Source organism: Alcaligenes parafaecalis, assembly GCF_026344135.1.
In the GTDB taxonomy this organism is placed as follows: domain Bacteria; phylum Pseudomonadota; class Gammaproteobacteria; order Burkholderiales; family Burkholderiaceae_B; genus Alcaligenes; species Alcaligenes parafaecalis.
In genome coordinates, this window is sequence record NZ_JAPKNA010000004.1 from 1 (window position 1) to 230,686 (window position 230,686).

Genomic DNA, 230,686 nt, shown 5'->3' on the forward strand with positions numbered 1-230,686 from the left:
CCCGGATTCTTTTGAATCCGGGGCCGTTTGTTTACGGTCTGACGCTGGCCTTAAGCCGGGAAGATCAGATCACTACGGACTGTACCAGGATGGGCACGCACCGCATCCAGCAAGTCCTGGGCCGGAACACGATCCAAATCCGTCATGGCATAGCCCAGCTCGCCCTGCGTCTGCAATTGCTGACGGGTGATATTGATGCCGTGCTGCGCCAGGATATTGTTCAGCCCACCCATCGCACCGGGTACGTTGCGATGTACATGCAGCAGACGAACCGCACCCTGAATATCGTAATACGACACTTCAGGGAAATTCACCGCGCCTTTAGTCGCGCCGCTACGCAAGTAGCTGACCATCTTCTCGGCCACTTCACGGCCAATATTCTCTTGCGACTCCTGAGTGCTACCGCCAATGTGCGGCGTCAGGATCACATTAGGCATGCCGATCAGCGGGCTCTTCAATGGCTCATCCACGCTCTTCGGTTCGGTCGGGAACACGTCCAAAGCAGCACCGGCTAAATGACCGCTAACCAGAGCTTGGTGCAAGGCCTCAATATCTACCACTGTGCCGCGCGAAGCGTTGATCAGGATGGAACCTGGCTTCATGGCCGCAATCGTCTCGGCATTCATGATGTTCTGTGTGCCCTGCCCGCCTGGTACGTGCAAGGTGACCACATCGGACTCGGCGAGCATCTGCTTCAGGCTGCCGTAAACACGGGCATTACTCAGTGGCAGTTTGGATTCCACATCGTGGTAGAGCACACGCATACCCAACGCTTCGGCCAGAGTACCGACCTGAGAACCAATATTGCCGTAACCAATCACACCCAAAGTCTTGCCACGGATCTCGAAAGCGCCATCGGCACTTTTGTCCCAGAAGCCCTGGTGTACACGCAGGTTCTTCTCGGGGATACGACGCAGCAACAAGATGGCTTCGCCCAACACCAGTTCGGCAACGGAGCGGGTATTGGAGAACGGCGCATTAAAGACTGGCACACCGTGGTTTTGGGCCTGATCCAGATCCACCTGGTTGGTACCGATACAAAAACATCCCAGCACTTTGAGCTGGTCTGCGTGCTCCAGCACCCGGCTGTCAAACTGGGTACGGGAACGAATTCCGACAACTTCGGCGCCTTTGACAGCGTCCAGCAGCTCCTGACCCGACAAGGCTCCCTTGTAGGTCTGAATATCGGTCAAACCAGCAGCCTCAAAAACTTCACGGGCGCTAGGATGAATGTTCTCAAACAGGACAATGCGACTCATGATGGTTCCAGTCATTGAAATAGTATCTAAATGGTACTATTTTTTTAGCTCGCCTGATCGAGCATCAACAATAGCAGCAGGGGATTCGTGTCCTGAAAACAAAGCAAGGCCATGAATCCAAAGCCAAATACAAAAACCCAGGCCTGGAAAATAAAATCCAGGACCTGGGTCACTTCAAGGCGGCCTAGCTCATGACAAGCCGCCTGAACAGTCTGCTATCAAGAACCAAATGGCACCGGACGTGGTGTGTTGTCACGCGAAGGTGGCAGGATTGGCAGCATGATTTCAGGCTGTTTGCCCGTCAGCGTTTTCAGGAACGCGACGATCTGGGCATTTTCCTCTGCAGAGAAACTGCGACCCAACTGCAGACGACCCATTGTATCCACGGCTTCGGTCAAGGTATTGACCGCGCCATCGTGGAAGTAGGGGTAGGTCAGCTCGACGTTACGCAAGGTAGGAACCTTGAAGTTGAAACGGTCAGCGTCCTTGCCTGTGACAGCGACACGGCCTTCGGCTGGGTTGCTGGTTTGGTAGGGCTCGATCAGACCCATTTTCTGGAAGGACGTACCGCCCAGGTTGGGGCCGTTGTGGCACGCCACACAACCACTACCCTTGAACAATTGGTAGCCCGCCAATTCCTGATCGGTAATGGCTTTTTTATCACCCTTCAACCAAAGGTCAAAGCGCGAATCCGGCGTCACCAGAGTTTCTTCAAAGGCGGCAATAGCGGTGGTGACTTCATCAATACCAAAGTCGGCCTTGCCAAAGACTTGCTTGAACTCGGCCTTGTACTCGGGAATGGAGCTCAGGAACTCCATGGCCAGTTCGTGCGTGAACGCCATTTCCTTGGGGTTGGCAATCGGGCCACCGGCCTGCTCTTTCAGGTCGCTGGCACGGCCGTCCCAGAACTGGGCCACGTTCAGGCTGGAGTTCAAGACGGTAGGCGAGTTGATGGGACCTTCCTGCCAACGGTCACCAATGGAGGTACGGATATTGTCCGTGCCACCCATGCTCAGGTTGTGACAGGAATTACAGGAGATAAAGCCCGAACGGGACAAGCGGGGTTCAAACCACAGCTTTTTACCCAGTTCAACGCGTGCCGGGTCGGTGACAACCGCAGCGGGGATCGGCTGTACAGGCTCATTTTCCTGGGCTTGCGCGGCGGTGCCGAGCAATAAACCGGCGGCCAGAGCAGAGAGAGTGAACAGGCGTAATTTCATAACAACTTCCTTATGGGATGACAGAGCTTCCTGCCAGTAAGAGGTCCGGGTAGGACCCATAACCCTGCTGGCCTTATGGACATCGTAAGGAATGCCATTTCATTACACATTGATACATCGCAAGGAAAGAATCTTTCCTGAGATCCTTAGGGAACTTTCGGGTGAAAGTGCAACTACCCCGCAACAATCGCCTATAGCGCCTTGACGAAAGGCATAAAAAATGCCGCCTGTTTCCAAACAGGCGGCATGTCAGATTTGTTGCAAATTGTGTTTTTTAGACGCCTAAATAGCGTGTCCACAAGGTGCGGTCTGCCCCTAAAGCTTCAGAATTCCCCTGCCAGACCAATTTGCCACGTTCCAGAATAATGTGGTGATCCGACAAGGCCATCAAACGCTCGACGTATTTGTCGATCAGCAAGATGGTCTGTCCTTCTTCGCGCAGTACAGCCAGACAGTTCCAGATCTCTTCACGAACCTTGGGTGCCAAACCCTCGGAAGCTTCGTCCAGAATCAGCAGCTTGGGATTGGTGACCAAAGCACGGCCAATGGCCAGCATTTGCTGTTCACCGCCCGAGAGCTGGTTGCCCATATTGGACGCACGCTCGCGCAAGCGCGGAAAAAAGTCATAGACACGCTCGGGCGTCCAGGTCTTGTTGGCTTTGGGATTGCGATTGCAGGCAAAGGCCGTCAAGTGCTCGGCCACCGTCAGGTTAGGAAAGCACTGACGCCCTTCGGGCACAATGGCAATCCCGGCTCGGGCGATACGGTCCGGGTTCCAGCCCGCAATGGACTGGCCGTCGAACTTCACATCGCCACCGCGCACCGGCAACTGGCCCAGAATGGTTTTCAGCAAGGTGGTCTTGCCCATGCCATTACGGCCCAGCACCGTCACTACCTGCCCACTACGAATGGACAGATCTACCCCAAACAGCACCTGGCTGGCACCATAGCCACTTTGTAATTGCGTCGTTTCAAGCATGGCTTTCCACCTTGGTTGGAACTGGCGTGTCGTCATCACCCAGATAGGCTTGACGCACGGCCTCGTTATCGCGGATTTCGGCAGCCGTACCGGTCGCAATAATATGACCTGCCACCAATACAGAAATCCGGTCAGCCAGACGGAAAACGGCTTCCATATCGTGCTCGACCAGCAACATGGTGGCTTTGCCACGCATGGTTTCAATCAATTCGGTCAGGCGCAGAGTTTCATCCGGCCCCATCCCTGCCATAGGCTCATCCAGCAACAGGACTTGCGGACGGCTGGCCAAGGCTAATGCAAACTCCACTTTGCGCTGCTCGCCATGAGGCAAGACACCGGCCTGAGTATGCAAAAGCGTGGGATCAATGGCGCATTCAGCGGCCAAGGCACGGGCCTGCTCGTACAGCTCGGTTTCAGTCTGACGAGCACGCCAGAAGCGGAAACTGCTACCACTACATGCCTGCAAGGCCAGCACCAGGTTATCCAGCACCGTGTAGTTCTTGAAGATATTGGTGATCTGGAACGAACGTGCCAGACCGGCGGCAACGCGCTGGTGACCCGACAAGGCCGTTACATCACGGCCAGCCAGCAAGAGCTGGCCCGAATCCGGGGTCAAGGTGCCCGACAACAAGTGAATCAGCGTGGATTTACCTGCCCCGTTAGGGCCGATCAAACCATGAATTTCACCCGGCACCAGATCCAGGGACACATCGTTGGTGGCCTGCAAAGCACCAAAGCGCTTCATCAGACCACGGGCCTGCAACGCGGCCGTGCCGCTGCTCGCCGTAGAGGCGGCTGCTATCGTGTTCGTCATGCTTGCTCCTTGGCGGCAGTAGCGGGATCGGCAGCCGAACGGATACGCACCAGTCCAGCCAGCCCCTTGGGTGCAAAGAACACCACCAGCAGCAACAAAATACCCAAAGGCATGTGCCAGTACTCGGTCCAGTTACGCAGCATCTCTTCCAGCACCAGCATGACAAACGCGCCCAGGGCACCGCCATACAGCAAGCCAATACCACCCACCAGAACCATAATGATCAGGTCAGCCGACTGGGTCCAGTTCATCAGGCTAGGCGAGACAAACAGGTTGTGATTGGCCAGCAAAGCACCGGCCAGACCCATGATGGCACCGCTCAAGGTGTAAGCTGTCAAACGAATGCGGTAGACGGGGTAACCCAAAGTCGTCATGCGGCTTTCGTTTTCACGGGTCCCCATCAAGGCCTGCCCGAAACGAGCATTAACCAGGCGATTGAACAGGAACAGAACCGCAATCAGAATGGCCAGAACCAGGTAGTAAAAGCTCAGGTCATTGCCCAGATCAATCCCGGGCAAGGTAGATGGGCTGTACATGTTCAGGCCATCCTCGCCACCGTATTGGCGCAAGGAGATGAACAGGTAGAAGATCATCTGTGCGAAGGCCAGGGTAATCATGATGAAGTACACGCCACGAGTACGCAGCGATACCGCACCGGTCAAGAAGGCCAGCAAGCCGGAAATCAGCATGGCAGCAGGCCAGGCGATCAGGCCGCTTTGCACGCCTTCAGTAGCCAGAATACCGACGGTATAGGCCCCTGCCCCGAAAAACGCAGCATGGCCCAAGGCCACCATCCCGCCATAACCCAGAACCAGGTTCAAGGCGCTGGCAGCCAGGGCATAGATGAAGATACGGCGTACAAACGAAATGTAGAACTCAAGCCCGTACATCGGTGCGATCAATGGGAAAGCCAATAAGGCCACCAGCACCAGGGCCGACAAAATACGCGAAGCAGACATACATTAACCTCGCGCCGGGAACAGGCCCGAAGGACGGAAAACAAGAACAACAGCCATCAGGACATAGATCGAAATGGCAGCAATCGTAGGACCGACGCTGGAAGCCACATCTGCCGGGAAGACGTTACGCAGCAACATGGGCAGGAACGCACGGCCAGCGGTGTCGACCATACCCACCAGCAAGGCACCTACAAACGCACCACGAATCGAGCCAATCCCACCGATCACGATACAGACCAGAACCAGAATCAGAATGTCCTCGCCCATACCAATCTGAACGGCGGTAATCGGGCCCAGCAAGGCACCGGCCAGCGCAGCCAGAGCAGCACCCAAGGTGAACACACCCAGGAACAGAATAGGCACACGCACCCCCATCAGGGTCGCCATTTGTCGGTTGGAGGCACCTGCTCGCACCAGCACCCCAGCCCGTGTTTTAGTCACGAAGGCATACAGGGCCAGCGCCATCACCAGACCGACCGCGATAATCATCAGGCGGAAAGCGGGATAGAGGAAATCAGGCAAAATTTCTACCGGCCCGGACAACAAGGCAGGCATATTCAACATTACGGGAGTTGGGCCCCAGATCATTTTGACCAGATCATTGGCGATCAAAATAACGGCATAGGTTCCCAGTACCTGAGCCAGGTGATCACGAGTGACCAGCTTGCGCAGAATGAGAATTTCCAGGGCAATACCGACCAGGGCTGTCACTGCCACCGCCACCACAATGGCGGCGGTAAAAGACCCTGTACGCTGCATGGTTTCCGCGGCCACATAGGCTCCCGCCATATAGAGGGAGCCGTGGGCCAGGTTCATGATATCCATAATGCCGAAGACCAGAGTCAGGCCCGCGGCAATCAGAAACAACATCAAACCAAACTGCAAACCATTCAGCAATTGCTCGCTAATCAGAATGAGCGACATGCTTTTACCACCTGTGAATCTTAATTAAGTTTGCATTCTTTGGCGTAGACGTCCTGGTAGGAGTCGAACACCTTGCTGACCATGCGGTTCACAAGACGTCCGTCCTGATCCTTGACCACTTCACGCAGGTAGTAAGCCTGAATGGGGAAGTTGTTGTTGCCGTAGGTAAATGGGCCACGAACCGAGTTGTAGTCGGCGGCCTTCAATGCCTTGAGCACAGCTTCGCGGTCGGACACTTTGCCATCCACTTGTTTGACGGCGGCGTCGATAGCCAGAATCACGTCATAAGCCTGGGCGGCGTACACCGAAGGGTAGCGGCCGTCGTAGGCTTTGCGGAACTCTTCCACAAAGGTCTTGTTGGCAGGAATATCCAGGTCAGGCGACCACTGGGCGGTGTTCAACATGCCCAGGATAGGCTCGCCCACGGCGGGGATAATGTCCTCGTCACCCGAGAAAGCTGGGCCCAGCAGAACCACATCCTTGTTCAGGCCAGCGGCCACAAACTGTTTGATGAAGTTGATGCCCATGGCACCGGGCAGGAAGAAGAACACGGCCTGAGGCTTGGCAGCGCGAATCTGTGCCAATTCCGCCGAGTAGTCGATCTGGCCCAGCTTGGTGTAGAGCTCTTCGCTAACAGGTTTGCCGTAGCCACGTTTGAAGCCGTTCAGGTGATCTTTACCGGCCGGGTAGTCCGGGGCCAGGATGAACATTTTTTCGTAGTTGCGATCCGCAGCCACTTTACCGGCAGCTTCGTCAAAGGCGTCGTTCTGGTAGGACACGCCAAAGAAGTACGGATTACAACCGGCACCGGCCAACTGGCTGGGACCTGGGTTGCTGGTCAGGTAAGGCACTTTGGCCGAGAACAGGGCGGGCGCCACTGCCAGGGCTACGTTGGAGCCCACTGGACCCGTAAAGAAGTCGATCTTGTCACGCTGCACGAAGCGATTGACCAATTGGCGGGCCTGGTCGGGGTTACCGGCCATATCCTGCGCGATGAACTCGGCCGGGAAACCACCCAGCTTGCCGTCCAGTTGTTTGATGGCCAGATTAAAGCCATCACGAACCTCACCACCAACGGCAGCAAACGGACCGGATGTGTCCATTGCCATCCCCACCTTGATGGTATCGGCGTGAGCCAGAGAACCGCCAAAAGCCGCAGCCAAAGCTACAGTCAATGCAATACGTTTCATGTTATCTCCTTGCGCCACCGCGCTTATAGGCTGTCTTTAAATAAGATGCACAGCAGATCGAACTACAAATTCAACTATGCCAACCATTCATTTATAAATAGTTTAGTTATGAAACAATTTTGCTGGCAAGCTGTGGTTTTTACCTACACCCCTTAAATGCCTTGGTAATTCGACAGGAAACACACCCCTGTGCCAATCCCATAGACGGATAAGCACTATAACGACTGTAGAGATAGCCGTTTATGCACGTTTTCCTTGATTTTGTTAACAATGCCGCGCCAGACGCGCTGCTAAACTGGGGGCTCGCCTCAATCTTGGAGATCCCATGCGTATTTCCCACTCTCTGTGCCGCCTTGTCCTTGGCAGCGCCCTGCTCGTTCCTTTCCTGAGCAATGCACAGTCCTCGGAATCCGTTTATCTGGCCGATCTGGCCAAGTCCAACAAGCAAGTGGCCCAGCAATATCAAAGCCTGATGCAGGACGTCGCCAAAAACGCGAGTTGGGTCAAGGACTTCGGTACGGCTTCGCCGGGCGAGACCGTTTCTCTGGATGGTCGCAACTATCAAGTGTTCCAGGGCTGCAAGCCCCATGACTGCACCAGCTCCAGCTATGTAGTACTGCTGGATACCCAAAAGCAGACCATTACCTATGGCGCTTTTGTAGAAAACAAGGAATCAGGCCCAGGTTTGGCCAGCAGCCAGATTCAATGGCTGGGGAATCCCGAGTTCGACCAGATCCGCCTGATGTCACCTGCCCTGTTTTAAAAAAACAGCGCTTGACCTTGCCCCCGTGGCAAGCCTTAAGCTGACTCCATTGTTTCTATCAAAGGAGTCAGCTATGTCCACCTTCTCCGTACCCGACATGACCTGCGGCCATTGCGTGCGCAGCATCACCGAAGCCATTCAGGCTGTCGCCCCTAAAGCTACCGTCAGCACGGATCTGGAAAAACACCAGGTTACCGTTCAAGGTCTGGATGGCGCGCAAGCCCTGAAAGTGATTGAAGAAGCGGGTTACACCCCCAGCGCCCTGTAAGGACAACGCGCCTGCCAAGGCGTCAGTCAGACAGAGCAAATAAAAAGGCCGGTATTAACTGGCCTTTTTTTATCGAAACCTTGATGCCCTTGCCTGAAGCGGTCGTCCGGTCTCGATACCGTCCCAGCCCAGCCTGTCGATATTGACCGCAAGAATCGGAGTGCTTGCGATGAAAGACCAGCGTATTCTGGCTTCGTACTTAATGTTGTCAGGACTTTTGCCTCATGACTGCGAACCGTGCTTACGAAACTGACGATCAACGCTGGGCAGCCGTGCAAGCGCGAGATCCCGCTGCCGACGGCCTGTTCGTCTATGCGGTACGTACCACCGGCGTGTACTGCCAGCCCAGTTCGACAACCCGGCTTCCCAAGCGCGAGAACGTCGAGTTTTTCAATTCGCCCCAGGACGCTGAAGCAGCGGGCTACCGTTACAGCCGTCGCGCCCATGGCGATCAGACCAGTGCCGCAGCCGAACGGGCCGCAATCGTAGCGCGCGCCTGCCGCCTGATCGAGACCTCGGAGACGCAACCATCGCTGGACAAGCTGGCCGCCGAGGTGGGCAAGAGCCCCTTTCATTTTCATCGACTGTTCAAGGCTGAAACCGGCCTGACGCCCAAGGCATACAGCTCGGCCTACCGGGCTCGCAGACTGCGCGAGGAACTGAGCAGCAGGCCGGATACCTCCATCACGAATGCGATTTACGACAGTGGATTCAACTCCAACAGCCGGTTTTACGAAGCCTCTGAACAGTTGTTGGGCATGCGTGCACGCGACTACCGGGCCGGTGGTGCCGGTGCGATTATCCGTTTCGCGGTGGGCCAGTGTTCGCTGGGAGCAATTCTGGTCGCCCAGAGCCAACGCGGCATCTGCGCCATTTTGCTGGGCGAGGATCCCGATCAACTGGTTCGCGACCTGCAGGATCAGTTTCCCAAAGCCGAAATCATCGGCTGCGACGGTGATTTCGAGCAATTGATCGCCCGAGTCGTAGGCTTTATCGAAAGCCCCTCAATTGGCTTGCACCTGCCGCTGGATGTGCAAGGCACAGCTTTCCAGGAACGTGTCTGGCGTGCGCTGTGCGAGATCCCGCCAGGGACCACCGTCAGCTACACCGAGATAGCTGAGCGCATAGGTTCACCCAAAGCGGTGCGCGCCGTGGCCCAGGCCTGCGCCAACAACCACATTGCCGTGGCCATCCCATGCCACCGCGTCGTGCGGCGTGATGGCGATCTGGCCGGCTACCGCTGGGGTATAGACCGCAAACGTGAACTGCTACGCCGTGAAGTGCAAGACTGATGATCGGCGGGCTGCACAATCGTCAAGACTGGGTTTGAGGGCAAGAAACGGAGTTCGCCATCAAGCCAGGACAAATACGATGTGAGTTCTCAAAGAAACCGCAGGAGATTTCACTCATGGCTTTGCTTGATGGAAAGGTTGCCCTAATTACCGGCGCATCCTCCGGTATTGGACGCGCCATGGCCTTGATGTTTGCCGAGCACGGGGCAGCCATTGTCCTGACGGCAAGGCGCAGTGCCCTGCTTGACGAGGTCGCCAAGGAGATCCGGCAGCTTGGTGGCCGTGCTGAGTGTGTGGCAGGGGACATTACACGAGATCAAACCCATGCGCAGGTGATAGAGCTCGCGACGGAAAGATTCGGAGGGCTGGATATTGCGATCAATAACGCCGGTATTGTCGGGGCCCTCAAGCCACTGGCCGAGCTGAGGCCAGAAGAATGGCAAACAACACTGGATACCAATCTTGGGGCGGCCTTTCTGGGTGCCCGCAGCCAGATTCCGGCCATGCTCAAACGCGGTGGCGGTTCGATTGTTTTCACGTCTAGCTTTGTGGGCACCAGTGTTGGCCTGCCCGGCATGAGTGCTTATGGCGCTTCCAAAGCGGCACTCATGGGATTGGTCAAAGGCATCACGGCGGACTACGCAGCTAAAGGCATACGGGCCAACGCCCTCTTACCTGGCGGAACCGATACAGACATCGCAGGGGATCAGAGCATCAAGGACTGGGCGGCGGGGCTGCACGCCATGAAGCGAATCGCCAAACCTGAAGAAATTGCGTCCGCTGCACTTTTTCTTGCCAGCCCCATGTCCAGTTTTGTGACCGGCTCCGCCCTGTTCGCGGATGGAGGCAATGCGGCCGTGAAATAAGCATGCGGTGTTTCCTGGCATCCAATGAAGCACCGCACTAATGGCAGGCGAAGACTGAAGCGTATTAGCCCAGTTGCCCTAACACCGGGAAGGTCTTGAGTACCCAAATAGCCAAACGCGCCAGCTCACCGGTTGCCATGGCCCAGCCCATCACAATCAATACCAGACCCGCGCCCCAGCGCATATAACGCCCGACCTTCCTGATCTGTGTCATGCGCTGCAAAAACGGCGTCACAAAGCAGGCAGCCAGAATAAAAGGGACACCCAGGCCCAAGGCATAGACGGACAACAAAATACTGGCTTTGCCTGCACTGGCGGTACTGGCCCCCATCATCAGGATGCCAGCCAGAATCGGGCCAATGCAGGGTGTCCAGCCAAAACCAAAGGCCAACCCCATCACTGTTGCTCCGCCAGGGCCCGCCGCCTTGCCGGACTCAAAGCGGTAATAGCGTTGCAGGCTCATGGGCATGCGCAGCACCCCCATCACGCTCAGGCCTGCCAAGGCCACCATAATCCCGGCGGCAATATTGAGCTGATAGCGATAAGACAGCAGCATTTGCCCCAGATAGGACAAGCTGGCTCCCAGAGCAATGAAAACCAGCGAAAAGCCCGCTACAAAGCAAACACTACGCCCCAACAAATGGCTGCGTTTGACTTCCGTATACGCCTGCCCATCCCCCGCCAGATAAGACAAATAGCCGGGGACCAGTGGCAAGACACACGGAGACAGAAACGACGCCATCCCCGCCAGAAATGCGGTTATCAGGGCAATCATGCCCAAATCCAAAGACACAATTTCCATATCAGGGGGCCGTGGCAGGTTCCGGTGCGGCGTTGGCGGGCAGACGCATACGCTCACGCGCCAATTGCAAACCCTGGTTGACGACCTTGGCTGTTTCGGAATCCGGCGGGAACTGTGCCAGCAAACGCTGCCAGTAGTCGATAGCAGCGGGGTACTGCTCTTTATGCAAGGCAGCCGCTCCTGCCAACATCAGACCCAAAGGTTCTTCGGGATACAGCTCCAGCGAACGCTTGACCAGACGTCCAGGCAAACCATCCAGAGTGTCGACCCCGGCCAGGAGCATGGACTCCGCATATTCCGCCAAGGCGGTCGGGTCTCCGTCCACTACCGGCATGGCTTTGGCATAGGCTTCGGCCGCTTCCTGATGACGACCATAGTAACGATGGGAGCGGGCCATCATCAGCCAAGCTCCAGGATCATCCGGGTTTTCTTTAAGGCGCTGCTCCAGGCGGGCCACCATGGCCTCAATATCTACGGGCTGTGCGTTAGCCTGTTGTTGCACGGCGGCTGGGTCCAGCATTACCGGGTTACCCAGATAAAAGTACAAGGCGATGGCAGCAACCGGAATACTGATCATCAAGGTCCAGGCCAACTTGGGCGCGCCTGCTTGTTGCACCGATTCCGTTTTCAGCCCCTCGTTCTCTTCCAGCACACGCTGGCGTAAATCCATCTGCGCTTGCTCGAAGTCCTGTTCAGAGAGCACACCCGCCTGTTTGTCACGCTCAATTTCCTTAAGCTGCTCACGCAAAATCGCCAGATTGGCCTGCTTGTGTTCCACCACCCGCTGCAAAGCGGGTTTGCGCTTGACGCTCAACATCAAGTACGCCGCACACACCAGCACCAGCAGTCCAGCCACAATATAAAAAGCAATAGTCACGATTGTTCATCCCGAGAAGAGCCCTGTAACAGAGCATCCGCTTGACGGCGCTGCTCATCAGTAAGAGCCGTTTCATTACCCGCACGGCGTCTACGGCGCAGGGTAAAGGCATAGACCAGAAAACCCGTCAGCAACAAGAGAGCTGGCCCGAACCAGAGCAACAAGGTGGTGGATTTGAAGGGTGGGCGATACAAGATGAAGTCGCCATAGCGATCCACCATATACGTCCGAATCTGGTCCGGGCTACGCCCCTGCCCCAGTTGCTCCATGATTTGATGGCGCAAATCCACGGCCAGCTCGGCACGCGAGGCCGCGATTGATTCGTTCTGGCACACCAGACAGCGCAGCTCGGCCGCTATTTCCAACATCACCGACTCCTGGGCACCCTGTGCTCCCGACTGGGCTTGAGCGGACGGGACGAGGAACCAGAAGCTGGCCGCCAAGGCGACCATCCATTGACGCATCATCATGGCTGCTGCTCCAAACGACGAATTAAGGGCAACAAGGTTTCCTCCATAGATTCGCGCGACACAGGACCTATGTGCTTGAAACGCACAATGCCCTGCTTGTCGATCACAAAGGTTTCCGGCACGCCGTACACACCAAAATCGATGCCCACGCGGCCATCCCTGTCCATAACAGAAACCTCGTAAGAGTTGCCATTGCGCAGCAACCACTCACGGCTTTCCTCGGGCACGTCCTTATAGTTCAAGCCCACCACCGGCACCTTGTGCTTGGTGGACAATTCCTTGATAAAAGGATGCTCAGTCAAACATGGGTAGCACCAGGAAGCCCAGACGTTCAGCAACCAGACACGGCCCTTCATTTGCTCGCCCGAAAAACTGGCTTCGGGATTGTGCAATTGAGGCAGGCTGAAAGCCGGAGCAGGCTTGTCAAGCAAAGGCGACGGTACTTCGCTGGGCTTCAGGGTCAAACCAATACCCAGAAAAACCAGCAGCAGTACAAAGCCGATCAAGGGAACGGTAAAGCGGTTCATGCCTGCACCTGCGTATCCAAAGTTTTGTTTTGTGCCGCAGTGCGAGTTTGTTTGGCACGGTAGCGTCGGTCACTAATAGCCAATCCGCCCCCGAAAGCCATCAACAAACAACCCAGCCAGATAAAGTCCACCAGAGGCTTGTAGTACAAACGCACGCTCCAGCCGCCCTGATCGAAGTTGTCCCCCAAAGCCACATAGATATGACGCAAGCCATTGGCATTGATGGCCGACTCTGTCATCGGCAAGGCCGAGGACAGATAGGTACGTTTTTCCGGGTACAAGGTGGAGACGACTTTGCCATCCTGCAGCAGTTCTACCGTGCCACGTTCAGCAGAGTAGTTCGGGCCGGGCACAATGCGTACACCCTGGAAGCGAGCGTCATAAGCACCCACTTGCGCGGTTTGGCCTGGCTTTAACAAGACATCGGTTTCCGTCTCGTAATGGCTGACCATGGTCACCCCCAACACAAAGACGGCCACCCCGATATGCGCCAGGTGCTGTCCCAGCCAGCTACGCGGCTGCGCAAACACACCCATACGGGTAGCGCGCACACGCTTGACCACATCAAACAGGCTACCCAGCACAATCCAGATCGCCAGGCCCGCCCCCAAGGCTGCCGTCCCCTGCCATTGACCATAAAGCAGAGGGACAGCCGCACCCAGCACCACGCTGAACACAATGACCAGCGCCAGTTGCCGCACCATATCCATCAAGCTGGCCCGCTTCCAGTTGGCCATGACACCAAAGACAATCAAGACCAGGGCCGGGATCATCAGGGGGACAAAAACCTTATTGAAATAAGGCGGGCCTACCGAAATCTTGCCCAGCCCTAGGGAGTCCATAATCAAGGGATACAAGGTGCCCAACAAAACCGTACCGGTAACCACTACCAACAGGACGTTGTTCACCAGTAGCAAGGACTCGCGCGACACCACGGCAAATTGCCCACCTGCACCGACACGTGGAGCACGCCAGGCAAACAGGATCAGAGAGCTGCCGACGATGACTGCAAACAAGGCCAGAATAAAGACGCCACGGGCAGGATCAGTTGCGAAAGCGTGGACGGAAGTCAGAACCCCCGAACGCACCAGGAAGGCACCCAGAATAGACAGGGAGAAGGTGCTGATCGCCAGCAGAACCGTCCAGTTCTTGAAGCTGCCGCGTTTTTCAGTAACCGCCAAAGAGTGAATCAAGGCCGTACCCGCCAGCCAAGGCACAAAAGACGAGTTCTCTACCGGGTCCCAGAACCACCAGCCCCCCCAACCCAGCTCGTAATAAGCCCACCAGCTACCGACAGCGATACCCAAGGTCAGGAATAGCCAGGCAGAGGTTGTCCAAGGGCGGGACCAGCGCGCCCAACTGGCATCCAGACGACCGGCCAGCAAGGCGGCAATCGCAAAAGCAAAAGCGACCGAGAAACCCACATACCCCATATACAGCAAGGGCGGGTGAACAATCAGACCAATGTCCTGCAAGAGCGTGTTCAGATCCAGACCTTCTGCTGGCACCGGGAACATGCGTTCAAAGGGGTTGGAGCTGATCAGCACAAACAGCAGGAAACCGGCGGTGATCAGGCCCAACACGCCCAGCACGCGAGCCAGCATGGCTTCAGGCAAGGAACGCGAATAGATACTGACGGCAAAGGCCCAGCCCGTTTGCATGAACATCCACAGCAACAGCGAACCTTCATGCCCGCCCCACACCGCGGCGATGCGGTAGAACAAAGGCAGCTTGGTACTGGAGTTCTGCGCCACATAAGCCACAGAGAAATCAAAGCTGACAAAAGACCAGGCCAGACACAACAAGCTAAAGGCCACCAGGCCGAACTGCCAGCGTGCGGCCGGACGGGCAAACGCCATCCAGGCCAGATTGCCGCGCCAGGCACCGTATAAAGCCACCACACCTTGCGCCAGCGCCAGCACAAAAGTCAGGATCAGGGCAAAGTGCCCAAGTTCCGGGATCATGGCTGGGCTCCTTGTTTCGCGCGCTCGGCCTGCTCCATAGCGTGCATGGCTTCGGGCGGCATGTAATTTTCATCGTGCTTGGCCAGTACTTCTTCAGCCACAAAATGGCCCTTTTCATTCAAACGGCCTTGGGCGACCACGCCTTTCCCCTCTTGGAACAGGTCCGGCAAAATACCGGTGTAGCTAACGGGCACTTGCGCCGCACCGTCCGTCACCACAAAGTTCACGGCCATACCTTGATCACCGCCACGGCGGATACTGTCCATCTGCACAATGCCGCCAACTCGGAAGGTTCGGTTCTCCGGGCTTTGTCCCTGGCTGACTTCGGTAGGGGTGAAAAAGAACACCAGGCTGCTTTGAAAAGCATTCAGGATCAGGGCGGTCGCTGCACCCAGCACCACTAAAGCCCCCAGAATCAGGGCCAGACGATTCTGTCGCTTAGTCATGACGGCTTTCTCCCAGAGCACGCTCATCACGCACCCGCTGCCAGGCCCTTGCCCGCCCTGCCCGGACGCTGAGCACTTCGCCCAGCATCAACACGGTACAGGCCAGCACCGAGCCCCACACATACACGGCATAGCCGCCCATAGCGAAAAAATCGCCCACACTCGACCAATGCATCATCAGCCCTCCGTCAAGTTGCGAACCCAGGCGGTATGCGCCTCACGTTCAAGAATCAAATTGCGCACCCGATACAGTGCGATGGCAATGCTGTAGCACCACATGGCCAAACTCATCAGCAACATGCCCGTCAACATGACGGTGGCCATGGACGGCGAGCTGGTCAGCGATACCGAAGCCCCCTGGTGCAAGGTGTTCCACCACTGCACCGAGAAATAGATAACAGGTACATTCACCACCCCGACCAGGGCCAGGATGGATGCGGCTTTATCCGCACGGCGCGGGTCATCAATCGCGCCCCGCAAGCCCATGAAACCCATGTACAAAAACAGCAGCAACAATTCGGAAGTCAGTCGGGCATCCCAGACCCACCAGGCCCCCCACATAGGCTTGCCCCACAGGGCTCCGGTGACCAGCGAGAGCACCGTACAGATCGCGCCAGTAGGAGCCAGCGCAGCGGCCATCATGGCAGCGGTACGACTGTTAAATACCAGGCAGAGCAAGGACCAGAAGCCCATCGCCAAATAGATCAACATGGACATCCAGGACACGGGAACGTGCAGGAAAATGATGCGGTAGCCCTCGCCTTGCTGGGCATCAGTGGGGGCCAGAAAAAAACCCACATAAGCCCCCACAAGAAACAGCAGAAATGCCAGGATGGCAGCCCAAGGCACGATGCGTCCGGCCAGGACATAGAAGTTTTGAGGAGCGGCGTAGCGATACAAAAAGTTCATGGAATTTACTCAAGAGCAAGGCGCAACGCCGCTGCCGTAGCAGGTGGCGCAAAGAACAAAGCCAACAGTAAAAAAGCGGCCAGAACGGACAGATGCGCTTGCGCACCCAATCCGGCCTGAACCGCTTGCACCGCCCCCGCCCCGAAAACCAGCACGGGCACGTAAAAGGGCAAAATCAATAAAGCCAATAACACACCTGCCGAGCGTAGGCCCAGCACCAACGCTGCACCAATCGCGCCCAGCAAGGTCAGAACGGGCAGCCCCAGCGCTAAAGACAGCATCAGCACGCCCAGGCTGGACATGGGCAGACTGAATTGCAGCCCCAGAATCGGAGCCAGCAAAAGCAAAGGCACGCCGGTTAAAAAAGTATGCGCCAGCACTTTGCCCAAGACCCAAAGGCTAAGTGGCAGATGTGAAAACAGAACCTGTTCCAGCGCGCCGTCCTGTTCGTCCTGTTCAAACAAACGGCTTAGCGACAGCATGGTGGCCAGCAAGGCCGACACCCACAGCACGCCAGGAGCCATCTTGGACAAGAGGGCCGCATCGGCTCCGACGCCCAAAGGGAACAGGCTGCACACCACCAGAAAGAAAACCAGAGGAATCAGAACATCACCGGGGCGACGCATCGCCAAGCGCCACTCGCGTTTCATCAAGGCGGCAAAGAGACTCAACATGCTTGCCCCAGATCCAGGTGCTGCACATCCAGATCCCACGGCAAAGTCTGGTGACTGGTCAAAATAACGGCGCCCTGCTTTTGCAAATGCTGTGCGATCAGCTCGCCTAGAAACTTCTGACCGGCACTATCGAGCGCGGTTAACTGTTCATCCAGAATCCACAAAGGGCGATTGCTTAGAGACAAGCGCACCAGAAACACGCGACGGCGCTGTCCAGCGGACAACTGCCGCACAGGGACACGACGGTATGCCAGCAAACCGCCTGCCCGTAACGCCTGATCACAGGCGTCCTGTTCCAGCGGGACACGATCCTGCAAGAGCAAGCTGTCCAGGTTTTCTTGTAGTGACAAGCTGCCATTCAGCCCAGCCGCATGACCGCCATACACAAGCTGTCGTCGGTAGTCGCTATCGTTACGTTGCACGGGCTGGTCACGCCAGATAAGCTGGCCTTCATCCGCCTGGGCGATATTGGCCAGGATACGCAGCAAGCTGGTTTTGCCGCTGCCATTGGGCCCACTGACCAAACAACATTGGCCAGCATCAAGCCGTAGGCTCAGCTCGGAGAACACACGACGCTGGCCCCGTCTACAGGTCAGCGAAACAGCTTGAAGCACAGAACCCCCTTATCAAGAAAGCAAACAGAGCGAAGCCGCCCATGAAAAAAGGCGGCTTGCTTAGCTCGCTAAGTAATGACGAGCCTCTTTCAAGACAGGGGATGCCTGACTTAGTTCCGCAAAGCCCTCGAGAAACTCCAGCTTATTGATCTAGGCCAATCCGAGTTCGGGGCTGCATTCTTGATAAGATGCTGCCTTAGTACTTTCTTTGAGCAATAGACCATGAACACCCCAATCACCCTGACTCCCCAGCCCCTTAGCCCCGAGGCTTTTGCCCCTTATGGCTGGATGTTGGGTAAAGGTTTGGCCACTGCGCCTGCGACGGCAGCCTTCAGCAATGCCGCCACTGACTTCTGGCACGAACATGCGTTTGACACAGGCCCAAGCGGTCAGACCGAAGTGTTGTGGGTGAATTACCGGATTCAGGACCCGAACATCACCGCTCTGGAAAACCATCTGCTGACGCAACAGGCCCTGATCCCGCTGACAGGTGAAGTGATCCATATCGTGGCCGAGAGCAAAGCCGAAGGCGGCCCGGACCTGTCCACACTGAAAGCTTTCCGCCTCCCTCAAGGGCAAGGCGTGTGCATGCGTCCCGGTTGCTGGCACAGCAGCCGTGTTGCCGGGGGTGAAGTAGCCTGTTTGATGTTGACGCGCATCTCTACCACGGTAGATCTGGTCGCCCATTTGAACGAGGGCAAACCCGCTGTGGAAAGCGAGCTGCGTCCTCTGGAACAGAGTGTAGTGGTGACTCTATAAAGTAGCGGGTGCAGAGCGTAAAAATCGCTCTGCAGGACCCAAAAATCAAAACGTCGATGCCGCGCCGTATTTCAGCGCCAGCTCAATAAAAGCGCGCATCGCTGCAGATTGATAGGCGCCCTTGCGCTGCATCAGAATGGCCCGCCGTTGCGGCGGTGCCGGGTCCAGACTAACCGCCACCAGATACTCACTATTACTGGCAATCGCGGCAGGCAACAAGGTCGCCAAACCCGTGCGCCGCACCACCTCAATCACGGCATTGAGTGAGTTCGATTCCATCGATACTTTCAAGTCCAGATCATGCTGGCGGCAATGACGTTCAATCTGCCCACGCGTGGCAAATTCCGGTGTCAGCAACACCAGGGACTCACGCATCAAGGTGTCTCTATCAATGCTGCGCCGCTCTGCCAAAGGGTGTGTTCGGCTCATCACCAAAGCCAGCGTCTCTACCAATAAAGGCTGAAATTCCACCGCGGCCGACGTCGGCTTCTCAAAGGCGATACCGATATCCAGTTCGTCTTCAACCAGTTGCGTTTCCACGCGCTCCTGCAGCATTTCCTGCACCACCAGCCGCACATTGGGATAACGCCGGTAGAAGGCCTCCACCAAAGGGCCGATCAGGTAAGACGTAAAGGTAGGCGCCACCGCCACCCGCAAAGAGCCTCGGCTCAGATCGCTGACATCGTGCAGCGCCCGCCGCCCTTCCTCCAGGTCCTGCAAGGCCTGCCGGGCGTAACGCAGATACACTTCGCCCGCATCCGTCAGACGCACCAGTCGCCCCGTGCGGTCAAACAGTTGCGCACCCAAATGTTCTTCCAACTGCCGCACCTGTTGCGACAGGGCAGGCTGGGACACATGCAAAGCACGTGCTGCACGGGTAAAACTTTGATACTGGGCAACCGCCAGGAAGTAATTAAGATGGCGCAAAAGCATGAGGGGCCTTTGTATAAGCAAACCCAATGGAAAGCATCAGAAATCGGTATTTTACCTTATGACCTTGAAAGGGTAATCTTCTGTTTAAGCCGAATAACAAGGACAAGGATGAAAGACATTATCGACGGTTTCCTGAAATTCCAACGGGAAGCCTATCCCAAGCGCGCCAAGCTCTTCAAAAATCTGGCCACACAACAAAACCCCCGCGCTTTGTTTATCTCTTGCTCCGATAGCCGTCTGGTTCCCGAGCTGGTGACACAACGTGAACCCGGCGACCTGTTCGTGATTCGAAACGCTGGCAATATCGTGCCTTCTTATGGCCCGGAACCGGGTGGTGTGACAGCCTCAGTCGAGTACGCCGTCTCCGCCCTGCGTGTGTCTGACATCGTGATCTGTGGTCACTCCGATTGCGGTGCCATGACCGCCATCGCCACCTGTCAGTGCCTGGATCACATGCCTGCCGTGGATCACTGGCTGCGCTACGCCGACTCGGCCCGCTTGGTCAATGAAGCCCGTACCCACGCCAGCGAGCAAGATCGCATTTCCTCCATGGTGCGCGAAAATGTGGTGGCCCAATTGGCCAATATCCAGACACACCCCTCGGTGCGTCTGGCCATGTCCGAAGGCCGCCTGACCTTGCACGGCTGGGTCTACGACATTGAGTCGGGCACCATCGACGCCTATGACGGTGGCAGCATGAAATTTGTGCCCCTGGCAGATAACCCGAATGTGTGTGTAGCGCCCTTGGTTCGCGGCTAAACCCACCCGGAACCAAACAAGAAACGCCATGCTTTAGCATGGCGTTTTTTTATTGCTCTCCGTCAGCGTTTATCTTGCCAATGAAACAGTGTGCCCGGCTGTGTCAGGAATAAACGCCTCCTCACTATGATGGCCAGTGATCCGATGATCTTTTCATCCACCAGTTTCATCCGAGTCGCTATTCAGGACTGAAGGCCACGACACAAAGAGCAAAGGACTGTTCAGGACTTGCTACTCGGGAACTCTTTTTAATGGCTGATCCATGAAAAAAACTTGCCTTGCCTTGGCCTTGATGGCCTTGCATGCTGGGACACAGGCCCAAGCCTTTTCCAATATCTACTTCATCGGCGACAGCCTGACTGACAGTGGTCAATTTGGCTCGCGCTTTACCACCAACCCTGGTCAGGTCTGGTCCCAGGTACTGGCCCAGAAATTGGGAACCGATGCGACCCCAAGCAGCCAGGGCGGCAGCAACTACGCCGTCGGTGGAGCACGCGTAGCCGTAGACGAACGTCTGGACCCTAGCAGCCCTCTCGGCCCCACCAACCCGCCCCTGCCCGCCATGACTACGCAGACAGCTCAGTTACTGGCCATGCACAACGGACGCCTGGACGGACGGGCTCTGTACACCGTGTGGGGTGGCGCAAATGACTTGTTTGCCGCAGTCAAGGATCCGTTCAATATGTCCCAGATCGTGGCGGACTCCGTTGGCAATCAAGCTGCATTGATCAATACGCTGTCGCAAGCGGGCGCACGCTACATTCTGGTTCCCAATATCCCCGACCTCGGTATGACCCCGGAATTCTCCGGCTCGCCGATCAGCGCGGGTATCGCCACCTTGCTCAGTGACAGCTATAACCAGGCGTTCAACCAGCAGCTAAGTTCCAGCTCCGCCAATATCATTCCCTTGAATGTCTCGGCGCTTTTGCACGAAGTGGCTGCTGACCCGCAAGCCTACGGTTTCACCAACGTCAATACAGCCGCTTGCGGCAGTGTGTCTTCCCGCCTGTGTACGCCCGCCGATCTGGTGGCTCCCGGCGCAGACGAAAGCTATATGTTTGCTGATGGCGTGCATCCTACTTCAGGTGGTCATGCCGTCATTGCCGACTATGCCCACGCCGTCGTCAGCGCCCCCAGTCAGGTAGCCATGCTGGCCTCTGCAGCGAATACCGCCGGGCAGATGCAGATGCAGCATATTGATCGTCGACTGCAGACCATCAGCTCGTCGCAGGATAGGGATTTGGCCGTCTGGTTCCAGGGAGAGGCGATCACGCGCAACAGCAGCAGCGCGAACTCGCGTCTGGATGGCACGCAAGCCGCCTGGAAGCTGGGTTTGGACAAGCGTCTGGATGACTGGTCGGTCGGTGCCTACTTGTCTTATGAAAATCTGGATGGTGATACAGACGAAGAAGGCACCTACAGCCAGAAGCGTCAGTCGGCAGGTCTGTACGGTCGCTGGCAAGCCGAAAATCTGTGGGTCAACGCCCAGATTTTCTACAGCGATCTGGATAACAAAACCCGCCGTCATCTACGTCTGGGCGCCGCCACGCGTGAACACCAGGCCAAAGCAGGTGGTAGCCAGTACGGCGGCAAACTCAGCACTGGTTACGACTGGCAGGCCGGGGCGGTAACCCACGGTCCACTGTTGAGCTTGAGCATGCAGAAATCCAAGATCAAGGCCTTGTCAGAAGATGGTCAAGGGCTATCGACCTCCATGGGTTTTGATGCCCAGGACCAGACCTCCGTACAAAGCAGCCTGGGCTACCAGATCAATGTTGCTGTCAGCAATAAGTGGTCCGTGTTCGCCTCCGCAGAGTGGCTGCACGAGTTCAAGAAACCGGCAGCACTGCTGGGTGCGCGCTTGCAGGACGGCGTCTACAACAACCGCCACTTCTACCTGTCTACAGACCAGGAGCGCGTGCGCGATACTGGCCTGCTGGAACTGGGCACAGTAGGTCAGCTCAGCAATAACTGGACGCTGGGAGCGGGCGTCAGCACTCAAGTGGGTAAAGGCACCAGCGCACAAACGGCCTTGTACCTGAATACGGCTTACCGCTTCTAAGCCTGCTTGTATTCAAAACTATTGCGGCATCCGGGCCAGGCCCGGATGCCGCAATTTCAATCTGCCTTGTGTACCTGAGTTCTGATCAAGCCAGTAATGAATCCAAGGTCTGATTCAGCGTTTCCAGAGGGGTGCCGACAGCCGGTAATTGCGTCACTTTTCGGCCATCAACAAATAGCAAGGTCGGGTAGGATTGCACGCCCAAAGCCCGCGCCAAAGTAAAGTCCGCCAAGGCTTGCTCCCTGCCAGAGCCGTCGGTCAAATGACGCCGTACGGCCTCCACATCCAAACCATTAGCAGCCGCAATCTCCAGGCAGACCTCCTGATCAGAAAGACTGCGCCCATTCAGGTAAAAGGCCTGCTGCAATTCGTGTATCCAATGAATAGCCCGTTGGGGATCCTGATCACGTAGCACCGCCACCGCCGTCGCCGCATCCAGTGAATCCATGACCGTCGAGCCCTCTTCGGCCAAGGCTTTGTAAGCTGCCCCAAATGTCGCCCCTGTCATCTGAGCGATACGCTCGTTGGACTCGGAAGTGTAGGGGTAACGGGACATGGGAGCAGCCCGGTCGCGCACGAACAGGCCACCCGAAACGGCTGTAAAGGGAATACGGTGCTTGTTGGCCGCCTCGAACTCGACCATGCGTTCAGCAAAACCCCAGCACCAACCGCAATACACATCCTGCACATACACAATCGAACGGGCGGGTAAATTGAATGTGTTCATGACTATCCTTCAAGGTGGTCCGGTCTTCCGGAAACTGAGCCTTATTTTAGTCGGCATCGATCTACTTGGTAGCAACACTTATGCAGGGTCAGCCACCTCAACGACTCTATCAAAGTCCGCGCCGCCCAGTCCGTGATACCAAACTCCCCAAGAGCAGGAATGATCCAGACCCCACACCCTGCCCCCACCAGCGGGCCAAGCCCTTTGCCCCGAAAGCCAAATGCTTTTATAGTGTGGCTTCGATTCATTTCCCGTGAGGTATTCGTCCAATGCGCCACTAATGCCGCCGTCCCTTCGACGGCCAGTCTCCACCAGCCCCCATCACGCAGGGGGAGTTCTTGGCATTAATGGAAGCATCACGTATGACGAATCCTTATCTGACGCTAGAAGGCGTCTCCTATACCTTGCCACAAGGCAAGACTCTGTTTACCCAACTGAACGAAACCTTCGACTCGCGGCGTACAGGCCTGGTCGGACGCAATGGCGTGGGCAAAACCATTCTGGCTCAAATCCTGGCCGGGCAGATTCAGCCCAGCAGCGGGCGGTGCCTACGCTCGGGCAAAGTGCACTATCTGGCGCAGCAAGTTAGCTCTGTCAGTGGTTTGCGCGTAGCTGATCTGGCGGGCACAGGTCCCACCCTGGATGCCCTTGCCCGGATTGAAGCAGGCAGTAGCGCAGTCGAAGATTTCAATCTGGTCGAAGACCGTTGGGATATTCGGCAGCAACTGCAAGAGGCGCTGGAACGCAATGGACTGGGACATCTGAATGCAGAGACGCCTGCCGATACCCTAAGTGGCGGTCAGGCCATGCGGGTCTCGCTCATCAATGCCTTGCTGTCTCAGGCAGATTTCCTGATCCTGGATGAGCCTAGTAACCACCTGGATCGCGACAACCGACTTGCCCTGATCGAGCAATTACGACACTGGCCCCACGGCTTGCTGGTTATCAGCCATGACCGTCAACTGTTGGACACAATGGAACGGATTGTGGAACTGTCCTCCCTGGGACTGCGCAGCTATGGCGGCAACTACAGCCACTACGCCGAACAGAAAGCACTGGAACAGCAAAGCGCCATGGACCAGTTGGAGCACCGCAAACTGGAGCGCCAACGAGCCGAGCACACCATGCAAGAGCAGCGCCAGCGGCAGGAACGTAGACAGGCACGCGGCAATCAACAAGGCAAACAAGCTAATCAGGCCAAAATCTTGCTGGACAGGCAAAAAGGCCGCAGTGAAACCACCACCGGAAAACTGCGTCAGCAACATGTTACGGCTCAAAAGCAACTGGCGCAGCGCGTACATGAGGCGGCTGAGCTGATTGATAAAGACACGGCCATTAATCTGCATGCCCTGCCTGTGATGCCACAGACACGCCAACGAATCGTCGAGCTGGATGAGGTGAGCTTGCCGTTTGTCCCGACGCAGCAGCCCCCCCTCAATCTGCTCTTGAGTGCTCAGCAACGCGTAGGCGTAATCGGCCCAAACGGCTGCGGGAAGTCCACCTTGCTCAAGCTCATCGCAGGCCAATTAAAACCCGTGGCAGGTATCTGCAAAGTAGTGCCACAGCATGTCTATCTGGACCAAGGTCTGGCTGATCTGAATCCTCAACAAACCGTGCTGGAGCAGCTCCAAGCCGTCAACCGCAAAAGTAGTGAAGGGGACCTGCGCATGCGTCTGGCGCAACTGGGCCTGGATGCCCAAAAAGTCACCGGCCCCAGCGGGGCCTTAAGTGGTGGCGAGCGTCTGAAAGCCGCCCTGGCCTGCGTCCTGTACGCTGAACCCCCGCCAAAATTACTGCTTCTGGATGAACCGAGCAACCACCTGGATCTGCCTTCCACCTTGGCCCTGGAAACCATGTTGAGCAGCTACCAGGGCACGCTGATGGTGGTGTCGCATGACGATGCCTTCATGAACAATCTTGGGCTAACGGAACGGCTGGAATTTAATGAAGAAGGCTGGAGATTGCTACCTTGGTAGCGGCGCAAAACATAAGTGGCACTCCCACCGCTATCTGGACGGCAACCACTGATAGCGGTGGGTCCGAGGGCCAAATTCAGGGCGAACTCTTACAAAGACTGCTTAAGGTTCCCAAGTAACTCCTGTGCCAAGCGCTCTACGTCCTCGCCCCTTGTATCCCAGCGGTCAACCACCTCACCGATATAAGCCAAACGCGCATATTCCAACGTCCTGGCCAGGTCCAAAGGCAGCTCGGGAATAGCCCACGCTGCCGCCTGCTCTTTAGTCACAAAGTCCCCGTGCACGCCTGTGCGCCACATCCGTGCCAGGGTCAGCAGAACATTACGCTCGTCTCCCCGCAGCCCTTCGTACAAAGGCTCTGCGCCATCCCGCATTGCCTGGCGTATATGCTCAATCGGCGTGGCGGGAACCTCAGCCAGCACATCCCTCCCCCACAACAACTTCGCCTGCTGGCAAGCCTGAGCCAGAAGCAATGTGTATTCCGGATCAGCGGCGGCTTCAGACAAGTAGCCTTCGTTGAAAGCATCCCGCAACCATTCGCCGTAGATAAACTCCACCTTGGCCGGATGCATATTGCGTTGAAGATCAGCCAGACGACACACCACCAGCTCGATACAACGCGGACCACCCGGCGTAGCGGGATGAGGTGCAGAGACAGGCAATAAAGCCGCAATCAACTCCTGACGCTGTGTGTCTGACAAAGGAGCATCGACCACCGCCAATATATCCAGATCGCTTTGTGGCTTGAGCCCGCCAACCACAGCCGAACCGTGCAGATAGAGAGCTTGCAAATCAAGGTTCAGGATTTTTTGCACAAGCGCCAAGACAGCCTGCAACTGGCTGTTCGAGTTTTCTAAATCCAGCATTCAACAAGATCTCTTCAAAAACAGTATTAGCGACACAATCGGGGCGAGCAGGGAAACACCGGTTTATTGAACTAATATGTTGCTTGAACAAGCAGCGGGGGGATGATCAGGCGATTGCTTGAATGGGCTTCTGACAAGCCAAACACATACGTGACTACCTTCTTGAACGTCACTTTTTCACCCACACTGACAAGTCCACGCTCGGCTCGCGCTACTGCATCCAGAAGTGCCAGATCTGCAATGCCCTGCTTACGGGCAAACCGCTCGAACCATGCGCTTTTTGAAAATTCTCACCACAGTCTCAAGCAGAATCTATAACACCAAGTATTATAGATAATGGCAGAAAAATGGCAGGCGCCTGATAGCAGGGGCCTGCCACATCTACACCACTTGCAAGAAGCTTAGACGTTAAACAGGAAGTTCAGCACGTCGCCATCTTTGACGATGTATTCCTTACCTTCAGCGCGCATCTTGCCCGCTTCCTTGGCACCTTGCTCACCCTTGCAGGCTACAAAGTCGTCAAAAGCGATGGTCTGTGCACGAATGAAGCCGCGCTCGAAGTCGGTGTGGATCACGCCAGCGGCTTGAGGGGCGGTGTCACCCACGCGGATGGTCCAGGCGCGAACTTCTTTGACGCCTGCGGTGAAGTAGGTTTGCAGGCCCAGCAAGCTGTAGGCAGCGCGAATTACACGGTTCAAGCCGGGTTCTTCCATACCCAGATCGGACAGGAATTCGATCTTGTCGGCGTCGTCCAGTTCGGCGATTTCGGCTTCGACGGCAGCACATACGGCCACAACAGGAGCGCCATCAGCAGCAGCGTAACTCTGCACGGCTTCCAGGTGGGGGTTGTTGGTGAAGCCGTCTTCTTTCACGTTGGCCACGTACATGGTGGGCTTGGCGGTGATGAAGCCGTAGGATTTGATCTGCAACAGTTCGTCTTCGTCCAGCTTCAGCGAACGTACGGACTTGCCTTGACCCAAGGCTGTCTCAATACGCTCCAGCAAGGCTACCAGTTTGGTCGCGTCTTTGTCGCCAGAGCGGGCCAGCTTCTGGTTGCGGTGTACCGCTTTTTCCACGATACCCAAGTCAGCCAATGCCAATTCGGTGTTGATGATTTCGATGTCAGCCAGGGGGTCCACTTTACCGGCAACGTGAATCACGTTGTCATCGGCAAAACAGCGCACCACGTGCACGGTGGCATCGGTTTCGCGGATGTTGGCCAGGAATTGGTTACCCAGGCCTTCGCCCTTGGATGCACCGGCGACCAGACCAGCAATGTCTACAAATTCCACCACGGCAGGCAGAATGCGCTCGGGGTTCACGATCTTGGCCAGATCTTGCAAACGCTGATCAGGAACTTCGACCACACCGACGTTCGGTTCGATGGTGCAGAAAGGGTAGTTTTCAGCCGCAATGCCGGCTTTGGTCAGAGCGTTGAACAGAGTGGATTTACCAACGTTGGGCAAGCCAACGATGCCGCATTGCAGTGCCATGAGTATCCTGAAAATCAAAGAGTTATAAAACGATGCGCTATTGTAGCGCCCTTGGGCGCTGCAGGGCCTGCAGACGGCTCAGAACAGTCGTGCCGGGGACACAGGATAGCGCGTGGAGATGCCGATTTGCTTAGACGGGGATGCCGTCAAAGAGCTTGAGCAAGCCAATAATCAGCAAGACCGGACCGCCGTTAAAGATGGCGTGCAACACAATCGACGCGCCAATGCCGCGACGCACGCGCAGCCAGGCCAGTACCAGACCCGTCATACATTGAGGCAGTACCAGCATGGGCAACAAGAACCAGCTCGTGCTGTTGAGCTGAAAGTTATACAAATGCAGCGCCCCAAAGGCCAGGGTCATGCCGTAGAACACCCAGGGGAACCAGCGCCAATAACGCCGCATGGAGGAAAATCGCCAGGCTCGCCCTTGCAAGGCCGCCAGGAGCTTGCGCCACCAAGGACTTCCTGCGGGTAAGGCGGTACGAGACAGGCCGGTGTAACGGCTAATCCATAGCGCCAGCCCCAATGCCAGCAAGGCCTGCATGAACCAGCTTGGCCCCTGGAACATCAAGAGCACCGCCAGCGGGACTACCGTCAGCCATTGTGATGGCCGTCGGAGTACAAAGCGGAAAACCAGCTCTTCCACGATGGGTGCCCAGATGATGGCTTGTACCCAAGGAATATTAGTAGGGTCCAGCCGGTGTTGAGCACCGCCTACTCCGGCTACGGAGACCGCAATCGGCCCCAGCACCAGAGCGTTAATCAGCCACAGCATGCCCGCCCATTGCAGCATGCGCTTCCAGGGCAAGGGAGCAAACCAATCCAGATACCAGCCATCTCCTTGCACTCTGCCGGGCAAGCGCCGGGCGCTACGGGGATGACGCAGAAAATGGAAAAAATCTTTGAGTTCGTCCCGGAAACGCATCTGGCTGCTTGGCGCTGGCGTCATGCTTCAGGCCTTCTGCGGCGCGTGAAGCTGGCGGGTCGCCTGTTCAAAGTCGCCACGCAGCAAAGCAGGCATCATGATGCGGCAACGGTTCATACCGTCTTCAATCTCGCGCAATTCTTCATTGCGGGGGGTATGCAGCACGAAGTTCACCACTTGCTGGGCCAGCCCCAAGGTACGGGGATGACCGATACCCAGGCGTAAACGCCAGAAATCCGGTGTACCAAAAGCAGATTGGATGTCACGCAGGCCGTTATGCCCGGCGTGCCCACCGCCTTTTTTCATCTTGACCTGACCTGGCAGCAAATCCAGCTCATCGTGCAAGACCAGCACTTGCTCGGGTTTGAGCTTGTAGAAACGCATCAAGGCTCCGGCTGCCTGCCCGGATTTATTCATGAAGGTTATGGGTTTGGCGATGATGACGTTCTCACCTTCAAAGCGCGCTTTGGCGACCCAGGAAAAAAAGGATTTTTCCAGGTTGAAGGAGGCATGCAAATCATCGGCCAACTGGTCTGCCAGCCAAAAACCCGCATTATGACGGGTGGTTTCGTACTCGGGGCCAGGATTACCCAGGCCGACAATCAAACGGATAGGCTCAGACATGAATGTTTTCGCAGGAAGCAGCTACATCGGCAAGGATGCAGGCACAAATAACAAACCCCCGCCAGCATACGCTGACAGGGGTTGATTCGCCAAGCTGTCTGCCGACCGAAGCCAGCAGGCAATCTTGATTACTCGGCGCTTTCTTCTGTTTCTTCCGAAGCAGCAGCACCACCACCAACTGGCAGAGCAGCAGCCAGCAGAGGGTTGGCGTCGTTGCCAGCGTAAGTCACACCACGTGGCAGCTTGATGCTGTCCAGGTGCAAGTTGGCGTTGGCAGTCATGCCGCTCAGGTCCACAGTGATGGACGCAGGCAGGTTACCTGGCAAGCAGGTGATTTCCAGGTCGGTCAGGATGTGGCTGATAACTTGGCTGCTCAGCTTGACGGCTGGGGACACATCGCCACCTTCAAAGTTCAAAGGAACTTTGGTGGTGATGGCTTGCGAAGCCAGAACGCGTTGGAAATCAACGTGCAGAACTTGCTGCTTGTATGGGTGCCACTGAACCGAGCGCAACAGCACTTTTTCAGCTTTACCGTCCAGTTCCATCGTCAGGATGGAAGCGTGGAAGGCTTCTTTGCGCAGGTTGTGGTAAGTCTCGTTATGATCCAGAGAGATCACGACGGGCTGTTCTTCGCCACCGTAAACAATAGCAGGAACTCGGCCAGCGTGACGCAGGCGGCGGCTCGCACTCGTACCTTGTACATCACGCGACGTAGCGGTGAATTTCATGGAAAACTCCAATTTGCAGGATCATCAGATCACTGCGAAAAAACGGTAGTTGCCTACCTAGTTGACGTGTGCCGCGACCAGCACACGCTAAAAAAACTTAGTCAGTGAACAAGGAGCTGACGGATTCGGCGTTCGAGATACGCAAGATGGTCTCGCCCAACAATGCTGCACAGGACAGTTGGCGGATCTTGCTGCACTCGCGGGCCTTGGCGGACAAAGGAATCGTGTCCGTCACAACCAACTCGTTCAATTGAGAATGCGTAATACGTTCGATGGCTTCGCCCGAGAGCACAGGGTGCGTACAGTAGGCGTAAACCGCCTTGGCACCACGCTCTTTCAGCGCTTCAGCCGCCTTGCACAGCGTACCGGCCGTATCCACCATGTCATCCATCAGGATGCAGGTGCGTCCGTTGACGTCACCAATGATGTTCATGACTTCGGAGACGTTGGCGCGTGGGCGGCGCTTGTCGATAATAGCCAGATCCACTTCCAGTTGCTTGGCCAGTGCACGTGCGCGCACCACACCGCCGATGTCAGGCGAAACAACCACCATGTCCTGGTAGTTACAGCGCCAGATATCGCCCAGCAAAATGGGGGAAGCGTAGATATTGTCGACAGGGATATCGAAGAAACCCTGGATTTGGTCAGCGTGCAGATCCATCATCATGACGCGATCAACACCAACCACTTGCAACATATTGGCTACGACCTTGGCAGAGATCGACACACGCGCCGAACGGGGGCGTCGATCCTGGCGGGCGTAACCAAAGTAAGGGATGGCAGCAGTGATGCGACCGGCCGAAGCACGGCGCAAGGCATCGACCATCACCATGATTTCCATCAGATTGTCGTTGGTGGGAGCGCAGGTGGGTTGCAGAACAAAAACATCGCGACCGCGCACGTTCTCGTTAATTTCAACCATGGCTTCCCCGTCAGAGAAGCGACCCACCGTCATTTTCCCCAGCGACATATCAAGGTGGTTGACGACATCGACAGCAAGGCGAGGATTAGCCGTGCCGGTGAAGATCATGAATCGGTCTTGTGCCATGATGGGAGATAGATTTTTGATGCAGGAAAAGCAAAGCTGTTGATCGGGACCTCGTTAAGGCAACGACTCAACAGCTTTACATTATCGCAGGCTAGGCCTGAAAGGTGGCTGGGGAAGAAGGATTCGAACCTTCGCATGCTGGAATCAAAATCCAGTGCCTTAACCAGCTTGGCGATTCCCCAAATACTTACTTAATCCAGTAGCGTAGTGGATGATCTTGCAATCCAGAACAAACCCAAGTTTGTTCGACCAGCAACTTATCACCACTTGTTTCTGTGCTACCAGAAAAATCTATTTTACTGCTATTTCGGTCAATTTCAACTTGACCGTTCATGGCACTTTGCTTGTCTCTGCACTCAACAAACAAACAAGAACCTGAGCCCGTCATTCTAGCATTCAATTTTAAACTTTGCAAACCCTGTTTTAAATTTTCTAAATCAGGATAAAGACTGAATGCGACTGACTCCAGATTGTTTCTGCCAAAATAAGGATTGTTGTCCTTGAATTGCCAGAATTTTTCTTGCCAATCAGTAAAGAACGTCATTGTGATAGGTTTCTCATCACGTGTCAAGCATTCGGAGCTAAATATTTTTCCGGTGGATATAAATTGCGGCGGCCGGATGATCAGGTAGTCCCGGGGAGGCATCTGAATAGCTTGCAACTGCTCGCCTACCCCTTCGGCAAAAGCGGCCTGCCCAAATACGAATACGGGAACATCGGCGCCCAAGGGCAAGGCAATATCCATCAGGGCCTGACGGCTCAGACCCAAACCCCATAAGCGGTTCAACGCGATCAAGGTGGTGGCCGCATCGCTGGAGCCTCCTCCCATGCCGGCACCGGAAGGAATGTTCTTGATGCAAGAGATGTCCACGCCCTGATGGGTCCCGGTCGCTCGCTGCAAGGCACGGGCGGCTTTGATGACCAGATCTTGTTCGGGCTCTACATCGCTTAAGGTGCTGTGTGCCCGATGGATCTGAGCATCGCTACGCGGTACAAAGCTCAGGTAGTCATTCAGATCAACAAAACGAAAGGCCGTTTGCAGGAAATGGTAGCCGTCATCTCGACGGCCCGTGACATGCAAAAACAGATTGATCTTGGCCGGAGCCGGGACATGATAGAGCGCCATTACACAAACCTGCTCGGGCTTTACTGATCCACAACCAGACGCACACTGATAGAGCGGCTGGATTCATGACGATTCAGTTGCAGCAAGCGCGGCCCCTGCTCGTCGTAACGCGATAGCGTCACGCGCCAGCCAGACTGCTCGAAACTGCTCAGCTTTTGCTGATCATCCCGGCGTTCGCTCTGAACCGGGGCGCTACCCGTGCGGCCATGCAGCCAGTCACGCAAACCGGCGACGGGCACGGGACTGCCCAGAACCTGTTCAACCAGAGCATCGGGATGGGAAGCCACTTCCTGGCTGCCGTCCGTACGCTCCAGCATGGCCTGGCCGGGCAAGACCCAGACACGCGCCAAGGTGTTACCCAGAGGATTGCTCAAGTCCAGCATGAGCTTGTGACCATCATCGCGCCAGGAAAATCCACCCTGCACGGCTTCCACCTGAGAGCTGGAATGAGTCACGCTCAGTGCAAAACGGCCGGAGCGCGACAAGGTCGATGCCGCAGACGCTGCATCGGTAGCGCCGCCAATTTCAGGTTTGGGAGGAGTCGCACAAGCACTGAGCAAAGCCACCAAGGCCAGGGCCCCTGCTCGGGACCAAACTCGCTGTTTCAAGATACTCACGGCAGCGGCACTCCCAGGCGCTTAATGGTTTCCATCAATGTGCGGTTCTCCGCATCTTTGCTCAAGCCTGCCCGGAATACCAAGAGGGCATCATCACGGCGGCCTTTCACCCACAAGACTTCACCCAGGTGAGCCGCCACATCGGCTTCAGGCAGACGTTCGTAAGAGCGCTGCAAATATTCCAGTGCCGCTTGCAAGTCACCAATACGGAACAGATACCAGCCTACGCTATCCAGAATATAGGGATTGTCCGGCTCCAGCTCCATGGCGCGTTCCAGCAAGTCCTGCGCCTCATCCATGCGACGGTTCTGATCTGCGTAGGTATAGCCCAAGGCGTTATACGCGTTGGCATGATCCGGGCGCAACTCAATGACGCGACGCATCAAGGTTTCAAACTGATCGTGCTTGGCGCGCTGCTCGTACAGCATGGCCAGGTTGTATTTGATCTCGGCGCTATCAGGCAACTCACGGTCGGCACGCTCCAGCACTTCCAACGCCTGATCCGTACGGCCGCTATCTTGATAGATAGAGGAATAGGTCAAGGCCACCACGACCTGCTCACTCATGTCGCGCGGGCGGGAGTTTTCCAGGGTACGACGCGCCTGGGGCAAGTTGCCCTGGCGGGCTTGCAAGACAGCTTTATGAATCTGAGCCTGAAAGCGCAAGGCTGGCTCTTCAATCAGATCCAACTGACGAATGGCCTCATTCATGTCACCTTGGGCTTCAGCAATCTGCACCAGGGACAAGCGGGCTTCAGAAATACTGGCCAAGGCCGTGCTGACGGCATCATTCAAAGACTGGCGGCGCTGCTGCTGAACGGCAATATATTGCTCCAGCAGTTGGCGGGCCTGATCAAACTCCTGGGCGCGAATATGAATTTCGGCCTGGGTATAGAGCAAATCAAAATCTTCAGGATTGGCTCGCTGCAAAGCGGTGACAATGGCCTGGGCCTCGTCAAACTGCTGACGCTCCACCAAGCGATTGGCAAGCAGCAGTTGCAGTTTCCGGCTGTCCGGATTGGCTCGCACAAACGTACGCGCACTTTGCAAGGCAGCCGAAGGATCAATCTTGATTCCGTATTCCAGCACACGTTGCGCTGCGGCTTCGGAATGCGGGTCCAGTTTCAGGGCTTCGCGCGCCTCACGGTCCGCCCGCGCCATGTCGCCAGCACTCCAGGCTGTATCGGCCAAGGCTAAACGGGCAATAGGCAATGAGCGCACCGGTTGCTGCAAAGCCTTGTCCAGCACTTCCAGCGCCAGACGGCGATCCACCATTTTGCTGACCATGCTCATGGCTTGCACTACGGCCTGCTCTTTATCCTGGGCGCGAGAGATACGCAGCCACAAGGCATCGGCCAAGCCTTCGGTCTGACCGCTGGAAGCTTCCAGGGCCAGAGCTGTCGCTTTAGCTTCGGGGTCATTGGGAGCGAGCAAAGCCCACTCTTTGGCAGCTCGCAAGGCACGACCCAAGTCACGGTCGGCCATGGCGTATTGAAAGGCATTTTGAGCCAGACGAGGATCGCTGGTGTCACGCGCCAAGGACAGGAAGGTCTGGCTGGCAACGTCGTATTCACCACGCGAAGCAGCCACTTCGGCAACCAGAATGCGATACAGAATGTCCGGGGTCAGGCCGACCAAAGGCAATTGCCCGCTGCGCAAACGGATCTTGTCAGCAGGCGGCTCCGCCTTGAGTATGGGAAGTGATGGTTGTGCTTGCACCGAAACCGCTGCAAGCAACGACATCAGGCCCAGCTTTAGTGCTAAGGTCAGAGCATTCATCCAGAAAAACCCGTGCCGTGATACGCGCGACAAAACGCCCGATGGCACAATAAAGGAATCAGATTTGTTGATGGTATCACCCCCCCATGCCTGAACTGCCAGAAGTTGAAACAACTCGTCGCGGAATTGCGACGCTTATCCAGGGAAAAATTGTCCGGCAATTCCTGGTTCACGAGCCTCGTCTGCGCTGGCCCGTGCCTGCCTCTTTGCCGCAATGGATTGAAGGCCAGGCTGTCCAGAACTGCGCGCGTCGCGGCAAATACTTGTTGTTGCATTTTGAACAAGGCGTCCAGATCATCCATTTGGGCATGTCCGGTTCCTTGCGTCGTGTGGCCCTGGATGAAGAGCGCCGCAAACATGATCATGCGGAATGGATCTTTGATGAGGCCCGCTTCCTGCTGCACGACCCACGACGATTTGGTGCGATATTATGGCACGCCCATAGGGACGGCCCTCTGGAAAACCACCCGTTGCTACGTACTTTAGGTGTCGAACCTTTTGACCCTTTGTTTACGCCTGAACATCTGCACCGGCATTTGCAAGGACGACGTGTGGCCATCAAACAAGCTCTGCTGGGCGGCAAGATTGTGGTGGGCGTGGGCAATATCTACGCCTCTGAATCCCTGTTTCTGGCCGGTATCCACCCGGAACTGCCTGCTGGCGAAGTCTCTTTGCACCGTTGCGAGAAGCTGCATGCGGCTGTCTTGAGCACCTTGCAATCCGCTTTGGACTCCGGCGGCAGCACCTTGCGCGACTACGTCAACGCCAGCGGCGAACCGGGCGCCTACTTCGATATTTATGCCAATGTCTATGAGCGTGTCGGCAAACCCTGCCCACGCTGCCAGCAGCCTATCAAACGGATAGTCCAAGGCCAACGCGCGACCTATTACTGCTCGCGCTGCCAGCGCCGCTAAGTCCCCCTTCTCTCTCTATATAGCGCCTGATGCCAAATACGGCAGGCAGGCGCTCGTCTGCATTTTTCAATTGTCCCTACCCTATTCAGGTATTCACCTATATCTAACTGATTCGCCATAAACTAATCTGACACCATCCCTATCGACTGTGGAGTCATTTTCATGAGCAAGTCCTTCGCCTCGCATAACGACCTGGAAGACAAAGTCGTTGCCTTTGAAAAACTGTCCGACAACGCCTACGCCTATACGGCTGAAGGTGATCCGAATACGGGCATCATCATCGGTGACGAGGCCATTATGGTGATCGACACCCAGGCCACGCCTGTCATGGCCGAAGACGTGATTCGCCGCATCCGCGAAGTCAGCGACAAACCCATCAAATATGTCTTGCTGTCGCACTACCACGCCGTACGTGTGCTGGGTGCCTCGGCCTACGATGCCCAGGAAATCCTGGCCAGCCGAGATACCTACGACCTGATCGTGGAACGTGGCGAGCAAGACAAGGCCAGCGAAATTGGCCGCTTCCCCCGCCTGTTCCGCAACGCCGAATCCATTCCTCCCGGCCTGACCTGGCCCACCATGACCTTTGAAGGTCACATGACGGTAGACCTGGGCAATCTGGAAGTGCACCTGATGCAAGTGGGCCGTGGCCACACCAAGGGCGACACCATTGCCTGGTTGCCCAAACAAAAAATTCTGTTTGCCGGTGACCTGGTTGAATACCAATCCACCCCATACGCAGGCGACTGCTACTTCCGCGAATGGCCCCGCACACTGGACCGCCTGGGCGACTTCAAAGCCGAACAAATGGTGCCTGGCCGTGGCCCTGCCCTGAAGAACGCCACCGAAGTGCGCCAAGCCCTGGCTGGCACACGCGCGTTTTTGACAGACCTGTACTCCAGCGTGCAGCAAGGCGCAGCCGCCGGTAACGATCTGAAGACCATTTACCGCGAAACCTACGATTTCATGAAGCCTCGCTACGCAGACTGGGTCATTTTTGATCACTGCATGCCCTTTGACGTGTCCCGTGCCTACGACGAAGTGAACGGCCACGAAGACCCACGCATCTGGACCGCCGAGCGCGATCTGGAAATGTGGAAACAGCTCGAAGGCCAGTAAGACGCAAGACCAGGGAGAAAGAAAATGGGAGACATTAATTACCAGACCCTGGAGCTGACGCAAGCGCCTCCACCGGCCAGCCATACCCGCCACCCTGTTGTGGTAGTGGGTGCGGGCCCGGTGGGGCTGACCATGGCCCTGGACCTGGCGGCCAAAGGCCACCGGGTCGTAGTCCTGGACGATGACACCAGTCTGTCCAAAGGATCGCGGGCCATTTGCTTTGCCAAACGCACTCTGGATATCTGGGACCGATTAGGCGTGGGCTCACGCATGATGGACAAAGGAGTGTCCTGGAATGTGGGCAAGGTTTTTTTCCGCAACCAGGAAGTCTGGAGCTTTAATCTGCGGCCCGAAGAAGGCCACCAGCGCCCCGCCTTTATCAATTTGCAGCAGTACTACTGCGAAGGCTATCTGTACGAAGCCGTCTGCGCCCAGCCCCTGATCGAGCTGCGTTCCGGCCATAAAGTGCTGAACGTGGTGAATCAGAAAGAAGGCGTGCATCTGGATGTAGAAACCCAGCAAGGCAATTACACACTGGAAGCCGAATGGCTGCTGGCCTGCGACGGCTCGCGCTCGGCCATTCGCCGTGCTTTGGGCGAGAGCAGCAGCGGACGCGTGTTCAAAGACCGTTTTCTGATTGCAGACGTACGCATGCAGGCCGACTTCCCCGCCGAGCGCTGGTTCTGGTTTGACCCGCCTTTCCATCCCAATCAATCTGTTCTGCTGCACAGCCAGCCGGACAATGTCTGGCGTATCGACTTCCAATTGGGCTGGGATGCCGACCCGGTTGACGCCGTCAAACCAGAAAACGTGCTGCCCCGCATTCGCGCCCTTCTGGGTGCCGACGCCCCCTTTGAGCTGGAATGGGTCAGCATTTACACCTTTGCCTGCGAGCGCATGGAGCGCTTCCGCCATGGCCGTATTCTATTCGCCGGTGATTCGGCCCACCGTGTATCGCCTTTTGGCGCACGCGGTGCCAACAGCGGCATCCAGGACGCCGACAATCTGGCCTGGAAGCTGAATCTGGTTCTGAATGCCCAGGCTCCCGACAGCCTGCTGGACAGCTACAGCCATGAACGTGAATTGGCCGCGGACGAGAATATTCGCCACTCCAGCCGTTCGACCGACTTCATCACCCCCAAAAGCGAAATTAGCCGCCTGTTCCGTGATGCCGCCCTGATTCTGGCTCGCCGCCACGCCTTTGCCCGTGTGCTGGTCAATAGCGGTCGCCTGTCTTTGCCTAGCGCCTACCCGGACAGCCCCTTGAATACGGCTGACGAACACAAATTTGCTCCTAATTCCACGCCACTGGGTGCGTGCGTGCCCGACGCGCCTATCGAACAAAACGGTCAGGACGGCTGGTGGCTGGGTCAACTAGGCACCGGTTTTACGCTGCTGGAATTTGGTGAAAGCCAAGTCAGCCATCCCGAAGCCGTGGATGAGCTGGTCGCCCAGGGCTTGTTAAGCCGCGTGCGCGTCTGGCCTATTGGCACTAGTCCCGAACAAGCCCAAGGTGGCCTGATCGACAGCCAGGATATGCTGCGCCAGCGTTACGACGCCCAGCCCGGCACCTGCTATCTGATTCGCCCCGACCAACATCTGTGCGCCCGTTGGCGTCATCTGGATGGTCATGCTGTCCAGGCTGCCGTACACAAAGCCTGTGGCCATTTCCTGGAGAGTGCTTCATGCCTACACTGAATACCGATACCCCCCTGGAACGGGCTGATGATTTCTACCAAATGTTGATTGACGCCCACCAAGGCCTGAGCACAGCACAAAGCCATGCCATGAATGCTGCTTTGGTGCTCTTGCTGTGCAATCATGTCGGCTCGCTGGATGTGATCAAGCAAGCCTTGGACGCCGCCCGCCAGACCTGCCTGGAGCAGGCTGCCTGAATCTGGAGACCCACGATGAGCTCTTTGAATTATCAGATTGGTTTTGGTAACGCCTTTGCCACCGAGGCCCTGCCCGGTGCACTGCCGATTGGACGCAATTCGCCGCAACGCTGCCCCTACGGCCTGTATGCAGAGCAGTTGTCCGGCACGGCCTTTACCGCGCCACGCGCCGAGAATCGCCGCTCCTGGCTGTACCGCATTCGTCCCAGCGCCAAACAAGGTGCGTTTACGGCTTTTGAAGGTGCTCCTCACTGGAATGAAGATTTCGGCCAGGGCCCAGCCAATCCCAATCGTTTGCGCTGGAGCCCCTTGAACCACCCCAGCACCCCCACAGATTTTCTGGCTGGGGTGCACACCTGGGCAGGCAATGGCAGCAGTGATTCGCAAAGCGGTATTGCCATCCATCTGTACGCCATCAACCAGTCCATGGGACGGCGCGTGTTCTACAACGCCGATGCCGAAATGCTGTTCGTTCCCGACCACGGCCGCCTGCGTCTGGTCAGTGAACTGGGCATCATGGAGATCGAGCCTTGCGAGATTGCTGTCATGCCGCGCGGTGTGCGCTTCAAGGTCGAGTTGCTGGACGATACCGCTCGTGGCTATCTGCTGGAAAACTTCGGTGCTCCCCTGCGTTTGCCTGAACTGGGTCCCATCGGCTCCAACGGTCTGGCCAATGCTCGCGACTTTAAAACCCCGGTTGCCTGGTACGAAGATGTCAGCGAACCTCACGAGCTGATCACCAAATTCACGGGTGGCTTCTGGGTCGCCCAACTGACGCACTCGCCACTGGACGTTGTGGCCTGGCACGGCACGCACGCACCGTACAAATATGATTTGCGCGACTTCAATGTGATTGGCTCGATCAGCTACGATCACCCCGATCCATGCATTTTCAGCGTGCTGACTTCGCCATCCGACACCCCCGGCACCGCCAATCTGGACTTTGCGATTTTCCCGCCTCGCATTCTGGCTATGGAAAACACCTTCCGTCCACCGTGGTTCCACCGTAACTACGCCAGCGAGTTCATGGGCCTGATCCAGGGCGTGTACGATGCCAAGGCCGACGGTTTTGCTCCTGGCGGCTCCAGCCTGCACAATTGCATGAGCCCGCACGGCCCCGATGCCAGCACCTTTGACAAGGCCAGCAGTGCGGATCTGAGCAAGGCAGACTATCTGCGCGGTACGATGGCCTTTATGTTCGAGACCCGCAAAGTCATCCGCCCCTCGCCACAAGCCTTGCAAAGCAGCAGCCTGCAGGCCAATTACGATGCCGTCTGGGACGGATTGGAAAAACACTTCTCTACGGAACAAAAGGCATGACCCGTATTTATCTGAATGACACACACGACCCCAAGCTGCAAAGCTGGGTGCCCGGCGCGAACGAAACCGATAACGGTTTCCCCATCCAGAATCTGCCCTTTGCCGTGGCCCGTCGCCGTGACAATCAGGAGGACTTCCGCGTCATGGTGGCCATTGGCCCTTACGCGCTGGACCTGGGCCTGCTGGCCTGCGATACCCCCTGGAAAGGCAAGGCGGCTGAAGCCTTGGCCGCTTGCGTCAAACCGGCTTTGAATCCCTTGATGGCATTGGGGCAGGAACACTGGAGCGCCTTGCGTGCAGCGCTGTCTCACGATCTGCGCGAAGGCTCGTCCGCCGAATCGCGCCTGCGTCCCATGCTGATCGACCGCAGCAAGCTGGAGTACGCCCTGCCCGCGCAGATTGGCGACTACACCGACTTCTACATTTCCGTGCACCACGCCACGGCCATCGGCAAGCAATTCCGCCCGGATGCCCCGCTGCTGCCCAATTACAAATGGGTGCCCATCGGCTACCACGGCCGTGCGTCCAGCATTGGAGTCTCTGGTCAGCAATTCCCGCGTCCAATTGGGCAAACTCGTCCACCTGAAGGTCAGGAAACGCCGAATTTCGGCCCTTGCCAGCGCCTGGACTTCGAGCTGGAAATGGGCATTCTGATCGGCAAGGGAAACGAGGCGGGTCGCCGTATCCCTATCGGTGAAGCCAACGAGCACGTTTTCGGTCTGTGCCTGTTCAACGATTGGTCGGCGCGCGATCTGCAAGCTTGGGAATACCAGCCTCTGGGTCCATTCCTGGCCAAGAACTTTGCATCTACCATCTCTCCCTGGGTAGTCACGCTGGAAGCTCTGGCCCCCTTCCGTCGCCCCTTCAGCCGCCCCGAGTCTGACCCACAGCCTTTGCCCTATCTGCAAGATCAGGCGAATCAGGACGGCGGTGTTCTGGACGTGGAGCTGGAGGTGTATCTGAGCACCGAGCAGTCCCGTCAGCAAAAGAAAGACCCCGCTCTGCTGTCGCGCAGCAACTTCAAGGAAGCCTACTGGACTGTGGCCCAACTGGTGGCGCACCACAGCGTCAACGGCTGCAATCTGCAAACCGGCGACCTGCTGGGTACCGGCACCTTGTCCGGCCCGGCCAAGGGGCAGGAAGGCTCTTTGCTGGAGATGAACCAGGGCGGCAAGAACCCCATTGATCTGCCTTGGGGTGAACAGCGCAAATTCCTGGAAGATCAGGACGAGATCATTTTGAAGGGCCAGTGCCGTCAAGATGGCTATCCCACGCTGTCTTTTGGCGAATGTGCCGGTCGTGTGTTGCCTGCCGTTCTTTAAGCTCAGGCCCGCGAGGGTCTGATTGGCAAGATACGCTTGCTTGTAAACGACACCCCGAAACCGCTCTCTGGCTTCGGGGTGTTTTTACATAAAACCTATCGCAGTGGGGCTCGTAAAAACAGAAAAGGGGACTTGAAGTCCCCTTTTCCAGATTCAGAGAGCCGCTAGGCGGGCAATTGCTTGTGTCTGGCCCAAGACCACAAGATATAAAACAGTACGCAGCCATACAGCCCCAGGACAGCGCCAGACGCCAGGACTTGGCTAAGAAAATGGTAGCCCTGCATGATGCGCAAAAAGCCGAATAGCAAGCCTGCGCTGATACCCAGCACAAAGCCCCAGGCCGCCAATTTGCGGCAGCCGATCAGGACACCCACAAAAAACAGTGACAAGAGCACAAAGCCGGATGCGGCATGGGCACTGGGCAAAGCATTGCCCGCTTCAGCCCAGGAGTGCGCCCAAAAGTAGGTGGGCATGGACTCTGTGCCACCGAACATGGCCAGATTAAAAGGTCGTGGCATGGCAGTGAGATGTTTCAACACGCCAATCAACAAAGGGCCGCTGCCCATGAAGAAGGCCGCCCCCGCCCAGGCCAGTTGGCGGCGAGAGCCCCTGGTTTGCCGCCAGGCCACTATCGTCCAGATAACAGCGCCGCCAAAAGGAACGAACCAGACCAGCTTGCGTCCGAACAAATCGACAAAAGGCTGCAAACGCCAGGGGAAGTCCTGAGCCTGAGGGTCGTAGAAATAAGCGCTGAGTGACAGGTCCGTTGCCGAACCCAGCGTCACCGACGCGACTATTCCCAAAACAATAAACAAGACGGCACTACCAAGGATATAAGGGCGAAAAAACATCTAAATACCAGATAACTTCAATCAATCAGGCAAAACTTTACCGGGGTTCATGATCCCCAAAGGATCCAGCGCCACCTTGATTTGCTTCATCAAGGCCAGGGAGACAGGGTCTTTATAACGTGGCAACAACTGACGCTTGAGCTGGCCCACGCCATGCTCGGCACTGATGGAACCATTGAAGCGGTGCACGCTGTCATGCACCAGGGCATAGACTTCATCCTGACGTTTCAACAGTTCTTCTTCCGTAAAGGCCGTGCCGCGTGCCACGTTGTAGTGCAAGTTGCCGTCGCCCAAATGCCCGAAGGTCACGTTTTCCAGACCGGGGAAGGCTTCTTGCAAGGCCTTGTCAGTCTCGTGCACGAACTGGGACATCACCGACACGGGGATGGACACATCATGCTTGATGCTTTTGCCGTAGGCCTTTTCAGCCAGCGGGATGCTTTCGCGCAAATGCCAGAGCGCTTTGCTTTGTGCGATGGTCTCGGCAATAACCGCGTCTTGCACCAGCTCCTGCTCCAGCGCCTGCCCAATCACCGTTTCAAAACGCTCGCGAGCATGTTCCAGGCTTTCGCTATCCGACAACTCCAGCAAGGCGTACCAAGCAGCCTTTTCTGCCGGCCCCTGGAAAGGCATGCGTTGATCGGGGTAGCAATGCAGCACGGCTTGCAGGCAATTGCCTGCAATCAGCTCAAAGCCGGTCAAGGAAGCGGCCAGACCCTGACGTGCCAGGGCCAGCACCTGTACGGCATCTTCAATCGTGTTCAAGGCCAGCAAAGCCGTGCACGCTGCCACAGGCTGGGGATACAACTTGATGGTGGCTGCCGTGATAATGCCCAGCGTGCCTTCGCTACCAATAAACAGATTGCGCAGATCGTAACCGGTATTGTCTTTACGCAGACCCAGCAAACCATGCAGGATTTCACCTTGCGCAGTCACCACCTCCAGACCCAGAGTCAGGTCACGGGCATTACCGTAACGCAGTACCTGTGTGCCGCCCGCATTGGTGGCCAGATTGCCGCCAATGGTGCAGCTACCTTCTGCGGCCAGGCTCAAGGGGAACAAACGCTGATGATCGCGGGCGGCCTGCTGCACGTTTTGCAAAATGCAGCCTGCTTCCACCACCATGGTGTCGTTATCGGTGTCCACACTACGAATCTTGTTCAGGCGCTCCAGAGACAGGACCAGTGCAGTCGCGCTGTTATCCGGGGTCGCGCCCCCGCACAGCCCGGTATTGCCGCCTTGGGGGACGATAGGCACCCGGTGCTCGGCACATAAGCGCACGACCTGGGCGACTTCTTCTGTGGTCGCAGGCCGGGCCACCGCCAGGGCAGTACCGGTATAGCGTCCGCGCCAATCCTCCAGATACTGCTGCATGGATTGCCCGGTCAACACATGTTGCTGACCAATACGCTGTTCAAGTTCGTTTAGAAAAGTCATGACCCAAGCCACTCAAGAAAAACAATCAGGCGCTCTTGCTGTCGCGCTACAGCTCTTAATGGTAACTCACGAAAGCCAATGGCATTCGCGCTAAACTGCTTCTTTGTTTATCTACCCAGGACGCGACAGTGACCCAAACCCCTGCCCTACCGACCGCTGTATTCAAGGCCTACGATATTCGAGGCACGGTTCCCGAACAATTGAACCCGGCCTTCGCCTATCAATTGGGTTTAGCCTTGGCAGCCTCGGCCCGTGAACAGGGTGTACAGACTTTGGTGGTGGGCTATGACGGCCGCCACAGCAGCCCCGCCTTGTCACGCGAGCTGCAAAAAGGGATTCAGGCCGGTGGGGTCAACACGGTAGATCTGGGCATGGTGCCCACTCCTGTCGTCTATTTTGCGGCCAATGTGCTGGAAACCGGTTCAGGCGTCGCCATTACAGGCAGCCACAACCCCTCCAATTACAACGGCTTCAAGATGATGATGGCCGGTAAAACGCTGCACGGCAGCGACATTCAAGCCTTGAAGCAGCGTATGCAGGCGGGTGTTGAACCTGCTGCCCAAGCGGGCACAGGCCACAAGAAAGACTTGCTGGACCAGTACGTCAGCACAATTGCCGAGCGCGTGAAGCTGGCCCGCCCCATGAAGATTGCCCTGGACTGTGGCAATGGCGTGGGTGGTGTGGTCGCGGCCCGTCTGTTCAAGGCCCTGGGCTGCGACGTGGATATGCTGTTTGAAGATGTCGATGGCAGCTTCCCCAACCATCACCCCGACCCCGCCGAGCCACACAATCTGCAAGACCTGATCGCCCATGTTCAAAACACGAACTGCGAAGTAGGCCTGGCCTTTGATGGCGATGCCGACCGTCTGGGTGTGGTGACGCGCTCCGGTCAGATCATCTGGCCAGACCGCCAGTTGATTCTGTACGCACGCGATATTTTGCAGCGCGAGCCCGATTCCACCATTATTTTTGACGTGAAATGCAGTCGCCACGTTGCCCTGGAAGTGGCCAAGGCCGGGGGTGAGCCGTTGATGTGGCAAACCGGCCATTCGCTGATCAAGGCCAAGCTGGCCGAAACGGGCGCCCCTCTGGCTGGTGAAATGAGCGGCCACGTGTTCTTCAAGGAAGGCTGGTACGGTTTTGATGACGGCCTGTACACCGGGGCACGTTTGCTGGCGATTCTCTCGCGCGGTGACAACCCCAGCGCCGTGCTGGAAGCCTTGCCACAAGACTTGTCCACGCCAGAGCTGAAACTGCCTTTGGCCGAAGGCGAGCCACATGCCTTGATTGCCCGCCTGCAAAAAGAGGGCCGCTTTCCCAGCGCCAATCAGCTCAACACCATTGATGGCGTACGTGCCGAATACCCGGATGGTTTCGGTCTGGCCCGTGCTTCTAACACCACACCAGTCATTGTGCTGCGCTTTGAGGCGCAGTCCCAAGAGGCGCTGGATCGGATTCAGGGTGAATTCCGGGCGGCACTGTTGGCTTTGAAGCCTGATGCTGCTTTGCCTTTCTAAGACGACGGAAATTCGCTAATACCCAGCCCCCTGCTCGCTGTTCTCTAGTTTCTAGTCTCTAGCGCAGTATAAAAAACGGGCTGAACTGTCACTGAAATCCTGGATTCAACTCCAAGTCACAGCAGGCAGTTCAGCCCGTTTTTTGCCTTGATGTCTGAGATCAAGGCAGCTAAAACCTTAACGGCTCAAGTACTGATACAGATCCAGATGGGCTTCGCTAATGCGGCCAATATCAAAAGCCTCTTCCGCCAATCGTCGGCTTTCAGCCCCCATCGTCTGACGACGAGCCCTGTCCTCGCCCAACTCCATCACGGCAGTCGCTAAAGCCTGCGCATTACGCACCGGCACCAGTACACCACTGACACCAGGATCAATTGCATCCCGGCAGCCAGGCACATCCGTCGTCACCACTGCGCGCCCGCAAGCGGCCGCCTCAACCAGCGATTTGGGCAAACCTTCACGGTAGGAAGGCAGTACGGCAATATGCGATTGAGCATAAAGCTGAGCAATATCGCTACGCTCGCCCAGGCACTCCACCACACCCTGTTTTTTCCAGCTCTGCCATTCCTGCTCGCTGATACTGGCTGGGTTGCCAGGGTCCGGGCTACCTGCCAATACCCATTTGACCGGGCTGCCTGCAGCGGCACTGATGCGTGCTGCTTCGACAAACTCTCGTACGCCCTTGTCCACCAGCAGACGCGACACCATCAAGGCAACGGGTGGGCCTTCAGGCTCTGGAAGGGCCTGAAACTCGTTCAGATCTACGCCTGAACCGCGAATCAGGATGCACTGATCGCGTTTGACGACTCGATCTTCCAGCAAGACATCACGGTCATTGCTGTTCTGGAAAATCACACGGCTATTAGGGTGCCCCAGGGCCATGCGGTATAGCTGCAAAGCAATCCAACGTACCGGATCAAATGACTTGTCGCGCTTGGTAAACACATAGCCCAGACCCGAAACCGCCGCCAGGAAACCCGGCACACCGGCCAAGCGAGCCGCAATTCCACCATATAAAACAGGCTTGATGGTTACCGCATGCACCAGCTCAGGCCGCTCCCGGCGAAACAAGCGCCACAAGGCCCAGATGGTTTGCAACTCTTGCAAAGGATTGGTCCCACTGCGTGTCATGGGCAAAGCATGGTGTTGCAGGCCGTGACGCTCAATCTCGGCAACCGCCGGACCGTCCATGGTGGCGACGTGTACGTCATAGCCCTCACGCTGTGCAGCCAGAGCCAAAGGCAAACGGTGCGACAGGAAAAACACCGGGTTGTTGACCACAAACATCAACATGCGCGTCTTGTTGCCGGATTCATCCGTCAACACATTCAAGGCCTGACGACTACGCTTGCGCTTGGGCGGGTACTGCGCTGTCAGTGTCTTCCAGGCCTGCGTGTAATTCTTGACCATGCCCTCCAATGAGAACAGGCGGGCAACACGCTCACGCGCATGCTCATGACGAGCTTGCCAGGAAGGTGCGCCCAGCTCATCTACCGCACTGTTAATAGCACCAGCCAGAGCTTCCGCATTGCTGGGAGGCACAATCCAGCCCTCATTACCCACAATCAGGGCTGCATCCCCTACGTCGGTGACCACATTCGACACCCCGGCAGCCATGGCTTCACACACCACGTTCGGAAAGCCTTCTGCGGAACTGGACAACACGTGTACGTCCAAGGCATTCATCAGGCGCGGTACATCGCTGCGTCGGCCCATCAAGATGACGCTTTCGCGCAGTTGGTGCTGATCCAGCAAACGCATCAGAGTTTCGTTATTGCTGTCCATGCCATCGCCAATCAAGAGGCAACGCAGGCCAGGATGACGATGCAGGCTACGGGCTAAAGCAGCCAACAAATTGGGATGATCTTTCAGCGGGTTCCAGCGGGCCACGCTACCTATAACGGGTGTATCCAGCGACAAACCCAATTCTTCTCGCACTTCTTCGCGGGCCTGCGGGTCAGGATGCCAACGGCTCAGGTCATAGCCATTGGGAATCACTTTCATGATGTCGGCGCGATAGCCCCACTGCTTATGGCGTCGGGCCGCGTTTTCGGCGCAAGACACGATCAGTTTGGGAATAAAACGCGACAAGCGAGCACATAACCAGGCCACCATTCGCGCCTTGGGGCTGCCTTGATACAGATTGGCTCCCGAGTTACGGATGCCCCAGGAAACAGCAGGGATGCCGACCAGCCGCGCAGCGGCGCCACCGATCAGATCCGAGTGGTACATCCAGGTCTGCACCACATCCGGCTGCACGTCGCGCAGCACTCGGGTCAGGCCACGCAGGCCTTTCAAAAAGCCCAGCGGCGAATGCATGTTCAAGCAATACAAGGGAATGCCTGCAGCACGCAATTGCGGCCCAAAGACGTCTTCCCCACCTAGCGAAATCACAATATGTTCAGTCTCTTGCCCGGGCGCTGTCGCCAAGCGGAACAAGACCGTTTCTGCACCCCCCTGCCCCAGGCCCGCAATAATATGCACGACCCGCAAGGCTGGGCTTGTTTTCTCCGGCTTGCCGTCCACGGCGTCCGTGTCCTGATTTAACGACGCTGGCTGCAATGCACTCATGCTTTGGCTCCCTCTTCGATACCGCCACGGGCGGCCTGAAAGACCTGGTCCCAGTTAAGCAAAACCTGTTCTAGTTCATAACGCTGACGCACCGCAGCAGCGGCACGGCGACCCAAGACACCCCGGAAAACACCATCACCCATCAATTCGGCCAGGGCGGCGGTCAAGGCACCCTCGTCCCCTACCGGCACCAGCAAGGCATCTTTGCCATCGGAGCTGATCTCACGCGGACCGCTGGGGCAATCGACGGTCACGGCAGGCAGGCCCATCGCCATGGCTTCCAGCAGAACATTAGGAAAACCTTCTACTTCCGAGGTCATGACAAAGGCGTGAGAACGCGCCATTTCCTGCCAGGGCTGGGCGGTTTTACCAGCCAGTTCGATACGGTCGCCCGCACCGGACATGGCAATCTGCTGCACCAATTGAGCACGTTGCGGGCCATCGCCCCAAATCTTCAGTTTCCACTCGGGATGCTCGGCAGCCAGGCTGGCAAATACGCGAATCAAGACATCAAAGCGTTTGGACGGCACCAGACGGCCCATCGCCATCAAAGTGCAATGGCGGTTTTCTTCCACCCGCACTTCGCGCTGCACATTATCCAGCGCCTGCGGCAAGGGGTTGGGCACCACCATGACCTGTTTCATGCCCGGCACCATGGCCTGAAACGCCGCCACACTAGCTCGGGTCTGCACAGTGACCACCTGTGCCTTGGGGTACAAGCGACGACGCAGGTTTTGCAATACCTTACCCGCGCTGCTGCTGAAGGCCGGATTGGTGCGCTCGCCCACCACAATGGGAACACCCATGCCGCCCAATCCCAGCAAGACATTGATATTCACATTGGTCAGAAAAGAAACAATGACATCAGGCTGTTTTTCACGGACCAGCTTGCGCATGGCGCGCAACTTGGCAAAAGGTTTAGGCAGCCAGCTACCGCGCATGCGATGAGCCAGCCACACCAGCTCTACCTTGGAGTCGATAGGGTAAAAAGCGCTGCCGCCCCCGCTATAGGTAGGCACCAGGGTGACCTGGTCGCCCCGCAAACCCCAGGCATTAGCCAGGGTAGAAGCGACGCGCTCGGCACCGCCTGCATTCAGGGAGCTGACGAAAAACAGAATATTCACTGGGCCTCCGTGGGCTCATCGACCGGGTAGCTTGGGCCTGCTGGCACTAAGCAAAGCGCCATTTTAAGGCCGACGCAAGCACTGTTCCAACACTTGCTGCCATAGCGCCAGAACTCGGGCCGAGGAGAAGCGGTCACGCACATCCGTAGCACGGCGCGCCAATCGCTGGCGCTTGTCGTCGTTGGACATCAGGTCGGATAAATGGGCGGCCAAGGCTTCTACGTCTTCGATGGGGCGTACCAGAACGCCATCGATATTGGCGCGGATGATCTCGCGTGGGCCGGTATCGCAATCAAAGGCAACAGCGGTCAGACCGCTAGCCATCGCTTCCAGCAAGCTGTTGGACAGCCCTTCCATACGGGAACTGAGCACATACAGATCAGACTGCTCGTACCAGTCCGCCATATTGCCAACGCGGCCGGGAAGCTGAATCCGCTCTTGCAGTTCCAACTCTTCAATCCGGGCTTCCAAAAGAGCACGTTGCTCTCCCTCGCCCAGAATCACCAGATCCCAATCGGGAAAGTAATTGGATAGCATGGCAAACGATTCGATCAGGGTGTCAAAACCCTTGACCGGGTGCAGCCGCCCCACCGCCAGCAAGCGTTTACGTCCTTCTGGCAACTCCGGCACCGGGACAACAGGCTCGGCACTGTCCATAGGCCAGCGCACGGCATTGGGAATCACCTGTACCTGGCTGCCCGGCACATGCTCACGCAGCCAGTCTGCCGTACCGGCTGTAAGAGCGATCACAGCATGCGCTTGAGGATACGTGCGCAGACGGGCTTTTTGCCAGAAAGAAGACAAGGACTGAGAGGGAGGATGCGTATGCTCGGTTGCAATCACCTTGCACGGCAAGCCTTTGGCAGCGGAGATCGCCAACACCGATGAGGTGGTCATCATGCCCAGCACCACATCCGGTTTGGTCTTGCGCATCAAGGAGCGCAATCGGCTGACCCGACGCCAGTTTTTCCACAAGGCATCCAGACGGCCACGGCTGCTGCCCGCTGTATTCAAAACATGACGCTCTACCCCTTCAGCCACGGTATACGCATCTTTTTCACGACCCGCCTGAGTCACCAGGGACACTCGATAGCCGCGCGCCACCCAGGCGGCACTGAGATCGACTGCGACACGTTCGGCCCCGCCCCCACCCAGAGAGTGGATGAGCAACATGATATGAGGGCGAACGGTGGAATGACTGTGCACGTTTTCCTATTCCTGCGAACCAGGCGCGACCGCACTGGCTGGCTTCAAGGCCAAGATGAAATAACAAGTGAAAGACGCCGCATACATCAGGCTGGTAGCCAGCATGATGCCCGACGGCCCCATGCGTGCGGCCAACACTGGATTCAAAGCGGCTTTCACCAAAAAATTGATCACGGCAATAATCGCCATGGACTTGTAGCGATTCTGACTGGCCAGCAACTGCACCAGAATCAGCACCCCAAAATAAAACGGCAACTGCACCAGGCCCCAGCTAAAAACCTGGGCGACGGTAGCGGTATCCTGCGCCGTGAAGGCTCCCCGCTCAAACAACAGGGCAACCCCCCAAGGAGCCAGCAAAACTCCCACGGCTGCGGCGACTCCCCCAGCCAGCACCATCATGACCGACCATTTCAAGGCCATGGAGCGAGCACGGGCATTGTCACCACGGCTTTGAATATCGGCCAGCACTGGCAAAGCGGCACGGCCTACCGAGGCAGCACCTACCCCCAGAACCAGAGCCAGCAAGCGAGTGGCATAGCCCAGCGTCGCATTGGCATTGGCGCCCAGATTGGCAGCCGTATATTGGTCAATGGGCCCCACGAAACTCATGGCTACCTGCCCCACCAGCATGATGGTGGCCGCCTTGAGCAAATCCGGCCACTGCTCGGCACGCAAGCTGACCGTTGGACGAGCCCAGATCTGATCAGCACGCGAGGCCAGAATCATCAGCCAGACAGCTTGAATCGTCATGCCCAGCAAAGTGCCCCATAACAAGGGGCCAATACCGGCATTTCCGCCCGCCGCCAGCACCCAGATCAGGATGACAAAGGCAGGGACACTTTCCAGCAAGGTATTGATATGCCGTTCATGTGCTCGCAAACGGGCCGCACTCAGGCCGATCATCAAGGTCAGAACCGCAGCAGGCGCAAAAGCAAACAGCAGCTCCCGACTCATTTCATGAACAGCAGGGCTTAAACCTTGCCCGGTCCACTCCAGAACCCAGGGCCAGCTAATCCAGATCAATGCACCCAGCACGCAACCGAGCACAATGCACCAGGCTTTCAGCTCACCCAGAAAACGGCTGCGCGCCGCCGGTTCCAGCCTATGCAGGCGTACCAGAACGGGGATCAGCACAACGGACATGGAGCCCACGATCGTCACCGGTAGCCAGTTGGCCATGACCATCGTGAACTGATAGGCATCGACTACATCACTGACGCCGTAGCGATACGCCACGGCCATTTCTTTGAAAGCGCCCGCTGCCTTGCCCAGCAATAGAAAAAACGCCACCCGCATCGCTCCCAGAGCGATGCGACGGTGGTCGTCGTGCAGACTAGACAGACGTGCTTTCAGGCCAGCCCAAATCAACTCAGGAACGCCACGTACCAGGGCATGGCAGTGTTCAAGCCCTGCAAAATCGTGTGAGTCGGCTCGTAACCCAGTTGTGTGCGGGCTTTGGAGATATCCGCCTGCGAGTGCATCACATCACCGGCACGGAAGTCCGCATAAATGGGCTGTTTGGTATAGCTCACCCCGTTAGCATTCAAGGTTTGCTTCAAATGCTCGAACAGCTCGTTCAGGCTGGTACGGGCATTCACGGCCACGTTATAGACCTCGGCCACAGCAGGTTTTTGCTGCACAGCGGCCAGGATATTCATTTGAACAACGTTGTCGATAAAGCAGAAGTCGCGGCTGGTCTGCCCATCCCCATTGATTTGCACATCCTGGTTCTGGATCATGGCCGATACCCATTTGGGAATCACCGCGGCGTAAGCACCATTGGGGTCCTGACGTTTGCCAAATACGTTGAAGTAACGCAGGCCTACGCTGGAGAAGCTGTAGGCGCGGGCGAATACGTCCGCATACAGCTCGTTCACGAACTTGGTCACCGCATATGGGGACAGCGGGCGGCCAATCGTGTCTTCAACTTTGGGCAAGCCAGGGTGGTCTCCATAAGTGGAGCTGGAAGCTGCGTAAACAAAGGCCTTCACTTGCTCGTCACGCGCGGCCACCATCATGTTCAAAGCGCCGTTCACGTTGACTTCGTTGGAAGTCAGCGGATCGTTCAGAGAACGGGGAACCGAACCCAGAGCCGCCTGATGCAGAACATAATCCGCGCCTTTAACGGCCTCGCGACAGGTTTCCAGATTGCGGATATCCCCTTCAATGAAGCGGAAACGCGCCCAACGCTCGGCACCCACCTGGTCACGGACTTCGTCCAGATTGTATTGATGGCCGGTTGCAAAGTTATCCAGACCCACCACCTGCTGATCCAGCTTCAGCAGGGCTTCCAGAAGGTTGGAACCAATAAAGCCAGCGCAACCCGTAACCAGCCAGGTTTTAGGCTGGTTACGCAGTTGCTGGCTCGCCTGTTCAAATGCAGAGCTCATGATGCTTTCCAAAATTAAAGACGCAGATCGGACTGTTCGCGATCAAACACATACTTCAAGTCGTAGAGCACATGCTCGGGCTTGCCCCATTGACGTACGCCTTCCACGCCCAGTTCCTTGAACTGCTTGTGGGCCACGGCCACGATCACACCGTCGTACTCGCCCGCTTTAGGGGTTTCGACAGGGGTAATACCGTATTCGTGCTCGGCTTCTTTAGGATCAACCCAAGGGTCATACACATCCACATGCACGTCGTACTGCTTCAGTTCGTGCACGATATCGACAATGCGGGTGTTACGCAGATCCGGGCAGTTTTCTTTAAAGGCCAGACCCAGCAACAGCACACGGGCGCCTTGCACCTGGATACGACGTTTGGTCATGGCCTTGACCAACTGGGAAGCCACATAGCCACCCATGGAGTCGTTCAGACGACGGCCAGCCAGAATGATTTCGGGGTGGTAGCCAATAGCCTGTGCCTTGTGCGTCAGGTAGTAGGGGTCCACGCCAATGCAGTGACCACCAACCAGACCGGGACGGAAAGGCAGGAAGTTCCACTTGGTGCCCGCAGCTTCCAGCACGTCCAGGGTATCAATACCAAGGCGGTTGAAAATCAGCGCCAGTTCGTTGATCAGGGCGATATTCACATCGCGCTGCGTGTTTTCAATCACCTTCGCCGCTTCAGCCACACGAATGGAACTGGCCTTGAAAGTACCTACCACGATGATTTCGCGGTACAGGGAGTCCACCAATTCAGCAACTTCTGGCGTAGAGCCCGATGTCACCTTCTTGATAGTGGAGACACGGTGTTCTTTATCACCTGGATTGATACGCTCCGGGCTGTAGCCCGCGTAAAAATCTTCGTTAAAGCGCAGACCCGATACTTGCTCCAGCACGGGCACACACACTTCTTCGGTGGCACCTGGGTAAACCGTGGATTCGTAAATCACGATGTCGCCGCGCTTGAGCACCTTACCGATAGTTTCAGAGGCACGTACCAGGGGGGTCAGATCGGGTTGTTTGAATTCATCAATCGGCGTAGGCACAGTCACGATGAACACATTGGCCTGGGCCAGTTCATCGGCTTCGCAGGAGTAGCTCAAGCCACTGGCTTGGGCCAGTTCCGCGCTGTCGACCTCCAAGGTACGATCCACCCCTTCCTTGAGTTCGGCGACACGACGCGCGTTAATGTCAAAACCAATAACGGAACGCTTTTTGCCAAACTCCACTGCCAAAGGCAAACCGACATATCCCAAGCCGATGACGGCCAGTTTCACATTCTCAAGTTGCAACTTCATTCTCCAGTTAGCGCTATGCGCAAGGAATAATCTTGAACGCCGAACAGTATCAATCCCGGTCTACTCGCCGCCGTACCGAGGGTAGCAGCAGCCAGGACGGGCGACGCCACGACACCAGGCGGGAATAGAGCCAGATATACACCAGTGAGAAAACCAGCATGCTGGCGCACAGGGCCCAGGTATTGTCCCACCAGATCGTGGCCGGAACCAAACCGATCAAAGCCAGAACCCACAGGTAAGGCGAGGTCATGGCATTACAAAACGCGGGCAAGGCCCCACTACTGTCACGACTGAACGTGGAACGCACCAGACGGCGAAACACCAGTTGGTGCAAATGCAGCGCGTCAGGCTGGTCCACGGGCACACCCCGTTTGAAACGACGGCGCCAGATCGAAAACAGGGTTTCAAAAACAGGGTAAAACAGCACGGCCAAGGCGTAAAAGGGCGAGACGCTAGGGTTACGCACCACCAACTGCACGGCCAGCTCAGCCAGCATGAAGCCCAGGAAATACGCGCCGCCATCCCCTAGAAAAACTCGTCCAAAGGGGAAGTTCCACACCAGAAAACCCAGGGTGGCCGAGGCCAGCGAGGCGGCAATCAGGAAAATCGGGATGTCCTGCACCTGCAAGGCGACCAGCGCCAGCGACAGAGCCATCAAGGTGGCGATCATGCCTGCCAGGCCATTCATGCCATCAATAATATTAAGAGCATGGGTACAGCCGCCCACGGCAATCATGGTAAAGAGCAGCGAAATGGGCCAGAAACCCAGAATCCAGTCGGCCCAGCTTACGCCAACGCGAGACACGCCACCCAGCAACCACCAAGCGATAGCAGCCGACAAGAAAGCGGCCAGCAAGCGTTTCAAGGAACCCACATCCTTGGTGATGTCCTCGACCAGACCCGCGACAAACACGGGCATCGCCGCCAGAAACAAGACCGGCCACAGCCAGGTCAGCGTCATATTGCTGGGGCCCAACACCAGCAAACCAGCCAAACTGCCTGCCACCACCGCCAGGCCACCCACACGAGGGGTAGGCCGGGAATGGGACGCTTGAGGTTTACTGAGATCACTGTCCCCGGTTAAGCGGCCGTGCCAACGTTCGGAAGCCACAATAAGCCCGCCGACCATAAAAGCCACGACACAGATATACAACCAGGTAAAGGACTCCCCCATCTGAGGTAAAGACACCGCGAAACACCCTGCAAGGTTAGGAACTACTTATTATCAACCTGCCTTCCGGCTTGTGTCCGTGACTAGTCGCTTTAAATGCAACAATTTTCGTCAAGTTCCGTATCACTTTCGTGTAGACAGGAGTAGCTCGCTAATTTGCCCGAGCGCGAGCCCGAAAGCAAGTATTTTGCGGGATTGGGACTCAAGCGTCGGGTTGAGGCAGGGGTTCGGTCGAGGCTAACTGGTTACCGCATTCGGTCAGGAGACGCCGTAACCAGCGATGGCTGGGCGAATGCCGGTTACGTTCATGCCAGAGCTGATAAAAGCGCATGGGCGGAAACTCCAGCGGCGCTTCCAAAATCGCCAGAGGCAATAAACGGCAATAAAACTCGGCAAAGTGACGCGAAGTCGTAAAAATGAGGTCTGTATTCTGTAGCAAATAAGGAGCAGCAGAAAAAGACTGCACGGCCACGCTCTCATCACGCTGAATACGCAAGGTTGCCAACGTAGTATCAATAACACCGCGCTGATTGATGGAATACGGCATGGGCACCACGTGGCGCGCACGTACATAGTCATCCATCGTCAGCCCTTTACGGGCCAGCGGATGCGTGGCCGCCACCAGGCAGACAATCTGATCTTCCAGCAATACCGACAAGTGCATGCGATCCGGCGGTTCGGGCCAGTTGCCGATCACCATATCCAGATCACCTTCGGCCAAAGAACGCTCGAAATCAAAGCTGGCGTCCAGCGAATGCAAGTTCAAACGGGCACCGGGCGCCTCGCGGCGCATGCGCTCGACCACTCCACCAATAAACACAGGCGCCAGATAGTCCGGCGCACCAATATGGAATTCACTACGGCTGACCTGGGGGTCGAAACTGTCGGGGGCATTAACCATACAGTCGATCTCGGCCAGGGCTCCTTTGGCGTGAGCCAGCAGGCCAATGGCGCGCTCGGTCGGCACCATGCCGCCTTTTTCCCGAACCAGCAAAGGATCGCCAATAATGTCACGCAAGCGTCGTAAGGCCGCACTGATAGCAGGCTGCGACTGGTTCATTTTGAACGCGGTACGCGAGACGCTGCGCTCGGTAACGAGTAAGCAAAATACCCTCAGAAGATAGGTATCAAGCGGGTTATCCCCACGTCGGGCGGCCATCTTATTCTCTCCTTCTTACGCTTTTTTCCAGCATGATAATGACACACATGCACAATACGAGATGGCATATATCATTTATACGCCTAATTCTATTTTATTTATAAACAGAAAACTTAAACTGGTCCCATATAAGAAAATCATAGCCCACAGGCGGTGGTTTATAAGGGTTTGAATAAATCAAACAGACCGTGTAAACGCCCACCCACTACCCTTGATAAAACGGCCTCCAGGCTTGCTCCTGGAGCCGCCTCGGCTCGCACTATTTACGCTTAGATAATCGGACTGACACATGACTACTCAAACCCTTACCACCACACAGGCTCTAACCGAACTCTCCAGCCTGGACCAGAGCCAATTCGTGGACAAGCTCGAAGGTATTTTTGAACATTCCCCCTGGGTCCCTGAGCGTAGCTGGCAGCAGCGTCCGTTTGAAAGCGTGGATCAACTGCACGCCTGCATGGTGCAAGTAGTCCAGGAAGCATCGTACGAAGAACAAAAGAACCTGATCTGTGCTCACCCCGAATTGGCGGGGAAAGAAGCCGAGCAAGGAACGCTAACCACCGCATCGACGGGCGAACAACGTGGCGCTGGCCTGGACCAGTGCTCGGCCGAAGAGCTGGCTCGTCTGCGTGGCTTGAACGCCCAATACCGTGAACGCTTCGGTTTTCCCTTCGTGATTGCCGTCAAGGGTTTGAGCCGTTATCAAATCATGGATACAGTAGAAGCCCGTCTGAACAATAGCGCTGAAACCGAATTTCAGGCCTGCCTGACCCAAATCGGCAAAATTGCCCGTTTCCGTCTGGACGCCCTGCTGGGTTGATTTTTGCTGCATGCCGGATCAAATCCTTGATCCCTGCGGTTCACGGGGTAGCGCCAGTCCACGGGCACGCTGCCCCTTGTTTCCTCTGACTGTACGTGGTGCGGCTGCCTCCAGCCCCACGCCGTTCTGCCTAATAAAGGATCTGTCATGACAATCACATTGAAACTGGAAACCCTGAGCGCTGAAGCCTTCACCCCCTATGGTGACGTTATTGAAGCTTCCGACACGGTTCAACACTTCACGATTAACGAAGGCAATACCGAGCGCTTCCACGACCTGGCCAAGATCGAGCCCGGCGCAGATGGTCACGCGATCGTGTCCATTTTCCGTGGCCAGCCTCGCACCCTGCCCTTCACCGTGGAAATGATGGAACGCCATCCAAAAGGTAGCCAGGCCTTCATTCCCCAGTCCGGTCAGCCTTACCTGGTGATCGTGGCTCCCGCAGGCCCCACTCCCAAAGCGGCGGATCTGCGCCTGTTCCTGGCCCGTGGCGACCAAGGAGTGAACTACGCAACCGGCGTTTGGCATCACCCCCTTATGGCCTTGAATCAAGTGGCTGACTTCATCGTGATCGACCGTAAAGGCCCCGGTGACAACTGCGACGTGATTCAACTGGAAGAAAAAGCCATCATCGCTGAACTGGAAACCACCCCAGCGTGAGCCAGTCCTGTCCCATCACGCCGGACATCGAGGCCATTTACGCCCACCGTCCGGCCGATATAGACCCCGAACACTGGCGCGCCCGCGTCAATCTGGCTGCCGCCTATCGTTTGGCGGCCCGCCAGGGCTGGGACGATATTATCTACACGCATATCTCCCTGCGCCTGCCCGGCCACGACGACATTTTCCTGATAAATCCCTTTGGCCTGCGCTTTGATGAAATCTGCGCCTCCAATCTGCTCTTGATTGATACCCAGGGTCAGGTCGTGGACGACACAGGACGCCGCGCCAATCCTAGCGGTTTTGCCATTCACGGTGCCGTACACCGCGCCCGTGACGATGCCCACTGTGTCATTCACCTGCATACCGACGCCTCGATTGCGGTCTCGGCTCTATGCTGTGGACTGCTGCCCCTGTCTCAACATGCCATGCGCTTCTGGCGGGACATTGGCTACCACGACTATGCCGGTCTGGCCTTCCCGCCCCAGGAACAAGAAGCCCTGCTGCAGCAATTAGGCTCCTATCCCGCCCTGCTCTTGCGTAATCACGGCGCTCTGACCTGTGGACGCACGGTCGCGGAAGCGTATGTATTGATGGATGCCCTGGAACGCGCCTGCCGCATTCAGCTCTCGGCCATGGCGGCCAGCCCACAACTGCATCTGCCCCCTGAGGACGTGCTGGATTTGACACATCGCCAGCTTTTGCCTGGGGACGAGCCAGAGGGCTTGTTAGAATGGCCAGCCTTGCTACGCAAGCTCTATCAGAGCGAGCCGGATTTTTGCCGCTAACACCCTTTCCCCCTACGGAGCTTTTATGCCTTCTATTAACGTACAACTATTCGACGGCCGTCCCGTGGAGATCAAGCGCGAACTTGCCCAGGCCCTGACTAAAGAAGCCTGTCGCGTCCTGGGCTGTACCCCGGATGCCGTCGATGTGATCTTTACCGACGTCAAACGCGAGGACTGGGCGACAGCCGGTGTCCTGTGGTCGGACAAATAAACAGGACCCTCAAAAAAAGCGGCTTGAATGCCGCTTTTTTTATATCTTTCAATACCTTAAGCCACCTCAATCCCTGCAATAAAACAGTAGTTTGGAAGCTAGTAACATAGTTTTTTATGCTGGACTAGGTGGGCAATACCCCTAGCGCTGCAAAACGCATGAAAAAAGCAGGAATCTGCTAGCGCTCTGCCTGAACACAGCCCCTATCTACCGGGCTTATATCCTTCCCTCCTGTGGAGAGCGGCCTGCCATACGCTTTTCCGTATTCTACTTATCAAGTCGTACTGCCTTCCAGTGATACTGCCCATCCGATAACTTTATGCTTACGCGGCCCAGGCATCGGCTGCGCATAACGTATTAATAAGGAGACCCTGATGTCCGCCAACCCAGAAGTGTCCACACCGGCTGATTGTGACGGTGTAGACGAACGCCTACCAACGGGACGCCTGGCAACCCTTGGTTTGCAGCACGTCATGGTGATGTACGCGGGCGCAGTCGCTGTCCCCCTGATCATTGGCGAGGCCCTGGGCCTGACCAAAGAGCAGATTGCATTCCTGATTAACGCCGACCTGTTGTGCTGTGGCCTGATCACGATTATTCAAGCTCGCGGCGCCGGTATCTTCGGCATCAAACTGCCTGTCATGATGGGCGTATCCTTTGCAGCCGTCAGCCCGATGGTTGCCATCGGCCTGGACCCGCAACTGGGTCTACCCGGCATTTTCGGTGCCACCATCCTGGCCGGTATCTTCAGTATTCTGATTGCGCCGGTATTCAGTCGCCTGATGGGCCTGTTTCCCCCGGTTGTGACCGGCATCATCATCACCGTGATTGGCGTGACCTTGATGCGCGTGGGTCTGAACTGGATTGGCGGTGGAGCCCCCACGATCACCGATCCTGCGACCGGCCTGTCCATGCCCAACCCGGATTACGGTTCGCTGGAAAACCTGGCTATTGCCTTGATGGTGCTGACCGTTATCCTGCTGATCACCAAATTTGCTCGCGGCTTTCTGGCTAACGTAGCCGTCCTGATTGGCTTGCTGGTTGGCTTTTTCGTCTCCCTGGCCATGGGCCGCATCAGCTTTGAAGGTCTGGACCAGACCAGTTGGTTCGCCATCGTGACTCCGTTTCACTTTGGTGTACCTACCTTTAGCTGGGCCTTGCTGGGTGCGGCTGCCGTACTGTCCCTGATCATGGTTGTGATCATGGTTGAATCTCTGGGCATGTTCCTGGCACTGGGTTCCATCTGTGGACGCCCTACTGACCGCGAAGCACTGGTCCGTGGTCTGCGCACCGACGGCCTGGGCACCCTGGTGGGCGGCATCATGAATACCTTCCCGCACAGTTCTTTCTCGCAAAACGTAGGCCTGGTCAGCGTGACTGGCGTACGTAGCCGCTGGGTATGTGTGATGGGCGGTGCTTTCCTGATCATGCTGGGCCTGTTCCCCAAGATGGCTTTCGTCGTCGCCTCCATCCCCAACTATGTATTGGGTGGTGCTGGCATTGTGATGTTTGGCATGGTGGGCGCCACCGGCATCAAGATCCTGATGTCTGCCAATCTGAACCGCAACCCCTACAACCCCTACATCGTGGCGATCAGCCTGGGCTTTGGCATGATTCCCCTGGTTGCCGAGCACCTGCTGGACAAGATGCCCGCTGCCCTGGCTCCCTTGCTGCATAGCGGAATCTTGTTGGCTGCCGTATCTGCCATCGTGCTGAACCTGTTTTTCAACGGCATTGAAAAATATGCCGACCAAGGCCACACCGTCGAATCGTCTGCAGCCACCCAGGCTCGCAAACAGGCCAACGCTCAAAAAGCGGCTGAAGAAAACAGCAATCAACTAGCCTCACAAAACGGCTAAGTCCCCCTTTTGAATAGCCGCCCAAGCGTGAAACCGGGCGGCTATTCAAATTTCTGCAGTACCCATAAAAAAGTATCGACTGTCCATAATTAATCTAAGTAAGGCCAGTAACACCCACTCAAAGAAAACCAAAGCCGCAGGCCGTAAGGGACATCAGATCCCAAGGACCTGTTTGCGCTCAAACAAAGAGGAGACACCATGAAACACCTACACCCTGCACGCTGGGCATGTGCCCTGCTGGCTGCCCCTATCCTGTCCACCCCGGCTCTGGCCGCTGACTGGAGCGACACCTTCCTGGGTTACCGCTTCAGCACGCAATACACCGAGCCCATGAATGACCGGACAATCCAGAAGCACATCCTGAGCCTGACACACGTCAACGGCTACAGCCTGGGTCAGAACTTCTTTAACCTGGATATTCTGCAGTCGGACCGCTACGATCCTTCCAGCGGCAACGGCAGCAATGGCGCCACCGAGTTCTACGCGACCTACCGCCACCAGCTCTCCATGGGCAAGGTGTTCGACAAGGACATCAGCTTTGGTCCCGTGAAAGATGTAGCGATTACGGCGGGCTTTGATCTGAACACCAAAAACACCGCCTTTGCACCGCGCAAACGCCTGCTGGTGCTGGGCCCAACCTTCAAGTTTGATGTGCCCCGAGGCTTTGTGGACCTGAGCCTGATGGTAGGTAAAGAGTGGAACCACTGCGGTCTGGGTGCCCCTGCTTGCCCCGATAGCCGCAGCTCTTTTCATACCCAGTTTCTGGCTAGCCTGAACTGGAATCTACCCTTCGATGTGGGTTCGGTCCCGCTGAAGTTCCAGGGCTTTGCCAACTACGCAGGCCCCAAGGGTGACGACTACGCCGGTATCAGCACCAAGTCTGAAGTGCTGGTCCGTACCTCCCTGATGGCTGACGTGGGTAAAGTCGCTTTCGACAAGAAAAACACGCTGTGGGTCGGGATTGGCTACGAGTACTGGTACAACAAGTTCGGCAACCGTTACATGGCGAACGGCGACCTGAAACCGGGCATTAAAACCAGCGCCCCCACCGTCCAGGTGGAATGGCACTTTTAAGCCCTGCACAGCATAAAAAAAACCGCTTCTCGAAGCGGTTTTTTTTGTTTTGGAAGCCTAGAACTGCACCTCGCCATCCCAATAACCGGGCGTGTTGTAGATGGCTCGCAGATAGTCGATAAAGCGTCGCACTTTCGCAGGCAAATAGCGCTGCTGCTGATACACCGCCTGAATATCGTAGCTGGGAATCTCGAACTCGTTCAGCACCGTCACTAGCTCGCCCCGCTTGAGCTCTGGCTGAATTTCCCAGGTGGAGCGCCAGCCTATACCCCAACCTTGCTTGACCCAATTGAAGAGCAGTTCACCGTCATTGCAATCCAGATCGCCATCAACCCGCACCGCCAAAGGTCGACCATCCCGCAAGAAGGTCCAGCCGCGTTGCTGCCCGCCTTGCAGGTTAAAGGCCAGGCAGTTATGACGAGCCAGATCTTCCGGTACACGCGGCACACCGTGACGCTCAAAATACTCGGGTGTGCCACACACCACGCGCCGGTTCGGATACAGACGCACCGCCACATAGTTGGGGTCAGTGACCTCACCAATCCGCAAGGCCATGTCGTAGCCTTCACGCACCAAATCCACCACGCTGTCCGTAAAGTTAAAAGACAGCTTCAGCTCGGGATAACGCTTTTTGAAGGACAAGGCATGGGGCGCCACATGGCGACGCCCAAAAGCCGCTGGGGCCGATACCACCAAGTGCCCACGCACTACTTTGCGCTGGGCGCTGATACTGGCTTCGGCCTCTTCAAAGTCCTTCAGAATTTGTTTGCACTGCTCCAGAAACTGCTCGCCCAGATCCGTCAGCGTCAGCCCACGGGTAGATCGGTGCATCAGGCGCACACCCAGGCGTTGCTCCAGCGCATCAAGGCGGCGACCCATGACCACGGGAGTGACGCCTTCGATCACGGAAGCGGCTGCAAAACTGCCTTTTTCAGCGACCAGTGCAAAACTTCGAATTTCGGTATAACGGCTCATTCAATACTCCAAGTATCGATAGAAACAATCGTACCACCATTTCTAGGCAGGTCCATCACTCCTTATTATCGAGTTGTGAATTTCGTCAAACGATGATCTAGGAGATATCAATGGCTCGAATGAGAGCAGTGGACGCCGCCGCCGCAATTTTACGTAAAGAAGGCGTGAGCACCGTATTTGGCGTGCCCGGCGCCGCCATCAACCCCTTCTACTCCGCACTGCGCAAAGAAGGTGGCTTTGATCACATTCTCGCCCGCCACGTGGAAGGCGCTTCCCACATGGCCGAAGGTTTTACCCGTGCCAATCCCGGCAATATCGGCGTATGTATCGGTACTTCCGGCCCCGCTGGCACAGACATGATCACTGGCCTGTACTCCGCATCGGCTGACTCGATCCCAATCCTGTGCATTACCGGCCAGGCTCCCCGTTCGCGCCTGTACAAAGAAGACTTCCAGGCCGTGGATATCGAATCCATTGCCAAGCCTGTGACCAAGTGGGCCGTGACCGTACGCGAGCCAGACCTGATCCCACGCGTGTTCCAGCAAGCCTTCCACATCATGCGCTCCGGCCGTCCTGGCCCTGTGCTGATCGATATGCCTATCGACGTGCAGATGGCCGAGATCGAATTCGATCTGGACACCTACTCGCCACTGGAAGCGTACAAGCCGACCGCCACCCGCGCCCAAGCTGAAAAAGCCATCGAACTGCTGAACGCTTCCGAGCGTCCACTGATCGTCTCCGGTGGTGGCGTGATCAACGCTGACGCCGCTGCCCTGCTGCAAGAGTTTGCTGAACTGGTCAACGTGCCTGTGATCCCAACCCTGATGGGCTGGGGCACCGTACCCGACGATCACCCGCTGATGGCGGGTATGGTCGGCCTGCAGACCTCGCACCGCTACGGCAACCAGACCTTGCTGGCATCGGACTTTGTATTCGGTATCGGTAACCGCTGGGCCAACCGCCACACCGGTTCCGTGGACGTTTACACCGAAGGTCGCAAGTTCGTGCACGTAGACATCGAGCCCACACAGATTGGTCGCGTTTTCGGCCCTGATCTGGGTATCGCTTCGGACGCAGGCGCTGCACTGAAATTGTTCATTGAAGTCGCCAAAGAATACAAAGCCGCTGGCAAACTGAGCGATCGCGCCGCCTGGGTAGCCGACTGCCAGAAACGCAAAGCTACTTTGCAGCGCAAGACCAACTTCGACAACGTGCCTTTGAAGCCTCAGCGCGTATACGAAGAAATGAACCGCGCCTTTGGTCCTTCGACCACCTACGTCAGCACGATTGGTCTGTCGCAGATTGCGGCCGCTCAGTTCCTGCATGTGTACAAGCCACGTCACTGGATCAACTGCGGTCAGGCAGGCCCATTGGGCTGGACCATTCCCGCTGCTCTGGGTGTGGTTGCGGCTGATCCAGGCCGTGAAGTGGTGGCCATTTCCGGCGACTACGACTTCCAGTTCATGATTGAAGAGCTGGCTGTAGGCGCCCAGTTCAAGCTGCCTTACATCCATATTCTGGTCAACAACGCCTACCTGGGTCTGATCCGTCAGGCGCAGCGCGGCTTCGAGATGGACTATTGTGTCCAACTGGCCTTTGACAACATCAATGCCCCTGAAACCGAAGGCTATGGCGTGGATCACGTCACCGTGGTTGAGGGCCTGGGTTGCAAAGCGATCCGCGTACACAAACCTGAAGACATCCAGGCCGCCATTGAACAGGCTCGTGCATGGATGAAAGAGTTCAGCGTGCCGGTTGTGATCGAACTGATCCTGGAGCGCGTCACCAACATTGCCATGGGCACCGAACTGCACAATGTGACGGAATTCGAGTCCCTGGCCGAAGCGGGTATTGACGCCCCCACCGCCATCTCGCTGATGGACTGATTGCTGATTTAAAAAACGGAGTAGCACTATGCCAAAATTTGCCGCCAACCTGACCATGCTGTTTAACGAGCACGACTTCCTGGATCGTTTCCAGGCAGCGGCCGACGCCGGTTTCAAGGGAGTGGAATACCTGTTCCCCTACGCCTACGACAAACTGCAACTGGCTGACAAACTGCAACAACACGGTTTGACCCAGGTGTTGCATAACCTGCCTGCGGGCGACTGGGACGGCGGCGAGCGCGGCATTGCAATCCTGCCCGAGCGCGTGGGTGAATTCCAGGACGGCGTAGGCCGTGCTATCGAATACGCCACCGCGCTGGGCTGCAAGCAAGTCAATTGCCTGGCTGGCAAGCTGGCCCAAGGCGCAGACCGCGAACTGGCTCACAAGACCTTGGTCAGCAATCTGCAGTTTGCTGCCGCCAAGCTGAAAGACGCTGGCCTGCGCCTGCTGGTTGAACCCATCAACACCTTCGACATTCCAGGTTTCTACCTGAACCGCACAGAACAGGCCGCGGCTCTGTTGCAGGACGTCGGTTCGGACAATCTGTTCATCCAGTACGACGTCTACCACGCTCAGCGCATGGAAGGCGAGCTGGCTGCCACCATGAAAAAGCACCTGGACAAGATTGCACACATCCAGATCGCGGATAACCCAGGTCGCAACGAACCGGGCACAGGCGAGATCAACTACGCCTGGCTGTTCAAGTACATCGACAGCCTAGGTTACCAGGGCTGGATCGGCGGCGAGTACAAACCCGCTGGCGTGACCAAAGACGGTCTGGGCTGGATGACTGAGCTGACAGAAGTCACGGCCTGATCGGCCGGGCATCTGCACATAATTATTAGGAGATTACACAATGGCTAAAATCGGTTTTATTGGTTTGGGCATCATGGGCGCACCCATGGCCGTCAACCTGATCAAGGGTGGTCATGAGCTGTTTGCCTACACCCGTGGCGATTTCCCCAAAAGCGTGAAAGAAGCCGGCGCAACCGTTTGCGCCAACGGCACCGAAGTGACCCGTCAGGCCGACATCATCATCACGATGGTGCCTGATACCCCTCACGTGGAAGACGCCCTGTTTGGCGAAGACGGCGTTGCCGCCGGTCTTACCGCTGGCAAGATCGTGGTGGACATGAGCTCCATCTCGCCCGTCGCTACCAAAGGCTTTGCCGAGCGCATCGTCAAACTGGGTTGCGAATACCTGGACGCTCCTGTGTCCGGTGGCGAAGTCGGTGCCAAGGCCGGTTCGCTGACCATCATGGTCGGTGGCAAGCAAGAAGCCTTCGACAAGGTCAAGCCCCTGTTTGAACTGATGGGCAAGAACATCACCCTGGTCGGTGGATACGGTGACGGTCAAATCACCAAAGTAGCCAACCAGATCATCGTGGCTTTGACCATTGAAGCGGTGGGCGAAGCCCTGTTGCTGGCCTCCAAGGCTGGTGCCGATGCAGGCAAGGTTCGTGAAGCACTGATGGGCGGTTTTGCCAACTCGCGCATTCTGGAAGTACACGGCGAGCGCATGGTCAAGCGCACTTTCGATCCTGGCTTCCGCATTGAACTGCACCAGAAAGACTTGAACCTGGCTCTGACCACCGCGCGTCAACTGGGCGTGGCTCTGCCCAACACCGCAACAGCACAGGAGTTGTTCAATACCTGCGCTGCTCACGGTGGCGCAGCACAAGACCACTCCGCCATGGTCCGCGCTCTGGAGATCATGGCCAACTACGAGATTGGTCAATAAGATCAGTTCAAGGATGCTCCCGTCCGGGCTGGTTTTTTCCAGGCACCACGCCAGCACGGCCAGGACATCCAGCAAGCGGGCTGCGGCCCGCTTTTTTTTCCAGTTAGTAGCAAAGATGTCCTGCTCTCACGCAGTCACATCCCTGTCGCGCAGTAAGATGGTCTGCTGCCATCGCCCTGCATTAGGATTGACCCATGAAGATCGAGCCACAAGACTTACTCAGCAAAATGTTTCAGGCTGCCGTCAATGCGGCTCAGCCCGAACATTGCATTCCGCCTTATCTGCCCGAGGCCCCAAAAGGACGCACGATTGTGATCGGTGCGGGCAAGGCATCCGCCGCCATGGCCCAGGCGCTGGAGCGCCACTGGGACAAGAGCCCTATCAGCGGCGTCGTGGTAACCCGTTATGGCTACGGCGTGCCGTGCGACCATATCAAAATCCTGGAAGCCTCTCACCCCGTACCCGATCAGGCCGGTGAGGATGCTGCCCGCGAGATTTTGCGCACGGTCAGCAATCTGAATGAAGACGATCTGGTGATCTGCCTGATCTCCGGCGGCGGCTCGTCTCTGCTGCCCCTGGCTGGAGAAGGCGTCACCCTGGCTGACAAACAAGCCATCAATAAAGCACTCCTCAAGTCCGGTGCTTCGATTGGTGAGATGAATACCGTACGCCGTCACCTGTCCGCCATCAAAGGCGGCCGACTGGCAGCGGCGTGCGCCCCTGCACGAGTCCTGAACCTGCTTATTTCCGATGTCCCCGGCGACAAGCCCATGGACATCGCTTCCGGCCCCACGGTGGCAGATCCCACCACGTGCGAGCAGGCGCTGGAAATCATTGCCCGTTATGGCATCGAGATTCCGGCCGCTGCCCGTGCCCTGCTGGAAAGCGGCGATGGCGAAACCATCAAACCCGATGATCCACGCCTGGCCCATGTCACCACCCATCTGGTGGCCACACCTCAACTGGCTTTGCTCGCGGCTGCCCGCGTAGCCGAATCCCGTGGTGTGCGTCCGGTCTTGCTGGGTGACAGCATTGAAGGCGAAGCCCGCGATGTGGGCAAAGTCATGGCGGGTATTGCTCTGAGCGTGTCTCAGCACGAGCAACCCGCACAGGCCCCTTGCGTGCTGCTGTCAGGCGGGGAAACCACCGTGACCTTGCGCGGCCAGGGCCGTGGCGGTCGCAATGTGGAGTTCCTGCTATCCACCGCCATTGCCTTGAATGGCGCGCCCGGTATCTACGGTTTGGCAGGCGATACCGACGGTGTGGATGGCCAGGAAGAAATTGCCGGAGCCTTCTGCGGTCCCGACACTTTGGAGCGTGCCTGGCAACAAGGTATACGCCCAAGGGACAGTCTGGACAATAATGATGGTCATGGCTTCTTTGAAGCCTTGGACGACTCCTTGGTTACGGGCCCTACCCTGACCAACGTCAACGATTTCCGTGCAATTCTGGTTTTACCCCCTAGCGATTAACGCTTTTTCATAAAGGACTGGACATGAGAGACACGAAAGTACTGACCCTGACTGATGTCAAAAAGATCGCCGCTGCTGCCGAGCAGGAAGCGCTGAAAAACAACTGGGCTGTCTGCATCGCCATTTGCGACGCAGGCGGTTATCCGCTCTGGCTGCAACGTCTGGATGGCGCCCCCATGATGAGCGCCCTGGTTGCCCCTGAGAAAGCACGTACTTGCGTGCTCAGCGGCGGCAAGTCCAGCAAGGTGTTTGAAGACATGGTCAATAACGGTCGCTTTGCTGCTCTGTCCATGCCCATCACGCCACTGGAAGGCGGCGAACCGATTGTGGTGGACGGTCAAGTTATTGGTGCTGTCGGCGTGTCCGGCGTGAAAGCACCGGAAGACGCTCAGATCGCCCGCGCCGGTATCGCTGCTCTTTGAGCTATCGATCCCCCTAAGGACAACAACCCATGAAACGTCAACGTCATTCCCGCATTCTGGCTACCCTGGGTCCTGCCAGTTCTACGCCAGAACGCATTCGTGAACTGTTCGAGGCCGGAGCTGATGTATTCCGCCTGAACTTCAGCCACGGCACACATGAAGACCATGCCGCGCGCTATCACACCATTCGTCAGATTGAAAAGGAAACCGGTCGCAGTATCGGTATTCTGATGGACCTGCAAGGGCCCAAGCTGCGCGTGGGCAAAATGAAAGATGGCCGTGTGACACTGGAAACCGGCCGGAAATTCCGCCTGGATCTGGACCCCGCCGAGGGGACCAGCCAGCGTGCCTACCTGCCCCACCCCGAAATCTTCGCAGCGCTGGAAGATGGAACAGACCTGCTGCTGGATGACGGCAAGCTGCGTCTGCGTGTGGACAGCTTTGGTCCAGATTTTGCAGAAACCACGGTCATGGTCGGCGGCCCGCTGTCCGACCGCAAGGGCGTGAATGTACCCGGCGTGGTACTACCTATCTCGCCCTTGACCGAGAAAGACCTGATCGATCTGAAGTTTGGACTGGAATTGGGCGTGGATTGGGTTGCCCTGTCCTTTGTGCAACGTCCTGGCGACATCCGTGAAGCCCGCGAGCTGATCGGTGACAAGGCCTGGATCATGGCCAAGCTGGAAAAACCGCAGGCCCTGGAGCATCTGGAAGAAATCGTCCAGTTGTGTGATGGCGTCATGGTGGCTCGTGGCGACCTGGGCGTGGAAGTCCCACCCCAGCGCGTGCCTGTGTTGCAGCGTCAGATCGTGCGTACGGCCCGTGCGGCAGGTCGCCCGGTCGTCGTGGCGACACAGATGCTGGAATCCATGATTACCTCACCTGTGCCAACCCGTGCCGAAGCATCGGACGTGGCTACTGCCATCTATTCGGGTGCAGATGCCGTCATGTTGTCCGCCGAATCGGCCTCGGGCGAATTTCCCTTGGAAGCCGTGTCCATCATGGACAGCATCATCAAGGAAATTGAGAACGATCCTAGCTGGCGCACCATTCTGGAAGCGAACCACAGCACCGCCGAGGCCAGCACCGCAGATGCGATCTGCTGCGCTCTGCGTCGCGTGGCCAGCATTCTGGAGCCAGCAACGAACGTGGCCTACACCACCACCGGCTTTAGCGCCTTGCGCGCCAGTCGTGAACGGCCTATCGCCCCTATCTTGGCCCTGACACCCCGTGTGGAAACCGCACGCCGTCTGACCTTGGCCTGGGGTGTGCATGCCGTGCCTTGCGAGGACGTCAGTGATCTGGGCGAGATGATCGACCACGCTACGGATATGGCGGCGCAGCATGAGTTTGCTCAGGCTGGCGACACCATCGTGATGATTGCCGGTGTTCCCTTTGGCACCAGCGGTCGCACCAACTTGCTGCATGTGGCTACCGTTCCACAGAAGTAAGTTCGTTCGACCCTGACAGTAAAAAAGCCTTGTCCATCAGCAATGATGGGCAAGGCTTTTTCTATTCGGACTGTGAAGCATTTTTTCGTCATGCGAAACCAAAGCCGCTCCGGCCAACAGCAGGGGGCATCAACAGGCCCACAAGCCGCGTAAACCCTGGCTTTTCTGTCCTGCAGGTTCACAAACAATAGGGGACGCACAAAAAAAAACCCGAGATCTAAAGATCTCGGGCAAATCCACCAAAGGAGGAGGGTGGAGGAGACAATCGTGGCAAGTTGGGCTACCAGATAAAGTATCGAGCCAGAAAGCTAAGGGTTATTACGCTTGTGTTTTTGCTTGTTTCCCGCTTTCTTTTCAACATCCAATAACTAAAGTCTACCCACAAAAATGGTGCAATGCAAGATAAATGCTATGGAAAACCCTTAGACGCGCATTTTGTGGCATTAACACCTCATTTCTCTATGACCCAAGTCCCGAGCAACTAAGTTCATCACAATTAACTGCATACCATTCTCGTCACACAAAAAGCAAAAACAATACTAAAAGTAATAAAAAAACATAAAAAAACCCCATAATTTGATAAAAACACAAAACTTACTAACATTTTAAGCATGCACAAGCTTGACTTGAAGCACTGATCTGAGAGTTAGAGGCAAAAGATTGATCGCCCTTATCTCCCTATAACCATAGACATCAGGAATGCAAAGTATGCTTAAACTCAACCCAATTATGCTCAGTTTGCTCGGTGGGGTGATGTTAACCGCCACCTCCTTGGCCACGTACGCTGCCACTTACGAAAAAATAGACTTAACACAAGGCCCAACAGGGGGCCCGGCTACGATAGGGGCAAATGACCAGGTAAACTTTACCGGCACCAATCAAGGTGGTGCGGTGACTTTAGGAAGCAACCAAGCCTTCACATCAAATGGTGGTCGAATCACCGCTGAAGGTGAGACCGTCTACGCAATCAATACAATTGGAAACAATGCTGCGGTCACACTCAACGATACCAATATCAGTGTGACTCAAAGCAATGGAGCCACTTGGCAAGCAGCTATACAACTGGCAGGTTCTGGCAATAGCTTGATATTGAACAACAGCAATGTTTTTAACGATGGCCACCCCGCCGCACTGATCCATTTAGGAGAAAGCAGCACCATCAATATCACTGGCGGCTCTCTTTCCGGCCCCGGGCGTCATTTACTTACACAGGGAGCAAACTCCCAGCTTCACCTACAAGGTACAGAGCTAACTCATAAAGATGGCTTCTTCTCCCTATTAGAGCTAGGTGAAAACAATTCTTCGTCATGGAAGGATGTTCAGATCAATGCTTCGGGCGCGATCGGCAATATTTCAAAAAACAGCACGCTAAGTATCGAAAACTCAAACCTACGCTCTTACTCACAGGCATTCTGGGGTAGCGAGGGATCGGCACTAACGATCACCAACAGCCAGATTCATATAGGCCTGGATGAACTTGCTGTCAGCACCAGCGAGGTTGCCGAAACCGGCATTAGCAACGGCGGCGGTCGCGTCAGCATCACAGACTCGGACGTATTTTTTAAGGGTAGATACGAGAGCAATATTTTTGCTATAGATGAGGCCGGTTCGCACTTGGAACTCAATCAAGTTTCGGTCAAAGATTTGGGAGTCTCCCAAGGCAGCCCCGCAAATGGCTTTTGGATGGTTGATGATGCCACCGCCAAACTCACTGATGTCAATATAGATGTAGGCAGCACCGGCTTTGATATACGGCAGGGGCACGCGATACTCGAGCGCGTACACATCACGACATCAAAAAATGGTAACGAAGCACATGGCGTGTATGTTGATGGGCACCCAGGTTGGGCCGGAAGCCCTGGAGTCGGTAGCGCAAAATTCCAGGGGACTGACCTGACCATTCATACTAAGGCTAATGGCGCGACGGGCATGTTTGTGGCTGCACGACACGAATCAGGACTGGACGCATCGGCTAGCACAAAGAATGTCAACATTCTGACAGAGGGCACCCGCTCACACGGTATCTATGCTCTCAAAAGCTCAACAACTAACACTGCAGCTCTGGAGCTCAACGGAGACACAACTATCACCACACTAGGTGATGAGGCTGTCGGAATATATCTGATTAACAACCCAGCGTTCAAGGCTGAACAACTCACAATCAGCACATCCGGAAAAAATGCAGACGGCTTGAGGTTTAGCAACACTAAAAATGATGGCTTGCAGGTCAATCATGCGCTGCGAAACGTCTCTGTTTACTCAGCCCAAGCCAGTGCGTTGCACGCTAATAATCTTGGCGTCACTCTGGACATCAACGACAGCACTCTTCAAGGTCAACAACTTCTTACTATCGATGGTCCACAAACCGGCTTGAGTAGCTCCAGCGTAAACAGTACACGCTCACAGCTAAAAGGAGACCTCAAACTGCGCGACGGAGCTCGGCTTGATCATTTAACACTAAATCAAGGGAGCCTCTGGACAGGCGGAATAGACAATGACCAAGACAGCTCTGTACACACAGTTGCCCTACATGAAGATAGTACTTGGCGAATGACCCGGTCCTCTGAGCTGAACACGGTAATAAACAAAGACGGGCACCTGCAATTTGAAGCAGATCAAAAAGATCGCTTTAAGACTCTGAGCGTAAGCGAATATATTGGTGGCGGACACATGACCATGAACGTCAGCTTAGGCGACGACACCTCTGGCTCGGACAAATTACTCATAGCCGATAATGGCCAGGTAACAGGTACCACCTCTCTACAAATCCAAAACCAACAAGGCCTGGGCGCTCAGACAGTTAAAGGAATTCCCGTTGTTCTAAGCGGCGCAGGTGCCCTGGTAAAGGACGACGCCTTTATTTTAAGCCCTCAGTCCAGTGGCTATCGCTCTGGCAACCATACAATCTCTGTAAACGGCTATGAGTACAGCTTGATCAGCCGTTACAAAGAAGATGGGAAAAACCACGACTGGTTCCTCACTTCCTCCGTCCGTGCTCCTGACCCTGTAGAACCAACTGACCCTGTAGAACCAACGGAACCTACACCTGTCAACCCGCAGCCAGATGAGCATATCAACGTCTCCCCGGAAGCTCCGGCCTACCTGGCCGCACACCGTGTTTCGCAAAACCTGTTTGCCCATACCTTCCACGAGCGCGAACTGAACCAGCAAGGTCTGACCGCTGGTCAACGCAAAGTGTGGGCGCGCGCGCAAGTTCGTACCGACAAGAAAATGGGCTTTGAGGACTACGATTCCGTCGATGCCAAGGTCAACAGCAGCATGTTCCAGATTGGCGGTGACGTCTGGGGCAAGAACTTGGAAAAAGGCGATTTCCGTACCGGCCTGATGGCGGGTGTGGGCGAAATCTCGGCCAAATCCCGTAACCAGTTCATTGACCCGGCTGATCCAAGCAATCGCAGCACCCTGCGCGCCAAGGACAAACGTACTGGCTACAACGTAGGTGCCTACGCAACCTATCTGGAAAATGCCCAGACACGTCAAGGCTGGTTTGTGGACGGCTCCCTGCAATTTACGCACTACCGTGGCAAGCTCACCAGTGACCTGGGGGAACTGAAACACAATAACAATCTGTGGCAAGTGGCGGCTGAAACCGGCTATGGCTGGAAGTATGCACCGGACAGCGCCGTACTGATCACACCTAAAGCCCAGTTGCTATACAGCCACTTGTCGGGTGATGAAGGAGAAGTGCAAGGCACCAGCTACGCCGTTCAACGCAAGAGCACAACCCAATCCCGCATTGGCGTACGAGTAGAAGCTGCCCCGGACACCACCACCCTGCCCTTGCGTCCTTTCGTGGAACTGGCCTGGGTACACCGCTTCAATGACACGGGCATCTACGTGGGCGACAGCCGCTTCAAAGCCAGCAACGCGCGCAATGCGGGCCAGATCCAACTGGGTGTAGATGGCGAAATCAGCAAGAGCACCCTGGTCTCGGCCCGCTTTATTCGTGAGCAAGGCTCGGGCTCGTCCTACGGCATGAGCGGTATGGTGAATCTGAACTACCGCTGGTAAAGCGATAGACTCAGGCTGCTGCATTTTTTTCCACAAACCCGGCGGCTTGAACAAAAAAAAGAGGGGCAGTTCCAGGAACTGCCCCTCTTTTCTTATCCCCACCCGGCAAGCTGAACACAGCCGCCAATTGAGAAAATGAATTACAAGCGATAAGCCGTCGTCGTCATGACTTTGGACATCATGCGCATCAAGGTTTTGACGGGTGGAGGCAAACCTACAGCCCCATGATTCTCGGCAGTACGACGATGCTCAATTTCGTCATCGCGCATTTTTTCCACAATGCGACGCGAACGATTGTCGCTGGCAGGCAAAGACTCCAGATGGCTTTCCAGGTGCTCTTCAACCTGACGCTCGGTCTCGGCCATAAAACCCAGGTTATACGGCACCCCTGCCCGGCTGGCGAGCAAGCCCAAGGCGAAGGAACCGGCATACCACAAAGGATTGAAGACGCTAGGGCGGCTGTCCAGCTCGCGCAGACGATCGTCGCACCAGGACAGGTGATCGACCTCTTCCTGAGCGGCTAGCAACAGCACTTCAGTTGCTAGCGGATCTTTGCACAGCATGGCCTGACTACGATACAAGGCCTGGGCGCAGATCTCGCCCACATGATTCACACGCATCAAGCCTGCGGCATGGCGGGCTTCGTCGGTGCTGATCTCGGACACTTCCTTGCCTGCGGGATTCGGACGCGAAGCGCGTGCCGAACGCCCCAGGACTTCCAGGGCCCGATTCGTCTCGCTCAGAATCTGGTCAAAAAAGCTGTTACGTCGGTACAGACGGGTATCGCTGTTGGAAACGGTATGGCTCATGAGGACACCTGCAAAACAAAATGGATGGGTATTATTGCCGCAAAAAGCCGATCACTGCCTTGCTCTCGGACAAGAGCCAAAGCAATGGCAGCACACAAGCCATAATGACCAGACCTATGCCGGCAATCTCTTGGTCGGACTGTAGATAGAAATTACAGAGCCGAACCGGATTGTCGTAATACAGCAGGCCAACAATCGCCATCATCCAACTGAAGTTACCGAAGAAGAACAGGCGAAACACCAGGTGGGCGCGTCGCCAGGACTCCATGAACAACATCCCCATCAGCACCAGACCAATGTACTTGGCGGTGGCCATGGGAGGCGACACCAGCACATCATCCAGTGCCTTGGGCACCATCCAGTAAGCCGCGGCAAAGCTGACCAGAATCAGGCCGGGCAAACCATATTCATTCAGGGCGTAATAAGGGCGCAGCAAGGCCTGCATGGCGGGAGAGCGCCCCACACCCTGATAGCGCATGGAAAGCTGCAAGGCAACGCCAGAGAGCACCAATAGCGGAATATGCACCAGCATGTGCAGACTCATGGATGCCGTCAGGGGACGGTCCCAAAAAGCCGCTGCCGCAAACAACAAGGCGGCCAGCAAGGCCAGGGCACTACCCAGATAAGGCCGGACTTTGGTGGCTTCGACGACACGCTTCAAAGACATTACATCGCCCCCTTCTGATCCAGTTCCTCGACAGCACGTTTGGCATAAGCCAAGGCCAGCATAGGTTCGCCATAATCCACAATGCGGCCCAAACGCGGCTCGGAGCTGACGACGTGATACGCCGCATTATGCTCGTACTCGTCAAAGGGAGCGGGAATGACCACAATGCCAAAATCGTCCAGCACGCGCTGACGCTGCTCGCCGGGCATCATGGTGACAAACTGCCAGACGTCCGGATTGGCCTTCATGGTTTTGCTGTAACGGCGCAAGTGATCGGGCGAATCGGTGGGATCAAAACTGATGCTTAGCAGGCGGATACGGTCCTGCAAGCCTTCGTCCACAATCGCTTTTTGCAGTTGCTGATACTCCGAGCCCATCGCCAGACATAGCGTGACGCAGCGGGTATAGATGAAATTGACGATGGTGATGCGACCATCATTTTGCAGCAGGGAACTGAGCTGCGCACTGCCCCCGGCCGGGAGCAGTACTTCGACATCGGAGATAAGACGCGGTGAGGCAGCCACATCATTGCGACGGGCTGTCTCGGCTGTCAGGGCGTTAAACCCTTGCGTCAAATGGGCCAGAGCCCCAATACCCAGGGCAAAAACCAGGAGAATACTGATAAATAGTCTCATCGCTGGCCCATCATTTCAGTCTTACTCTTCCATGGGAGCCAGGTCGGCGTCCCCATTCCAATGATCGGTTTTATCGGCTGTTTTTTCACGTTCGGCTTTGACAAAGGCCATATCCACCGGATCGGCGCTGTTGCCACCTAATTCAGTACGCAGGTAGTTAACAACTGCCGTCATTTCCTCGTCGTTGAACTTCTCGCGGAATTCCGGCATCGCACCATTGTACTTATTACCCTTGACCGTGATCTCGCCAGTAATACCGTGCAGCATGATCTGGACCAAAACTTCAGGTTTGCGCAGTACCCACTCGGAACCCACCAGTGGAGGGAACACGCCTGGGACACCGGCACCCGTTGCCTGGTGACAGGCAGCACATTGGGCTACGAACAGTTGTTGACCGTCTACGGCGCCTTCAGGCAATTCGAAGTCGGCAACGATACGGTTGTCGCCCACGGTTGCGTCATGGCTCAGGTCGCTGCTGAAAATATAGTAGATGCCCCACAGGAACAGACCTGCAATGATCAGCAGAACTACCCAGGGGATCGGTGCTGCGTTTTCTTCCGGATCGGAATACTCACGCTGCTGTGCTTCATATTTATGATTGTCGCTCATTCTAATTCTCCGAGGCGCCCCGCCGTGCGGGGCGCGCTAGCTCAGCAATGCCTGTTTATTTGATAACGCTGGCTGGCGATACGGGATACGTACGATCCAGCGCCAACAGGTATTGAACCAGGTCCAGGGCCTCTTGCTTGGCCACAACCACCTTGCCTTCGGGAGCAAAGGCGCCCGGCAAGTTGACAACCTTATCGCCTTCCTCTGCCTTGTCCTTGAGCTCGAACATGAAGGGGTACGAAGGCATATTGCTGCCAGGGGTGTAAGCACGAGGCTGATACAAGTGACCCAGATGCCAGTCCACACTAGGCTGACGAGCACCAATATTGAGCAAGTCAGGACCAGTACGCATGGTGCCGAGCAAGTGTGGTGTGTCGTAGAAGTAATCGCCTGCTACCGACGCACGACCCCAGCCACGCTGGAAGTCAGGAGCCTGATTCTGGCTACGTGGCTGCTGCGAGTGACAGTAGACACAGCCCATATCAATGTATTGCTGACGGCCGCGCAGCTCCACCTCGGTGTAAGGCTTGAGCCCTGGAGAGGGCTCCACCTTTTTAACTTGCAGGTAAGGGACAACGACCAGAGCCGATGTGGCCAGGGCCAGCGTCACCATGGCGCCGCCCAATAGTTTGTATTCGCTTTCCATGACTAAATCATGCCTCCACTACATTGCGAGTTGCCGAGCGCTGGTGAAACAGGGCTGGACCAATACGACGGCTGCCATAGCGCAAAGCCATTGCCACAAAGTGGAAGGCAAACACAAGGTGACCCAGAGTCATCAAACCACCACCGACAGAGCGCGACTTCAGGTACGGCATCGTGACAAACACCGATTCCATGAAGGTTTTAGCGGGATCCAGCATGGCCAGACCTTGCAGCCAGCCGCCAATGCTCAGACCAATGGCGTAAATGGAGAAACCAACCACAACCAGCCAGAAGTGCAGGGAGATCAGTTTGGGGTAAGGCCATTCCCAGGACATGACGCGAGGCATCACGTAGTAGATGGCACCGAACATCACGATGGTAAAGAAGCCGTACAAGCCGATGTGGGCGTGGGCAACCGTGAAGTGCGTGAAGTGGGTAATCGTGTTGATGCTGCGCAGCGCTTCAAAAGAACCTTGAATGGAGCTGACGGTGTACATCATGCCGCCCAGCACGATAAAGCGCAGGGTGGGCGAGTGAATCAGGGTACGGAAGTGACCCTTCATGGTGTAGTGCTGGTTAATCGAGAAAGCCAGCACAGGGATGATCATCATCATGCTTTGCACGATGGACAGAGTAACCATCCACTGCGGCACCGGACCGCCAACCAGGTGGTGACCACCGACCTGACCGTAGAAAAATGCCAGACCCCAGAAACCCACCAGAGACAGGTTGTAGGAGCTGATAGGCTGACCAATGATCTTGGGCAGGAAGTAGTACACCGAGGCCAGAGCCATAGGGGTGTAGAACAGACCCAGCACGTTGTGGCCAAACCACCAGTTCATGGTTGCTTGTTCAACACCCACGTGTACGGCAGGCAGGTTACCGACCAGGAACAGGATGGGGAACCAGAACAACGCAGCGCCCATGTACCACACCGACACATACAGGTGGTGAGCACGACGGTTCTGCAAGGTGAAGACCAATGGCAAGGCAGCCAAAGCACCACCAATAACCATCAGGATATCAACCTGCCAAGGCATTTCCAACCATTCCATCCCGTCGGTGATACCCATCGCGATACATGTCAGACCGATAGCCAGACCGATGTTCCACAGGATCCCACCAGCGATGGCATAACGCGCACCGATCAGGGGAGTCTTGAGCAGACGAGGCAACATCCACATGGCAACGCCGAAAGCGGCCATTGGCGCCCAGCCATAAGCCACACCGTTCAGGTGCAGCGTACGCATGCGACCAAACGTCATCCAGGCGTGTTGCGTCAAGAATTCGGGATCGTGCAGCTTGATCGAGCTGATCAGACCTGCTGTCGAGGCGAAAATCAGCCACAAGACCGAACAGGCCAGCAAAATGAACGTGACCTTGGCGGAGGAGCGGTCGGCTTCCACGCGTTCTGCCAATTCAAGGCTCAGCGCCTGACGATCTTCAGCAGAAATTGTCTTGCGACCCATTTCTTCTTGAAGTGCCTGACGTTGTTCAGGGGTGGCGGAGGGGTCATCTACCTGCCCGATTTCGCCTTTGGAGAAGATTTCTCGCGAAGCGGCGGGGCTGTGGTCAAAGAAGTTACGGCGTAACGACCAGATGAAAACAAAGAGTCCTGTAACGGACAATATGAAAGCTAGTAGCAGTATTGAAACGGTATTCACAATGATCCAGGCCTGGTTAATGTGAAGCTGCCAAGCAGCTCGGCGGCACCTTGACGCGTCGCAGATCGAAAGAGCATGGACGCAAAAAATCTGCGACTGCCTAGGTCGCGAGAGCCGTCATGTTAAAACACCCGCTTGTTACGTCTGAATAAAGCCCCCATGGAAAGCAGGGTTTATTGAGAAAGAACAAATACGGGTACGACATTTTTTGGTATAGGGGCGACAGACATTATAGGCGCGGGTAAACCCGTGTGACATATCTGTTTCAAAATGCCGTGTACCGTTCCGAAGTTTATCCTAGGACAATCAACAAAACCAGTCTAAATCTTACAAAGAGCAGGGTTCTACTCCGATTTGTCTATATGGAATTTCTTATACGGTACGCGGGCGCGACACAGCCCCCATCAAAAAGTACAATCACGACTATCAATCTACTGACGAGTCTTGGCTCGCACTGCAAACAAAGGAATTCATATGGAATGCACAATCGACTGGGGCGGCAAAGACGGAATGTTGTTCGTTGCCCGTACAGGCAGTGGCCATGTGACGGCCATGGACGGTGCACCCGAAGGCGGCGGCAATAATCTGGCCCCACGCCCCATGGAAATGCTGCTGACCGGCGCGGGTGGCTGCGCAGCTTATGACGTGGTGCTGATCCTGAAACGCGGCCGTCACGATATTACGGGCTGCCAGGTCAAACTGACGGCCGAACGCGCCGACACCGACCCCAAAGTCTTCACCAAGATTCACTTCACTTTTGTGGTGACCGGCAAAGATCTGCCCCAGGCAGCCGTTGAGCGCGCCGTACAACTGTCGCACGACAAGTACTGCTCCGCGTCGGCCATGCTGGGCAAAACTGCCGAGATCACCTATTCCGTCGACATTCAGCAAGCCTGAGGCCCCCATGTCCCTCTATCCCTACGAAGACCTGCTGCGCCTGGTCTACACCCAAGGCACTCCCAAAGGGGATCGCACCGGTACCGGCACGAACTCGGTATTTGGTCATCAAATGCGCTTCGATCTGTCGCAGGGTTTTCCGCTGATCACAACCAAGAAGCTGCACACCCGCAGTATCTTTATTGAGCTGCTGTGGTTCTTGCGTGGCGAGTCCAATGTGCGTTGGCTGCAAGAGCGCGGCGTCTCCATCTGGGACGAATGGGCCGACGAGAACGGCAATCTGGGCCCGGTCTACGGCGTGCAATGGCGCTCCTGGCCCACGCCCGATGGCCGTCACATCGACCAGATCAGCCAGTTGGTAGAGCAGATTCGCAAGAACCCCGATTCGCGCCGCCTTATCGTGTCGGCCTGGAACGTGGCGGATGTCGGCCAGATGGCCCTGCCCCCTTGCCACGCCCTGTTCCAGTTCTATGTGGCCGATGGCAAGCTGTCCTGCCAGCTTTACCAGCGCAGTGCGGATATATTCCTGGGTGTGCCCTTCAATATCGCCAGCTACGCTCTGCTGACGCACATGATGGCCCAGCAATGCGATCTGGAAGTGGGCGACTTCATCTGGACAGGCGGCGACTGCCACCTGTATTCCAACCACTTCGAGCAAGCCGAATTGCAGTTGTCGCGTGAACCACGCCCCTACCCCAAGCTGACGATCAAGCGCAAACCCGCCAGTCTGTTTGATTACGAGTACGAAGACTTCGAAATCACCGACTACGATCCTCATCCCCACATCAAGGCGCCTGTTGCCGTATGAGTTCTACCCCATTCATCCGTCTGGTCGTTGCCTATGCGGCCAATCGCTGCATAGGCAAGGATAACGACCTGCCCTGGCGTCTGCCGTCCGACTTGCAGCACTTCAAACGTGTGACCATGGGTTTGCCCATCATCATGGGTCGCAAGACCTGGGAGTCCCTGGGTCGCCCTTTGCCCGGTCGCCCGAATCTGGTGATCAGCCGCAATACGGACTACCAGGCTGAAGGTGCGCAGGTTTTCAGTAATCTGGACGATGCCCTGGCAGCCTGCCCAGGCTTTGAGACCGCTTGCGTGATTGGTGGGGAACAACTGTTCCGGCTGGCTTTGCCTGTGGCTCAGGAACTGATTGCGACCGAGATCAAGGCTGAAGTGGACGGTGATACTTTCTTTCCAGAACTGCCTGCTGGCGAATGGGAAGAAGTTGAGCGCCTGCACCAGCCCGAAGAAAACGGCTTCACTTACGATTACGTGACGTATCTTCGCCGCACTTGATTCAGGTTTTCTGACGAGGAACCAGGCGCTTGTTTCAAGCAACCGCCTGCCCCTGCTCCAAGCTCAAAAGCGTGCGCTCGAAACCAAATAAAAGGCCTGAATCCGTGAAATCGGATTCAGGCCTTTTTAACGATCAACCCGCCTGGATCAGGCAGAGCCAAGGTCTATTCTTGCTAACTCAGTAACTGAACTTACTCAGCCACCGCAGCATACGCCGGGCCATCCAGCAAACCTTGCAGGTCAGCCGGATTGTCCGCCTTGAGCTTGAAAATCCAGGTATCAAACGGCGCGTCATTCAATAGATGTGGCGCATCAGACAAAGCCTGATTGAACTCCACCACCTCGCCAGAGACAGGTGCGTAAATATCGGAAGCGGCCTTGACCGACTCCACAACACCCGCCGTCTCACCCGCGGCCAGACGCGTGCCCGGCTTGAAGTCACCCACAAACACCAAATCACCCAACTGGTCCTGAGCAAAGTCGGTAATGCCAACCAGCACTACACCGCCTTCGTCCTTGGCCCACTCGTGGCTTACTACGTACTTTCTATCCTCTGGTAGCTGCATATCGCCTCCCTGACTGACCAGCTCACAATCCTGTTGAATTCAGAAACGATAGCCGAAACCGGCACAGGCCGTTTCTGCCCGTCTACTTAAGTTTTTTCCGCCTGCGTCTTCAGTGCACGAGCACATGCGGCTGCCGATGCCCAGGCCCACTGGAAGTTATACCCGCCCAACCAGCCGGTGACATCCACCGCTTCGCCGATAAAGAACAGACCAGGTACTTTACGTGCTTCCATGCTTTTTTGATTCAGCTCGCGTGTATCCACGCCGCCGCTCATCACTTCCGCCTTTTTATAGCCTGCCGTGCCGCTAGGTTTCAACTCCCAGGAGTTAATCACCTGCCCTACCGCACGCAATACGCGGTCCGGCAAGTCGGCCAGACGTTGCTGCCCCACACCTTTAGGCAACAAGTCCGAGGTATCCAGCCATTGCTCGACCAGACGGCGCGGCCACAAGGTCGACAAGACGGTGAGCAACTGCTGGCGGCTACCCGCCTTCAAATCCAGTAACTGCTGGGCGATGTCCTGACCGGGAGCCAGGTCCACACTAATGGTCTCGCCCGACTGCCAGTAGCTGGAAATCTGCAAGATGCCTGGCCCGGACAAGCCGCGGTGTGTGAACAGCAGATCTTCCAGAAAAGCCTGGCGTTGCTTGCCCTGCCCCGTGCTGACCTCTACTTCCAAAGCCATGCCGCTCAAGGCAGAGAATGGTTTCCAGTCCCGACCGTCAAAGGTCAAAGGCACCAGAGCCGGATGCGGTTCGATCACTTTCAAACCGAAGTGACGCGCCACGCGCAAGGCATAGTCCGTGGAACCCAGTTGCGGAATCGCCATGCCGCCAGTCGCAACAACCACCTGCAAGGCATTCAGATCGCCCTGACTGGTGCGCAGCACAAAGCCCTCTTCGCTACGGCCTATGGACTGCACCGAACAGGGCATGCGCCAGGACACCTGCCCTTTCAAACACTCCTGACGCAGCATCTGGATGATGGACTCGCTGGAGTCATCACAGAACAACTGGCCTTTGTGTTTTTCATGAAAACCGATGCGATAGTCACGCACCAATTGCAAAAAATCCTGCGGCGTATAAGCGGCCAGAGCCGAACGGCAGAAATGCGGATTCTTGGACAGAAAATTCTCGGGCGAAGTCCCCGTATTGGTGAAGTTGCAGCGCCCTCCCCCGGAAATACGAATTTTCTCGCCCAGCTTTTCAGCATGGTCAATCAATACCACTCGCAGGCCGCGCTGGCCTGCGATACTGGCGGCCATCATGCCGGCCGCACCTGCGCCGATGACGGCAACATCAAAAATAGGGGTCACGCGGGTTTACTCGTTTGTCTCGGACTCAAGCACACAATCTACGTAGTAGCGCGGCAGTCCATCGGGGCCAATATCCTGAGCCAGTCCATGCACATAGGTTTCAAAGCCAGGGAAGCGGGCATTGAACTCACGCGCAAATTGCAGGTACTCCACAATGCGCGAGTTAAAGCGTTCGCCAGGAATCAGCAAAGGAATGCCGGGAGGGTAAGGGGTCAGCAACACGCCGGTTACGCGGCCTTCCAGCTCGTCAATACCAACACGCTCGATATCGCCGTGCGCCATCTTGGCATAGGCGTCCGAAGGCTTCAGAGCGGGAATCATGTCGCTCAGGTAAACCTCGGTAGTCAGGCGGGCCAGATCGTACTTGCGGTAAGCCTGGTGAATTTGCTGACACAGATCACGCAAGCCCATACGTTCATACGTAGGCTGGGTCTTGCAGAAGTCCGGCAAGATGCGCCACATAGGCTGGTTACGGTCGTAATCGTCCTTGAACTGCTGCAAGGCGGTCAGCAAGGTGTTCCAGCGCCCCTTGGTGATGCCAATGGTGAACAGAATAAAGAAGGAATACAGACCGGTTTTCTCGACCACCACGCCGTGCTCGGCCAGATACTTGGAGACCAGAGCGGCGGGAATGCCCTGCTCGGCAAAGGTGCCGGAAATATCCAGGCCGGGAGTCACTACCGTGGCTTTGACCGGGTCCAGCATGTTGAAGTTGGTCGACAGCTTGCCAAAGCCGTGCCATTCCGCATCGGAGCGCAGAATCCAGTCGTCGCGCTCGCCTATGCCTTCGTCAGGCAGATTGTCCGGGCCCCAGACCTTGAACCACCAATCGCTTTCGCCGTACTCCTTGGACACCTTGCGCATGGCGCGACGGAAGTCCATGGCCTCGCAAATGCTTTCCTCGACCAGGGCGGTGCCACCAGGCGGCTCCATCATGGCCGCTGCCACATCACAGGACGCAATAATCGCGTACTGCGGGCTGGTGCTGGTGTGCATCAGATAGGCTTCGTTGAATACGTTACGGTCCAGCGGACGGTTTTCCGCATCCTGCACCGTAATCTGAGACGCCTGCGACAAGCCAGCCAGCATTTTGTGCGTGGAGTGTGTGGCGTAAATCATGGTGTCTTTGGTGCGCGGACGATCCGCACCAATGGCGTGCATGTCGTGATAGAAGTCGTGGAAGGCCGCATGCGGCAACCAGGCTTCGTCAAAGTGCAGCGTGGGGATTTTGGAATCCAAGGTTTCCTTGATCATTTCCACGTTGTAGATGACGCCGTCGTACGTGCTTTGCGTCAGCGTCAAAATACGGGGTTTCTTGTTCTTGGCCTTGCTGGCAAAGGGATTGGCCTCGATCTTGCGCGCAATGTTTTCCGGCAAGAACTCGTCTTGTGGAATGGGACCAATAATGCCCAGGTGGTTACGCGTGGGGCGCAGAAACACAGGGATAGCACCCGTCATGGTGATGGCGTGCAGAATCGATTTATGACAGTTACGGTCCACCACCACTACGTCGTTATTGGCCACGTTGGCATGCCAGACGATCTTGTTGGAGGTGGACGTGCCGTTAGTCACAAAAAAGCAGTGGTCGGCATGGAAGATGCGGGCAGCGTTACGCTCGGCCTCGGCCACCGGGCCGGTATGGTCCAGCAACTGGCCCAGTTCATCGACCGCATTACAAACGTCAGCGCGCAGCATGTTTTCACCAAAAAACTGGTGAAACATCTGCCCTACCGGGCTTTTCAGGAAGGCAACGCCACCCGAGTGTCCTGGGCAGTGCCAGGAGTAGGAACCATCAGACGCGTATTTGACCAACTCGCGGAAAAACGGTGGCGACAAGCTTTCCAGATAGGAGCGCGCTTCACGGATGATGTGACGCGCCACGAACTCCGGCGTGTCCTCGAACATGTGAATGAAGCCGTGCAGCTCGCGCAGAATATCGTTGGGGATATGCTGCGAGGTGCGCGTCTCGCCGTACAGGTAGATGGGGATGTCCTCGTTGCGGAACCGCAGCTCGCCAATAAAGGAGCGCAGGTTCTTGATCGCATTGGCGACATCCTCCGGGGAATCCACATCGAATTCCTCATCATCAATCGACAAAATGAAGGCGCTCGCGCGGCTTTGCTGTTGCGCAAAAGAACTAAGGTCACCATAGCTGGTGACCCCGAGAACCTCTACGCCTTCGGCCTCTATCGCCGAGGCCAGGGCTCGAATGCCCAGGCCTGACGTATTTTCGGAACGGTAGTCTTCGTCGATGATGACGATAGGAAAACGAAACTTCATCCAGAACTCCTAGGTACGAGGCAGGGTAACGCCTAGCTGACCTTGATATTTGCCGCCGCGGTCGCGGTACGACACTTCGCACACTTCATCGCTTTCAAAGAACAACATCTGTGCACACCCTTCACCAGCGTAAATCTTGGCTGGCAGCGGGGTGGTATTGGAAAATTCCAGAGTGACGTGGCCTTCCCATTCAGGTTCCAGCGGGGTCACGTTCACGATGATGCCGCAACGGGCATAGGTGCTTTTACCCAGACACATGGTCAGCACACTGCGGGGAATACGGAAGTACTCAACCGTGCGAGCCAGCGCAAAGGAATTGGGCGGAATAATGCACACATCACCGACAAAATCCACAAAGGATTTTTCATCGAAGGCCTTGGGGTCCACGATGGTCGAATTGATGTTGGTGAAAATCTTGAATTCGTTGGCACAACGCACATCGTAGCCATAGCTGCTGGTGCCGTAGCTGACGATACGTTGTCCGTCTACATTACGCACTTGGCCTGGCTCGAAAGGCTCGATCATGCCTTGGGCAGCAGCCCGCCGAATCCAACGGTCGCTTTTGATACTCATAAGAAATTAGCCGCCTTAAATCAGTAACCGGTTATTTTATCGTTTAGATACACGCACAAGCTAATTGCGGCGCAAATATGTCATTTGCACCACAATTTTCTGCCCGCTTTGCGCCGGGCAAGCCCGTATCAATCCTTTGAGAACCAGCGGTAAATCAGGGCCAGACCGTTGACAGTACCAGCGCTGACCTCTGCGGTCAGACCCCGCGCCAGGCGGTAGCTGGCTCGTCCCACTGTGCCGGTATCGGCCATGGCCTGCTCCAGGCTAACGGAAATGTCCGCCGTCAGTGCCTTGCTGATCGCAATAAACTTGCGCTCTTCGTTGCTGGTGCCGCTGTTCAGGGATTTGACCACACTTTCCACCGGCAAAATGCTACCGGCACTGCCCAGGTCGCCCGAACGCATGGCCACTTCATCAATCCCGAACTTGCGGTAGAAGGGTTCACCATCACCCAGGAAAGAGGTACCCACGCTAAGCAGCAAAGCCATATCGCCACCGGAATCATCCGGGCCGTGGCCCAGCAGGAGCCAGGACAGTTTTTCAACTTCACTGACTTCCGGGTAAGACACCAAATCAATTCTGGGCTTGCGTGCCGTACCGGCTACCTTAACACCTGCTTCTACCGCCTGACCGGTACGCAGGGCTTCGATGTCCAGGATGGGCGAGGTAATGTCGCCCTGGAAGGTCACGGTTCCGCGCTTGAGCATCAGCTTTTGACCGTACAACTCGATGCGGCCACCACGAGTACGCAAGGCACCCATACCAGTGAGCTTGCCACCAATCATAGTGACCCTAAGGCTGCCGACCAGACCGGAGTTCACGCCGTAACCTGTCAGGTAAAAGCGCGGCCCCAGGTCCACATCGATTTCCATGCTCATGTCAGTAGCGGCCTGGGAAGGCTCGGAGGCAGGCTCGTCACCTGCCCGCACAATCACCACATCGCTATCGACGGTAGGAATGCCACCCAGCATGTCCAGGTTGAACCAACCGGCATCGGCCTCGACCTTGCCAGTAATCGCAATGCGCGGCAACTCCATGTTCAGGGCAATATTGCCAGACATCATGGCGTAACGATCGGCGCGTTGCAGGATTGGGAAGCGGAAGATATCCACCCCGAAGGCCCCTTGCTGAGTGCTCAAGTTCCACTGCCCCGAAACGGTCAGCTTGCCATCTTTGGCATCCGGGCTTTCTTTCAGCCAGGTGGCCGTACGCCACTCTTGCGGCTCTACCCGTGGGCGAGCCGGGAAGCTCAAGGACTCCAGCCTGAAGATATCACCATCAAAACGGGCATCCAACTGACCATCAATCAGGCGGATACCGTCGTCCAGACGCGTAAAGCGCAGCTCGCGGCCCGTCACGGTTCCGCGGCTGGTCCAGGCCCATTTTGCGCCCACATCAATATTCACGTCCGCGTTCAGACGACCGCCCAACTCCATGGCATCACCCAGGAACAGACGCGTCCAGCTCAAGTCATCAATATTGGCTTGAATACTGACAGTTTTGCGGTCGTTTTCGTTCAGGGCCAGCCCATGAATAGGGGTCTGGGCCTTGGCCGTCACGTAGCCCATTTCCTTGGTACGCAGGTCTAACTGAGCATCCACGCGGCTGGTAGTGGCCGATGTGGGTTTCGCATTAATGACTATGCTCAGATCTTCCAGGCCCAAGGACATGGGTGGTTCAGCAAAGACCTGCACATCCCCGGCGACGCGATCAACGCGCACCTGCCCGGACAAGGCACCGTTAAATTTCAGATCCCAACGGGCTTTGATATCAATTTCGGGAGGCTGAGTTTTCTTGTGCTTAACAATCTTGACGCCCCCCTTGTCCTTCTCCGCACTCGCTTCTACGCCAACTTTGCGCAGCAGGCGTGCGATACGGGGCTCGGACAAGACCAGATCCAGCAACTCACCACGGCTGGCCCATTGGCCAGGCTGGTAGCTGGATTCCTGGTGACGCAGATTGATCCAGGGTTCGCCATCGACTGTCGTACTCAAAGTACCCGCACCAACACGTACCGACCAGGGAGCCAAGGGCTCGGGAGTCTTGGGAGCTGTTGCTGTTTTGTCGGCTGCGTTTTCAGGAGCGCCTGCTTGTGCCTTCGCTTGCTCTGCTTCCGCTGGAGCAGCCGCAGCAGCTGTCTGTGCGGTCGCTGGCATTGGGGCTTCTGCCGAAGGCGATTGAGTCGCTGCAGAACCGGAGGTTTGCGCTGCCACCTCTTTCTCAGGTGCAGCAGTAGCAGCGTCAGCAGGTTTAGCTTGATCCTTGGCATCTGCTTTGGCAGCTTGAGCCGGAGGCTCCGGTGCCCGCAAAGCATCGGTGAAACGTACCGGCAGTGCCGACTGCAAACGCACAATCAATCCGGCATGGTCAGCCACCAAACGGTTTACCTTGCCATCCCAATAAGCAGCCTTGCCCTGATCGGCAAAGTGCCAGCCACCTTCCAGTGCCAGATCGGCTTCAGCCAGTCCCTGCCCCAATTGCCCCTTGGCATTACCACCCAAGTCGTATTGGCCTTTCAACTGCAATGTGTGACGAGCGATCTCCCCGCGCAACTGACCTTGTGCCGAGGCCTTGCCTAACTCCAGACCTGGCCATAGCTGTTCGGCACGGGGAATCTTCGCCAACAAATCCAGTTCGGCTTTACCGGACATGCCGAAGCCACCCTTCAACTGGACTTGGTTCTCACCGATCTTCATATCGGTAAGCACATCCGAAACCGTCAGCAGACGCCACCAGTCCGGCTGGCCGGGCTGAGCCGGTGCAGAAGCCTTGGCCTTGATCTGCCCAATAGCCGTCTGCTTGTTCCAGCGACTGCCTTGCAAAAGCTGTATATCGACATCCGCCGAGAGCAACTGCTCTTTATCCGCCAGGACCACATCGAACTGGCCTTGGGTATTGATCAAGGCATCTGGCAACACATCGCCCAGCAAGGCATGCAGATCCAGCTTGTCGCTGCGGAACTGGCCTTTGAAATGATCCTGAACGTGCACCCCTTCCTGTGTGGCATCCCAGGCGAAGTCCGCATCCAGCGAGGACTCGTCCGGCAGTTTCACGGCCAGCTTGGCCTGACGCACTGGCACGGAATCCAGCGGGCTCAACTCTGCGCTGGCGTCCAGGCTATAGCCCTGGCCATGACCGTTGAGCAACAAAGTGGCTTGTTCCAGAGAGCCATTCAAGGTGATTTGAGCGTTGACCACGCAATCGGGCAAAGGCTCGGGTTCAGGGACTACGACCGGCTCTTGAATACGCCCTTCATCGACCACACCGGTACTGCTCTCAGGCTCGGAGCTGATGACTCCGGCGACGCCATGGGGATCAATGGGCTGCTCCAGGGAGTTGACCGCCTGGCTCTGTGCCTTGAGGCCAGACTGGCCTTGCAGCGTAGCCCCGGCTTCCGCTGGTTCAGCACTTTGCTCTGCTGATTTTCCTGGTGTTTTTCCAGAGTTTTTTTCCGATGCTTTGTCTGCTGTTTGATTTGAAGTGGCTGCAGCCGCGGACGTCCCACCAGAAGCGTCCGCCTTGGCACTCGTTTTCACCGTCTCTGCGACCGTTTTGGGCTGGCCTGCGACGGCCTTCGTTGCAGATTTCCCGGATGTCGATTGCTCCGCGTAAGCAGGCAGATACTGCTTGGCGCAAATGGGTGAGTCCGCCGTCAAGCCACGAGCAATAATCTGGATATCGGCGCGTGCCGGGTAAGGCGCTTCCAAACCACCCAGCTCCACTTCGCCCTGAAAACCGGCACGGATGGATTCATTCGCTACGATCAAATCGTACAGGCGCAGTTGGGCACTATCAGAGTCCAAGGCCAGAGCCGAAGACAGATCCGCAATCGCCACGGGCAGGGGCGTGCCATCCTGAGTCAGCAAAAACTGGCCCAGCGCCAGCTTGTCCACGGCAATACTGACTGGGAGCTCCGGCATCTTGAAGGGCTCGTCAGACTTGGGCTCATCCGAGGAGGTCAAGGCTACATCCACTTTATGGGCGCTCAGCTCGATCACATGCAAGCGGCGTTCCCACAATTCTTTCCAATTGGCCTGCAGACGCAAGCGCTCGATGTCCACGTGTGTACCAGGCAAACCCAGCACCAGGTGATCAACACTTAATCCATCCCAAATGGTTCCGCGCACCCCTTGGGCGCTCCCCTGCGCATAGGGCAAAGCCGTGCGCAAGGCCCAGCTTGTACCGGCCTGACTCGCCAACACCCAATACACAAAGCCGCAAACAAGCAGCAGGGCAACCACCACAAAGGGGATGCCCCACAAGGCAAAATATCGGAACCAGCGCCGAACCCAAGCCATTAAAATGCGATTCCCAAAGAGAAGCTTAAACGTACACGTTTGTCTCGCTGACCATAGGCCAGATCAAGATTGAAGGGGCCCGCCGGTGTACGAACGACCGCACCCAAACCGTAGCCCCAGGCTAAATCCATATCACCAAAGCTGGGCGCGGCATCGCCCACATCCACAAACGCGCGCATCCCGTACATGCTGGTGAAAAAGTGCGTGTACTCCACACTGGCTACTACCATGGCCGGTGCACCCACTACGGCATCGCCTTGTTGCAGGCCAATGCTTTGATATTTGTAGCCACGGACACTGCGAGCGCCCCCGGTCCGATAACCGAAGTCAGGCGGTGTGCGGTCCGTCATGCGCCAAACCTTACCGATTTCACCGCGCAGGGACAAAATATCCCGCTCCCCAACTGGCCACCACTGTTGCAGTCGCAAATTGCTGCGGTAAAAGGTCTCGCCCTTGTCCAGAGTGACACCGGCACCCACGCCGAAATCAATCAGATTGCCTTCACGCGGATCATATTTCTTGTCCACGTCCCGGCGCAGCCATTGCCAGGTTGCAATGGCTGAAGGGGTTTCACGGGTGGGGAGACCGGAAATCTTGGTCTTGTCCCAGGCACCCAGCAAACCCCATTCGGTTTCATATTCCACGCGGCTATTGCCTGCCGCCTTCCGCTCCTGGCGCAGCTTCCAGCCCAAAGCCGCACGTTCCGTGTCCAGCCCTTCAATATCAGAGCGGTCGTACAAAACCCCAAAGCTGTTCTTGTAGCCGCTAATCGTGGGCGGCAAGTGGATGTCATAAAAGGCCCGTTGGCGCTTTTTATCCACGCCAATACCGGCCTCGGACCAGATTGGCAGGCCAAACACAATATTCTTTCGATACAAGGCTTCAACACGCGCACCGTGGTCGCTGTCAAAACCCAAAGAGCCGGTGAACTGCTTGGATGGCGCTTCGGTGACCCGTATACGAACAGGCAGCTCTACATCACCATCAGGAAGCTCTTTCTTTTTGCCAGCTTCCTCGTCCAGAGTGACAAAGGCACCCCGAAAAAAAGTGGTGGCAGCCAAGGATTGCTGCCACTCGTCCAGCTTGTCCTGATCGTAGGGATCGCCGGGCGTATAGCGCACGTAGCGATCAACCAGGGATTGGGGCACACGTTTCAGGCCCGTGGTTTCCAGCGGCCCCATGCGAACGCGCGGCCCACTGTCTACTTTCAGGGAGAGGTCGGCCACGCCTTCATCGGCCAAGACCGTCGCCCGCGTGTCTACGTAACGAGCGTAGTAAAAATCCTGGCGCTGTACGCTTTCCAGCAAATCCGATTTGGCCGAAGACCAGACTGAATTCAAAAAGGGATCGTCCACTTTCAAGGGAAAGCTGGCTTTGATCCCTTCCAGCCTCACCTGGTATTCCGGTTCCTGAATCTTGCCTTTGAAGTCCAGGGCAATGTCACGCACACGGGTGATTTCACCCGGCTGAATAATGATGTCCCAATATTCACCGCTGGAATCTTCGCCCACCTCCAGCGTGACCACCGAGTCAAAATAACCCTGGGTCTGCAAAGCGGAGACGGTCGCATCGTGAGCCCGGCGTCGCAGACGCGAGACCTCTCCCAAGTCCTGGTCTTCCGCCAAACGCGTAATCGCACTGACCGCGCGCTGAATTTCTTTCAGCGCCTGAGGGGGCACGCCCCCTGGATCAATAATGACATCGGGCACGGAAGACTGAGCCCAAACTGCAGGGCTCAGGACTATCGAGAACAACAGGCAAAAGCCGGATTTGCGCATACGTACTCAAAGAGGACGAGGAACAACCTTGGGGCGCTGCCCCGACGTGTCTGGGGGAAGTTGCGACAAGTTAGCCGAAACGCGATTGGCAATCTCGTGATACAGGCGGGCCTCGGGACTGTCTGCGCTGGCAATCACCGTCGGCGTACCGGAGTCGGTCTGAGCCCGAATGCTCATGGCCAAAGGCAAAGCACCCAGCCAAGGCACGTTGAACTGGCTGGCCATATCGCGACCACCATGCTGACCGAAGACCGGGTCAGCGTGACCACAGTTCGAGCAGATATGGACCGACATGTTTTCCACAATACCCAGAACAGGCACATTGACCTTCTGGAACATGTTCAGGCCACGCTTGGCATCGATCAGTGCCAGATCCTGAGGGGTAGTCACAATCACCGCACCCGTCAAAGGCACTTTTTGCGACAAGGTCAAGGCGATATCGCCGGTGCCGGGAGGCATGTCGATGATCAGGTAATCCAGATCATCCCAACGCGTTTGTGTAAGCAATTGCGTCAGGGCTTGGGTCGCCATGGGACCGCGCCAGATAGCAGGAGCGTCTTCATCCAACAGGAAACCGATAGAGTTGGCTTGCAGACCATGACCAATCAGCGGCTCCATCATCTTGCCGTCTGCACTGCGTGGACGCTCGTGCAGGCCCAGCATGGTAGGCACGCTGGGGCCGTAGATATCCGCATCCAGCAAACCAACGCGGGCACCTTGCATGTGCAAGGCCAAAGCCAGGTTCACTGAGGTCGTGCTTTTACCGACACCGCCTTTGCCTGAGGACACCGCAATAATGTTGCGGATATTGGGCATGGGGCGCAAACCTTCTTGCACCGCATGAACACCAATGCGAGGACTCAAATGCAGCTTGGACAGGGTGGCACCCACGCCCGCCAAGGCCTGCTCGATACGCTCGCGCAGTTGTCCCTGAATGTCATAAGCCGTGTAGGGCAGATGCAAAGTCAGCTCAACCTGGTTCTGGTCAATGCTCAGTTCGCATCGACCCGCATCGACCGATAACTTCTTTAACGTGTTGGGATCGGTCACACTCGCCAGGGCTTGCAACACGCGCTCGGAACTCACTGTCATTTATCCAAAACCTTGATATAAAGAAACATCACCATACCTTTAAACCAGAAAATTAGCGGTTCAACAGGAATTTTTTTACACTTATGATGTCATACTAACCCTATGAACACATTTAACCAGATTATCCGCACAGCCCTCTTTGTCTTGCTGACAATATTTGGTGCGATCATGGCGTTTATCTTCATGGTTTCCACCGCTATTGCGATTGGCATTTTATACATTGTGGCGCGTATTAGTGGCCGTCCTTTTGGTGTCAAAGCCTATTGGGACCAGCGCCGCCGCCCAGATGCTGCCAGCAAACAGTCGACAACACCCCGTTCGCGTGATGTTACCGACATCGAGATGCGCGAGATTCCTTAACAGTATTTGACTGTTCGCCAAGCCTTTGGCGAGCAGCAAAGCTGATTTGGTCATGCCCCCGAACACCCTGAGTCGTCCAAGGCTCAGGGTGTGTGCATTTGTAGTATTTGCAAAGACCAATCAGCAACCTGCCCGTGGACATTCATCGGCCTTGCGCGGCACAAGTCTGCAATAGACCGTAGAATCCTTGTTCCCTTTCTCTTTTATTTTGTTAAGTCATGTCACGAACGATATTTGTTACGACCGCCCTGCCGTACGCCAACGGCTCGTTTCACATCGGCCACATCATGGAATATATCCAGGCCGACATCTGGGTCCGGTCCATGCGAATGTCGGGACATACTGTACATTTTGTGTGCGCGGATGACGCCCATGGCGCCCCCATCATGCTCAAGGCTGAAAGCGCTGGCATTACGCCCGCTCAGCTGGTGGACAAGATTGCGGCGGAGCGCCCGACCTACCTGAACGGCTTTAACGTCAAGTTCGACCACTGGCACCGCACGGATTCGCCTGACAACGTCGAACTGGCCCAGGACATCTACCGCACGCTGAAAACCGCCGGGTTCATTGATACCCGCACCATCGAACAGTTTTACGATCCGGTCAAAGGCATGTTCCTGCCCGATCGCTACATCAAGGGCGAGTGCCCCAAGTGCCACGCCAAAGACCAGTACGGCGATAGCTGTGAAGTCTGTAGCGCTGTCTACGCCCCCACAGAGCTGATCGAGCCCTACTCCACCCTGACCAATGCGCGTCCGGTGCTGAAGACCTCGGAACACTTCTTCTTCCGTCTGTCCGACCCGCGCTGCGTCGCCTTCCTGCAAGAGTGGACCACGGGCAAGAACGCCCAGGGCAAACCACGTCTGCAATCCGAAGTGCTGGGCAAGACCCGCGAATGGCTGGGTACAGGTGAAGGCGCTGAAGCCTCCCTGAACGACTGGGACATTTCGCGCGACGAGCCTTACTACGGCATCCCGATTCCAGACGCTCCCGGCAAATACTTCTACGTCTGGCTGGACGCTCCTGTTGGCTACCTGGCTTCCTTGAAAGCCTACTGCGCCAAGGCCGGTCTGGACTTTGACGCCTTGCTGGACCCTGAAGGCAATACTGAACAGGTGCACTTCATCGGCAAGGACATCGTGTACTTCCACGCTCTGTTCTGGCCTGCCATGCTGAAGTTCTCCGGCCGTAAAGTGCCAGACGCCCTGAACGTGCACGGTTTCATTACCGTTAGTGGCGAAAAAATGTCCAAGAGCCGTGGCACAGGCATTTCGCCCCTGCGCTACCTGGAACTGGGCATGGATGCCGAGTGGATGCGCTATTACATGGCCGCCAAGCTGAACTCGCACGTTGAAGACATGGACTTCAACCCTGACGACTTCATCGCCCGCGTCAACAGCGACCTGATCGGCAAGTACGTCAACATCGCCAGCCGTGCCGCCAACTTCATCAGCAAACATTTTGATGGCAAGCTGGCTTACCAGGGCGACACCTCCGAGCTGCAAAACCAGCTCAAGGACGTTGCCGAGAAAGTCCGCGCCGATCTGGAAAGCCGCGAATACGGCCGTGCCGTACGCCAGATCATGGCTCAGGCCGACATCATCAACCAGGCTTTCGACACGGCCCAGCCTTGGGTCATGGCCAAAGGCATTGCGACTGCCGAGCAGGCCCAGAAAGATGCACTGCAAGACATTTGCTCGCGCACCCTGGCTGGCTTCAAGGGTTTGTCCGTCATGCTGACCGCGATTCTGCCTACCCTGACTGATCGCGTGGCCCGCGAACTGTTCGGTCTGGACCGCGACTTTGTCTGGGACGACGTGGCTGCCTTGCCTGATCACATCGCCCCCTTCAAGCACCTGATGCAGCGTGTAGACAGCGCCCTGGTGGACGAGCTGCTGGCTCCCCCACCAGCTCCCGTCGTGCTGCCCGGTGGCGAAGCCATTGCCGACACCATCGACATCAAGGACTTCATCAAGGTTGACCTGCGCATTGCCAAGATCGTGAGCTGCGAAGCCGTGGAAGGTTCAGACAAGCTGCTGCGTCTGAGCCTGGACGCTGGCGAAGGCCGTTTGCGCCAGGTGTTCTCCGGCATCAAGTCGGCGTACCAACCCGACGACCTGATCGGCAAGCTGACGGTTCTGGTGGCTAACCTGGCTCCTCGCAAGATGCGTTTTGGCGTGTCCGAGGGTATGGTTCTGGCTGCCAGCCATGCCGATGATGCAGTGGATCAAGGCATCTATATTCTGGAACCCTTCCCCGGTGCCCAGCCCGGTATGCGCATCAATTAAGACGCATTCCTGATACGCAAAAAAGCCTCGCCTAAAAAGCGAGGCTTTTTTGTCTACATATACCAAAGAATAGGCTCAAAACAGCCTGCCACGCCCCTTTAGCACCCCGCCACCCAGGAAAGCAGATACACTCTTTAGCTTGAAACCGCTGTACTGATGCACAGTCTGCTGCTTTGAGCGCAAGGACCTTTTGGCATGGAAAATATCACCCCTCCAGACCTGGATCGGCACCGCGGTGCCCAACGCTCTACGTGGGTCAGTGTCATCGTCAATATCAGCTTGAGCCTGCTGCAAATTGTAGTGGGGCTATTTGCACATTCGCAGGCTCTGATTGCGGATGCCATCCACTCGCTCTCCGACCTGCTGTCAGACTTTGTGGTGCTGATTGCCAACCGCCACAGCCGCCAGGGCCCGGACGCTGATCACCCCTATGGTCACTTGCGCTATGAAACCGCTGCCACCCTAGCCATTGGCGGTATTTTGCTGGCCGTAGGCCTGGGCATGCTTTGGAATGCCGTGTCCTCTTTGCGAGACCCCAGCAGCATCGAGGCCGTACACCCTATCGCCTTGGCTATTGCCTTCATTGCCCTCTGTAGTAAAGAGTTCCTGTTTCGCTACATGCTGCGTGTAGCGAAGCGGCTACGCTCAACCATGCTGGTTGCCAATGCCTGGCATGCTCGCTCGGATGCGGCCTCCTCTCTGGTGGTTAGCGTCGGGGTGATGGCCAACCTGGCAGGCCTGCCGCTAGGCGACCCCTTGGCCGCCAGTGTGGTGGGCTTGATGATTCTGCGCATGGGCTGGAAGTTTTCCATCGGCGCTTTTCACGATCTGACGGATAAGGCCGTCGATCAGGAAACGGAAGAGCGCATTGCCAAACTCTTGCGCGAGACGCCCGGCGTGGAAGGAATACACCAACTGCGCACCCGCAAACTGGGCGACATGATCTGGGTGGAAGTGGATCTGGAAATGGATGGCTCTCTGACTATTAATCAAGGCCATGCCATTGCCGTGGCTGCGCGGGACCGTGTAATGGCCGAAGAGCCCGTGCTGGATGTCATGACGCACTTTGATCCGGTCACACCCAACACAAAAGCCTGACGCCCTTTTATCGCTCTTGCAGGTTAAATACCACCCTACCCAGCGCGGCGTTCACTCTCGGGAGCCAGCATCTCGACCAGCACACGGGACAAGGCCGTCACCATTTCATTGGCATGAGGCCGATGCAAAATCGCCAGTTCAAAAGCATCAATACGGGGCAGGCCTTGCGCTTGCCCCAATTCAATATGGTCATCCCGCACTGCACGCCGTGGCAGCAAGCTTATCCCCATCCCATCTGCTACCGCCCCCTGAATCCCGCTCAAGCTGGAACTGGTAAAGCTGATACGCCAGCGACGCCCCAAGGATTCGACGGCGCTGATGATTTCCTCTCGGTACACGCCACGGCGCGGAAAGGTCACCAAAGGGATTGGGTCCAGATGAAAGACCGGATCAGTCGCGCTATCTACCCACGCGGTCTGCTCGGGCAAGCAGGCCACCGCTTCACGCGCGTTATGACGTTGCTTAACCAGAACCAGGTCTAGCTCACCCTGGTCGTACGCCGCGAGCAGATCGCTGCTCAGGCCACTGCTGACCTCCAGCCGCACCTGCGGAAAGCGACGATTGAAGCCTGCCAGAGCCCGCATGGTCTGGCCGTTGGTAAAGTCCTCCGGCACACCCAGACGCACGGAAATAGTCACCAAAGAACCGGATAAGGCTTCAGACAGTTGATGATTCAGGGCCAGCATCTGGCGGGCGTAGCCCAACAAGGTCTGCCCGGCTTCAGTTGTGCTGACTCCCCGACTGGCCCGATCCAGCAGACGCAGCCCGGCCAGTTCTTCCAGGCGCCGTACTTTCTGGCTGATCGTGGACTGCGTGGAATGCAAACGCGTTGCCGCCGCCGTGAAGCTGCCGCAATCGACCACCGTCAACAAGGCCAGCAGCAGGTCCAGGTCGTACAAAGGCCGGTTCAGGCTAGGACTGGTCGATAGTTGATGATCCATATGTTCAAAATCCTTCTGAAATCCGCCTGGGCAATACGCCTCATCGCCCGTTCATTCAAAAATCAAATACTAGAGATTTATACATTTAATTTGTAAATATCACCAGCAATCGTTAAGGTGTATTGGTCCCGCGCATTACAACGACATCCCGCCTGAGCCCTTGGCCAGCCGCCGGGATTGCGCCGTGCCGTTCGACAGATTTTTCCTTACTGAATTTCAATGGGAATCAACATGTCCAAAGTCAATTACTACGCTCCTCCTGGTGGCCATCCTCCTCAGACTCAACTGCTGACGGACCGTGCCATGTTCACCGAGGCCTATGCCGTGCTGCCCAAAGGCGTGCTGCAAGACATCGTGACCAGCTTCCTGCCCGGTTGGGAAAAGACCCGTCTGTGGGTATTGGCACGTCCTCTGTCCGGCTTTGCCGAGACTTTCTCTCAATACATCATGGAAGTGAGTCCTCAGGGTGGCAGCAACAATCCTGAGTCCGATCCCGAAGCCGAAGGCGTGATTTTTGTCGTCAAGGGCCAACTGGAACTGGTTCTGGAAGGCACCAAGCACATCATGGAAGAAGGCGGCTATGCCTTTATTCCTCCTTCCACCAACTGGACCTTGCACAACCGCACGGGCGAGCTGGCCAACTTCCACTGGATCCGCAAGCGCTACCAGCGCGTAGAAGGCCTGGATGCACCCGAAGCCTTTGTGACCAACGAAAAAGACGTGAAACCTGGCGTCATGCCCGACACCGAAGGCCGTTGGAGCACCACCCGCTTCACCGACATGTCCGACCTGCGTCACGACATGCACGTGAACATCGTGAACTTTGAACCCGGTGGCGTGATCCCCTTCGCTGAAACACACGTGATGGAACACGGTCTGTACGTTCTGGAAGGTAAGGCCGTTTACCGCCTGAACCAGGACTGGGTTGAAGTGGAAGCCGGTGACTTCATGTGGCTGCGCGCTTTCTGCCCACAGGCTTGTTACGCTGGCGGCCCTAGCCGTTTCCGCTACCTGCTGTACAAAGACGTGAACCGTCATGCCAACCTGACCATTGGCGGCAATCGCTAATAGAGCATAAAACAGAACAGCCGCTGCCCGTCAGCGGCTGTTTTGCATTACAAACACACCAAACCAGAACTCGTCCCCCTGATGCCGCCTGCTCCCGCATGCGTCCCACAAGGCACAAACAAAGATTCTGGTTTCAAGGCTCATTCCAACCTTGCTTCTCTACAGGAGAAAAACATGAACGATAAACACTATCTGCTGCGCTCTATTCAGATTGCAGAAGAGAATGTCGCCCGCGGCGGCCAGCCCTTTGGCGCGGTGCTGGTGCGTGATGGTCAAGTTCTGGCTGAAGGGGTGAATGAAACCTACATCGCCCACGACCCCACCGCGCACGCCGAAATCCAGGCCCTGCGTACCGCCAGCCAGAACGTGAAAAGCAGCAGCCATGCAGGCAGCACCATGTACGCCAGCGGTATCCCCTGCCCCATGTGCATGGCCGCCATGATTGCCTCCGGTGTGGAGCGCGTGGTGTATTGCGCCGACGATGCAGAAGGCGAGCCCTTTGGCTGGTCTACTGAGTCCTTCTACAAAAAAATGCAGCAGGACTTTGGGAAACAAGGAGTGAAAATGGAACACCTGCCTTTGTCTGAAAAACGCAAAGTCTATGAAGCCTGGCAAGCCCGATTTGGAAACAACTCCAAGCAGGACTAAAAAAGCCATTCAAAACCCTGCCATCGAGCAGGGTTTTGCGTATTTACATAGACAGACAAGTCAGAAAAGTTTATAAAACAGAGCAGTTATAGTAACGATTCTCATTTATTGAATCCCAAAGGAAATACATGATTGCGTCCCGCCCTGCCTCTTTAAAAATGATTGTTGCCTCCGTAATGGGCGCTTTGCTGCTCAGCGCATGCCAGACTGCGCCTCAATCGCAACAAGCGGGCCAAACATCGTCTTTCAACGCGACTGCCCCTCAGGCACAGGTCACCTTCCGTCAGGACACCATTGATGGTGCCTACGAAATTCTGGCCGCCAAAGACAGCAAGCAGTTGTTTGTTGCCGCTACTCCTCTGTTTGAAGACCGTGCTGCTGGCTTCCTGCACGTTCTGGACCAGGACACGCTGCGTGAATCGCAACTGATCCAATTGCCACGCCGTGCGTTCGCACTGGGCCTGAACCAGAAGACCCACACCCTGTACGTAGGTAACACCCTGGACGGCTCGTTGCTGGCCATCAACAGCCTGAACGGCACCGTCAAGCAACTGATTCAGTTGGGCGTAAAAGAAGGCAAGGACGGCTGGGAACATACCCGCAAAGTCGTCATTGACGAACAGGACAACCGCATCTTCGTGACCAACCCTTCTGAAGGTGGTCGCGTATGGATTGTGGACGGCGCCGAAGGCCGTATTCTGCACAACATCGACAATGTAGGCCTGTGGCCTGCTGGTGCCGCGTACGACGCCAACACCAAGCGTCTGTTCGTGGGTAATGGCGGCAAGGATGAAATTGCTGTCATCAACCCAGCCACTGGCGCTATCGAACAGCGCTTTAGCACCGGCGACGCAAAGAGCGACAAGCGTGAAGATTCGCGTCACTTCTTTGTGAACATCGCCCTGAGCGCGGATGGCAAGAAACTGTTTGGTGCTGACGCCAACACCGGCAAGATCTACCAATTCGACACCACCTCCGGCAAAGTGGAAAACACCGCTGAAGTCGGTCTGGGTCTGCTGGATATCGTGTACAACGAGGCTCGTAAAGAGCTGATCGCCACCAACCGTGGCGTGGATCGTGAAACACCAGCCGGTACGGGTTCGGTCACCATTCTGGATGCCAACACCCTGGCTGTGAAACACCGCATCAGCGCCCCTGTGCACCCCAACAGCGTGACTCTGAGCGCCGACGGCCAGACCGCTTTTGTCACCATCAAGATTCCTCATGGCGACAAGAGCCCGCACTACCTGAAAGGTGCCAAGGACAGCGTTCTGCGTCTGAACCTGAATCAGCTCTAAGCCACTGGCTCAAGGCCCGATCCCAAGCCGAGACTACCGCAAGGTAGCTCGGCTTTTTTAATGCCTGCCACTTTGGTCTGCCAGGCCGCCTGCAGCCCATCTGTGCCCTAGCCGCAGGATAGTTTTGTCTGCTGTTCAAGCCTCAAGCCAAGGCCCGTCAAGGCTGGCTCTTGGGCGTTTCAAAGCCACTTTAGCAATGCGGTCTGGAAACATGTAGAAAAGCGGATTGCTGCAACCAGCCACTTGCTCAATAGAATCAATTAGTGGCCTACAGCGACTCCTGCCTGCTCCCTGACCCACCTTTCCCAATCCTCGCCTCCAGATGCGCTCCAAACAAGCATTTCTGGAGCATTTTCTTTTGCAGATCTCTCATGGTTCAGTTGAACGACTATCACCAGCCCATTGGCCCCGCGCTCCCTCACTGGCAAGCTCGCCCCCAGCCTGCTCGCTGCGTTCTGCATGGCAAGTACTGCCGCCTGGAAGCGGTGGACCCGGAGCAGCATGGCGACAGTCTGTTCGAGGCTTACAGCAGCGCCAGCGATGGTCGCGACTGGACTTACTTGTCTGTGGAGCCCTTTAGCAACCGCGCGCAGTTCGATCAGCACCTGCGGAACATCAGCCAGGCCAGCAATGCTGTGCACTACGCCGTCGTGGAGCAGGCCACGGGGCGCGCACTGGGAACCTTGTCCCTGATGCGGATTGACCCGCAAAACGGCTGTATTGAAGTGGGCTTTGTGGCCTGGTCACCTGCCCTGAAACAGACCCGCATGGCAACTGAAGCCCATTATCTGCTGATGGCCTACGCCATTGATGGACTGGGCTACCGCCGCTATGAATGGAAATGCGATACCCACAATGCCCCTTCGCAAGCCGCAGCACGACGCCTGGGTTTCCGCTATGAAGGTATTTTTCGTCAGGCCATCGTCTACAAAGGACGCTCTCGTGATACGGCCTGGTTCGCCATTACCGACCAGGAGTGGCCTGCCCTGAAGGCCGATTTCCAGGCCTGGTTGGCACCGGACAATTTTGATGAGCAAGGCCGTCAAAAACAGCGTTTGGGACAGCAGGCCAGAGCCACATCGACCGGACCAGGGGCCCAGCGTCTACAACAAATGCTGGCTTTGCAAGCCGAACTGAACATCCTGATTGACCCGAACTGGCGACATGCCAAACAAGACTACTACCGGGCCATCTGGGTGGAGTGTGCGGAGCTGGCTGATTATCTGGACTGGAAATGGTGGCAGCACCGCGAACGCAATCTGCCGCAACTCCAGTTGGAGCTAATCGATATCCTGCATTTTGGATTGTGCGATCTGCTGCGTTCCAGCGACCTCCTGCGGGAGCGGGAAGCAGCCGCGGCACTGGATCAGCTCCTGCATGCACCAGCAACGGCCAGCGACTCCACAGCCATCATGGAAGCCCTGGAACACTTCACCTTGCGCGTTCTGCAGACCCGTCAGTTCGACTTTAGCGGCTTTACCCAACTAGCCAGCCTGTGCGGTCTGAGCCTGGACACGCTCTATCACTCCTATGCGGGCAAGAACGCCCTGAACCGATTGCGTCAATTACGTGGCTATCAACATGGTCGCTATCACAAGCAATGGGGTGGACAGCAGGACAACGAGCACCTGGCACAACTGCAATCCCGCCTGCCCACCCATGAACAAGACAACTACGCCGAAATGATCCTGCACGCTTTGCAAGACAGCTACGACACATTTTTTGCGGGGGGCACACAGGCCCAAAACGGTGTCTCACTACCGCCTCCCCTTTCTTCACGCTGACAAAGGACTGTCCATGTACCTCGATTGCGATTGTTCCATTAGAGTCTTTCTGGAATCGCCCAAACCGGACTCCGATCCCGTGGAAAATAATGACACGCGCATTCCACCCGATCCCCGGCCACAGCCGCATAAGGTGCAACATCCCTGGTCCCGTTCGCGCCGCCGAGAGCGATCTCGCTGGCGCCAGGCCTGAAGTCTGCCCCCGCTTGTCTCTTTTGTTTGTCTCCCTCCCCGACCCGGCCACCGAGCTATTGGATCGCCAGATCGCCGGTTCGCCGGTTCGCCGGGCCGCCGGACCGCCGGGCTTGCACGCCTGCCAGGGCTGCTTTCAAGCCAAATGGAATAAGAGCTATGAGCCAGCGAGCATAGCTCCTCTTGATCCAAATCAAGACAATAGATTCCATCGTCGGCATACGGATCGGCGAAGCATACCAAAGGAGACAAACCCCATGGATACCCCACTCAGAGACAAATCGTATTTTGATGAACGCGCCACCCAAGAGATGGCCACTCATCTGCATCAGGTCCAACGCGACACCCGCGAAACCATGGCTTTTGCCTGTCGCATCTTGGCCATGACCGAGCAGGAGGCCGGTCTGGCCGGACAAATCAGCGTACGTTCCGAGCGCCCCGGCGCCTATTGGACCTTGCGCTTTGGTCTGGGCTTTGACGAAGCCACCCCCGAGGACTTCATCGAAGTTGACCGCGATCTGAACACCTTAAGCGGCGAAGGCATGGCCAACCCCGCCACCCGCTTTCACCTGTGGGTCTACGAAGCACGCCCGGACGTCAACTCCATCATCCACACACACTCACCCTGGGCCACGGTACTGGCAACCGCTCGCCAGCCTCTGGTGATCGCGCAAATGGACATGACGCCCCTGCACAATGACTGCGCCTTTCTGGGTGAATGGCCCGGCGTGCCGATTGCCGATCAGGAAGGCGTCATCATTTCCAAAGCGCTGGGCGACAAACGCGCCATCATCCTGGCGCACCACGGCTATCTGACCGCAGGAAAAAGCTGCCAGGAGGCCACCTATCTGTCGGTCTACCTGGAACGTGCCGCACGCTTGCAAGTACGCGCCCAGTCAGCCTTTGGCCCGCTGACACCTGTCGATGACGCCCTGGCCGCAGAAGCCCACGACTACCTGCTCAAGCCCTCCATTGTTAACGCTACCTTTGACTACTGGTCCCGTCAGACCCAGGGCGTCGCCCCTTTAAGCAAGACCCGCTGACGCCCGTACCCAAAAAACACAGCAAGACCTGGAGGTCGCTATGACGATGCCTAACACTGGACAGGCGCGTTCGTCGCGCCAGTACGTTACGGCTGGCTTGGCCAGCATGATGGGAACCACCATCGAGTGGTATGACTTTTTCCTGTACGGCACCGCTGCCGCACTCATTTTCAACAAGATCTTCTTTCCCGCTTTCGACCCGATTACGGGCACGCTGGCGGCCTTTGCCACTTACTCCGTGGGCTTCTTTGCCCGCCCCTTGGGAGGGTTTATTTTCGGCCATTTCGGCGACAAGCTGGGCCGCAAATCCATGCTGCTGATCACGCTATTCCTGATGGGTATCCCCACCATCCTGATCGGCCTGATTCCGTCCTACGACAGCATTGGCTATTGGGCCGCCGTACTACTGGTCCTGATGCGTTTTCTGCAAGGTATCGCCGTTGGAGGAGAATGGGGAGGGGCCGTCCTGATGGCGGTAGAACATGCTCCAGAAGGCAAAAAAGGCTTCTTTGGCAGCCTGCCACAGACCGGCGTCGCGCCGGGGTTGATCTTGTCCTCTCTGGCAATGGGAGCTGTTGCCAGCCTGCCCGAAGAGGACATGCTGTCCTGGGGTTGGCGCCTGCCTTTTCTGGCCAGTGTCGCCTTGCTCCTGGTGGGTTGGTGGATACGCGCCAAAGTGGCCGAATCACCCGACTTCGAGCAAATGAGCAAAAAGGGCAAACAAGTGGCCGTGCCTGCTCTGGAAGTGTTGCGGCACTACCCCCGCGAAGTGCTCCTGGTGGTGGGTGGCCGTCTGGCCGAAGTGACCTGGTTCTACACCGTGGTCACGTTTGCGCTGGCCTACGCCACCACCACCCTGGGCGTGGAACGCAGTGTGATGCTGGATGCCACTGTTTGGGGTGCCTTCGCGGCTTTGTTCACCATGCCTTTGTTCGGTGTACTAGGTGACAAAATCGGCTTCAAGTGGGTGTTCATGGCAGGCACACTCTGCATGCTGGCCTTCTCCTCCACCTTTTTCTCCATGTTGGGCAGTCTGGACTCCAAGACCATCACGCTGGCACTGGTGATTGCCATTGGCCTGGTTTATGCCGCCCTCTATGGCCCTCAAGGTGGCTTGTTCTCGACGCAATTCCCTCCTGAAGTACGCTACAGCGGGATTTCCATTGCGGTACAAGTATCCGGTGCCATCGGCGGCGGTCTGGCTCCTTTGGTCGCCACGTCCTTGCTGGCCTATGGCGATGGGCAACCTGACTACATCGTCTGGTATCTCAGCGTGCTGGGCTTGATTGCCTTTGCCAGTACCTGGTTCATGCATGGGCCCACGCACTTCTCCTTGCCCTCCTTGTCCAGCCGAAAGGTACGCACATGAACACGCCCGGTATCTACTACTACTTCTGGATGAATTCGGACTGGGCCTATCTGGGAGCCGACCGCCTGGAAGCTATCGCCCATAAACATGGGGTGCCTATTCACTACAAGCCTGTGGACTTGCCACAGGTGTATGCCCGCACAGGCGGTGTCTTGCTGGGACAGCGCTCACCCGAACGGCAGGCTTATCGCATTACGGAGCTACAACGCTGGTGCAGGAAGCTGGGCTTGCACGTCAATCCCACGCCCCGCTTCATGTGTCCCGACGCCACCCTGGCCTCAACACTCATCATCGCGCTGAATCAGGCCGGCTTACCCGTGCTGGACCTCTATAAAGCCATCCTGCGGGCGCAGTGGTGTGAAGATCGGGATATCAGCGACCCCGCTCAGCTTGCCCAGATCCTGCAAGCGCACAAGCTGGATGCTGACTATTGGTTCCAGCAGGCCCCCAAGGCCCAACAGCAGTATCAAGAGCACACTGACGAAGCCGTTGCCGCCGGTGTCTTTGGCTCGCCATCTTATGTGTATCAAGGCGAGTTGTTTTGGGGGCAGGATCGTCTGGACATGCTCGATGAGGCTATCGCCTTAGCATCTGCTCCTGCCGAAACCCGGTAGCTCAGGCTGCATCTGCGGCATTTCAAACAAGGGCGGGACAAGGTTTTTAGCCTTGTCCCGCCCTTCTTGCTTAGCCTTCACTCTGCAGTCCAAAGCCGTTCCGCTCCCGCCCAAAACGATTCAAACGACCTATACCAAAAACGATCTAATAACCATAACAATAGTCAAAAATTCTGGCTTGGCCTTGGTCAAAATCCAACAAAACGAGCGCAAAAAAAAACCGGCCACTCTATGCCCACCTTGCTGCGATGAATCATCACAAAAAGAGCAGCAGAATCTCTACCGGACAAGCCCATCCAGAGGCACACTAATGCGGGCAAAACCACTGCTGGCCTACCTGAGTTAGCCCTTTTTTCAGGGGTAAACACCGTAGAATCACGCCTTTTCCTGCAAGGAAAATTCACTAATACGCCAGCGTAGCATTCCTAAAAATGGACTTTTAGGTCCGGCTTACCCCCTGGGTTTCAGGCTTTCAGCATGCCGCCTGCCAAAAATGAAATGCAATGAGCAATTTTGAAAATTTACCTTTTCCATTGATACAGAATGTTATGTCTGCCGTACGAATCATATCGATAGATTTTATCTATTCATTGAGTCTGTATTCTGAAGAAATTGGCTACTTGAGCAATGCCAGTAAAGGTAGCCGTCTTCATCAGAAGAAGGGCGCGGGGCTTTATATTGAACAAATACGCCACTATAAAGTATCAGCCAGATCAAAAAATCAGGATTCTGCTGATCTCCAATAACACTCGACAGCACGAACAACTTCTTCAAGCCCTGCTAGCTGGTGCATTTCGGGTTTCTGTTGCCGCTGACGGAGTGCAAGGATATACCAAGGCCCAGTTAACGCTACCGGAACTTATCCTGATGGATAAGCAATTGACGGGGATTGATGCTTTGTCCTTGACCCATATGCTGCAAGGATTAGAAGCCACGGCTCATATCCCCATCATCATTCTGGATTCACGCATGGACGGCAGCAGTGATGAATGCGTCTCTTTTTTAAAGGCGGGAGCCGTTGATTACATTGGCAATCCGTATGCGGTAGATGAAGTCAAAGAACGTATCAACGTTCCTTTGCGCTGTCCCAAGCTGACCACCCCTACCGTGGTGACCGGCAAGACTCCCAGTCAGCGGCCCAGCACCACCGCTGAAACCAGCATGCTGATTCATGCCATTCAAAAAACAATTGATGCCAATCTGGGGGCACCACCCAGCCAAAAAGAACTGTGCGATATGTTCAAGATCTCGCGTCGAAAAATCATGAATATATTTCAGCGAAACTTTGGTTTAAGTGTCAGCAGTTATATCCGGCTGCAACGTATGTATCGCGCCGAGCACCTGCTGAAAACCACGGCATTGAAAATTGATGTCATCGCTACCGACCTGGGATTTTCAAGCCCGGCCAATTTCTCCACCGCATTTAAAACTTATGCGGGCGTCGCGCCTGGAAAATTCCGGCAGGCTATCGAGAAAAATAAACCTTATACGGAAAGCACTCCATGTATTCGGTCCCTGGGCCCTCCTGTTTTTGCTCCGGGCTGGTTTCCGCCCTAAATAAGCATAAAAAAAACAAGGCCTGAACCCGATTCTTCGGTAGACCATTTATAAAATAAAAACCCGTTAAAACCATGCCTGGGATGTGATAGCAAAGCCCCCCGTCACACTCCCGCCCTGGCCTTGCCCCGCAAAAAGGGGCTGTACGACACAAGAAATCAATTTTCAGCGAGCTGCACTTGCCGCCCCGGGGCAAGGTGATAAAATCGTGCATGCTTGAATGATTCAATTCAAAACAGATCCGGGACGACCTGGGTCTGTCTTTTCAATACAGGGACGGCCCTACCCTTTAGGCGGAGCATCCTCGATGGCCCACCCTGCATCACCTTCATCTCAACTCATCCCTCCGGTCACCTGGCTGCGTCTGCTCGGTTCCTGGTCCATTGTTGTGCTCTTCATGATTTTTGGTGGGCAATGGTTGGGGGATTCCTTGAGTGGCACCACGGCGGCCATCGTCTTTCTGGTTTTGTTCGTGACCATTCTGGCCGCCTCGTTCGGTGTCGTCCGGGAGGCCGATCACCTGGCCCATCAATTGGGCGAGCCCTACGGCACCCTGATTCTGACGCTGTCTATTGTGCTGATCGAAGTCATCCTGATTGCCTCGGTACTGCTGGGGCCGGGCGACTTTCCCACCATTGGGCGGGACTCGATCTACGCCGTGATGATGATCATCCTGAACCTGATCACCGGCCTGTGTCTGATTGCCGGAGCAGCGCGCAATGGCGATCAGGAGTTCAACCGCCAAGGCACCAACACCTATCTGTCCATGATTGTGCTGCTGACCAGCATAGGCTTGATTCTGCCTAACTACACCAGCAGCGCAGGCGAGTTTTCCGCGACGCAAGCCATTGGCATTTCTGTTCTGACGGGCCTGGTCTATGGCGTCTTCCTGTACCTGCAGATGGGCAGTCATCGTCATGACTATGTGCAGCCGAATCAGGCGGTGGAACTTGCTGAAGCCGCTACACCCAGCGTGCGCGATCCCCAGGCGACTCGGGCCATGTTGATCCGCAGTATCGTGCTGATCGCCCTGATTCTGCCCATTGTCTTGCTGGCTCACGACCTGGCTATTGTGACCGACTACGGCATCGCGGCTTCGGGCGCCCCCGTGGCTGTTGGCGGTGTATTGATCGCCATTATCGTGTTCACGCCCGAGTCCATTACCGCCATCAAAGCAGCCATGAATAATGAAATGCAGCGGGCCATCAACCTGTGTCTGGGGGCTTTTGTCTCCACTGTGGGCCTGACTGTGCCGGTGGTTCTGATCATTGGATTGATCACTGGCAAGCAAGTCATCATGGGGATCAGCAATACCGAAATCGTGCTGTTCGTAATCACTGCGCTATTAAGCATTCTGAGCTTCAGCGGTAAACGTACGTCGCCCATTCAAGGTTATATGCACCTGATGGTTTTCGTGGTGTTTGGACTTTTGCTCTTCTACCCCTGATCAGGGCGAAGCAGACAAGCCCGAAACATGCAGCAGATTTTCCAGCCAATCTGCAAACACCTGAAAGCGCCGCGACAAATGTTGTCGATGCAGATACAGCAAGGACATGGGTAAAGGCGCGGCGCAGTGATCGGGTAAAACCTCTAGCAACTCACCTGCCTGCAAGTGCTCCTGCACATCGTAGGCAGGGATCTGAATAAGCCCTAATCCCGCCAGGCAGCAGGCGATGTAGGCTTCGGCATTATTCACCGTGACGCGTCCAGGCAGGTCCAGAAACTGGGGCTGGTCACCCTCCATCCACTCCCAGGGAGCCACACGCTCGCTGGTGGGCGAGGCATAACGCACCACTTGATGCTGAGCCAAGTCTTCGGGAGTCTGGGGCATGCCATAACGGGCCAGATACGCAGGGCTGGCCACATTAATCAGCGCTAGACTGCCCATTTTTCGGGCGATCAAACCGGAGTCGCTCAGTGGGCCTACGCGCAAGACGCAGTCCACCTGCTCTTCAATCAAATTGACGGCACGGTCCGTCACCCCCAGATGTACATGAATGTGCGGATACTGCTCCAGAAACTCCGGCAAAGCAGGCGCGACAATCAAACGACCAACTCGCCCCGGCACATCCACTTTGATACTGCCGGATGGACCAACACTGGCCTGACGAAACAGATTCTCGATTTCCTGCACATCAGCAATCACACGCAGGCAGCGCTCATAGAAGGCAGCACCATCCTGGGTGACCGTCACTTTGCGTGTGGTGCGATTCAAAAGACGCGCGCCCACTCGGCCTTCCAGCTCCTGGATAGCCGCCGACACGGATGAACGAGGCATACCCAAGGTATCCGCCGCACGGGTGAAATTGGCGCACTCGACTACCCGCGTAAAGATGCGAAACAGGTCAATGCGGTCTATCACGTTCTCCTTCAAGACACAGGGGCAAAACGCAAGCAGAGCAGGCTTGATTTTCTTAGCCAGCGCGCTATCCCAGCGCACTCCATTGTTCGTTTTTTCCGACAAATGATGTCAGAAATAAAAGATTTAAACAATTTTAACGACTTATATCATGGACAAACGATACGGCTTGCAGCCCGCAGCCAACACGAGCAAGGAGTCATCATGGCAAAGCACAGCATCAAAGGTAAAACCGTTCTGATCGCAGGCGGGGCAAAGAATCTGGGTGGTCTGATCGCCCGCGACCTGGCGGAACAAGGAGCGCGCGCCATTGCCATTCATTACAACAGCGACAGCTCCAAAGCGGACGCTGAAGCCACCGTCAAGGCTATCCAGGCAGCAGGCGCCCAAGCCATCGCTTTTCAGGCAGATTTGCGTTCGGCCGGTGCCATGGAAAAATTGTTTAGCGATACGGTCGCCGCCATTGGTCGCCCTGATATCGCCATCAATACGGTAGGCAAGGTACTGAAAAAATCACTGACCGACGTCAGCGAAGCCGAGTACGAGGAGATGAGCGACATCAACTCCAAAACCGCTTTCTTCTTCCTGAAAGAAGCAGGCAAGTATGTGCAGGACAATGGCAAAGTCTGCACCTTGGTCACTTCCCTGCTGGGTGCCTTCACTCCGTTTTATGCGGCCTATGCCGGTACAAAAGCGCCAGTGGAACACTACACTCGCGCGGCCGCCAAAGAATTCGGTGCCCGCGGGATTTCTGTGACGGCAGTAGGCCCCGGCCCAATGGATACACCCTTCTTTTATCCTGCTGAAGGTGCAGATGCCGTGGCGTATCACAAGACCGCTGCGGCTCTGTCCCCCTTCTCCAAAACCGGGCTGACCGATATTGAAGATGTCGTGCCTTTCATTCGTCATCTGGTCAGCGATGGCTGGTGGGTGACCGGTCAAACCATTTTGATCAATGGCGGCTACACCACGAAGTAAGCAGAAAGCCGTGGCCCCGCAAGAGAGCTTGCAGCGGCCCCGGCTCAAACCTTGCCTGCGCTTGACTCTTTCCAAGGCGAATCAAGGAGCCAGGCAGCCGATGCCAAGGCGCTATCCTCCCTCAGCTCTGAGCTTCCCGATACGGGTTCTCGAAAATCTCTTCTACAGTCTGCTCAAATACAGCACTAATCTTGAAGGCCAGGTCCAGAGACGGCGCATGTTTGCCCGTTTCCAGCGCATTCACCGCCTGCCGGGACACACCCAAGCGCTCTGCCAAATCTGCCTGCGTCCAGCTCGCCTCGGCCCGTAATACCCGCAATCGATTTTTCATTTAATCGCTAGTCCGCACGAAAGGTGAAACCAGGGCGAACACAGCCCAAAAGAAGGGGTAAATCAGCCAGGCAGGAATATGGGGCGCAGCCGCGTAGGTTTCCCCGAAGCCCCAGGCCGTCCACAAGGTCAAGGTCGCACCTGCGGCCAGCACAAAGCACTTGGCCACAATCACCCGCACGAACTCATCACTTTCCGCCATCAAGCGCAGCGTGGCCCAGACTTGTCCGGCAACGGGCAGAGCGACAGCAATAGCAATCAGCCAACCAATAGGTAGCCCCAGCAAGCTGTCGAACACCCCCAGAATGGTCAGGGCGTTGACCAGGATATACACGCCCATAAAGAGCAAAGTACGAATCAGATAGCTGCGACCTGCTGATGGCGCAGGCTTGGACTTGCTGTTAGTAAACATGCTTGAGCACCTCTGTATGTAAAGTAAACCTTACTTTATAGAAGTCAAAAACACCCGTCAATAAGTAAAGTTAACCTTACATAAACAGATGAAGATTAAATAAGGAGCATGTTGCAAGCAAGCACCAGGGAGCATTCAACAACAAGGCTCCCCAAGCCCCAACAGATGACAGGTCCTGCACGCTACGACGCCCCCTTCCTGCCTGACTCCCCTGACCTACTTACCCACAAACCCTTTAAAGTCAAAAGGCTGGGCCTCCACGGGTACACGCTCATCCAGCGTTGCCCCTACAACAGCAGATACGGCTGATCAGACAGGAAAGCATGGACAAAGCCCACAAAATGCCCTATAAAATCGGACGATCATAATAACGATTCTCATTTACCACTCTTCCATGTCTGATCGGCCCTCTCTGCGAAGCAGTTGGCTCGCACACTATGCCGAGCTGATCTCGACCTGGACGCGACGTTATGGCAATCGACATGACGCCGAAGACGCCACCCACGATGCCATCGCCAATATGCTGGAACAGCGCTCAGGTGTGATTGCCAATCCCCGCGCTTTTTTGCATCGCAGTGTTCACAATGGCCTGGTCAGTTTGAACCGCCGGTCACATCGTCAGGCCCATACTGCCTGGCAAGACTTAAGCGACGAAGAGCACCCGCTTGATCACTCTCACGAACAGGAAATGCGCAGCACGCATTTGCGTCTGGCCCTGCAAAAAGCGCTGAATGAGCTGCCCCTGAAAAGCCAGCAGATCTTTGCCTGGCACAGGCTGGAGGGCTACACTTTGCCCGAGATCGCGCACAAGATGAATCTGTCTCAAAGCATGGTAGAAAAACACATGGCCCGCGCTCTGGATCACCTGCACAAACGCTTGAGCGACTTCCAACTGCCCGAGTGAAACCGCATGCCTCCTTTCCTATGACACGCAGCACCCCGACGCCGCTTTCGATTCCCTTGAATCCTGATCAGCTCAGCCTTTGGCTGGTACGCGAACAGGCGGCAAGCCTTGGCGAGGCGGAACAGCAGGAGTTGATGCGCTGGCGACAAGCCAATGAGGCCAACGAGACGCACTACCAGCAACTATTGCTGACTTGGCAGGCCACGCAACTGCTACCCGATCAGCACTGGCGCAGTGTGCTGGCACAAGCACCCCAACAAGCCTCACGCCGACGCTGGTTGCGCAATACCTTGTTTGTCGGTGCTCCGGCGCTGGCTGCAGGAACGGCAGTCATTGCCCTGCCCGGCTTGCGTGGACTCTGGCAGCCCACCCCCGAATTCACCCAAAGCTATCAAAGCGCGCGGGGTGAGCAGCAACGCATCGTACTGCCCGATCAATCCATTCTTCATCTGAACACAGACACACTGGTGGACGTGGCCTTTTATGCCGATCATCGAGAGGTCACTTTGCATCAAGGCGAAGCCCTGTTTGATGTTCATAAACAGCATGACCGCCCTTTTCAGGTTCTGAGCGGACTAGCGACGATTCTGGTGACCGGCACCGTTTTTAACGTACGGCGCGATCCTCAGGCTCTGAGTGTCATCGTGCAAGAGGGCCAAGTGCAAGTCAGCAGCGGGCGCTGGTGGTCGCCCAGCCATGTGTCTCTTGGTCCTGATCAACGCTTGAGTCTGGAAACGGGAACCAGCCGCCCCCGTCTGGACTCCACACCTGCCCGGGCCGCCACAGCCTGGCATACCGGCCAACTGGTTTTCAGTAATACCCCCTTGAGCGACGTGGTGCGCGAGCTGAACCGCTATCGCGCCCCTCAGCAAGCTATTCAGATCATGGATGCCAGCCTGGCATCACGCCGCATTGCGGCTGTTTTTGAACTGCGCGACAGTGCAGATTTACTGGAAACGCTGCCAGAGCTACTACCGCTGCAAGTAAACACGCTACCCTCCGGCGAAGTGCAATTACGGGCACGGTAAAGACGGCGGTTGAAGCGCCCAAGCAGTCCGGGATCACTACCTGAACTGCCTTCAACGCCTGTGTCACCAAAGCAAAAGTGTCCGGCGATACGGACTTTTTTACCGGCCATTACGGGTTTTGGCAGGCTGATGCGTCTCATCTACAGACCCGCCTGGCCAGGCATTGATCCATGACCCCTATCGCTTGCTTTTCAACATGACCTCTTTGCATTCCTCCTCGTCACCCGCAAGGCGTGCCCGTCTAGGCCGCCCCCTTCTGCGAGCAACGGCTCTGACCCTGGCATTGGGCTCTCTCCCCTTCTATGCCGCCGCACAAGCTTCGGCTACCAGCACCATCAGCCTGCCCGCCCAAAGCCTGTCCCAGGCCTTGCTGTCCTTAGGCCAGCAGGCACGCGTCCAACTGTACTTTGATCCCAATATTGTCCAGGGTTTGCAGGCTCCCGCCGTTCGCCAGGCCTCTTCCGTCGAGGCCGCTTTAGCGCAACTTTTGGCAGGCACAGGGATTGAGTACAAGCGTAAGGACAATCGCTACACCCTGAGCAAACCCCTGTCCGGCGACAGTACACAATTGGCGCCCATTACCGTTCATGCAGCCAGAGACTCACTAAGCACTGAGCAAACCGGGTCGTACACCGCCACCCACAGCAATAGCGCCACGCGTCTGAACCTGAGCCTGCGTGAAACGCCGCAATCAGTCAGTGTCATCACCCGTCAGCAGATGGATGACCAGGGCATTCAGACCATTTCCGATGCCTTGCAGCAAACTCCGGGTATCACGGTCAACCGCGACAACTCCGAGTCCTACAGCTTTTACTCGCGCGGTTTCAGCCTGGAGAACTTCCAGTTTGACGGCCTGCCCAGCCTGTCTTCGGACGGCGGCGCGGTGCGTGATAACTACAGCATTACCAACTCCGCTATCTATGACCGCATCGAAATTCTGAAAGGCGCGACGGGCCTGGTCAATGGCGCAGGTTACCCTTCTGGCGTGATCAATATGGTCCGCAAGCGCCCCACCAGCCAGTTCCAGGGACACGCACAAGTATCTGCAGGTAGCTGGGACACCTACGGCACCGAACTGGACTTATCCGCCCCCTTGGCTGCTGAAGGCGCGCTGCGTGGGCGCGTAGTTGGTGCCACCCAGGACAACCGCAGCTTCATGGACTACGCCAAGGGCAAGCAACAGATCTTTTACGGGATTCTGGAAGCCGACCTGGGCGAGCGTACGACGGTTGCTGTGGGTCTGGACTATCAGCGCAACCGTAATAACGCGACCACCAACGAACACTTGCCCGCCTTCTACAGCAATGGCGAACAGTTCTCCATAGGCCGCCACGTCAACCCGGCTGACCGCTGGGCCTGGCGCAATCAGGATACGCAACGCGTTTTCGCCGACCTGAACCATCGCTTTGACTCCGGCTGGACCGTCAAGCTGGCAGCAGGTCAGCGCGACTACCGGACTCGTCAGGTAATGTCAGGCTTGTCGTCCGACGTCGTCAATATCCAGACCCATGCAATCAACCACGGTTTTTACCCGGGCGGTGCCGCACGATTCGACAGCGACTCCAAAGAAAAAACCCTGGATTTCCATGCCACTGGCCCGTTCAACTTGTTGGGCCGCGAACATGAGCTGGTGCTGGGCGCCAACTACTCTAAAACCCATGCCTTGTCGCGCCGCTGGGACGGCGACACCGACATGACGGTACCCGACATTTTTGAGTGGAACAACAACGCCACCGAACCCACCAAGTACGAATGGTGGCTGCAACACGACGTGAACGTGAAGCAGCATATGGTCTACGGAGCAGCCGTCCTGAAACCCCACGATCGCGTCAACGTGATTCTGGGTGCCCGCCAGGTGCGCTACGACTGGTCCCTGGAGAGCCTGAATGCGCTGAACAATTTCCAGCGCCACGAAACTCAGGTCAGCGGCAAGATCATTCCTTATCTGGGCCTGAGCGTGGATCTGGACGAATGGCATACGGCCTATGCCAGCTATACCGATGTGTTCAAGCCACAAGCCTATAACTTCAAGGCCAACGGCGAGCAACTGGAACCGCTGACCGGCAAAAGCATGGAAGTGGGCATGAAGGGGGAATACCTGGACGGCAAACTCAATGCCAGCATGGCCCTGTTTCAGATCAAACAGGACAACGTGGCAGAGCCTGATCCCATCAACCCTCAAACCCCGATGGGTGGAGTGGCCTACATCGCGGTGCCGGGCGTGACAACGCGCGGTCTGGAGCTGGAATTGTCCGGTGAAGTCATGCCGAACTGGCAAGTTCACGCAGGCTACACCTACGCGCGCTCCCGCGATGGCGAAGGCGTACGAGCCAGCCCTCGACAACCAGAACATTTATTCAAGCTGGCCACCTACTACCGTCTGCCCTGGGCCGGTCAACGCCTGACATTAGGCGGTAATGTGCAATGGCAAAGCGGCAGCTACTTCACGCAGCAAGTGGATGGGCAGCTACGCCGCTTCGAGCGCAAACCGTATGCGCTGGTGGGCTTGAGTGGCTCCTATGACGTCAACAAGGCGACCAAGCTGTCCGTCAATATCAATAACCTGTTCGACAAGCACTACTACGCGGGTATCGGTAATTACAACACCGTCTTCTGGGGTGCGCCTCGCAACGTAACGGCGACCTTGCGGTATCAGTTCTAAACCTGTCGTGCTCGAGCATGGGTCAAACAATGGCTTGATCCAGGCAAGCTACTAAAACAAAACCCGCAGGGCTTAAGCTCTGCGGGTTTGCATGGCAAGCACCTTGCCTGCACGTATTTAGCTCGTTTTCTGCACAGCAGGGATCATCCAGCTACCATCCAGAATCGATGGACTTGTCTGTCTAGGCCAGTACGTTCTGAACATCAGAATAAAGTTTCCATCCGGCGCGGGAAGCCAATTGGATTCTTTGTCCTGACCGGGCGAGTCCTTTTGAATATAGAGGTCTGTCGAGCCATCCGCGTTGACCTTCAAGTTCTGGCGTGGACTGATCGAATAGCGACTCAGGGGATTGTCGACAAAGAAGTAATCCTTGTCGTACATCGTCAGCGACCAGAAGCCATCCACGGGCGGTAGCTGGCCTTCAGGAAAGCGCATGACATACTTGTTTGCACCCGAATAAGGCTGTCCACCCGCATCCGCCTGAGAAATAGGATAGATGGCATCCTGTGGCCGATTGGCCCCCAGCCCAATTGCCGTGATGAAAGCACGCATCAAGTAATCCGTACCGTAAACGCCAGTATCAGTCGTGAACGACCAACCGTTCTTCAGCGTCAGCGCCGCATAGTGCTGCATGATTTTTCCGACCGCAGCCTTGGGCACCTGACTGGCAATATCGGCCTTGAACTTGCCAGCATCAAAATCCTGACCAGGAACAATGCCAATACGCTCAAATCTGGCCACATGCGCAGCATCTGCGCTGGATGGCGGATTGCGCTTCATCAACTCGCAAAACAGGGTGAAATAGGCCGCTGAATCCATCTTGTTGACTTGATCACGCACGGCGGTTTTCATATCCAGCGAGGGGTCCACCACACCCGCTGGCAAAGTGCCTTTCCAGCCAGGACCGGTAATGGCATAGGTTTGAGGACCTGTTCCCGTCGTACGTTTGCCCGGCACCTGCTGTGCAAGAGCGGAGCGCGCCAGCGCCACACAGGCAAGCAGACTGGACGCACTTCCAGTTCAGAACTTACGACCTGTTCATAGGCCGGAGCGTCGACGGGGATTGCGCAAATCGTGCCTGAAACAGGCGGCTGAAATGGGAAAGATCTTTAAAACCGCAGGCCATTGCCACCTCCGTCACCCGCCGCTGTTTGCCCTCGGCAAGCAGGCGATAGCTCTGGAGCAAACGCTGCTCCCACAGCCATTGCATAGGCGTTGTCGCTTCGTGTGCAAAGAGTCGATACAGCGTGCGAGTCGCCATGGATGAAGCCCGAGCCATTTGCTCCACATCCAGATCCTCCTCATGCAGGTGCGCACGTATATACGCCTGAACCTGCTCCAAACGCCGCTCCCGACGGCTGGCCTGAGAAGAAACCATAGTTTCTGACTCGAATACAGCCGAGAAAATATCCAGCGCCGAAGCACTCAAACGCTGATCTATCCCGTCCGCTGCCGCCCCTTGCATGCTGAGTAATTGCCTGAGCAAGGCCCCGGCCATCGGCCCCTGACGAGAGTTGGCGGGAACACGGCGCGCAGCCAGGCTCCCCAAGGTAGGTAAACGTGTCGCCAGAAGAGGACGGGGAATCATGAGCATCGCCGCATGGGTCAAGGACCCCAGCTCCAGCTCAAAAGGACGCGACTGGTCCTGCAACACCAGGTCCCCCGTCACCAGGCTGACATAACGCCCATCCTGACTAAGCTGAATATTGCCATCGAGCATTAACCACAGCATGAAGCCGTCGCGTTGATCTTTACGAATATCCGCCAGGCTCCGGCTGACTCGAATCACCTCCCCCGCAGGCGTAGCCGACCAGATACGGCTAAGTCCCAAACCGCCAAACGTAGTCAGCGTGACTCGCGCCTGAAAATGCTGTCTGGGAATGGGGTTGCACTCGGTATGAGAAAACTGCCTGCAAGTGACCTCGTGCCAGTGCTCAAAGCTGTCTCCAGGCTTGACCGCCATGATCGCTGTCATCGGTTCAGTCTCCATAGTCGGCGCTATCTGCACCGAAGAATTAATCATTTTTCAGCAAGATTACGTCTATTTCCCAAACCCGGACAAGCCCTGAGAACACCACGGGCTGGCGTCTTGCCTGCCAGCTCGCCCATGTGGCGCTCACAGTCAAAAAAAGAAGAAAAAATGGCATGGGCACACAAGCCAGATTAGCGCCGTCTCCCTACTCTACAAAGGTCGATGACACCGGGTACGGCAATACCAAATACACAGCCCCCCGTCCCTGAGCAAACCAAAGGAGAATGAAATGGCTATTCAGATTGATCACATCAACCCCAAGAGCACAGTGGTCATTGTGATCGACATGCAAAACGACTTCATCGCGCCCGGCGCCCCATTGGAAACCCCTATGGGTATGGAGCTGATGCCCCGTCTGCAAAAACTGCTGGGCCATGCACGCAAAACCGGCATGGAAGTAATCTTCACCACCCACGCCCACCGCCGCAATGGCTGCGATATGGGCTTGTTCGGGGAGATTTACCCGCCCATTCAGAATCGGGAGGGGCTGGTGGATGACACCGCTGGCATCGATATCTACCCGGACGTCGCACCACAAGGCGAAGAGGTCGTGATTAAAAAGCATCGCTACAGCGCCTTCTTTGGCACTGATCTGGACATCATTCTGCGTACCCGCAAGATCGACACTGTCGTCGTCACGGGTGTCACTACCGAGAACTGCTGCCACGCCACGGCGCGCGACGCCATGTTCAATGGCTATAAAGTCGCCTTCATCTCTGATGCCACCGGCACATACAACTACCCGGATATGGGCTTTGGGGCGATTCCAGCGGAAGAAGTACACCGAGTCACCCTGGGCGTGCTGGCTGTGTCCACCGCGCATGTCATGACGACGGATCAGCTGATTCAGAAGACCCGGTAAGGGTCATGAGCACAGTCAAAGCCGCTCTGCGTTAGGGCTCCAGACCCTGAAGCACTCAAACAGGCCTTGTGATCTGTCCAATTTCTGGAGATCAGCTCACAAGGCCTGTGTTTAATTTTCTTGTGCCGCAATCAGTTGCGCCAAACGCTGTATGGAGAGCGGCGCACAACCTTCCGCATCATTGCTGATCGTCACATAAGCCGCCTGCCCTGCTCCAGTGATCCCGCGAATCGTACGGGCCAGCACAGTGCGGGTATGCACGTCTTCGCTGACAATGGCATCGAACGGGGTATGCTTTTTCTGGGCATCGGCATAGCCATAGGCACCAAACTCCCGGTTCAAGTTCCAGCGACACACCAAAGGCCCGGGCCACAAGGCTCGCAACAAGGGCAACTGCTCCTCGATCGGTGGCATTTTGCCGTGCAAACCCAGGCAAAAAGTGGCGCCATTCGCCTTTAAGGTATCGACCAAGCCTTGGGTCAGGAGCTCTGGATCTCGCACTTCTACAGCAAGAATGACCGGAGAGTCTTGCGGCAAGGCCTCTCGCGCCGCAGCCAGCATCTGCCCCAGCTTGTCGAATAACTCCGCCGGGCGATTCAACCAGCCCCAGGACAAAGGGCTTAACTGAAATACCAATACACCCAGCTTGGCACGCAAGCCGTCTACCGCAGGCTGCACAAACTGCTCTACAGCCAGACGAATATCCAGGAAGTCCGGGTTTGACTTGCGCACCTTGCCTTGCTCGTCACGGACTTGAGCGTCGGTGATCATGGAAGGGCATTTCACGACAAAGCGAAAATCCTCATCAACCTGGGCCGCGTAGACGGAATACTGCGTAACGGTCAAAGGGCGCCAGAAAGTGCGATCAACACAGACGGTACGCATCAAGGGATGCTGGTGATAAGCCTCCAGCCCGTGCTTGGACAAGATGTTCGACTCGTACTCGCCATCCCAGATCAAGCCTTCCCAACCGGGGTAAGACCAGGTGGAGACACCGAAGCGCAAGGTTTCAGGAAGCTGTGCCGCCAGATCACTCAGCTCCAGCGCGGAGGCGGCAAGGCTGACTTTGGTGATTTTGCGACGGGAGGCAGCGGCGGGCTTTGCAGCGGGAGGCTGAGGAATGGCATCGCCGAAAAGATCTTCTTGCATGCTGGGTATAGTGCCATGGGAATGGCGTTAAGCAAATGCCGGTTCAAAATCTACCAGATCCGTACTTTGCATGCCTAGCCTCTTGGCGACGCTGCGCCACCGACTGACAGCCTGAACAAGCTCCGCCCAGATTGCTTCTGCATCCCTCACCGTTAACCGGAAATACGGCGCTCCATGCATCAAGTTTCGCTTGAAGGATCAGCAGCTACCAGCGACTAAGAAATAGCAATACGGTGCTGTTGCAGACCAGCACATCCGAATCACAGGGGCTACAAAGCCTAGTTTGAGAAATCGTTGCAGAAAAATGGGGAGCTGGAAGCAAAGCAGAACTGGAGCGGGTGATGGGAATCGAACCCACGACGGATGCTTGGGAAGCATCAGTTTTACCATTAAACTACACCCGCCCTGATGGAGAGGTCTGCGTCAAAAGCAGACAATCCCGCGAATGGGGAAGCGAAAATTATAGCGCGATCTCTGGCGCATGCGTGGCCCCTGCCCTATCTTTTTCGCACGCCATCCCATGAATTCGGCGGCAAGACTCACTACAATAGAGTTTTCCCGCTTTTAGCTGATACGCGAGCCATTCTTGATGCCCGCGCCCCAACCATGACCTCCAGCAACGAAAAACCATCCCTGCTGTCGCCCAATGTCGCGAACAGCAACTCCGGCGAGACCCATATCCGTAGCTTTGTTCATCGGCGCGCGCACATTACGCCCAGCCAGGAACAAGCCTTGGCGCGCCTGCTGCCTCAGTGGTCGATTACGTATCGCGACAGCATTCTGAAGCCCGAAACGCTGTACGGCAATGACAACCCCCTGATTCTGGAAATCGGTTTTGGCATGGGTGAAACCACCCAGAAGATTGCCCAGGCCCGTCCCGACGACAACTTTTTGGGCGTGGAAGTCTTTAATGCGGGTGTGGGCGCCTTGCTCAAACGCATTGACGACAACCAGATCAGCAATATCCGCATCATTCAACACGATGCCGTTGAAGTCGTGCGTGACATGATCGCCCCTGCCTCCCTGGCTGGCATTCATATTTACTTCCCGGACCCTTGGCCCAAGAAGCGCCATCACAAGCGTCGTCTGGTGCAATCGCCCTTTATCCAGTTGCTGACCAGCCGTCTGAAACCCGGCGGCTACATTCATTGCGCAACGGACTGGGAAAATTACGCCGAACAAATGCTGGAAGTGCTGTCGGCCGAGCCTATGCTTAGCAACACGAACGAAGGCTATGCACCCCGCCCTGACTTCCGCCCACTGACCAAGTTTGAAAACCGTGGGCTGCGTCTGGGTCATGGCGTGTGGGATCTGATCTTCACCCGCAATGACACCCCTACTCCTGAACTGACCTGGCCCAAGAAAGAACAATGAGCGCTACCCTGTTCCCGCCTATAGAGCCTTACGCCCAAGGCACCTTGCACACCGATGATGGGCACCATATCTACTGGGAATGCTGCGGCAACCCGGAAGGTAAACCAGCCATCTTTCTGCACGGTGGGCCGGGATCAGGATGTTCTACCGATCACCGCCGCTTGTTCGACCCGCAAAAATACAATGTGCTGCTGTTCGATCAGCGCGGTTGCGGGCGCTCCTACCCCCATGCCAGCCTGGAGAACAACACCACCTGGCATTTGGTTGAGGACATGGAGCGGCTGCGCAAGGAAAAGCTCAAGGCCGACAAAATGCTGGTTTTTGGCGGTTCCTGGGGCTCGACACTGGCGCTGGCTTATGCCCAGACTCATCCTGAACACGTCAGCGAATTGATTGTGCGCGGCATTTTTATGGCCCGCCCCGAAGAGCTGCACTGGTTCTATCAGGAAGGTGCCTCTCGCCTGTTCCCGGATATCTGGGAGCAGTATCTTGCCCCTATCCCCGAGGACGAGCGTGACGACCTGATCACCGCTTATCACAAGCGTTTGACCGGCGATGATCCGGCGGTGCAGCTACGCGCTGCGCATAGTTGGTCACAATGGGAAAGCAATACGATCACGCTTTTGCCTAGCAAAAACCATCTGGATGCCAAGTCCAGCGACAAGGCCGCTTTGGCCTTTGCGCGTATTGAAAACCACTACTTCATGAATCAGGGCTTTTTGGAGCCAGACCAGCTCCTTGAAAACGCCCACCGCTTGCATGGCATTCCGGGAGTCATCGTACAGGGACGCTATGATGTGTGCACTCCGGCGCATACAGCCTGGCAACTGCATCGCGCCTGGCCACAAGCCGAATTTCACATGGTTGCAGACGCGGGGCACGCCTACAACGAACCGGGCATTTTGGCCAAGCTACTAAGCGCCACCCAAAAATTTGCCATCTGAATCACTCGTCCGGCTTGGCCCGGACCACATCCAGAGACAATGATGAACATTACCCTGAACGGTCAGAGCAAGGCTCTGACAAATACCGATACCGTTGGCACGCTGATTATTGAGCTGGGCTACGAAAACAAGCGCATCGCCGTAGAGCTGAATGGTGATATCGTGCCTAAAAGCCAGCACGCCACTACCCCTATCAACGAGGGCGACACGCTGGAAATCGTGGTGGCTGTCGGGGGCGGCTGAGACTGCCCCTTTAAAATGCACAATTGCTGACATTCCGCTACGGCTTCACGGTGAAAAATAAGGTCATAATGGGCCGACTCGCCTGCCATCAGGCAGCCGTGACAGACCCCTAACTTCAGGAGCAAAGCAATGGGCGTATTCAGTTTTCTTAAAGATGTCGGCGAAAAACTCTTTGGAGCCAACGAGGCCAAAGCAGCGACAGCAGACGAACTCCAGAAAGAACTGGCCAAACACCAACTGTCTGCCGACGGCCTGCACCTGACGGTGGATGGCGATAAGGTGACGGTCAGCGGTCAAGCTGCTTCTACCGAACAAGCCGAAAAAATTGTGCTGGCCTTGGGCAACACGCTGGGGGTCTCTCAAGTGGACAACCAACTGAATGTTGCACAACCCGCCCCCGAAGCCACCATGTATACCGTCCAAAAGGGCGATACCTTGTGGAAAATTGCCGAAACCAACTACGGCAAGGCCAACGGTGCGAAGTACACGGTTATTTTTGAAGCCAACAAACCGATGCTTAGCCATCCTGACAAGATTTACCCCGGTCAGGTACTGCGTATTCCTGCGCTGTAATGTCAGCCATTCAGGATGAAAAAAGCCCGCATCAGCGGGCTTTTTCTTTGGCGAAACAGTCAAAACAGATCAGACTGCTTGGGCAAACGCCAAGGGCTGCTTAGCGAAAGCCTTTGAAACCTTTACCAGCCAACCCTTTCAAGGCACCCATACCGCCCAGGCCGCGCATCATTTTGGCCATGCCGCCTTTTTTCATCTGCTTCATCATGCCTTGCATTTGCTCGAACTGATTCAGCATACGGTTGACCTCTTGCACTGGGACGCCAGAACCCGCTGCAATACGACGTTTGCGCGAGGCTTTGAGCAATTCAGGCTTGGCGCGCTCGGCCGGGGTCATGGAGTTCAAGATACCTTCGGTGCGACGCAGTTGCTGCTCTGCCTGGCCACCTTGCAACTGGGACGCCGCCTGGGAGAACTGCGCGGGCAGTTTTTCCAGCAAGGAGCCCATATCGCCCAGCTTTTTAACTTGCTGTAGCTGGTCGCGGAAGTCGTTCAAGTCGAACTTGTCGCCCGCCTTGATCTTGTCGGTAATCTTTTGAGCGTCAGCAATATCAATATTGCGCTGGGCCTGTTCCACCAGGGAGATGATGTCGCCCATACCCAGCACGCGCTGAGCCATACGCTCGGGGTGGAATGGCTCCAGGCCATCCAGCTTCTCCGACATACCGACAAATTTCAGCGGCTTGCCGGTGACATGGCGCACGGACAAGGCAGCACCACCACGAGCATCACCGTCCAGCTTGGTCAGCACCACACCGGTCAGCGGCAAGGCATCGGCAAAGGCTTTGGCCACGTTGACCGCGTCCTGACCCTGCATGGCATCCACCACGAACAGGGTTTCGATGGGGTTCAGCAAGTCGTACAGAGCGCGGATTTCGCGCATCATTTCTTCGTCAATACCCAGGCGACCGGCCGTATCGACAATCAGCACTTCAAAGTGATGACGCTTGGCGTGGTCCAGGGCATTGCGAGCAATGTCGGCAGGCTTCTGGCTGGGATCGGAAGGCAGGAACTCGACGCCCACTTGCGCGGCAACGGTTTTCAACTGCTCGATAGCGGCAGGACGGTAGACGTCAGCACTGACCACCAGCACTTTTTTCTTGCCTGTCTTGCGGCCGTGCTGAACGTGGCCGCCTTCGCTCAGCCACTTGGCCAGCTTACCGGTGGTGGTGGTTTTACCCGCCCCTTGCAGACCTGCCATCAGGATCACGGCAGGAGGTTGAGCCGCCAAGGACAGTTCGCTGGCGTTGTCGCCCAGGTCCGCACCCATCAGGTTAGTCAGCTCCTGGTGGACAACCCCCACCAGCGCCTGACCCGGATTGAGGCTGTCAGCAACTTCAACACCAAGCGCTTTCTCTTTGACCCGTGCCACAAAATCGCGCACGACTGGCAAAGCCACGTCGGCCTCCAGCAGAGCCAGGCGCACTTCCCTCAACATATCCTGAGTATTGGATTCGGTCAGACGAGCCTGCCCGCGCATGGTTTTCACCACACGCGACATACGCTGGGTCAGATTTTCAAACATAGGACTGGGTTCGCTTAAACTAGGTTATCGTGTGGTCTACGAATAAGAATAAAATGGCCACTTGAGGTACGCCCCGTACCGTTTTTCAGGAAATCCGGGACTTATGTCTGCAAGTATTGTATTTCACTTGCTCGCCGCACTGGCGTACATCGTGCTGTCGATCTCGCTCTGGCGTCCGTTGACTCGCGGCAGCACCCGAACCGTACTGAACGCCCCCAGCCGGGTGGCCTTGCTCTGCGCCATTATTGTGCACGGAGCGGGCCTGCTGCTGACGATTGTGCTGCCCCAAGGGCTGCATCTAAGCTGGGCCTTAGCCCTGTCGGCGGCAATCTGGTTGGGTATGGTGGTGTTCTGGTTCCAAAGCCTGTATCTGCGTCTGGACAGCCTGCTGCTCATTCTACTGCCTGCAGCCACAATCGTCAGCCTGCTGGCCATGGCCTTTCCCGTAGGCCATATCGTCAACCATGCAGGTAACGAATGGCTGCGCATCCACTTGATGATTGCGCTGGTCGCTTACGGACTCAGCACCGTGGCCGCCCTGCACGCTATCTTGATGACAGCGCTGGACCGTCAATTGCACCGCCCTATTGTTCATCAGGAACAACGTGGCCTGCTAAGCCGCGTGCTGGACACCATGCCGCCCCTGCTGGTGCAGGAAGAGCTGCTGTTCCGCCTGATCCGCGTCTCCTTCGTCATCCTGACCCTTACGATTTTGAGCGGGGCCGCTGTCTCGATGGCAATAGACGGAAAATTGCTGCCTGCTGACCACAAAACTGTCTTTACCTTGCTATCCTGGGTTACATTTGGTGGCTTATTATGGGGACGAAAACAGTACGGATGGCGTGGCCGTGTGGCCTTGCGCTGGACCCTGGCTGGCTTTGCCTTCCTGCTGCTCGCCTATACAGGCAGCCACTTTGTACTGGACGTCATCTTGCAACGAGGGAAAATTGGGTAAAGTCTTATTTTGGGTGGTCGTCATACTGGCGGGCATGATCATTGCCCGCATCGTGTCGCAAAACAAAGCCCGCAAACGTAACCCACCGAACCCGACCATGCGTCCCCCACGCAAGCAAGGCGGCTCCGAAGAAATGGTACGTTGCGCCCACTGCGGTATTTTCCTGCCGCGCTCGGAAGCCTTGATGAGCAATCATCACACCTGGTGCAGCCTAGAACACGCCAAGCGCGGCCCGCGCAGTTAAGCTCATGGCCCGCATGCACCACGCCTATGACCTGGACCGCCAGGGCTGGCTTAAACCCCATGCCAATGTCCTGCGCGCCCTGTCCCCCAATCAGGATGACCGCCCCGAGGGCGATAGTCCCACCCTGTTGGTGCTGCACAATATCAGCCTGCCACCGCAGGAATTTGGCGGGCCTTATATCCGTGATTTTTTCCAGAACAAGCTGGATATCAGCGCCCATCCCTGGTTCGAGAATATCCGGGACCTGAAGGTTTCAGCCCACTTTCTGATCCAGCGCACGGGTCACATCATTCAATTTGTTCCGACCACGCGGCGCGCCTGGCATGCTGGGGTGTCTCAATTTGAAGGTCGCGAACGCTGCAATGACTTCTCTATTGGTATTGAGCTGGAAGGCAGCGACTTCGAGCCTTTTACAGAAGCGCAGTACCGAGAACTATCCCGCCTGAGCCGCGCCCTGCGTATGCGCCATAATTTGCGCGCCGTGCGTGGTCACGAGCATATCGCCCCTGGACGCAAGACCGATCCAGGCCCGTTCTTTGATTGGAAACGGGTAAAGCGGGAACATGGCTGGCCCAAAGAAACCTTGCCGGAACAAGAGCTGGAATCCAAGCCACCACAAACGCCAGATCAGGATCGATAAAGTAGCTCTGGGCCAATATCGGCCAAGTTATTGCAACCCGTCAGTGCCATCGCCACTTCCAGTTCAGCCCGCAAAATATGCAGGACATGCGCAACGCCTGCCGCTCCTGCGGCGGCCAGCCCATAAATATAGGGACGGCCAATCATCACGGCTGTCGCACCCAGTGCCAATGCCTTGAGCACATCTGTGCCGCGTCGAATACCGCCATCCATCAAGACCGGCACCCTGCCCTGCACGACCTGACAAACCTGCGCCAACACGTCTACTGAAGCGGGCACACCGTCCAAGGTTCGCCCACCATGATTGGAGACAACAATCCCGGCAACCCCCATATCCAGGGCTCGCTGGGCGTCACGGGGCCGCATGATTCCCTTCACCCACACGGGTAGAGGGCTGTTCTGCACCAACCAAGCCAGGTCATCCCAGGTGGGAGCACTATTTAACAGGCCACTGCCAAATAAAGGGCTGGTGCCTGCTGCACCTAAAACCGCCTGCTGCCTGGGAGCACTCCGAAGATTCACCGCGTCCACGCCTTCAGGCAAGGCAAAGCCCACACGCTGCTCCTGATTCCGTACTCCATTGACGGCAGCATCCACCGTCAACATCAAAGCGGCATAACCCGCTGCTTTCAAGCGCCCCAACAAATCCAGGCTAAACGCCCTATCTGTTTGCCAATACCACTGCGCCCACAAAGGGGCATGGGCTTGTGCGGCAATCTCTTCAAAGGAATAGCTGGCCTGCATGCTAATCACACTGGTCGCCCCCATCGCACCCGCGCCCAACACACTGGCCAACTCACCCTCAGGGTGAGCCAAGCGCTGATAAGCCACGGGAGCCAGAAGAATCGGGTAGTCGATAGACTGCCCTTGCAGCGTCAAGCGGGTGGAAGGCTGATCAAACTTGCTTAAAGCAGCAGGCCATAAACCCAAGCGCCCGAAGCTGGCCAGGTTGTCTTGCAAGGTAAGCTCATCCGCCGCCCCTGCACTGAAGTACGCCCAGTCCTGCGTACGCATACGCTGACGAGCATAGGGTTCGTAATCCGTCAGACAGGCAATCTGAGCGGGGATATTACTGAGTGGGGGCAGTCGTTCTTGGGACATGGTCAATCAAGCTCCAGGCGATCAGACATCGCTCCATTCACGCAGCAAATTATGATAAATCCCCGTCAGGCGAGACAGCTCCTGGGCATCCGCATTCTGCTTGGCCAGTTGCTGAATGCTCTGATCCAGTTCCCACAGCAATTTGCGTTGATGCGCATGGCGCACCATGCTTTGTGTCCAGAAGAAGGAGGCATAACGCGTCCCTTTAGTGACTGGCTGGACTCGATGCAAGCTGGTGCCGGGATAGACCACCATATGCCCCGCAGGCAGCTTGATGGACTGCGTACCGTACACATCCTCGATGATCAGCTCACCACCTTCGTATTCGTCGGGGTCACTGAAAAACAAGGTCGTAGAGACATCCGTCCGTAAGCGCTGAGCCGTGCCCGGAACGGTAAAAATAGCATTGTCGATATGGTTGCCATACTCCCCACCGCCCTCGTAGCGGTTGAAACGCGGAGGCAACATACGCAAGGGCAAGGCAGCCGCAATAAAACCGCTATGCTGGCCGAGCACATGCATCAAGAACTCTCCCATCTGACGGGACACAGCGGTATCCAGCGGCAATTGCAAATTACGTTTGCTGTGCTGAGCCAGATAACCCGCCGTCGTGCGTCCATCTTCCCACTGCGCCTGCTCCAGGGCCTGGCGACAGTCGCGCAACTGTTCAGCGTTCAGAACATCAGGGATCGTAATCAGCATGGCATACCTGCGAGAGCAAAAAGGAAGACAAGTCCAAGCAAGAAACAGACAGGCCGCCCCAAAAGGCGGCCCATCTGACTTTACACTACAAGTCGCAACTTACTCGAAGCGGTAAGAAGCATTGAACATGTAAGAGCGGCCTGGGCCTACGTTGGCAAACACGCCAACGTGGGAAGCATCATACATGCGCACATTGCTGATGTTGTTGACGTTGAACTGGAAGGACACGTTCTTGTTCAGGTCGTAACGTGCCATCGCATCGTAACGCCAGTAAGACGGCAATTTCAGCTCGTTGGCGTCATCCACAAAGCGCTTGCCGACAAAGGTAGCACCTGCACCCAAGGTCAGCTCAGGCATGACTTTGTAGGTTGTCCAGACGTTGAAGCTCTGTTTGGAGATGAACTTCATCTGGTTGCCGTCAAAGACGTTAGCACCACTGCGGTACTTCTTGATCTTGGGGTCCAGATAGGTATAACCGGCCCACAGATTCCAGTTCGGAGTAATGGCACCAGCCGCACCCAACTCCAGACCACGAACACGGTTGCTGCCGCTCAAGGAAACATCGCCCGTCAAAGGATCGGTAGAGCGGGCATCTTTCTTGTCGGTCTGGAAGATAGCCGCTGTCAGAGACAGCTTCTCGTCGGCCACATCCCACTTGGTGCCCAGTTCCCAGCTATAGCTGCGCTCTGGCTTCAAGTCACGGATAGCGGCACCGCCCGCTGGGCCGTCAGCACCACCGGCCTGACCCAGGTTTTCACCCGTTGGGTTGGACGAGGTGCCGTAGCTCAAGTAGATAGAACCATTGCGCGCAGGCTTGTACACCACGCCCAACTGGTAGTTCCACATATCGTCTTTGCGGGACTCTTTGGTGTTGTCTGCTTCAAAGCGATCAAAGCGCAAACCACCATTCACCGACCACTGATCATTAAATGCAATCGTGTCAAAGATATAAGCCGAGCGAGTCTTGATATCGCCGGTCTTGGTCTTGGGACCGTATTGCAAGGAGTAGTTGTATTGGCGGTTAGGATCAGGATTGTAGAAGGAATCCGTCTCGCGGCCTGGACCACCCGTCATCGTCTTGTTGTGGATTTCCTCTTTGCTGATCTCCACCCCTGCAACGATATCGTGCTTGAGCGAACCAGTATTGAAGCTGCCATAGACATCGGTCTGGTTCAACAAGGACTCGGAGACCCGGTAGTTCGTCCGATCATCACGACGGAACTGCAGGCCTGGGCCCTCTGTCGCGCAAGCCCCGCCCGAGCTCGCTGTGCAATTGTCAAAAGACGGACGTGTCATCAAGTAATGATTCAGCGTCTTGCTGTAGCGCGTCACGTTGCGAACCGTGAAGCGATCGTTCAGATCGTGCTCGACGCTGGCGGTTGCGGTATCTGCCGTGTACTTACGGAAGTCCACATTGCGACGACCATAAAAGGTGTCGCGGTCCGCTTCCAAAGGAGTGACTCGATCCGGGTTGGCCGCATTCTTGAAGGGGAAGCCCAGATCCGGCATGTCCTTGTTTTCAAGACGGGAGTAGGACAAGGTCACACGGGTAGGAGTACCCAAGCCAAAGGCGATGGAAGGCGCGATGCCCCAGCGATCAATCTTCACGCCGTCGCGGCCTGCTACTTCACCGCCCATACGCATCAAGTTCAGACGAATGGCACCGGTATCGGAGAACGCGTAGTTACCGTCTGCCGTCAGGCGGTATTGATCCGACGTACCGTAACCTGCTTCCACTTGGAAGAAGTCTTTCAGTTTGGGGGACTTGGTCACCAGGTTCAAGCTACCGCCGGTACCGCCACGGCCTGTGTAGGCCGAGCTGGGGCCTTTCAAGACTTCAACCGATTCCAGGTTGAAGGTCTCGTGCGAGCCACGGGAGTAATCACGTACGCCATCAATAAAAATATCGGTACTGGCTTCGTAACCGCGAATAAAGGGGCGATCGCCCATAGGCGTGCCACCTTCGCCCGAGCCCAGCGTAATACCTGGGGTGGTACGCAACACATCTTGCAAGGAGGTCGCGCCACGGTCCTTGATCACCTCTTCGGGGATCACAGTAATGGAGCGTGGTGTGTTCAGCAAAGACTCGGAAAACTTCACCGACTGTGCTTTATGGGCTTGAAAGCCATCAATGCCATTGCTATCTGTTGCGCCCTGGACTTTGATCGACTGCAGCTCGGTCACGCCTGGATCGGCGGCTTGAGCAAAAACAGGGGTAGTCAGGGCCGCAAACAGTGCGGCAGATAAAACCGTCTCGGCAAAACGACGAGGCGGCAAGGAGGAAACGAACGACATCACCAGCTCCAAATGGTAGGTATCACTTTTCAAGGCAGGGCGATTGAAAGGGGCACGATCGCTCGCGTTAGCGGTGTTTCGCTGCCGAATAAGTGCTTTTAATGGGAGCCCGTAATATCAATCATTCTTATTATGAAGTCTATCCAAATCTTACGATTTCCTTAAATTCAGCTAAAAATCAGCTTGTTTTCGTCCACAGTGTGGTGTCCATGCATCGTATTACGATCAATTCTCATTAAGATGGAGAAAAAATAAAAAATCGCTTAGTGATTGAATTTTCACCCTCCACTCATCTTCCCCCTTCTCCCCTTAATAACCTTTCAAGAGGCGCAAAAAAGCCTCTATCTTACAAAACAAGAAAGAGGCTTATAAGCTGACAATTTGCTGAATCCGCTCTTTACGAGCGGATTCAGCAAGCTTCAGATTTACAGGTTCAGCAGCAAACGGTTCACGCGTTTCACAAAGCTGGCGGGATCTTGCAATGCGGCGCCTTCGGCCAGCATGGCTTGTTCCAGCAGCAATTGCGCCCATTCACCAAAGGCTTCATCATCAGCGGCCTGGACCTTGGCGATCAAAGCGTGTTCCGGATTGATTTCCAGAATTGGCTTCACTTCAGGGGCTTCCTGGCCAGCGGCTTGCAGCATACGCAGCAGGTGCGGGCTCAGTTCGTTGGCATCGACCACCACGCAAGCGGGGGAATCGACCAGACGTGCGGTAATGCGCACTTCTTTGACCTTCTCGCCCAATGTGGTTTGCAGGCGATCAACCAGAGGCTTAAAGGTTTCAGCCACTTCGGCCTGATGCTTCTTTTCTTCCTCGTCCGCCAGCGCATCCAGATCCAGGCCACCCTTAGCCACAGACACCAGTTGCTTGCCTTCAAATTCACGCAGGTAGGACAGCATCCATTCGTCCACGCGATCGGACATCAGCAGCACTTCGATGCCTTTCTTGCGGAATACTTCCAGATGCGGGCTGTTCGATGCAGCAGCAAAGGTGTCAGCCGTGACGTAGTAAATCTTGTCCTGGCCTTCCTTCATGCGAGCGATGTAATCATTCAGGGACACGGTCTGAGCCGAGCCTTCCTGATTCGTGGAAGCAAAGCGCAGCAAGGCAGCGATACGCGCCTGGTTGCTCATGTCTTCGCCTGTGCCTTCTTTCAGGACTTGGCCAAACTGGTTCCAGAACTCGGCGTATTGCTCGGGCTGGTTCTCGGCCAGATCTTCCAGCAAGGACAGGATACGTTTGGCACTACCTTCACGGATAGCACGCACATCACGGCTTTCTTGCAGAATTTCACGCGAGACATTCAACGGCAGGTCGGCCGAATCGATTACGCCACGCACAAAGCGCAGGTAAGCAGGCAACAGTTGCTCGGCGTCGTCCATGATGAACACGCGCTTCACGTACAGCTTCACGCCACGGCGAGCGTCGCGGTCCCACAGGTCAAACGGAGCCTGCTTGGGTACGAACAACAGTTGGGTGTATTCGCTACGGCCTTCTACCCGGTTGTGTGTCCAGGCCAGAGGGTTCTCGTAATCGTGGGCGATGTGCTTGTAGAACTCCTGGTACTGCTCGTCAGTAATTTCCGACTTGGAGCGTGTCCACAAGGCGCTGGCCTGGTTAATGCTTTCCCATTCGTCCTGAATGACTTGCTGCTGCTTTTCCTCGTCCCACTCTTCTTTGCGCATTTGCACAGGCAAAGAGATGTGATCGGAGTAGCGACGCAGCACGTTGCGCAAGCGCCAGCCGTCCAGGAAATCGTCCTCGCCTTCACGCAGATGCAGGGTAATCGTCGTACCGCGCTCGGCTTTCTCGGCGGCGGCGATGGTGAATTCACCTTCACCAGCGGATTCCCACAGCACGGCTTCCTGATCCTGACCTGCACGGCGCGTCAACACGGACACTTTGTCGGCCACGATAAAGGAGGAGTAAAAGCCCACGCCAAACTGACCAATCAGTTGTGTGTCTTTCTGCTTGTCGCCCGTCAGTTGGGAGAAGAATTCTTTGGTGCCCGAGCGCGCAATGGTGCCCAGGTTGGCAATGGCTTCATCACGCGACATGCCAATGCCGTTGTCAGACAGGGTGATCGTGCGCTGTTCTTTATCGAACTCCACACGGATACGCATTTCTGGATCGCCTTCCAGCAAGACTGGATTGTCGATGGCCTCAAAGCGCAGTTTGTCACAGGCATCCGACGCATTGGATACCAGCTCACGCAGGAAAATCTCCTTGTTGCTGTACAAGGAGTGAATCATCAAATGCAGTAATTGTTTGACTTCAGCCTGAAAACCCAAGGTTTCGGACGTATTCGCAGTGTCAGTCTGGCTCATGGTGAAAAAGCAAAAAAATGGGTTGATTGCCGCACGCCAAAGCGCGCCCTATTGCAGACAGATAGGGACGTCCTGCGATATTTCAAGAGAGCAATCAGGCAGTGGGGCCGGAAGTCAAAGCAATCACGCCGCTGATCATGACAGCACAGCCCAGCAGACTCCAGGCATTGGCTTTCTCGCGCAGCACCACCATGCCCAGCAGCGTGCCAGCCATCATGGACATTTCACGGGCCGGTGCCACCATGGACAAGGGGGCGCCCAGGCTCAATGCCTGCAGGACCAGAATGTAAGACATGGGGGACAAGAACCCCACCGCCGCCGCCAATTTCCAATAGGGTTTGAGCTTGACGAAGCCCGCCCGGCCACGGCGGGCAATAAAGGGGGCCAACATTCCCAAACGCAGCACATTGCTGAACCAGTCCAGCAAAAAAGGCGAGATCAGCAGGACTTTGACGCCATAGGCGTCGACCACGGTATACGCCGCAATCAAGATCCCTGTCTGCATCCCCCAACGCACGCCCGTCAGCGCAGCAGGACTGAAGAAACGACGCAGATGCCCTTGGGTAGCAATCAGCAAAATACCCATCACCACCAGCAAGATCCCCAACACACCCAATGGCCGTACCGGTTCGCCCAGCAGGATAAAGGCACCAATCGAGGACAACATGGGACCTGTGCCACGGGCAATCGGGTACACCACCGAGAGGTCTGCCACCTGATAGCCTTTTTGCAGGCTTAGGCTATAGCCCATGTGCAGCAAGGCACTGAGCATCACACAGGTAATGGTCTCGCTGGTCCAGGGCATATTGCCCTGGGTAAAGACCACCCACAGCATGATGGGGAAATAAAACAGGATGGCGAAAAAGGAGTACGCAAATACAAAATGCGCCCCTGCCATGGCGGCCCGTTTAGAGAGCAGATTCCAACCCGCATGAATGAACGCAGCACACACCACCAACAACAACGCGGTCCAGGACATGAGGGCTTCCACCAGCAAATAGCAAAAGAAAAACTATACGCCCCCTTCATAGGCGAGGCCAGCCAATCACGGCGCTTTCAACGTCCCATGACAAATAAGAGACAGTACTGGACAATTCAAACATCAAGGTATGATGTTCGGCACGTATTTTGATATGGAGCTGACCATGAGCACCCTGCTGTATGTTGATTTTCCCTACCCCGGCCCTTGGGGCGCAGACATGGGTGAAGCCATGCAAGAACTGGCGCAATCCATCTGTCTGGAACCCGGCCTGATCTGGAAAATCTGGACTGAAAATAAAGAGCAGTCCAAAGCAGGTGGCGTGTATCTGTTCAGCGACAAGCCCAGCGCACAAGCCTATCTGGACATGCACAGCAAGCGGCTTAACAGCTTTGGGATCACAGGCATTGATGCCCGTTTTTTTGATGTGAACCAGCCACTGACAGAAATCAATGCCGGCCCCCTGTCGGCAGCCAAATAAAACCCCGTCTGCAGACACAAAAAAGCCCGCCTGCTGCTGTGCAAGCGGGCTTTTACGACCATCTTCAGGCAGTCAGCTCAACGGCCTTGAAATCCACCGGAACTTCCAGCGCGTTGTTGATGTAGTTGGTGAACAGGTTCAAGGCGGTGACACCGACCAGTTCCACCACTTCACCCTCGGAAAAACCGGCATCGCGCACGGCTTGTACATCGGCTGCCGACACTTGCCCACGCTGATCCACCAGCTTGAGCACAAATTTCAATGCGGCTGCGGTACGGGGATCATCGGACTGACCACGCTGGGCTTGCGCCAGAACTTCCGGGCTCAAACCGGCATTGGCACCCAGCACGTTATGCGCGGCCAGGCAGTATTCGCAACGGTTACGGTCAGCAATGGCAATAGCTAATTGCTCACCCAGCTTGGCGCCTAACTGGCCACCAGCAAAAGCGCCGAAGGAACCCCACATGCTGCGCAAGGCTGCTGGCGAATTGGACACCATACGGAACATGGCAGGCACGCTACCACCAAAGGCTTTTTGAATTTCCTGCAAAGCAGGCTGGCTGGCGGCGGGAGCTTGGGCAACTTCAGGCAATGTAAGACGGGACATGGTGATCTCCTGGTGAAGTGGGCCGTTGTGGCCGAAATGAAGCTAGCAGAGATAGTGTCTCGCCAAGCGCAAGATCATTGGATAAGATTAGTCCCGACAACTTACCTTTTCATCCAGACGAGGATGTTTTCATGAACCTGGATCGTCTCTCCCTTCTGCTGGAACAATTCCGTGTTCGGGCACATTTGTTCTACAACGGCTCTTTGTGTGGTGTAACGCGATTCGCGGCCCAGCCCGGCCGTGCCTTCCTGCACATCCTGCGACGTGGGCAGCTCAGCGTGCGTCATGACCCGCGTGATCCGGTGCCCACAGTCATGACGATTGACCGCCCCAGCCTGCTGTTTTATCCCCGACCGCTGGAACATGCTTTTTACGATCTGCCCAATGAAGGCTCGGACTTCACCTGCGCGACGCTGGATTTTGATGGGGGTGAACACCATCCCCTGGCCCGCTCCCTGCCTGATCTGATTATTGTTCCCTTGGACGAGGCGGCAGGTCTGGAACAAGCTCTGGGCCTGCTATTTGCGGAAACCGAGTCGGTGCGCTGCGGCCATCGCTTGCTGGCAGATCGCCTGTTCGAGATCGTGCTGTTGCAGTTGCTGCGCTGGCTGTTTGATAACCCGGATCGTTGTGACATTCCGGTTGGCCTCTTTCGGGGCTTGTCGCACCCTCCTGTTGCGCGGGCCTTGCTGGCGATTCAGGCCGATCCGGGCAGAGACTGGACGGTACAGTCGCTGGCCCAGGAAGCCAAGTTGTCACGCAGCGCGTTTGCTGTGCAGTTCAAGCATTGGGTGGGCGACACTCCGGCGGACTACCTGGCCCAATGGCGCTTGTCCCTGGCGTGTCAAAGACTGGTTCAAGGCCAATCGGCCAAACGGATTGCCCTGGATCTGGGTTATGCAAACCCCTCGGCGCTATCCCGTCTGTTTCGCCAGCGCACAGGCCAATCCATGCGGGAGTGGTTGGCCGCGCGTCAGTCAAACTGAGCGGTCCTGATCCAGCACCGCCAAAAAGTTCGTCAAGGCCGGGTTAGGGTTGTCGGAGACATAGGCACTCATCAGCTCGGCAGCAATATCATCGGCATCCAGCAAAGGCAGATACACCAGCGTATCCGTGCGCAAACGAGCTAAAGAAGCGGGCACGATAGCCGGGGCAATACCGGCTTCAACCATCACCAACACCGTTGGCACCATGCTCTCCTGCACAAAGCGTGGCAAGCAGCCTGAACGCTGCAACATGCGTTGCTGAAGTAAATGAAAGTAGCGCGACTGCTGGCGCGAATAAGCCACCATTTCATAGGAAAAAGCCTGGAATAGCGTCAGCCCCTGACGATGCTCTTCGGCACGCGGATCATCGCGCCTGAGGACAAACATCATGGGTTCGGACTCCACTAGCTGCGGATTCAGATCGGGTACGGCAAAGGATGGCCGGATCAAAGCCACATCAACCCGACGTTCGTACAAGGCCGCAGGCATATCGCTGGAATTCATCTCGTGAATCTGCAGATCCACTTGCGGGAAATCCTGGCGAAAGCGATACAAATGCTTGGATACGTCGGCATAGGCACTGCTGGGCGTCAGGGCAATGCGCAGCATGCCGGTTTCCCCCCGATGCACTTGCTGTACCGCTTGTACCGTCTGCTCCAGCTCCGTGCCAATCAGACGCAAGCGTCGTTGCAACTCCGCTCCCGCCGCCGTCAATTGCACGGTACGCGTGGTGCGGATAAACAGAGTGGCACCGACCTGCTCTTCCAGCCTGCGTATGGCTTGGCTCAAAGGCGGCTGGGTCATGAACAAACGCTGGGCGGCCCGACCAAAGTGCAGCTCTTCAGCCAGAACCAGGAACATCTCGCTTAATTTGGAGTCCAGCATAGGAATGTCAATTAGGTCTTAAAATGAATTAATAAAGGTTATTTTTAATATTAGACAACATAATATCCCCTATCTACTATCCGTCCTGACACTTATCAAAAAACAAGGCCAAGCTGCACGTCACTGCAAAATTGGCCTACCGCAGGAGATAAACATGACGGTATTCAAGCATCGCGCCCCTTTACTGAGCGGCCTGCTGGCACTGACCTTACTGGGCTCGAACTCGGCTTTGGCTGATGCAGCCTACCCTTCGCAAGCCATTACCTTTGTTGTGCCTTACGCGGCCGGTGGCAGTTCTGACACCCGCTCTCGCATGCTGGCTCAAAAGATGAGCGATAGCCTGGGCGTGACTATTGTGGTGGAAAACAAGCCCGGTGCCAGCGGCAATATCGGCACCAGCATGATTGCTCGCGCCAAGCCTAACGGCTACACCATTGGTCTGGGCAACTTTGGCCCCATGTCGGTGAACAAGGCCCTGTACGGCAGCAACCTGCCCTTTGACCCTGAGCAGGACTTGCAACCCATCGCACTGATCGAACGGGGTGCCATGGCGCTGGGCGTGAACAGCAATTCCCCCTACCAATCCCTGGCTGATCTGGTTAACGACGGCAAGAAGAACCCCGAAAAACTGGACTATGCCTCGACTGGCGCAGGCGGTGCCTCGCACTTGCTGACCGAGCAATTCAAGGCCACCTCCGGCTTTGATGCTGTTCACGTGCCTTACCGTGGCGGCGCACCCGCCTCGAATGACTTGCTGGCCGGTAATATCTCGTTCTATCTGGAATTGGCCAGTCTGTTTTTGCCACACATGCAAGTCGATAACCCGCGCTTGCGTGTTCTGGGCGTGACCTCTGAAGAACGTCTGAAATCCATGCCAAACACCCCCACCTTCAAGGAACAAGGGGTAGATTTGGTGGCATCGAACTGGTTTGGCGTGATTGCTCCTGCTGGCCTGCCTGCTGATGTCCTGGAAAAACTGAACAAAGCCATCAACGACGCCCTGCAAGACCCCGACTACCGTCAGATTGTGGAGTCTCAAGGTGCGGAAGTGGTGGGTGGTACCCCCGAAGAATTCACCGCTTTTGCGAAAGAAGAAACCAAACGCTGGACCGCACTGATCAAGGCTCAGAACATCTCGATTCAGTAGTGCCAGATCTCGCTTATGACTGCAAACCCTAGCCCCCTCGCGTTGCAGGACCAGTCCATCCAGGCCTGGTCCTGGCTGGCTGACCCAGCCACCTGTATCAGCACCCACCCCAGCGGCCCCTTGGCGGGTTTGAGCTTTGGGGTGAAAGATGTGCTGGATGTTCAAGGCATGCCCACCCGCTATGGCGCACATTTCCCTGATGCCTTGCCCGCCGAACGTGACGCCGCTTGTGTGGCCCTGCTGCGCCGTGCCGGTGCGGTCGCACTGGGTAAAACCGTTACCGCTGAATTTGCCTACGCCGCACCTGGCCCCACTCGGAACCCACTGAATCTGGACCATACACCCGGCGGCTCCTCCAGTGGCTCGGCGGCCGCCGTGGCGGCAGGCATGGTCGATTTTGCATTGGGGACTCAAACCGGGGGCTCCATGATGCGCCCCGCCGCCTTTACCGGCATTCTGGGTTTCAAACCCAGCTTTGGCGCGGTACATCGCAGCGGTCTTTTCTTGCTGTGCGACAGCCTGGACACCATTGGCTACTTCAGCCGCGACTTGTCCGTGCTGCGCCGTGTGGCCACTGTCTTGCAGGGCTTGCCTGATATTCAGGTCCCCACCGCACCACGCATTGGCGTGCTGGATGGCAAAGATCTGGGCCCGATCACACCGGCTGCTCTTGCGGCGTTGGAGCAAGGTTGCCAACACCTGGAACAAGAAGGCGCCCAATTGGAGCGTCTGCCTGCCGACCCGCAACTGAAAGAACTGCTCATCCTGCAAGGCCAGATCATGGGCTATGAAATGGCCCGCAGCCTGCTGCCCGTCTGGCAAGCCAGCCCGGATGCCTTGCGCCCGGTTACAGTTCAAGCCATCAAACATGGGCTGGACCTGCCCCCCGCGGACTACCACGCCTGGCAAGCACACCGCCGCCAGCTTGAACGGGAATGGCAGGATCGCTATGGCCATTTTGATGCCTTGCTAACTCCGGCTGCACCCGGACCGGCACCGTATGGTTTGGACAGCACGGGCTCTTCTGTTCTGAACCGTCCCTGGTCTTTGCTGGGCTGGCCTACCTTGAGCCTGCCCGCTCCCGGCCAAACCAGCCCCTTGCCTTTGGGTTTGCAACTGATCGGACAGCCTCATCAAGATGCGGCTTTGCTGGATCTGGCATCGCTGATTTGCCCGGCCTGATCGGTCCGAAAAGCAATCAAAAGACTTACTCTGAAACAAGCAGAAATAGAGTAAACAGCAACCAGAATCATTAACAAATGCTTTAAATAACAAATATTTAGGAGTGCTTTGAGTTTTCTCAAAGCACCCTTGAATACTGGCTCTACAGACGGCTAGGCGACGTATTAACATCAATAAGGTGTTCCCGGTGCGCCGCGTCAGTACGTTCTTCAAATCGCGACTACGCAGCGTCCGGCTCTTTCAAACAATCCGGAAAAGACCATGCGTCGCCCTCTCTTACTGCTGCTCTCCACTTTCTTTTTGATCTGGGCTGTCGAAGCCCTGTGGCTGGCCCCGTCGCCACCGGGCGATACGCTCTGGGTGATCCGACAAGAAGGCATGCTGCTAACTGGCATTCTGGCGCTGGGCATCATGACGGCCATTATGGTTCTGGCCCTGCGTCCCCGCCGACTGGAGCCTTGGCTGGGCGGCATGGACAAAGCCTACAAGCTGCACAAGTGGCTGGGCATTATCGCTATTTTGCTCAGTCTGGCCCATTGGCTCAGCAAGGAATCCAAAGGGCTGATTTCCGCGGCTATTGGCACGGGTGGCCGCCTGGCCAAAACGCCTGTGCCTGAATGGGTCAGCCTGCTCAAACCCTATGCCAAGTCACTGGGCGAATGGACGTTTTATGCGCTAATTCTGATGCTGATCATCACCCTGGCGCGGCGCACGATTTCCTATAAAAAGTGGTACAGCCTGCATCGTCTGATGCCCGTGGCCTATTTGATTCTGGTCTTTCATGGCGTGGTACTGACGCCCCCTGCTTACTGGAGCGGCATAGGCGGCTGGGCGCTGGCCATCACCATGGTGATCGGAACCGCAGCCGCATGTATTCAACTGCTGCGTAATTTGAGTTCGGCCTACCCCCATACCGGCACTGTGATCTCCTGTACCTCGCAAGGCGATGTGCTGGAGGTGCAATGCCGTATGGACCAATCCTGGCCGGGGCATCAGGCCGGGCAATTCGCCTTTTTACGCTTGAAGGGCGAGTCCGAGTCCCATCCTTTCACCTTGTCCGATGCGGATCAGGACAATCAGATTGTCCGCTTCCATATCAAGCAGTTGGGCGATTGGACGCGTCGGCTGCCCGAACGTTTGCATATCGGTCAGAGCATAGAACTGGATGGCCCGTATGGCCGCTTCACCCAGCCGGGCAGCGACGAAAAGGGGGTCTATATATGGGTGGGTGCTGGTGTTGGGGCCACGCCATTTCTATCCTGGTTAAGTCAGGAACACCAGGAAGGCCACGCGCCCTATGCCTATCTGCAATATGCTTGTCAGCACAGCTCGGACCCGCTGGCCCAAGCCTTGAGTAAGGCGGCCAAGGAGCACCCGGATGTGAATCTGGAAATCTATGCGGATGGCCGTCGCTGGACGCCCAAAGAGGTGCTGCAGTACTACCATGCTGACATGCCTCTGCATATCTGGTTCTGTGGCCCGGCGGCCATGGGCGGGCAGTTGCGGCGTGAACTCAAGCAGACTTTGCCTGCGAAATCCTGGACCCTGCACAAGGAACACTTCCAGTTCCGCTAAGCCTTTGCTCATCCAGCAACTGACCTTGTTCATCAATCAGAGCAAGGCCAGTTCTGCTTATGCTGAGTGTAGAAATCCAGTGCTACTAGAACAGCCTACTTATTTTGATGAGGTGGCGTCGCCCCGAGCATAGACACAAAAAGAGTCACCAGATTATTTCCCATGGCGGCCCACTGCTCCGGGGTTTCCAGACCCATATTGTCAACCGCACCATGCATGCCCTGGTAGATCACCCAGGCAGTCAAATCCACATCGACCACAGACCAGGCTCCGGCTTTCTGGCCTTCGCACAAAATCGTGTGCAGCGGCTCGGTCACCGTATTTCGTTCGCCCTGGTAATTGCTGCGCATATGGTCTGAAAACACCAGATCATGCATGTCCAGCGTATCTCTATACGCCTGTACCGAAGCCCGAATCCAACAGGCCAGACGCTGCACCCAATCATCTTCCGGCGCTTGCTCCAGCGCCCCTTGCACGCGGTCATGAAACTGCTGGATGAACTGCTCGCGCAAGGCGGCCAGGATCTCCTGCTTGGAGCTGAAGTAGTGATAGAACAAGCCCTTGGACATGCCCGCCCGCAACACAATTTCATCGACCGGGGTCGCATCAAACCCTTGTTGCAAAAACAAGGTGGCAGCCGCTTCCAGTAAATCCCGGCGGCGAACTTCAGAGGGTTGGGTACGAGGTGTTTTGGCTGCAGTCATGGGCGTCAAGGTATCAGAAAAACCCGACAAAGAGCCTCGTCGAGTATCACTGCGCTATTTTAGCCAGCCTGTTTATTTTATATTGACTGACAGTCAGTCAATATCTTATAGTTTTCGATAATAATTCTCATTTATCGAATTCTATGACTCGCCGACTCGCTCTAACCATCGCCATTTACCTGGGGACTTTCATGGTCACCCTGGATATCAGCATCGTGAATCTGGCCCTGCCCCGTATGCAGCAAGCCCTGCAAACCGATATGGCGGGGCTGCAATGGATTGTGGATGCCTATGCCCTGTGCCTGTCCGCCTTCATGCTGTCTGCCGGACTCTTGGGTGATCGCTACGGACGCAAGAAAAGCTGGTTGCTGGGGGTGCTGGCCTTTACGGTCGGTTCCATGATGTGCGCACTGGCCGGTTCACTGACCGCCCTGCTGTGGGGACGCATTGTACAGGGCATGGCCGGAGCCTTATTGATCCCCGGTGCCCTGTCTATTCTGACTCATGCCTTCCCTGACTCGGCTCAACGAGCCCGCGTCATTGGCGGCTGGTCCTCCTTCAGTGCGCTGGCCTTGGTACTGGGACCGATTCTGGGAGGGGTACTGGTGGATCTGGCAGACTGGCCATCTATTTTCAGCCTGAATCTGCCACTGGGTTTGCTGACACTGGGCCTGGGCATGTGGGGGATTGAAGAATCCGCCCACCCCGAACACGCCGCTTTTGACCCTATAGGCCAATTGCTCAGCGTGATCTGGCTGGGCGCCCTGACGTATGGGCTGATCTGCGCTGGAGAACAAGGCTGGCACGCATCAGAAACCGTGCAGTCTCTGGCTTTGGCCGCCGTCACGTTCCTGGCCTTTATCTATGCCCAAACGCGTGTTGCCCGCCCTTTACTGCCTTTGAGTCTGTTTCGAGATTACCGCTTCAGTGCTGCGAACGTGGCTTCCTTTGTGCTGGGTTTCGCGGCCTATAGCAATGTGTTTTTCCTGTCGCTGTTCTTTCAAAACGCTTTGGGCTGGAGCGCCACACAAACCGGCTGGGGTCTGGCTCCCCAGTTCATCGGCATGGCCGTGCTGGCCTCCCGCTTTGGGGCCCTAAGTCAACACTTTGGCTTGAAGCTGGTACTGATCGTCGGCTTTGGCCTGATGGCCGCAGGTTCCTGGTTAATGATGCTGCTGCAACCCGGCGCATCCTACTGGCTGGCCGGTTTTGCCCTGGCCGTACTGGGTGTAGGTATGGGCTTGTCCGTTCCGGCTTGCAGCACCCTGGTCATGAATCTGGTGCCACGCGAGCGCTCCGGCATGGCCTCGGCCACGACCAATGCCATACGTCAAACAGGCATGACGCTAGGTGTCGCCCTGCTGGCCTCCTTGATGAGCCAAGGCGCCGTCACCTCCCTGTCCAGCCGCCTGGACCCTGCCCGTCCGAATGTAGAGCAAGCGCATCAGATCATTACCTCTGGCCAGGTGAATTTGCCAGCCTCGGCAGACCCTTTCTTCTGGATGGAAGCGGTTCAACACGCTTGGGCCGACGGTTTCCACCGAGTCATGTTCTGGGCGGGGTTGCTTGCTGTCATTAGCCTGATGTTATTGGTACGCCTGCGCTTGCCCCGCGTTCAGGCAGCACCCGCCGCGGCTGTGGAACTGCATTAATACCCCGCTGTTCCACTGGCCCGGCCTGGATTTACAATAGCGCATGGACAAATTACGACTGGATAAATGGCTATGGGCGGCGCGCTTTTACAAGACGCGCAGCCTGGCCTCTGAAGAGATCACCAAAGGGCGGGTATTGCTGAATCAGCAAACGACCAAGCCTGCCCGCGAAGTCTCGATTGGTGATGTGATTACCCTGCGCAAAGAAACTCCTGCCATGGAGGTTCATGTCACCGCCTTAAGCGGCGTACGTGGCCCCGCCCCGGTTGCCCGTCAGTTGTATCAAGAGACAGAAGAAAGCAGCACACGACGCACACAGGCCGCCGAACACCGCCGTCTGGCACCCGAGCCCGCGCTAGATTTTGATGCTGGCCGCCCGACCAAAAAAGATCGCCGTCAGATGCAGTTGCTCCGGGGTAAATAAACCGCTCGCTACTCATCCTTCGCGATACTGAAAAAGCCCTGCCAAGCTGCCCTGCTTGGCAGGGCTTTTTTTATGGATAGTTCTCTCGGCTTGTCTATCAACAGCGTTTCACGACGATCTGGACAGTGAGTAAAACCCGCTCCTGTTTGCCTCCTCCCAGCCCTGTCCACCTACTTACTCAGCCAGCCCCTGCGCTGCTTCCAAGCACCGCATGCAAGGCCTGAATTTCCGTCTCCCAAAAATTCTCCCGATGCAGAGAACCCTCTACTAAAGCGCTTCCAAACAGCTCCAAAAACCCCTTTTTGATATATCAGATAACGAGTTTATATATCAATAAAATCAAGGGTTTACACCATTTATCGCGCTTGCAAAAAAACGCTATAAACCTAAAACAATTACATGCAAACGCATTCAAAAAACGTGAGGAGACAGGAAAATGAAAATCACGGCAGTACGCGCAATTCCCTTGAACGTGCCTTTTCAGTTCAATAGCGCTGGCATCAAAAAACCGAGCAATCTGGCGATCTGTCATGTGGAAATTGAAACGGATGAAGGCATCACGGGCTATGGCCTGAGCGCCATCACTGAAGAGCATCCCGTTGCCAGCACCATTAACGATATTCTGGCCAGCGACCTGATCGGGCAAGACCCGTTGAACACCGAGCGCCTGTGGGATCGCATGTACTGGAACGTGTGCCCTCGTGGCCAGACCGGCTATGCCATGCATGCCATCTCCGCCCTGGACATCGCCCTATGGGACATCAAGGGCAAAGCCCTGGGTCTGCCGGTATGGAAACTGCTGGGCGGTGCCCGTGAAAAAGTGCCTGCCTATGCCACTTTTGGTTTTGCCTTCCTGGGTGAAGAAGAGTTGGTCAAAGTGGCTCGCGACTGCGTGGATCAAGGCTTCAAGGGCCTGAAAATGGTGGTGGGCCATCACGGCCTGCAACGCCGTGACGAGCCGCGCCCTCTGTCCGAGCTGGTCCGTCAGGACATGCGCCGCATGAGCCTGGTGCGCGAGGCCATTCCCGCCCACATTCCGCTGTACATCGACGGCAACTGCAGCCTGGACTATGTACACGCCAAAGCCATCGCCCGCCATGCCCGTGATCTGGACGTAGGCTTTTTTGAAGAGCCCATTACCCAGAACGACACGGGCCGCTTGCGTGAACTGCGCCAAAGCACAGGCATCACCATTGCCGCTGGCCAGAACGAAGGCCAGTCCTATCGCTTCCGTGATCTGCTGATGCAGCAAGCCGTGGATATTCTGCAGCCCAACGTGCTGATCTCCGGCGGTTTCACCCAGTCCCGCAAGATCTTCGCCCTGGCAGAAAGCTTTAACGCTTCCGTTGCCAATGGCGGTGCTTTCCCCTCCCACAACGGTCACCTGCACTGCGGTTTGCTCAACGGCGGCGATGTGGAATGGCACCTGGCGGCCAGCGCCATGATGGCCGAGATCTACACCGGCCTGCCTCAGCCCGAGCAAGGCTGGCTGCGCATGCCCGACGCCCCCGGCCTGGGGCTGACGCCACGACAAGATCAAATCGACAAGCTGCGCAGCAACCCCGGCAGCCTGGGCTCCGGCAAAGGCTAAACCGACTATTACCGAGGAGGTAAACAGACATGAAACCCTGGTCCCGTGTTGTACTTGCCCTCAGTTTTATCTTTGCTGCCGCGCCCCAAAGCTGGGCAGCTCCCCCCGCCTGGGCCGAGCGCCCGGTGCGGCTGATCGTCCCCTCTGCCGCAGGCGGTTCGGGCGATACCCTGGCTCGTCCTCTGGCCGAAGCCTTGGGCAATGAAATTGGTCAAACCGTTGTTGTGGAAAATAAAGGAGGAGTCGGCGGCGTGCTGGGTGCCAGCATGGTGGCCAACTCCAGCCCCGCAGACAATCAGCTCCTGTTTGGTGCCGTGCATCACATGATTGCGCCTGCGGTGTTGAAGAACTTCCCCTACGACACCCGCAAAGACCTGAAAGCCGTCACCTTGATTGCCGCCATGCCCAATGTGCTGGTGGTGAACGCCAATTCGCCCTATCACAGCGTGGATGACTTGCTGGCTGCGGCCAAACAAGGCGCTGGCGTGAACTATGGCACCAGTGGCGTCGCCACCATGCTGCATCTGATGGCTGGCAAGCTGGAAAAGAAATCCGGCACCACCATGACGGCCGTGCATTACAAAGGCAGCGGCCCAGCCGTCATGGCGCTGATCAGTGGCGATCAAGTGGACTTCATGTTCGAGACCATGCCGTCCGCCGTGGCGCAGATACGCAATGGCCGCTTACGCGCCCTAGCCGTCTCCAGCCCGGAACGCGCTCCTGCCCTGCCGGATGTCCCTACCTTGAAGGAATTGGGCATGGATGAGATCAGCGCCCAGACCTGGTACGGCATCTTCATGCAAGGGGATGTGCCGGATGCCACCGTACAAAGCGTGGCAGACAGCATCCACCGGGCCTTGAACACCGACAAGATCAAGGAAATCTGGGATGGAAACGGAGCGACCCTGGTCACCAATAGCCCAGCCGAATTCACGGTGTATGTGGATCAGGATCTGAACTATTGGGCCGATTCAGTCCGTGATCTGGGGCTGAGCAACTTTTAGTTCTAAAGGCTTCAGTTCCCCTTAAGGGCTGCCCGTGGCAGCCCTTTTTATTGAACCTGTCCTGCCACTCCTGCTTCGCGTTATGCTGTGGCACCCTTTACAGCGAACCATAGCCATGTCCAGCCTGTTCCACCCCTTTGAAGAGCTTGCCGCCCAGCTCCTGCCCCACAGCAGCACCAGTCATAACGACGGCTCCCACGACCAGACGCACTTGCAACGGGTCTGGAAGAACGTCTGTGCGATTCAGGAAAAAGAAGGTGGGGATCTGCGGATTTTGCTGGCAGCAACGGTGCTGCACGACTGCGTGGCGGTAGAAAAGAACTCGCCCTTGCGCTCTCGCGCCTCCACTCTGTCAGCCGAACAGGCGCAACACATCCTGGCCAAGATGGGCTGGTCCGAGCAGGACTGCGAGGCCGTGGGCCAAGCAATTCAAAGCCACAGTTTTTCAGCCAACATAGCGCCCGCCAGCCTGGAAGCCCGCATCTTGCAGGATGCAGACCGCCTGGATGCCATTGGTGCTCTGGGCATTGCTCGCTGCTTCTATACCGCAGGCCGAATGGGCTCCAGTTTGTATGAACCGGAAGATCCAAAAGCAGAGAATCGCCCTCTGGATGACAAGCGCTACGCGCTGGATCACTTCCCGGCCAAATTATTCAAATTGGCCGAGGGTTTTCAGACAAAGCGCGGGCAAGAAATCGCGCGTGAGCGACATGAACGGATGGAGCGGTTTGTAGAGGAGATGCTGGAGGAGCTGTAATCCCACAAGCCCCTTCTCTTTTACAACTCCGTATATTTCTTGTTCGTCCCCCGCACCTTATCAGCGGGGTACTTTTGGGCATTCTTTACCAGCTTACTCGTGACCGCCTCGTTCATATCCACACCTAGAACGACTGCCAGACGACTCAAATAGATCTGCACGTCAGCCAGTTCATCGCGTACAGCTTCAGCGGTTTTTGGATCCTTCCCAACCTCGCGGGACTGGTCTTCTGTCAGCCATTGGAAGATTTCGATCAGCTCGCCCACTTCATTGGTCAGCGCCATGGCCAGATTCTTGGGGCTATGGAACTGGTCCCATTCACGCTCGCGGGCGAACTGGGCGACGGCCTCGTTCAGGCCAGTCAAATTCATCAGGGGGCGTTTGGAGTCTGTCATTGCGTACTTCACTTTAAAAATTTCAATCCAGAAACAGACTCACACATGGGCTGGGGGTAAGGCAAGTCTGTTTACGATCTGGCTGCCGTTTTCAGGCTCATCATCAGGCGGTCCAAGGCATTGGCGAACTCGCGCCGGTCAGCCTGACTGAAGGGGGCCGGGCCACCGATATCAACGCCAGTGCTGCGCAGCTCTTCCATCATGTCGCGCATGGCCAGGCGCTCGCCTATGCTGTTGGCGTCCAGGCGTTCGCCTCTGGGGGTCAGGACCAATGCCTTGCGTTCCAGCACCTGGGCGGCCAGGGGGATGTCTGCGGTAATTACCAGATCCCCCACACTGGCGTGCTGGACGATGTAGTCATCCGCCACGTCAAAGCCCCGCGCCACCTGCACGGCGCGCAACCAGGGCGATGGCGGGGTGCGCAGCATCTGGTTCGCCACCAGGATCACATGGCGGCTCCAGCGTTGCCCGGCACGGTACAGAATTTCTTTGATGACTACGGGACAGGCGTCCGCATCGACCCAAATCTGCATGGATTACAGGTCCAGAGCTTGAGCCAACAGGCGATCAATAACTTCATTGGTCGATACGCCTTGCTCGGCAGCGCGAGCGCGCACGGCATCAATAACGGGCTGGGTCAGTTTGAGGGGGAAGGACACCAAACCAGCGGCCTGATCCAGGCGACGTTGTTCGCGTCGATCTGCAACGGGGGACTCGCCCGCAAAGCGTTCCGGTGTACCTGCTTTCTTTACATTGCTCAGCAGTTTGACGGCGCTGAGCTTTTCCATATCGGTGCGTTTCATCGGGTTTCTTTATAAGAATGGGCAGGTTCGCTCACGGTAAGCGAACAACACGGCGGCAAGGCCGTTGCCGGTATGGCTGGCATACTGCGCAGCTTGCAGGAAAATGTCCAGGCTTTTTATGTATAAGCCCTAATCCTGGTCACCTATCCAGCATGCGCAAAAAAACCCGCCGAGGCGGGTTTTTCATTGGCCTGATCGTATCAGTCCTGACGTGCAGTCACTTCTACCAGGTGGTAGCCGAACTGAGTCTTGACGGGGCCTTGTACAACGCCAACGGGGGCGCTGAACACAACCTGATCGAACTCGGGGACCATTTGGCCACGGCCAAAGGTTCCCAGCTCGCCGCCCATACGGGCCGATGGGCAGCTAGAATTTTCCTTGGCCACCTGAGCGAAGTCAGAACCACCTTCGATAGCGGTTTTCAGTTCATTCGCTTTCTCTTCGGTGCTGACCAGAATGTGGCGTGCGGAGGCTTGTGCCATGGTGTACTCCTTTTTTTAGAAAATCGTTCGAGCTTAACCCAGAACCATGCCGGACGCGAAGCCCCCGACACGGTTCTACACCTGCTGTTTCAATTTCAGGCTTGGGCTACTTGCTTGCGCTTGCGGGCAGCCAGGGCATGACCCAAAGCCACGATCAGCAAGGCACCGACCACTTCAGCAATCAGCTTGGTGCTGGTGGAAGCAACGCCGAAGTATTCGACAAATTTCACGTCGGTCACGATCATGCCACCGGCGATCCAGCCCAGCAGCGCAGCGCCCAGGGTCACCACGAACGGGAAGCGGTCGATCAACTTCAGAACCAGTGTGCTGCCCCAGATGATAATAGGCACGCTCACGACCAGACCAAACACGACCAGACCGATTTGATGCTCTGGATCTGCGGTTTGAGCGGCACCAGCAATCGCGATGACGTTATCCAAGCTCATGACAAAGTCGGCAATGATGATGGTTTTCACGGCCTTCCACAACGTGGCGCTGCCTTCCACATTACCGTGGCCTTCGTCCTCAGGAATCAGCAGTTTCACACCGATCCAGACCAGCAACAGAGCACCCACCACTTTCAGGTAAGGCACGGCCAGCAAGGTCAGGGCAAAGGCAATCAGGACGACGCGCAGGCCAATGGCACCGGCTGTACCCCACAAAATACCTTTAACACGCTGCTTGGCGGGCAAGTTACGGCAAGCCAATGCAATCACCACGGCGTTATCACCCCCCAGCAATATATCGATCATGATGATCTGAAATACTGCCGCCCAACTCATTGTTTGCAAAAACTCCATCATGTGTAAGACCGCCTTTTCATATTGTTTGATTGAAAGCTGACGACCATCTTGCGCAACTATACAAGGCAAAAATGACAACCTTGTACAAAACAAAAATGGCCTGATCCATTAAGGACGCAGGCCATATCTTTTTAGAGGATACACCTTGCCCATTAATGGCAAGGTCTTGCTTGCAACCCTAAGGTTGCCCGGGCACCGGGAATATGTGGAAAAAACACAGATTGCCGTGATGACGATGCTCCGGAAAGTAAGCTACTCCCCCTGATAGTTCGCAAGTATAACGATCTTGTATGAAACAACAAAGCATTTCGCCGAACATGCCTGTTTTTCGGAGCAGCTTGCCACATGGCGTTGCATGGCAACCTCACCGCCCCTACAGATCAGAATCAGTCAGCATTGAGTTAATGAGAACTATTTGCAATAATTTGCTCTTTGTCATTCGATCCCCTGTCCTCATGTCCAACTCGGACCTCTCCCGCAAAAGCTGGCTGGCCTGTTATGGCGAGTTCATGCAGTCCTGCCTGCGCCGCTTTGGTGGCTCTGCGGACGCGGAGGACGTGGCTCACGATGCCGTTGAGGCCTTGCTTCACAAAGATCAGAAAACACTGACAGCGGCCCATGCCCGCCATTTTCTGTATCGTTCCGCCCGCCATCGGGCGATTGATCTGTGGCGTCGCAACCGCCGCTTCCAGCACCTGGCCTGGGACGAGCTGCATGAAGAGGCTCACCCCACAACCGATGGGGCCGACGCCCATGCCAGCGCCGAGCAACTGCGTCAGGCCCTGGTCGCCGCTCTTGAAGAACTTCCCTTGAATCACCGACGGGCTTTCGTGCTGAATCGCATAGAAGGCTGGACCCAAGCTGAAATTGCCCGTCATCTGAAACTGTCACTTGCCAGTGTGGAGCGCTACATTGCGCTGGCCAGCCAGTTTGTCCGCGAGCGTCTGCGCGATGAGTTCTGAATCCTCTTTTTATCCCAGTGATGCCACCTCCCCCGCCGAGGCGGCAGCCCAATGGTCGGCGCGCCTGCATTCAGGCCGCTTCACCCCTGCCGATGAGCAAGCGCTGGACGACTGGCTGCAAGCCGACCCGGAAAACGAGCGTGAATTCATGGCGCTGGAACAGCTCAGCTCCCTGGCCAGTACCTTGGACAAGGATCTGGTCAGCTCTTTATACGGAGGAGCAGTGCCCGTCCGGCCTGATCTGCGCCGTCGAAAACTGATCCGCAATGCCGGGGCACTCGTCGCGGTGGCGGGTTCGGCAGGTCTGGCCAGCCTCGTATTAAGCCCGCAAGCCGTCTATGCCGCTTCCTTGCAGACACGTGTGGGCGAGCGCCGCTGGGTTCCTCTGCCGGACGGCTCCAGCCTGGAACTGAATACCGGCACACAAGCCGAACTGCGTTTTTATGAAGACAGCCGCCATCTGCACTTGATTCAGGGCGAAGTCATGTTCTCGGTCGCATCCAGCCCCCAACGCCCATTCACCGTCAAAGCCGGGACAACTCAAGTACGCGTTACCGGCACCAGCTTTACCGTGCGACACGATGCGGAGCAGGTCAAAGTCCTGGTTGAAAGCGGCAGTGTGGAAGTATCCAGTGGCCGCTGGTGGAATCGCCAGACCCGTTATCTGGCTGCGGGCTCCGGAGCCACAATCTCCCCCGAAGAAGGCCTGAGCATTCAGACAGACGTCGATGTCGCCGCTGCCACTGCCTGGCGACAAGGACGCCTGATTGTGCGCGACGTGAGCTTGTCCGAGGTGGTGGCGGAAATTAACCGCTACCGCGAACAGCCCATTCGTATCGCCGAGGCCAAACTCGGCCAGCAACGTGTCACGGCCTCCTTCCTGCTGGATGAGCAAAGTGCCGTGCTCCAGGCTCTGCAACAAATCCTGCCCCTGCGAGCCCGAACGCAGGACGACGGCAGCATCATTCTGGTAAGCGCTTCGTAATTACAATTAGTTTCAAATAAATCGATTCAGCCTGAGGGGTTTAGTAAGACTGACTCGCATTTAGATTCAGCGTTCCTCAATGTCGTGCTTGCAGGAACATATCTGAATCCGGGCACTGCGGTGCCCGACCCCTACTCTGAACCGCTACCGTGAACCGAACCACTTTTCTACCCCGCCTGCGCCCTGTCCTGCTTGCGCTGATGATGGCCAGCGCCAGTGCCCCCGCCCTGGCACAAGATAACCCTGTTCCTATCCACATTCCTGCCCAGCCCTTGTCCGAAGCGCTGTTGAAACTGGCCGAGCAAACCCAGCTACAGGTGTTCTTCTCTCCCTCGCTGGTTCAAGGTTTGAGCACGACACCTATTCAGGGCCGGATGCGCCCGGAAGAGGCACTGCGCACCTTGCTGCAAGGTTCGGGACTGGAGTACCGGCGCGAGAACAATACGATTACCTTGTCGCGCCCCAATGCCGACGCCACCATGCTGGCGCCAGTACGGGTTGTGGGCCGTCGCCTGCCCGTCACCGAGGGTAGCCAGACCTACGCCAGTCACGGCGCCACGACCACCGCCACCAAGCTGAACATGACACTGCGCGAAACCCCGCAGACCGTCAGTGTCATGACACGCCAGCGGATTGAAGACCAGTCGCTGGACAATATCGGCAGCGTGCTACAGCAAGCGCCCGGTATCTCTATCCAGCATATAGGCAGCGACCGCTACACCATCTACTCGCGTGGCTATGCCATCGACAACTATCAGTTGGACGGCCTGTCCACCCTGTCCGATATCGTCAGCCAGAACATCCCCCAAGGGCTGGCCGATATGGCAATTTATGACCGCGTTGAAGTACTGCGCGGAGCCTCCGGTTTGCTGACCGGCGCAGGCGACCCATCCGGCGTCGTCAATATGGTGCGCAAGCGTCCGACAGCGGACTTTCAAGGTCATGCCGAAGTGGGCATGGCTCCTGGGATCAGATGCGGGCTCAAGTGGATCTGAGCGGGCCTTTGCTCAACAGCGGTCGTCTGCGCGGCCGACTGGTGGGCGCACACCAGGAAGGCAATAGCTATATGGACTACTTCAAGACCAAAAAAGATATTGTCTATGGCGTTCTGGAAGCAGATATCACCGACACCACTTTGGTGACGCTGGGCATGGATTATCAGAAAAACGATCCACGCGGCTCCACCGGCTCTGGCCTGCCTCTGTTCTACAACACAGGCGAACAGATTGATTACGACGTCCACACCAGCCCTGGCGCTCGCTGGAGCACTAACACTATGGAAGTGACCAACAGCTTCCTGAAACTGAATCAGCAGTTACCCAGCGACTGGTCCTTGGCACTATCTTTGAACCATATGGAAGGGCGCCGCAGCGGTCAGCGGGCGGATGCGTCCTGGGGCTACCCTGACCCCGTCACCGGCAAGGGAGTCAAACTGTACGGAGGCGTGTCTAGCGCCAAGCAGCGCCAGACCAGCTTTGATGTTCATGTAAAAGGCCCCTTCCAACTGTTCGGACGCGAACATGAATTGGTACTGGGCTTTAACTCGTCCAAATACGACAACTTCCATGAACCCATGCGCTACGCCGGTATTGAAGGCACGGCCGTGAACAATATGTTCGAGTGGGACAACAATCCCGCCCGCCCCACTATCTCTGGCGAGAAACTGTTTGACTACGATCTCTCCGTCAAGCAATACAGCGGCTATACCGTGCTGCGCCTGAAGCCTAGTGACGATCTGGCAGTGATTCTGGGCACTCGTATCAGCAACTATCGCTACAGCCTATCCCAGCAGTATCCCGACCCGGTGCTGGCCAGGAACAACAGCCTGAAGACCATGAATGAAGACAATGTCTTCACCCCCTATGCAGGCATTGTTTACGACCTGAACGAAGAGCACTCCGTCTACGCCAGCTACACCAGCATTTTCAAACCTCAAAGCTCGCGTGACCGCAACGGCAACTTTCTGGACCCACGCAAAGGCGACAACTACGAGATCGGCCTGAAAAGCGAGATGCTGGATGGTCGCCTGAACAGCAGCATCGCTCTGTACGAAATCCGCCAGGACAATCTGGCGGTGGCCGACAGTGGCTTTATCGTCCCAGGCACTACGCGCGAAGCAGCCTACACCGCCGTCAAAGGTGCCAAGACGCAAGGTCTGGACATGGAAGTGACGGGCGAGTTGCTGGATGGCTGGAACATGGCATTCAGCTATACCTACAGCCAGACCAAAGATGCTCAGGGTGAGCGCATCAAAACTCTGGTGCCACGCCATATGGCCAAGCTGTGGACCACCTACCGCCTGCCCGGTAGCTGGAATCGCCTGACGATTGGGGGTGGTGTGAACTGGCAAAGCCAGATCCACTTCACCGCAACACCGTGGGATTTGGGCAAGACCGTAACGGGTGAACAAAGCAGCTACGCCGTGGTCAACCTGATGGGCCGCTACGACTTCAGCAAGCAATTGACGGCCACCTTGAACATCAACAATCTGTTCAACCGCAAGTACCTGAGCGCACTGGACCAGACCTTCTACACCGGCTATTACGGCGCACCGCGCAATGCCATGCTGAATCTGCGCTACTCCTTCTAAGCAGCACAGGGCCAGATAGTAAAAACAGCTCCCGATCTCTGGATTGAATCCAGAGATCGGGAGCCGTGTTCAACAAGACGGCGCTGTTAGTGCACAGCGGAGATCAAATGCACTTCAAGGCACGTAAATCGCCTGTGTACGGAAAGCGTAGCTCCTCGTAACCGAAGGGCTGGAAATGCACGGTCAGGCCATCAGCATTGGGCAGAATGACGGCATAGCTGGCAGGTTCAAAGGTAGAGGTTGCCGCCCCCTCCCGTTCCAGATCCAGCTCGTGCTGATGGTTGGTGCCATTTACCGTCACAAAATGCAGACCGTTCCACACACCACTGGCACAGCGGTGCACATGGCCGGAGAACAAGTGCACGGGTGCAGGGTGCGCTTTCAGCAAAGGCAGTAAATCCGGCGCATTGCTCAAACGCAGCCAGTCCATGGACGGGTACTGCAAGGCAGGTAAAGGATGGTGGGAAAACAGCATCACCGGCCCGCTATGCGCCGCCAGCTCCTGCTGCAACCACGCCAGACGCCGCGTACACAAATAGCCGTTGGTGTAGCCGTCCTCCAAGGTATCCAGATAAATCAGACGCCAGTCACCCATGGTTTCGGCGTGCTGCACAAAGCCGGGCAAATCGGTCTTGGCTTGTGGAAACACGCTCTGAAAAGCGCTGCGACTATCGTGGTTACCCATCATCAGACGCACAGGCGGAATCAAATCCTGCAAACCTTCGCACAAGCGCTCGTAAGCACGTGGATGACCGGCGTGGGTCAAGTCCCCCGTCAGTACACACAAATCCGCATCGGCGTGGTGGCGGTTGACGTGCTGCACGCAGCTACGCAAACGATCCAGAGGGTCCGAGCCAAACAACAGGCCATCAGGCGGGGTAATGTGCAGATCCGAAAACTGGATGATCTTCATCAGAATTCCTTAACGAATGCCGGCGCGTAAAAAGGCCTGCATGAACTGCTTTTGAAACAGTAAAAAGCCCAGCAAAAGCGGCAAGATAGTCATTAATGTGGCGGCACTGATCAGTGAGATGCTGACACCACTTTCCGGTGCGCCAAACAGGGATAAACCCACAGTCAAAGGCCGGGTGTTGTCAGAGCTGCTGATCACCAAGGGCCACAAGAAGTTGTTCCAGTGCGTGGAGACCGACACCAGGGCATAAGCCAGGTACACGGGCTTGACCAGCGGCACGTACACACGCCACAAGACGCCCAAGCGGCTACACCCTTCCAGACGAGCAGCATCTTCCAGTTCACGCGGCACTTGCTTGAAAGCCTGACGCAACAAGAACACACCAAAGGCGCTGGCCATATAAGGCACACCCATGCCCCATACCGTGTCCGTCCAACCCAGCAAAGCCACCATGTGGTAGTTCTCCACGATCAGCACTTCGGGCAGGATGAACAACTGCAAGAGCAGCAGCATGAACAGAAACTGACTGCCAAAAAACTGAAAGCGGGCAAAAGCGTAAGCGGCCAGGGTACACAGCACAAACTGCCCGACCAGAATGGTCAGCACCAGCACCGTGGTGTTGAAGATATAGCGCAACCAGGGCGCACGGTCCCAGGCAGCGGCAAAGTTATCCAGAGTCCAGCCTGCGCTCCAATCAAAGCTCAAGGCGGCGGACGGGTCACGAAACGCGGCCCAGCAGGCATAGAGCAAAGGGGCAATCCACAGCAGGGCCAAAGCATGTGCCCCTACCGTGTCCAGAGACGGCAAACGCAAAGTGCGGCCGGGTGCAGTCAAAACGGTGTCCATGTTCATCACTGGTAGTGCACGCGTCGTTCAGCGTAGCGGAATTGAAAAATAGCCACGGCGCCCAGGCCTAATAAAAGCACCACCGTCAGCACGGCTGCACTCGGTGTATCCATATAGGCAAAGGCCGTTTCCCAGATCCAGTACAGCATCAGCTTGGACGCATTATTGGGGCCGCCTTTGGTCAGGATAAACAGATGGTCGACCAGCTTGACCGAGTTGATCAGCGCATTGATCAAAATGAACAAGGTCGTGGGCGCCAACAAGGGCAAGAGCACACGACGGCCATACTGCCAACGTGTCGCCCCTTCCAGGCGGGCGGCATCGCGCAGCTCCGGCGGGATGGTTTGCAAGGCCGCCAGATAAAAGATCATGAAAAAGCCTGCTTCCTTCCAGATCGTCACCACCATGACGGCACCCAGGGCCGTTTGAGGCTGGCCCAACCAGTTGGTGGCTCCTGCGCCAAACAGCTTGGCGATCTGGTCCAGCAAGCCCAGATCCGGCGTATAGAAAAACAGCCATAAATTTGCAGCCGCAATCATGGGCAGCATGGTGGGCGTGAAGTAAGCACAACGCACCCAGGCCCGCATGCTCATGGCCCGATTGGCCCACAAGGCCATCAGCAAGGCCAGCGCCATGGACACCGGAATCACAATGGCGGCGTACCAAAGATTGTTCTTCAGAACCAGCCAGAAGGTCGGGTCAGCCAGCATGGCATCGTAATTGTCCATGCCCACAAACTGGGCCGGACGACGAGCCGTGCCTTTGCTCAACAGGCTGGACCAGAACGTGTGCAGCGCCGGGATAAAGGCAAACACGCTTAGCAGCACAAACAGCGGCGTCAACAAGAGATAAGCAAATACCCACTCTTTACGCAGCACACGCAATGGTTCAGCCATTCCTGCACCTGCTTAGTTGAAAGGACGCAGCAGGCGATCTGCGGCAGCCTGGGCTTCGTCCAAAGCAGCCTTGGGCGTCTTGGCATTGGTCAGCACCGCTTGCACGGCGTTGGACAGCAGCTCACGTACACGGGCCGTTTCGTAGGTCGCAAACTCGGGCGAGGCCACGGCCAACTGATCGCGGGCCACCAGTGCCTGCGGAAAGGTCTTGGCGTACTCGGTCAAAGCAGGTGTTTCATAGGCGGCTGGGCTGACACCGACATAACCCGTTGCCATAGACCAGTTGGCAGCACGTTCAGGCGCCGTCATCCAGCGTACGAAATCCAGTGCTGCTTTTTTCTGCTCGTCGTTAGCCCCTTTGAACAGGTAGAAGTTGCCACCGCCCGTCGGCGAAGCTGCTTTTTCCTTGGCGGGCAACATGGCCACACCAAAATCGAACTTGGCTTCGTTCTTCACCGCCGTCAGATTGCCCGTGGTATGCCACATCATGGCGGTCTTGCCTTGCACAAAAGACTGACGCAAGGTGCCCCATTCGATAGTGCCGGTAGGGCTGACTTTGTGCTTGTAGGCCAGGTCATGGAAGAACTGCAAAGCCTCTACCGACTTGGGGTCGTTGAAGTAGACCTGCGTGCCTTCCTCGTTCATCAACTGACGGCCATTTTGCAAAGCCAGGGCCTGGAACATCCAGTAGGGGTAGCCCGTCGATGGGATCATCAGACCGTGATGCTTGTCCGTCGTCAGCTTCTGGGCGGTTTGCACCAGTTCGTCCCAGGTCTTGGGCGCTTGATCCGGATTCAGACCCGCTTCGCGGAACATGTCCTTGTTGTAGAACATGACGATGGTGGAACGCTGGAACGGAATGCCCCAGACCTTGCCTTCCAAGGTGCCATTGGCCATCAAGGCGGGGTAAAAGCTTTTCAGCCAATCCTGGCTGGGAGCATCCTGGGCCACATCGCTAAAGGCTTCAACCAGGCCTTGCTCGACCAGGTCGTGGGTATCCAAGGCACCCAGTACGGACAACTGAACAGACTCACCTGCACGCAAGGCCGACAAGGCACGGACACGGGTTTCATCGTAGTTGCCGGAGTACACAGCTTTCACTTTGACTTCCGGGTTTTGAGCCTGGTAGTCCTTGATCATTCCATCAACCACATCGGTCAGTGGGCCACCCACGGCAATGGGGTAATACATGGTCAATTCCACCGCGCTATGCGCGTTGGCACCCAGGCCCATCAATAGAGCGCTGGAGGTGGCAAGCAGACAATTCTTCAACATGAGTAGACTCGCAGTACGTTTAGGGAAGAACAGAAGAAGGAACGGCGAAAGGCGCAGCAGTCAGAGCATCCGCCGACGGTGTCGGCAAGCGAGCCCCGCTGTCCTGGTTAAAGTAAAAAGCGTGAACGGGGTCCCAGCTCAAACCACAGCGAGCGCCCGCCTCGACGCTGCGGCTATGCGGCGCGCGCACGATCAAGGTATGACCATCGTCGAGCTGCACATACACATAGGCATCGGCCCCCTGAAACTCCTGATGCACCACAGTGGCGGGCACACGCTGCTCCGCTGCTTCGTGCAGGCTCAGGTTTTCCGGGCGCACCCCCACCAGCACCCGATGCGGCTGGTCGTACTGACGGCGCGAGGGCCACAGATCCAAAGGCACGTGATCGCTGTGAATCATCATCATGGGTGGGCTGCCGATAAATCCGGCGGTAAAGACACTATTGGGTTGACCGTACAAGTCCTGGGCGCTGCCCTGCTGCTCGATATTTCCGGCATTGAGCAGCACCACGTGGTCGGCCATGCCCATCGCTTCGGTCTGATCGTGGGTGACATAAACCACCGTCAAGCCCAGACGCTGTTGCAAGGCACGGATCTCATGGCGCACGGTGTGACGCAGCTTGGCATCCAGATTGGAAAGCGGCTCGTCCATCAAGCAGATACGGTGGCCCGACACAATGCTGCGCGCCAGGGCCACACGCTGGCGCTGCCCGCCCGAAAGCTGGCCGGGTTTGCGCTCTTCCAGACCTTCCAGATTGGTCAGGGCCAAGGCTTCACGCAGGCGCTCTTTTTGCTGCTGGCGATTAGCACGGCGTACTTGCAGGCCAAACAGGATGTTGTCGGCCACATTCAGATGAGGAAACAAGGCATAGGACTGGAACACCATGCTCAAACCACGCTTGGCGGGTTCCATAAACGTGGCGTCCTGCCCATTGATCAGCAAACGGCCTTGATCAGGCGTTTCCAGCCCGGCAATAATGCGCAGCAAGGTGGATTTGCCGCAGCCCGAGGGACCCAGCAAGGCCGTGAATTTGCCTTCCTGAATGGACAGATCCATTTGCTTGAGCACGGCCTGCTCACCCCAGGATTTGCCTATGCCTTGCAACTCGATCGCGGCGCGGCTCATGACTGCACCTCGCCTGCAATCACGATCTCGATACGCTCGGGGATTTGCTCGCGATAAGGCTCGGGAATGGGCTGGTCAGTAACCAGAATATCCACATCATCCAAAGAGCCGCTGCGCACGGGGGCACGGCGGCCAAACTTGGTATGGTCCAGCACCAGAATTCGGATACGACAATTGCCGCGCAGGGCTTTGTGGCAATCGGACTCGGCCATATCAAAGTCCAGCAAAGCGCCGTCTGAGTCAAAGCCCCCTACCCCGGACACACCGAAATCGGCCTTGAAACTGTTGAACAGGCGCTCGGCACCGGGGCCCAGAATTTCAGGGTTGGGTTGACGCAGCTCGCCGCCAGTCAAGACCACGCGGTGGCTCATATTGTGAGACAGAGCCAGAGCCGCACTGATGTTATTGGTGACCACGGTCAGATCACGGTGATCGGCCAGGGCCAGCGCCACTTGTTCGGGAGTCGTCCCAAAGCCCAGCAACAAGCTGGCACCGGGTGGGATCAGCTTGGCAACGGCGCGTCCGATGCGCGCCTTGGCTTGCAAATGGGTAATGCGGCGCGTCTGGAACGGGATATTGCGCTCGACCACATTCAGCTCGGCACCACCATGGCGGCGGCGCACCAGATCGGCCTCATACAAGTGGTTCAGGTCGCGCCGAATAGTTTGCGGCGTCACCCCGAAATGCAGGGCCAGGCCATCCACTGACACGGCCCCTTGGGCGGCCAGCAAGTCCACAATAATGCTTTGCCTGACGGAAAGGTTCATAACACGGCGTATGGGTTTCGTTTGAATACCCGGCAGTGTAGAAACGCGAGGTTACGGCTCGGTGACGCTCAGATGAAAGTTTTATGACGCTTAAATGTTCGTATGAACATTTTTTAGAGTCAGCGGGGTTCGTTTTGGGGATGGGACAGGCAGAGTCGACTCAGATTGAATAGACTAGGCAGGATGAAGGGGGGCGAAGTGCGGCGAGGCAAAACAGGATAACAACCTTAAAACAAAAGCCCCGTTTGAAACTTTGCCATCGGTCTTGAAGGCAAGGTTTCAAACGGGGCTTTCGCCTCTGCAACAGAATCAAGCCAAGGGTTTATTTCGTCCCTTGTTGCGCCGCCAAATCACGCACGGCCTGCAGAGTATTGTGAACGTGCTCATCGGGGTCCATCGCCGTGTATTCGTAAACGATTTTGCCTTCGGGCGAAATCACATAAGACATGCGCGCCGCCCGCTCCGTATGTGTTCCCAGGCCCGCATCATAGGCTTTGATCACTTGGCCGGTCGTATCCGCCCCCACCGCGAACTTGCTGCCGCAAGGCCCTGTAGAGAAGTCTTTCAAGGTATCGATATTGTCAGAAGACAAGCCAATCACCGTCGCCCCGAAATAGGCATATTCATCAATCGCTTCGGCAAAAGTATGCGCTTCAATCGTGCAGCCTTTGGTAAAGGCAGCCGGATAGAAGTACAGCACGACCGGGCCATTTTTCAAGGCCTCTTTCAAGGTGAATTCAAAGGTTTTACCGGCCAGAGCCGCTTGCACCGTAAAGTCCGGCGCAGGGGTGCCGACTTCCAGCGCCGCCTGTGCGCCTGTTACCCCCATCAACAGGGACAAACCCAAAGAAAATGTTGCGATTGCCTGTTTCATGCCATTGCCTCCGTATTTCTGCGCTGCACCAGCAAGCAGCGTAATCCGCAGGAGCATGACAGCACAAGGGTTCATTTCCACGCTCCGTTCAAGGGTGAACGATACCGCTCCACAGCAAGGTATAAACATTATGCGGCGCATCGTAACGGGCCAAGCGACCTGCACGGATCAAGCGGGCCGCCTTGCTCAACAAGGCAAACAGGGACTCACACAACCAGACGGCAGATAAATCCAGACGCAAGACCCCCGATTCCTGCCACTGCTGAAATTGCGTAATCAAGGCCTGCCTTACCGCCTCGGTACGGGGTGTGGAATATTCCTCTACCTGAAGCTGGCGCTCTACGTACATGTACAGATCCACAATGGGCAACAGCTCTTCAATCAGGCGCTTGATGGCCTCTTGGGCATCGCCTTCGCATAGATGGGCGCGCTTGATCGCCTGCTCGGCACTGTTCACCCCTTCCTCGAAAATCTCCATCATCATGGCTTCGCGGGAAGGAAAATAGCGGCATAAGGTAGCGCGGCTCAAACCCACCAGACCGGCCAATTGCCCCATGGACGCCCGTGGCTGGTCGGCAAGGGCGTTTACAAGGCGCAAAAGCAATTCCTCGCGTGGTCGAGGTTTTGCTGCAGTCATAGTTATTCCTCTAGCTAATACAGGACTGGATTGGGCACCGGACAGCGCCCAAGCACGGAGAGTCGGTCTTATTGTTATGCGCCACTGGGGATCAGGAAAACTGACAGACACGCTACCTTTGTGGAGCGTGCGTTAGTGTAACTTCATTAATCGAGAAACCGTATTTCACCCTTGGAATAATGACTATGCGGGCGATTTTTTAAACGCTGAGCGGCACCCGAGGGGCGGGCCAAAATGCCTCTGTCAGCAAAGTATCCGGGTCCTGATCCAAAGGGCCCGCCTGGGTTTCAGGTACGCAGCGTCGCAAGGCTTGCTGCATTCGGTGCAGCGCCAGTTCCCCGGTCGCCCCTGCTGTCACGTGATCCCACCAATAGCGGTGCACATGGCGTACTTGCACCGGCACACTGGGCAAACCCAGGCGCTGGGCCATCGCCAGCCTATGCAGGCCACGATTGATTTTCAGAATACGACCTTCACGGGAAATGACGACACCCAAGGCGTCTTTGCCCCGCCTGGGGTCAAAGCCGTCACGAGCCATTTCATCCAGAAAACCCAGATAGATGCGCAGGTACTCCAGGATTTTTTCCGGCGTATCCAGAAACACGCCTTGTTGATAAGACTCCCAGGGATTGCCTTGTTCGATCCGTTTCATCAGCTTTTTAAAGCGTACCGTTTGCTCTAGCTGATGGCGGTTTTCATCCAGGTCGCTGATCAGTGAGTATCGCGTCCCGACGCGCAAGTCCTCACGTCGCTGGTCCCAGCTTCCTTCCCAGATAAACGCCAACGATGAAGGCCGCTTTTCTTGCTTGCGAGGTGCCTGAATCGCCATACGAATCAGCTCTCGCGGGTTTACATGCAGGGTTAATGCCTGCTCGCCCAGGGTTTCATGAACGATATGACGCGGCAGACCAAAGGCTTCAATTCGGCGGCTACCGGCCTTGCTACGCATCCAGCGTTGCAGCATGATGCGTCCCAAAGGGAAGCCCAGATACTGCTGGGTCTTGTCCCGGCTATGCGCCACCCAATGTGCCAGCAACACGCGCTGCCGAATCTCGGGCGCAGCCAAGCTGCCAAAAGCCGCATCCGCACCGGGGCCCAACAAGGCTTTGCCATTTTTTTTACGCAATTCACGCGGATGAGTCATGCGCTTTCCATGACGGCTCACAACTGTCCTCCCAGGCACTTGCTGACATACCGGCCCTCAAAAAAGAACAGCCGACCAGGACGACTGATGGCTTTTTTTGAGTAACTAAAATCTTAATTGATACATAATAGTCTCAAATCGTACATCTTTGTATGATAAAGCTCTCCTGGAATTAGAACAAAGCGTCTTGGCTGACAAAGATCAAGCTGCTGCCCACGCCGCGCCATTGGCCGCCATGCAAACAAGCGTCCCTACCAATACGGGCACGCCGTTTCTCGGTAAGACACACATCTTCAAAACCGTAATGCAAAAAAAAGCCCCCGCCAAAGCAGGGGCTTGTTCAAACAGAGCAACAAAGTCAGGTCATTCAGGCTGCTGGGCGGCGGCCTCGCACGAAGTAGATCGCGATCAAGGCCAGCAAGAACGGCACACCAAACAACAAGGTGTAGTGAAAGATATTGATGAACCAGGTGGTTAGCAAAATCGCCACAATGCCAATCAAACCCAATAAGGTGCCGATGGGATAAGCAGGCATACGGAAGCGCAGTTGCACCCCATCCTGGGCCACACGCCGACGGAAGAACAAATGGGTCAGGAAGATCATGCCCCAGGTGAACAAAGCACCAAACATGGACAAGGCGATCATCACCGGGAAGGCTGTTTCCGGGTTGTAGGCGTACACCACCGCCGCCACTGCCACACCGCTGGCCGACAAGGCCAGGGCATTCAAGGGCACCCCGTTGCGGGCTACCTTGCCCAGCACAGCAGGCGCATCACCGGCACGTGACAGGCTGAACATCATGCGCGTGGAGATATAAAGCATGCTGTTCATGGCCGACAAAGCCGCAATAATCACGATGAAGTTCAGGATACTGTCGGCATAAGGAATGCCCACGGCCTGCATCACGGTGATGAAGGGGCTGGTCGTGCCATCGGCAACCAGTTCCTGCCAAGGTACCAGCATCACGATCAGGGACAGAGACAGCAGGTAGAAAATGATCAAGCGCCAGATCGTGGCCTTGAAGGCCTGACGTACCGCTTGCTCGGGATGTTCTGCCTCGCCTGCCGCCACGGCAATCATCTCGATACTCAGATAACTGAAGATGGAAATGATCACGCCCACCCACACCCCGTACCAGCCATTGGGCATGAAGCCACCCTGTCCAAACAGGTTGGCCTGGACCTGAGCGGGCTTGTAGTAACCCGTCAAAATCCCGACCGCCAGCACGATGAAGGCAATAATGGCGAACACCTTGATCAGGGCAAACCAATACTCCACCGAGCCAAAGGCTTTGACGCTGTAAGCATTGACCGCAATCAGCACCGCCGAGAAAAAGGCGATCCATATCCAGGGTGACACGTCCGGGAACCAGAACTTCATATAGTCCGCGACCGCCGTCACCTCCGTGCCCACCGCCAGCACAATGCAGGCCCAATAGCTGTAACGCACCAGGAAGCCCGCCAGCGGATGAATGTAGAACTCCGCATAGGCCCCAAAAGAGCCTGAGGTGGGGTGTTCTACCGTCATCTCGGCCAGGCAGCCCATCAGGACCAGGGCAATAAAGCCACCGATCACATAGCTCAACACAACACCGGGGCCCGCAAAACCAATGGCAAATTTGCTGCCCAGGAACAAGCCGGTACCAATGGCTCCCCCGATCGCAATCATGCTCATTTGGCGGGCAGTCAGTTTTTTATGCAGTCCAGCTTCGCGCGATTGAATCTGCTCAAATCGGCTCATGTCTCCTCCTTATGCTTGTTTTTTATTCAGCCGTGATCAGGTCACCTTGGAGCGCGTCTTGTAGGCAGGCTTATCCCATTCTTTATTCGCAAACACGGCCTTGATATGCTGCACTGCCTGCCAGATATCCACAAAAGACAGATACAAAGGCGTGACGCCAAAGCGCATCACTTCGGGCTCGCGATAATCACCAATCACACCACGGGCGATCAGTGCCTGAATGGCGGCATAGCCTTGCTCATGTGCGAAGCTGACATGGCTGCCACGGAAGTGATGATCGCGTGGTGTCACCAGACGCAGGCCAAACTCGGCGCACTCCTGTTCCACCAAAGCAATGAACAAGTCCGTCAAAGCCAGGGATTTGCGACGCACGGCCTGCAAGTCGGTTTGCAGGAACACGTCCACACCGCAAGCAACCAGGCTCAAGGAGACGATGGGCTGGGTGCCGCACAAAAAGCGCTCGATACCATTGGCCGCTTCATAAGACGGGCTCATTGCAAAGGGGTGTTTATGTCCCCACCAACCGGACAAGGGCTGGCTGATCTGATTCATCAGCTTGGGATTGACCCACAGCAAGGCGGGAGCGCCGGGGCCAGCATTCAAGTACTTGTAGGTGCAGCCAATGGCGAAGTCAGAATCGCTGTCGTTCAGTTCAATCGGCAAGGCACCAACGGAGTGGCACAAGTCCCAGATCACCAGGCCATTGTTCCCATGTACCAGGCAGTTGGTCGCCTGCATATCGTGCAAGTAACCCGTGCGGTAATTTACATGGGACAACACCACCACCGCTGTTTCTTCGTTGACCGCGGTTTGCAAATCTGCCGGGTCATCAATCAACTCCAGCCTATAGTCTTTGCCGAAGAAGGCGTTAAACCCTTCAATGATGTACAGATCCGTGGGGAAAGAATCGCGCTCGGCCAGGATCACTTTCTTTTCCGGGTGGCGTTCTTTTTGCAGGTTGACGGCGGCGGCCAGCACCTTGAACAGATTGATGGACGTGCTGTCGCTGACAATGGTCTCGCCTTGACCGGCACCAATCAGCGGGGACATCTGGTCGCCCAAACGGACGGGCAAGGTCCACCAGCCCGCTTTGTTCCAACTATTGATCAGATCAGTACGCCATTCCTGAGAAATGACTTCCTGGGCACGCTCCATGGCATGCCGTGGCATGGCGCCCAGAGAGTTTCCGTCCAGATAAATCGTATTGGGTGGCAGGTCGAACTTGGCTTTGAAGGCAGCCAGTTCATCGGCCTGATCCCACTGCTCACATTGCTGCAAAGTAATCATTGTCATGCTCCTCGATTCTGCTTTTTACGGCTTTCAGTCTAGCATCGAGCCCGTGGCAACTTATTCCAAAGCGATGAAGATTATGCTTAAATCTGGAAGGAAATTCGGTTTTTGAAAACCCTTTTCATAGATAATTCTAAAATATGAGACTTGACGAGACAGACCTGAAAATCCTGCGTCTTTTGCAGGACAACGGCAGGCTCAGCAACCAGGAACTGGCTGACTTGGTCGCGCTTTCGCCCTCCTCCTGCCACCGCCGGGTAAAAATTCTGGAGCAGGAAGGCCTGATCGAAAACTACAGCGCCAATTTAAGCGCGGGCAAGCTGGGCTTTGCCATCGAGGCCTTTGTAGAAGTAAACATTGCGCAGCTTAACGAGAGCGAGCATCAGTACCTGAGCAAGGCACTGGCCACGATGGACGAAGTGCTGCATGCCTACATCGTGACCGGGCAGGCCAATTACATGCTGCACATACGCACACGCAACTTCGATACTTTTTCTAATTTTGTGATCCACAAGCTCAACACGCTGCGCGGCGTCACCAAAATTCATTCGCAGATTGTGCTGTCCTGCATCAAGGCCAAGGGGCAACGTTTGCCTGTGTAAGCCCGCCAGTCAGCAGGGGCTGAGTGGCGCCCAGACAACATCGTGAGCACCGCTTTTTATACGTAGTTCAGTTTGAAACGACGTTTGAAGTGTTCGCTGCGCCACCAGCCCTTGCCGCTTTGCACCGGCATGTCATCGGTATCGAACAAGTCGATACGCTGCACAATCACGGCCTGGTTTTCCTTGATCCACAACTGCTTGGCCATCTCCGCCGAGGCATTGGCCATGCTGATCTCTTCCTGTGCGTGCTTGATAGGCACATTCAGCACGGAGGTCAGCATTTCCACCATGGTTCGCGTCTCCAGATCCTGAACCTGGATGCGCTCGCCAATTGAGCGCCGCAAATAGTTCTCGGCAAAATAAAGGGGAACGGCCGACTTGTAGCGCACCGCTTGCAGCTTGTAGACCGGCTCGTCCGAGGCGAAAAACTCGGCAATCTCCGCAGAGGGTGTCACCAGTTCCCAACTGGCGATTTTGGTGCTGGTGTCTTTGCCCAACTGCACCAGATCATTGATGGAACCCAGCTCCCAGGAGCCGGTGTTCTTGCGCTCCAGCACAAAGGAGCCACGGCTGGGGAAACGCTCAATCAAGCCATTGCGAGTCAGGATCGCCAGCCCCTGACGCACGGTAATGCGGCTGACACCAAACATTTCCCCCAGCTCGGCCTCGGTAGGCAAACGGTCGCCCGGCTGCAGGCGACCGTCCTGGATATAACGGGTCAGCTTATCGGCTAATTGTTCGTATAACGGTTTTGTGCTCACTCTCATCTCGTCACAGTAAAAACAAGAAAATGTCTGGTTTTAATTAAAAGTATGATTTTCCTGTGTCTACAGTGCAGACATAGAACCCATCAAGCGATCCAACAAGCCGTCATTATATTTTTTAAATCAGGTCCCACCTCAATGCACTTTCTTTCTTCAGAAGCTGGCCTTTATGGATAAAACCCCATAGCCACTTTATCTCTGAACGAGACCCGCTGAGTCGTGATCTTCCGGTCTTGCAGGAAATCAGCGATTCTATCGTAACCATTCAGATCCTCCTCGGTAAAGCCACGCATCTGGCACTGTGTCTCGCGCAAAAACTCCAGCGTTTGCTGCTTGGGAATACGGACTTGTTTTTCCACCGCAGCAGCAGCCAGTGTCGGATCAGCCGTAGTGATCTCGCAGGCTTCAGCCAGAGCATCCAGCACTTTTCTGGCTTGCTCCGGATTGCTTTCCAGCCAAGGCCCCATCGCCGACACCCAGGTAGCGTAGGTATATCCCACGTCTTTGCTGCTCGCAAGAATGTTCCCGCCCTGGCGCTTGACCATCGTCGGGAAGGGCTCGAACAGCCAGAACGCATCCACGTCACCACGCAATAACAAGGCTGGCAGTTCAGGCGGGCCAGACTTCACCTGAGCCAGCTTGGCATCGGTGCCATTGAATTTTTCTGTACTCAGACTAGTCAGATACTCGAATACCCCGCCCGGCACCACGCCATAGGTCTTGATTTGGGCGGGGTCCGTAATTTCCGCCCGAGACACCAGCTTCAGGTTATCGCCCGACTCGCCCACGATCCCGACAGGACGTATGTCGGCATGCGGCATGCGGCATGCGAATCAGGTGGGTGGTTTCGGTCGAGGCTGTCATCACTGCCTGCCCCGCCATCATGCCATCCACCATGGCCCCACCCGGCCCGAACGTCACCAGCTTGACGTCCACCCCATGCTTTTGGAACAAATCCTGATCCTTGGCAACAAAAAAGGATACGAAGGTCGGATCTATCCCCACAGCGATGGGCACGGTCTGCGCCTGCGCCATCGCTCCAGACAGGCACAGTGCCGACAAGGCACCGGCTGCCATCGTACTTTTGATGCTGATGTTCTCCTGTGTCAGCTTTTTTGCATACGATTTAATTCTAGTAAACATAGCTTGTCTCCTGGCCACCCAAAGTCTTGGGCGATCACACTTTAATGTCGTAGCGCCCCAAGAACTTCAAGGCAAAAAACCGCAGAATCTGGTCGCTTAAATAGCCCAAGACGCCCAGCAAAATAATGCCCACAAACACCCACTCCGTACGGCCATAATTGCGGGCCGACCAGATCAAGGCTCCAATCCCTTCCTGGGCGGCCACAATCTCGGCCGACACCACGGTCAGAAAAGAATTGCCCATGGCCAGACGTGCGCCGGTCACAATCGCCGGAATGGTGGATGGCACCACCACCGTCAACAAGGTGCGCATACGACCTGCACCCAAGGTAGCGGCAGCACGCAAACGGTCCTGGCTGACGGCCTGCACACCGGCCACCACACTGATGATGACAATGAAAATCGTGGCGTAGAAAATCAGCCCAACCTTGGACGCTTCACCAGGGCCAAGCCAGATAATGGCCAAAGTCACAAAGGCAATGGGCGGGACAAAGCGGAAGAAATCGACGTAGGGCTCAATCGCTTTGCGCAGAATGACCGAGCTGCCCATGATGATGCCAACCGGAACCCCCACAATGACGCCCATGCTCCAGCCCAGAGCAATACGGCCCATGGAGGCATAGATGGCTTCAGTGATCATGCCTTCAGACCACAACTCCATGGCGGCCTGTACCGTTGCCCACGGCGAGGGCAAGAACAGGGGAATCAACTGCCTGCTCAACAACTCCCACACCAGAATGCCAAACAGCACGGCCAGCAAAGGCACAAAGCGGATAAGACGGCTGTTCGAGCTTGTTTTTTGCGTGCTCATTGCACTTTGCTCCCTATGCCCTGCTCGCTCAGAAACTTGGTCACTTCCTCACCAATTTCGTCTCGCAGCCGGTTATGCAGCTCAATGACGGCCGGGTCCAGAAAGTTGCGCGGGTAAGCCAGATCAATCTTGCTATTGGATTTGATCTTGGCAAAAGGGCCGGTTGTCATGGTGACGATCCGGTCACCCAGCAAAATGGACTCGCCTATGTCGTGAGTCACAAAAACAATGGTGGACTGGGTTTTCTTGCGGATATTGCTGAGCTCTTCCTGCATCACCTCCCGCGTTTGTGCATCCAGTGCGCCAAAGGGCTCATCCATCAGCACAATGCGAGGTTCATTGACCAGCACACGGGCCATTTGCAGTCTTTGCCGCATTCCACCCGACAGTTCTTTGGGAAACTTGTTCAAAGCCCCACCCAGCCCCACCAATTCAATAAAACGTCTGGCCATCTCAGAACGCTCTTTGGGCGCTATTTTTTTGAGTTTCAGCCCATATTCCACATTTTCCTGAACCGTCAGCCAGGGAAACAGAACCTCCGAATTCTGGAACACCACCCCACGCTCTACCGATGGTCCTTTTACCGGTACACCGTAGGACAAGATTTCCCCTTGAACCGGAATAAAACCTGCAATGGCGCTCAAAATGGTGGACTTGCCGCAACCACTGGGGCCCAGCAGGCAAACAAACTCACCCGGCTCGATGGACAGGTCCACTCCCGAGACGATGGTTTGACTTCCATAGTTGATCGATATATCCCGTAGCTGTATTGCCGCCTGCCCCCCCATACATCCTCCTTTGATGTGTCTGGCGTATCGGTTTTTGCGCCCGGTGCCGGAAGGATTACTCCCTTTCCAGCAAGCCCTTGATCAGGAACATTTCGGCCTCGTGTACGCAGGACATCTGCTCCCAGGCCGCATCGCTTTGTGTCGCCAAACGCCAGGTCAGCAAGGTCACGACACACTTGTCGGCCCCGATCTTCAAGAGATCGCCCGGAATCACACGGGACATATTGCGAAACTGCATGGCGTCCTTGCTGGCGCCCACCGAGTAATCCACCTGCAGGCGCTGGCGATCAACATCCAGGCTGACAAAGGTTTCCTTGCCGGTAAAAACCGAGGTGCCCTTGAACAGGCCGGGCTCTACTTCAATGCGGTTGGCACTACCCCAGGCCCACTGGCCCTGCTTGACGCCCTCGGACATGATCTCGAAGGCCACTGCTGCGGACCGTTCAACCAGGATGCTGCTGGAATGACAATGTGGATCTCTCACGTACTTGCTCCTCTGGATAAGACATATTGTTATGACAATGATCGCATTGTCATACCAAAGATGAAAAGCGGATACCGGGGAAAACACGTAGGCGCCTAACCAGTTATCAAACCGCGTCCACAAAAAAGCCGCTGGCTATCCCCAAGGACAGTCAGCGGCTTTAGAACCCGGCTCAACACAGCACCGGGCGGCTCCCTCTTTCCAGCATCAGGCTGGATAGGGTGAGCGTGATAGTGTTAGTTGGGCATCACCCATTTCTGGATGAACTCACGCAGTTCGTCCGGGTTGGAGGCCACGCCACCGGGCACGCGATAGACCTTTTCCAGCGGCTCTACCATCGCTTGCAAACCTTCGCGAAGCGTCGGGTCCTCGCACATCATCACAATCCCGCGGCAATAGCGGCCAAAGCCTTCTCGGTGTGCCTTTAACCACAGCACCACTTTTTTGCGCCCTTCCGGGTCACCCGGGTTGGAAGGATCGGGCAGGCTTTCGTACACCAGCACAAACTCCTTTTCCGCCTTGATCAAGGTTTCCATATCGTCCAGCCACTGTGTGGCCAGCTCCATGGTCAAGGGGAACTCGCGCACCCGCGCCATAGGCAGGGCGGAGGTATCCAGAAACTGGGTGGAAATGTTGGAAGAAATGTCTTGCTCATTCATTGCTAAAGCTCCTTGAATTAGGGCCGTCATGCCTAACTGCAATATGCCCTCCATCTCGATCTCCTCCACAACACGTTCCACGGCAGCGCGCGGCTCGCGACCCGCAACGGCATACACCGTATCGGCCACGGCCAGGCAGTGAAACGCCACCGTTCCCATCAAGTAACGGGAACGCTCGAACGACACGCCATACGCCTGGGCAATGTGTTCTTGATGCTCCCGAATCTTGTCCAGCATGGAAGGGGTGGCCACCAGCCTGCGGATCACATAGGGCGTAATACCCGGATTGGCTTTTACAAAGGCCTGGGTGGCCGCACTGAAGAGCTGTAAATAGTCTTCCAGGCTGCCCTCTACCGGGCTTTTGGCCCGAGGCACTTGCCAGCGGTTGAAGATTTCTTCAGCCACCAGTTGTTTAAGCCCTTCCAGATTGCCCACATGCTTGTACAGCGCCATCTGGCTGACACTCAGAGCGGCAGCCACACCCACAAAGGTGATATTAGGCAAGCCGATCTGAATGCCAGCATCTGCAATCCGTGCTCGGGTAATGGTGGGGGGACGTCCGCGTGGCGCGGGCGCCGGAGGGGTTTGCATAGCTACGTTGACCTTGTTGATAACAGCGATATGTCTTCTCCAGCCGCTGCTTCTTATTTAATTTAAGAGACTCTACTAATTAAGAGCCTAGTTTACATCCACGATAATGATTCTCAATATCATTTTTTGCAAGGATGTCCCTGCTGTTTGTAAAGCGGCAAGACTTCTCTTCAAACGGGCTCCAGCGTAACCCAATCCCCCCGGCTTCAAGCAGGAGCAAGGCAAGAGTTTGCTTCCCAAAAACATCGCGGGCTAGCACGCATCCACAGGCAAACCAGCAAGCCTTCCCCTTAAATTGGTCAGACCAATTAATTCATAAAAAAACCATCAAGTTCCTTACGATTAGGGTAAACACCGACATTCCAGCAAATAATCCTTTGGATACAATGCGCTCTGCTCTTGACGATCTCAAGAAATGGTCAGACCAATTTAACGACCTTCAGGTTCGCTTGCAATACAAGCGCCTCCCCTTTGCTCCTGCGGAGATAGAACAACATGCAACAAGCGTGGCTGCAGCAATACGATCCGACCGGCAATATCTGGCTGTCGGCCCTGATTGCGCTTATTCCCATCATCTTTTTTTTCCTGGCCCTGACCAAGTTGCGCATGAAGGGCTATATGGCCGGCACGATCACCGTGCTGCTGGCTCTGGGCGTTGCCCTGATTTTCTATCGCATGCCAGTCTCTACCGCTCTGGCTTCGGTGGTGTACGGTTTCTTTTATGGTCTGTGGCCCATCGCCTGGATCATCGTGGCCGCCGTGTTTCTGTACAAGATTTCGGTCAAGACCGGCCAGTTCGATGTCATTCGCGCCTCGATCCTGTCGGTCACACCTGACCAACGCCTGCAACTGATTCTGGTCGGTTTCTGCTTTGGTGCCTTCCTGGAAGGTGCAGCCGGTTTTGGTGCTCCCGTTGCGATTACTGCCGCCCTGCTGGCCGGTCTGGGCTTCCGCCCCCTGTATGCCGCCGGTCTGTGCCTGATCGCCAATACCGCCCCCGTCGCCTTCGGCGCCATGGGTATTCCCATCATTGTTGCTGGCCAGGTTTCGGGAATCGATCCTTTTGAAATCGGTCAGATGGCCGGTCGCCAACTGCCTTTCATGACCATCATCGTGCTGTTCTGGTTGATGGCCATCATGGACGGCTGGCGCGGTATCAAGGAAACCTGGCCTGCCGTGCTGGTGGGTGGCGGCTCCTTTGCCATTGTTCAGTTCCTGACCGCCAACTACATTGGCCCTGAACTGCCGGACATTACCTCCGCTCTGGTTTCCCTGGTCGCACTGACCCTGTTCCTGAAAGTCTGGCAACCCAAGCGTATCTTCCGCTTTGATACTCAAGAAGCCGCTCCCACTCAGGATACAAGCTCCAAGCAGGCTCCTGCAGTGCTGACAACAGGCAGCATCATCAAAGCCTGGTCGCCCTTCATCATCCTGACGGCCATGGTCACCATCTGGAGCGTTCAGCCTTTCAAAGCGCTGTTTGCCGCCAACGGCCCGCTGGCCTCGACCATCGTGAACATTCCTGTGCCTTTCCTGCACAATCTGGTCGAAAAAGCGCCTCCCGTGGTGTCTGCCGCTACGCCTTACGGCGCGGTGTACTCCTTTAACTGGCTGTCCGCCACCGGCACCGCCATTCTGATTGCCGCCCTGCTCACCATTATCTTTTTGCGCATGAAACCGTCCAAAGCGGTCGAGACTCTGGGCGAAACCTTCAAGGAACTGGCTGTCCCTATCTATTCGATTGGTATGGTGCTGGCCTTTGCCTTTATCGCCAACTATTCGGGTCTGTCCGCCACCCTGGCATTGGCTCTGGCCCACACGGGTAAAGCCTTCACCTTCTTCTCGCCCTTCCTGGGTTGGATTGGTGTCTTCCTGACAGGCTCCGACACCTCTGCCAATGCCTTGTTTGCGGCCTTGCAGGCCACGACTGCGCAGCAATTGGGTTTGCCTGAAGTGCTGATGGTGGCTGCCAATACTACCGGCGGTGTGACCGGCAAGATGATCTCGCCCCAGTCCATTGCCATTGCTTGCGCGGCAGTCGGTCTGGCTGGCAAGGAATCGGATCTGTTCCGCTTCACCGTCAAACACAGCCTGATCTTTGCGGTTCTGATTGGCCTGCTGACAACCCTGCAAGCCTATGTGTTACCTTGGATGATTCCCTAAGGGTTCCCCCTCATCCTTCTTCTGCAAGGCGCGTAGATTCGTGCCTTGCAGATTTATTTTTTCAGTATGTCCAAGACTATGCGCCTCTCTGATCACGTTGCCCAACAATTGCTGGCGCTCATTCAATCCAGCGATTTTCAGGCGGGGCAACGGCTTCCTGCCGAACGCACGCTGGCCGCACAATTGAATGTGTCCCGCGCCTCGCTGCGCGAAGCTATTCAGCAACTGACCAGCCAAGGCATTTTGCGCAGCCAGGTCGGCTCAGGAACCTACCTGACCTCCCATACGCCGCAATGGACACAGCGCTCTGTGGACCCGCTGGCAGCCTTGATGCTGTCCGATCCGCAGTACCGTTACGACGTGCTGGAAGCGCGCATTGCCTTGGAAAGCAGCACCACTTGGCACGCCGCCCTGCGAGCCTCGCCCGAAGATAAAGACAAGATCCTGCAGTGCTTCGAGCAGATGATTCGCTATCAGCAAAGCGGCGATACCGTGCAGTCCGCCCGTGCCGATGCCCAGTTTCACCTGGCAGTGGCCGAAGCCTCGCACAACCTGGTGCTGGTTCAGGTCATGCGCGGATTGTTTGATCTGGTGCTCAGCAGCGTGACGCAAAACCGGGACATCATCATGTTCGTCCATGACTCGCCCGAAACCATCGTCCACCTGACCGCCCAGCACGAAGCCTTGGTCAAAGCCATTATTGATGGCGATGCCGCTCGAGCCCGCAGTGTCGTGAACGAGCACCTGGGCTATGTACGCAACACCCTTCTACAGGCTGACGAAGACCTCGCCCGCCGCGAACGTGCTGCGCGCTTGCAGACACTCCCTTCAGCCCTACCCGACTCCCCCTTGCCATGATTATTTCCTCCTCGACCGATTACCGGCGTGCGGCCCAAAAACGACTGCCTCCTTTCCTGTTCCACTACATTGACGGCGGCGCCTATGCCGAGCACACCCTGCGCCGTAACGTGGATGATCTGGCTAACGTGGCCCTGCGCCAGCGCGTGCTCAAGGATATGAGCCAACTGGATACCAGCATCGATCTGTTCGGCGAAAAGCTGTCTATTCCAGTCGCGCTGTCACCAGTGGGTCTGACAGGCATGTACGCCCGTCGTGGTGAAGTCCAGGCGGCCCAGGCCGCGGATGCCCACGGCATTCCCTTCACCATGTCCAGCGTGTCGGTTTGCCCGATCGAGGAAGTGGCCCCACGCCTGAAACGGCCCATGTGGTTCCAGCTTTATGTTCTGAAAGACCGTGGCTTCATGCGCAACGCGCTGGAACGTGCCCAGGCCGCAGGCTGCAGCACCCTGGTCTTTACTGTGGACATGCCCGTGCCGGGCGCACGTTACCGTGATGCCCACTCGGGCATGAGCGGTCCGAACGCTGCCCTGCGCCGCTACGCACAAGCCGTCATGCACCCGCGCTGGGCCTGGGATGTGGGTCTGCTGGGTCGCCCGCACGATCTGGGCAATATCTCGCGTTACCTGGGCAAGCCAACGGGCCTGGAAGACTATATGGGCTATCTGGGCGCGAACTTCGACCCATCCATTTCCTGGAAAGACCTGGAGTGGATACGCGAATTCTGGAAAGGCCCGATGGTCATCAAAGGCATTCTGGACCCCGATGATGCCCGCGATGCTGTGCGCTTTGGTGCCGATGGCATCATCGTCTCCAACCACGGTGGTCGTCAGCTTGATGGCGTCCTGTCCTCGGCCCGTGCGCTACCCGCCATTGCTGATGCCGTCAAAGGCCAGATCAAGATTCTGGCGGATTCCGGTATCCGCAGCGGCCTGGATGTCGTGCGCATGATTGCCCTGGGTGCCGATGCCGCCATGCTGGGCCGTGCCTACATTTATGCCTTGGCCGCCGCCGGACAATCCGGGGTCGACCATCTGCTCAGCCTGATTGAAAAAGAAATTCGGGTCGCCATGACGTTGACCAGCGTCAGCAGCATTTCCCAGATCACCTCTGACCTGCTTGTACAGGAGTCTTGACCATGTCCGTTTCCACCCGCCCTGCGGACTTGCTGCAACAGCTCAATGCCATTGTCGGCAAGCCCCACGTACTGACGGATGATCACAGCACGCGCCGTTATCGCAAAGGCCACCGTACGGGTGAAGGCAAGGTACTGGCCGTCGTCCGGCCCGGCACCTTGCTGGAGCAATGGCAGGTCCTGCAAGCGGTTGTCGCCGCCGATTGCATTGTGATCATGCAGGCCGCCAATACAGGTTTGACGGGTGGTTCCACGCCGGATGGCGATGACTACGACCGCGATATCGTGCTGATGAACACCATGCGTCTGCAAGGCATACAGGTCATCAACGAAGGTGAGCAAGTTGTCTGCTTGCCAGGCGCAACGCTGGATCGTCTGGAGCAAACACTGGCTCCCCTGGAGCGCGAGCCGCACTCGGTCATTGGCTCCTCTTGCATCGGCGCTTCGGTGCTGGGTGGTGTGTGCAATAACTCTGGCGGCGCTCTGGTAAGACGCGGCCCGGCCTACACGGAACTGACGCTGTACGCACAAGTTCTGGACGATGGCACCCTGACCCTGGTGAATCACCTGGGCATCAATCTGGGGGATACCCCGGAAGAAATCCTGAGCCGCCTGGAACAAGGCAAATACAGTGTTGCGGACATCGTCAACGACCCGGAACGCAAGGCCAGCGACCCGCGCTACGCCGAAGATGTGCGCGATGTGGACGCCCAGACCCCAGCCCGTTTCAATGCCGACCCCTCCCGTCTGTACGAAGCCTCCGGTTCGGCAGGCAAGCTGTGCATTTTTGCCGTGCGTCTGGATACCTTCCCCAAAGAAGCCAGCACCGTTTTCTACATCGGCACCAACGACCCGGACGAACTGACTGCCGTCCGTCGTCACCTGCTGACAGACCTGCCCCGCCTGCCCATTGCAGGCGAATACATTCATCGTACCGCCTACGATATTGGCGAGCAGTACGGCAAAGACACCTTCTTGCTGATCGACCGTTTTGGTACTGCCAAAGTGCCGTCCGCCTTTGCAATGAAAAGCCGTGTCGATGGTTTTTTTGAGCGCTTTGGCTGGCGTGGCGTCACCGATCGCGTGATCCAGGCGATCATGAACCGTCTGCCCAGCCACTTGCCCCCGCGCATGCGTGAATGGCGTGATCGTTTCGAGCACCACCTGCTGCTGCGCGTCTCCAACGACACCGCCCAAGCTACTCGCGACTACCTAAGCCAGCAATTTGAAGGCAGCCAGCAAGGTGCGTACTTTGAGTGCGATGCCGAAGAAGGTCGCAAAGCCTTTCTGCACCGCTTTGCCATTGCGGGCGCAGCCATCCGCTACCGCGAGTCGCACCCCGACAGCGTGGAAGATATTGTGGCTCTGGACATTGCCTTGCGTCGCAACGACAAGGAATGGGTGGAGCAACTCCCCGACGATATGGAAAAAGACATCGTCCACAAGCTCTACTACGGCCACTTTCTGTGCCATGTCTTCCACCAGGATTACATCGTCAAAAAGGGCGTTGTTCCTCTGGATATGGAACACCGCATGTGGAAGTTGCTGGACGAGCGCCGTGCCGAATACCCGGCCGAACACAATGTGGGGCATCTGTATATTGCCAAACCTGCCCTGGCCGGTTTTTATCGCGAACTGGACCCCACCAATACCTTCAACCCTGGCATCGGGCACACCTCGCGTCGCAAGTGGTGGACGGTTTGCTGCGGTGGGCAGCACGATTAAGTATCACCCTTTTTGGAAGGTACTGGCACGCTGCACGCCCCGTTTGGCCATAAACCGCCGCGGCCCCCTTCACTAAAACCCCTCTTATCTATACCCGCAGGCCCCCAAGTTTGACTTGGTGGGCCTGTTTTTTTGTCCGCTGTGACAGCCAGGACACAAAAATATCGCGTCGTCTTTCCTATTTAGTTTAATGGGTTCCACTAATTCAAAATTTAGATTACATTATCGATAATGATTCTCAATACCTTATGGTAAAGAGTCGATTTCTACGGCTTTTGGATAAGCAATGAAGGTGTCGGATCTGAGCCGCCACCCGCCCGGACCCTCATCCACACCCCGCAGAAATCATGTCTCTTACTTTGAATTTCTGGGTATGTAACGCTCATGACCACTCGTGAAACTGCTACGGACGCGCGTAAAGAGCCTGGCCCCATCAGCCAGATCCTCAGCTCCATACGCTCGCGTTTGATGGTGGCCGCCGTACTGGCGGCCTTGGGTTCAATGCTCACCCTGGTGCCTTTGGCCGGGATCGCCTACATCGCCAAACTGGCCCTGGGCGATACCCTGTCTGGCGAGCTGCAAGGCGATATAGGCTGGACGGTACTGTTCAGTGTCCTCAGCATGTTTGCGGGCTTGGCCCTGATCTCGGCAGGCGAGCTGCTGGCCCATCTGGCCGATAACCAACTGACTCGTGGCCTGCGTCTGAGTGCTGCCCAACGACTGGCCAAGGTGCCGCTGGGCTGGTTTACCGGCCAGGCCTCGGGCGAAGTGAAACAAGCCATGCAAGACGACATCGCCACCCTGCATAGCCTGACTGCCCACTTCTACACCTCGGTAGGCCGTGCCGTCGGTGCCATAGCCATCTCCGTGCTGTACCTGTTCGTCATGGACTGGCGCATGGCCATTGTGGCTCTGCTGCCCTTCCCCGGTTTCTTCCTGTTCCTGCGCAACGCCATGAAAGCCAGCAGCGCGAACATGCAGGGTTTTGTTGAAAAACTGGGCCGCCTGAACAGTGCCACGGTGGAGTTTGTCAGCGGTATTCCGGTCGTCAAAGCCTTTGGTTCCAATGGGCAGGCACACGGTGGCTATAGCAAAGCCGTGGACGGCTTTGCCGACGCCTTTCTGAACTTTGCCCGCCCGCTGGTCGCCCGTATGGCCCACGCACACGCCATGATCGCGCCGGTCACCGTATTAGGCGTTGTGCTGATCTTCGGTGCCCTGTTCAGCTATCTGGACTGGATTGCTCCCGTAGACATCCTGCCCTTCGCCCTGGTGGCCCCCGGTATTTGCGCCCCCCTGCTGTTGCTGCACACCTTGCTGCACGATCTGGGCGGAGCAACGGGTGCTGCACAGCGGGTTCAAGCCTTGATGAAAACTCCCGTACTGGAAACGCTGACCGCCGATCAGCAGCAAGTCCCTGCAAATCAGGAAATACGGGTCGAAAACGTCAGCTACGCCTATGGCGAAGGCCATCAGGCACTGAGCAATATCAGCTTCACTCTGGAACCGGGCACGGTCACCGCGATTGTGGGCTCTTCAGGCTCCGGCAAATCCACCATCGCCCGCCTGCTGCTGCGATTCTTTGACCCCAGCGAAGGCCGTATCACCCTGGGCGCTGCGGACCTGCGCCAGATCGAATCCACCGAGCTGTACCGCCGCATTGGTTTTGTGCTGCAGGAAGTACGCCTGATCAACGCCAGCGTGCGCGAGAACATTGCGCTGGGTCGTCCTTCGGCCAGTCAGCAAGAGATTGAGGATGCCGCTCGTGCTGCCAATATTCACGACCGTATCTTGAGCCTGCCACGCGGCTACGACTCCGTAGTCGGAGAGGATGCACAGCTATCGGGAGGCGAACGCCAGCGTGTCAGCATTGCACGCGCTGTCTTGCTGGACCCACCCGTTCTTGTACTGGACGAAGCCACTGCGGCTGCCGATGCCAGCAATGAAGTCGCCATTCAGGATGCCCTGTCGCGCTTTGCCCAAGGCCGCACTCTGCTGGTGATTGCTCACCGCCTGGACACCATCATGCATGCCGACCGCATTCTGGTGCTGGAAGATAGTGCCATTGTCGAGCAAGGCAATCACGCCAGCCTGCTGGCGGAACAAGGCCGATATGCACGGCTCTGGACCCTGGGTGGCTACGACAACAGTTCCAAGGACACATCATGCTAAAGACCCTGATTCGCTTGCTGGGTAATGATGCCCCGATTTTCCGCCGCTATATCTGGATGGCGATTCTGTACGGCCTGCTGTGCGGCCTGACTATGACCACCTTGGTGCCCATTTTTACTCACCTGCTCAATGGCGAACCGAAACAAGCGGGTGGCTGGCTAATCGTACTGTTGCTGGGCGTTGCCATTTGCTGGGCATGGCGTCGGCATGTAGAGCAAGCGGGTGTCAATGTGGGTGCCGCTATCCTGCAAGGTGGCCGTCATCGTCTGGGCGATCATATTGCTCAACTTCCCGTAGGCTGGTTCTCCGCCCAGAACACGGCGCGCCTGGGCCATGTTGTCACTCAGGGCATGATGTCCGTCGCCCAGTTGCCTGCACACGTTTTCACCCCACTGATCGCCGGGATTGTGACGCCTGTTGTGCTGGTTGTGGCCTTGTTCATCCTGCATTGGCCGCTGGGGCTAATTGCCTTGATCGTCTTGCCTTTGCTGGCCGCTGTTCTGGCCCTGACCGCCCATTTGGGTCGTAAGGCCGATGATGCCTTCCAGGCCCATTTTGCCCATGCCAGTCAGCGTGTGGTGGAGTTCGCCCAAGCCCAATCCGTGCTGCGTGCCTTCAATGGCGAAGGCGGTGGTACGCGCCTGCTGGAAGAAGCGATTGAGCGCCAGCATCAAGCGGGCAAGAAACTGATCTGGCAATCCACGGCCTCGGCGGTGCTCAATGCCTGGGCTGTGCAAGCCGCCTTTGCCGCCCTGCTGATTGCCGCCACGCTTTGGCTGAATAGCCATACGGGTCTGGGCATGAGCAGTGCAGAAATCATTGCCGTCATCGTCTCCTTGCTGCTGACAGCGCGCTACATAGACTCTTTGCTGGAAGTAGCCAGCTATGGCGAAGTGCTGCGCGGAGCACGCGGCCAACTTGATGCGATCAAGGATCTGTTTGCGGTTCAGCCACTGCCCGAACCTGCCTCCTCACAAGCCCCAGTGGATGGCTCGATCGCACTGAACAATGTGCATTTCCGCTATGCCGCCGACAAGCCCGATGTACTGAACGGCGTCAGCCTGAACATTGCGGCAGGCAGCATGGTGGCCTTGATCGGGGAATCCGGCTCGGGCAAAACCACTCTGGCCCGGCTGATTGCCCGCTTCTTTGATGTCAGCCAGGGCAGTGTCTCCATTGGTGGCGTGGATGTACGCCAGATCAGCAGCCCACAATTAGCGACCCAGATCAGCCAGATTTTTCAGGACGATTATCTGTTTGCAGGCAGCATTGCCGAGAACATCCGCCTGGGCAAACCTGACGCTACCGAGGCCGAACTGCTGGACGCGGTGGAACAAGCCGGTGTCAGCGAAATCATCGCACGTCTGCCAGAGGGCCTGGACACCACCGTGGGCGAAGGCGGAGCCCGTCTGTCCGGTGGCGAGCGTCAACGCATCGCCATTGCCCGCGCCCTGATCAAGAACGCCCCCATTTTGCTGGTGGACGAAGCCACAGCCGCACTGGATGCCGAAAACCAGGCTGCCATTGCCCAAGCCTTGGCCCGTCTGCGTGGCAAGCGCACCCTGATCGTAATTGCCCACCAGCTCTCTACTGTAGCTATGGCCGATCAGATCGTAGTGCTGGAAAACGGCCAGATCATCGAGCAAGGCCCACCGGCGCAACTTCGTGAAAGCCAGGGACGCTACGCCCACTTTCTGAATCAACGTCAAACAGCCAAAGGCTGGCGTATTGCCACTGCTGCACAAGATAACGGTGTGTGATGCACGCTAATCCACCTATTTTCCGCTAATTTACAGCTAAGCTTTTAATCTAAAAAACACAGCAAGTGGATATCTTCCGGGTCCAGCTCGAACAAACGGGCATCAGGTTCTGGCGCAATTTCAAAACCATGGGCCATATAAAAATCCACCGTATTCACCGAAGGCGTGGCCGAGGCATAGACCGCCTTCGCGCCCCACTCCGCAGCCTGCTTTTTGGCCTGATCCAGCAGCCATACGCCCATCCCCTGCCCTCGCAAGGACTGACTGACATGCAAGAAAAATAGCTGACGCCAATCTCCCTGTGGCCCCAAGGGCAGGCTGTCCAAACCCACAGCAGCCAGCAAGGTATCGCCCTTGAATACACCCATGAACCAGGAACCTCGATAAAAGGCGTCCTCATGTTCAGGGTGATATTTCTCCGGGTCGCCTTCCGGCCAACCGCGCAGATCAATATCAGCCGCTTGCTTGTGCAATACGCCATCGCGCAGCTCGTACAAACCGTCGATCCGCTCGCTACGGTCTATAGACCACAGCAGGTTCAGTTCCGTTTCTTTTAAAGGACGTAGCGTCAAGCCTGAAGGTAAAGAGGGCATGGTGATCAAAGTGATGTATTTCGGGTTTACAGCAGATTAAATCCGTATCAAGGTTCAGACAGAGGGCAACGTCACTAAGACAGGCGTGACACTCACCCCCTGTTTGAACGCGCCCGATTATAGATGTACATCGCCCTGAATACCTCGGCCAACAGCACGACGCAAGCCCGCCCCGATTCGCAAATCCGGCTCTGAGTCACGATCCTCTACCTGTGCCAGCGTACTTAGAATCGAGCAGTCAGGCTGTTCATCACCTGGACAGCAACCAATTGACGCTTCCAGCGCCAAGGCCATCTCCTGCATGTTTTTAATGCGACTGCTCAGCTCTTCCAGATGCTGTTGTGCAACCCGTTTTACATCGGCACTCTGGCGCGACTGGTCATGCCACAAACTCAGCAAATCACCAATGGCCACCATCGAAAACCCCAGATCGCGGGCACGTCTTATGAAGCGCAAACGCTCCACCTCTTTCCAGCTATAAGTTCGGTAACCCGCAGCGCTACGCTCGGTTTGCGGGATAAGGCCAATCTGTTCGTAGTAACGAATCATTTTGGCCGACACCTTGGATACCTTGGAGGCTTCACCAATATTCATCTTGCTCCCCTTGCTCAATGACAGGACTCGAAAGTCAGGTGTCAGTGATGGCAAAAGGTGGCAGGCTTTGTCCAAAGCCCCATCAGTCTTTTCTGCCTGCCCAGGCCCCTGTTGCCAGCACTGACAGCAGACAGTGTGAGGATTCCCACGGTAGGAAGGTCAAGTGTGCGCGTGCACCCTGACCATTCCCTCAGGCAACTATGGCGTAAAAAATACGTCCACATGCAAATCCTGAACTTTCAAACCGCGCTTGAGCACCATACCCATGGTGGCATCCACCATAGATGGAGAACCCGCTACATACACTTTCCAGCCACTTAAATCAGGCTGATCGTGGCCAACGATATCGGTGACAAGCCCGCGACGATAGTGAGTGGCCGGTATCCCGGAGATGACAGGAGTAAAAGACAGATTGGGGTATTGGCGCTCCAGCGCCCGGAAGTCATCAATAGCATATAAATCCCGCTGCTCGCGCGCTCCAAAATACACATGAATGGCCTGGCTCATGCCACAGGCCAGGGCCATTTCAACGATCGATTTGATAGGGGCCAGTCCGGTACCTCCGGCAATGCACAATATGGGCCCACCGTGCCCCTCGCGTAGATACGAGGAGCCACGTGGCACCTCCAGACTGACCTTCTCACCCGGCTGCAATACGGTGTGCACATACGCAGAGGTCACACCGCGAGGAACGCGGCGTATATGAAATTCCAGATCGAGCGCGCCAGGCCTGTTAGCCATGGAATAGCTGCGCACTGGCGCCTGTCCAAACTTGATATCCGCATACTGACCAGCAAAAAACATCAAGGGCTCAGGGTCATCCAGGCGGATACGAACCAGACGCACATCATGAGTCAGCTCCCGCAGCTCCGAGATGGTGCCCGTCATGCTGCGCGAAGGAGCCAGCCCGCGTACATCGTCCGTACCAATCCAGTCCACGGCAACATCCGTTAAAAGAATCGCTCGGCAGGCCAGAATCAGGCCACGATCTTTTTGTGCCTCGGTCAGGGCAAAACGGGAGTACTCCAGCAGGTCCACCTGCCCATCGACCAAGCGGGTTTTACAGCCTCCGCAACGCCCCAGACGACAGCCATGCGGATAGGCCAGGCCACTTTGCAAGGCGGCCTGCAAAATGTCTTGCCCCTCCTGGGCGGTCACCCGCTGCCCGGTCTGGCGGATAAGAATTGTTTTGCTGCTCATTGCTGCCCCCTTCACATATAGCCCCACGGGCCGCGCATGGCTGTCAGCTCCCGCCCGGTTCTTGCTGACCAATAGGGATCTGGCTGTCTCATCGTTGTAGTTGGCATGGCGACTCCACACAAAGTTGTAGTTGAACGACACAAAAGGCTTATTTCTCAATGCCTTGTGAACAAGCTAATGCTTCCAACGATTGGAGAGTCAACACCCTTAAAAAGAAGTGCTGGCGAACCTTGACCTTCCAATCGTTGTAATGCCTAGCCTTGGCAAACAACTTTGCACAGATGCTTCGGACGGGCCGGAGCCCTGCTGCAAAAAAGGGATACAGCCATGCGTCGAACATTCAAATTTGCTTTAGCGGCAAGCGCCATTGCCGCAGTCGGAACCGCCTACGCTGCCCGCGATGGTTCCGATCATAAAGACAAGGCAGCAGAACCGCCACAAGAAGCCACCAGTGCGCCAGCGGGCCCCTCCGTGCCTGTTGCTCAAGTCCTGGAGCGGACCATACATCCTTCTACGGATTTCACCGGATTTCTTGCTGCCCCTCAATCCGTAGAACTACGTTCGCGTGTTAGCGGCGCGATCGAAGCGGTCAGCGTGCCAGAGGGCAGTCTGGTGCGTAAAGGGGAGCCTCTGTTTCATATAGACCCGCGCCCCTTTCAGGTAACACTGGACACCGCAACAGCACAACTACGCCGGGCCGAAGTTCTGTCCAAACAAGCGCAAGACGATCTGAACCGAGCCCAGAAACTGGTTGAGACCGGCGCAGTTTCCCGCAAGCAATACGATGATGCGTTGGCCACACGCAATGCTCACCAAGCCCAGGTCCAGGTTGCCAAAGCAGATGTTGCCGCCGCCCAACTGGAGCTGTCCTACACCCATATCCGCTCACCCATCGCAGGTCGAGTGGATCGGGTATTGGTCACGGAAGGCAATCTGGTCAATGGCGGTGCCACTGACAAAGCCAGCTTGTTAACCACCATCGTGTCCACCGACCCCATTTATGCCTACTTCGATATAGACGAAGCCACCTACCTGAAGGCCATCCGTCAGACCCGAGCAGAAAAAGATAACAAAGCCTCTGCGCTGCCCGTATCCATTGGACTGACAACTGATCAGGGTTTCCCGTACCAAGGGAAGCTGGATTTCGTCGGAAACCAGATTGACCGCAGCACCGGGACCATACGGGCTCGCGCCGTCGTACCCAACCCCGACGCCATGCTGGCACCCGGCTTGTTTGCTCGCATCCGGCTGGCCACGGGAGCAGAACAGGCGGCTATTTTGATTGATGATCAGGCCGTAGGCACCGATCAAGGAAAAAGATATGTACTGGTTGTGGACCAGAACAATCAAGCCCAGTACCGAGTAGTCGAGACCGGACCCATGGTCGATGGTTTGCGCGTCATCAAAGCAGGCCTGCAAACAGGGGAAAAAGTGATCATCAAGGGCCTGGTACGCCCGGGCATGAACATCACTCCCCACATGGTTTCCATGCAGGCGGTCACTGAAACAGCAAGCGCTGCAATCCGTCCTGCGGAGGCCCAGCCATGAAGTTCCCGCACTTTTTCATCGCCCGGCCCATCTTTGCCATCGTGCTGTCCTTGTTGATGCTGATCGCCGGTGCCCTGTCCTTCTGGCAACTACCGCTTAGCGAATATCCGGCGGTCACGCCCCCTACCGTCCAGGTAAGCGCCAAATATCCAGGCGCCAATCCAGAAGTCATTGCCGACACGGTAGCTGCGCCGCTGGAACAAGCCATCAACGGCGTGGAGAACATGCTGTACATGAACTCCCAAATGGCGACCGACGGCCAGATGGTCCTGACCATCGCCTTCAAGCAGGGAACGGATGCCGACATGGCGCAGATCCAGGTACAGAACCGGGTTTCCCGCGCCCTGCCACGCCTGCCTGAAGAAGTGCAGCGCATCGGGGTGGTCACGCAGAAAACATCGCCAGATGTACTGATGGTGGTCCATCTGGTCTCCCCGGAAAAACGCTACGATTCTTTGTATCTGTCCAACTTTGCCATCCGGCAGGTGCGCGACGAACTCGCTCGTCTTCCCGGAGTAGGCGATGTGCTGGTCTGGGGAGCCGGAGAATACTCCATGCGCATCTGGCTGGACCCGTCCAGCGTGGCAACACGTGGTTTGACAGCCAGCGACATTGTGGCGGCCTTGCGCGAACAGAACGTACAAGTTGCCGCCGGTTCGGTGGGGCAACAGCCCAATGCGGATTCCGCGTTTCAAGTCACCGTCAATACCTTGGGGCGCCTGTCCACGGAAGAACAGTTCGGCGAGATTGTGGTCAAGACAGGCGAGGACGGGCAAGTGACCCGCCTACGCGATGTGGCCCGAATCTCTTTGGGAGCAGATGGCTACACGCTGCGCAGTTTGCTCAATGGCGAATCCGCCCCGGCCCTGCAAATCATTCAAAGTCCTGGTGCCAATGCCATTGATGTCTCCAATGCGGTACGCGCCAAGATGCAAGAACTTCAAGGCGGTTTTCCACAGGACATTGAATACCGCATTGCCTACGACCCGACGGTATTCGTTCGGGCCTCCTTGCAATCCGTCGCCATCACACTACTGGAAGCCGTCTTGCTGGTGGTGATTGTGGTTGTCCTTTTTCTGCAGACCTGGCGGGCTTCCATCATCCCGCTGGTCGCCGTACCGGTGTCCTTGATAGGCACTTTCGCCTTAATGCATATCTTTGGTTTCTCCCTGAATACGCTCTCTCTGTTCGGGCTGGTCCTGTCCATCGGGATTGTGGTGGACGATGCCATTGTGGTGGTTGAAAACGTGGAACGGCACATGGCGCTGGGCGAGTCACCCAAGCAAGCGGCTTTCAAGGCCATGGATGAAGTAACCGGCCCCATTATTGCCATCACATCCGTTTTGGCAGCAGTTTTTATCCCCTCCGCATTCCTGTCCGGTCTGCAAGGCGAGTTCTATCGACAGTTCGCCCTGACGATTGTGATTTCCACCATTTTGTCGGCCATCAACTCCTTGACCCTGTCACCCGCACTGGCTGCCATTTTGCTGAAACCTCACAACAGCAAGACCCGTCCAGACTGGCTGACACGGCTGATCGATACTCTGTTTGGCGGACTCTTCCGTCTCTTTAATCGTTTCTTTGACCGCGCTGCCACTTCCTACGTAACGACGGTGCGCCGTGCCGTCCGTGGCAGTGCGATTGTGCTGGTGCTGTATATCGGCTTTATCGGCATGACCTGGCTGGGTTTTCACCAAGTCCCCAACGGCTTTGTACCCGCGCAGGACAAGTATTTTCTGGTGGGCATTGCGCAACTTCCTAGCGGCGCCTCACTGGATCGTACTGAAGCGGTGGTCAAGCAGATGTCGGACATCGCCCTGGCCGAGCCAGGCGTGGAAAGTGTGGTTGCGTTTCCGGGCCTGTCCGTCAACGGGCCCGTCAATGTACCCAATTCCGCCCTGATGTTCGCCATGCTCAAGCCCTTTGACGAGCGCCAGGATTCATCGCTGTCCGCCAACGCCATTGCCGGCAAACTAATGGGCAAGTTCAGCCAGATCCCTGATGGTTTTTTGGGGATATTCCCACCCCCACCCGTCCCAGGGCTCGGCGCCATGGGTGGCTTCAAACTGCAAATTGAAGACAGGGATGGCCTGGGCTTAGAGGCTCTGGTACATGCACAAGGGCAAATTATGGCCAAAGCCATGCAGGCCCCGGAACTGGCCAATATGCTGGCCAGTTTTCAAACGAATGCTCCCCAACTGGACGTGGAGATTGACCGGGTTAAAGCCAAGACCTTGGGCGTATCAATGACAGACGTATTCGAGACCTTGCAAATCAATCTGGGCTCGCTGTATGTCAACGACTTCAACCGTTTCGGACGCACCTATCGCGTTATGGCCCAGGCCGATGCGCCGTTCCGCGCCCAGGCCCAAGATATTGGCCTGCTGAAAGTGCGCAGCAACAAAGGCGACATGATTCCCTTGAACGCCTTTGTGACCCTGACCGAAGGCTCCGGCCCGGACCGGGTGATCCGCTACAACGGCTTTCCCTCTGCCGACATCAGTGGCGGCCCGGCCCCTGGCTACTCCTCGGGACAGGCCACGGACGCTATCGAAAAGATCCTTGAAGAAACCTTGCCCGAAGGCATGGTCTACGAATGGACGGACCTGGTCTATCAGGAAAAACAGGCAGGCAACTCTGCCCTGTACATCTTCCCTCTGGCCGTCCTGCTGGCTTTCCTGATTCTGGCCGCGCAATACAACAGTTGGTCCCTGCCCTTTGCTGTCTTGCTGATTGCCCCCATGGCCCTGCTCTCGGCTATAGGCGGTGTCTGGCTGTCCGGCGGCGACAACAACATCTTCACGCAGATTGGTTTTGTGGTGCTGGTCGGGCTGGCCGCCAAAAACGCTATTTTGATTGTGGAATTTGCCCGCACACAGGAAGAGGCCGGAGCGGATCCCTTGACGGCAGTGCTGGAAGCCGCCCGACTGCGTCTGCGACCAATCCTGATGACTTCATTGGCCTTTATCGCTGGCGTAGTACCCCTGATGTTAGCCAGCGGTGCAGGAGCAGAGATGCGCCACGCCATGGGGGTGGCAGTATTTGCCGGCATGCTGGGCGTCACCCTTTTCGGCCTGCTGCTAACCCCTGTGTTTTACGTGCTGGTGCGCAAACTGGCATTGCGCCGTCAGCATCGCCGGGCCCCTGCCAGCAACGACCAGCATCACGCTTGAAGCAAGGACAACCATGAACATGAATTTCCCCTCCCTGCCCCGCGTGCGACACCTTAGCCCCCTGGCTCTGGCTTTGGTGCTGACAGGCTGTACGCTGGCCCCAAAATACGAACGACCGACTGCCCCTATCGAGGCTACGTATCCCGCTTCCCCCATTGCCACAGAAGCGGCTAAGTCTGCAGCAGTCATCGCTGCAGAAGTTGGCTGGCGCGACTTTTTCAGCGATCCGCTTCTGCAGCAACTGATTGAAATCTCACTGGAGAACAATCGCGACTTTCGCACAGCAGCATTGAATGTCGAAGCGGCGCAGGCGCTGTATCGCATTCAGCGCGCCAAACTGATGCCAGAACTGGGAGTCGCTGCCCACGGTGTATCCGAGCGCCTTCCCGCCGAACTGAACTCAGGCGGCACGAGCCAGCTTAATCGTCGTTACGATGTGGGCGGCATCAGCACGGCTTGGGAACTGGATCTGTGGGGCCGCATCCGTAGTCTGAACGAACAGGCCTTGGCCACCTACCTGGCCCTGAATGAAACACGCATCGCAGCTCAAACCAGCCTGATCGCCGAGCTGGCCAATACGTATCTGACGCTACGGGCCGACCAGGAGTTGCTGCGCCTGAGCAGCGACACATTGGCAACCCAGCAGCGTTCCTACGAATTGAGTCGCCAGTTAAAAGAGCTGGGCCATGCCACCCAACTGGACCTGCGCCGGGCGGAGGTCGCCTTGCGACAGGCAGAATCCAGCTATGCCACCTACAGCCGCCAGGCAGCCTTGGACCGCAACGCTCTGGTACTACTTTTGGGGCAGCCACTAAGCGCCGAGCTCTCCAGACAACTGGATGAAGCCGCCACGCTGCCGGACCAGATCCTGGTAGCCGATCTGCCCGGCGGCCTGCCCTCCGATCTGCTCGTTCGCCGACCTGATATCCGGGCAGCCGAACAAACACTTCGAGAGGCTAATGCCAATATCGGTGCAGCACGAGCCGCTTTTTTTCCCACTATCAGCCTGACAGGGTCCTTAGGGACCGCCAGCGCATCATTAGATGGCCTGTTCGACTCTGGCACACGCGCTTGGAGCTTTCTACCCAGTATCAATCTACCCATTTTCAAGGGTGGTGCGCTGCTAGCAAATCTGGAGGTCGCCCATGTGCGCAAACGGATAGAAATCACCCAGTATGAAAAAACCATTCAGGTCGCTTTCCGGGAGGTCGCTGATGGATTGGCAAGCAGGAGCCTGCTAGACCAGCAGATCCAGTCCGAGAAGCTGGCGGTCACGGCCAATCTTGAAGCTCAAACCCTGGCCGAACAGCGTTTCCAAGAAGGCATAGATGACTACCTAAGCGTTCTGGATGCACATCGCAGCCTGTACAGCAGCCAGCAAACACTGGTCAGGACACGCCTGGCGCGGCTTAGCAATTTGATTGATCTGTACAAGGCTTTGGGAGGTGGGTGGAAGGAACACACAAACTCGCCAGATCAAAGCACTTAGAACATATTTTTTACCAGAGCCAGAGCCGCATATACCTAGTTGCAAGCAATACCCATGCAGCTCTGGCCTTGTACACACACTGTTCCCGCACAGTCAGGTGAACACTCGGACTACCTCAACGGTTCCGACGAGCTCGTTCCTTCACCACATTACTTTCCAGCATCAAGGCCGCCCGGCTGCTTATCCGGTCCAGCATGCTGCTCAGTGCCGACATTTCGGCTGCGCTCAGATCCTGAAAGATCTCCTCATTCAAGGAGACAACAATCGGCATGACTTCCTTGTAGCGCTGCATTCCCAGCTCCGTCACCGAGACATGCACAACACGCGTGTCTTTGGTATCGCGCGTCCGCTTCAGCAAGCCCTTCTCACACAAAGTACTGACCGCCCGCGAACAGCGTGCCGACTCCAGAGACACCGCCTCAGCCAATGCTGTACCCGTCAGAGCGGGATGCATACAGGCGATAGCCAGAATGCGCCATTCACGGCGAGTGATATTGAAGCGCCCCTCGCACAAGCGAATGAAAATCGGGTTGCCAGCCGACCAGGCCCGATAAAGCTGGAACATCATCATGGCCGGAAGCGTAGGAGCCGGAGCGGCGCTTGCCAAGGCAGAGGAAGACGTGGAGGAACTGGGCATCAGAGGACCTTTAGCCTTAAAGATACTTGATTAGAACAAGTATCCCCCCCCTTGTTAAGCTGCGGTAAAAACCGATAGAAATCAAAAAAAGGAGACAAATCATGGCCCAGAACCGCCTTCGCGCCACGGTAACAAGCTGTCTGTTATCAGGACTGCTGTTCACTGGTTTATCCCACGCAGCAAGCCCTATCGAAACCCTGACTGTCGTTGTGCCCTATGCGCCAGGAGGCGCGTCTGATCGGGCCGCACGCATTGTGTCGGACGGTCTGCACAAGAAACTGGGTATTCCCATTGTGGTCGAGAACAAAACCGGCGCAGGGGGCCGGATTGCCGCCCAGTACGTCAAAAGCACGGCGGCAGACAAGAATGTGCTGATCTTGGCCAACCCCGCCATCATGGTGGTCGCCCCGCTGGTTTTCAATGACATTCCGTACAAGCCCGGCAGCGACTTTCAAGCGGTTTCCATGGTGACCGAATATGGCTTTGGGGTGGCCGTATCGGCAGACAGCGACATTAAGACCATGGATCAACTGATCACCTGGGCCAAGGAACATCCCGGTGCCTTCAATATCGGCGTTCCCGCCACCGGCAGCCTGCCCCACTTCTTTGGACTGATGCTGTCCCAGCAGATTGGCTCCAAGGGCGAGATCATTGGCTACCGTGGCTCGGCCCCCGTCATTACCGACCTGATCGGCGGCATTCTGCCCGTGGCCATTGATACGCTAGATGTGCTGACCTCCCAGCACCAGGGCAAACGCATCCGTATTCTGGCCACCTCGGGCAGCGAGCGCGAAGCCGCTTTGCCGGACGTCCCCACCCTGAAACAATCCGGCGTTGAACTGGAAGCCTCCGGCTGGAATGCTTTCTTCGCCCCCGCCTCCATGCCTGCCGACAAAGTGACCCAACTGGGCGAGGCAATCAAGGAAGTCACCAGCGATCCGGCACTGCAAGAGACGCTGCTAAAAAATGAATTGGTCCCTGTGTCTGCCAATGCAGAAGAAACCCGCGTCCGCATCGAACAATTCCGCCAGCAATGGGCACCCGTTATTCAGGCCTCCGGCTTCAAAGTCACGCAATAAACCAGCAACACAAACGACATGACACAACGCAAGAACGTCCTGTTCATCATGGCCGATCAGCTACGGGCTGATCATCTGGCCTGCTATGGGCACCCTCATATTCGTACCCCCAATCTGGATGCACTGGCCGCCAAGGGGGTACGCTTTGAGCGCGCCTTTGTTAACTCCGGAGTCTGCGGCCCATCCCGCATGAGCTATTACACGGGCCGCTACCCCTCTACCCACGGTGCCACCTGGAACCGCGTGCCCTTGTCGGTAGGCGAAGTCACCATGGGCGAATACTTGCGCGCCGGTGGGCACAAGCTGGTGCTGGCGGGCAAAACCCACATCATGGTCGACCACAAAGGGCTGGAACGACTGGCACTGGATGGGGGCAGCGAGCTGGCCCGCCTGCTTAAAACAGGCGGTTTTGAAGAGATAGACCGCTACGACGGCCACCACGAACCGGGAGAAGAAAGCGGTTACCCGGCGTACCTGCGACGCCACGGCTATGAGTCCGATGACCCGTGGACAGATTTTGTCATCTCCGCACGCGGCCCGGATGGAGAGGCGGTCAGTGGCTGGCATATGCGCAATGCCCGCTACCCCTCTCTGGTGGAAGAAAAGCATTCGGAAACCGCCTACATGACGGACCAGGCCCTATCCTTCATGGAGCGCATGGGGGATGAGCCTTGGGTGCTGCACCTGAGCTACGTCAAACCACACTGGCCCTATATCGCCCCTGCTCCCTACCACGATATGTACAGCGCCGAGCAATGCTTGCCCGTAGTGCGCAACGAGGCCGAATTAAACAACGCGCATCCGGTTGTAGAGGCCTACCGCCAGCAAGAAGAATGCGTCAGCTTCTCCAGCGACACCTGTGTGGAGACGGTCCGGCCAGCCTACCAAGGGCTGATCACCCAATTGGACGACCACCTGGGCCGTTTGTTCGACTTCATGTCCCGCAACGGCCTGATGGACAACACCCTGATCATCTTCACCGCCGATCATGGAGACTTTCTGGGAGACCACTGGCTGGGCGAGAAAGAACTGTTCTACGACACCGTGCAGCGGGTTCCTTTCATCGTCTACGATCCGTCAACAGAAGCAAACGCGACGCGTGGGACGGTCGATGACAGAATGGTCGAAGCGGTCGATGTGCTGCCCACCATGCTCTCCTGGCTGGGCCTGCCACTGGCCTCGCACCGGCTTGAGGGGCGGGACCTTCAACCCTTGCTACACGGCAAGCAGCCCCCTTGGCGAGACTGCGTGTTCTCCGAACTGGACTACAGCTATCGCCTGGCACGCGTGATACGCGATAAATCACCGTCCAATGCCAGAGCCTGGTCCCTGCGCAGCGACCGCTGGCGCTATGTGTATTGGCTGGACGAGCCTGAGCAGCTTTACGACCTGCATGCAGATCCAGAACAGTTCAACGACCTGGGTCGCTCTGCGGAACATGAGCACATACGGGAAGAATGCCGGGAGCGCTTGCTGCAATGGTTCACAAGCCTGAAACGCCGTACCACCGTGACGGAAGAAGAAGTCGAACGCGGTACGAATGCGTATAAAAAGGCGGGGGTGTTTTTTGGACAGTGGTAAGACAGCAGTGCAAAACCTTTGATGAAGGACAGGTGCTACGGCTTTGAATCCAAGCAGGCATACCAGCGATGGGCTGGAGACATCGCGACTCTAACAGCGGTGTCTCCAGTAAAGCATTAAGGATTGTCGAACCTCAGGAACTTACTTCAGCAGCTTGTCCTTGATTTTCTGCTGATACTCCGAGGAGACGTTTAAGCCCTTCGTGACATACTCGTCCATGGAGCCAAAGTTCTTTTCAGCCTCTGCAAAAGAGATCTCGATCCAGTTTTCCTGAACGCCCATAAAAGGGGCAAAGGCAAGAGCAGCCTGGACACCTTTCTTGTCTACCGTTTTATCAAAACTCTGTTTAATAGACATCACAGAGTAATCGTTAGACAGGAGAAAATCCTGCACGATCACATCCCGTGAAACCCCGGCAATATGCAAGAGAATGGCCGAAACCCAGCCCGTTCTATCCTTACCGCCCGAACAATGAAACACTTGTGCGCCATCGCTATCAGCAATAGACCGTAGGAGTGTTCCTATCTCTTGCCGGGCATGTTGGTCATTACTGATCAAACGGTAAATTTCCTCCGCCCCCGCCAGGGTCTTTTCCGGGCGCTCAGTAAAACCGGTACGCACACTTTCAACATCATCCCAACCCAACAAGTTCCTGTTCTCCCACTGCGCTCCAGGAATAGGGCTATCTGGATTTAACTTGATCTCGCCAGGCGTGCGCAAATCATAAATATTTCTTAAATTAAGATCGGCTATTTTCTTCTGATCCTGCTCGCTCAGCTCCAGCGCATTGGATCTAAAAACAATCCCTTTATTCAGAACTCGACCTTCCTTGGTCTTGTACGCCTCTCCGTCTCCGGCCAAGTCTCGGAAATTATCAGCTTTATCCAAAACAATATTTCTCTTCACTGCGCCACTTTGGCTTGGGACTTGACTAGCACCCTGAGCATACGCCAATCCAGAAACACCCAACGCAGAACAGGCCAAGACGCTACCAGCCAGCAAAACCCCAAAAATCTTAGATAATTTCTTGTTCATTTCCCCTACCCTTTATGGCAATCTCATAGGCCATCAAACAGCCCATAAAAAATGAAAAATTTAAGCCTTATTAATTAATTTAGACTTAAATTAATTTGATCGTAGGGGATCGGTTTTCTTTCATCTATCCAGTTTCTGCAGGGCTTATCCACATAAAGCAGAAAACCGCCTTTTCATAGGGAAAACCTCTATCTTCAGCAACGGAAAGCACACGTCGAGACACAAGCAGCCGTTCGTATCAGGACGACATCATCCAAGCTCCAAATCCTGCTAAAAACACCACAACAGCAGGTGGCACACGCCCTACCGTCAACAAACCAAACAAGAGCAAAGCCAGCCCAAAATCCGCCCGACTGTAAATTGCACTGGTCCACACCGGGTCATACAAGGCTGCCCCCAGAATGCCAACCACACCCGCATTCACACCGGCCATCGCCGTCCGAATTCCTGCTCTGTGCCGCAAGCTCTGCCAAAAGGGCAAGACGCCAATCAAAATTAAAACCGCCGGTACAAAAATCACCACTAGTAAAACCAGTCCACCCAGCCATCCATGCAAGGGCCCTTGAGCAATCGCCCCGATATACGCTGCAAAGGTAAACAACGGTCCCGGAACAGCTTGAGCAGCGCCGTAGCCCACCATCAAATCCGCATTGCTGACTACCCCGCTGGGCACCACCGAGGCCTGCAACAGAGGCAAGACCACATGCCCGCCTCCAAACACCAAAGCTCCGGAGCGATACACTCCTTCCAGCAGCTGCACCGTGGACGATCCCATAAGCGCCGCCCACATAGGCAAGGCAATCAACAAGCCTGCAAAGAGCAACAAAGCCGCCATCCCCACCTTGCGAGATACTGGATACACATGAGCCTGCGCAGCACCTGTCTGGGCCACATCCAGCTTCCACCAAGCTAGCAGACCCGTGATCACAATAGCGGCCACTTGCCCGAACGCAGAGGGCAGCAAAAGGCTCAACAAGGCCGCCAAAATCGCCAATGTCGCCCTGCCCCGATCAGGGCATAAAGAACGAGCCATACCCAGCACCGCCTGCGCCACAATCGCTACAGCCACAATCTTGAGGCCATGCACCCAAGGAGACTCAGCAACCCCTTGAAGCCCGGCCAAACCCAAGGCAAACAGAATCAGCGCAATTGCCGAGGGCAAAGTAAAACCTGTCCATGCCGCCAACAAACCCAGCCAGCCCGCACGCCCCAAGCCAATCGCCATTCCCACCTGACTACTGGCCGGTCCGGGCAGGAACTGACACAAGGCGACCAGATCGGAATAGCTGTGCTCATCCAGCCAACGACGACGCTCCACAAACTCTGAACGGAAGTATCCAAGATGCGCGATAGGCCCACCGAATGAGGTCAGGCCCAGTTTCAAGAAGGACCAAAAAACCTCCAGAGGCTTGCCCTGCTGAATCGCCACTGGCTGCGGCAAAGGCTTGCTGCTAGAACCATTCGTCACCGTTTGAACTCCCCCGAAAGCAATCAGGCCCCGACTACGGTGCGGCACCTGAAATTACTACTCATTATTTTTTATGAGGCTCCACAGCACTACAACCACCCGTATTGGCATCCCAGCATTCACTCAAATAACTGACGAAGGTAGAGATCCTGGCCGATAAAGCAGTGTTGCGATAGTAAACAGCATTGATAGGCTGACGCATCTCCAGCGCCTGCTTGGGGAGCACCTCCACCAAACACCCCTCGGCACGATCCCGATGCGTCATGAAGTCCGACAAGCACACCATCCCCTGCCCTGCCAGCGCCAATTGTCGCAAGGTTTCACCACTGGAAGCCGCAATAGTCGGCTTGATATGCAATGGCATTCCATCCGGTGCGGGCAAAGGCCAGTCATTCAGGCTTAAGGGCTGGGTAAAACCCAGCAGCACATGATTTTCCAGCTCCATCACATCACGCGGCTGACCGTACTTTTTCAGATAAGCAGGAGACGCCAGAACACGTAAACGACAACTGCCGATAGGCCGTGCATGCAAGGTGGAGTCTTTAAGCCTGCCAATACGGATCGCCACATCGGTGCGCTGCTCCAACAGATCAATCCAGCCTTCGTTACTAGTCAGTTCCAGATGCACTTGCGGATAACGCTCCCGGTAGCCCCCCACCAAAGGGATCACGCAATGCAGGATAAAAGGCGAGGCCGCATCCACACGTAAACGCCCGGCAGGCTGTTCACGCCGCACGGCCAGATCCTCCTCCGCTTCCTCCACACTGGCCACAATCGCTCTGGCTTTCTCCAGGAAAACGGCACCTTCCTCAGTCAGCTCAAGTCGACGGGTAGTACGTCGCAGCAAGGTGGTGCTCAACTTTTCCTCAAGTCGACTCAAGCTGCGGCTGACGGCGGAAACAGTCAAGCCAAGACGTTCAGCCGCCCGCGAGATAGCGCCTGTATCCACTACAGCAATCAAGGCCTGCAACTCATCAAAAGTCGTTTTCATTATTGAATTTAAATCAAATGTATTTCCCTAAATATGGGCTTTTTCGAATAAATCAGCAAGCAGACAATGGCATCTTTGCAAAGCCCCCGCAAGGAAGCAATCATGCCTATCGCCTTACTGGCACTCACCATTAGTGCCTTTGCCATCGGAACAACAGAGTTTGTCATCGTTGGCCTTTTACCCACTATTGCGGCTGATCTTAATGTCAGCCTGCCCTCTGCCGGACTGCTGGTCAGCCTCTATGCTCTGGGCGTTGCGGTTGGAGCCCCCGTCCTGACCGCCCTGACCGGCAAAGTCCCCCGCAAAGCTCTGATGCTGGGTTTGATGGCCTTGTTCACCCTTGGCAACCTGGTCGCCTGGCAGGCCCCAGGCTATGAATCACTAATCGTCGCCCGCATCCTGACAGGCCTGGCACATGGCGTTTTCTTTTCCATTGGCTCCACCCTTGCAGCCAGCCTGGTCCCCAAAGAGAAAGCCGCCAGTGCCATTGCCATCATGTTTACAGGCCTGACCGTAGCCCTGGTAACCGGAGTGCCATTGGGCACCTTCATCGGCCAGGAATACGGCTGGCGCATCACCTTCCTGGCCGTTGCCGCACTGGGCGTCATCGCCTTTCTGGGCAGCCTGATCTTTGTGCCCAAGAACGTGGCGCCTAGCAAGGCGACCACCTTGCGTCAGCAGCTAAGCGTCTTCGGACAACCCCGGCTGCTGCTGGTCTACGCCATGACCGCCGTGGGATACGGAGGCTCGTTTACCGCCTTCACGTTTCTGGCCCCCATGCTGGAGCAGATCACGGGCTTTTCCAGCCACTCCGTGGGTTGGGTGATGCTTGCCTATGGCGTGTCAGTAGCCATAGGCAATCTATGGGGCGGCAAACTGGCCGACCGCCACGGCCCCATCCCTGCCCTGAAACTGATTTTCCTGCTGCTGGCCGTGGTGCTGCTGGTACTGAGCGTCACCGCGACAAACCGTTGGCTGATGCTGGCCACCGTGCTGGCCTGGGGAGGCGTTGCCTTCGGGAACGTGCCCGCGCTGCAAATTTACGTCGTCAACCAGGCCCACCGCTTTGCCCCGCAAGCTGTAGACGTGGCCTCCGGGCTGAACATTGCGGCGTTCAATATCGGGATTGCTATCGGCGCATTGGGTGGAGGGGTGATCGTTGAGCGGATGGGATTGATCCATACCACCTGGATCGGGGCTGGGATTGTGTTGCTGGCTTTGGGGCTGACAGTGTTGGCGGGGAGATTGGATCGACGGGATCGGGAGGGGGCAAGCAGGACGCCTGTGGCGGCGGTGGGGGCTTGCGAAACTAGAGTGGTGGATTGCTAGGTGGGCGTTACGGCTGGTAGTGATGAGGGCTCATCCTGCCAGCCTCTTGCCAAGAGAACCTCATATCACAGCCCGAATCTACTCGAGCTTGTCTGCAGGGGAGTATGTCTGTGACTTCCCCAGCGATTAATACCCATCTCGATGCAGCCTGCGAATAATTAAGCACTACATCAGCCTGCCTTCGGCGGCTTCCCCCTAGATGCCTAAAGGCAACCTGCCAGAGAAATACAAGGCTGAGGGTGTGAAGCCAGAAGCATACTGACTAACAAACACTGCGATCCCTAATGCAGATAAACCATATCTGATTGCGAACGCTCCGCATTAATGTGAATTTAAAAAAAAACAAGAATAGAAACTAAAAAATCAAATCATTAATAGAAAAAAAATTAAACATTAAAAATAAATGACCTAATTAATAAAAATAGAAAAAATAAACAATCAAAACAGCGAACTAGGCACCTTTACCAATACAAACCATCAATTAACCAGCCTAAATGGAGAATAGAATAAAAAACAGAACCAACCAAGGAATAAAATTGAAAAAACTATTTAACTTAACGTCATTTATTGTCATTCAGTTTTTATTGTTTACATCTAACGCATACGCGCAGAACTTCTGGACGGGAAAACACACTCTCCAGATAACGAGACTGGAGACCTATCAGCTTAGCTTCAACCCCATCCAGTTTGGCCATTCCTTGCCAGCCAGAGCAAAAATTGAGCGTGTTGAAGCCTATATGTCTGGAGACCAAATCGACAGGGTTTCGTCAACAACTCATGTGTGCTGGAACGGCATTTCCGATTGCGTGCCAATGTACGACAAGGAGTTCACCACCTACAACTTCAGAAACCGCGACGCTAGCAGGCCAATATACGTCGTGCTTCGCGCAACTAACTTTGGTGGCCTCTATCCTCCTGCCTATGTACCCATAACGGTCACCGTCTATTACAAACTCTAAGCCCCGACCAGACGTCATCCTCACGCCCCTGCCTTGATACCTGTTCAAAAAGGTCCCACTCATGTTTGTTAGCTCTTCCACCCCCGAAGCCGCACCTGCTGTGCAAGTCAAAAACAAGCGACAGGTTGATTCTGCAAACTCCTCCAATTTTAGTGAGGTTCTTGCTGAACTCTCCAAACAGGGCGGCATTCCAAAAATCGATTTACCCAGCCCCAACCCACCAAAACCTCAAGAAAATATCGTTAAAAGCGTCTTCGTCATGGACGAGTCCATTCACAAAATGGACGACGCCATGCTGCGAGACTTGCTCAAAGGGATGGTTTACGAAGACATAGCAGGCAAAGGAGATGGCCCAGGAGGGCTGTTAGATCTGACCGAGTGGATACATGGAGGGCCTATCCGTTACTCCAATACGGGCGAACTGGTAACTGCAGAAAGCAAAACCTATTTCAATGCAGCGGCAAGCCAATACCGATCACAGAAAATATCAGTGCTTGAGACAGGATTACGAAACGGCACCCCACTGATCGAGATCTATAAAAATCTGTGTGAGCTAACGTCACAGCAACCCGTACGGTTCCTGGGGATGATGGGCTATCTTGTTGCGCCCACATAAATCTCTGTTCACTTGAAGGCCTATAAGCGGAGCATTGATATGCCCGCCTTTCTCGACTGCAACAGACAACTCCAGGACGCGCCCCATGCTTATCAACTCATCAACACCTAAACCTGCTTTAGCTGACACAAACATCAATCAGCAGCAGCCCATCTCAAGCACAGCCACCCACAGTTTCCAAGCCGTTCTTGCGGCAGCATCTACACAAGTGACGATCTCGCCTGCAGCTCAACAGCAAGCTCAAGTCACTGAGCTTAAGCACGGCAGCTTTGCAATGCGCAATACCGTCAGCAAAATGGACGAAAAAGAACGTAGTGATTTTCTGAAAGATATCGTTTATGAAGGAGGGCCTAAAAGACAAGCCATGCACGAAATCCTGGTAGATATCACCGACTGGCTAAAAGGGGGGCCGATGTACTACTCAAATACACGTGAACCTGTCACGGAAGAAAGCACAGCCTATTTCTTGATGGCTGATGGCAAGTACCAGGCGGAGAAAGTCGCCTTGTATGAGCTGGAGCTAAGCAAAGGCACGCCGCTGATTGATATCTATGACAAGTTGTCAGATTTGACGTCCAAACAACCTGCACGACTTTTGGGGATGAGGGGGTATCTGGTTAAGCCGACTTGATGCTGGCTATCCGATATCGAAAATGCCCACGTGTTTTGATGAGGCTATTAGGGAGCCATGCCAAGCTCCGTTTTAGAACGCTAGCTTTACTGCGCCCTCTTGCGCTCGGCAGATCTAGATCCACTAACCAGTCAAAAGGGTTCGATAGGTTTAAAAACACCCGTCTTGCTCATATTGCGCCGAAGATCAAACTGAGCCAGCGCCTCAACCACATCAATCATGGGTAGCATGTCAAAATTTATCCCTGCCCATGCCTCCCGACTCACGTTCACTGAGTACAAATAATCATCACGCAACTGCCCAGTGGCCGGATCATAACGTTGAGAAAACCCCGATAGGGTGATGCGCTGAACGACAGGAAGAGCTGCAAAAGTTTCGCCAATAATCCGGAAGCCTACTCCATGAACATGAGCCATGTAGCGCTTGCGAACCTGCACTGCTGGCAGATCCTTCACAGACAGCTTCAAGCCCCTTGCCGGAACCGCCGCAATCTTCGACGGCATGTCCTCAATCTCCGGTAAATCAATGTCCAAGTGAACATGCGTTCCCTGCTCAGCAATGTCCAACGATATTGGCGTCTCCCGAGGCCAAGCAATGTCTTGGAGATTAGCCTCCAGCCATTGCTCCATCGCTGCCGTATCTTGATAGATATCCTCTTCAAGCAGCTTACGCCGCTGCTCTTGCTCATAGGCATGCTGAGACTGATCGCTCTTCCAGGCCGCCAACAAACGCTGATGCTCCCCGGCTATCTGCTGATTAAGCAGGTTCAATTTTTCCAAACGTTTGGGAAATAACTTTTCCCACCATTTTGGACGCAGCAAAGCAGGAAACACTGGCTCAGAACGAAGAAAACGATCCGGCACATACCTAGGTGCTATATGAGGAGCAGGAGTGTCTAAATGAATATTAGCCACCGCTTCACATTCACTATTTATTTCGTCGCATTTACGCTGGATTAAGCTTTGAATAGCTTGTCGATTCTGCTTCTTGGCGAGCTCAACAACCGACTCGGAAACAGGCTTTCCGTCCTGATCATGGAAGCTCAACATTCCTTGATCTGTGACCCCGCACACCAAAGAAAAAGTCTGTGTTTGTTGAGCAGACTGACGTGGCTTGGGGGCAGGAGCTGCTTTATATAGGGTATGCCGGGCAGAAAATCCCAAAAAACTGGTATTCAGATGAGCCCCACGCTTACCGACATTCACCGTTGAGCCTCGCGGCCCCAAGGTCCAGCTTGTGCCCGAGCCACTCAAGTTCATGCGTATGCCTGGAGCCAACTTAATTGATCGCCGAAAACGTACAGCCACAACTCCCTCCACGCTTTTTTAATAGTTTTAGAAACTTATGAGTTTCCAACAAAGATGCATTGGAATGTAGGGAAACCTGATGGGGATATATAACACTGTGCTGCCGCTAACTCAAAGGTAGAGGCGGCTAACTACCTGGCATAGTCATTGAATCAGTGTAGGCAGAGAGAAAGGCACGAGACGGAGACAATCACAGACAAAGGTAAGGGTTGCTGTACCGATTCTGTATCTATCTAAATGCTGAGTTGGTTCCCTGAGCGGGGATTGAAGCTACGATATCTTCTAACTGTTTAAACTAAAAGAAGATTTTAGATGGTGCCCGGGGCCGGAATCGAACCGGCACGCCTTGCGGCGGGGGATTTTGAGTCCCCTGCGTCTACCAATTTCACCACCCGGGCTAGGTATGGCAACCTGGGAATCCAGGCTTGGAAGGAAAGATTGTTATTATACGCAGATTACCGGGGGTTTTGGCAAGTGCTACAGCAATTTTTTTAAATTTAGCCTGTGTCTGAAAAAATTCCTGCCTAAAAACTATCTGAAACCCCATTTTCCGCCTGCTTTGTCACAACTGCTTAAGCAATAACGGGTGGTTCTCGGCAGGCAGAAACCTGCATCACTCTTAGCCATACCCAAACTTGGATTCCAAATAAAAGCAGGCCAGGAACACCACCCTGGCCTGCTCAATTCTCTGCTCTGCGTCCGGGGTTTAGTCCCCTGCCACAGCCTGCCCGTTACGAATCCACTCTCTCCAGATCGCGACCAACAAAGCCATCAAGACCGGACCGATGAACAAGCCCACGATGCCCATTGTTTGCACACCGCCAACCAGCCCAAAGAAGGTCGGCAGGAATGGCAGTTTCACCGGGCCACCGACCAAACGTGGCCGGAGTGTTTTATCAACGATGAATAGTTCGATAGCCCCCCACAAGAACAGGCTGACACCGGCAACCAAATGGCCGGAACCCACCAGGTAGAGAGACACCAAGGTAAAGGACAAAGGCGCACCGCCAGGGATCAGCGCCATGAAGCCAGTAATCACACCCAGCAGCACGGGTGAAGGCACCCCTGCAATCCAATAGGCAATCCCCAGGACTACGCCCTCGCCCAAAGCAATCAGGCCCATGCCGGTGACAGTGGAGTTAACGGTAGCAGGCACAACACGAGAGAAACGCTGCCAGCGGCCTGGCAGGACGCGTTCACCAACAATATCCAATTGCACCAGCAGTCTGTCGCCGTCTTTGAAGATGAAGAACAGCGTGATCAGCATGAACAGCACGGTCAGCAGCAGGTGGAACACGTTGCCTGTGGCGGACAGGACCATGCGGTAAATATTGCCCAGGTGCTGGCCGCTGACCATCTCGACCAGTTCGCCCAGTGCGTGGGGTTCGCCCAAGTAGACCTGCCAGTACTCGGTCAAGCGCTCGCCCATCAAGGGCATGGCTTTGATCCATTCCGGAGTGGGTGTGCCGTAGCGGTTGGCGGCCAGTGCCCAGGTGATGAAGCTGCTGGCTTCCTGAATCGCAAAGGACAAGGCCAGGGACAAAGGCACGACCAGGACCACGATGACGACCAGCAATGCCAATGTGGCCGCCAGTGCGGTGCGGCCATTGCAGCGTACGACCAGCCGTTTATATAAGGGCCAACCAGCCAAGCCTATGATCAGCGCGGCCAGAACAGGGACCAGAAATCCCTTCAAAAAGTAGACGCCTGCGGCCAGCAATAGCAGCAATAGCCAGCGAGCGATGAGAAATGCGGGTAAGACGGGTTGCATAAACGGTGGAGACCCTCTTGTCTATTGGTCTGGGCATGGGTCGGTGCCCGAAAGTTTTTTTGACGATAGCATGATCACAGCCCAAGGAATACCCGTTTCTTACAACAAGCTGATAACACTTTTTAAGGTGGAAGCAGGCTCTGAGCGGCACCTGCGATCTGCATAGGGTCAAGACTCATCATGGCGGGCTGGGTAGTAGCATCAGGACTGGGTCGGCTCGATGGGACTGACTCGGATCTAACGCTCAATGAACTGCACCTCACACCGCGCCCTGCCAAGTCTACTCCTGCTGCTGCTGTGAAGCAGCTTAAACGCCGCACACTAAAGCTTGAAATCTGCAACAGATATTCGGGTCTTGTGAGCTGCGGTCCCTTGGGATCGGTAACAGGCATTAGATGTTGGTGTTGGTGTTGGTGTTGGTGCTGGTGCTGGTGCTGGTGCTGGTGCTGGTGCTTTCAGTCTGCTCTTGCAGGATTCCCGGCTGCTGTATCTGTAGGCAATAAAAAACGCCCTTAGGCTAGATGCCTCAGGGCGTTTCTCTATATTTTGGGGCTTTTTAGAAAAGGCCGTGACGGCTCTGGCTCTCTTTATGGCCCCCAAGAGCAATCATGCTCAGGGTGCCACCGGCAATGCACGTTTATGCGCCGAAGCCTGAAACGTCTTGATGATGATCTGCGTGGCCTCATCAGCAATGGCTTTGCCTTCCAGAAAATCATCAATCTGGTCGTAGCTGACACCAAAGGCATCTTCATCTGGTTTCAGAGGGCTCAGGCTTTCCAGGTCAGCGGTAGGGACTTTGAAGACCAGAGCTTCAGATGCACCCATCGCAGTCGCCAAGGCGCGCACACGTCGTTTGTTCAGGCCAGCCAAGGGGGTAAGGTCAGCAGCACCGTCACCGAACTTAGTGAAGAAACCCATCAAGGCTTCGGCAGCGTGGTCTGTACCCACCACCAAGCCACCGTTTGCACCGGCAATCGCGTACTGCGCCACCATGCGCTGACGAGCTTTGATATTGCCCATCAAAAAATCCTGTTGTGCGGCGTCGCGAAATTTCAAGCCGGAGGCCAGCAGTTGTTCCAGCATCGCATCCGATGCGGGCTTCACGTTCACGACCAAGGTCTGGTCGGGATTGATGACCTTCAGGCCACCTTGGGCATCTTTCTCGTCAGCCTGCTCACCGTAAGGCAAACGCACAGCGATGAATTGCGCTTGATGACCTTGCTCACGTGCCTGCTCTACGGCTCGCTGAGACAGACACCCTGCTGCCAGGGAGTCCACGCCCCCGCTAATCCCCAAGACCAGGCTACGGCAGCCGGTGCGTAGCAGATAGTCACTTAGAAAGCGGACGCGGCGTTCGATTTCTTGCTGAACATCGAAATGATCCGTGATCCCCAATTCCGCACGGATACTGGCTTGCAAAGCGCGTTGATCATCAGTCATGGCGCAGGCTCTCTACACAAAGTGAACAATAGTTCGATTGTAAAGGACTGAGGAAACTGTGCCATCCATTGCTGGAGAGCGATCATGTTTTGAAAACTCACCGCCCTGCATGGAAGGCACAGCCCGATAGCCTTGCCTTGTATTCCTTCGCTATTCCATTGTCTTACTGCCCCACTTCTCTAGCATCGAGCATCCCTTTTAAATTGGGATCCTTATTTATTAAAAATGGATTCTGTATATAATCTTCAGTCAAGAAAAACAAATTCGCCCTGACTGAGACAAGTCCTTTATCTACTGCTCGGGCATCATAAAACCAGCCCACGTCATCCGGTGCTCTGCATGCAATCATGCACTGTTCAAGCTCCTGCTGGCGTCCGGCTTATCAGACATACTCCATGAGATCCTCAACCGAAATCGCAGATGAAATTCTTAGACGTATTCAATCCGGCCACTACCGGCCCGGCGACTCGCTGAGTCAATACGAACTCGCGGAGGAATTTCAGACTAGCCGCACGCCTGTTCGGGAAGCCTTGCGCTTTTTAGAGGCGCGCCGTGTAACCTCGCTCACCAAAACCGGACGCACGATTGTCACCATCCCCTCTGCCAAATCAATCCGTGAAGCTTTCCAGATCCGGGCCGAGTTAGAGGGACTAGCGGCGCAATTAGCGGTGGACTGGATCAAAGATACGGACCTGGAAGTGTTGATGCAGCATCAGACCGACTATGCCCGCACGCTACGATCGCGTGTGCGCGGTGAAGAAGGGTCAGAATGGTTGCAGCACAATCGCTCTTTCCATGACCTGATTACAGCAACCAGCCACAATGAGCGCCTGCACGAGCTGATTCAGGAACTTCAGAACGATAGCGTCTCCAGCGCTTTGAGCTTTGCCTCGAAAATGCCGCCGCGTTTGATGGAAGAGAATATCCTGGAGCACGAGGCCATCATTTCCGCACTAGCTGATCGCAATGGCACAGCCGCCCGCGAGGCCATGACAGAACACGTTTCCAAGACCATGAATCTGGTACTGGACTGGTTACCGGAGCGTTAAAACAAAAAAAAAGTGCCACCCGCAAGGAGAGGTGGCACTGCACAATCAAGGTAATTGGCTATCCCCCACGCCAATTACCCGATTGTTAAAACCGCGGCCTGCTCACGTGCAAGCAATCCTCTACCAGTTGGGCCACATCCACCAACCACTCATCCTGATACAAGCCCGCAACCAGTTGCAGCCCGACTGGCAAGCCAGACGCGCTGATTCCGGCAGGCAGGGAAATCGCAGGCTGCCGCGTCAAATTAAAGGGATAGGTGTAAGGATTCCAATCCAGCCAATTCTGCGAAGCGGCATCAGCCGGAGCTTCCCGACCCGCCTCAAAAGGCAGTATCGGAACGGTAGGCGTCAGGATCAGATCAAACTGCGCAAAATGCCGGAGCATGGCCTCCCCCAGCTTTTGTCGGCCGATCAAGGCTTGGTAATAGTCCGACAAGCTGTTGTGCTGACCCTTGCTGGCAACCCGGCGCAGGCCCTCATCCACCAAGGGGCGCTGTTGGACAGATACCTGATTCACTAGCCAGGCCGTGCCTGCTTCCCAATGCGCTGTAATCAGCTCTTTTGCACCGGCCAGGGGGAGCTCGGTAGGCACGATATGCGCCCCCTGCTCTTGTAGCTTATCAGCCGCTGCCTGGATGATTCCTCGGACCTCGGGGCTGCACTGCTCATCCAGATGCAGACCGATACGCAGGCCCTGCAATGTATGAACGGGAGCCCGCACCTGACGCGGCAAAGGCACCGAGTTCCAGTCGCGTGGGTCTGCTTGCATCATGACGCTCAGCAAGCCTTTCAGGTCTGCCACGGATCGGGCCATGGGACCTACATTGGATAAGGTCAGCATCGGGCCGGCAGGCCAGGCAGGCACGCCGCCGAAGGTGGCTTTCATACCTGTGACGCCGCAAAAGCTGGCGGGAATCCGGGTGGATCCACCGCCGTCTGTGCCAATTTGCAGCGTCCCCATGCCTGCAGCCAGTGCCGTAGCCGCACCGCCGCTGCTGCCCCCGCTAGTCAAACTGAAGTCCCAGATATTGCGTGTGACTCCTGTTAAGGGGCTGTCGGCGGTTCCCTTCCATCCAAACTCCGAGGTCGTCGTTTTACCCACCAGCACAGCCCCGGCCTCACGCATCCGTGCAACGGCAGGAGCATCGTCCTGGGCGGCATCCGTAATCCGTGCTGCACTTGAGCCATAGCCAGTCGGCAAGCCACGCACCAGAAGCAAGTCTTTAACTCCGTACGGAATGCCGTCCAAAGGGCCACGTTCAGCACCAGCCATCCAGCGTGCTTCTGATTCGGCTGCTTCTTGCAGGGTCAAAGCACGGTTCAGATAACAGTAGGCATTAACAATGGGGTTCCAGCGATCTACCGCATCCAGCGTTGCCCGCGCCACATCCACGGGAGACACCATTTTGCTTTGATATAAGCGGCGCAGTTCATCAGCACTGGCGTAGATCAGATCCATAGGCGTTGGAGACGTCATATCCACCCCGCTGTCTGGCTTGCTCATTTGTCCATCAGATTGGCAGTTCAACATCATGCTGCGGCCTCCATCAGACGAACCAGCACCAGAGAGATATCAGGCACATAAGCCAAGATAAACAGAACAATGATGGCGGCTATCACAAAGGGCATGACACCTCGCATCACGACCTCGTAAGGCTGGCCAGAGACGGAGACAGTGGTAAACAGATTCAGACCAAAGGGAGGCGTGAAGAAGCCCACAACCAGATTGACGCAAAACACCACGCCCAAATGGATAGGATCCACACCCAATGCAATTCCGATGGGAACCAGAATCGGGGCCAGGATCACGATGCTGGCCGCCGCATCCATCACGCAACCGACCAGCAGCAAAAACACCACCAACAAAGCCAGGTACAAAAACTGCGTATCCAGCAGAGGCGTCAGTTCAGTCACCATCAACATGGGGATACGCGCCGAGGCCAAGATCCAGCCGAAGATACCGGCTGCGCCCAGGATAATACCCACCATGGAAGAGGTTTCTACCGAGCTTTTCATGGCTTGCCACAAGGTGCTGACGGTGAATTGCCGATAACACACACCCAGCACCAAACTGAACACCACACCCACAGCAGCGGCTTCCGTAGGTGTGAACACACCACCATAAATTCCGCCCAGGATCACCACGGGCATCAATAAGGATGGAATCGCCTTCAAGGTAACCATCACCATTTCTTGCGCGGTATAAGAACGCGCGGGGGTTTTCGGCACCTTCAGCTTTCTGGTCAAGAGCGCATGAGTCAGCATGAAGGCCAGAGCCATCAACAAACCGGGCAGGATATTGGCCACAAACAGCTTGGGGATAGAAACGTTGACGGTTGCGCCATACAGAATCAAGGCGATGCTGGGCGGAATGATATTGCCCAAGGCACCAGAGGACGCCGTAATCCCTGTCGCCAAAGAAGCCGGGTATTTCTGCGCGATCATCGCAGGCATCATGATGGCGCCAATGGCCGCCACCGTCGCCGGAGCCGAGCCGGTCAAGGCACCAAACATGGCACACGCAATCACCGTCACGTAGCCCAGTGCGCCATGGACGCGCCCAACCAGCATGTCGATCAGATCAATCAAGCGCTTGGACAAGCCCGCCTTTTCCATCAGGTTTCCCATCAGGATAAACAGCGGCACCGCCAGCAAGGGGAAGGAATCCAGCCCTGCCATCACCCGCTGCGGTACAACAATCAGTGGCCGCATGCCGGTAAACAGCAAGAACAACGCACTGCACAGCAGCAATGAAAAAGCGATAGGAATACCTGCGATAAACAGTGTGAACATCAAGCTAAAGAGCAGGAGTGCTTCTTGCATTTACACGCCCTCCGAAGCAGGAGCTGGCTGGTCTCGATACCCATCCAGCAAGGCATTCACACACTGCACGGCAATAAGCACGCCTCCCACCGGCAGCGCTGCGTACACATAGGCCATGGAAATGCGCAACGCAGGGCTAAGCTGTTGATAAACGATGGCAATCAGTTGCAATCCCTGCACCAGCAAGACCAGCGCGCAAGTCAAAATGGCGATCTGCACGATGCCGTTATGCACCCGACGGGCTTTGCCCTTCAGGCGCATGACCAGCAAGTCGATCACCGCATGACCATTGCTTTTAACCAGCACAGCCGTGCCCAGCATGATCATCCAGATAAAGCTGTGCCGCGTAATTTCCTCAATCCACGGCGGGGAGTAACCCATAAAATAGCGCCCGGCTACCTGTACCGATGCAGCCAGCACAATCAGCCCCAAAAATACCGCCCCAAAAATTCTGCATAGCGTATCCAGGCGGGTACTGACTCTATCGGCCCAATCGAGCAAAGAATGTTTCATGATAGATATCCGACGAGGATTACTGAGAAAGTGCCATCGCACGAGCAACCAGATCGGGATCAATCACCGTCTTGTATTTCTCATAGATTGGAGCCACAGCTTTGCGAAACTGCGCCCTATCCACGTCCGTGTTTATAGAGACCCCCGCATCCAGCAGTTTTTTCTCGACTTGCGCTTCGCTCTGGACCAGGAACTGGCGCTGCTCTCGCACTGCTTCAGTGGCAGCCTGTTGAAAAATCGTTTTTTCATCGGCAGACAAGGTATCCCAGACTCGTCCAGAAATCACAATGGGCATTGCGTTATAGACATGCTCTGTTCTGGACAAATAGGGGGCCGCCTCATAAAAACGACTGGTATGAAAAAGAGCCGTCGGATTTTCTGCACCATCAATCGTCTTTTGCTGCAGGCCGGTAAACAACTCCGGATATGCCATAGGAGTGACATTGACACCCAATGCCTGCCAGGTATCCACATAAATAGGACTTTCCGGCGTACGCACTTTCATCCCGTTCAAATCCGCCAAACTGCGGATAGCGTGCTTGGAGTTGTACAGATTCCGAAAACCACCATGGCCCCAGCCCAGAATTTTCAGGCCAGACTTTTCCAGGTCGGCCTCGATCGGATCCGTAAAGCTGGAATCCAGGGTTGTGAACGCAGTCTGGTAATCCTTGAAGAGATAAGGCAAGTCAAACACCATCGCCTTTTTCTCAAAGGAGCCTAAGGTAAAACTGGCCAGCAAACTCATGTCCACCGTGCCTAACTGCATGCCTTCGGCCACATCACGCTCGCCACCCAGTTGGGCACCGCCCAGTACTTGCACCTTGATGGCACCTTGGGTTTGCTCTTCTACTCGTTTGGCAAAATTCGTGGCCAAGTAGTGGTACATGTCTTCGCCCTGCTCAACTGATACATGGGCAAGCTGTAGCGTTCGCGAGCCTTTGCTCTCATTGTTAGCCGTGTCGTTGGAAGCGCTTTTACCGCATCCACTCAATGCGCCCAGCATCGCCAGAACAGCGATTCCCAGTCGTGTCATTCGTTTCATGATTGTCCCCCTGCATCCTGTGGTAGTGAACTTCTGCTCAGTTTTAATAATTTGTCCAAGCTGGCCCTGATCGGGCTTTTTTCTGCTTTTTAATGCTGCCCATGCATTCCGGCATGAGCAGCTTTCCTGTGACTCGCTATGCAAGTTGCACCGCTTACACCGCTCTGGATTCTTCCTCTAGGGAACGGCGGGTTTTCATATTGAAGCGGCCTTCATAAATAGCGGGTTGGCGGGTCGTCGGCCCCATGTATTGCACATACAGAATCTCGCCATCTTCCAGGGTCGTCAGCGCATGCTCAAAGTGCGGATCGGGGTGAAACACCATAGTGCCTTCGCCGTACACCACACCATTGATCTCGAACTTGCCCGCCAGGATGTACCAGATCTGGGCGAAGTAATGGCTGTGCAAAGGATGGCCAGAACCTTTCAGATACTTCACAACCCCGGCGTTGGGGATGGTGGGATCTTCCTGGGTGGGATGGAACATCATCTTGGTGAATTGCCCTTCGTAGCGCAGATTGTCCCAATCCAGATCGTCCCGGTGCTTGACAGTCATTTCCCGGTGAGCCGCAGTCAAGGGGCCGCCTACCCCTCCAGGATTAAGAATCGGAGCCAAGGTAATTGGATCTATTTCACTCATCACTTCCTCCTTAAAAACCAAATTAACAAAATGGGATCCCGTTTTGCATGAAATGGATTCTATCAGGACGATGAGGCCGGAATATTCGTATTTACCCGGTACGTTTCTTCCAGGCATAAAAAAACCCCACCTGCCAAAGGCAGATGGGGTTTTGATGAACTGGACTAGTGCTTAGCGATCCAGTTGCGACACATCACGCACTGCACCACGGTCAGCCGACGTCGCCAAAGCGGCATAAGCCTTCAGTGCTTGCGACACGACACGTTCTCGGTTCACTGGCTTCCAGGCCTTGGCACCACGCGATTCCATTTCGGCGCGGCGTGCAGCCATTTCTTCATCGCTGATGGCCAAGTGAATACGACGGTTAGGGATGTCGATCTCGATGGTATCGCCATCTTGCACCAGAGCGATGTTGCCACCCTCGGCCGCTTCAGGCGAAGCGTGACCAATCACCAGACCGGACGAGCCACCGGAGAAGCGGCCATCGGTAAACAAGGCCGAGCTTTTGCCCAGACCCATGGATTTCAGGTAAGAGGTGGGGTACAGCATTTCTTGCATACCAGGGCCGCCTTTGGGGCCTTCGTAGCGAATGATGACCACATCGCCCGCCTTGACCACGCCGTCCAGAATGGCGGCGACGGAATCGTCCTGGCTTTCGTAGACACGAGCGGTGCCGGTGAAGGTCAGAATGCTTTCGTCCACACCGGCTGTTTTAACGATACAACCGTTAATTGCCAAGTTGCCGTACAGCACAGCCAAGCCACCGTCTTGCGAGTAAGCATTCGCCTTGTCGCGGATACAGCCTTTGGCGCGGTCGCTATCCAGATCCTGGTAGTAACGGTCTTGGCTGAACGCCACTTGAGTAGGGATACCGCCGGGGGCAGCGCGATAGAAGTCGCTAATGGCTTTGACGTTATCGCCCTTGATGTCCCAACGCTTGATGGCTTCACGCAAGGTGCCGCTGTGTACGTTACCCACATCCAGGTTCAGCAAATCTGCGCGGCCCAGTTCGGCCAGAATTGCCATGATGCCACCGGCACGGTGCACGTCTTCCATGTGGAATTCGGGTGTAGCAGGGGCCACTTTACACAGGCAAGGTACGCGACGCGAAATCTTGTCGATATCAGCCATCGTGAATTCCACTCCGGCCTCTTGGGCAGCAGCCAGCAAGTGGAGCACGGTGTTGGTGGAACCGCCCATGGCCACATCCAGCGTCATGGCGTTTTCAAAGGCCTGGTAGGTGGCGATGTTACGTGGCAGGACGGATTCGTCGTCTTGCTCGTAGTAGCGTTTGGCCAGATCCACGATCAGGCTGCCAGCGCGCTCGAACAAGCCTTGGCGGCGAGCATGCGTAGCAACAATGGTGCCGTTACCGGGCAGGGACAGGCCCAGAGCCTCGGTCAGGCAGTTCATGGAGTTGGCGGTAAACATACCCGAACAGGAGCCACAGGTAGGGCAAGCACTACGCTCAACCGCTTCAGCCTGTTCATCAGTCACGTTAGGGTCAGCGGCTTGAATCATGGCATCCACCAGATCCAGCTTTTGCACCACGGTCTTGCCGTCTGGCGAGTAGACCTTGCCCGCTTCCATTGGTCCGCCCGACACAAAAACAACAGGAATGTTCAGGCGCATGGCGGCCATCAACATACCGGGGGTAATTTTGTCGCAGTTGGAGATACACACCATGGCGTCGGCACAGTGGGCATTGACCATGTATTCCACCGAGTCGGCGATCAATTCGCGCGAAGGCAGGGAATACAGCATGCCGCCGTGGCCCATCGCAATACCGTCATCCACCGCAATGGTGTTGAACTCTTTTGCCACACCGCCGACCGCTTCAATTTGACGGGCAACCAGTTGGCCCATGTCTTTTAGGTGTACGTGACCGGGTACGAATTGCGTAAAGGAGTTCACCACCGCAATGATCGGTTTGGAGAAATCCTCGTCTTTCATACCGGTGGCGCGCCACAGGGCACGCGCGCCGGCCATATTACGACCGTGGGTCGAGGTACGGGAGCGATATTGGGGCATGACTACTCTCTGAACAGGAAAATTATGTAAAGATACCTATCATAAACGTCCCAAGGCGCTTTGTGCGCTTCATGGTCGGGCAGGCGTCTTACAGTAGGGCGGCTACCGATCTGGCACCCAGAATCCTTTGCAGCAAAACCCCTTATTTAACAGGAGATCTATTATGCCGCAGGCCGTGCCTGACCTTTCCAACCTGCTTAGACAGGACATCCGCTTTCTGGGCAAAGCCCTGGGAGAGGTGATTCGTGATAGCGAAGGAAAGGCGACCTTCACGCTGATTGAAGCCCTGCGCCGGGCCGCTGTCAGTTTCAGACGTGAACACGATCCGCAGCAAGCACGGATTCTGGAAAAAGACATTCCCAAGCTGAACGATGCGCAGGCCCGTTCCGTGGCCCGTGCCTTTGCCTATTTTCTGCACTTGTCCAATATTGCCGAGGATCGCGACCAGAACCGTCGCCGCGAGGAGCAAGACCCCGAGCAACTGCTGGGCAGCCTGCAACACGCTATTCAGACCTTGATGGATCAAGGCCTGAGCGCCAAAAAAATTCGTCGTTATCTGCAAGAAGCTTGTGTGATGCCGGTGCTGACGGCTCACCCGACCGAGGTGCAGCGCCAAAGTACGCTGGCCGTGCATATGGCTATTGCCGATGAGCTGAACGGTTTGGATCACAAGGCCAGCGCCACGCAATCGGCCCGCACCCAGGAAAAACTGACAGGTCTGGTGTCCCTGCTGTGGCAAACCCGCATGCTGCGCGATCACAAGCTGACCGTCATGGACGAGATCGACAACGCGCTGGCGTATTACGGCTCCACGTTCCTGCCCACGATTCCGCAGCTCTACCACGACCTGGACCGTTTGCTGGAACCCGGCAAGAAAAGCCTGCTGGATCAAAAAACACGCTCCCTGCCCGCCTTTTTGCGCATGGGTAGCTGGATTGGTGGTGATCGCGACGGCAACCCGAATGTTGGCCCTGAAACCGTTGAACAAGCGGTGCTACGCCAAGCTACACGCGCGCTGCAACACTATCTGGAACAGATTCGCCTGCTGGGTACAGAAATCTCCGTGTCCGACGCGCTGAACCGCGTCAGCAAAGACCTGGCGGCCTTGTCGGCCAGCAGCCAGGACCCGTCGCCACACCGCGTAGACGAACCTTATCGCCGCAGCTTTATTCATCTGTACGCCCGTATGGCGGCCACGGCACAAAACTTGCTGGGTCGTGACCTGGCTGATCGTCCCACCTACGCCGCCCCAGCCTATACCAACCCGCAAGAGTTCAAGGCTGATCTGCAAATCATTGCGGACTCCCTGGCTGAAAACAAAGGCGGTGCCATTGCGGGTCTGCGCTTGAATGAATTGATTCAGGCCGTAGAGGTTTTTGGCTTCCATCTGGCCACATTGGACCTGCGTCAAAGCTCGGACGTACACGAGCGCGTGCTGGACGAACTGTTCCGCGTGGCAGGCACTCTGTACAAGGACGAGCCCGTCAATTACCGCCAGTTGTCCGAAGAAGACCGCATCACCTTGCTGCGCTCGGAGCTGCGCCACCATCGCCCTCTGGTTTCGCCCTGGTATCGCTACTCGGAAGAGACCGAGAAAGAGTTGTCCATTCTGCGCAAAGCTGCCGAATGCCGCCGCCGCTTTGGAGCGCGCGCATTGGAACAAACCATTGTGTCGCACACCGAAACGCTCAGCGACTTGCTGGAAGTGCTGGTGCTGCAACAGGAAACCGGCCTGATCGTACCCAACTCCAACGAGCCGGAGCACCAAGGTCTGATGGTCGTACCCTTGTTCGAGACTATTCCTGACTTGGAGCGTGGCCCGCAAATCATGCAGGAATGGCTGGATATGCCTGAAATCCGCCAGCGTGTGCGTCACGCTCAGGACAGCGTGCAGGAAGTGATGCTGGGCTATTCGGACAGTAATAAGGACGGTGGCTACCTGACCTCCAACTGGACGCTGTACCGTGCCGAGCGTGAATTTGCGCAAGTGTTTTCGCGCCGCAAAGTGCGCCTGCGTCTGTTCCACGGTCGTGGCGGTTCGGTAGGCCGAGGCGGTGGTTCCAGCTTTGACGCTATTCTGGCTCAACCTCCCGGCACCGTGAACGGCCAGATTCGTCTGACCGAGCAAGGCGAGATGATTCAAGGCCGCTACAAAGACGCGGACGTGGGTCGCTGGCATCTGGAGCTGTTTGTCGCCGCCACGCTTGAAGCCAGCCTGGGTTCGCGCAAGGGTTCGTCCAATGACGACGAGCATCTGGCTGCCTATGGCGAAGCGATGGCCTGGATGTCCGAGCAGGCACATCAAAGCTATCGCCAACTGGTCTATGGCACACCGAACTTTGATCAGTACTTCTTCCAGTCCACACCGATCAAGGAAATCGCAGGGCTGAATATTGGCTCGCGCCCATCGTCACGCAAAGCTACACAGAGCATTGAAGACCTGCGCGCCATCCCCTGGAGTTTCTCCTGGGCGCAATGTCGTCTGCCTATTCCAGGCTGGTACGGCATGGGCACCGCACTGAATCGCTATCTGGAATCCGGCCTACCCAAAGACGGCCTGAATCGTGCCAAGCGTCTGGCGCAGTTGCAGACCATGGCACGCGATTGGGCCTTCTTCCGCACGCTGCTCTCCAATATGGAGCAGGTGTTGGCCAAGACTGACCTGGATATCGGCCTGAAATACGCCGGTCTGGTCGAGGACGAGGCATTGCGTGAGAGCATCTTCACCCAGATCCGCGACGAGTTCGAGCTGACGCACCAACTGTTCCGCGAGATCACCGGACACGAACTGCTGGCACACGATCAGGCCTTGCAGGATGCACTGGTTGAACGCTTTGCCTATATCGATCCGCTGAATCACTTGCAGGTCGAGCTGCTGCGCCGCCATCGCCGTCTGGGCGAGAAAGCCAACAAACCGACACGCAGTGGCGTCAACAAGCAGCACGTCATTCACCTGACGATTAACGGTATTGCCGCTGGCCTGCGTAACTCGGGCTAAGGAGAAAACCGGGAACTTAGCGATATTAATTACTTTTATAAATAAGCTAATTTCCAAAAGAAGTTAAGAGCGTACAATAAGCCATTACTACGTTTCTTGAAAAAAGCGTGGTCCCAAACGGGATCACGCTCTCTGGCTTATGGTGCTCGCAATCATCCTGGGAATTCTGACTGGCCTCTCGCTAGGTTTGACCGGCGCAGGCGGCGGTATTCTGGCCGTTCCAGCCCTGGTTCTGGGCATGGGCTACAGCATGACAGCCGCCACACCCGTGGCCTTGCTGGCCGTAGGAGCCGCGGCCCTGGTCGGCGCTTTGGATGGTTTGTACAAGCATATCGTGCGGTATCGCGCCGCCATGTTCATGGCCGTGACCGGCGCTCTGGTAACGTCGTTGGGTGTACGCATCAGCCATGCTTTACCAGAAAAAGTCCTGGTGACCTTGTTTGTCGCCATCATGTTGTGGATTGCGACCAAGATGCTGCGTCGCCCCGCAACAGTCCCACATACGCACACCCCTTGCTGCCTGAACCCCGAGACGGGACGCCTGCGCTGGACACCAGTGGGCACCGTCACGCTGGCCGCTATCGGCGCGGTAGCCGGTTTGTTTTCCGGGATGTTGGGCGTGGGCGGCGGTTTTCTGATCGTGCCCGCCTTGAAGCGTTTCAGTGACCTGTCCATGCACAGCATTGTGGCGACATCGCTCATGCTGATAGCGCTGATTTCCTTAAGCGCATCAGCCATGAGTTTGGCTCATGGTGCCGTCATTCCGATCAGCGGTTGGGTATTTGTAGCGTCGGCTATGGGTGGAATGGTGATAGGCCGACAACTCGCCCCCCATATTCCTTCTGTACGCTTGCAACAGGGTTTCAGCATTTTGACTGCGGTGGTCGCCCTGTCCATGCTGGCCCGCACTTATCTGTTTTAAATCGGGATTCGATAAACAGAATCCCGCTCCATCTGCACTGGAGATGTGGTCTTGAGCCAAGCACAGCACTTGGCTCAGGGCTGAACACGGCCTGATTTATTCGCAGATACTGCCACCACCGCCCTGCGGGTTCAAACGGTAGTCGCTGAAAGAGCCACCCTCACGCGGGCGCACAGCAACAATACGCTGAACAATATGATCCGGGTCGGCCCGGAAACCATGCTCATAGGCCACGATGTCCAGATCCGCACACCAATGCAGCAGTTCGCCCGGCTGCAACAGAAAGTCCGGGTTGCGCGGCGTGTTGTATTGCTCATTGCCCACACCGAAGGTTTCATAAACCAGGACTCCGCCCGGCTCAAGGCTTTCCAGCAAGGTGGGCATCAAGGGGCGCCACAGATACTTGGTCACCACCAGCGCATTGAATTTACGCCCGGCAAATGGCCAGGGACCGTTTTCAATATCAGCCTGGATAATCTCGCCATAAGCAGCACTGGCCGCCACTGCTTCCGCATCCCGGTCTACACCGATCACGGTATTGCCGCGTTCGGCCAACCAGCGGGCATTGCGTCCGCGACCACAGGCCACATCCAGGACCGTTCCCGGATTAGGAATCAAATGGGCCCATGCCTGTAACCAGGCGCTGGCCTGTCCCCTGTCGTTCATCCCTACCCCTTTGCTAAGCAGACAAAACGCTCATGGTAACGCAGCAGCAGCCAAGCTCAAGCACGGCACTGGCCTGGGCTACAATTGGCCCCGGTTCCACGCTATTTTTTTGAGGGTGTATGAAAGTTCTGCTGCAAAAACCCATCTTGCTCATGGCCGTTCTGTGCCTGCCTTTGTGGGTTATCTTCGGCAATTTCATCCTGGCTGCCAGTGCCTCCATCCTGATCGGGATGTTGGTGGGCATGATCCGCACCCTGCACCAAGTGACTGAGGCCAAAAAAGCCAGCGCCAAGAGCGCCGCCCCGGCTTCTTCCGAGACACCTAACGACAAGCCCAACTGACGCCATGAACGTATTGTCCGCCCCCGCCCTGCCACACGGTTTACCGCCCCTGTCAGACGAGCTGAAAAAACACGTCGCGCAGGTTAATAGCTATCTCCTGGACCGCATCGAAAATGAGGGCGGCTTTTTGCCCTTTGACCAATGGATGCACCACGCGCTGTACGCACCGCATCTGGGCTACTACACCGGCGGCAGCACCAAATTCGGTAGCAACCAGCCTACCGGCGACTTTACGACCGCACCAGAGCTCTCCCCTCTGTTTGCACAGACCTTGAGCCGTCAGGTCATGGAAGTACTGGAAGGCAGCCAATCCCTATCCATTCTGGAGTTTGGCGCAGGTAGCGGGGCTCTGGCCGAAGCGCTGATTAGCGAACTGCGTAAACAAGGGATAGAGCCGCAGTACTCCATTCTGGAAGTGTCCCCGGATTTGCGCGCACGCCAGCAAGAGCGCCTGGCGCCTTTGCAAGCCCAGGTGCAATGGCTGGACAGCACTCCCCACGCTTTTAAGGGCTGCGTCATTGCCAATGAGGTTCTGGACGCCATGCCAGCCAGCCTGTTCACCTTTGATGTGGAAGGCAAGGTGTTGGAGGTAGGTGTCATCGCTGCGGACGACAGCACGGCTCAGGGCCTGCCTGCGCCCTTTTATCTGGCCACGCGCCCCGCTCCCGAGCATCTGGCTTCTTTGGTGGCCGAGCGTGTGGAAGCTCAGCCTTTTTACTTGTCAGAAATCAACCTGCAAGCCGAGGCGTGGGTGCGCAGCATGGGGACCTGGTTAAAGCATGGCGCAGCCATTCTGATCGACTACGGTTTTCCGCAGCGCGAGTACTACCACCCACAGCGCGATAAAGGCACCCTGATGTGCCACTTCCGCCACTTTGCTCATGCCGAGCCGCTGGTGCTGGCGGGTTTGCAGGACATTACGGCCCATGTGGACTTCACCGCAATGGCCGATGCCGCACTGGAAGCCGGGCTGGATGTGCTGGGCTACACCAGCCAGGCACGCTTCTTGATGAACTGTGGCGTTACCAACTTCCTGGCCTCGCCACCGGAAGATCCATCGCCAGCCGTACAGCAACAATGGGCCCAGACCATGAGCGCAGCGAACAAGCTGCTGTCTGAAGCGGAAATGGGGGAACTGTTCAAAGTGCTGATGATTGGCCGCGATATTTCAGCCCCCATGCTGGGCACAATGAACGGAGATAGACGCGAGCGTCTGTAACGCTGCCTTGGATACTCTTCAAGTGCATCTTCCTCCAAGCTCATAAGCAGAGATGAGTAAACGGCAAGGCATATACCTTGCCGTTTTTACGTACAGCAACCGTGACAAAAGAAATCCCTCGAAACATCGCACCCGAGACGGACACAGCAGGGAAAAAACAAGCGGCCTATAGGCCGCTTGTTTTTCTGAATTTGCTCTTCAGGCTGTTCCCAACTACACAAGTTGCTCCAAAGCCGCCAGCCGGGCAGCTCGCACCGCTTCACGAATTTTGCCTGGCTCAGCCTTGTACTGTGCGGCAACCGCCCCGGCATCCACACTGGCCATCACCTTGCGCAGAAAATCCCATTCCAGCTCCGGGACAGCCTCCAAACAAGCGGCTGCACTGATCAATTGAATAAAGCGTTCGGGCTTGCGCAGGGCATCCAGCGACTCCATGACTTGCAACGCTGATTCCACATCGCTGCGTGGTTGCAGTAAGGCGGGACTGGCCAAGAGCAGCGGCAACAAACGGGCCTGATCACGCCATTCAGACGGTGCTCGAATCTGCTCGGCAACCTGTCCGGGAGCGTCTGAACCATGACACAGGACGGCAAAGCAACTTGCCATCTCCAAACACCTGTCTTTGGCGATCTGAACCTGCTTGCCTATGCTGTCGCTATAAAGCAAACCGGGCATGACGCGCTCCAGCGCCCCCACTTCCCGCAGAACCTCGAACATGCGAGCGGGCTGCCTGGACGACAAACCTTTAGCAATTTCCAGATAGATACGCTCCGGCACCAGCTCATCGACCTCACCTTGCTCCACCAGATCACGCGCCAAGGCCCAGGTGTCGTCTGCCACGGTGAAGTCGGTAAAGCGCGCAGCAAAGCGTGCCAGACGCAATAAACGCACCGGATCTTCACTGAATGCAGAGCCTACATGACGGAACAGGCGGGCCTGCAAATCAGCCAGGCCATTCAAAGGATCGTGCAGATTGCCTGCGGCATCGACAGCCATGGCATTGATGGTCAGATCACGACGGCGTAAATCGTCGGCCAGGCTAACGTCTGTGCCGGTGTAAAAGGTGAAACCCTTATAGCCACGGCCCGACTTGCGCTCGGTTCGGGCCAGCGCAAATTCTTCTTTGCTATGGGGATTCAGAAAAACCGGGAAGTCACCGCCCACAGGGACAAAGCCTCGGGCGGCCAGATCCTCGGGGCGGGCACCGACAACGACCCAATCTTTATCGCCCGCAGGCATGCCCAACAAGGCATCACGTACCGCACCGCCCACCACATAGACCTGCAAGCCTTCCAGTACAGGATCTGGCGGCCCCATCAGGGCCGCCAATGCGGTTTGCTGCCGTTCATCAAGCATGGGCTGAGTCATCAAGGCGCAATCGTACCCAAACGCCCTTTCAGCGATTGAGGTTGACCGCTAAACATCATGGCGTAGTACGTGGCGTTAGACAGGACGTTTTTCACGTACAGGCGCGTCTCGGTAAACGGAATGGTCTCGGCAAAAATCGCCCCTTCCACCGAACCGTTCAAACGCGAGCGCCACTGAATCGGACGGCCAGGGCCTGCGTTATAACCGGCCGACGCCAGAACCTGAGAGCCGCCCAACTGACCTAAAACGATATTCAGGTAATTGGTGCCCAGTACGGTGTTGACCTCGAACTCGTTAACCCGCGCAGGCGAGAAATCGTGCATATCGATCTTGTTGGCCACCCATTTGGCCGTTGCAGGCATCAACTGCATCAAACCTGATGCCCCGACGCCGGAACGTGCATCAGTAATGAAGCGCGATTCCTGACGAATCAGGCCATAGACCCAGGCCGGGTCCAGATTGATGGACTTGGCCTGCTCAGTCACACGGCCTTCAAAAGGAGCGATAAAGCGCTGGCTGAAGTCGATCTCGTTCTTGGTCAACAAGGAGGTATTCACCACCCGGTCGTAAATATGCTGCTCGCGCGCGAACTCTGCCGCAGCACGTAGCTGTCTGTCGTTCATGCCGCGCAGCGCAAAGTTCCACTCTGGCACAGCTTCAGGACGCCAGCCCAGCTTGAACAGTTCCACCGCCCGCAACAGGCCTGCATTGGTACGGGCATCCTGCATGTCCAAAGGCGTCAAAGGCTGTGGCTGAGGGGGCAAGGAAGGAGTCATTCCCAACTCTTCGGTTGCCAACTGCCCGTAAAAGTTGAGATCGCCCACAATGGATTGGAACTTGGCACGGGCCTGATCTTTATGGCCCAAGGCATCATGCGCACGAGCCGACCAGTACACCCACACCGGCTCGGCCTTCTGCGCATCATTCATCTTGTCGATGGCAGCAGAAACATGCTTCCACTCGATGCTGGGCTGACGCAATTCAGCGCGTACTTGCCAGGCATTGTTGTAATCAGTCATGGCGGTACGACCGGAGCGGCGATACCACGTCGCGGCATCGCTCTCTACTCGCAGGGCACTGATCAGACCAAACTGACCCCACACCCAATTCAGGTTTTCCTGAGGAATTTTGCCTGCCCAGGTGCGATCAATATATGCCGCGGCAGTATCACGCTGACCGCGACCCAAACGGGACAGAGCCAAAGCAACCAGTTCCGGGTTTACCGAACTGTTATTGACGTTCCGATCCAGCCACTTCTGTGGTGCGGCCATCAAGGCGGTGTAATCCTTCATCTGCGGCGCAGTGAAAATAATCGCCGCCAGACGGCGAGCCTGGGCTGTGCGGTTATTTTCCAGAGCATCACGCATCAGATCACGGACCTGATTCTTGCTGACAACTTTACGAGCATACAGTTGATCCAGCGCCGACCAGCAGGCCTGGCTGGGTGCAAAGGAGGCCAGCAAATCTGCTACATCCACAGATTGACCGGCCACGTTCTGAGCCGACGCAACCGCACACTTCACGGCTGAAGTCGGGGCATGCACAGGAGCCAGTTCACGCACCAGGGCATAGTTGCCCGTGCGAGCTGCCGCCACAATCCAGTCCGACTTCAGGCGATTTTCCAGGTATTCATCCTGATTGCTGGCCAGAAACAAACGAACTTGTTCATCCGGCACTGGCGTCGCGGCATCTTGCAGGATGCGGCGCAAGCGCCAGTACTGAGCATAAGAACCCAGCACAGGGTCATCCGCCGCTACCGGGGCCAAGGCATCCAGCGCTGTCCAGCGCTTTGCTTGCACCGCATCGCGGGCGTCGACCAGAGCCTGGCGCGCAACGGGAGGAACGGCCGGGACTCGATCCCAGCGGCGTACGGCTTCTTTGGCAGGCTGCAACACCATCGCTTGTTGAGCGGGGGCAGCCTCCGAAGAATGAGTCTGGGCTTGTGGCGATTGCGAACCCGCACAGCCGACCAAACCCAGAGCAAACACCACCAGGGCGCTCAAGGACGGACGAGGGAGCGCGGATGCCATGCCCCAAGCCGGGGATTTCTGGTACTTTAGCTGGTTGATACCCATAGTGACGGCCTTTAGAAAATCACCCATGATTCAGAACGTAGAGCATAACGCAGCCGCGCTGCGCACGCGACTAAAAGACCTGCGTGCAGGACAGCCCGCCATTGATACCAACCGGGGCGCTTTGCTGATCCGGGGCCGTTTGTTTACCTGGCTGGCCACCAACCGCAGCCGCCTGCGTGAACAAGGTCGTGCCGAACCCACTACCATTGCCGCTTTCTGGCCAATGGCACAAGAGCCTGATCTGCGCCCCTTATTGGTTCAATGGGTCGAAGAAGAAGGTTTGAATGTCTGTTTGCCCGTGGTCACCGAAACCAATGCTCCGCTGAGCTTTGTAGAGTGGACACCTGAAACAGAGATGGAACAGGGACGTTACGGGATTGAAATCCCCACTTCTACCAAAACCATGCGACCCGACATCGTTCTGGTCCCGACCTTGGGCTATACCCGGCAGGGCGATCGCCTGGGATATGGCAAAGGTTATTACGACCGAACCCTGGCCGCACTGAAAGAACAAAACCACGCCTTTACCAGTATCGGTATTGCCTGGGCGGTGGGCGACTTGTCGGGCCAATCCTACCAGCCTGCCGAGCACGACCAGCGTCTAGACAGTATTTTGACTGATAAAGGCTGGGCTGTGCCCGCTCCGGAACTATAAGTAACCCGCTACCACAAACTGTTTAATCGAAAGCTCTGTTTACAAAGCCGTCAATGAAACCGGAAAAGGTACAGGCCATATAGCCGCCCCATGAAAAAACCCGCCAAATCCATCAGGCGGGTTTTTTTATTGCTACGCGAAGTGCTTAGCGCCAGGTCAGATTCGGCAGGATAGCCATGCTCGCATCGGCCCCGTTCAAGGTGTACATGTGAATGCCAGGCGCCCCGCCATCGAGCAGGTCCTGACACAAACGTGCCACCACATCGATACCAAACGCGCGAATCGATGCACGGTCATCACCAAAATCAGCCAGACGAAGACGAATCCAGCGTGGCACTTCCGCACCACACATGGTCGAGAAACGCAGCAACTGGGACGAATTGGTAATAGGCATGATGCCCGGCGTGATCGGAATCGTGACGCCTTGTGCCTGGGCTCGTTCCACAAAACTGAAGTAGGAGTCCGGGTTAAAGAAGTACTGGGTGATCGCGCCATGCGCACCTGCATTGACCTTGTTCACAAAGTGACCCAGGTCGTCCCCAAAGCCAGTGGCCTGAGGGTGCATTTCCGGATAGGCCGCCACTTCGATATGGAAGTGTTCCCCATAGTTCTGGCGGATAAAAGCCACCAGATCGCTGGCATAGCGCAGCTCGCCCGCGTCACCGCCCATACCCGAAGGCAAGTCACCGCGCAGGGCAACAATACGGCGGATGCCCTGGTCGCGGTAATTGTCGAGCATCTCGCTAAGCTGTGCTGGTGCCGTACCGATACACGACAAGTGCGGTGCCACATCAAAGCCCAGTTTTTGCAGCAGTGCTACCGCATCGACCGTGCCCGCACGGGTGGAGCCACCGGCTCCAAACGTCATGCTGACATAGGCGGGGTTCAAACCCATCAGGGACTTGGCGGTACGCACCAGTTTTTCCTGCGCCGCGATGTCTCGCGGCGGGAAAAACTCCAGGCTCAAGGTTTGCTTATTGCTCATTTCATTAACAGTCCCGACAACAATCCGGAGACCAAGCTGTAGACGATAGCCCCGATCACGGCCCACCAGAAGCCTTCAACCTGAAAGCCCTTAAGGATGGAGCCTGCAAACCAGAATACCAAGGCATTAAGTACCAGCAGGAACAAGCCCAAGGTCACAATGGTGATGGGCAAGGTCAGCACAATCAGCAAAGGTTTGACCAAGGTATTGAGCAAACCCAGTACCAGCGCTGCTATCAGGGCCGAGCCAAACGACGCCACGGTAATACCGGGCAGAATGTAGGCAACAACCAGCAGGGCAACAGCATTCAGGATCCAGACAAGTAGCAAAGTCATGATAGGGCTCCAAGAATAGGCGTCCGAAGACGCCGGTGCGTTTTAGTAGCGGTAGTGCTCGGCCTTGAACGGCCCTTGCACAGGTACGTTGATGTAATCCGCCTGTGCCTGGGACAAGGTAGACAGATTCACACCCAGTTTCTTCAGGTGCAAACGTGCCACTTTTTCGTCCAGGTGTTTGGGCAGTACATATACTTTACCTGTTTCGTAGTGCTCGCCACGAGTGAACAATTCAATTTGTGCAATGGTCTGGTTCGTGAATGAAGCCGACATCACAAACGAAGGGTGGCCAGTGGCGCAGCCCAGGTTCACCAGACGACCTTGAGCCAGCAAGATGATGCGCTTGCCGTCAGGGAAAATGATGTGATCAACCTGAGGTTTGATCTCTTCCCATTCCAGGTCTTCAATCGAAGCCACGTCAATTTCGTTATCAAAGTGACCGATATTGCACACGATGGCCTGATCTTTCATGCGATCCATGTGCGAGCGGTTGATGACGTGGTAGTTACCGGTAGCGGTCACGAAAATGTCAGCCTTGTCGGCGGCTTCTTCCATGGTCACAACGCGGTAGCCTTCCATCGAGGCTTGCAGGGCGCAGATAGGGTCAATTTCAGTAACCCAAACCTGGGCGCGCAGAGCGGCCAGAGCCTGAGCACAACCTTTACCCACGTCACCGAAACCGCAAACCACAGCGATCTTGCCTGCAACCATCACGTCGGTAGCGCGCTTGATACCGTCCACCAGGGACTCGCGGCAGCCGTACAGGTTGTCGAACTTGGACTTGGTGACCGAATCGTTCACGTTGATGGCGGGGAAAGCCAGTTCACCTTTCTTGGCCATCTGGTACAGACGGTGCACGCCAGTGGTGGTCTCTTCAGTCACGCCCTGAATTTGACTCAGACGGGTGGAGTACCAAGTCTTGTCAGTTTCCAGACGGGCACGGATAGAGGCGAACATGACGCGCTCTTCCTCGCTGCCTGGCTTGTCCAGAACGGACAGGTCTTTTTCAGCACGGGCACCCAGGTGCAGCAACAGTGTTGCGTCGCCACCGTCGTCCAAGATCATGTTGGCTTGCTCGCCGGACCAATCAAAAATATCGTGGGCGTATTGCCAGTACTCGGGCAGCGTTTCGCCCTTGACGGCGAACACAGGCACACCGGAGGCAGCAATAGCAGCCGCAGCGTGGTCTTGAGTGGAGAAGATATTGCACGATGCCCAGCGCACTTCAGCGCCCAGGGCCGTCAGGGTTTCAATCAGAACCCCGGTTTGAATCGTCATGTGCAAACTGCCAGCAATGCGCGCGCCCTTCAGGGGCTGGGAGGCAGCAAATTCCTCGCGGGTGGCCATCAGGCCTGGCATTTCAGTCTCGGCAATGGTCAGCTCGCGGCGGCCCCATTCAGCCAAAGAGATATCGGCAATTTTGTAATCGGTAAAAGTCACAGTCGGGCTCCGTTATACGGCACGCAGACTGCACGGAGAGCAAATGAATTCTCACCAGCAGCCCGCCATGCAGGTCGTGGTGAGCGTCGTTCTCCAAGGTGGATACCACCTATCCATGCCCCGAGCCTGGCAAGACCGCAGTCTTGTCGCAACGCCCCTCAGGGATGGCAAATTAATGTGGGTGATTGTACCTGTTTGGATCGTCTTGGGAAGCGGACCCGGCCAGGAAAGCACGATATTTTTATCGCAAGAACGGTGCAAGCACCTGGCTCGTATATTGACAGACACTGGGTCCCGATCACATCAACCGTCCTTGCTATGCGCACGATCAAATCAGAACAGCATGAACCGGCAATAAAAAAGCCAGTCAGATTCAACTGACTGGCTTTCTCTACCCGGGGCCTGAACGGCCGGGTATTTCCGCGACTTAAATAGCCTGACGCAAGGTTTGGGCCTTGTCTGTCGCTTCCCAACTGAACTCGGGCTCGCTGCGGCCAAAGTGACCGTAGGCAGCCGTCTTGGTGTAGATGGGGCGCTGCAGGTCCAGCATTTCGATGATGCCGCGTGGGCGCAGGTCGAAATGTTGGCGGACCAGTTTGGCGATTTCGGTATCCGGAATCACGCCGGTGCCTTCGGTGTAAATGGTGATGTTGATTGGCTCGGCCACACCAATGGCGTAGCTCAACTGCACCTGACACTGACGCGCCAGACCGGCGGCCACGATGTTCTTGGCGACATAACGAGCGGCATAGGCTGCGGAACGGTCCACTTTGGAGGGGTCTTTACCGGAGAAAGCACCACCACCGTGAGGGCATGCGCCACCGTAGGTGTCCACAATGATCTTGCGACCTGTCAGGCCGCAATCGCCTTGAGGACCACCGATCACGAACTTGCCGGTGGGGTTCACCAGGAAGCGGGTTTTTTCAGTCAGCAGGTCCGAAGGGAAGCAAGGACGAATGATGTGTTCGATCACGGCTTCGTGAATGTCTTTCTGGGACATTTCAGGAGCGTGCTGTGTGGACAGCACCACGGTGTCTACTTCTGTCGGACGGCCATCCACGTAGCGGAACGTCACTTGGGACTTGGCGTCAGGACGCAACCAGGGCAGACGACCATCTTTGCGCAGTTCGCTCTGACGCTGCACCAGACGGTGGGCGTACCAGATGGGAGCAGGCATCAGATCAGGGGTTTCGTCGCAAGCGTAGCCAAACATCAGGCCCTGGTCGCCAGCGCCTTGGTTCAGCAGCTCTTCAGGGCTGCGATCCACGCCTTGAGCGATATCGGGCGACTGCTTGTCGTAGGCCACCAGAACGGCGCAGGACTTGTAATCAATGCCGTAGTCGCCATTGTCATAGCCAATACGCTTGATGGTGTCGCGGGCAACCTGGATGTAATCCACGTTGGCGTGCGTCGTGATCTCGCCAGCCAGCACCACCAGACCGGTATTGCACAAGGTCTCGGCAGCAACACGCGCCTGAGGATCTTGCTCGAAAATAGCGTCCAGGATGGCGTCGGAAATCTGGTCGGCAACCTTATCGGGGTGGCCTTCAGAGACGGATTCGGATGTAAAGAGAAAGTCGTTGTTGTTCACAGCGTAGCTTCCTTTAATAAGGGCTGATAATCAGCACGAGGTTGAACAAACTGCGTTGCACCTCGAAGCCAGCGATGTGGATACGATAGACGGGGCGCGACGCTTTAGCGGTTTATAGTGGGCAGCTTGCCGCCCGATCGCTCCGCAAGTTGTCGTTTAACTCAGCGATACAATCCATTTTAAGCGAAAATACGTAATCATTTCAGCAAAACTTCACATTAAAGGATTGCCTGGCCCATGCTAGTGGCTCTTTTGCGCTTGATGGCTCGCCTGCCTTTACCCGTCCTGCATGGCCTGGGTAGAACCATAGGCCGACTGATTTACGCCTTTCCCGGACGCTATCGCCGCCGTCTGCAAAGCCACTGTCGCCAAGCGGGCTACGACTCTCCTGCTTTTTTCCGGCAAGCCGCCGGAGAGACGGGCGCCATGATTGTGGAAACCCCGCGCGTCTGGCTGCATCCACAAGCCTGTCTCGACCGCTGCACAATCGACAATCTGCCCACGGTCCAGGAAACGCTGGCCGAAGGTCGCGGCATACTTTATCTGACTCCGCATCTGGGCTGTTTTGAAATGATTGCGCGCTATTTTTCCGGCGTGGACCCGATGACTGTGATGTTCCGCCCACCCCGTCAGGCGTTTCTGGAACCCTTGATGGTGGAGTCGCGTGAACTACCAGGCCTGCATGCAGTCCCAGCCAATATCAAAGGCGTGCGCGAACTGGTTCGTGCTTTTCGCCGAGGCGAGTCGGTCGGCATGCTGCCCGATCAGGTTCCCAGTGGAGGAGATGGCGTTTGGGCGCCTTTCTTTGGTCGCCCTGCCCTGACCATGACCTTGGCAGGCAAACTGGCCCGACAATCCAATGTGCCCATCATCGTGACGGCCACAGAGCGTCTGCCCAAAGGCCGCGGCTTTCATATTCACACCTTCCGCTTGCCTGAGCCCTTGCCTGAAGATCCTACCGAACTGGCCACCTTGATCAATGCCTCCATGGAAACCTTGATCCGGCGCTTTCCAACCCAGTACCTCTGGGCCTACAACCGCTACAAGGTTCCGCATGACGCGCCCCCTTTGCCTGGCGATGCCACACCATGAGTTTTAATTCCTACCCGCTGCTCAAATCCATTTTTTCCTACTTTGGCCGCGCCTCGGTACGAACGCGCCAGCGTTGGGGATCTGTACTGGGTGGTCTGGTGCATCGCTTCGCCTCCCGTCGCCGTCACATTGTGCGCACCAATCTGGACCTGTGCTTTCCCGACACCCCGGAAAGTACCCGGCGCGAATGGGAAAAGCAGCACTTTCGGCTATTAGCGCAATCCTATCTGGATCGCGGCCTGCTCTGGTTCGGTTTACCCAGCACCATCCTGAACACCTTGCATCTGACGGGCGAAGAACACATTACCCAGGCGCTGGAACAAGGGCGCAAAGTCATGCTGCTGGTGCCCCACTTTCTGGGTATGGATGCCGCTGGCACCCGGCTGTCCATGTCAATCTCGCCTTTGGTAGCCTTTTACACACCGCAGCGCGATCCTCATGTTGATCGTCTGATGTATGAAGGCCGCAGCCGCTTTTCCTCGGTACCGCTGATTTCCCGCAAGGACGGTATTCGTGGCTTGATGCGCGCATTACAAAAAGGCCAACCTATCTATTACTTGCCCGATATGGATTTCGGCAGCAAAGGCTCGGCCTTTGTGCCCTTTTTCAACGTGCCTGCCGCCACTCTCTTGTCCACCGCCCAGATCGCCCGTAATCAGGATGCCTTGGTTATCCCGGTGATTTCACGCGTGGATGCGGAAACCGGCCACTACCATATTCAGGTACTGGAACCCATGTCCGACTTCCCAGGCGAAGGCTCGCTGGAGGAGGCCACCGAGCGCATGAATGCACTGATTGAAAAATATGTGCGCGAGGACCCGCCGCAGTATTATTGGGTTCATCGGCGCTTCAAAACCCGCCCCGAAGGTCAACCCGGCATCTACTAGGCCCATCATGCACAGCTCCACCACTCCCCAGCCCGCTTCCTCGATTTGGCGTTTCAGCAAAATGCACGGGGCAGGCAATGACTTTGTCATGCTGGATGGTGTAACGCAGACGATTGAGATGACGCCTGAACGGGCCCGCGCCCTGGCAGATCGTCATTTCGGCATTGGGGCCGACCAGATTCTGCTGGTCGAGGCCGCCACCGAAACAGGGGCCGATTTCCGCTACCGTATCTTTAATGCAGATGGCAGCGAAGTTGAACACTGCGGCAACGGCGCACGTTGCTTTGTCCGCTTTGTACACGAACAGGGCCTGTCATCGGCCAACCCTTTACGCGCACAAATTCGTACCGGCATCATCAGCCTGAATGACGACCCGCAGCGCGGTGTGGATGTGATGATGGGCACCACCCGCTTTGCCCCGGCAGATGTGGGCTTTGACAACAATGGGCTGGAAACGCGCAAGCTAGGTGAAGACACACTGTGGCTCTTGCCAGTTCCCGACCAAACCGCCCCTGTAGCCTTGTCGCTGGTCTCGATCTCCAACCCGCATGCCGTGCAAGTCGTGAACGATGTGAAACAGGCTGCGGTTGCCACCGTAGGCCCCTTCATCGAATCCCACCCTCGTTTTGCCAACAAAGTGAACGCGGGTTTCATGCAGATTATTGATCCTCACCATATCAAGCTGCGCGTCTATGAGCGCGGGGCAGGCGAAACTCTGGCTTGCGGCACAGGGGCTTGTGCGGCTGTGGTAGCGGGCATACGCCGGGGATTGCTCCAAAGCCCGGTTGTCGTGGATACTCGTGGAGGCAGTCTGCGCATTGAATGGGACGGACAGGCGCTACGCATGAGCGGCCCGGCCCAAACTGTCTTTACCGGACAAGTCGATATAGATGCACTGTGTGCATCCTTAGCCAGAAAGGAAACCTTCTAGACATGGATACCCCCAACAGCCTTAGCGCCGTGGAAGTGGCCCAGTTTTTGAAAGCCAACCCTGATTTCTTCGACGCGCACGCCGATGTTTTCGCCAAGCTGATGGTGCCCCATCCGCACCAAAGCCGCGCCATTTCCCTGGGCGAACGCCAAATCATGTTGCTGCGTGAACGCGGCAAGAAAACCGAACGACAATTGGCAACCCTGGTCGCCAATGCCCGTGGCAACGAGAAAATCTCGCGCCAGTTGCACCAATGGAACTGCCAAATGCTGGCCGAGTCCGATCCTGCCGCCCTGCCCGAACTGATTTGCAGCAGCCTGGAGCGCATTTTTGAAATGCCCGTGGTGCGTCTGCATTGCTGGAACCCGGACGAGGTACTGGCTGATGACCCGGTGGCCGGTTGGGGCTACACCTTGATCAATCCCTATTGTGGGGCCAGGCGCGAACAGGAATTTCTGGCGGATCTGCAGCAAGACGCGCAGTCTGTGGCAATCGTGCCCTTGAAGTGCCCCGAGTCCAGCACCCTGTTTGGCCTGCTGGTTCTGGGTTCACCCGAAGCCACACGCTTTACAGCCGATATGGGCACCGACTTTCTGGAAGGTATTGGCGAACTGTGCAGCGCCGCCCTGCAGCGTTTGCACAAGCCCAGCACCGTTAATCAAAGCGAATGTCCGGCCTGAAGAAACAAGACCGCTCCCCTTCCGGGGAGCCTTCCAGGCAGTCCGCCGCCCCCCAGGCCCTCAGCCCTGCCATGCAAAGCTGGCTGCATCAACTAAGCCATGAAAAGCGTTATTCGGAACACACGCTCAGTGCGTACCGCAATGACTTGCGCCATTTGCTGGCGCAATACCCTGGCATCGATCCCGACACGCTCAATCAGACTCAATTGCGGCAAGCTGCTGCGCGCTTGCATGCTCAAGGCCTGGCTCCTCGCAGCCTGGCCCGCATTCTAGCCGCTTGGCGTGGCTATTATCAGTCGCGCACCAAGGAACTTGGCTGGCCCTTGAATCCGGCGGCCAGCCTGAAGGCGCCCAAGATCGGACGTCCTCTGCCCAAAGCCTTGTCCGTAGACCAAACCCAGCAGTTACTGGACAGACCAAGCGCCCCCATACAGGACGACCCTGTTAGCTGGCGCAATCAGGCCATGTTTGAGCTGTTTTATTCCAGTGGCCTGCGTTTGGCCGAACTGGTCAGCCTGGATACGCACTATCACCAGGACCCGCAATACCAGTCCAAAAGCTGGCTATTGATGGATGATCGTGAACTGGTGGTCAGTGGTAAAGGTGGCAAGACACGCCGTCTGCCTATAGGCGAAAAAGCTCTGCATGCCCTGCAACAATGGCTGGAGAAACGCACGACGCTGGCGTCATTGGCGACCAGCGCCAATGCCAGCGCAGCCCTGTTTCTAGGGGCTCGCGGCGCGCGCATTCACCCGCGTGTCGTGCAGCAAGAGCTGGAAAACTACGCCCGTGCCAGTGGTCTGCCCGTGCATGTACACCCGCACAGCCTGCGCCACAGCTTTGCCAGCCATCTG

Annotated in this window: 210 protein-coding genes, 3 tRNA genes, 2 pseudogenes and 1 riboswitch (1 of these 216 cut by a window edge); of the genes and pseudogenes, 96 read left to right on the forward strand and 119 right to left on the reverse strand. The window is 56.2% G+C overall.

Annotated features, from left to right (window positions below; all coding sequences use genetic code 11):
* Positions 1–50: 50 nt before the first annotated feature.
* The 7 genes from serA to OSH09_RS12925 all read right to left on the reverse strand — a co-directional run bounded on the left by serA (position 51) and on the right by OSH09_RS12925 (position 7,345).
* Positions 51–1,259, reverse strand: a complete 1,209-nt coding sequence (gene serA, locus OSH09_RS12895; RefSeq protein WP_207873296.1) for a phosphoglycerate dehydrogenase — start codon at positions 1,257–1,259, stop codon at positions 51–53.
* 218 nt (positions 1,260–1,477) lie between these two features.
* A complete protein-coding gene (locus OSH09_RS12900) occupies positions 1,478–2,479 on the reverse strand; it encodes a cytochrome-c peroxidase (RefSeq protein ID WP_207873295.1) in 1,002 nt (333 codons plus the stop codon).
* Between the two features lie 274 nt (positions 2,480–2,753).
* The gene (locus OSH09_RS12905; RefSeq protein WP_009462239.1) at positions 2,754–3,458 is read right to left on the reverse strand and encodes an ABC transporter ATP-binding protein; all 705 of its coding nucleotides are present in this window, start codon (positions 3,456–3,458) and stop codon (positions 2,754–2,756) included.
* Positions 3,451–4,272, reverse strand: a complete 822-nt coding sequence (locus OSH09_RS12910; RefSeq protein ID WP_266121191.1) for an ABC transporter ATP-binding protein — start codon at positions 4,270–4,272, stop codon at positions 3,451–3,453. The genes OSH09_RS12905 and OSH09_RS12910 overlap by 8 nt, the downstream gene beginning before the upstream one ends.
* On the reverse strand, positions 4,269–5,231 hold the full coding sequence (locus OSH09_RS12915; protein ID WP_266121192.1) for a branched-chain amino acid ABC transporter permease: 963 nt from the start codon (positions 5,229–5,231) through the stop codon (positions 4,269–4,271). The genes OSH09_RS12910 and OSH09_RS12915 overlap by 4 nt, the downstream gene beginning before the upstream one ends.
* A gap of 3 nt (positions 5,232–5,234) precedes the next feature.
* Entirely contained in the window at positions 5,235–6,155 is a 921-nt protein-coding gene (locus OSH09_RS12920) for a branched-chain amino acid ABC transporter permease (protein ID WP_207873292.1), read from the reverse strand.
* Between the two features lie 20 nt (positions 6,156–6,175).
* A complete protein-coding gene (locus OSH09_RS12925) occupies positions 6,176–7,345 on the reverse strand; it encodes an ABC transporter substrate-binding protein (protein ID WP_207873291.1) in 1,170 nt (389 codons plus the stop codon).
* 325 nt (positions 7,346–7,670) lie between these two features.
* On the opposite strand from OSH09_RS12925, the gene OSH09_RS12930 reads away from it, so the two are divergent.
* From OSH09_RS12930 to OSH09_RS12945, 4 genes are all read left to right on the forward strand, one after another.
* The gene (locus OSH09_RS12930; RefSeq protein WP_207873290.1) at positions 7,671–8,108 is read left to right on the forward strand and encodes an Ivy family c-type lysozyme inhibitor; all 438 of its coding nucleotides are present in this window, start codon (positions 7,671–7,673) and stop codon (positions 8,106–8,108) included.
* A gap of 73 nt (positions 8,109–8,181) precedes the next feature.
* Positions 8,182–8,376, forward strand: coding sequence for a heavy-metal-associated domain-containing protein (locus OSH09_RS12935; RefSeq protein WP_266121193.1), 195 nt, complete (start codon positions 8,182–8,184; stop codon positions 8,374–8,376).
* A gap of 224 nt (positions 8,377–8,600) precedes the next feature.
* Entirely contained in the window at positions 8,601–9,668 is a 1,068-nt protein-coding gene (gene ada, locus OSH09_RS12940) for a bifunctional DNA-binding transcriptional regulator/O6-methylguanine-DNA methyltransferase Ada (protein ID WP_266121194.1), read from the forward strand.
* Positions 9,669–9,784: 116 nt separating this feature from the next.
* Positions 9,785–10,534 carry an SDR family oxidoreductase gene (locus OSH09_RS12945; RefSeq protein ID WP_266121195.1) on the forward strand — a complete coding sequence of 250 codons (750 nt, stop codon included), beginning with the start codon at positions 9,785–9,787 and terminating at the stop codon, positions 10,532–10,534.
* 64 nt (positions 10,535–10,598) lie between these two features.
* Here OSH09_RS12945 and OSH09_RS12950 read toward each other — a convergent pair whose 3' ends face one another.
* From OSH09_RS12950 to ccmA, 10 genes are read right to left on the reverse strand one after another with little or no spacing between them, the layout of a single operon-like run.
* The gene (locus OSH09_RS12950; protein WP_266121196.1) at positions 10,599–11,309 is read right to left on the reverse strand and encodes a cytochrome c biogenesis CcdA family protein; all 711 of its coding nucleotides are present in this window, start codon (positions 11,307–11,309) and stop codon (positions 10,599–10,601) included.
* Positions 11,310–11,337: 28 nt separating this feature from the next.
* Positions 11,338–12,213: a c-type cytochrome biogenesis protein CcmI gene (gene ccmI / locus OSH09_RS12955; protein WP_266121197.1), complete on the reverse strand. Its 876-nt coding sequence runs from the start codon at positions 12,211–12,213 to the stop codon at positions 11,338–11,340.
* A complete protein-coding gene (locus OSH09_RS12960) occupies positions 12,210–12,683 on the reverse strand; it encodes a cytochrome c-type biogenesis protein (RefSeq protein WP_266121198.1) in 474 nt (157 codons plus the stop codon). Before OSH09_RS12960 ends, ccmI begins: the two co-directional genes overlap by 4 nt.
* Positions 12,680–13,210 (reverse strand): DsbE family thiol:disulfide interchange protein, encoded by a 531-nt coding sequence (locus OSH09_RS12965; RefSeq protein ID WP_207873284.1) that lies wholly within the window; start codon positions 13,208–13,210, stop codon positions 12,680–12,682. Before OSH09_RS12965 ends, OSH09_RS12960 begins: the two co-directional genes overlap by 4 nt.
* Positions 13,207–15,174 (reverse strand): heme lyase CcmF/NrfE family subunit, encoded by a 1,968-nt coding sequence (locus tag OSH09_RS12970; RefSeq protein ID WP_222667714.1) that lies wholly within the window; start codon positions 15,172–15,174, stop codon positions 13,207–13,209. Before OSH09_RS12970 ends, OSH09_RS12965 begins: the two co-directional genes overlap by 4 nt.
* Entirely contained in the window at positions 15,171–15,620 is a 450-nt protein-coding gene (ccmE, locus tag OSH09_RS12975; RefSeq protein WP_207873282.1) for a cytochrome c maturation protein CcmE, read from the reverse strand. Before ccmE ends, OSH09_RS12970 begins: the two co-directional genes overlap by 4 nt.
* Positions 15,613–15,798: a heme exporter protein CcmD gene (gene ccmD, locus OSH09_RS12980; RefSeq protein ID WP_243430211.1), complete on the reverse strand. Its 186-nt coding sequence runs from the start codon at positions 15,796–15,798 to the stop codon at positions 15,613–15,615. The genes ccmE and ccmD overlap by 8 nt, the downstream gene beginning before the upstream one ends.
* Positions 15,798–16,529 carry a heme ABC transporter permease CcmC gene (gene ccmC, locus OSH09_RS12985; protein WP_266121199.1) on the reverse strand — a complete coding sequence of 244 codons (732 nt, stop codon included), beginning with the start codon at positions 16,527–16,529 and terminating at the stop codon, positions 15,798–15,800. Before ccmC ends, ccmD begins: the two co-directional genes overlap by 1 nt.
* A gap of 5 nt (positions 16,530–16,534) precedes the next feature.
* A complete protein-coding gene (ccmB, locus tag OSH09_RS12990; protein WP_207873280.1) occupies positions 16,535–17,203 on the reverse strand; it encodes a heme exporter protein CcmB in 669 nt (222 codons plus the stop codon).
* A complete protein-coding gene (gene ccmA / locus OSH09_RS12995; RefSeq protein ID WP_266121200.1) occupies positions 17,197–17,817 on the reverse strand; it encodes a cytochrome c biogenesis heme-transporting ATPase CcmA in 621 nt (206 codons plus the stop codon). The genes ccmB and ccmA overlap by 7 nt, the downstream gene beginning before the upstream one ends.
* A gap of 222 nt (positions 17,818–18,039) precedes the next feature.
* Here ccmA and OSH09_RS13000 point away from each other — a divergent pair, with 222 nt between their 5' ends.
* The gene (locus OSH09_RS13000) at positions 18,040–18,576 is read left to right on the forward strand and encodes an ureidoglycolate lyase (protein WP_207873278.1); all 537 of its coding nucleotides are present in this window, start codon (positions 18,040–18,042) and stop codon (positions 18,574–18,576) included.
* Between the two features lie 45 nt (positions 18,577–18,621).
* On the opposite strand, the gene cynR is transcribed toward OSH09_RS13000, so the two are convergent.
* Positions 18,622–19,509 carry a transcriptional regulator CynR gene (gene cynR / locus OSH09_RS13005; protein ID WP_207873277.1) on the reverse strand — a complete coding sequence of 296 codons (888 nt, stop codon included), beginning with the start codon at positions 19,507–19,509 and terminating at the stop codon, positions 18,622–18,624.
* 108 nt (positions 19,510–19,617) lie between these two features.
* On the opposite strand from cynR, the gene OSH09_RS13010 reads away from it, so the two are divergent.
* Together OSH09_RS13010 and OSH09_RS13015 are read left to right on the forward strand one after the other, a co-directional pair.
* Positions 19,618–20,268 (forward strand): carbonic anhydrase, encoded by a 651-nt coding sequence (locus OSH09_RS13010; protein WP_207873276.1) that lies wholly within the window; start codon positions 19,618–19,620, stop codon positions 20,266–20,268.
* A 262-nt stretch (positions 20,269–20,530) separates the two neighbouring features.
* On the forward strand, positions 20,531–22,330 hold the full coding sequence (locus tag OSH09_RS13015; RefSeq protein WP_266121201.1) for an autotransporter domain-containing protein: 1,800 nt from the start codon (positions 20,531–20,533) through the stop codon (positions 22,328–22,330).
* Positions 22,331–22,415: 85 nt separating this feature from the next.
* On the opposite strand, the gene OSH09_RS13020 is transcribed toward OSH09_RS13015, so the two are convergent.
* Positions 22,416–23,057, reverse strand: coding sequence for a DsbA family protein (locus tag OSH09_RS13020; protein ID WP_266121202.1), 642 nt, complete (start codon positions 23,055–23,057; stop codon positions 22,416–22,418).
* A gap of 362 nt (positions 23,058–23,419) precedes the next feature.
* Between OSH09_RS13020 and OSH09_RS13025 the strand changes: the two genes are divergently transcribed.
* Complete coding sequence (locus OSH09_RS13025) at positions 23,420–25,033, forward strand: ABC-F family ATP-binding cassette domain-containing protein (protein ID WP_266121203.1); 1,614 nt, start codon at positions 23,420–23,422, stop codon at positions 25,031–25,033.
* 89 nt (positions 25,034–25,122) lie between these two features.
* Here OSH09_RS13025 and OSH09_RS13030 read toward each other — a convergent pair whose 3' ends face one another.
* From OSH09_RS13030 to OSH09_RS13080, 11 genes and pseudogenes are all read right to left on the reverse strand, one after another.
* Positions 25,123–25,899, reverse strand: coding sequence for an aminoglycoside adenylyltransferase domain-containing protein (locus tag OSH09_RS13030; protein ID WP_266121204.1), 777 nt, complete (start codon positions 25,897–25,899; stop codon positions 25,123–25,125).
* A gap of 71 nt (positions 25,900–25,970) precedes the next feature.
* A pseudogene (locus OSH09_RS13035) lies at positions 25,971–26,168 on the reverse strand (hypothetical protein); the annotation flags it as partial.
* Positions 26,169–26,300: 132 nt separating this feature from the next.
* Entirely contained in the window at positions 26,301–27,392 is a 1,092-nt protein-coding gene (ychF, locus tag OSH09_RS13040; protein ID WP_207873271.1) for a redox-regulated ATPase YchF, read from the reverse strand.
* Between the two features lie 130 nt (positions 27,393–27,522).
* Positions 27,523–28,341, reverse strand: coding sequence for a CPBP family glutamic-type intramembrane protease (locus OSH09_RS13045; protein WP_207873270.1), 819 nt, complete (start codon positions 28,339–28,341; stop codon positions 27,523–27,525).
* A gap of 3 nt (positions 28,342–28,344) precedes the next feature.
* Positions 28,345–28,941, reverse strand: a complete 597-nt coding sequence (gene pth, locus OSH09_RS13050) for an aminoacyl-tRNA hydrolase (RefSeq protein WP_189391754.1) — start codon at positions 28,939–28,941, stop codon at positions 28,345–28,347.
* A 128-nt stretch (positions 28,942–29,069) separates the two neighbouring features.
* Positions 29,070–29,669 carry a 50S ribosomal protein L25/general stress protein Ctc gene (locus OSH09_RS13055; protein ID WP_266121205.1) on the reverse strand — a complete coding sequence of 200 codons (600 nt, stop codon included), beginning with the start codon at positions 29,667–29,669 and terminating at the stop codon, positions 29,070–29,072.
* Between the two features lie 97 nt (positions 29,670–29,766).
* Positions 29,767–30,717, reverse strand: coding sequence for a ribose-phosphate pyrophosphokinase (locus tag OSH09_RS13060; protein WP_042483022.1), 951 nt, complete (start codon positions 30,715–30,717; stop codon positions 29,767–29,769).
* Positions 30,718–30,822: 105 nt separating this feature from the next.
* Positions 30,823–30,899: transfer RNA gene (locus tag OSH09_RS13065), tRNA-Gln, on the reverse strand.
* Between the two features lie 5 nt (positions 30,900–30,904).
* Positions 30,905–31,843, reverse strand: a complete 939-nt coding sequence (gene ispE, locus OSH09_RS13070) for a 4-(cytidine 5'-diphospho)-2-C-methyl-D-erythritol kinase (RefSeq protein WP_266121206.1) — start codon at positions 31,841–31,843, stop codon at positions 30,905–30,907.
* 20 nt (positions 31,844–31,863) lie between these two features.
* Entirely contained in the window at positions 31,864–32,460 is a 597-nt protein-coding gene (locus tag OSH09_RS13075) for an outer membrane lipoprotein LolB (RefSeq protein WP_266121207.1), read from the reverse strand.
* Positions 32,457–34,202 carry a tetratricopeptide repeat protein gene (locus OSH09_RS13080; RefSeq protein WP_243430210.1) on the reverse strand — a complete coding sequence of 582 codons (1,746 nt, stop codon included), beginning with the start codon at positions 34,200–34,202 and terminating at the stop codon, positions 32,457–32,459. Before OSH09_RS13080 ends, OSH09_RS13075 begins: the two co-directional genes overlap by 4 nt.
* 122 nt (positions 34,203–34,324) lie before the next feature.
* On the opposite strand from OSH09_RS13080, the gene mutM reads away from it, so the two are divergent.
* The 6 genes from mutM (at position 34,325) to fahA (ending at position 40,808) form a co-directional block, all read left to right on the forward strand.
* Positions 34,325–35,152, forward strand: coding sequence for a bifunctional DNA-formamidopyrimidine glycosylase/DNA-(apurinic or apyrimidinic site) lyase (gene mutM, locus OSH09_RS13085; RefSeq protein WP_266121208.1), 828 nt, complete (start codon positions 34,325–34,327; stop codon positions 35,150–35,152).
* 162 nt (positions 35,153–35,314) lie between these two features.
* Entirely contained in the window at positions 35,315–36,271 is a 957-nt protein-coding gene (locus tag OSH09_RS13090; protein ID WP_266121209.1) for an MBL fold metallo-hydrolase, read from the forward strand.
* Between the two features lie 24 nt (positions 36,272–36,295).
* The gene (locus OSH09_RS13095) at positions 36,296–37,969 is read left to right on the forward strand and encodes an FAD-dependent oxidoreductase (protein ID WP_266121210.1); all 1,674 of its coding nucleotides are present in this window, start codon (positions 36,296–36,298) and stop codon (positions 37,967–37,969) included.
* A complete protein-coding gene (locus OSH09_RS13100) occupies positions 37,957–38,166 on the forward strand; it encodes a DUF2783 domain-containing protein (protein ID WP_207873262.1) in 210 nt (69 codons plus the stop codon). The genes OSH09_RS13095 and OSH09_RS13100 overlap by 13 nt, the downstream gene beginning before the upstream one ends.
* A gap of 15 nt (positions 38,167–38,181) precedes the next feature.
* Positions 38,182–39,486, forward strand: coding sequence for a homogentisate 1,2-dioxygenase (gene hmgA / locus OSH09_RS13105; RefSeq protein WP_207873261.1), 1,305 nt, complete (start codon positions 38,182–38,184; stop codon positions 39,484–39,486).
* A complete protein-coding gene (gene fahA, locus OSH09_RS13110) occupies positions 39,483–40,808 on the forward strand; it encodes a fumarylacetoacetase (protein WP_266121211.1) in 1,326 nt (441 codons plus the stop codon). Before hmgA ends, fahA begins: the two co-directional genes overlap by 4 nt.
* A 164-nt stretch (positions 40,809–40,972) precedes the next feature.
* Here fahA and OSH09_RS13115 read toward each other — a convergent pair whose 3' ends face one another.
* On the reverse strand, positions 40,973–41,659 hold the full coding sequence (locus OSH09_RS13115; protein ID WP_207873259.1) for a phosphatase PAP2 family protein: 687 nt from the start codon (positions 41,657–41,659) through the stop codon (positions 40,973–40,975).
* Between the two features lie 21 nt (positions 41,660–41,680).
* Entirely contained in the window at positions 41,681–43,096 is a 1,416-nt protein-coding gene (locus tag OSH09_RS13120) for an FAD-binding oxidoreductase (RefSeq protein WP_266121212.1), read from the reverse strand.
* A 128-nt stretch (positions 43,097–43,224) separates the two neighbouring features.
* On the opposite strand from OSH09_RS13120, the gene OSH09_RS13125 reads away from it, so the two are divergent.
* Positions 43,225–44,613 (forward strand): phosphomannomutase/phosphoglucomutase, encoded by a 1,389-nt coding sequence (locus OSH09_RS13125; RefSeq protein ID WP_266121213.1) that lies wholly within the window; start codon positions 43,225–43,227, stop codon positions 44,611–44,613.
* Between the two features lie 177 nt (positions 44,614–44,790).
* Here the strand turns inward: OSH09_RS13125 and OSH09_RS18285 are convergent, their stop codons facing one another.
* From OSH09_RS18285 to OSH09_RS13165, 9 genes and pseudogenes are all read right to left on the reverse strand, one after another.
* Positions 44,791–45,906, reverse strand: coding sequence for a glycosyltransferase family 4 protein (locus OSH09_RS18285; RefSeq protein WP_323178770.1), 1,116 nt, complete (start codon positions 45,904–45,906; stop codon positions 44,791–44,793).
* A 207-nt stretch (positions 45,907–46,113) separates the two neighbouring features.
* Positions 46,114–47,184, reverse strand: a pseudogene (locus tag OSH09_RS18290) (glycosyltransferase family 4 protein); the annotation flags it as partial.
* Positions 47,181–48,308, reverse strand: a complete 1,128-nt coding sequence (locus tag OSH09_RS13135; RefSeq protein ID WP_266121215.1) for a glycosyltransferase family 4 protein — start codon at positions 48,306–48,308, stop codon at positions 47,181–47,183. The pseudogene OSH09_RS18290 and the gene OSH09_RS13135, both read right to left, overlap by 4 nt.
* A gap of 63 nt (positions 48,309–48,371) precedes the next feature.
* Positions 48,372–49,481 carry a glycosyltransferase family 4 protein gene (locus tag OSH09_RS13140; protein WP_266121416.1) on the reverse strand — a complete coding sequence of 370 codons (1,110 nt, stop codon included), beginning with the start codon at positions 49,479–49,481 and terminating at the stop codon, positions 48,372–48,374.
* 39 nt (positions 49,482–49,520) lie between these two features.
* A complete protein-coding gene (gene murJ / locus OSH09_RS13145) occupies positions 49,521–50,882 on the reverse strand; it encodes a murein biosynthesis integral membrane protein MurJ (protein WP_207873254.1) in 1,362 nt (453 codons plus the stop codon).
* Complete coding sequence (locus OSH09_RS13150) at positions 50,879–51,904, reverse strand: SDR family oxidoreductase (protein WP_266121216.1); 1,026 nt, start codon at positions 51,902–51,904, stop codon at positions 50,879–50,881. Before OSH09_RS13150 ends, murJ begins: the two co-directional genes overlap by 4 nt.
* 14 nt (positions 51,905–51,918) lie before the next feature.
* A complete protein-coding gene (gene tviB / locus OSH09_RS13155; protein ID WP_207873252.1) occupies positions 51,919–53,199 on the reverse strand; it encodes a Vi polysaccharide biosynthesis UDP-N-acetylglucosamine C-6 dehydrogenase TviB in 1,281 nt (426 codons plus the stop codon).
* Between the two features lie 49 nt (positions 53,200–53,248).
* Entirely contained in the window at positions 53,249–54,373 is a 1,125-nt protein-coding gene (locus OSH09_RS13160) for an MraY family glycosyltransferase (RefSeq protein ID WP_207875905.1), read from the reverse strand.
* Between the two features lie 199 nt (positions 54,374–54,572).
* Positions 54,573–55,529, reverse strand: a complete 957-nt coding sequence (locus OSH09_RS13165) for a LysR family transcriptional regulator (RefSeq protein ID WP_222667744.1) — start codon at positions 55,527–55,529, stop codon at positions 54,573–54,575.
* Between the two features lie 289 nt (positions 55,530–55,818).
* Between OSH09_RS13165 and uraD the strand changes: the two genes are divergently transcribed.
* The 6 genes from uraD (at position 55,819) to OSH09_RS13195 (ending at position 60,941) form a co-directional block, all read left to right on the forward strand.
* Positions 55,819–56,349 (forward strand): 2-oxo-4-hydroxy-4-carboxy-5-ureidoimidazoline decarboxylase, encoded by a 531-nt coding sequence (gene uraD / locus OSH09_RS13170; RefSeq protein ID WP_266121217.1) that lies wholly within the window; start codon positions 55,819–55,821, stop codon positions 56,347–56,349.
* A gap of 147 nt (positions 56,350–56,496) precedes the next feature.
* Positions 56,497–57,009: an ureidoglycolate lyase gene (locus OSH09_RS13175; RefSeq protein ID WP_266121218.1), complete on the forward strand. Its 513-nt coding sequence runs from the start codon at positions 56,497–56,499 to the stop codon at positions 57,007–57,009.
* Positions 57,006–57,797, forward strand: a complete 792-nt coding sequence (locus OSH09_RS13180) for a class II aldolase/adducin family protein (RefSeq protein ID WP_266121219.1) — start codon at positions 57,006–57,008, stop codon at positions 57,795–57,797. The genes OSH09_RS13175 and OSH09_RS13180 overlap by 4 nt, the downstream gene beginning before the upstream one ends.
* A 25-nt stretch (positions 57,798–57,822) precedes the next feature.
* Complete coding sequence (locus OSH09_RS13185; protein WP_153229067.1) at positions 57,823–58,008, forward strand: 4-oxalocrotonate tautomerase; 186 nt, start codon at positions 57,823–57,825, stop codon at positions 58,006–58,008.
* Between the two features lie 374 nt (positions 58,009–58,382).
* Positions 58,383–59,867 (forward strand): nucleobase:cation symporter-2 family protein, encoded by a 1,485-nt coding sequence (locus OSH09_RS13190; protein WP_222667746.1) that lies wholly within the window; start codon positions 58,383–58,385, stop codon positions 59,865–59,867.
* A 198-nt stretch (positions 59,868–60,065) separates the two neighbouring features.
* Positions 60,066–60,941, forward strand: coding sequence for a hypothetical protein (locus tag OSH09_RS13195; RefSeq protein ID WP_266121220.1), 876 nt, complete (start codon positions 60,066–60,068; stop codon positions 60,939–60,941).
* A gap of 57 nt (positions 60,942–60,998) precedes the next feature.
* Here the strand turns inward: OSH09_RS13195 and OSH09_RS13200 are convergent, their stop codons facing one another.
* Complete coding sequence (locus tag OSH09_RS13200) at positions 60,999–61,916, reverse strand: LysR family transcriptional regulator (RefSeq protein WP_026485032.1); 918 nt, start codon at positions 61,914–61,916, stop codon at positions 60,999–61,001.
* Positions 61,917–62,026: 110 nt separating this feature from the next.
* On the opposite strand from OSH09_RS13200, the gene gcl reads away from it, so the two are divergent.
* The 7 genes from gcl (at position 62,027) to OSH09_RS13235 (ending at position 72,921) form a co-directional block, all read left to right on the forward strand.
* Complete coding sequence (gcl, locus tag OSH09_RS13205; RefSeq protein ID WP_266121221.1) at positions 62,027–63,802, forward strand: glyoxylate carboligase; 1,776 nt, start codon at positions 62,027–62,029, stop codon at positions 63,800–63,802.
* Between the two features lie 28 nt (positions 63,803–63,830).
* Entirely contained in the window at positions 63,831–64,619 is a 789-nt protein-coding gene (hyi, locus tag OSH09_RS13210) for a hydroxypyruvate isomerase (protein ID WP_266121222.1), read from the forward strand.
* 40 nt (positions 64,620–64,659) lie between these two features.
* Positions 64,660–65,544: a 2-hydroxy-3-oxopropionate reductase gene (locus tag OSH09_RS13215; RefSeq protein ID WP_094195582.1), complete on the forward strand. Its 885-nt coding sequence runs from the start codon at positions 64,660–64,662 to the stop codon at positions 65,542–65,544.
* 194 nt (positions 65,545–65,738) lie between these two features.
* Entirely contained in the window at positions 65,739–67,016 is a 1,278-nt protein-coding gene (locus tag OSH09_RS13220) for a glycerate kinase type-2 family protein (RefSeq protein ID WP_266121223.1), read from the forward strand.
* Positions 67,017–67,039: 23 nt separating this feature from the next.
* Positions 67,040–67,438 (forward strand): GlcG/HbpS family heme-binding protein, encoded by a 399-nt coding sequence (locus tag OSH09_RS13225; RefSeq protein ID WP_207873242.1) that lies wholly within the window; start codon positions 67,040–67,042, stop codon positions 67,436–67,438.
* Between the two features lie 29 nt (positions 67,439–67,467).
* Positions 67,468–68,889, forward strand: a complete 1,422-nt coding sequence (pyk, locus tag OSH09_RS13230) for a pyruvate kinase (RefSeq protein ID WP_207873241.1) — start codon at positions 67,468–67,470, stop codon at positions 68,887–68,889.
* Between the two features lie 708 nt (positions 68,890–69,597).
* Complete coding sequence (locus OSH09_RS13235; RefSeq protein ID WP_266121224.1) at positions 69,598–72,921, forward strand: autotransporter family protein; 3,324 nt, start codon at positions 69,598–69,600, stop codon at positions 72,919–72,921.
* Positions 72,922–73,061: 140 nt separating this feature from the next.
* On the opposite strand, the gene coq7 is transcribed toward OSH09_RS13235, so the two are convergent.
* The 6 genes from coq7 to OSH09_RS13265 are packed head-to-tail and all read right to left on the reverse strand — an operon-like array spanning position 73,062 to position 77,950.
* Positions 73,062–73,730 carry a 2-polyprenyl-3-methyl-6-methoxy-1,4-benzoquinone monooxygenase gene (gene coq7, locus OSH09_RS13240; protein ID WP_266121225.1) on the reverse strand — a complete coding sequence of 223 codons (669 nt, stop codon included), beginning with the start codon at positions 73,728–73,730 and terminating at the stop codon, positions 73,062–73,064.
* 31 nt (positions 73,731–73,761) lie between these two features.
* Entirely contained in the window at positions 73,762–74,397 is a 636-nt protein-coding gene (locus tag OSH09_RS13245; RefSeq protein WP_207873238.1) for a hypothetical protein, read from the reverse strand.
* The gene (locus tag OSH09_RS13250; protein WP_207873237.1) at positions 74,397–75,032 is read right to left on the reverse strand and encodes an SCO family protein; all 636 of its coding nucleotides are present in this window, start codon (positions 75,030–75,032) and stop codon (positions 74,397–74,399) included. Before OSH09_RS13250 ends, OSH09_RS13245 begins: the two co-directional genes overlap by 1 nt.
* Before the next feature lie 21 nt (positions 75,033–75,053).
* On the reverse strand, positions 75,054–75,641 hold the full coding sequence (locus tag OSH09_RS13255) for a c-type cytochrome (RefSeq protein ID WP_207873236.1): 588 nt from the start codon (positions 75,639–75,641) through the stop codon (positions 75,054–75,056).
* A gap of 55 nt (positions 75,642–75,696) precedes the next feature.
* Positions 75,697–76,287, reverse strand: coding sequence for a cbb3-type cytochrome c oxidase subunit II (locus tag OSH09_RS13260; RefSeq protein WP_207873235.1), 591 nt, complete (start codon positions 76,285–76,287; stop codon positions 75,697–75,699).
* Between the two features lie 7 nt (positions 76,288–76,294).
* The gene (locus OSH09_RS13265) at positions 76,295–77,950 is read right to left on the reverse strand and encodes a cbb3-type cytochrome c oxidase subunit I (RefSeq protein ID WP_153229054.1); all 1,656 of its coding nucleotides are present in this window, start codon (positions 77,948–77,950) and stop codon (positions 76,295–76,297) included.
* Positions 77,951–78,424: 474 nt separating this feature from the next.
* Between OSH09_RS13265 and OSH09_RS13270 the strand changes: the two genes are divergently transcribed.
* Genes OSH09_RS13270 through OSH09_RS13280 form a run of 3 tightly spaced genes read left to right on the forward strand, consistent with a single transcriptional unit; the run spans position 78,425 to position 80,146 of the window.
* Positions 78,425–78,847, forward strand: coding sequence for an OsmC family protein (locus tag OSH09_RS13270; protein ID WP_207873234.1), 423 nt, complete (start codon positions 78,425–78,427; stop codon positions 78,845–78,847).
* Between the two features lie 7 nt (positions 78,848–78,854).
* On the forward strand, positions 78,855–79,655 hold the full coding sequence (locus tag OSH09_RS13275; RefSeq protein WP_094195574.1) for a thymidylate synthase: 801 nt from the start codon (positions 78,855–78,857) through the stop codon (positions 79,653–79,655).
* A complete protein-coding gene (locus OSH09_RS13280) occupies positions 79,652–80,146 on the forward strand; it encodes a dihydrofolate reductase (protein WP_266121226.1) in 495 nt (164 codons plus the stop codon). The genes OSH09_RS13275 and OSH09_RS13280 overlap by 4 nt, the downstream gene beginning before the upstream one ends.
* Before the next feature lie 191 nt (positions 80,147–80,337).
* On the opposite strand, the gene gcvH is transcribed toward OSH09_RS13280, so the two are convergent.
* From gcvH to apbC, 7 genes are all read right to left on the reverse strand, one after another.
* Positions 80,338–80,712 carry a glycine cleavage system protein GcvH gene (gene gcvH, locus OSH09_RS13285; protein WP_207873232.1) on the reverse strand — a complete coding sequence of 125 codons (375 nt, stop codon included), beginning with the start codon at positions 80,710–80,712 and terminating at the stop codon, positions 80,338–80,340.
* Between the two features lie 86 nt (positions 80,713–80,798).
* On the reverse strand, positions 80,799–82,019 hold the full coding sequence (locus tag OSH09_RS13290; RefSeq protein WP_207875903.1) for a BaiN/RdsA family NAD(P)/FAD-dependent oxidoreductase: 1,221 nt from the start codon (positions 82,017–82,019) through the stop codon (positions 80,799–80,801).
* Between the two features lie 15 nt (positions 82,020–82,034).
* Positions 82,035–84,308, reverse strand: a complete 2,274-nt coding sequence (locus OSH09_RS13295; RefSeq protein WP_207873231.1) for an arginine/lysine/ornithine decarboxylase — start codon at positions 84,306–84,308, stop codon at positions 82,035–82,037.
* A gap of 9 nt (positions 84,309–84,317) precedes the next feature.
* On the reverse strand, positions 84,318–84,881 hold the full coding sequence (gene dcd / locus OSH09_RS13300; RefSeq protein ID WP_009461128.1) for a dCTP deaminase: 564 nt from the start codon (positions 84,879–84,881) through the stop codon (positions 84,318–84,320).
* Positions 84,882–85,009: 128 nt separating this feature from the next.
* On the reverse strand, positions 85,010–89,179 hold the full coding sequence (locus OSH09_RS13305) for a translocation/assembly module TamB domain-containing protein (protein ID WP_266121227.1): 4,170 nt from the start codon (positions 89,177–89,179) through the stop codon (positions 85,010–85,012).
* On the reverse strand, positions 89,179–90,957 hold the full coding sequence (locus tag OSH09_RS13310; RefSeq protein ID WP_207873229.1) for an autotransporter assembly complex protein TamA: 1,779 nt from the start codon (positions 90,955–90,957) through the stop codon (positions 89,179–89,181). Before OSH09_RS13310 ends, OSH09_RS13305 begins: the two co-directional genes overlap by 1 nt.
* 6 nt (positions 90,958–90,963) lie before the next feature.
* A complete protein-coding gene (gene apbC / locus OSH09_RS13315) occupies positions 90,964–92,049 on the reverse strand; it encodes an iron-sulfur cluster carrier protein ApbC (RefSeq protein WP_207873228.1) in 1,086 nt (361 codons plus the stop codon).
* A gap of 102 nt (positions 92,050–92,151) precedes the next feature.
* Between apbC and OSH09_RS13320 the strand changes: the two genes are divergently transcribed.
* From OSH09_RS13320 to OSH09_RS13330, 3 genes are all read left to right on the forward strand, one after another.
* The gene (locus tag OSH09_RS13320; RefSeq protein ID WP_207873227.1) at positions 92,152–92,409 is read left to right on the forward strand and encodes a hypothetical protein; all 258 of its coding nucleotides are present in this window, start codon (positions 92,152–92,154) and stop codon (positions 92,407–92,409) included.
* 218 nt (positions 92,410–92,627) lie between these two features.
* The gene (gene metG, locus OSH09_RS13325; RefSeq protein ID WP_207873226.1) at positions 92,628–94,697 is read left to right on the forward strand and encodes a methionine--tRNA ligase; all 2,070 of its coding nucleotides are present in this window, start codon (positions 92,628–92,630) and stop codon (positions 94,695–94,697) included.
* 195 nt (positions 94,698–94,892) lie between these two features.
* A complete protein-coding gene (locus OSH09_RS13330) occupies positions 94,893–95,795 on the forward strand; it encodes a cation diffusion facilitator family transporter (RefSeq protein ID WP_266121228.1) in 903 nt (300 codons plus the stop codon).
* Positions 95,796–95,830: 35 nt separating this feature from the next.
* Here the strand turns inward: OSH09_RS13330 and OSH09_RS13335 are convergent, their stop codons facing one another.
* Positions 95,831–96,706 carry a LysR family transcriptional regulator gene (locus OSH09_RS13335; protein ID WP_207875902.1) on the reverse strand — a complete coding sequence of 292 codons (876 nt, stop codon included), beginning with the start codon at positions 96,704–96,706 and terminating at the stop codon, positions 95,831–95,833.
* Between the two features lie 261 nt (positions 96,707–96,967).
* Between OSH09_RS13335 and OSH09_RS13340 the strand changes: the two genes are divergently transcribed.
* The 9 genes from OSH09_RS13340 (at position 96,968) to OSH09_RS13380 (ending at position 107,756) form a co-directional block, all read left to right on the forward strand.
* Complete coding sequence (locus tag OSH09_RS13340) at positions 96,968–97,804, forward strand: bifunctional allantoicase/(S)-ureidoglycine aminohydrolase (protein ID WP_153229046.1); 837 nt, start codon at positions 96,968–96,970, stop codon at positions 97,802–97,804.
* A gap of 174 nt (positions 97,805–97,978) precedes the next feature.
* Positions 97,979–98,452 carry a nucleoside deaminase gene (locus OSH09_RS13345; RefSeq protein WP_266121229.1) on the forward strand — a complete coding sequence of 158 codons (474 nt, stop codon included), beginning with the start codon at positions 97,979–97,981 and terminating at the stop codon, positions 98,450–98,452.
* Positions 98,453–98,580: 128 nt separating this feature from the next.
* Positions 98,581–99,750, forward strand: a complete 1,170-nt coding sequence (locus tag OSH09_RS13350; RefSeq protein WP_207873224.1) for a YncE family protein — start codon at positions 98,581–98,583, stop codon at positions 99,748–99,750.
* A gap of 371 nt (positions 99,751–100,121) precedes the next feature.
* Positions 100,122–101,534 (forward strand): GNAT family N-acetyltransferase, encoded by a 1,413-nt coding sequence (locus OSH09_RS13355; RefSeq protein WP_266121230.1) that lies wholly within the window; start codon positions 100,122–100,124, stop codon positions 101,532–101,534.
* 449 nt (positions 101,535–101,983) lie between these two features.
* A complete protein-coding gene (locus tag OSH09_RS13360) occupies positions 101,984–102,769 on the forward strand; it encodes an aldolase (protein WP_266121231.1) in 786 nt (261 codons plus the stop codon).
* A 40-nt stretch (positions 102,770–102,809) separates the two neighbouring features.
* Complete coding sequence (locus tag OSH09_RS13365; protein ID WP_207873221.1) at positions 102,810–104,138, forward strand: MFS transporter; 1,329 nt, start codon at positions 102,810–102,812, stop codon at positions 104,136–104,138.
* Positions 104,135–104,752, forward strand: a complete 618-nt coding sequence (locus OSH09_RS13370; RefSeq protein ID WP_266121232.1) for a 2-hydroxychromene-2-carboxylate isomerase — start codon at positions 104,135–104,137, stop codon at positions 104,750–104,752. The genes OSH09_RS13365 and OSH09_RS13370 overlap by 4 nt, the downstream gene beginning before the upstream one ends.
* A gap of 678 nt (positions 104,753–105,430) precedes the next feature.
* Positions 105,431–106,309: a response regulator transcription factor gene (locus OSH09_RS13375; RefSeq protein ID WP_266121233.1), complete on the forward strand. Its 879-nt coding sequence runs from the start codon at positions 105,431–105,433 to the stop codon at positions 106,307–106,309.
* 307 nt (positions 106,310–106,616) lie between these two features.
* Positions 106,617–107,756 carry a calcium:proton antiporter gene (locus tag OSH09_RS13380; protein ID WP_207873218.1) on the forward strand — a complete coding sequence of 380 codons (1,140 nt, stop codon included), beginning with the start codon at positions 106,617–106,619 and terminating at the stop codon, positions 107,754–107,756.
* Here OSH09_RS13380 and OSH09_RS13385 read toward each other — a convergent pair whose 3' ends face one another.
* Positions 107,757–108,668 carry a LysR family transcriptional regulator gene (locus OSH09_RS13385; RefSeq protein ID WP_266121417.1) on the reverse strand — a complete coding sequence of 304 codons (912 nt, stop codon included), beginning with the start codon at positions 108,666–108,668 and terminating at the stop codon, positions 107,757–107,759.
* A gap of 204 nt (positions 108,669–108,872) precedes the next feature.
* Here OSH09_RS13385 and OSH09_RS13390 point away from each other — a divergent pair, with 204 nt between their 5' ends.
* A complete protein-coding gene (locus tag OSH09_RS13390) occupies positions 108,873–109,646 on the forward strand; it encodes an SDR family oxidoreductase (RefSeq protein ID WP_266121234.1) in 774 nt (257 codons plus the stop codon).
* Positions 109,647–109,767: 121 nt separating this feature from the next.
* Here OSH09_RS13390 and OSH09_RS13395 read toward each other — a convergent pair whose 3' ends face one another.
* Together OSH09_RS13395 and OSH09_RS13400 are read right to left on the reverse strand one after the other, a co-directional pair.
* Entirely contained in the window at positions 109,768–109,977 is a 210-nt protein-coding gene (locus OSH09_RS13395) for a helix-turn-helix transcriptional regulator (RefSeq protein WP_207873216.1), read from the reverse strand.
* On the reverse strand, positions 109,978–110,388 hold the full coding sequence (locus tag OSH09_RS13400; RefSeq protein ID WP_266121235.1) for a hypothetical protein: 411 nt from the start codon (positions 110,386–110,388) through the stop codon (positions 109,978–109,980).
* Between the two features lie 394 nt (positions 110,389–110,782).
* Between OSH09_RS13400 and OSH09_RS13405 the strand changes: the two genes are divergently transcribed.
* The 3 genes from OSH09_RS13405 to OSH09_RS13415 all read left to right on the forward strand — a co-directional run bounded on the left by OSH09_RS13405 (position 110,783) and on the right by OSH09_RS13415 (position 114,982).
* On the forward strand, positions 110,783–111,292 hold the full coding sequence (locus tag OSH09_RS13405; protein WP_222667775.1) for an RNA polymerase sigma factor: 510 nt from the start codon (positions 110,783–110,785) through the stop codon (positions 111,290–111,292).
* A gap of 20 nt (positions 111,293–111,312) precedes the next feature.
* Positions 111,313–112,320 (forward strand): FecR family protein, encoded by a 1,008-nt coding sequence (locus OSH09_RS13410; protein WP_266121236.1) that lies wholly within the window; start codon positions 111,313–111,315, stop codon positions 112,318–112,320.
* A gap of 196 nt (positions 112,321–112,516) precedes the next feature.
* Positions 112,517–114,982 carry a TonB-dependent siderophore receptor gene (locus OSH09_RS13415; protein ID WP_266121237.1) on the forward strand — a complete coding sequence of 822 codons (2,466 nt, stop codon included), beginning with the start codon at positions 112,517–112,519 and terminating at the stop codon, positions 114,980–114,982.
* Between the two features lie 117 nt (positions 114,983–115,099).
* Here OSH09_RS13415 and OSH09_RS13420 read toward each other — a convergent pair whose 3' ends face one another.
* Positions 115,100–115,939 (reverse strand): DUF1254 domain-containing protein, encoded by an 840-nt coding sequence (locus tag OSH09_RS13420; protein WP_266121238.1) that lies wholly within the window; start codon positions 115,937–115,939, stop codon positions 115,100–115,102.
* A 70-nt stretch (positions 115,940–116,009) separates the two neighbouring features.
* The gene (locus tag OSH09_RS13425) at positions 116,010–116,957 is read right to left on the reverse strand and encodes a helix-turn-helix domain-containing protein (protein ID WP_266121239.1); all 948 of its coding nucleotides are present in this window, start codon (positions 116,955–116,957) and stop codon (positions 116,010–116,012) included.
* 286 nt (positions 116,958–117,243) lie between these two features.
* Between OSH09_RS13425 and OSH09_RS13430 the strand changes: the two genes are divergently transcribed.
* A complete protein-coding gene (locus OSH09_RS13430) occupies positions 117,244–117,876 on the forward strand; it encodes a cysteine hydrolase family protein (RefSeq protein WP_266121240.1) in 633 nt (210 codons plus the stop codon).
* Between the two features lie 111 nt (positions 117,877–117,987).
* On the opposite strand, the gene OSH09_RS13435 is transcribed toward OSH09_RS13430, so the two are convergent.
* Together OSH09_RS13435 and OSH09_RS13440 are read right to left on the reverse strand one after the other, a co-directional pair.
* Positions 117,988–119,025 carry a DUF72 domain-containing protein gene (locus OSH09_RS13435; protein ID WP_266121241.1) on the reverse strand — a complete coding sequence of 346 codons (1,038 nt, stop codon included), beginning with the start codon at positions 119,023–119,025 and terminating at the stop codon, positions 117,988–117,990.
* A 330-nt stretch (positions 119,026–119,355) separates the two neighbouring features.
* A tRNA-Gly gene (locus OSH09_RS13440) sits at positions 119,356–119,429 on the reverse strand.
* A gap of 202 nt (positions 119,430–119,631) precedes the next feature.
* Between OSH09_RS13440 and trmB the strand changes: the two genes are divergently transcribed.
* The 4 genes from trmB to lysM all read left to right on the forward strand — a co-directional run bounded on the left by trmB (position 119,632) and on the right by lysM (position 122,159).
* Positions 119,632–120,399, forward strand: a complete 768-nt coding sequence (gene trmB, locus OSH09_RS13445; RefSeq protein WP_266121242.1) for a tRNA (guanosine(46)-N7)-methyltransferase TrmB — start codon at positions 119,632–119,634, stop codon at positions 120,397–120,399.
* Positions 120,396–121,343: a prolyl aminopeptidase gene (pip, locus tag OSH09_RS13450; RefSeq protein WP_266121243.1), complete on the forward strand. Its 948-nt coding sequence runs from the start codon at positions 120,396–120,398 to the stop codon at positions 121,341–121,343. Before trmB ends, pip begins: the two co-directional genes overlap by 4 nt.
* Before the next feature lie 42 nt (positions 121,344–121,385).
* A complete protein-coding gene (gene thiS, locus OSH09_RS13455; RefSeq protein WP_266121244.1) occupies positions 121,386–121,586 on the forward strand; it encodes a sulfur carrier protein ThiS in 201 nt (66 codons plus the stop codon).
* A 129-nt stretch (positions 121,587–121,715) separates the two neighbouring features.
* On the forward strand, positions 121,716–122,159 hold the full coding sequence (gene lysM, locus OSH09_RS13460; protein ID WP_266121245.1) for a peptidoglycan-binding protein LysM: 444 nt from the start codon (positions 121,716–121,718) through the stop codon (positions 122,157–122,159).
* 100 nt (positions 122,160–122,259) lie between these two features.
* Here the strand turns inward: lysM and ffh are convergent, their stop codons facing one another.
* Positions 122,260–123,684, reverse strand: a complete 1,425-nt coding sequence (gene ffh / locus OSH09_RS13465) for a signal recognition particle protein (protein WP_207873202.1) — start codon at positions 123,682–123,684, stop codon at positions 122,260–122,262.
* A 103-nt stretch (positions 123,685–123,787) separates the two neighbouring features.
* Between ffh and OSH09_RS13470 the strand changes: the two genes are divergently transcribed.
* Genes OSH09_RS13470 through ampD form a run of 3 tightly spaced genes read left to right on the forward strand, consistent with a single transcriptional unit; the run spans position 123,788 to position 125,523 of the window.
* Positions 123,788–124,639: a cytochrome C assembly family protein gene (locus OSH09_RS13470; RefSeq protein ID WP_207873201.1), complete on the forward strand. Its 852-nt coding sequence runs from the start codon at positions 123,788–123,790 to the stop codon at positions 124,637–124,639.
* On the forward strand, positions 124,632–124,883 hold the full coding sequence (locus OSH09_RS13475) for a PP0621 family protein (protein WP_207873200.1): 252 nt from the start codon (positions 124,632–124,634) through the stop codon (positions 124,881–124,883). The genes OSH09_RS13470 and OSH09_RS13475 overlap by 8 nt, the downstream gene beginning before the upstream one ends.
* 4 nt (positions 124,884–124,887) lie before the next feature.
* The gene (ampD, locus tag OSH09_RS13480) at positions 124,888–125,523 is read left to right on the forward strand and encodes a 1,6-anhydro-N-acetylmuramyl-L-alanine amidase AmpD (RefSeq protein WP_207873199.1); all 636 of its coding nucleotides are present in this window, start codon (positions 124,888–124,890) and stop codon (positions 125,521–125,523) included.
* On the opposite strand, the gene OSH09_RS13485 is transcribed toward ampD, so the two are convergent.
* The 5 genes from OSH09_RS13485 to OSH09_RS13505 form a co-directional block, all read right to left on the reverse strand.
* Positions 125,511–126,623 carry an alpha-hydroxy acid oxidase gene (locus OSH09_RS13485; RefSeq protein ID WP_266121246.1) on the reverse strand — a complete coding sequence of 371 codons (1,113 nt, stop codon included), beginning with the start codon at positions 126,621–126,623 and terminating at the stop codon, positions 125,511–125,513. The two genes, ampD and OSH09_RS13485, sit on opposite strands and share 13 nt — an antisense overlap.
* A gap of 21 nt (positions 126,624–126,644) precedes the next feature.
* Positions 126,645–127,325 carry a Fe2+-dependent dioxygenase gene (locus tag OSH09_RS13490; protein WP_207873197.1) on the reverse strand — a complete coding sequence of 227 codons (681 nt, stop codon included), beginning with the start codon at positions 127,323–127,325 and terminating at the stop codon, positions 126,645–126,647.
* 99 nt (positions 127,326–127,424) lie between these two features.
* Positions 127,425–129,620 (reverse strand): TonB-dependent receptor, encoded by a 2,196-nt coding sequence (locus OSH09_RS13495; RefSeq protein WP_266121247.1) that lies wholly within the window; start codon positions 129,618–129,620, stop codon positions 127,425–127,427.
* 425 nt (positions 129,621–130,045) lie between these two features.
* Positions 130,046–131,950, reverse strand: coding sequence for a molecular chaperone HtpG (htpG, locus tag OSH09_RS13500; protein ID WP_266121248.1), 1,905 nt, complete (start codon positions 131,948–131,950; stop codon positions 130,046–130,048).
* Positions 131,951–132,044: 94 nt separating this feature from the next.
* Entirely contained in the window at positions 132,045–132,929 is an 885-nt protein-coding gene (locus OSH09_RS13505; protein ID WP_266121249.1) for an EamA family transporter, read from the reverse strand.
* A gap of 166 nt (positions 132,930–133,095) precedes the next feature.
* Here OSH09_RS13505 and OSH09_RS13510 point away from each other — a divergent pair, with 166 nt between their 5' ends.
* Positions 133,096–133,410, forward strand: coding sequence for a monooxygenase (locus tag OSH09_RS13510; RefSeq protein WP_207873193.1), 315 nt, complete (start codon positions 133,096–133,098; stop codon positions 133,408–133,410).
* Positions 133,411–133,474: 64 nt separating this feature from the next.
* Here OSH09_RS13510 and OSH09_RS13515 read toward each other — a convergent pair whose 3' ends face one another.
* Positions 133,475–134,017, reverse strand: coding sequence for a carboxymuconolactone decarboxylase family protein (locus OSH09_RS13515; protein ID WP_207873192.1), 543 nt, complete (start codon positions 134,015–134,017; stop codon positions 133,475–133,477).
* A gap of 131 nt (positions 134,018–134,148) precedes the next feature.
* Between OSH09_RS13515 and OSH09_RS13520 the strand changes: the two genes are divergently transcribed.
* Positions 134,149–135,003: an AraC family transcriptional regulator gene (locus tag OSH09_RS13520; RefSeq protein ID WP_222667791.1), complete on the forward strand. Its 855-nt coding sequence runs from the start codon at positions 134,149–134,151 to the stop codon at positions 135,001–135,003.
* Here OSH09_RS13520 and OSH09_RS13525 read toward each other — a convergent pair.
* Positions 134,995–135,888 (reverse strand): LysR substrate-binding domain-containing protein, encoded by an 894-nt coding sequence (locus tag OSH09_RS13525; protein WP_207873190.1) that lies wholly within the window; start codon positions 135,886–135,888, stop codon positions 134,995–134,997. The two genes, OSH09_RS13520 and OSH09_RS13525, sit on opposite strands and share 9 nt — an antisense overlap.
* A gap of 154 nt (positions 135,889–136,042) precedes the next feature.
* Between OSH09_RS13525 and OSH09_RS13530 the strand changes: the two genes are divergently transcribed.
* The 3 genes from OSH09_RS13530 to OSH09_RS13540 all read left to right on the forward strand — a co-directional run bounded on the left by OSH09_RS13530 (position 136,043) and on the right by OSH09_RS13540 (position 139,792).
* Positions 136,043–137,035 (forward strand): Bug family tripartite tricarboxylate transporter substrate binding protein, encoded by a 993-nt coding sequence (locus OSH09_RS13530; RefSeq protein ID WP_207873189.1) that lies wholly within the window; start codon positions 136,043–136,045, stop codon positions 137,033–137,035.
* Positions 137,036–137,050: 15 nt separating this feature from the next.
* Positions 137,051–138,217, forward strand: coding sequence for an amidase (locus tag OSH09_RS13535; RefSeq protein ID WP_266121250.1), 1,167 nt, complete (start codon positions 137,051–137,053; stop codon positions 138,215–138,217).
* A 261-nt stretch (positions 138,218–138,478) separates the two neighbouring features.
* Complete coding sequence (locus OSH09_RS13540; protein WP_266121251.1) at positions 138,479–139,792, forward strand: ferredoxin reductase family protein; 1,314 nt, start codon at positions 138,479–138,481, stop codon at positions 139,790–139,792.
* A 95-nt stretch (positions 139,793–139,887) separates the two neighbouring features.
* On the opposite strand, the gene OSH09_RS13545 is transcribed toward OSH09_RS13540, so the two are convergent.
* Positions 139,888–140,526, reverse strand: coding sequence for a TetR/AcrR family transcriptional regulator (locus OSH09_RS13545; protein WP_266121252.1), 639 nt, complete (start codon positions 140,524–140,526; stop codon positions 139,888–139,890).
* 113 nt (positions 140,527–140,639) lie between these two features.
* Here OSH09_RS13545 and OSH09_RS13550 point away from each other — a divergent pair, with 113 nt between their 5' ends.
* The 5 genes from OSH09_RS13550 (at position 140,640) to OSH09_RS13570 (ending at position 145,924) form a co-directional block, all read left to right on the forward strand.
* Positions 140,640–142,148 (forward strand): MFS transporter, encoded by a 1,509-nt coding sequence (locus tag OSH09_RS13550; RefSeq protein ID WP_266121253.1) that lies wholly within the window; start codon positions 140,640–140,642, stop codon positions 142,146–142,148.
* Positions 142,149–142,191: 43 nt separating this feature from the next.
* Positions 142,192–142,572 (forward strand): RNA-binding S4 domain-containing protein, encoded by a 381-nt coding sequence (locus OSH09_RS13555; RefSeq protein WP_266121254.1) that lies wholly within the window; start codon positions 142,192–142,194, stop codon positions 142,570–142,572.
* 436 nt (positions 142,573–143,008) lie between these two features.
* Complete coding sequence (locus OSH09_RS13560) at positions 143,009–144,163, forward strand: mandelate racemase/muconate lactonizing enzyme family protein (RefSeq protein WP_266121255.1); 1,155 nt, start codon at positions 143,009–143,011, stop codon at positions 144,161–144,163.
* A 29-nt stretch (positions 144,164–144,192) separates the two neighbouring features.
* Positions 144,193–145,167 carry a Bug family tripartite tricarboxylate transporter substrate binding protein gene (locus OSH09_RS13565; RefSeq protein ID WP_266121256.1) on the forward strand — a complete coding sequence of 325 codons (975 nt, stop codon included), beginning with the start codon at positions 144,193–144,195 and terminating at the stop codon, positions 145,165–145,167.
* A 115-nt stretch (positions 145,168–145,282) separates the two neighbouring features.
* Entirely contained in the window at positions 145,283–145,924 is a 642-nt protein-coding gene (locus OSH09_RS13570; protein WP_266121257.1) for an HD domain-containing protein, read from the forward strand.
* 20 nt (positions 145,925–145,944) lie between these two features.
* Here the strand turns inward: OSH09_RS13570 and OSH09_RS13575 are convergent, their stop codons facing one another.
* The 5 genes from OSH09_RS13575 to OSH09_RS13595 all read right to left on the reverse strand — a co-directional run bounded on the left by OSH09_RS13575 (position 145,945) and on the right by OSH09_RS13595 (position 148,407).
* Positions 145,945–146,319, reverse strand: coding sequence for a nucleotide pyrophosphohydrolase (locus OSH09_RS13575; RefSeq protein ID WP_266121258.1), 375 nt, complete (start codon positions 146,317–146,319; stop codon positions 145,945–145,947).
* Between the two features lie 71 nt (positions 146,320–146,390).
* A complete protein-coding gene (locus OSH09_RS13580; RefSeq protein ID WP_042482768.1) occupies positions 146,391–146,852 on the reverse strand; it encodes a YaiI/YqxD family protein in 462 nt (153 codons plus the stop codon).
* 3 nt (positions 146,853–146,855) lie between these two features.
* Positions 146,856–147,122: a hypothetical protein gene (locus tag OSH09_RS13585; protein WP_266121259.1), complete on the reverse strand. Its 267-nt coding sequence runs from the start codon at positions 147,120–147,122 to the stop codon at positions 146,856–146,858.
* A 200-nt stretch (positions 147,123–147,322) separates the two neighbouring features.
* The gene (locus tag OSH09_RS13590; RefSeq protein ID WP_094195522.1) at positions 147,323–147,604 is read right to left on the reverse strand and encodes a peptidylprolyl isomerase; all 282 of its coding nucleotides are present in this window, start codon (positions 147,602–147,604) and stop codon (positions 147,323–147,325) included.
* Between the two features lie 95 nt (positions 147,605–147,699).
* Entirely contained in the window at positions 147,700–148,407 is a 708-nt protein-coding gene (locus OSH09_RS13595; protein WP_266121260.1) for a TerC family protein, read from the reverse strand.
* 455 nt (positions 148,408–148,862) lie between these two features.
* Here OSH09_RS13595 and OSH09_RS13600 point away from each other — a divergent pair, with 455 nt between their 5' ends.
* The 4 genes from OSH09_RS13600 to OSH09_RS13615 all read left to right on the forward strand — a co-directional run bounded on the left by OSH09_RS13600 (position 148,863) and on the right by OSH09_RS13615 (position 152,944).
* Entirely contained in the window at positions 148,863–149,369 is a 507-nt protein-coding gene (locus tag OSH09_RS13600; RefSeq protein ID WP_266121261.1) for an RNA polymerase sigma factor, read from the forward strand.
* Positions 149,359–150,354, forward strand: a complete 996-nt coding sequence (locus tag OSH09_RS13605; RefSeq protein ID WP_266121262.1) for a FecR family protein — start codon at positions 149,359–149,361, stop codon at positions 150,352–150,354. Before OSH09_RS13600 ends, OSH09_RS13605 begins: the two co-directional genes overlap by 11 nt.
* Positions 150,355–150,503: 149 nt before the next feature.
* Entirely contained in the window at positions 150,504–151,349 is an 846-nt protein-coding gene (locus OSH09_RS13610) for a TonB-dependent siderophore receptor (protein WP_266121263.1), read from the forward strand.
* Entirely contained in the window at positions 151,328–152,944 is a 1,617-nt protein-coding gene (locus OSH09_RS13615) for a TonB-dependent siderophore receptor (protein ID WP_266121264.1), read from the forward strand. Before OSH09_RS13610 ends, OSH09_RS13615 begins: the two co-directional genes overlap by 22 nt.
* Positions 152,945–153,047: 103 nt before the next feature.
* Here the strand turns inward: OSH09_RS13615 and OSH09_RS13620 are convergent, their stop codons facing one another.
* The 11 genes from OSH09_RS13620 to kynU form a co-directional block, all read right to left on the reverse strand.
* Positions 153,048–153,857, reverse strand: coding sequence for a phosphodiesterase (locus OSH09_RS13620; protein WP_266121265.1), 810 nt, complete (start codon positions 153,855–153,857; stop codon positions 153,048–153,050).
* Between the two features lie 9 nt (positions 153,858–153,866).
* Entirely contained in the window at positions 153,867–154,709 is an 843-nt protein-coding gene (locus OSH09_RS13625) for a carbohydrate ABC transporter permease (protein WP_266121266.1), read from the reverse strand.
* Complete coding sequence (locus OSH09_RS13630; protein WP_009463182.1) at positions 154,709–155,599, reverse strand: carbohydrate ABC transporter permease; 891 nt, start codon at positions 155,597–155,599, stop codon at positions 154,709–154,711. Before OSH09_RS13630 ends, OSH09_RS13625 begins: the two co-directional genes overlap by 1 nt.
* 12 nt (positions 155,600–155,611) lie before the next feature.
* Positions 155,612–156,874 carry an ABC transporter substrate-binding protein gene (locus OSH09_RS13635; RefSeq protein ID WP_207873173.1) on the reverse strand — a complete coding sequence of 421 codons (1,263 nt, stop codon included), beginning with the start codon at positions 156,872–156,874 and terminating at the stop codon, positions 155,612–155,614.
* 19 nt (positions 156,875–156,893) lie between these two features.
* A complete protein-coding gene (locus OSH09_RS13640) occupies positions 156,894–158,000 on the reverse strand; it encodes an ABC transporter ATP-binding protein (protein ID WP_266121267.1) in 1,107 nt (368 codons plus the stop codon).
* Positions 157,997–158,767, reverse strand: coding sequence for a DeoR/GlpR family DNA-binding transcription regulator (locus OSH09_RS13645; protein ID WP_266121268.1), 771 nt, complete (start codon positions 158,765–158,767; stop codon positions 157,997–157,999). The genes OSH09_RS13640 and OSH09_RS13645 overlap by 4 nt, the downstream gene beginning before the upstream one ends.
* Positions 158,768–159,089: 322 nt before the next feature.
* Entirely contained in the window at positions 159,090–159,641 is a 552-nt protein-coding gene (locus tag OSH09_RS13650; RefSeq protein ID WP_266121418.1) for a peroxiredoxin, read from the reverse strand.
* 88 nt (positions 159,642–159,729) lie between these two features.
* Positions 159,730–160,278 (reverse strand): TetR/AcrR family transcriptional regulator, encoded by a 549-nt coding sequence (locus OSH09_RS13655; protein WP_266121269.1) that lies wholly within the window; start codon positions 160,276–160,278, stop codon positions 159,730–159,732.
* 199 nt (positions 160,279–160,477) lie between these two features.
* Positions 160,478–161,422, reverse strand: coding sequence for a hypothetical protein (locus tag OSH09_RS13660; protein WP_266121270.1), 945 nt, complete (start codon positions 161,420–161,422; stop codon positions 160,478–160,480).
* A gap of 367 nt (positions 161,423–161,789) precedes the next feature.
* Positions 161,790–163,163, reverse strand: coding sequence for an amino acid permease (locus OSH09_RS13665; protein ID WP_266121271.1), 1,374 nt, complete (start codon positions 163,161–163,163; stop codon positions 161,790–161,792).
* A gap of 36 nt (positions 163,164–163,199) precedes the next feature.
* Positions 163,200–164,450: a kynureninase gene (gene kynU, locus OSH09_RS13670; RefSeq protein ID WP_266121419.1), complete on the reverse strand. Its 1,251-nt coding sequence runs from the start codon at positions 164,448–164,450 to the stop codon at positions 163,200–163,202.
* Between the two features lie 143 nt (positions 164,451–164,593).
* Between kynU and OSH09_RS13675 the strand changes: the two genes are divergently transcribed.
* Complete coding sequence (locus tag OSH09_RS13675) at positions 164,594–165,055, forward strand: Lrp/AsnC family transcriptional regulator (RefSeq protein ID WP_207873166.1); 462 nt, start codon at positions 164,594–164,596, stop codon at positions 165,053–165,055.
* A gap of 56 nt (positions 165,056–165,111) precedes the next feature.
* Here the strand turns inward: OSH09_RS13675 and OSH09_RS13680 are convergent, their stop codons facing one another.
* From OSH09_RS13680 to OSH09_RS18295, 7 genes are all read right to left on the reverse strand, one after another.
* Complete coding sequence (locus OSH09_RS13680; protein WP_266121272.1) at positions 165,112–165,816, reverse strand: GntR family transcriptional regulator; 705 nt, start codon at positions 165,814–165,816, stop codon at positions 165,112–165,114.
* 170 nt (positions 165,817–165,986) lie between these two features.
* The gene (locus OSH09_RS13685) at positions 165,987–166,640 is read right to left on the reverse strand and encodes an ABC transporter substrate-binding protein (RefSeq protein WP_266121273.1); all 654 of its coding nucleotides are present in this window, start codon (positions 166,638–166,640) and stop codon (positions 165,987–165,989) included.
* A complete protein-coding gene (locus tag OSH09_RS13690) occupies positions 166,588–166,962 on the reverse strand; it encodes a substrate-binding domain-containing protein (RefSeq protein WP_266121274.1) in 375 nt (124 codons plus the stop codon). The genes OSH09_RS13685 and OSH09_RS13690 overlap by 53 nt, the downstream gene beginning before the upstream one ends.
* Positions 166,963–166,996: 34 nt before the next feature.
* Positions 166,997–167,773: an ABC transporter permease gene (locus OSH09_RS13695; protein WP_207873163.1), complete on the reverse strand. Its 777-nt coding sequence runs from the start codon at positions 167,771–167,773 to the stop codon at positions 166,997–166,999.
* Positions 167,770–168,561 (reverse strand): ABC transporter ATP-binding protein, encoded by a 792-nt coding sequence (locus tag OSH09_RS13700; protein ID WP_207873162.1) that lies wholly within the window; start codon positions 168,559–168,561, stop codon positions 167,770–167,772. Before OSH09_RS13700 ends, OSH09_RS13695 begins: the two co-directional genes overlap by 4 nt.
* A 55-nt stretch (positions 168,562–168,616) precedes the next feature.
* A complete protein-coding gene (locus OSH09_RS13705; protein WP_266121275.1) occupies positions 168,617–169,045 on the reverse strand; it encodes a hypothetical protein in 429 nt (142 codons plus the stop codon).
* Between the two features lie 236 nt (positions 169,046–169,281).
* A complete protein-coding gene (locus OSH09_RS18295) occupies positions 169,282–170,295 on the reverse strand; it encodes a TetR/AcrR family transcriptional regulator (protein ID WP_323178764.1) in 1,014 nt (337 codons plus the stop codon).
* Between the two features lie 495 nt (positions 170,296–170,790).
* Here OSH09_RS18295 and lldP point away from each other — a divergent pair, with 495 nt between their 5' ends.
* The 6 genes from lldP to OSH09_RS13740 all read left to right on the forward strand — a co-directional run bounded on the left by lldP (position 170,791) and on the right by OSH09_RS13740 (position 180,108).
* Positions 170,791–172,458, forward strand: a complete 1,668-nt coding sequence (lldP, locus tag OSH09_RS13715) for an L-lactate permease (protein WP_266121276.1) — start codon at positions 170,791–170,793, stop codon at positions 172,456–172,458.
* Between the two features lie 78 nt (positions 172,459–172,536).
* On the forward strand, positions 172,537–173,316 hold the full coding sequence (gene lldR, locus OSH09_RS13720) for a transcriptional regulator LldR (RefSeq protein WP_207875896.1): 780 nt from the start codon (positions 172,537–172,539) through the stop codon (positions 173,314–173,316).
* Positions 173,313–174,452 carry an FMN-dependent L-lactate dehydrogenase LldD gene (gene lldD, locus OSH09_RS13725; RefSeq protein ID WP_207873159.1) on the forward strand — a complete coding sequence of 380 codons (1,140 nt, stop codon included), beginning with the start codon at positions 173,313–173,315 and terminating at the stop codon, positions 174,450–174,452. Before lldR ends, lldD begins: the two co-directional genes overlap by 4 nt.
* Positions 174,453–174,454: 2 nt before the next feature.
* Complete coding sequence (gene dld, locus OSH09_RS13730; protein ID WP_207873158.1) at positions 174,455–176,176, forward strand: D-lactate dehydrogenase; 1,722 nt, start codon at positions 174,455–174,457, stop codon at positions 176,174–176,176.
* A gap of 384 nt (positions 176,177–176,560) precedes the next feature.
* Positions 176,561–178,348 carry an ABC transporter ATP-binding protein gene (locus OSH09_RS13735; protein ID WP_266121277.1) on the forward strand — a complete coding sequence of 596 codons (1,788 nt, stop codon included), beginning with the start codon at positions 176,561–176,563 and terminating at the stop codon, positions 178,346–178,348.
* Positions 178,342–180,108, forward strand: coding sequence for an ABC transporter ATP-binding protein (locus OSH09_RS13740; protein WP_266121278.1), 1,767 nt, complete (start codon positions 178,342–178,344; stop codon positions 180,106–180,108). Before OSH09_RS13735 ends, OSH09_RS13740 begins: the two co-directional genes overlap by 7 nt.
* 44 nt (positions 180,109–180,152) lie before the next feature.
* On the opposite strand, the gene OSH09_RS13745 is transcribed toward OSH09_RS13740, so the two are convergent.
* From OSH09_RS13745 to OSH09_RS13755, 3 genes are all read right to left on the reverse strand, one after another.
* A complete protein-coding gene (locus tag OSH09_RS13745) occupies positions 180,153–180,701 on the reverse strand; it encodes a GNAT family N-acetyltransferase (RefSeq protein WP_266121279.1) in 549 nt (182 codons plus the stop codon).
* A gap of 117 nt (positions 180,702–180,818) precedes the next feature.
* Positions 180,819–181,295: a Cu(I)-responsive transcriptional regulator gene (cueR, locus tag OSH09_RS13750; RefSeq protein WP_266121280.1), complete on the reverse strand. Its 477-nt coding sequence runs from the start codon at positions 181,293–181,295 to the stop codon at positions 180,819–180,821.
* 198 nt (positions 181,296–181,493) lie between these two features.
* Complete coding sequence (locus OSH09_RS13755; RefSeq protein WP_266121281.1) at positions 181,494–182,495, reverse strand: 2Fe-2S iron-sulfur cluster-binding protein; 1,002 nt, start codon at positions 182,493–182,495, stop codon at positions 181,494–181,496.
* A 327-nt stretch (positions 182,496–182,822) separates the two neighbouring features.
* On the opposite strand from OSH09_RS13755, the gene OSH09_RS13760 reads away from it, so the two are divergent.
* From OSH09_RS13760 to OSH09_RS13770, 3 genes are read left to right on the forward strand one after another with little or no spacing between them, the layout of a single operon-like run.
* Entirely contained in the window at positions 182,823–184,043 is a 1,221-nt protein-coding gene (locus OSH09_RS13760) for an efflux RND transporter periplasmic adaptor subunit (RefSeq protein WP_266121282.1), read from the forward strand.
* Positions 184,040–187,216, forward strand: coding sequence for an efflux RND transporter permease subunit (locus tag OSH09_RS13765; RefSeq protein WP_207873146.1), 3,177 nt, complete (start codon positions 184,040–184,042; stop codon positions 187,214–187,216). The genes OSH09_RS13760 and OSH09_RS13765 overlap by 4 nt, the downstream gene beginning before the upstream one ends.
* A 13-nt stretch (positions 187,217–187,229) precedes the next feature.
* Positions 187,230–188,705 (forward strand): efflux transporter outer membrane subunit, encoded by a 1,476-nt coding sequence (locus OSH09_RS13770; protein ID WP_323178765.1) that lies wholly within the window; start codon positions 187,230–187,232, stop codon positions 188,703–188,705.
* 115 nt (positions 188,706–188,820) lie between these two features.
* On the opposite strand, the gene OSH09_RS13775 is transcribed toward OSH09_RS13770, so the two are convergent.
* Positions 188,821–189,342: a MarR family winged helix-turn-helix transcriptional regulator gene (locus OSH09_RS13775; protein ID WP_266121284.1), complete on the reverse strand. Its 522-nt coding sequence runs from the start codon at positions 189,340–189,342 to the stop codon at positions 188,821–188,823.
* 101 nt (positions 189,343–189,443) lie between these two features.
* Here OSH09_RS13775 and OSH09_RS13780 point away from each other — a divergent pair, with 101 nt between their 5' ends.
* On the forward strand, positions 189,444–190,421 hold the full coding sequence (locus OSH09_RS13780; RefSeq protein ID WP_266121285.1) for a tripartite tricarboxylate transporter substrate-binding protein: 978 nt from the start codon (positions 189,444–189,446) through the stop codon (positions 190,419–190,421).
* An 18-nt stretch (positions 190,422–190,439) separates the two neighbouring features.
* Positions 190,440–192,002: a sulfatase-like hydrolase/transferase gene (locus OSH09_RS13785; protein WP_266121286.1), complete on the forward strand. Its 1,563-nt coding sequence runs from the start codon at positions 190,440–190,442 to the stop codon at positions 192,000–192,002.
* Positions 192,003–192,143: 141 nt separating this feature from the next.
* Here the strand turns inward: OSH09_RS13785 and OSH09_RS13790 are convergent, their stop codons facing one another.
* From OSH09_RS13790 to OSH09_RS13800, 3 genes are all read right to left on the reverse strand, one after another.
* Positions 192,144–193,037: a tyrosine-protein phosphatase gene (locus OSH09_RS13790; protein ID WP_266121287.1), complete on the reverse strand. Its 894-nt coding sequence runs from the start codon at positions 193,035–193,037 to the stop codon at positions 192,144–192,146.
* Between the two features lie 238 nt (positions 193,038–193,275).
* A complete protein-coding gene (gene chrA, locus OSH09_RS13795) occupies positions 193,276–194,505 on the reverse strand; it encodes a chromate efflux transporter (protein WP_376912326.1) in 1,230 nt (409 codons plus the stop codon).
* Positions 194,506–194,569: 64 nt separating this feature from the next.
* Positions 194,570–195,496: a LysR substrate-binding domain-containing protein gene (locus OSH09_RS13800; RefSeq protein WP_266121288.1), complete on the reverse strand. Its 927-nt coding sequence runs from the start codon at positions 195,494–195,496 to the stop codon at positions 194,570–194,572.
* Positions 195,497–195,598: 102 nt separating this feature from the next.
* Here OSH09_RS13800 and OSH09_RS13805 point away from each other — a divergent pair, with 102 nt between their 5' ends.
* The 4 genes from OSH09_RS13805 (at position 195,599) to OSH09_RS13820 (ending at position 199,031) form a co-directional block, all read left to right on the forward strand.
* On the forward strand, positions 195,599–196,825 hold the full coding sequence (locus tag OSH09_RS13805; RefSeq protein ID WP_266121289.1) for an MFS transporter: 1,227 nt from the start codon (positions 195,599–195,601) through the stop codon (positions 196,823–196,825).
* A 536-nt stretch (positions 196,826–197,361) separates the two neighbouring features.
* The gene (locus OSH09_RS13810; RefSeq protein WP_266121290.1) at positions 197,362–197,784 is read left to right on the forward strand and encodes a hypothetical protein; all 423 of its coding nucleotides are present in this window, start codon (positions 197,362–197,364) and stop codon (positions 197,782–197,784) included.
* Between the two features lie 61 nt (positions 197,785–197,845).
* The gene (locus tag OSH09_RS13815; RefSeq protein WP_266121291.1) at positions 197,846–198,400 is read left to right on the forward strand and encodes a hypothetical protein; all 555 of its coding nucleotides are present in this window, start codon (positions 197,846–197,848) and stop codon (positions 198,398–198,400) included.
* Positions 198,401–198,485: 85 nt separating this feature from the next.
* Entirely contained in the window at positions 198,486–199,031 is a 546-nt protein-coding gene (locus tag OSH09_RS13820) for a type 2 periplasmic-binding domain-containing protein (protein WP_266121292.1), read from the forward strand.
* Between the two features lie 131 nt (positions 199,032–199,162).
* On the opposite strand, the gene OSH09_RS13825 is transcribed toward OSH09_RS13820, so the two are convergent.
* The 4 genes from OSH09_RS13825 to nadE form a co-directional block, all read right to left on the reverse strand.
* Complete coding sequence (locus OSH09_RS13825) at positions 199,163–200,350, reverse strand: DUF4236 domain-containing protein (protein WP_323178766.1); 1,188 nt, start codon at positions 200,348–200,350, stop codon at positions 199,163–199,165.
* Positions 200,351–200,651: 301 nt separating this feature from the next.
* Positions 200,652–200,736 (reverse strand) — tRNA-Leu (locus OSH09_RS13830).
* Positions 200,737–201,044: 308 nt separating this feature from the next.
* On the reverse strand, positions 201,045–202,109 hold the full coding sequence (locus OSH09_RS13835) for an AI-2E family transporter (protein ID WP_045930742.1): 1,065 nt from the start codon (positions 202,107–202,109) through the stop codon (positions 201,045–201,047).
* Positions 202,110–202,721: 612 nt separating this feature from the next.
* Complete coding sequence (gene nadE / locus OSH09_RS13840; protein ID WP_266121294.1) at positions 202,722–203,549, reverse strand: ammonia-dependent NAD(+) synthetase; 828 nt, start codon at positions 203,547–203,549, stop codon at positions 202,722–202,724.
* A 395-nt stretch (positions 203,550–203,944) separates the two neighbouring features.
* Here nadE and OSH09_RS13845 point away from each other — a divergent pair, with 395 nt between their 5' ends.
* A complete protein-coding gene (locus OSH09_RS13845; protein WP_266121295.1) occupies positions 203,945–204,598 on the forward strand; it encodes a GntR family transcriptional regulator in 654 nt (217 codons plus the stop codon).
* A gap of 85 nt (positions 204,599–204,683) precedes the next feature.
* On the opposite strand, the gene OSH09_RS13850 is transcribed toward OSH09_RS13845, so the two are convergent.
* The 6 genes from OSH09_RS13850 to ilvD all read right to left on the reverse strand — a co-directional run bounded on the left by OSH09_RS13850 (position 204,684) and on the right by ilvD (position 211,647).
* A complete protein-coding gene (locus OSH09_RS13850) occupies positions 204,684–206,132 on the reverse strand; it encodes an amidase (protein ID WP_266121296.1) in 1,449 nt (482 codons plus the stop codon).
* Positions 206,129–207,421 carry a TRAP transporter large permease gene (locus OSH09_RS13855; RefSeq protein ID WP_266121297.1) on the reverse strand — a complete coding sequence of 431 codons (1,293 nt, stop codon included), beginning with the start codon at positions 207,419–207,421 and terminating at the stop codon, positions 206,129–206,131. Before OSH09_RS13855 ends, OSH09_RS13850 begins: the two co-directional genes overlap by 4 nt.
* Entirely contained in the window at positions 207,422–207,934 is a 513-nt protein-coding gene (locus OSH09_RS13860; RefSeq protein ID WP_266121298.1) for a TRAP transporter small permease, read from the reverse strand.
* 19 nt (positions 207,935–207,953) lie between these two features.
* A complete protein-coding gene (locus OSH09_RS13865; RefSeq protein WP_207873119.1) occupies positions 207,954–208,976 on the reverse strand; it encodes a TRAP transporter substrate-binding protein in 1,023 nt (340 codons plus the stop codon).
* 154 nt (positions 208,977–209,130) lie between these two features.
* A complete protein-coding gene (locus tag OSH09_RS13870) occupies positions 209,131–209,616 on the reverse strand; it encodes a cupin domain-containing protein (RefSeq protein WP_207873118.1) in 486 nt (161 codons plus the stop codon).
* Between the two features lie 171 nt (positions 209,617–209,787).
* Positions 209,788–211,647, reverse strand: a complete 1,860-nt coding sequence (gene ilvD, locus OSH09_RS13875) for a dihydroxy-acid dehydratase (protein ID WP_266121299.1) — start codon at positions 211,645–211,647, stop codon at positions 209,788–209,790.
* 163 nt (positions 211,648–211,810) lie between these two features.
* Between ilvD and ppc the strand changes: the two genes are divergently transcribed.
* The gene (gene ppc / locus OSH09_RS13880) at positions 211,811–214,645 is read left to right on the forward strand and encodes a phosphoenolpyruvate carboxylase (RefSeq protein ID WP_266121300.1); all 2,835 of its coding nucleotides are present in this window, start codon (positions 211,811–211,813) and stop codon (positions 214,643–214,645) included.
* Positions 214,646–214,784: 139 nt separating this feature from the next.
* Positions 214,785–215,567 (forward strand): sulfite exporter TauE/SafE family protein, encoded by a 783-nt coding sequence (locus OSH09_RS13885; RefSeq protein WP_222667846.1) that lies wholly within the window; start codon positions 214,785–214,787, stop codon positions 215,565–215,567.
* Between the two features lie 96 nt (positions 215,568–215,663).
* On the opposite strand, the gene OSH09_RS13890 is transcribed toward OSH09_RS13885, so the two are convergent.
* Positions 215,664–216,233 carry a class I SAM-dependent methyltransferase gene (locus OSH09_RS13890; protein ID WP_266121301.1) on the reverse strand — a complete coding sequence of 190 codons (570 nt, stop codon included), beginning with the start codon at positions 216,231–216,233 and terminating at the stop codon, positions 215,664–215,666.
* Between the two features lie 119 nt (positions 216,234–216,352).
* Here OSH09_RS13890 and OSH09_RS13895 point away from each other — a divergent pair, with 119 nt between their 5' ends.
* Both OSH09_RS13895 and OSH09_RS13900 read left to right on the forward strand, forming a co-directional pair.
* The gene (locus OSH09_RS13895) at positions 216,353–216,574 is read left to right on the forward strand and encodes a hypothetical protein (protein ID WP_207873113.1); all 222 of its coding nucleotides are present in this window, start codon (positions 216,353–216,355) and stop codon (positions 216,572–216,574) included.
* Between the two features lie 4 nt (positions 216,575–216,578).
* Positions 216,579–217,793 (forward strand): class I SAM-dependent methyltransferase, encoded by a 1,215-nt coding sequence (locus tag OSH09_RS13900; protein ID WP_266121302.1) that lies wholly within the window; start codon positions 216,579–216,581, stop codon positions 217,791–217,793.
* A gap of 213 nt (positions 217,794–218,006) precedes the next feature.
* Here the strand turns inward: OSH09_RS13900 and OSH09_RS13905 are convergent, their stop codons facing one another.
* Entirely contained in the window at positions 218,007–219,149 is a 1,143-nt protein-coding gene (locus OSH09_RS13905; RefSeq protein WP_266121303.1) for a tRNA CCA-pyrophosphorylase, read from the reverse strand.
* An 11-nt stretch (positions 219,150–219,160) separates the two neighbouring features.
* Entirely contained in the window at positions 219,161–221,236 is a 2,076-nt protein-coding gene (locus OSH09_RS13910) for a lytic transglycosylase domain-containing protein (protein WP_407653292.1), read from the reverse strand.
* A 25-nt stretch (positions 221,237–221,261) separates the two neighbouring features.
* Between OSH09_RS13910 and OSH09_RS13915 the strand changes: the two genes are divergently transcribed.
* On the forward strand, positions 221,262–221,891 hold the full coding sequence (locus tag OSH09_RS13915; RefSeq protein ID WP_266121305.1) for a 5-formyltetrahydrofolate cyclo-ligase: 630 nt from the start codon (positions 221,262–221,264) through the stop codon (positions 221,889–221,891).
* Positions 221,892–222,036: 145 nt separating this feature from the next.
* On the opposite strand, the gene metF is transcribed toward OSH09_RS13915, so the two are convergent.
* The 4 genes from metF to metK form a co-directional block, all read right to left on the reverse strand.
* Positions 222,037–222,876, reverse strand: coding sequence for a methylenetetrahydrofolate reductase [NAD(P)H] (gene metF / locus OSH09_RS13920; protein ID WP_207873110.1), 840 nt, complete (start codon positions 222,874–222,876; stop codon positions 222,037–222,039).
* Positions 222,873–223,211, reverse strand: coding sequence for a phage holin family protein (locus OSH09_RS13925; RefSeq protein ID WP_009462594.1), 339 nt, complete (start codon positions 223,209–223,211; stop codon positions 222,873–222,875). Before OSH09_RS13925 ends, metF begins: the two co-directional genes overlap by 4 nt.
* A 42-nt stretch (positions 223,212–223,253) precedes the next feature.
* Positions 223,254–224,651: an adenosylhomocysteinase gene (gene ahcY / locus OSH09_RS13930; protein ID WP_266121306.1), complete on the reverse strand. Its 1,398-nt coding sequence runs from the start codon at positions 224,649–224,651 to the stop codon at positions 223,254–223,256.
* 74 nt (positions 224,652–224,725) lie between these two features.
* Positions 224,726–224,817, reverse strand: a riboswitch (S-adenosyl-L-homocysteine riboswitch).
* A gap of 261 nt (positions 224,818–225,078) precedes the next feature.
* Entirely contained in the window at positions 225,079–226,242 is a 1,164-nt protein-coding gene (gene metK / locus OSH09_RS13935; RefSeq protein ID WP_207873108.1) for a methionine adenosyltransferase, read from the reverse strand.
* A gap of 237 nt (positions 226,243–226,479) precedes the next feature.
* On the opposite strand from metK, the gene OSH09_RS13940 reads away from it, so the two are divergent.
* The 5 genes in view from OSH09_RS13940 to OSH09_RS13960 are tightly spaced (at most 7 nt apart) and all read left to right on the forward strand, a layout consistent with a single transcriptional unit that may run on beyond the window.
* Positions 226,480–227,334, forward strand: coding sequence for a lysophospholipid acyltransferase family protein (locus tag OSH09_RS13940; RefSeq protein ID WP_266121307.1), 855 nt, complete (start codon positions 226,480–226,482; stop codon positions 227,332–227,334).
* Positions 227,331–228,221 carry a lysophospholipid acyltransferase family protein gene (locus OSH09_RS13945; RefSeq protein WP_207873106.1) on the forward strand — a complete coding sequence of 297 codons (891 nt, stop codon included), beginning with the start codon at positions 227,331–227,333 and terminating at the stop codon, positions 228,219–228,221. The genes OSH09_RS13940 and OSH09_RS13945 overlap by 4 nt, the downstream gene beginning before the upstream one ends.
* A 7-nt stretch (positions 228,222–228,228) precedes the next feature.
* A complete protein-coding gene (gene dapF, locus OSH09_RS13950; RefSeq protein WP_266121308.1) occupies positions 228,229–229,152 on the forward strand; it encodes a diaminopimelate epimerase in 924 nt (307 codons plus the stop codon).
* Between the two features lie 2 nt (positions 229,153–229,154).
* Positions 229,155–229,832, forward strand: a complete 678-nt coding sequence (locus OSH09_RS13955) for a DUF484 family protein (RefSeq protein WP_266121309.1) — start codon at positions 229,155–229,157, stop codon at positions 229,830–229,832.
* Positions 229,820–230,686, forward strand: the 5' portion of a protein-coding gene (locus OSH09_RS13960; RefSeq protein WP_376912329.1) for a tyrosine recombinase XerC. The gene runs 171 nt beyond the window's last position; 867 of the gene's 1,038 nt are visible here — the first part of the coding sequence; its start codon is at positions 229,820–229,822; the stop codon falls past the right edge of the window. The genes OSH09_RS13955 and OSH09_RS13960 overlap by 13 nt, the downstream gene beginning before the upstream one ends.

Coding starts and splice junctions, on each gene's coding strand:
- serA (WP_207873296.1), bottom strand. CDS start 1,259: ATGAGTCGCATTGTCCTGTTTGAGAACATTCATCCTAGCGCCCGTGAA.
- OSH09_RS12900 (WP_207873295.1), bottom strand. CDS start 2,479: ATGAAATTACGCCTGTTCACTCTCTCTGCTCTGGCCGCCGGTTTATTG.
- OSH09_RS12905 (WP_009462239.1), bottom strand. CDS start 3,458: ATGCTTGAAACGACGCAATTACAAAGTGGCTATGGTGCCAGCCAGGTG.
- OSH09_RS12910 (WP_266121191.1), bottom strand. CDS start 4,272: ATGACGAACACGATAGCAGCCGCCTCTACGGCGAGCAGCGGCACGGCC.
- OSH09_RS12915 (WP_266121192.1), bottom strand. CDS start 5,231: ATGTCTGCTTCGCGTATTTTGTCGGCCCTGGTGCTGGTGGCCTTATTG.
- OSH09_RS12920 (WP_207873292.1), bottom strand. CDS start 6,155: ATGTCGCTCATTCTGATTAGCGAGCAATTGCTGAATGGTTTGCAGTTT.
- OSH09_RS12925 (WP_207873291.1), bottom strand. CDS start 7,345: ATGAAACGTATTGCATTGACTGTAGCTTTGGCTGCGGCTTTTGGCGGT.
- OSH09_RS12930 (WP_207873290.1), top strand. CDS start 7,671: ATGCGTATTTCCCACTCTCTGTGCCGCCTTGTCCTTGGCAGCGCCCTG.
- OSH09_RS12935 (WP_266121193.1), top strand. CDS start 8,182: ATGTCCACCTTCTCCGTACCCGACATGACCTGCGGCCATTGCGTGCGC.
- ada (WP_266121194.1), top strand. CDS start 8,601: ATGACTGCGAACCGTGCTTACGAAACTGACGATCAACGCTGGGCAGCC.
- OSH09_RS12945 (WP_266121195.1), top strand. CDS start 9,785: ATGGCTTTGCTTGATGGAAAGGTTGCCCTAATTACCGGCGCATCCTCC.
- OSH09_RS12950 (WP_266121196.1), bottom strand. CDS start 11,309: ATGATTGCCCTGATAACCGCATTTCTGGCGGGGATGGCGTCGTTTCTG.
- OSH09_RS12960 (WP_266121198.1), bottom strand. CDS start 12,683: ATGATGATGCGTCAATGGATGGTCGCCTTGGCGGCCAGCTTCTGGTTC.
- OSH09_RS12965 (WP_207873284.1), bottom strand. CDS start 13,210: ATGAACCGCTTTACCGTTCCCTTGATCGGCTTTGTACTGCTGCTGGTT.
- OSH09_RS12970 (WP_222667714.1), bottom strand. CDS start 15,174: ATGATCCCGGAACTTGGGCACTTTGCCCTGATCCTGACTTTTGTGCTG.
- ccmE (WP_207873282.1), bottom strand. CDS start 15,620: ATGACTAAGCGACAGAATCGTCTGGCCCTGATTCTGGGGGCTTTAGTG.
- ccmD (WP_243430211.1), bottom strand. CDS start 15,798: ATGATGCATTGGTCGAGTGTGGGCGATTTTTTCGCTATGGGCGGCTAT.
- ccmC (WP_266121199.1), bottom strand. CDS start 16,529: ATGAACTTTTTGTATCGCTACGCCGCTCCTCAAAACTTCTATGTCCTG.
- ccmB (WP_207873280.1), bottom strand. CDS start 17,203: ATGTTGAGTCTCTTTGCCGCCTTGATGAAACGCGAGTGGCGCTTGGCG.
- OSH09_RS13000 (WP_207873278.1), top strand. CDS start 18,040: ATGAACACCCCAATCACCCTGACTCCCCAGCCCCTTAGCCCCGAGGCT.
- cynR (WP_207873277.1), bottom strand. CDS start 19,509: ATGCTTTTGCGCCATCTTAATTACTTCCTGGCGGTTGCCCAGTATCAA.
- OSH09_RS13010 (WP_207873276.1), top strand. CDS start 19,618: ATGAAAGACATTATCGACGGTTTCCTGAAATTCCAACGGGAAGCCTAT.
- OSH09_RS13015 (WP_266121201.1), top strand. CDS start 20,531: ATGAAAAAAACTTGCCTTGCCTTGGCCTTGATGGCCTTGCATGCTGGG.
- OSH09_RS13020 (WP_266121202.1), bottom strand. CDS start 23,057: ATGAACACATTCAATTTACCCGCCCGTTCGATTGTGTATGTGCAGGAT.
- OSH09_RS13025 (WP_266121203.1), top strand. CDS start 23,420: ATGACGAATCCTTATCTGACGCTAGAAGGCGTCTCCTATACCTTGCCA.
- OSH09_RS13030 (WP_266121204.1), bottom strand. CDS start 25,899: ATGCTGGATTTAGAAAACTCGAACAGCCAGTTGCAGGCTGTCTTGGCG.
- ychF (WP_207873271.1), bottom strand. CDS start 27,392: ATGGCACTGCAATGCGGCATCGTTGGCTTGCCCAACGTTGGTAAATCC.
- OSH09_RS13045 (WP_207873270.1), bottom strand. CDS start 28,341: ATGACGCCAGCGCCAAGCAGCCAGATGCGTTTCCGGGACGAACTCAAA.
- pth (WP_189391754.1), bottom strand. CDS start 28,941: ATGTCTGAGCCTATCCGTTTGATTGTCGGCCTGGGTAATCCTGGCCCC.
- OSH09_RS13055 (WP_266121205.1), bottom strand. CDS start 29,669: ATGAAATTCACCGCTACGTCGCGTGATGTACAAGGTACGAGTGCGAGC.
- OSH09_RS13060 (WP_042483022.1), bottom strand. CDS start 30,717: ATGGCACAAGACCGATTCATGATCTTCACCGGCACGGCTAATCCTCGC.
- ispE (WP_266121206.1), bottom strand. CDS start 31,843: ATGGCGCTCTATCATGTCCCGGCTCCGGCCAAGATCAATCTGTTTTTG.
- OSH09_RS13080 (WP_243430210.1), bottom strand. CDS start 34,202: ATGTCGTTGCTTGCAGCGGTTTCGGTGCAAGCACAACCATCACTTCCC.
- mutM (WP_266121208.1), top strand. CDS start 34,325: ATGCCTGAACTGCCAGAAGTTGAAACAACTCGTCGCGGAATTGCGACG.
- OSH09_RS13090 (WP_266121209.1), top strand. CDS start 35,315: ATGAGCAAGTCCTTCGCCTCGCATAACGACCTGGAAGACAAAGTCGTT.
- OSH09_RS13095 (WP_266121210.1), top strand. CDS start 36,296: ATGGGAGACATTAATTACCAGACCCTGGAGCTGACGCAAGCGCCTCCA.
- OSH09_RS13100 (WP_207873262.1), top strand. CDS start 37,957: ATGCCTACACTGAATACCGATACCCCCCTGGAACGGGCTGATGATTTC.
- hmgA (WP_207873261.1), top strand. CDS start 38,182: ATGAGCTCTTTGAATTATCAGATTGGTTTTGGTAACGCCTTTGCCACC.
- fahA (WP_266121211.1), top strand. CDS start 39,483: ATGACCCGTATTTATCTGAATGACACACACGACCCCAAGCTGCAAAGC.
- OSH09_RS13115 (WP_207873259.1), bottom strand. CDS start 41,659: ATGTTTTTTCGCCCTTATATCCTTGGTAGTGCCGTCTTGTTTATTGTT.
- OSH09_RS13120 (WP_266121212.1), bottom strand. CDS start 43,096: ATGACTTTTCTAAACGAACTTGAACAGCGTATTGGTCAGCAACATGTG.
- OSH09_RS18285 (WP_323178770.1), bottom strand. CDS start 45,906: ATGTTGATGTTTGTGGTCAACAACCCGGTGTTTTTCCTGTCGCACCGT.
- OSH09_RS13140 (WP_266121416.1), bottom strand. CDS start 49,481: ATGTTGCTCATCCACTCTCTGGGTGGGGGCGGGGCCGAACGTGTCGCA.
- OSH09_RS13150 (WP_266121216.1), bottom strand. CDS start 51,904: ATGAGCTCTGCATTTGAACAGGCGAGCCAGCAACTGCGTAACCAGCCT.
- tviB (WP_207873252.1), bottom strand. CDS start 53,199: ATGAAGTTGCAACTTGAGAATGTGAAACTGGCCGTCATCGGCTTGGGA.
- OSH09_RS13160 (WP_207875905.1), bottom strand. CDS start 54,373: ATGGGGGAGTCCTTTACCTGGTTGTATATCTGTGTCGTGGCTTTTATG.
- OSH09_RS13165 (WP_222667744.1), bottom strand. CDS start 55,529: ATGGCCGCCCGACGTGGGGATAACCCGCTTGATACCTATCTTCTGAGG.
- uraD (WP_266121217.1), top strand. CDS start 55,819: ATGACTACTCAAACCCTTACCACCACACAGGCTCTAACCGAACTCTCC.
- OSH09_RS13175 (WP_266121218.1), top strand. CDS start 56,497: ATGACAATCACATTGAAACTGGAAACCCTGAGCGCTGAAGCCTTCACC.
- OSH09_RS13185 (WP_153229067.1), top strand. CDS start 57,823: ATGCCTTCTATTAACGTACAACTATTCGACGGCCGTCCCGTGGAGATC.
- OSH09_RS13190 (WP_222667746.1), top strand. CDS start 58,383: ATGTCCGCCAACCCAGAAGTGTCCACACCGGCTGATTGTGACGGTGTA.
- OSH09_RS13195 (WP_266121220.1), top strand. CDS start 60,066: ATGAAACACCTACACCCTGCACGCTGGGCATGTGCCCTGCTGGCTGCC.
- OSH09_RS13200 (WP_026485032.1), bottom strand. CDS start 61,916: ATGAGCCGTTATACCGAAATTCGAAGTTTTGCACTGGTCGCTGAAAAA.
- gcl (WP_266121221.1), top strand. CDS start 62,027: ATGGCTCGAATGAGAGCAGTGGACGCCGCCGCCGCAATTTTACGTAAA.
- hyi (WP_266121222.1), top strand. CDS start 63,831: ATGCCAAAATTTGCCGCCAACCTGACCATGCTGTTTAACGAGCACGAC.
- OSH09_RS13215 (WP_094195582.1), top strand. CDS start 64,660: ATGGCTAAAATCGGTTTTATTGGTTTGGGCATCATGGGCGCACCCATG.
- OSH09_RS13220 (WP_266121223.1), top strand. CDS start 65,739: ATGAAGATCGAGCCACAAGACTTACTCAGCAAAATGTTTCAGGCTGCC.
- OSH09_RS13225 (WP_207873242.1), top strand. CDS start 67,040: ATGAGAGACACGAAAGTACTGACCCTGACTGATGTCAAAAAGATCGCC.
- pyk (WP_207873241.1), top strand. CDS start 67,468: ATGAAACGTCAACGTCATTCCCGCATTCTGGCTACCCTGGGTCCTGCC.
- OSH09_RS13235 (WP_266121224.1), top strand. CDS start 69,598: ATGCTTAAACTCAACCCAATTATGCTCAGTTTGCTCGGTGGGGTGATG.
- coq7 (WP_266121225.1), bottom strand. CDS start 73,730: ATGAGCCATACCGTTTCCAACAGCGATACCCGTCTGTACCGACGTAAC.
- OSH09_RS13245 (WP_207873238.1), bottom strand. CDS start 74,397: ATGTCTTTGAAGCGTGTCGTCGAAGCCACCAAAGTCCGGCCTTATCTG.
- OSH09_RS13250 (WP_207873237.1), bottom strand. CDS start 75,032: ATGAGACTATTTATCAGTATTCTCCTGGTTTTTGCCCTGGGTATTGGG.
- OSH09_RS13255 (WP_207873236.1), bottom strand. CDS start 75,641: ATGAGCGACAATCATAAATATGAAGCACAGCAGCGTGAGTATTCCGAT.
- OSH09_RS13260 (WP_207873235.1), bottom strand. CDS start 76,287: ATGGAAAGCGAATACAAACTATTGGGCGGCGCCATGGTGACGCTGGCC.
- OSH09_RS13270 (WP_207873234.1), top strand. CDS start 78,425: ATGGAATGCACAATCGACTGGGGCGGCAAAGACGGAATGTTGTTCGTT.
- OSH09_RS13275 (WP_094195574.1), top strand. CDS start 78,855: ATGTCCCTCTATCCCTACGAAGACCTGCTGCGCCTGGTCTACACCCAA.
- OSH09_RS13280 (WP_266121226.1), top strand. CDS start 79,652: ATGAGTTCTACCCCATTCATCCGTCTGGTCGTTGCCTATGCGGCCAAT.
- gcvH (WP_207873232.1), bottom strand. CDS start 80,712: ATGCAGCTACCAGAGGATAGAAAGTACGTAGTAAGCCACGAGTGGGCC.
- OSH09_RS13295 (WP_207873231.1), bottom strand. CDS start 84,308: ATGAAGTTTCGTTTTCCTATCGTCATCATCGACGAAGACTACCGTTCC.
- dcd (WP_009461128.1), bottom strand. CDS start 84,881: ATGAGTATCAAAAGCGACCGTTGGATTCGGCGGGCTGCTGCCCAAGGC.
- OSH09_RS13305 (WP_266121227.1), bottom strand. CDS start 89,179: ATGGCTTGGGTTCGGCGCTGGTTCCGATATTTTGCCTTGTGGGGCATC.
- OSH09_RS13310 (WP_207873229.1), bottom strand. CDS start 90,957: ATGCGCAAATCCGGCTTTTGCCTGTTGTTCTCGATAGTCCTGAGCCCT.
- apbC (WP_207873228.1), bottom strand. CDS start 92,049: ATGACAGTGAGTTCCGAGCGCGTGTTGCAAGCCCTGGCGAGTGTGACC.
- OSH09_RS13320 (WP_207873227.1), top strand. CDS start 92,152: ATGAACACATTTAACCAGATTATCCGCACAGCCCTCTTTGTCTTGCTG.
- metG (WP_207873226.1), top strand. CDS start 92,628: ATGTCACGAACGATATTTGTTACGACCGCCCTGCCGTACGCCAACGGC.
- OSH09_RS13330 (WP_266121228.1), top strand. CDS start 94,893: ATGGAAAATATCACCCCTCCAGACCTGGATCGGCACCGCGGTGCCCAA.
- OSH09_RS13340 (WP_153229046.1), top strand. CDS start 96,968: ATGTCCAAAGTCAATTACTACGCTCCTCCTGGTGGCCATCCTCCTCAG.
- OSH09_RS13345 (WP_266121229.1), top strand. CDS start 97,979: ATGAACGATAAACACTATCTGCTGCGCTCTATTCAGATTGCAGAAGAG.
- OSH09_RS13350 (WP_207873224.1), top strand. CDS start 98,581: ATGATTGCGTCCCGCCCTGCCTCTTTAAAAATGATTGTTGCCTCCGTA.
- OSH09_RS13355 (WP_266121230.1), top strand. CDS start 100,122: ATGGTTCAGTTGAACGACTATCACCAGCCCATTGGCCCCGCGCTCCCT.
- OSH09_RS13360 (WP_266121231.1), top strand. CDS start 101,984: ATGGATACCCCACTCAGAGACAAATCGTATTTTGATGAACGCGCCACC.
- OSH09_RS13365 (WP_207873221.1), top strand. CDS start 102,810: ATGACGATGCCTAACACTGGACAGGCGCGTTCGTCGCGCCAGTACGTT.
- OSH09_RS13370 (WP_266121232.1), top strand. CDS start 104,135: ATGAACACGCCCGGTATCTACTACTACTTCTGGATGAATTCGGACTGG.
- OSH09_RS13380 (WP_207873218.1), top strand. CDS start 106,617: ATGGCCCACCCTGCATCACCTTCATCTCAACTCATCCCTCCGGTCACC.
- OSH09_RS13390 (WP_266121234.1), top strand. CDS start 108,873: ATGGCAAAGCACAGCATCAAAGGTAAAACCGTTCTGATCGCAGGCGGG.
- OSH09_RS13395 (WP_207873216.1), bottom strand. CDS start 109,977: ATGAAAAATCGATTGCGGGTATTACGGGCCGAGGCGAGCTGGACGCAG.
- OSH09_RS13400 (WP_266121235.1), bottom strand. CDS start 110,388: ATGTTTACTAACAGCAAGTCCAAGCCTGCGCCATCAGCAGGTCGCAGC.
- OSH09_RS13405 (WP_222667775.1), top strand. CDS start 110,783: ATGTCTGATCGGCCCTCTCTGCGAAGCAGTTGGCTCGCACACTATGCC.
- OSH09_RS13410 (WP_266121236.1), top strand. CDS start 111,313: ATGACACGCAGCACCCCGACGCCGCTTTCGATTCCCTTGAATCCTGAT.
- OSH09_RS13415 (WP_266121237.1), top strand. CDS start 112,517: ATGACCTCTTTGCATTCCTCCTCGTCACCCGCAAGGCGTGCCCGTCTA.
- OSH09_RS13425 (WP_266121239.1), bottom strand. CDS start 116,957: ATGACAGCGATCATGGCGGTCAAGCCTGGAGACAGCTTTGAGCACTGG.
- OSH09_RS13430 (WP_266121240.1), top strand. CDS start 117,244: ATGGCTATTCAGATTGATCACATCAACCCCAAGAGCACAGTGGTCATT.
- OSH09_RS13435 (WP_266121241.1), bottom strand. CDS start 119,025: ATGCAAGAAGATCTTTTCGGCGATGCCATTCCTCAGCCTCCCGCTGCA.
- trmB (WP_266121242.1), top strand. CDS start 119,632: ATGACCTCCAGCAACGAAAAACCATCCCTGCTGTCGCCCAATGTCGCG.
- pip (WP_266121243.1), top strand. CDS start 120,396: ATGAGCGCTACCCTGTTCCCGCCTATAGAGCCTTACGCCCAAGGCACC.
- thiS (WP_266121244.1), top strand. CDS start 121,386: ATGAACATTACCCTGAACGGTCAGAGCAAGGCTCTGACAAATACCGAT.
- lysM (WP_266121245.1), top strand. CDS start 121,716: ATGGGCGTATTCAGTTTTCTTAAAGATGTCGGCGAAAAACTCTTTGGA.
- ffh (WP_207873202.1), bottom strand. CDS start 123,684: ATGTTTGAAAATCTGACCCAGCGTATGTCGCGTGTGGTGAAAACCATG.
- OSH09_RS13470 (WP_207873201.1), top strand. CDS start 123,788: ATGTCTGCAAGTATTGTATTTCACTTGCTCGCCGCACTGGCGTACATC.
- ampD (WP_207873199.1), top strand. CDS start 124,888: ATGGCCCGCATGCACCACGCCTATGACCTGGACCGCCAGGGCTGGCTT.
- OSH09_RS13485 (WP_266121246.1), bottom strand. CDS start 126,623: ATGTCCCAAGAACGACTGCCCCCACTCAGTAATATCCCCGCTCAGATT.
- OSH09_RS13490 (WP_207873197.1), bottom strand. CDS start 127,325: ATGCTGATTACGATCCCTGATGTTCTGAACGCTGAACAGTTGCGCGAC.
- OSH09_RS13495 (WP_266121247.1), bottom strand. CDS start 129,620: ATGTCGTTCGTTTCCTCCTTGCCGCCTCGTCGTTTTGCCGAGACGGTT.
- htpG (WP_266121248.1), bottom strand. CDS start 131,950: ATGAGCCAGACTGACACTGCGAATACGTCCGAAACCTTGGGTTTTCAG.
- OSH09_RS13505 (WP_266121249.1), bottom strand. CDS start 132,929: ATGTCCTGGACCGCGTTGTTGTTGGTGGTGTGTGCTGCGTTCATTCAT.
- OSH09_RS13510 (WP_207873193.1), top strand. CDS start 133,096: ATGAGCACCCTGCTGTATGTTGATTTTCCCTACCCCGGCCCTTGGGGC.
- OSH09_RS13515 (WP_207873192.1), bottom strand. CDS start 134,017: ATGTCCCGTCTTACATTGCCTGAAGTTGCCCAAGCTCCCGCCGCCAGC.
- OSH09_RS13520 (WP_222667791.1), top strand. CDS start 134,149: ATGAACCTGGATCGTCTCTCCCTTCTGCTGGAACAATTCCGTGTTCGG.
- OSH09_RS13525 (WP_207873190.1), bottom strand. CDS start 135,888: ATGCTGGACTCCAAATTAAGCGAGATGTTCCTGGTTCTGGCTGAAGAG.
- OSH09_RS13530 (WP_207873189.1), top strand. CDS start 136,043: ATGACGGTATTCAAGCATCGCGCCCCTTTACTGAGCGGCCTGCTGGCA.
- OSH09_RS13535 (WP_266121250.1), top strand. CDS start 137,051: ATGACTGCAAACCCTAGCCCCCTCGCGTTGCAGGACCAGTCCATCCAG.
- OSH09_RS13540 (WP_266121251.1), top strand. CDS start 138,479: ATGCGTCGCCCTCTCTTACTGCTGCTCTCCACTTTCTTTTTGATCTGG.
- OSH09_RS13550 (WP_266121253.1), top strand. CDS start 140,640: ATGACTCGCCGACTCGCTCTAACCATCGCCATTTACCTGGGGACTTTC.
- OSH09_RS13555 (WP_266121254.1), top strand. CDS start 142,192: ATGGACAAATTACGACTGGATAAATGGCTATGGGCGGCGCGCTTTTAC.
- OSH09_RS13560 (WP_266121255.1), top strand. CDS start 143,009: ATGAAAATCACGGCAGTACGCGCAATTCCCTTGAACGTGCCTTTTCAG.
- OSH09_RS13565 (WP_266121256.1), top strand. CDS start 144,193: ATGAAACCCTGGTCCCGTGTTGTACTTGCCCTCAGTTTTATCTTTGCT.
- OSH09_RS13570 (WP_266121257.1), top strand. CDS start 145,283: ATGTCCAGCCTGTTCCACCCCTTTGAAGAGCTTGCCGCCCAGCTCCTG.
- OSH09_RS13575 (WP_266121258.1), bottom strand. CDS start 146,319: ATGACAGACTCCAAACGCCCCCTGATGAATTTGACTGGCCTGAACGAG.
- OSH09_RS13580 (WP_042482768.1), bottom strand. CDS start 146,852: ATGCAGATTTGGGTCGATGCGGACGCCTGTCCCGTAGTCATCAAAGAA.
- OSH09_RS13585 (WP_266121259.1), bottom strand. CDS start 147,122: ATGAAACGCACCGATATGGAAAAGCTCAGCGCCGTCAAACTGCTGAGC.
- OSH09_RS13590 (WP_094195522.1), bottom strand. CDS start 147,604: ATGGCACAAGCCTCCGCACGCCACATTCTGGTCAGCACCGAAGAGAAA.
- OSH09_RS13595 (WP_266121260.1), bottom strand. CDS start 148,407: ATGATGGAGTTTTTGCAAACAATGAGTTGGGCGGCAGTATTTCAGATC.
- OSH09_RS13600 (WP_266121261.1), top strand. CDS start 148,863: ATGTCCAACTCGGACCTCTCCCGCAAAAGCTGGCTGGCCTGTTATGGC.
- OSH09_RS13605 (WP_266121262.1), top strand. CDS start 149,359: ATGAGTTCTGAATCCTCTTTTTATCCCAGTGATGCCACCTCCCCCGCC.
- OSH09_RS13615 (WP_266121264.1), top strand. CDS start 151,328: ATGCGGGCTCAAGTGGATCTGAGCGGGCCTTTGCTCAACAGCGGTCGT.
- OSH09_RS13620 (WP_266121265.1), bottom strand. CDS start 153,857: ATGAAGATCATCCAGTTTTCGGATCTGCACATTACCCCGCCTGATGGC.
- OSH09_RS13625 (WP_266121266.1), bottom strand. CDS start 154,709: ATGAACATGGACACCGTTTTGACTGCACCCGGCCGCACTTTGCGTTTG.
- OSH09_RS13630 (WP_009463182.1), bottom strand. CDS start 155,599: ATGGCTGAACCATTGCGTGTGCTGCGTAAAGAGTGGGTATTTGCTTAT.
- OSH09_RS13635 (WP_207873173.1), bottom strand. CDS start 156,874: ATGTTGAAGAATTGTCTGCTTGCCACCTCCAGCGCTCTATTGATGGGC.
- OSH09_RS13640 (WP_266121267.1), bottom strand. CDS start 158,000: ATGAGCCGCGCCGCGATCGAGTTGCAAGGCATAGGCAAATCCTGGGGT.
- OSH09_RS13645 (WP_266121268.1), bottom strand. CDS start 158,767: ATGAACCTTTCCGTCAGGCAAAGCATTATTGTGGACTTGCTGGCCGCC.
- OSH09_RS13650 (WP_266121418.1), bottom strand. CDS start 159,641: ATGAAACAGGCAATCGCAACATTTTCTTTGGGTTTGTCCCTGTTGATG.
- OSH09_RS13655 (WP_266121269.1), bottom strand. CDS start 160,278: ATGACTGCAGCAAAACCTCGACCACGCGAGGAATTGCTTTTGCGCCTT.
- OSH09_RS13660 (WP_266121270.1), bottom strand. CDS start 161,422: ATGACTCATCCGCGTGAATTGCGTAAAAAAAATGGCAAAGCCTTGTTG.
- OSH09_RS13665 (WP_266121271.1), bottom strand. CDS start 163,163: ATGAGCCGATTTGAGCAGATTCAATCGCGCGAAGCTGGACTGCATAAA.
- kynU (WP_266121419.1), bottom strand. CDS start 164,450: ATGATTACTTTGCAGCAATGTGAGCAGTGGGATCAGGCCGATGAACTG.
- OSH09_RS13675 (WP_207873166.1), top strand. CDS start 164,594: ATGAGACTTGACGAGACAGACCTGAAAATCCTGCGTCTTTTGCAGGAC.
- OSH09_RS13685 (WP_266121273.1), bottom strand. CDS start 166,640: ATGCCGCATGCCGACATACGTCCTGTCGGGATCGTGGGCGAGTCGGGC.
- OSH09_RS13690 (WP_266121274.1), bottom strand. CDS start 166,962: ATGTTTACTAGAATTAAATCGTATGCAAAAAAGCTGACACAGGAGAAC.
- OSH09_RS13695 (WP_207873163.1), bottom strand. CDS start 167,773: ATGAGCACGCAAAAAACAAGCTCGAACAGCCGTCTTATCCGCTTTGTG.
- OSH09_RS13700 (WP_207873162.1), bottom strand. CDS start 168,561: ATGGGGGGGCAGGCGGCAATACAGCTACGGGATATATCGATCAACTAT.
- OSH09_RS18295 (WP_323178764.1), bottom strand. CDS start 170,295: ATGCAAACCCCTCCGGCGCCCGCGCCACGCGGACGTCCCCCCACCATT.
- lldP (WP_266121276.1), top strand. CDS start 170,791: ATGCAACAAGCGTGGCTGCAGCAATACGATCCGACCGGCAATATCTGG.
- lldR (WP_207875896.1), top strand. CDS start 172,537: ATGCGCCTCTCTGATCACGTTGCCCAACAATTGCTGGCGCTCATTCAA.
- lldD (WP_207873159.1), top strand. CDS start 173,313: ATGATTATTTCCTCCTCGACCGATTACCGGCGTGCGGCCCAAAAACGA.
- dld (WP_207873158.1), top strand. CDS start 174,455: ATGTCCGTTTCCACCCGCCCTGCGGACTTGCTGCAACAGCTCAATGCC.
- OSH09_RS13735 (WP_266121277.1), top strand. CDS start 176,561: ATGACCACTCGTGAAACTGCTACGGACGCGCGTAAAGAGCCTGGCCCC.
- OSH09_RS13740 (WP_266121278.1), top strand. CDS start 178,342: ATGCTAAAGACCCTGATTCGCTTGCTGGGTAATGATGCCCCGATTTTC.
- OSH09_RS13745 (WP_266121279.1), bottom strand. CDS start 180,701: ATGCCCTCTTTACCTTCAGGCTTGACGCTACGTCCTTTAAAAGAAACG.
- cueR (WP_266121280.1), bottom strand. CDS start 181,295: ATGAATATTGGTGAAGCCTCCAAGGTATCCAAGGTGTCGGCCAAAATG.
- OSH09_RS13755 (WP_266121281.1), bottom strand. CDS start 182,495: ATGAGCAGCAAAACAATTCTTATCCGCCAGACCGGGCAGCGGGTGACC.
- OSH09_RS13760 (WP_266121282.1), top strand. CDS start 182,823: ATGCGTCGAACATTCAAATTTGCTTTAGCGGCAAGCGCCATTGCCGCA.
- OSH09_RS13765 (WP_207873146.1), top strand. CDS start 184,040: ATGAAGTTCCCGCACTTTTTCATCGCCCGGCCCATCTTTGCCATCGTG.
- OSH09_RS13770 (WP_323178765.1), top strand. CDS start 187,230: ATGAACATGAATTTCCCCTCCCTGCCCCGCGTGCGACACCTTAGCCCC.
- OSH09_RS13775 (WP_266121284.1), bottom strand. CDS start 189,342: ATGCCCAGTTCCTCCACGTCTTCCTCTGCCTTGGCAAGCGCCGCTCCG.
- OSH09_RS13780 (WP_266121285.1), top strand. CDS start 189,444: ATGGCCCAGAACCGCCTTCGCGCCACGGTAACAAGCTGTCTGTTATCA.
- OSH09_RS13785 (WP_266121286.1), top strand. CDS start 190,440: ATGACACAACGCAAGAACGTCCTGTTCATCATGGCCGATCAGCTACGG.
- OSH09_RS13790 (WP_266121287.1), bottom strand. CDS start 193,037: ATGAACAAGAAATTATCTAAGATTTTTGGGGTTTTGCTGGCTGGTAGC.
- OSH09_RS13800 (WP_266121288.1), bottom strand. CDS start 195,496: ATGAAAACGACTTTTGATGAGTTGCAGGCCTTGATTGCTGTAGTGGAT.
- OSH09_RS13805 (WP_266121289.1), top strand. CDS start 195,599: ATGCCTATCGCCTTACTGGCACTCACCATTAGTGCCTTTGCCATCGGA.
- OSH09_RS13815 (WP_266121291.1), top strand. CDS start 197,846: ATGTTTGTTAGCTCTTCCACCCCCGAAGCCGCACCTGCTGTGCAAGTC.
- OSH09_RS13820 (WP_266121292.1), top strand. CDS start 198,486: ATGCTTATCAACTCATCAACACCTAAACCTGCTTTAGCTGACACAAAC.
- OSH09_RS13835 (WP_045930742.1), bottom strand. CDS start 202,109: ATGCAACCCGTCTTACCCGCATTTCTCATCGCTCGCTGGCTATTGCTG.
- nadE (WP_266121294.1), bottom strand. CDS start 203,549: ATGACTGATGATCAACGCGCTTTGCAAGCCAGTATCCGTGCGGAATTG.
- OSH09_RS13845 (WP_266121295.1), top strand. CDS start 203,945: ATGAGATCCTCAACCGAAATCGCAGATGAAATTCTTAGACGTATTCAA.
- OSH09_RS13850 (WP_266121296.1), bottom strand. CDS start 206,132: ATGATGTTGAACTGCCAATCTGATGGACAAATGAGCAAGCCAGACAGC.
- OSH09_RS13855 (WP_266121297.1), bottom strand. CDS start 207,421: ATGCAAGAAGCACTCCTGCTCTTTAGCTTGATGTTCACACTGTTTATC.
- OSH09_RS13860 (WP_266121298.1), bottom strand. CDS start 207,934: ATGAAACATTCTTTGCTCGATTGGGCCGATAGAGTCAGTACCCGCCTG.
- OSH09_RS13865 (WP_207873119.1), bottom strand. CDS start 208,976: ATGAAACGAATGACACGACTGGGAATCGCTGTTCTGGCGATGCTGGGC.
- OSH09_RS13870 (WP_207873118.1), bottom strand. CDS start 209,616: ATGAGTGAAATAGATCCAATTACCTTGGCTCCGATTCTTAATCCTGGA.
- ilvD (WP_266121299.1), bottom strand. CDS start 211,647: ATGCCCCAATATCGCTCCCGTACCTCGACCCACGGTCGTAATATGGCC.
- ppc (WP_266121300.1), top strand. CDS start 211,811: ATGCCGCAGGCCGTGCCTGACCTTTCCAACCTGCTTAGACAGGACATC.
- OSH09_RS13885 (WP_222667846.1), top strand. CDS start 214,785: ATGGTGCTCGCAATCATCCTGGGAATTCTGACTGGCCTCTCGCTAGGT.
- OSH09_RS13890 (WP_266121301.1), bottom strand. CDS start 216,233: ATGAACGACAGGGGACAGGCCAGCGCCTGGTTACAGGCATGGGCCCAT.
- OSH09_RS13895 (WP_207873113.1), top strand. CDS start 216,353: ATGAAAGTTCTGCTGCAAAAACCCATCTTGCTCATGGCCGTTCTGTGC.
- OSH09_RS13900 (WP_266121302.1), top strand. CDS start 216,579: ATGAACGTATTGTCCGCCCCCGCCCTGCCACACGGTTTACCGCCCCTG.
- OSH09_RS13905 (WP_266121303.1), bottom strand. CDS start 219,149: ATGCTTGATGAACGGCAGCAAACCGCATTGGCGGCCCTGATGGGGCCG.
- OSH09_RS13910 (WP_407653292.1), bottom strand. CDS start 221,236: ATGGGTATCAACCAGCTAAAGTACCAGAAATCCCCGGCTTGGGGCATG.
- OSH09_RS13915 (WP_266121305.1), top strand. CDS start 221,262: ATGATTCAGAACGTAGAGCATAACGCAGCCGCGCTGCGCACGCGACTA.
- metF (WP_207873110.1), bottom strand. CDS start 222,876: ATGAGCAATAAGCAAACCTTGAGCCTGGAGTTTTTCCCGCCGCGAGAC.
- OSH09_RS13925 (WP_009462594.1), bottom strand. CDS start 223,211: ATGACTTTGCTACTTGTCTGGATCCTGAATGCTGTTGCCCTGCTGGTT.
- OSH09_RS13940 (WP_266121307.1), top strand. CDS start 226,480: ATGCTAGTGGCTCTTTTGCGCTTGATGGCTCGCCTGCCTTTACCCGTC.
- OSH09_RS13945 (WP_207873106.1), top strand. CDS start 227,331: ATGAGTTTTAATTCCTACCCGCTGCTCAAATCCATTTTTTCCTACTTT.
- dapF (WP_266121308.1), top strand. CDS start 228,229: ATGCACAGCTCCACCACTCCCCAGCCCGCTTCCTCGATTTGGCGTTTC.
- OSH09_RS13955 (WP_266121309.1), top strand. CDS start 229,155: ATGGATACCCCCAACAGCCTTAGCGCCGTGGAAGTGGCCCAGTTTTTG.